The sequence below is a fragment of the Paenarthrobacter sp. PAE-2 genome (assembly GCF_026013155.1).
Classification (GTDB): Bacteria; Actinomycetota; Actinomycetes; order Actinomycetales; family Micrococcaceae; genus Arthrobacter; species Arthrobacter ureafaciens.
Map to the genome: position 1 here is coordinate 1 of NZ_JAPDNV010000007.1, position 181,781 is coordinate 181,781.

Genomic DNA, 181,781 nt, shown 5'->3' on the forward strand with positions numbered 1-181,781 from the left:
CGATCACCCCGGTCACCGCAGCCTAACCCACCCCTACTTTCGTATTAGTTGGGTGGCGGTGCGGGGCGGGGCCTTGTGGGGTTGGTTAGTTGGGGACCAGGGTGCGGTCGCGGAGGGCGAGGTAGATCTTGTCCCGCGCGATGGGGAGTTCGCCGAAGCGCACCCCGGTCGCGTTCCGGATCGCGTTGGCCAAGGCCGGTGCCACGGGGTTGAACGGACTCTCGCTCATGGACTTGGCGCCGAGCGGCCCCGTGGAGTCGTTCGTCTTGGCGAAGTAGACCTCGCTCCGGGGCACGTCCGCGAAGGAGGGGATGTGGTACTGCCGCAGGATGTCCGTGGTCACGTGCCCGGAGTCGTCAACTTTGACCTCCTCATACAGCGTGGCACCCAAGGCCTGCGCAATGCCGCCCTCGATCTGCCCCCTGCACTGGCGTGGGTTGACCACGACGCCGGCGTCGGCAGCCTGGACACTCTGCAGGATCCGCAGTTCTCCCGTTCCGGTGTTCACGGCAACCCTGAATCCGTGGACGTTGAAGGCAACCGAACGCGGCGTGCCTCCCCAGTTCCCGTCGGTGGCGAGGCGGACGCCTTGGAGGCGGGCGGCGTCGTAAATTTCCTTCAACGGCACCGAACGGTCGCCGCACTCCACGGCTCCGTCCACCAAGCGGCAATCCGCCAACGGCACGCCTGTGAGGGATGCGGCGACGGTCTGGATCCGGGTGGCGAGCTCGAGCGCGGCCGCGAGGGTAGCCTTCCCGGCCACCACTGTCCCTGCCGAACCGAAGGCGCCGGTGTCGTGCTCCACCAGGTCCGTGTCCGACTGCCGCACCTGAATGGCGTAGGCGGAGGTCCCCAACGCGGTGGCAGCCAGCTGCGCATGCACGGTTGTGGTGCCGTTCCCGAATTCCGCAGTTCCGACGTCGACGGCGAACCTGCCGTCCGCTTCGAGGCTCACCCGGGTGTGGGCGAAGTGGCCGCGCGGCGGGACGGTGTCGATCATGGACAGTGCCGCGCCTTCGCCGGTGAGCCATTCCGGGCCGAGGTCATCCAGGCCCGCGGCGCGGTAACGTTCCTTGCCACGGTCAAGGGCGTCCCGGACAAGTGACACGCATTGGTCCAGGCCGTAGCTGCCGTAATGCACATCTTCTTCGGGTTCGGGGGTGGTGGAGAGCATGTGGTCGCCCGGCCGGACCATGTTCTTGAGCCGGAACTCCAGCGGGTCCATGCCAATTCCGACGGCAAGCTCATCAATGGCGGACTCGATCGCGAAGATCATCTGGCTGAGGCCATAGCCGCGGAAGGCACCTGCAGGAACCGTGTTGGTATACACCGCCTGCGCATCGACCTTCTTGTTGACGCACTTGTACACGGCCAGGGATTCGCCGCAGCCATGGAACATGACCCCCGGAGCGTGGTTTCCGTAGGCGCCGGTGTTGGTGATGACATCCAGTTGCAAGGCCGTGAGGTAACCGTCGCGGTTGGCTCCCGCCTTGAGCTTGATGGTGAAGGGGTGCCGGGTAGTGGTGGCCGTAAACTGCTCGGTCCGGGTGAATTCCAACTGCACCGGGCGTTTGAGGGCCAGCGCCGCTAGTGCCACGAGGTCCTCCGTCAGCACTTCCTGCTTGCCCCCGAAGCCGCCGCCGACGCGTCCTGCCACCACGCGGACCGACTCTTCCGGAAGGTTGAACAGCCGGATCAGGGTGCGCTTGACCAGGAATGGAACCTGGCTGGAGGAGCGGACGATCAGCCGGCCGTCCTCGTCAACCCACGCGATGGCCGAATGCGTTTCCATGGCAACGTGCTGCACACGCTGCGTCCGGTAGGTGTGTTCATGGACGAAGTCAGCGGCGGCAAAGCCCTCCTCCACACTGCCGAGCTCCGCATGGACTTCAGCCACTACGTTGTCCAAGGGCCGTGCGATCCGCGTAGCCACCGCGTCTTTGTCGCCATGGATGACGGGAGCGCCGGGAAGGATGGCTTCCTGGGGCGTGAAGACCGCGTCCAGGAGCTCGTATTCCACTTCCAGTGCACGGGCACCTGCCTCGGCTGCGCCCACCGATTCCGCTACGACGGCGGCAACCCGCTGCCCGATGAAGCGCACCACGTTATCCAGGACGCGGGTGTCGTCGGGATCGTCCGTGTAGTGCTCGTGCTGGGCGGTGGAGAAGAGTTGCTGCGGGGCGTCTTCATGAGTGAACACGGCCACGACCCCCGGCACGGCAAGTGCAGGCGCCTTGTTGATGGACACGATCCGTGCATGCGGGTGCGGCGAACGGACCAGCTTGAGATGGAGCAGGCCGGGCAGCTGGTCCGCTGGAACATCAAGGGCATACCTCGCGGTTCCGGTGACCACGGCCGGGCCGGCGGGTGCGGGCACGTTGTCGCCCAGCTGACCGCGCTGGGGTTCGACGGCGGCGGGTGACTGTGCGCCGGAAACGTCAGCTCCGGCGTCGTGCGTTTCCGGACCGTGCGCGTCCGGACCGTGCCCGCAGACCGCTTCCGCAATGGAGCGGTACCCGGTGCACCGGCAGAGGTTGCCCTTGAGGTTCCGCGGCAGGTTGGCGCGCTGTTCGTCGTCGAACGTTGCGGCGGTCATCATCATCCCGGCGGTGCAGAAGCCGCACTGGAAGCCTTGCGCCTCAAGGAACTGTTCCTGCACGGGGTGAAGTCCGTCGGCCGTGGCGAGGCCTTCGATGGTGGTGACGGCTTTTCCTTCGGCGCGGACGGCCGGGTAGATGCAACTGTGGACGGGCGTACCGTCGACGTGGACGGTGCAGGCCCCGCAGTCACCGCCGTCGCAACCCTTTTTGACGCCGAAGTTGCCTTGCTCGCGGAGGAAGGTGCGGAGGCACTGGCCGGGGCGGGGTGTGGCCTGCGAGGCAGCGCCGTTGATCTCAATTGCCATGGGAGGCCTCCTTCTGGGTGCCTGACGTTTCGGGTTGCGTGGACGGCTGCGGCGAGGTGGCGTGCGGGGGCCAGAAGTCGCCGGACACCGTCATGGATTCGTCCAGCAACTCGGACCGGATTTCCTCGGCGAGCCGGAAGGTCATGTCACGCCGCCATTCGGGGAGCCCGTGGATGTCGTCGTGGTACAGGTCGAGCGGGATGGAATGCTCGACGGCGGCAGCCAGGGCCGCGGCGTCTGGAACCTGATCGGCGGGGAACCGCAGCTGCACCGGCCGCTTGGTGGACGCTGTGACGGTGATGACGAGGCCAAAGACGGGATCCAAACGGCCGATCAGCAGCACGCCGGAACGGCCGAGGTTGCTCAAGGAAAGACGACGGAACGCCACCCGCGCGGAGAGCGCCTCGGCAGGTAGGTGGATGCTTCGCAGCAGCTCACCCGGGGCCAGGACGTTCTCCATCTCCCCCGTGACGAAGTCTGCAACAGGAACGGTCCGGCTGGTGCCGTCGGGGCTGAGGATGGTGGCCATTCCGTCCAGGCCGGCGCACAGCGAGATCATGGGACCGGCGGGCAGGGAGGTGCAAAGGTTGCCGCCCACGGTGGACATGTTCCAGATCTTGAAGGACGCCACGAACGAGTCGCAGCTGGGACGCACCAGGGCCAGGCCGGGCCATTCGCGGTGGGCCGCTTGCTCCGACTCCGGCAAGGCGTACAGTTCAGCCACCGTGCAGGTGGCGGCGAGTTCAATGCCTTCATCGGTGACGGTGATGGCCGGCCAGCCGGCATTGCCGAGGTCGAGGAGCCGCTGCAGGACGGTGCTTCCGTAGGAGAAGAGGACCGTCCCGCCGGCCAGCCAGGCATCCCCTTCCCGCCACTGGGCCGGATCCGTGGTGGGTACCACGGCCTCTATGGTGTTCATGTCCATGAGTCCTCCTCGGTCAGAGAGTCTTGGGTGCCGGTCCCGGCATGAATTGGACCGGAAGTGTCTTTGAGGGAGCGGAACGCTCCAACCCCGTGCAGGCTTCCCCGTGATGCGACGATTTCCGCGGTGATGGATACGGCCACCTCGGCAGGCGTGACGGCGCCCAACTCCAGCCCGATGGGCGAATGCAGCCGTTCCAAGGTCCCGGCGGGCGTGCCCATCTCCAGCAGCGCATCAATGCGTTGCCGGTGGCTCCGCCGCGAACCCATGGCCCCCACGTAGGCGAGGTTCAGGCTGAGCGCTGTTTCCAGCAGGGGAAGATCAAATTTGGGGTCGTGGGTCAGGATGCAGACCACGGTGCGGGCGTCGATGCGTCCGGCTTCTGCTTCGTTCTCCAGGTAGCGGTGGGGCCATTCCGTGATCACCTGGTCCGCCCCGGCGAAGCGGCTTTGCTGCGCGAAGGCGGGGCGTGCGTCGCACAAGGTGACCTCGTAGCCCAGGAGTTGCCCTGCCGGCAGCAGCGCGGCACCAAAGTCGTTGGCTCCGAACACCAGCATGCGGGCCGCCGGCAGACGGCTTTCAACAAACAGCGTGATGGGTTGGGGTTCCGGTTCCTCGCGGGGAGTCTCCCAGCGGTCCAGCGTGACCCAACCGTCGATGCAACCCTCGGGCGGGGCCAGCCGCACCAAACCGGCGCGGCCGCCTTGAAGCAGTGGCTCCACCTGGGCAGCCGCTGCGAAGAGCGTTGCGGGGTGGTCCCCCACCAGCTTGGCCAGTTCAGTGGACTCCATCGCGCGGAAGCGCACAGGATCATGCACGACGACGACTCCCCCTGCGCCGTCCAGCCTGCGGATGAGTGCCAAGGGGCTTGGGGCCTGGCCGTTGCGGGCTGCGGTGGATTCGTCCGCCAGCGATGAGAGCCCGTCCGCAAGGGGTTGGATATGGACTTCCAGTTCCCCTCCACAGGTAAGCCCCACTGCGAAGGCGTCCTCCGCACTGTAGCCGAACGACTCAAGGCGCGGGCCGCCGTCGCGCATTGCTTCCAACGCCGCTTCAACCACGGCCCCTTCCACGCATCCGCCGGACAGGCTGCCCAGGATCTCGCCGGTTTCCGAGACCATCATGGACGTCCCCAAGGGCCGCGGAACCGAGCCGCCGGTTCCAACAATCGTTGCCACAGCGCACCGTTGGCCGGAGACCGCCGGCCGCCAGCTGCCCAGTGAAGGCATCAGATCCAGCATGGCTACACGTCCTTTTCCAGGTGTCCCGGCAGGGTGGCCCGGCCGGGGCAGTGCGCGATCTTGCCTCAATTCTCATTCGGGATGATGGCTGAGGATAGTCGCGCTGACTAAGTTCAATGATTTTGGTGGAGTGGGGCAGGGCTTCATCTCCCTGCCCCACTCGATGGAGCTGCGCGCTCCATGGCGGAGCATCGGCTCCCGGCCGCCGCCCGCCGTCGTCCCTTAATCAGGTGCCCTGCTGTGGAAGGGACCTTCCCTCATAAGGGAGGACGGCTGACGCCTATTCGTGCGGTGGGAGCGGATTCAACGCCGTTTCGGGTGCCGGTTTGCCCGCCGGCACGGGGTTTGCCGCCCCGGTCAGATGCCCATCAGCGCATTGATCGGGCCGCGGGCGAAGTAGATGACGAAGCCGGCCGTGACCACCCACATGAGCGGATGCACTTTCTTGGCTTTGCCGGACGCCGCGTTGACCACTGCGAAGGAGATGAATCCGACGCCGATGCCGTTGGCGATCGAGTAGGTCAGGGGCATAGTGACGATTGTCAGGAACGCCGGGAGTGCAATGGCGAACTTGGTGAACTTGATTTCACGGATCTGGGCCATCATCATCGCGCCCACAACCACCAGGGCAGCAGCTGCAACTTCCAGCGGAACCACCGAGGTGAGCGGGGTGAAGAACATCGATCCCAGGAACAACGCGCCGGTCACCACGGAGGCCAGGCCGGTGCGGGCGCCTTCGCCGATGCCCGCTGCGGAGTCGATGTAGACCGTGTTGGACGAACCGGACGTTGCGCCGCCCACCACTGCGCCCATGCCTTCAACAATGAAGGCGGACTTCAGCTTGGGGAACGTTCCGTCCTTGTGTGCCACGCCGGCGCTCTTGGCCAGGCCGGTCATGGTGCCCATGGCGTCGAAGAAGTTGGTGAACACCAGGGTGAAGACCAGCATGGTGGCAGCCAGGCCGCCGATCCGTGCGAACGAACCGAAGAGATCGAACTGGCCCACGAGGCTCAGGTCCGGGACGGACACCAGCTGGCCGGAGAGCACCGGGGTGTTGAGGTGCCAGCCGCCGGGGTTGTCAGCGCTGCCGGGACCGATCCGGAACACGGCCTCGGCAACAGCGGCGAGGACGGTTGTTGCGACGATGCCGATCAGCAGGCCGCCCTGGATCTTGCGTGCCACGAGGATACCCATGACCAGCAATCCGACGATGAAAACGAGGGTGGGGATGGACGTGATGGATCCATCATTGCCGAGCTGGACCGGCGGGCCGCCCTTGGTGGGACGGACAAAGCCGGAGTCGACGAAGCCGATGAAGGCGATGAACAGGCCGATGCCAACGGTGATGGCGGCCTTGAGTTCCTTGGGTACTGCCTTGAAGATCGCCGTCCGTGCGCCCGTGGCGCCGAAGAGGACAATCAGGACGCCGTTGATGACCACCAGGCCCATGGCTTCGGGCCACGTCACCTCCTGGATGACCGCGACGGCCAGGAAGGAGTTGATGCCAAGGCCCGCTGCGAGACCGAAGGGCAGGTTGGCCACGAGGCCGAAGACGATGGTCATGACGCCGGCCGTGAGGCCGGTGACAGCACCTACTTGCGCTGCCGACAGCCAGCCGCCGGCAACATCCGTGGGAGCGTTGTCGGCAGTGAAGCCGCCCAGGATGAGGGGGTTCAGGATGACGATGTACGCCATGGTGAAGAAGGTGACCAGGCCGCCGCGGAATTCCCGGGCGAGCGTGGATCCGCGCTTGGAGATCTCAAAGAACTTGTCCAGGAAGTTCGGCGGCTTCTTGCCGTTGCCGGCCCCGGGTGCGGTGGTTGCGTGTGCCGCTGCGTGCCCTGCGCCCTTGTCCCCGTTGGGGAGGAGCGCAGCCTGCTTCTCAGCGGCGGTCTGCTTTTCAGCGGTATTTTGCATGTCTGCGGTATCCAGGATTTCCATGTCAGCCACCGGGCCCTAGTAGTCAATCCTGGAATCGAGGGTGTTCCATGTGGTGAACGGCTGGAGGACCGCCGGAGCCTGGGGGTCGCCCAGTTCCAGCTTGGATACCGGCATCAGCTCGTCCCGGTTGTCATTCTCGAAGTACTCGTAGAAGACCGCGTCATCGAAGCCGACGGATGCGGCGTCATGGCGGTCGGCCGCGAAGAAAACGCGGTCAATGCGGGCCCAGAGTGCGGATGCCAGGCACATGGGGCACGGCTCGCAGCTGGTGTAGAGGGTTGCTCCGCTCAGGTCGAAGGTTCCCAATTCGCTGCAGGCGTTGCGGATGGCCGTTACTTCTGCGTGGGCGGTGGGATCGTTCGAGGCGGTCACGCGGTTGACGCCATGGAAGGCTTGTCCGTCCGCGGTAACAATGACGGCACCGAAAGGGCCTCCACTGTTGAGGACATTGGCCGTTGCCAGCTCAATGGATGTGGCCAGGAATTGTTCGGCCGTGACGGTTGTACTCATGTTGCGACTTCCTTAGTGCTGGGAAGCCGGGTGACCTGTCGGGGGGCGCGCCGGAAAGGAGAGCTCCAGTGCTTGGTTACCAGGCTTCAGCATGTGCGATGAAGGTTAAGTTGCGCCTGGTAGATAGCTTCCCGGGATGCGGGTGCCCGCCTTTGGCAGATAGAGCGTAACACCCACGCTGTGAGCCGCGCCATACGTTTTTTGAAAAAAGTTTTTCGTTCTGTGAAATTGTCTGTCTCTGCGCGGTTGACGCCGGATATGACCGGCGACGCTCCCACGGACGTTGACTGCCGCCGTCGGAAATCTTACTCTGGCGGGACCGGAGCTGACGTAACGCCCGGAACCTGGATCAGCAGACAGGGCCTAACTGAGCTGGAACGCAGAGACGCCGACCAGACAAGGAACCCTTCATGCTGTGGATCAAAAACCCACTCGGAATCTTCACCGCCAACGACCTCGACGCCGGCAACGGATTGGTGGTTTCCGATTCCGGCACCATCGTGGAACTAGTGCCCGCCGGAGGCCGCCCCTCGGTTCCCTGCACCGAGTTCGATGCCTCCGCGCACGTGGTCCTGCCGGGCCTGATCAACACGCACCACCACTTCTACCAAACGCTCACCCGCGCCTGGGGACCAGTGGCCAACGCACCCCTCTTCCCCTGGCTGCAAAACCTCTACCCCGTCTGGGCTCGCCTCACCCCGCGAAGCCTGGAACTCGCCGTGCAGGTAGCACTTGCCGAACTGCTGTTGTCTGGCTGCACCACCGCCGCCGACCACCACTACCTCTTCCCGGACGGCATGGAAGACGCGATTGACATTGAAGTCTCCGCGGTGCGGTCCATGGGCATGCGGGCCACCTTGACCCGCGGGTCCATGACGTTGGGAGAGGACGACGGCGGCCTTCCGCCCCAAACCACCGTCCAGTCACCGGAGGCGATCCTTGCGGACAGCGAACGACTCATCCGTGAGTACCACCAGACCGACGCAGGGGCATCCGTGCAGATCGCCCTTGCCCCTTGCTCGCCCTTCTCCGTGACCAAGGAAATCATGGCCGAATCCGCGGTCATGGCCGAAAAGTACGACGTCCGGCTGCACACGCACCTCGCCGAAACCATCGACGAGGAGGACTTCTGCCGCTCCATGTTCGGCCTCCGGACTGTTGACTACCTGGAATCCGTCGGTTGGCTCGGATCACGGACCTGGCTGGGACACGGCATCCATTTCAACGACGAGGAGATCGCCCGGCTGGGAGCCGCCGGAACCGCCGTCGCGCATTGCCCGACGTCGAACATGCGGCTGGCGTCCGGCACCGCACGGGTGCTGGAACTTGAGGCGGCCGGGGTTCCAGTGGGCCTGGGGGTTGACGGTTCTGCCTCCAACGATGCGTCGAACATGATCCTCGAGGCACGCCAGGCCCTGTACCTGCAGCGGCTCCGATACGGCGCCTCGGTCCCCGTGTCCCGCGCGCTCGGCTGGGCGACCCGAGGATCCGCCGCCGTTCTTGGCCGCTCGGACATCGGGCAGTTGGCTCCGGGAATGCAGGCCGACCTCGCCATGTTCAAGCTCGATTCCCTGCGCTTCTCCGGGAGCCACGATCCTGTGGCAGCACTGCTCCTTTGCGGCGCGGACCGGGCCGACCGGGTGATGGTGGGCGGGTCCTGGCGGGTTGTTGACGGCGCGATTCCCGATCTGGATGTGGCCGGGCTCATCGCGGAGCACTCGGCCGCGGCCCGGAAGCTGATCGCGGGGTAGGTCCGGCTGCCTGCGCCCGTTTCGTGTGGGCCCGACGCCCGTTTCGACGATTCGCTGCGTGTTAGACGGTTCCTACCGTCTAACACGCAGCGAGTCGTCTAACTGGTGATACCAAGGGCCTTGAGTACCCGCATTTTCAGGGCCTGCTCGTTGAACAAGTCCCTCCACTGGATGCGGATGAACAGCCAGCCTTGCTCCATCAGGGCCTTCTCCCGTTGCCTCTCCCTATATATGACCTCGTCGGTTGGCGCATAGTCGAAGTACTTAACCTTGCCGTCGAATTCCAGGGCAACCATCTTCTTTCTCCACGCGAGGTCTATCCGATACAACCCTTCGGAGGTAGCCACCGCAACCTGCAGCTCAGGCGTTTCGATGCCGAGCCTTTGCAGGATGTCCCGGGTCAAGGTTTCGCCGGGCGACTCAGATTTAGCGTCAGCATTCTCAAGCGCCCGCCGCAGAGTCAGCACGCCCTTTCGTCCTGCCAATGAGCGGCACATCTCCCACAGTTTGCCCGTGCTTGCGCCTAAGCGAAGAGCATGGTCCATGATGATCAGGGCTTGCCCGTAGCTCAACATCAGGCAGCAATCCACTACCGTGCGCTCCAGAGATGTACAGGGAAGTCCATCAACGGTGACCAGCTCGTCCGCCTTAAGGCTCCCAGTGTGCGGCACAACGTCCCTGCCGTGTGATACCCGGGACGGCGTCTTGGCTTGGGTGATGTGCACTCGATCGTCAACATTCCAGAGAAAGAGCCGATGCAGGCGTGCAGCGGAGGTGTGGCTGTAAACCATCCTGCCCTCCGACGTCGCGAGTGTCCCATGGGCATGCGCAGCAATCAGTTGACGGCTTCTGACAACCGGCTTTTGCACCACCCAAGTGCTTCCCCGGATATAGCAACCGCGCCTGAGCCTGACCAGCTCACCGGACCGGACCAGGGCAGCAATAGTTCGGGCGCTGAACCCTGCACTTTCCAGCTCATTGGTCCGCCATAGGTTCATGCCCGCAGGGAGCTCCCGCTGCTTCTTTCCAGTCATTCCACAAGCGTCTTGGAGTCCGTTCCAGCAGCGAAGGCTCAACGTGCCCTATGTGGAAATCCCGGCTTCGACGACTACCTGCGTATTAGACGGCAGGAGTCGTCTAATACGCAGCGAGTCGTCGAAACGGGCGAAGGGAGGGTGGGGGCGAAGGGAGGGTGGAGGGGCGGGGCGGGGGGCGAAGGGAGGGCGGGGCGGGCATGACAAAGCGGGCGGCACCTCCCCAGGTACCGCCCGCTCCGTTGGCCCTGTTGCGCAGAGTCCATCCCTGACACATCCCGCAGCGGCGGCTCCCCTGTCCGAGCTGGCGAGGAGAGGGGAACCGCTAAGGACGGAATAGTCAGGGGCGTTGCCGGCCGAAGACAGGGAGCGCCCGGAGCCAACGGGAGAACCCGCCGCTCTTGCGGTCACAGTCGGCCGGAATGTAGAAATCCGGATCCGTGGCGCCGAAGGGCAGGTACAGCTCCTGACCCGGTGCCGGAAATTCTACGACCTTGCCCGTATCCTTCGAGTCCATCTGATCCTCCTCTTTCAGCATCCAAGGTTTCCGTAGTTTGGAAACTTTTTATTGATATGTGGAAAGTCTAGGTAATACGAAGAACACCCGTCAAGACCCCTCCAGTGATCACGGAAAGTTGCTCCGGTCACATTCGGAAGATTCACAACGATCCCCCGGAACCCATGTACAGCGGGCAAACCATGGGCTACTCTCGAATGAGTTCGTGGCGTAGGTCACGTAACCTGAGAGCAGCAGGCAGGGTCGTAATGAGCTGGCATCCATGGATGCCGGCTCTTTTTTGTTGGGGTCGGCTCCACCGGAAACGGAGTGGAAACACTCACTTAATTTCATTGATGGAACGTACGTTCCACCTCACAGAAGTTGGGATATGACCATGAGCAACAACATCGTCCTCGGCGAAAACCAGTACGGCAAAGCAGAAGTCCGCGTCGTCAAGGTCACCCGGGATACCGACCGCCACCAGATCGAAGACCTGAACGTCACCTCGCAGCTCCGCGGTGATTTCCAGGCAGCCCACCTCGAAGGCGACAACGGCCACGTGGTGGCAACCGACACCCAGAAGAACACCGTCTACGCCTTCGCCCGTGACGGCGTCGGCTCTCCCGAAGCCTTCCTGCTGCGTCTTGCCGACCACTTCACCGGCGAGTTCTCCTGGGTTACGGGTGGCCGCTGGGAAGCTGAGTCCTACGCATGGGAGCGCATCCAGGCCCACGGCCAGGGACACGACCACAGCTTCGTCCGCAACGGACAAGAGGTGCGTACCGCCGTCGTCGTCCGTGATGGCGCCACCACGCACATCATTTCCGGCCTCAAGGACCTGACCGTCCTGAAGACCACGCAGTCCGGCTTCGTCGGCTACCCGCGCGACAAGTACACCACCCTCCCCGAAACCACGGACCGCATCCTCGCAACGGATGTCTCGGCCCGCTGGCGCTACAACACCAACCTCGACGCCGGAGCAACCGACTTCAACAAGAGCTACGAGGACATCAAGGCCCTCCTCCTGGAAGGCTTCACCGAGAACTACTCGCACGCGCTGCAGCAGACCCTCTTCGACATGGGCAAGAAGGTACTCGAAGCACACAGCGAGGTTGACGAGATCAAGTTCTCCATGCCGAACAAGCACCACTTCCTGGTTGACCTGAGCCCGTTCGGACAGGACAACCCCAACGAGGTCTTCTTCGCCGCAGACCGCCCGTACGGCCTCATCGAAGCAACCGTCCAGCGCGACAACACCATCGCCGCACCGCTCGCTTGGATGGGCATCGCCGGCTTCTGCTAGACCCACCGGCCCAAACCGGGCACGGCACGAAGCCGACCACGGCTCCCGGCCGATCGCGGCAACAAAGCCGATCGCGGCAACCAAGCCGAACCAATCCGGAGTTTGTGTACAGGTCCTGCCCTTGAGGCACCCCTCCATACCGGCAGCACCTGTACACAAACCCGACCCCAGAAAACCCCAGATTTTGTTAGCCAGACACAGTTAGCCAGACGAAGACGTCTGCCATGAACCCAGAGAGTCTGCCATGAACATCAAGAAGAAATCCCGCTCCGCGAATCCCACCGCGCACAAGTCGCAGCGTCCCGAGGACCAGCGGCTGCCCATCGGAAGCACGTTCGCGTACGGCTTCCAGCACGTGCTCACCATGTACGGCGGCATCATCGCCCCGCCGTTGATCATTGGTGCCGCAGCCGGCATGTCCTCCCAGGACATCGGCCTCCTGATCGCCGCCTGCCTCTTTGTGGGCGGCCTTGCCACCATCCTCCAGACCGTCGGCATTCCGTGGTTCGGTTCGCAGCTTCCCCTGGTCCAGGGCGTCTCTTTCGCCGGCGTCTCCACCATGGTGGCGATTGTCCAAGGCGGCGGCGGGATCCAGGCAGTCTTCGGGTCGGTCATCGTGGCCTCGCTGATAGGCCTTGCCATCACTCCCCTGTTTTCAAAGATCATCAAGTTCTTCCCGCCGGTAGTTACCGGCACGGTGATCACCACCATCGGTTTGACCCTCATGCCGGTGGCCGCGAACTGGGCCATGGGCGGCAACGCCAAGGCAGACAACTACGGCAGCATGGCAAACATCGGCCTCGCGGCTGCAACCATGGGCGTCGTGTTGCTCCTCAGCAAGGTTGGCAACGCCGCTATCTCCCGCCTGTCCATCCTGCTGGCCATGGTCATCGGCACCATCATCGCCACCGTTTCCGGCATGGCGGACTTCTCCAAGGTTGGCCAGGGCGACATCGTTGCCTTCCCCACGCCGTTCGCGTTCGGTGCTCCCACGTTCGAAATCGCCGCGATCATCTCAATGCTCATCGTCATCCTGGTGACCCTGACCGAAACATCCGCGGACATCATCGCTGTGGGCGAGATCGTTGACACCAAGGTCGATTCCCGCCGGATCGGCAACGGCCTGCGCGCCGACATGCTCTCCAGCGCCATCTCCCCGCTGTTCAACTCCTTCACCCAGAGCGCCTTCGCCCAGAACGTCGGACTGGTGGCCATCACGGGCATCAAGAGCCGCTTCGTCGTCAGCGCCGGCGGCCTCATCCTGGTGATCCTGGGCCTCCTGCCGGTCCTTGGCCGGGTTGTCGCAGCGGTTCCGACGCCCGTCCTGGGCGGCGCCGGCGTCGTACTCTTTGGAACGGTTGCCGCCAGCGGTATCCGCACCCTCGCCAAGGTCGAGTACAAGAACAACATGAACCTGATCATCGTTGCGGCTTCGATCGGCTTCGGCATGATCCCCATCGCTGCGCCGAAGTTCTACGACCAGTTCCCCACCTGGTTCTCCACGATCTTCCACTCGGGCATCAGCTCGGCGGCAGTCATGGCCATCATCCTGAACATCCTGTTCAACCACTTCAAGGCCGGCAACACGGACAACCAGTCGGTGTTCGTGGCCGGGACGGAGCGGATCATCACCAATGAGGACATCAAGTGCCTGAACGAAGGCGACCGTTTCGAGAACGGCAAGCTGATCGACGCCGACGGCAATGAAGTCCCCATCAAGACCAACAGCGCCTCGGAGCACTAGCTCCCGGCACCGGCAGAAGACGGCAGCGTCCCGCGTGGAGGCTGTCGTCTTTTGTCGCGTCGCGTGGAATGTACGACGGCGGCACACACCCGGGCGGGATGGCGGCACACGCGCGGATCGCGGCATCCAGATGACAAAAAATGGCAATGTTTCCAGGAGACATTGCCATTTAGTGCCAAGTCGGCGGGCGCTAGTTTTGGTTGAGCTCCGCGGAGATCGCCAGGGCTGCTTCACGGAGCATGGGTACCGCGCGGTCGGCGAAGCTCTGGTCAACACGGGTGATGGGACCGGAGACGGAGATCGCCGTGGGTGTGGGAGCGTTCGGGACGGCCATGGCAAAGCAGCGGACGCCGAGTTCCTGCTCCTCCTCGTCAATGGAGTAGCCGCGTTCACGGATGAGCTTGAGGTCCGCCAGCAGGGAGTCGATGTCTCCGATGCTCTTGGCCGTAGGGGTAGGCATGCCGGTGCGGGCCACGATGCCGCGGACCTGCTCGTCGTCCAGCTGCGCCAGGATGGCCTTGCCCACGCCGGTGTCGTGCGTGTGGGCGCGGCGACCGACCTCGGTGAACATGCGCATGGAGTGCATGGACGGAACCTGGGCCACGTAGATCACCATGTCCGAGTCGAGGACCGCCATGTTGGAGGTCTCGCCGAGACGTTCAACGAGGTTCTTGAGCTGGGGACGCGCCACGGCGCCGAGCTGCTTGCTGGCACCCTCGCCGAGCCGGATGAGCCGCGGCCCAAGGGCGTAGCGCCGGTTGGGCAGTTGGCGGATGTAGCCAAGGGCCACGAGGGTGCGCAGGAGGCGATGGATGGTGGGCAGGGGCAGGTCCGTGGACGACGACAGCTCGCTGAGCGTGACGTCCCCGCCTGCGTCGGTGATCAGTTCCAACAGTTCAAAGACGCGCTCGACGGACTGCACGCCTCCGGAGGCTTTTTCAGCCATTCCCTTGTCTCCAATGACTCAGATTCCGACAACTCTTATCCGCATCGTGAAAAGAATTGCTTAGAACACCCAAGATACAGCACAGCGGAGACCTTGGCGACGACACCAAAGATGACCCACCAAGGGGTTGTATTTCCACTTTGCAGATAATAATATCCATAATACGAAAACATTCGGTTTTAACGGCGGCCCTCGAACGGGCCCAACAGGAGGAATTTCAATGGCGAACCCGAGCCCCGGTAACTCGATCACCCTGCGCGTCTCCGCGCCGTCGAGCTTCACCGCGACGAGCGAACTGGCTGCCGCAGTAGGCGCAGCCGGTGCCGCAATCACCGCCCTGGACGTCACGGAATCCCACCACGAGACGATCGTCGTCGACGTCACCTGCAACACCACCGACGATGCCCACGCAGCCCGCGTCAAGGATGCCCTGAACGCCCTCGACGGCGTTTCCGTCCAGCACGTTTCCGACCGCACCTTCCTGATGCACCTCGGCGGCAAGCTCGAAGTCGTCCCCAAAGTAGCCCTGCGCAACCGCGACGACCTCTCGCGCGCCTACACCCCCGGCGTCGCACGTGTCTGCCTCGCTATCGCCGAGGACCCTGCCGCTGCCCGCAACCTGACGGTCAAGCGCAACACCATTGCCGTCCTCACCGACGGTTCGGCCGTTCTGGGCCTGGGCAACATCGGCCCCGCCGCCGCCCTTCCGGTCATGGAAGGCAAGGCCGCCCTGTTCAAGCAGTTCGCCAACGTGGACGCCTGGCCGGTCTGCCTGGACACCCAGGACACTGAAGAGATCATCAAGATCGCCAAGGCCATGGCACCGGTTTACGGCGGCATCAACCTCGAGGACATCGCCGCACCGCGCTGCTTCGAGATCGAAAAGCGCCTCCGCGACGAACTGGACATCCCGGTCTTCCACGATGACCAGCACGGCACGGCAATCGTTACCCTCGCCGCCCTGGTCAACGCCCTGCGCGTCGTGGACAAGAAGCTGTCCGAGGTCAAGATCGTGGTCTCCGGCGTCGGCGCTGCCGGCTCCGCCATCATCCAGCTCCTCAAGGCACAGGGCGCACAGCACATCGTCGCCGCCGGCCGCTCCGGCGCCATCCACTCGGGCGAAAAGTACGACGACGAGCACCGCAGCTGGATCGCCGCGAACACCAACGAAGAGGGCTTCTCCGGCACCCTCCACGAAGCCCTCAAGGGTGCCGACGTGTTCATCGGCGTCAGTGCACCGCACGTGATCGGCGAGGAGCAGGTGGCTTCCATGGCAGAGAACGCAATCGTGTTCGCCATGGCCAACCCCACCCCGGAAATCGATCCGGGCATCGCGTCCAAGCACGCAGCAGTCGTGGCGACGGGCCGCAGCGACTTCCCCAACCAGATCAACAACGTCCTGGCGTTCCCCGGCTTCTTCCGCGGCCTGCTCGACGCCGGAGCATCGGACATCACGCCGAACATGCTGGTAGCTGCAGCCGAAGCCATCGCCAACCGCGTGGCTGACGACGAGCTCAACGCGAGCTACATTATCCCCAGCGTCTTCGATCCCCATGTTGCCGCCGAGGTTGCTGCTGCGGTCGCCGCAGCCGCCCAGGAAAACGCCGCCAGCTAGCACCAGCGCACTAGACAAAGGAATCCGCTCACATGGCTATCACAGTCACCGATCCCCGGCCGATCGATCGCGCCGAGGAAATCCTCACTCCCGAGGCACTGGGCTTCATCGAGGAACTGCACAAGCGCTTCGCAGGTACCCGCAACGAACTCCTCCAGGCCCGCAAGGTTAAGCGTCAACAAGTTGCCGAGACCAGCCGCCTGGACTTCCTCCCGGAGACCCGGGAGATTCGCGACGGCGACTGGAAGGTCGCCGAGGCTCCTGCGGCTTTGCAGGACCGCCGTGTTGAAATGACCGGCCCGGCCACCCCGGCCAAAATGGCCATCAACGCCCTGAACTCCGGCGCCAAGGTCTGGCTCGCCGACCTCGAGGACGCCAGCACTCCCACGTGGCCCAACGTCATCGACGCCATCCTCAACCTCCGTGACGCAGCCCGGGGCACCCTGAGCTTCACCTCCCCGGAGGGCAAGGAATACCGTCTGCGCACGGACGCTCCCCTTGCGGTGGTCGTGGCCCGCCCCCGCGGCTGGCACATGGAAGAGAGCCACCTGCTGATCGACGGCGAACCCACCGTGGGTGGCTTGGTGGACTTCGGCCTGCACTTCTTCCACATCGCCAAGCAGCTGCTCCGGAACGGCCACGGCCCGTACTACTACCTGCCCAAGATGGAGAGCCACCTGGAGGCACGCCTCTGGAACGACGTCTTCGTCTTTGCCCAGGACTACCTCGACATCCCGCAGGGCAGCATCCGTGCCACCGTGCTGATCGAAACCATCCCTGCCGCCTTCGAGATGGACGAGATCCTCTACGAACTGCGCCACCACGCCTCCGGTTTGAACGCCGGCCGCTGGGACTACCTCTTCAGCATCATCAAGTACTTCCGCGATGCCGGCGAAGAGTTCGTCCTCCCGGACCGCGCCACCGTCGCCATGACCGCCCCCTTCATGCGCGCCTACACCGAGCTCCTGGTCAAGACCTGCCACAAGCGCGGCGCCTTCGCCATGGGCGGCATGGCCGCAGTGATCCCCAACCGCAAGCAGCCCGACGTCACCGCCGCAGCCTTCGAGAAGGTACGCGCCGACAAGACCCGCGAAGCAAACGACGGCTTCGACGGCTCCTGGGTTGCCCACCCGGACCTGGTCTCCACGTGCCGCGAGGTGTTCGATTCCGTGCTCGGCGATCCGGAAAACGGCGGCAAGAAGAACCAGATCGACAAGCAGCGCCCCGAGGTGAACGTCACCGCCGAACAGCTGATCGACGTCGCTTCCGCCGGCGGTACCGTGACAGAGGCCGGGCTGCGCCTGAACCTGTACGTCGCCGTCGCCTACACCGGCGTCTGGATTTCCGGCAGCGGCGCAGTGGCCATCCACAACCTCATGGAAGACGCAGCAACGGCGGAAATCTCCCGTTCGCAGGTGTGGCAGCAGCTGCGCAACAAGTCCATCCTCGCGGACACCGGCAACACCGTGACCCGCGAACTGGTCACCCGCATCCTCGGCGAAGAGACCGAACGCCTGCGCATCGAGTTCGGTGACGAGAACTTCACCAAGTACTACGAGCCGGCCTCCAAGCTGATCGAGGAAATTTGCCTCTCCGACGAGTACACGGACTTCCTCACCACGCCCGCGTATGAGCTGGTGGGCTGAGATGGGTTCATTCTCCGCATCGGACCTGGAGCATATCGAGTCCCGGCTCGCCGCCACGGACCAGCTGCTTGACCGCAACTACCCCGGCGACGACGGCTCGCGCCAGCCCATCCACACGGTCTATGTCCCCGCCGACCGCTTCACGTCCACCTTCGCTGCCGATTGGGGTACCCAGGCACTCGCGACGGCGGAAGCACACGGCGGTCTCGAGAAGCTCGGCCGGTTGCTGGGCCAGGAGCCCGAACTCGCTGCCTCTGTTGCTGCCCGGGTCGCTGCCAAGCTCGCTTCTGAGCCCATTGAGGACCTGCGCCTGGACTTCGAAGACGGCTACGGTGACCGCGGCGACGAGGCAGAAGACGCCGACGTCGTTGCTGCCGCCAAGGCTGTTTCCGCAGCAGTCGCGGCCGGCACGGCACCGCCGTTCATCGGCATCCGTTTCAAGTGCTTCGAAGCTGCAACGCGTGCCCGTGGTTTGAAGACGTTGGATCTGTTCGTGTCCACGCTTGCCTCGGCAGGCGAGCTTCCCGAGGGCCTGATCCTCACGTTGCCGAAGGTCACCACGGTGGCCCAGGTCCAGGCCATGGATTACGCAGTGTCCCGCCTGGAGGAAGTCCACGGGCTTCCCGCAGGCAGGCTCCGCTTCGAGGTGCAGGTGGAAACGCCGCAGCTCATCCTCGGCGCCGATGGAACCTCGCCCGTAGCACAGCTCCCGCACGTGGTACCCGGCCGCATCAGCGCCCTCCACTACGGCACATACGACTACAGCGCCTCCTTGGGGATCTCCGCCGAGTACCAGTCCATGGAGCACCCGGTGGCCGACTTCGCCAAGGAAGTCATGCAGCTCGCCGTGGCCGGTACGGGCATCCGCCTCTCCGACGGTTCCACCAACATCATCCCCGTGGGCGATGCCGTGGAATACGCCTGGAAACTCCACGGCCGGCTGGTACGCCGCTCCCTGGAAAACGGCTACTACCAAGGGTGGGATCTCCACGCCGCCCAGCTCCCAAGCCGTTTCTCGGCGTCGTACGCCTTCTACCGCGAAGGCCTCCCCGCAGCGGCGCTGCGGTTGCGCAACTATGTCGAGCGGACCGAAGGCGGCGTCATGGACGAGCCCGCCACCGCCCGTGCCCTGGCAGGATTCGTCCTCCGCGGCGTCCAGTGCGGCGCAGTGGAGACCGACGAGGTCAAGGCGCTTGCCGGCGTCGAACTTTCACAGCTGACCGCACTGGCGCACCCGCGGCTCGCACAACCAACTTCGCACTGATTAGGAGCACCCTGATGGGCAACTACTACTACCCGACCGGTGGCTTGCCGCCGCAGACCCACCTGACCACGGAACGGGCCATCGTCACCGAGGCGTACACCGTGATCCCCAAAGGCGTCCTCACGGACATCGTCACCAGCAACCTGCCCGGCTTCACCAACACGCGGTCCTGGATCATCGCCCGGCCGATTTCCGGGTTCGCCACCACGTTCTCGCAGCTGATCGTGGAGATCGCCCCCGGCGGCGGTGCTCCCAAGGCCGAGTTCGAGGCAGGCGTTGAGGGCGTCATTTTCGTGACCAAGGGCCAGCTCAACCTGACGCTCGACGGCGAACTGCACCACCTCGAAGAGGGCGGCTACGCCTACCTCGCGGCAGGTGCGGAATGGGGCGTGGAGAACGTTTCCAACGACATCGTGTCCTACCACTGGATCCGCAAGGCGTACGAACGGCTCGAGGGCTACGAGGCCAAGTCCTTCGTGACCAACGAGAAGGACGTTGAGCCGACGTCCATGCCGGACACCAACGACGTCTGGAAGACCACCCGCTTCACGGACTCCAGCGACCTCGCGCACGACATGCAGGTCAACATCGTCACTTTCCAGCCCGGCGGCGTGATCCCCTTCCCGGAGACCCACGTCATGGAGCACGGCCTGTACGTCCTTGAGGGCAAGGCCATGTACCTGCTCAACAACGACTGGGTTGAGGTGGAGGCCGGCGACTTCATGTGGCTGCGCGCGTTCTGCCCGCAGGCTTGCTACGCCGGCGGACCGGGCGAGTTCCGGTACCTGCTGTACAAGGACATGAACCGCCAGGTGAAGCTCACGTAGGTTTCTTTGGTTCGCTCGAGATCGCCGGAACGCTGCCCTTTCGCAGGGAACGTTCCGGCGATTTCGTCGTTTTGGTGCCGTTTCAACGCCGACGGCCGATGGCCAGCCCCGCCCAGAAGGAAAGAGCCAGGAGGCCGACTACTGAGACCGCCACACCCAGTTGTGTTTCGTTGCTCAGGAATGACCCGTTGTTTCCCACGAACACCTCATTGCTAAGGGGCGCGTAGGCGAACCAACCCACCTCCGCGTTCAGGCTGGTCCACGCCACCGCGACCCCCACAGCCACAGTGATCAGTCCCAGCAAAGGCACGACGGCGGCCCGGACTTTGCGTGCAGGGTGCGGCGAGTGGTGTTCCCCAGGTGTGTTGTTGTCCCCCATGCCCGCTAGCCTAGCCCGTGCCCTGACCAGGCCGCGTGGGGGTACCGGCGATTCGGTAGGACTCCTGGAGGAGCTCGGTCAGTTCATCGACGTCGATCTTGGCCAGGCGGATGAGGACCAGGTTCGGGGAACGGTGGTGATGTGGCGTCCAAAAGAACTTGTCCGGTTCCATGGCCGCGAGCGCTTCGCGTTCCCCTGTCTTGACCGTTAGGACCCCCTCCTCCCAGATCCGGGCCATGAGTGTCTTCGCGAACCATGCAGGCTGACCCCAGCTGGGGCGCTCAGTGACCCCGGGCATGCCCAGGCATATTCCTCTTACGTCCTCCTCCGTGGCCATGGGTTCACTGTGGCACGCCGCGGTTGGGGCCGTCGAGGCCCCGGGTCGCGGGAAGCCTGCGAAACCGCGGGAACGTTGCGGGCGAAAGCGCAGGCTTGCGGCGAACACGGCACACGGCACACGGCACACGGCACATCCACGCTCGGGGTTCGGGGGCGGAACCGCGGACCTTTGGAATCGGTAGAGTGCTCGCATGGATGACAAAGCAACGTTGCTTCATTACCTGCGCACCCGTCGGGCCGACCTGCTCGGAAAGGTAGAGGGCTTGAGCGAATACGATGCCCGCAGGCCCATGACTCCCACCGGCACCAATCTCCTGGGGCTGGTGAAACACGTGGCCAGCGTAGAACTGGGGTACTTCGGGGAGACCTTCGGACGCCCCAACGGGAGGGATCTCCCGTGGTATGCGGACTCCGCCGAACCCGATGCCGACATGTGGGTCCCGGCTGATGAAAGCATGCAGGACATCATCGACCTGCATCACTTCTCCGCCAAGCGCAGCGACGAAACCATCGAGTCACTACCCCTCGACGCGCCGGGCGTGGTGCCTTGGTGGTCCGAGGACAAAAAGAACGTGACTCTGCACCAAATCCTGGTCCACATGTGCGTGGAAACTGCCCGGCATGCGGGCCACGCTGACATCATCCGGGAACTCATCGATGGTTCTGCGGGTCAAGGGCCCAATGATCCCAACATCTCCGGGCGTAACTCCGAGGAATGGGCCGCGCACAGGTTCAGCATCGAGCAAGCTGCACTCGAAGCGGACGGCCTCAGCTGATTCCACCGGCCCACTGAAACTTGATGGGAAATTGAGCTAAACGAACCCGATCCTTGATGATCCGGCGTGACTCTGGTTGCAGGCGAAACATCAACGGAGGTTTCGGCTACGAATCTCCAGCAAGGACACAAGGACGTGGGGGAATGATGGATCAGGCAGAAGCTCAAGCAGAGGTGATGACCGTCAAAGGCATCATCCAGGACCAGCACCCGGTGGACTTCCACGCGCTGGGCGTTGCGGGGTGCATCGACCGGCTTGCCGAGCCATTGCGCCGCTCCGGTGTACAGGTCAGTTGGGAAATCCCCCACCACGGCATTGAGATTTCCTCGGCATCTGCGGGACTGCTGTATCACGTGGCCCAGGAGACCTTCAGCAACACCCTCAATTACGCCGGTGCCAGCGAACTGACCGTCAAGCTCAACGCGGTCTACCACGGCATCCAACTCACCGTCCGCGACAACGGCAAGGGCTTTGAAATCCACGCTGCGCCGAGTGGACGCCGGCACGGCTTCGGGCTGTTGCTCATGTCCTTGGCGGTACACGATGCAGGCGGCATCCTGGACATCTCCTCCGAAGTTGGACGCGGAACATCCGTCAGTGTGACGCTGCCCCTGGATTGAGTCCTGATTGGGACCTGAATTGACTGCCCCGGCCATGGAACCATTGCAGGAGCCGACGTATTCTGTAGCTACTTTTCAGCCTGGACTCCGGACGGAACGGCAGGAAAATGACGCGGAACAAGGGTCAAAGCATCGGTTTGGGCAGGTTCCTGTTCAGGCTTTTCGGCTTCTTCTTTGTTAGTTTCCTCTGCGGCGTGCTCATCTCAGGGCTCATAGTGCCCGTGGTGGCATTCACCAGCAGCACCGTGGGTGGATCCATTGGGTTCTATCAAAGCCTTCCCAGCCAACTGGACGTTGAATCGCCGTCGTTGTCCAGCAAGGTAGTAGCCTCCGACGGAACGCCGATCGCCACTTTCTACGCAGAGAACCGCGTCAAGGTCCCCTTGGACCAGATGTCGCCGTTCATCCGGCAGGCGATTGTGGCCATTGAAGACAGCCGCTATTACCAGCACGCCGGCGTCGATGCCCAGGGCATCATGCGGGCATTGACTTCCAACCTGACCAAGGGCACACGGCAAGGGGCGTCAACGCTGACCCAGCAATACGTCACCAACGTCCTCAACGAGTCACGGCTTTCTGACGGGCGGCCCGAGGACGTGGTCCTCAGCGGACAGAAATCAATGGGCGACAAGCTCCGGGAAGTGAAGCTTGCCTTGGAGCTGGAGAAGAGGTTCACCAAGGACCAGATCCTTGAGGGCTACCTGAACATCGTGTTCTTCAACCGGAACGCATACGGCATTGAGGCAGCATCACGGTACTTCTTCAGCACCTCAGCCAAGGACTTGAACCTACCCCAGGCTGCGATGTTGGCCGGGTTGGTGAACGGCCCCAGCATCTATGACCCCACTGTGGACCCGAACGCTGCCATTGCCCGGCGAAACCTGGTCCTGGACCGGATGCTGGAGCAAAGCATGATCAGCCAGGCGGACCATGACGCCGCAGTGGCCACGCCTGTGGAACTGAAGATCACGCCATCCCTTCAGGGCTGCGCCGGAGCCGCGATCGCCACGTACTTCTGCGATTACGTATCCCACCTCATCCTCAACAATGAAACCTATGGGGCCACGTTTGCCGACCGCGAGCGCCTCCTGTACCGGGGCGGGCTCACCATCACCACCACTCTCGACACCCGCCTGCAGACAGCAGCGCAGGCACAGGTGGACGCTTCGGCTGGAGAAAATCCGGACAAGTGGGGTGCCGCCTTGACCACGGTCGAACCGGGAACGGGCAGGATTTTGGCGATGGCCCAGAATACGGTGTTCGTTCCGGAGCCCGGCAAGTTCGACACGCAACTGAACTTCAACGTCGACGCCAAGGATGAGAACGGCTACGACCTCAACGGCGCAGGCGGTTTCCAGCCCGGATCCACCATGAAGCCGTTCATCTACGCCGAGTGGTTGAACGAGGGGAAGAATCCCACGGCCGTGGTGGATGCCTCACGCAGGGTCTACCCGGTGGGTTTCCCTTGGCGTTCCAGCTGCGGCAAAGTCCTTGGCGGCTACAGCAGCGCACAAAAGGCCCAGAACCTCGGCGCCGATGACGACCTCCAAAACAACGATGCCGGCTACTACCGTCCGATGCCCATCAACTACGGCCTCTACAACTCCATCAACACCGCAACGTTCGCCACGGCAGCCCAGCTCGACTTCTGCGGCATCCAGCGCATGGTGGATACGGTGGGACTGCACAGCGGCTTGGACAACGCGCCCGTCAACATGCACCAGATCGGAAACCTGCTGGGCTCCATCGGTGTTGCTCCCTTGGTCCTGGCGAATGCCTACGCCACCTTCGCCAATGACGGCCGTTACTGCAAGCCGATCGCCATCACCGAGATCACCGATGTCCAGGGCAGGAACTACGATGCCCAAAAGACTGAATGCCGGGATGCCGTGAAACCCTCGGTCGCGCGGGGCGTGACGGCAGTGTTGCAGGATGTCCTCAAGATCGGTTCCGGCGTCTACATCAATCCCAAGGTCCAGAACCAGGTCCCTGTTGCGGCCAAGACCGGCACGTCCAACAACAACGGGGCCACTTGGATCGCCGGGTACACCACGCGACTGGCCACGGCTTCCTTCTTCGGGGACACCACGGCAGGGCAGCAGCGGGCAGGGCAGAACGTCACCATCAACGGCAAGTTCTACAAGTCCTTGGACGGCTACATGATCGCCGGACCCCAATGGGCCAATTACATGATGGAAGCCACCGCGCTCTACCCGAGCGGCGCCTTCAACCCGCCGGCTCCCCCACCCCCGCCGGTCGCCACCGCACCGGCCGTACCGCGACCCACCGGGCGCTAGGGTCAAGCAAGCCAGCGTACGACGGCGGCCTCCCGCCGTCGTGCGTGTCAGCGGGCGTAGCGTTCCGTGAAGTTCCGGAGGATCCGCATGGGCTCGGTGACGGGGTGCTGGCGTGCTGTCCGGATGAGGTCGTCGGCCTGGTGCGGCGGGAAGTATCCGGCATCCTTGTAGATCGTGATGCGCGTGGTGAGGCCGTCCACGTCAAGCTCCGGGTGGAATTGCGTGGCGTAAAGGTTCTCCTTGATGCGGAACATGTGCACCGGGCAAGCCGGGGAGCTGGCCAGCAATACGGCGTGAACGGGGAGTTGGCTGCAGGCTTCCTTGTGGCCAACGAACGCCTCGAAGGTTCGCGGGAGGCCCTTCAACAAGGGGTCCTGTTCACCGTCCTCCGTCAACGTGATCCGGGTTGGCCCAACAGGTTCCCCGAATTGGCGGTCGATGGTGGCGCCCTGGTGGACACCCAGTGTTCCCACGCCGTAGCACGCGCCAAAAAACGGGAAGTCGTCGGCAACGATGCGGTCCAGCAACCGTGAGAGCTCACCCTCCACACGGATCTGAGCCGCACTCTTTTCCTCCACCGGGTCACTGGAGGTGTACGGGCTGCCTCCAACAATCACCCCGGAGTAGTCATCGAGGTCGATGGGCGGCAGGGGCCCCGCTTCCAGCCTGACGCGGACCAGCTCCCGCTCATCGAGGCCGCAGTAGCGCATGTAGGCCTGGTACTCGTCGTCGGCTGCGTGGTCTTCGGCGCGGGTTGCTAGCAAGAGGAATGGCTTCACAGGCCCAGTCTGCGGGAGGGCGCTGATTGTTTCCAAGCGTGTTGCGCAGGAGTGCGGGCCGTTAAGGGGGTGTCTGACAGACACTCCCTCAGCGCGTCAGTATTGCGTAGCTTTGACATTGTTCGCGCTAACGCCCCGGGTGCGATCCATTGTTGAGGAGCCATATTGAAGCAAGACCCGTCCGCAGTTGAAAGCCAAGCGACCGAGGACATCAAGGACACCCAAGAGCCACTGTCACAGGAAACGACGGCGGCTCGCGGCACGCCGCAGTGCGCTGTGTCCGGAAGGCGCCCTGCGTCCGGCACGCGGCAGCGCCCCGCGTCCGGAGCGCGCCCCGGCAAAATACCTTGGTCCGCCCTTCTGGTCCTCGCAGCCGCCGGGTTCACGGCCGTCACAACCGAGCTGCTGCCATCGGGTTTGCTGCCCCAGATCAGCCGGGACCTTGGTGTGGACGAGTCGGCCGTTGGATCGCTCACGGCAGCATACGCCGCGATCATCGTCTTCACGGCTCTTCCCTTGTCGCGTCTCTTGGCCGGCCGCGTCCCGCGCAAAACCCTGTTGCTTGGGACCATGCTCGCGTTCGCACTCAGCAACGTGCTGTTGGCACTAAGCCCGACCCTCGCCGTCGCGGTGGGTGCACGACTCTTGGGCGGCATCGCTCATGGCATGCTGTGGTCCACCATGGCCCCGTACATTGCGCGGATTGTTCCTGCCCACTCCATGGGGAAAGCCATGGCCGTGGTGTTCAGCGGCAACAGCATCGCCTTGGCCGTCGGAGCGCCGATCGGAACACTGATGGGCACCGTCCTGACGTGGCGGGCTTCGTTCGTAGTCCTTGCCGGAGTTGGAGTCCTTTTGGCCTTCCTGGCGTTCTGGGTACTGCCTGCAGTGAAGGATCCGGGTAGCCACAAAGCACCCTCCCTGCGGGCTGCCCTCAAGTTGCCGGGGGTCATTGCCGTGGCCATCGCCTGGCCTTTGTTGTTGCTGGCCCATTTCGCGATCTTCACCTACATTGCCCCGTTCCTCCTTTCCGCGGGACTGCCCGAAGCGTTCACCGGCATATCCCTCTCCGTAGTGGGTGTCTCGGGGCTGGTGGGCATTTGGATTGCCGGCCTGACCGCGGACTCCTACCCACGGCGCTCGGTGATGACCGCCGTCGGGCTTCTCCTGCTGGTGTTCGCGCTCATGCCGTTCCTGGGCACCACGGCCGTGGGCGTTTTCGTTTTGATGGCGGTGTGGGGCGCAGCGTTCGGCGCGCAGGGCATCTACAACCAAGCGGCGATCCTGCGGGCCGGCGGGGAGCACAAAGACGCAGCCAATGGGATCACTGTGGTGACCATCCAACTGGGCATCGCCGTGGGTGCGGGATACGGGGCCGTTGCCCTCACCACCGCGGGGGCGCAGTGGATTCCGCTGGCAGCGGCCCTGCCCACGGCCATCGCGCTAACCATCATGATCGCCGGCAGGCGTGGCGGTTACCCGGCCGGGGGCATGGAGGTCCGCCGTTAACATCTCCGAAACATGCCGGTCACGCGATCTTCACGAAGGCGGGATTTCTGTAACTTAGCCGCAACTTAGCTCTTCTGAACCGGAAACATAGCTCACCGACTATTGATCGGGGGTTAGCAAGGGGTCGGATTTCCAAGGCCCGGTTTTCGGACAGGTTTGATCAGAAGGGAACGCAGATGGAGATCTCTGCGCAACACGTCTGGCTGATGCTGGCGTCGGCAATGGTGCTTTTCATGACCCCGGGCCTCGGGCTGTTCTACGGCGGCATGACGCGCGCCAAGGCTGCCCTCAACATGATCATGATGAGCTTCATCTCCGCTGGCATCGTGGGCGTGGTGTGGGTCCTTTGGGGTTACTCCATGACCACCGGCGACGGTTTCCTGGGCCTGTTCGGGAACCCGTTCGCGCACTTCGGCCTCCAGGATCTCATCGGATCCGCCGACCTCATCAAGGCCGGCTTCGCTGCAACGTTCGCGATCATCACGGTCGCCCTCATCAGCGGAGCCATCGCCGACCGTGCCAAGTTCGGCGCCTGGGCCGCCTTCGTGCCGATCTGGGTAACAGTTGTCTACTGCCCCTTGGCGTACATGGTGTGGGGTGGTGGCCTCATGAGCGCAGGCGGCGCCCTGACCAGCATCTTCGGACAAGTGATCGACTTCGCCGGTGGTGCGGTAGTTGAGGTCAGTTCCGGAACCGCAGCTTTTGTCCTCGCTTTGATCGTGGGAAAGCGTCACGGCTTCGCAGAGGACCCCAACCACCGGCCGCACAACGTTCCGTTCATCATGATCGGGGCCGCCATTCTGTGGTTCGGTTGGTTCGGCTTCAACGGCGGTGCCGCGACCACCGCCGAACAGGCGGGCCTCATCTGGGTCAACACTCTGGTGACGCCGGCTGCCGCGATGCTCAGCTGGCTGGTGGTCGAAAAAGTCCGGCACGGGCACCCCACTTCCCTGGGTGCCGCCTCAGGCGTGGTTGCAGGCCTGGTGGCCATCACGCCGTCGTGCGCCAACATCAGCCCGCTCGCCGCCGTCGGTTTGGGCTTGGTGGCCGGCGCGGCCTGTGCGGTGTTCGTGGATCTCAAGTACAAGTTCGGCTTTGACGATTCTCTGGATGTGGTGGGCGTGCACTTCGGTGCCGGCGTTATTGGAACGCTGTCCCTCGGATTCATCGCGCTTCCCCTCGATGGGTCTGCCGGAGGCCTCTTCTACGGTGGCGGCTTCCAGCAACTCGTCGCCCAGGGCGTCGCGGTACTGGTGACCATCATCCTCTCGGGCCTGGGCACACTGGTCATCGGGCGGGCGATCCACAAGACCATCGGCTTCCGCGTCACCCACGAACACGAGGTCACCGGCGTGGACCTCACCCAGCACGCTGAGACTGCCTACGAGTTTGGCCTCACCGCCCACGGCCACTTCCGGCAGCAGCAGGCTCACCTCGCCTCATTGCTCAAGCGCAAGCCCGAGCCGGCACCCGGTGTGGAGTCCCGGGAAGACAGCTACGTTTAGTCCCCGCCGTTCCAGAGCCGCTGCCACCAGGAACGTTTCGACGGCGGTTCGGGTTCAGGTTGCGGCGGGGCGGAAGCAGCACGCCGTTCCCGCCACCGTTCCACTTCCAGCTCAACGTCCCGCAGCTTGGTAATCACGGGCGGCCCGCCCTGCAGTTGGCGGCGGGCTTCGATGACTCGCTTGTTGAAGTCCTCCAGCGTCTCCCGGACTTGTTTCTCCATGAGGAACTGGTCCAGCTTGGCCTCCAGCTCCGCGTCTTCGGTGCGCAGCAGAATCGCGGGAGGGCCCAGGCCGCTGATCTGTTCGCGTTGGATGAGCCCCTTGACCCACCAGTCGGGGTCGTAGCCCTTGCCGAGGCCGGGAATCGGTTTGCCGGCGTACTTGAGGTTGTCGAACTTCCCCTGGGACATCGCTTCGCGGACCAAGTAGTCGGCGCGTGCAGCCTCGTTGACCTTGCGGCGTTTCTCCCTCAGCGCATCATCCGCGTCCAGTTCAGCCCGTTCCCGGGCATCGCTCACGGAATCTCGGCCCGCCCGGAGTTCGGCAGCACGTTCCAGTTTTCGCCTGTTGTTGTGGTCGCCCATTGCCCCACCGCCTCTCACGATCGTCCGTAGCAGCTGGAATCGTGGTCTACCTCCCAGTATTCCCCAATGCTTCGGTGGTGAAACATGGGATCCGTGTTCCGCCACGACCCACTTTGGCCAGCAGGAGGCCCCGAACGCGCCGGAAATGCGGCGTGTTGGAGGCACACCGGGCTCAAAGTGGGTCGTGGCGGCACAGGTGTTGGTGGGGACGGACTAGTTGACGGCCATCCTCGGATCCAGCTGCTCAATCCCTTCGGCCGTCACCAGGATGACGCGGGCGGTGCTGATGTCATAGAACAGCCCCGTGGCCTGCACCTGCCCGGAGGCCAACGCGGGTCCGGTCACGGGATGGTCGTGAAGTTTGCGCAACTGCACAGCCACGTTCACCATGCTCAGCTGATCCACGCGGCTGAACCCCTCAGCAGCTGCCGCCAAGGCAACAGGATGACCATCAACCAGTGAACGGTAGGCCGGCCGGGCATGGTCCAGCCACGCATCAAAGCCAGAACCCAACGCAGGCGCGGGGCCCTCGGCATCCGCCAGGACAGCCTTCATCGCGCCGCAATTCGAGTGCCCGCACACCACGATCGAGTCCACGGCCAATCCTTTGACGGCGAAGGCCATGACGGAATCAATCGAAGCCTCGTCATCATCGCGGCAGACCACGTTGCCGATGTTCCGGAGGGTCAGGAGGTCACCGGGTCCACTGCTGGTGATGAGGTTGGGATTAACCCGTGAATCGACGCAGGCAATGAACAGGGTGTCCGGGTTCTGTTCCTCGGTGAGGTCTTTGACCAGGGGCCGGACTTTGTCGGCGTAGCGGCGATGGTATTTGTCGATGCCCAGGAGGATTGACCGCAGCGGGGGGTGATCGTGTCCGTCGTCGTCCGCTGTTTGATCGGCCGGCGCAGCAGGCTGCCAGGACGATCGCGGCGGGAGCGGAAACTCACGCAGGTCCTGCCGCTGCGGTGCGCTGTGGGCGGCATCGGTGAAAGCCGTGGTTCCGTGTTCCTCGATGGTGACGGTGGCCCCGGTGCTACGCTGCTGTGCCTGCCACGCGGTGAGCGCTTCGCGGAAGGCATGGTCCAGGTAGTCGGCGTTGAGTTCCACCAGTGCGTCCTGGCCGGCGGGCACTGAGTGGAGCACACGGTTGAGCCGGGGAAGGGCAAAGAAGCTGCAGGATCCGGCAATGGTGAGCCGCCACGGCTGGCCGTCGAGCACGGGTTGGTGGACGTGGATCTGTGCGCGGAGAACCCTCCACAGGACGCACACGGCGGCCAGTGCGAGGCCGATGATGACGCCCTCCAGGAGGTTCAGCGCCACAACACATACCAACGTCACGGAGTACACCAGGAGGTCGCCCGTGCGGAGGCTGGTTTTGATGTCGGCGATCTTCACGAGCTTGGCACCGATCACCAGCAGCAAGCCCGCGAGCACGGACAGGGGAATGAGCTGGATGATGCCCGCGAACAGGGCTGAGAAGAGGAGCACCCACACCCCATGCAGAATCGCGGAGGCGCGGCTTTTGCCGCCGGCTTCCACATTGGTGGCACTGCGGACGATCACGCCGGTGACCGGCAGGCCGCCCAGCATGCCGGAGACCATGTTGGCTGAGCCTTGCCCCACCAGTTCACGGTTGAGATTGGCGCGGGGTCCGGTGTGCATCTTGTCAACGGCCACCGCGGACAGCAGCGACTCGATGCTCGCGATCAACGCCACGGTCATGACCGCCATGCCGACGGACAACCAATTGCCGTCCGGCAGTACCGGCAACGCCACGGCGTCGAACAGGGAGCCGCTGAAGCTGACCCGCTCCACACCGGGCGCTACCGCCACGGACACCGCGGTCACAGCAACGACGGCAGCCAGGGGTCCGGGCACTTTCCGCACCGCTGCGGGGAGGTACTTCCACGCGATCAGCACCGCTACGACCGCCAGCCCGAGCAGCGCGGAGTGCAGCTCGACCCGCGTGATGGCGGCCGGCAGGCCTGCCAGGTTGTCGACGGCGGAGTCCCCCGCCTGCCCGCCCAGGAGCACGTGGAGTTGCTGCAGGATGATGGTGATTCCGATGCCCGCGAGCATGGCTTTGACCACCACCGGGGAGACGGCCAGCGCAGCGCGCCCCACGCGGCTCAGCCCCAGGAGCAACTGCACGACGCCGGCAGCAGCGGTGATTGCGCACGTCACCTGCCAGCCGAACTCGGCGATGAGCCCGGCGACCACCACCGTCAGGCCTGCTGCCGGCCCGCTTACCTGGAGGACGGAGCCGCCGAGGCTGCCGGCGACGATTCCGCCGACAGTCGCGGCGATGAGGCCGGCCATGATCGGCGCACCGGAAGCTGCGGCGATGCCGAGGGACAGCGGGAGTGCCACCAGGAAGACGACCAGCGAGGCCGGCAGGTCTGCGCCCAGGCTGGCTGGAAATCGGAGCCTTTTCTGTCCTGGCGGGCTGTGGGCGTCGTTGAGGGACGTTTTGGACTTGAGGGATGGATGCATGGGATGTTCCTTGGCTCGGGGAGTTGACGTCCCCAGCGTAGGAAAATTGTCATGACTTGTGACAATGTTTTGTGACAGAGTTGACAAAATTGGTGAATCGGCGGCTTCATGCGGCGACAAGCGGGAACTTTTGCCTCCCCGGAAGTCGTTGAGCACCCGCCGTCGTACGATTGCGTTCGCAACCCACCAGGTTCAGGACACGACGGATTCGGGGGCCAAAGGCTCGGGACCCAAAGGTAAGGCTCCTTAGGGTAGGTTGGTGGGAACCGGAAAACGGCCAATCGGCAGCTTGGAGGCATCTATGGGCGAAACCACCGAATTCCAACCAGTGCTGATCAGCTCGGAACCGGTGCAGCTCCAAGCCCTGCGGCCCACGCTCGACGCCGTGCACACCCACATAGGCGATGTCCCTGCCCTGCTGGACATCGCGAAGGACATCGGACGGACTGCCCCGCACCCGGGTCAGGGCAGCACCGGCAAACTGTGGGAGCTCCTGGCCTCGGTCACGGCGGTGGATGTCGCGGCGGGGCGGATCCTGGAACCCCACCTCGATGCCCTGCATATCCTCGCCCAGGCCGGCCATGACCAACCAGACGGCGCGTGGGGTGTTTTCGCTGCCGAAGGCCCGGGGCAAAAGCTGGAGGCCAAGAAGGATGACGACGGCGGCTACGTCCTGGAAGGCGATAAACCGTGGTGCTCCCTCGCCTCGCAACTGGACGGGGCAGTCATCACAGCGCACCTGCCCGGAGAAGAGGGTCGCGCGGCCTTCGCCGTCGATCTTAAGGACCCCGGCGTCACTTGCGGGGAGCCGGCGTGGACCAGCCGTGGACTACGGGAAATCCCCAGCGGCCCAGTACATTTCAACAGGGTTCCGGCCACCATCATCGAGGGTCCGGGCTGGTACCATCAGCGGCCGGGATTCGCGTGGGGCGGCATGGGCGTAGCGGCGTGCTGGCTCGGCGGTGCCATTGCTTTGGCACGCGACTTTGCCGAATCCTTGGCCAGGTCCGCGGACAAGGGGCGGGCGGCTGACCAAATCGCGCTGGCCCACCTCGGCGACATCGACCGCACCATCAACTCCGCCACCGCATCACTCGCACGCGCAGCCGAACGCATCGACGCCTTGGAACCCGATGCCTTTTCCAGCACGTGGAGCGGGGCGCTCCGTGTCCGCGGAACCGTTGCCGCCGCCGTCGAACGCATCCAAACCCTGGTGAGCCAAAACCTGGGTCCGGGCCCGCTGGCCTTCAACGAGGCGTACGGAAAACGCATGGCGGACCTATCCCTCTATGTCCGCCAGCACCACGCCATGCGGGACGACGCGCAGCTCGGCTCCCGCGTCCTGCAAGGGGACCGCGAATGGTGACCTTCACCCACAACGATGCCGGCACCCCCGAGGCCGACTGGGATGCCAGCGGCGTTCGTGAGCTCCCGGAACTGCCCTTGGATGCCGAGGAGCTCGCCGGCATGACGTTCGTCGTCCTGGCAGCCCATCCCGACGACGAATCGCTGGGCGCCGGCGGCCTCCTGGCAAGGCTCCACGCGCTGGGGGCCACCGTCCGCCTGCTGCTGTGCACGGCAGGTGAGGCGTCACATCCGGAATCCACAACCACGACGCCGGAACAGCTTGCCGCCGTCAGGCTCACTGAGTTCGGAGAGGCCGTGTCCGGGCTGGCGCCCAGCGCCAAGTGGCGGTTCGTAGAGGTTCCGGATGGTCGCGTGGCCGCACACGTTGATAGCGTTGCCGCCGCCATCCGCCGGGAAGTGGCCGAGTCCGGCGCCCCGGCCGACAAGGTGGTCCTGGTCGCCCCCTACCGCTCGGACGGACATACCGACCACGATGCCCTCGGAAGCACCGCGGCCCGGATCGCGGCATCAGAAGGCTACGGGCTGCTCGAGTACCCCATTTGGTACTGGCTCTGGGCCGGTCCGGAAGATGGGACATGGGAATTGTGGGTGCGACTGCCGCTGGGCCATGAGGAACGCCGGGCCAAGGCACAGGCCATGCACTCCCACGCATCCCAAACGCAGCCACTCTCCGAGGAACCCGGCGACGAAACACTGCTGTCCCCTACGTTCCTGCAACACTTCTCGCGGAGCTGGGAGACATTCGCGTGGACCCCTCCAGCCGGCGGGTCAAACACCGCCTGCGACGCCGAGTCCATCTTCGACGCCGTTCATGCCCGCGAAGAGGACCCGTGGGACTACGCCTCGGGCTGGTATGAACGCCGCAAGCGGGCCCTGACTCTCGCGGCCCTGCCGGAAGAGACGTACGAGTCAGGGCTGGAGATCGGCTGCTCGATCGGGGTCCTCAGCGCCGAACTTGCCCCGCGATGCGAGCGGTTCCTGGCCGTGGATGCGAGCAGTACGGCCCTTGCCCAAGCCACCCGTCGCCTGTCCGGCATGGGCCATGCGGGGACCGGACACCTGACCGTGCCGTCGGAATGGCCCTCCGGAACGTTTGACCTGGTAGTGGTGTCAGAGATGGGCTATTACCTCAGCCCGGATGAACTCGATGGAATGCTGCACCGCGTCAAGGACTACATGCGGCCTGGCGGCACGCTGCTCCTGTGCCACTGGCGCCACCCGATCTCCGGCTGGACATTGGACGGAGAAACCGTCCACAGGACCGCCCGCCGCGTGCTGGACTGGCCAAGCCGGGGGCTGTACCGGGAGAAGGACTTCCTTCTGGAAGTCCTCGTCGCCCCGGAGGGTGCGGCGTGACAGGGCGGGCGATCCGGCACGTTGCGGTAGTCGTGCCTGCGCATAACGAAGAAGAGGAACTCGGCCCCGCCCTGAGCGCCATCCGCCATGCGGCCGACGCCCTGAGCGCCGGGAATCTACGTCCCGAGGCCCTGGGTGCCGAGGCCCGGAGTGCCGAGGCCTCGGCCGCCGAGGCAGAAACCGCGCAAGGAACACAGGTGTCCGTCAGCATCACGGTGGTTTTGGACAGTTGCACCGACGGTTCCCGCGATATCGTCAATGCCCATGCCTCCGCCGACGCCCGGGTCCGCATGCTTGAAACCCGTGCCCGAAGCACGGGAGCCAGCCGCGGAGCCGGCGTGATGGCCGCGCTGGCCGGCCTCGACACGGGCCGCCGCACCGATCCGGACACGGTCTGGCTGGCCAACACGGATGCGGACTCCAGCGTGCCAACAAACTGGCTGATCCGGCAGGTGGAGTTGGCCAACGCCGGGGTGGACGTCGTCTTAGGCTCAGTCGAACCGGATGCCCGCACCGCAGACCCAGGGATCCTTCGCCGCTGGCTTGAGCTGCATCCTTTCCGGGAGGACCACCCGCACATTTACGGAGCCAACTTCGGCGTCCGCGCGTCCGCGTACCTGGCCGTGGGCGGGTTTCCGAAGTTGCAGGCACATGAGGACCGGATTCTGGCCTCGCGGTTGTCACGGCAGGGATTCCTGATCAGATCGACGGACACCAACAGGGTGGTCACGTCGTCCCGGACAACAGCCCGGGCACCCCAGGGATTCGCCACCTACCTGCGGGCCCTCGGCGAACTGGCGCCTGTCACCGCGGATATCGCCTAGAGCCTCCCTACTGCCGGATCACCGACTCCACTGCGGCGATGGCTGCTGCCGTGATCATCTCCCTCTGCCCTGAACCCTCAACGGTCAAGAGAATCCCGCGCTGTTCATAGGCACTGATGACGGGCCGGGTCTGCTCCCGGTACAGCTCCAGCCGCCGCTTGATGACGGGACCGGTATCGTCGCTGCGGCCCTGGTCCTTGGCCCGCAGGAGCATCCGTTCCATCAATTCGTCGTCGGATACTGTGAGTGCCAGGACGGCTTCCAGCGCCTGGTGCCGCGTGCCGAGCAGCGCGTCAAGCGATTCCACCTGGGCCACGGTCCTTGGGTACCCGTCCAGCAGGAAGCCCGCACCGGCGTCGTCATCTTCCAGGCGCTGACTCAGCATCGCCGTGGTGACGTGGTCCGGCACGAACTCGCCACGGTCCATGTAGCGTCCGGCCTCCGCACCGAGGCTGGTCCCGTCGCGGACATGGGCCCTGAAGAGATCACCCGTTGAAATCGCGGGCACGGAGAAGTGCTTGGCGATGTGTTCAGCCTGTGTTCCCTTGCCCGAACCGGGAGGTCCCATGATGATCAGTCGCGCCATGACGCTGGTCCATTCGAAAGAGGCTGCGGAGACTTCAACCATACGCCCCTGCGCGTTATCGCGGCACCCCGCCCTTGCGACCCCCATCACATCGGAGTTACGGTTTTTGAAACGTCACAAAGAAAGCGCTTTCCCAGACTCTTGAGGTGAAATTCCATGACACAGCACGCCCCGGCCACGTGGATCGACGGCGCACCCCCCGCCACGCTCAGCGGTGGCTCCACATGGGGAATGCCCTTCCGGCGCGGAACAGTCCACGACGCCGATGCCCTGTCCGTCGTCGACGCGGACGGCACCGCCACCCCCTCCCAGGCCTGGCCCTTGGCTACCTGGCCCGACGGCTCCCTCAAGTGGGCCGGACTCGCCATCGGGGCCACGGACAACCCCTCAACAAGCTACTCAGTGCAGCTTCCTTCCGGCGAGGCGGACGCAACACAAGCGCACGACGCCGGTCCGGCAGCCGCCGTCGTACGTGAACCACAGGTGGTGGTCACCGAAACGGCGGAAACCATCACAGTCTCCACAGGAACAATGGACATGCTTCTGCCGCGCACCGGCGACCGGCTGTTCCGGAGCCTGACGCGGGACGGCTCGGTGGTGGCCCGGGACGCGCACCTTGTCAGCCTGCTGCAGGACGGGATTGCCGAAGGTGCGGGCAGCACGAGCCGGGAAGGATTCACGGGCCACATCGAGTCGGCGACGGTGGAACAAAACGGGCCCGTGCGGGCTGTGGTGCGGCTGGATGGCCGGCATCGTTCGGATAGTCAACAGTTGCCACGACGGGAATGGCTCCCCTTCACTGTCCGTTTCTACTTCCTTGCCGGAGCCCGGAGCGTGCGCATGGTGCACTCGTTCATATGGGACGGAAATGTTGAAAAAGACTTCCTGGCCGGCCTGGGCGTGCGGTTCACGGTCCCCTTGGCCAGCGAACCGCACGATCGGCACGTACGGATTGCCGGGGCGGACGGCGGGTTCCTGGTGGAGGCCGTCCGCGGACTGACGGGCCTTCGCCGCGATCCGGGCACCGAAGTGCGGAAAGCCCAGCTCGGCGGGGAACCCACGCCGCCGCTGGAGCAGTGGAATCCGGAGGTCTCCGAGCGCCTGCATCTAATTCCCGCGTGGAACGACTTCACCCTCACGCAGTTGTCCGCCGATGGCTTTGAGCTCCGCAAACGGACCGCCGCCGGGCATGGCTGGGTGGGGATCTCGGGCGGCACCCGATCCGCCGGTTTCTGCTCGCTGAGCGACGTCGGTGGCGGCTTAGGGATAGGGGTACGGGACTTCTGGCAATCGCACCCCGGGCAGTTGGACATCCGCGGCGCCGCTACGGCCGAACCCAGCGTCACGGCGTGGCTCTACTCCCCCGAAGCCCAACCCATGAACCTGCGTTTCTACCACGACGGCCTGGGCCAGGACACCTTCGAAGAGCAACTCGAAGGCCTGGAAATCACGTACGAGGACTACGAGCCCGGTTTCGGCAATGCACAAGGGATAGCAAGGACGCACGAGCTCACGCTCTTTGCCTACGACTCCACTCCCCCGGTCGAATCACTGGCAGCCGACGCAGCGTACGCCTCCCGGCCGCCGGTCCTGCAACCCTCGCCCCGGTACCTGCACAGCGCGGGCGTCTTTGGCGACTGGACACCGGTGGATCGAAGCACGCCTTCCCGCGCGGAACTCGAAGACAAGCTGGACTTCCTCTTCGACTTTTACCGCGGCCAGCAGGAGCAGCGCCGTTGGTACGGTTTCTGGAATTACGGCGACGTCATGCACACCTACGATCCGGACCGGCACGTCTGGCGCTACGACGTCGGCGGCTATGCGTGGGACAACTCAGAACTCTCCCCCGACTTGTGGCTTTGGTACATGTACCTTCGCTCCGGCCGCGCCGATGTGTTCCGTTTCGCCGAGGCCATGACCCGGCACACCGGCGAGGTGGATGTCTACCATCTGGGCCCCTGGCGCGGACTCGGCTCGCGGCACAACGTCCAGCATTGGGGCTGCAGCGCCAAGCAATTGCGGATCAGCAACCCTGCCTATCGCCGCTTCTACTACTATCTGACGGCCGACGAACGGACCGGGGATCTCCTCACCGAGCTCGTGGACAGCGACCAGAACTTTCTCGGCCTGGACCCGGTCCGCAAGGTTCGTCCCGATGCCGATACCTACCGCCCGGACCGCGGGGCACTGGGCGTTGGGCTGGGTACCGACTGGGGCTCGCTCGCGGCCACCTGGCTCACCGATTGGGAACGCACCGGCAACCCCCGCTCGCGCGACCGCCTGTTGGGCACCATGGCTGACATCGGTGCCCTCAAGTACGGCTTCCTCACGGGCGAGGCACTGTATGACCTGGATGCAGGAAGGTTCGACGCCGGACGCGAGGTCATCAGGGTCTCCCACCTGAGTGCGGTGTTCGGTTTGGTGGAAATCTGCAGCGAGCTCATCAGCCTGGTGCTGGACCCCGGGTTCGAGGAGGCCTGGTTGCAGTATTGCCGGCTGTTCCTGGCCTCACCCGAAGAGCAGGCCGACGAGGTGGGCCAAGCGTTGGACGGTATCTACCTGACGCAAGCCCACAGCCGCCTCACGGCCTACGCAGCAGCCCGGCTTGGTTCGCCTGAGCTGGCCGCATCGGCCTGGTCCAGCTTCAGCGTCGGCGGCGAAAACCTGAACCATGCCGAGGCATTCACCCTGAAGAAGATCATGCCCCCGTACGTCCTCCACCCCGTTGATGAGGCACCCACCGTGTCCACCAATGACACCGCCCAGTTTGGCCTGGCCGCCATCCAGAACCTGGCCCTCATCGGCGGGCACCTGCCGGCGGCAGCCTCGCAGCAGTAGCCCGACGCGGCGGTTCTCCGCCCGCCGCTGGAGGCTCCGGCGTCGTACGTCCGGTGCCGCCGCGAAACCACCGGTCGTCGCACACAACAAAGCCGCCCGCCTCCTTTCGGGGGCGGGCGGCTTTGTTGTTGGCGCCTACTTCTTGCCGGTATAGACGACGGCGGGTGCTGCCGGAGGCTGCATGCCCTCACCCACAAAGAAGCTCGGGTGCGGCGGCTGGTTGTACGCCACGTTCTCGCGGGCGACGGCCGTTCGGTACACGGTGTCGTGCATCAGGGTCCGCAGGCGAACCTCGGTGGGAGCTGTGGTGGTGTAGATCCGCAGCTCCGTGCTGTCCGTGGACGGCCAGGCGATTTCCTCGCGCCAATCACCCAGGATGTCCGCTTGGATGGACGGGTTGCCCTTGGTGGTGTTGTTGCTGCGGGCGCCATCGGCGGTCAGCAAGCGATCGCTGGTCTCGGTTTCCCAGTTCCACTTGGAGATAGTGGGGACGCCGCGGGACACCGTGGCGTCGTAGTCGTGGTCCACGATTTCACGCAGCAGGTCGCCATCCCACCAGGCAAGGAAGTTCGCGGCGGGGATATTCTCCGCGATCAGCTCGCCCTTGGCGGACATCAACTGGCCCCGCGGAGAATCCCACGCCGCCGTCCCGCCTACGGCCCATCCTTCGGCCCCTTCATAGCGGGGATCGATGTCGCCCGCAGCTCCACGCCCGGTGTCCTTGGTGGCCGGGATGTTCCACAGCACCTCGCCGGTGGCAGCGTCCCGGAACGTGGCGCCGCGGTTGCCGCTTTGGCTCATGCTCTCGTGGACGGCGAAGGTTTCCAGGCCGGGCCGCGAGGGATCCAGATCGCCCGTGTGGATGGCGTCGCCGTGGCCGAGCTTGGTGTTGTAGAGGGGCTGGCCATTGTCGTCGATGGTCATGGAACCGAAGACGAACTCGTCCTTGCCGTCCTGGTCAACGTCAGCCACGGATAGGTTGTGATTGCCCTGGCCCTTGTACTGGTCGCCCGCCACGTTGGAATCGAAGGTCCAGCGCTTCACGAGCTTGCCGTTAACCAGGTCATAAGTCACCAGCACCGTACGGGTGTAGTAGCCGCGGCTGAACATCATGGACGGGTGCTCGCCGTCCAGGTACGCGACGGCTGCGAGGAAACGATCCACGCGGTTGCCGTAGTTATCGCCCCAGCTGGCCACCAAGCCGCGCTCAGGCTCATAAGCGACAGTGTCCAGGATGGTCCCCGTCTCGCCCTTGAACACCGTGAGGAACTCCGGGCCGGCCAGCACGTAGCCGGCGCTGTTGCGGTAGTCGGCGTTGGCGTCGCCGATCACTGTGCCTGAAGCATCCGTGGTGCCATCCGCCGTCTTGAACGAAACCTCGGCCTTGCCGTCGCCGTCGAAGTCGTACGCCAGGACCTGCGTGTAGTGCGCCCCGGCGCGAATGTTGCGGCCGAGGTCGATGCGCCACAGCTTGGTGCCGTCCAACTTGTAGGCGTCCACATAGACGTTGCCCGTGTAGCCGGACTGCGAATTGTCCTTCGCGTTGGAGGGCGACCATGTCTGGATGACCTCATACTTGCCGTCACCGTCGAGGTCCGCCACGGTGGCGTCGTTGGCCGAGTAGGTGTAAGCCTTGCCGTCGGGGGTGACGCCGTCCGCTGGCTTGTCCAGCTTGATGGCGAGGTAGTTTTGGGCCAGCGGCGTGACAGCCTCGGTCAGTTTGTCCTGGCCTTGGCCATTGCCCACCGTCTTAATGACGTAGCTTGAGGTGGCCGTTCCCGCAGGATCCACGAAAAAGGTTGAATTGCGGATGGGTTCGGGCGTGATGTTGACGCCGTCGCGCAGCACTTGGAACCCGATGCTGTCCTTGTCCAGGCCCAGCATGCGCCAACTGACATTCACGCCTTGGTCAGTCAGGACCGCCACCGGCGCACGGCCCAGGTTTTCCACCTGCCGCTTGGGCGTTTGGTCCTTCTTCGCGTTGACGACGGCGGGTGCGTTGGCTGGCGCTGTTTGGGTGGTTGCCGCTTGCGCGAGGGGCACACCCGTGAAGGCCAGGGCTGCCGCGGCGAGGGTGGCCATTGCCGTGAGGGGAACGAGTGGTCTGCGGGAGGAACATTTCGAGGGGTAAGCCAAAGAACATCTCCTTTGATGCTGGACAGCGGAGGGTCCGCTGCCCGTTTTTGGAACGTTTCACTGAGGTGCCCAACTATCCCTTTCCACGAGTGGCGTGATCAGAGGATGCGCACGCAATTGGGTCGCGCATGATGCCGTTCTCAGCGCTCATAGCGACATCAACTGCTACATAGATGTGAAGTGAAAACGCTTTCCGCGGTCTATGTTTACAGCGCTCCACACCTTGGTCAAGGGTTTGACTGGAAATTACTGGGAGTTTTCGATTCTTGATGTTCACTTTTGTTCCCATTCACCCTGAAAACGATCCGGCATTGCCTCTGGTCCGCATCCGGGAAGCCGGATATAGTAAGTATGCTGACAAATTCTGAGCGAGCCAGGAGGACACTGTGACCGAGAAGGATACGGAACGCACCACCGCAAGCGAAGACACATTGAACCCAATCACCCACCCGTTCGACCAAACCAACGGTTTGGCGGACGACCTCGACGGCGATTCCGACGGCACGGCTGAGAGCGACACCCGCAGCGAAGCCGAACGCACGGACGACGACGAATCAGGAGCAGGCGTACTGGACGGCGACACCAGCGACGACGCCACCGGCCCCGAAGGCAGGAAAGGCCCGGGCGCCATACCGCCCCTCGGCGGAGCACTCGGACAGCACTAGCAGCACGTGGAATGCCGCCCCGGCCATCGCCCGGGGCGGCATCTCTTCGTCACGACGTCAAAGGAACCTCATGACTACCTGGCTTATTACCGGTTGCTCAACAGGCCTCGGCCGGGCCTTGGCGAAAGCCGTGCTCGAGAAGGGCCACAACGCGGTGGTCACCGCACGTGACACCGCAACCCTGCAGGACCTCACCACTGAATTCCCGACGACGGCCCTCGCCGTGGGGCTCGATGTCACCGACGCCACCCAGGTCTGCAGAAGGAGCTGGCGCCGCTGGGCATCTCGGTCACAGCGGTGGAGCCGGGCGGATTCCGCACGGACTTTGCCGGGCGTTCCCTGACTCAGTCCGCGGAGGCCATCGATGACTATGCTGACACCGCCGGAAAGCGCCGCAAGGAAAACGACACCGTTCACGGTACCCAGCCCGGCGACCCGGACAAGGCTGCGCAGGTGATCATCGACGCCGTTGAAGCCGAAGAGACGCCCGCCTTCCTGTTGTTGGGAGCGGACGCCCTGCATGCCTACGACGCCGTTGAAGAAGCCATGCGGGCCGAGGTGGAGCGCTGGCGGGAACGGGGCGGGAGCACCGGTTACACAGAGTAAAGAGCAACGTGTAATCGGTCACACTTGGGCGGATTTGCTTGTCATCCAGGGCAGCCACCATGAACCATGAATGAGGGAACGCGTTCCCAACAAGCTGAATCAGCAATCCTCACCGACGAGGATGCGGCCCCGGGCGACGAGGCTTGGGGCTGTTAAAAGCCTGAGTGAAAGTACTGACAATGACGACACATACTGACTCCATCTCGCTTAAAATCTGGGATAACTCGGCAATCGACCACACCATCGAAGCCGCCATCCGGGATCTCACTCCCCGCGCCACTGCGGAAAACTGCGGTATCTCCGTGACCCTCAGCGGACCCAAGACCTTCACGGTCAGCCTTAACCGCTAAGCAGTCCAGACACACCAGAAAGCGGACGACTCCGGTACCCACCGGCGTCGTCCGTTTTTGTTTGCTCCGCGAGTTCGCTGGAAACCTGCCAAACACCCTGCAAGTTTCCCTACGACGTCGCCGGTTTTGCGCCCGGCCGGTGACCAAGCCGTGGAGTAGCCTTGGACTTCGAGGCACAGCTTGTCCAGGGAGGACGCATCAGTATCCGAAGCGCAGGGATCCTGCTTTACAGGCGGTCCGCGGAGAATGGCTTGGAACTCTGGATTGCCCACATGGGCGGCCCTTTCTGGGCCCGCAAGGACCAGCACGCCTGGTCCATCCCGAAGGGTGAATTCGCAGACGACGAAGACCCCTTGGTTGCTGCCCGGCGCGAGTTCACGGAGGAGATCGGGTCACCCCCGCCGGACGCGGAGTACCACCTGCTGGGTGTCTTCCGGCAACCCTCCGGCAAACTCATCACCGCCTTCGCAGCGGAAGCCCCGTCTTTCCAGCCGGAGGAAGTGGTGAGCAACACCTTCCCCATGGAATGGCCCAAAGGCTCCGGTTCCATCAAGGAGTTCCCCGAGATCGACGACGCCCAATGGATCGACGAGGCAACGGCACGCACCAAGCTGGTCAAGGGCCAGCTGCCCATTGTGGATGCGCTGGTGGCGCACCTCAATGACGACCGCGCTTAGGTCCTTTCCTTGTTGTGAACTCCCGGATCCAGTCAACGGTTTCGGGGTGGTCCAGGTGGAGGCCGTGCCCCGCACCCGGGACGCGGACCAGCACTGAAGCCCGGATGTGTCGCCGGAGCGCAACGGCATTCGGCAACGGCGTCAACGGGTCCTCCGTCCCGTGGAGAATCAACGTCGGAGCAAGGATGGAACCCAGTTCCGACCATGAGTCATGCTCACGGCTGGCCCTGAAGTGACGCGACTTTGCCCAGGCCGAGGCCCTGGACGTGAAAAACGTTTGTACAGCTTCGGGGTGGTCGGCAGCCCACTCCGCATCGAAGAACAAAGGGCCCAGCCGTGCCACGTCTCCGCTCACCAAGGCCGCCATGGCCGCCGGGTCCGCCCGCATCCCCGGATCCGTTGATCGTCCTCCACTGCTCGCAGCCAGGATCAACGTCCTCACCCGCTGAGGGAAGTCGATGGCGAGCCACTGCCCTATCCGGCCACCCATGGAGTGCCCATAAACGTCCGCAGTCTCCACTCCGGCTGCGTCCAGTACAGCAACCGCATCGGCAGCCAGCAAACGAGTGGAATAGCGATCAGCCTGCCCTTGCCCGCTGCAGCCAATCCCACGGTGATCGAAGCGGATCACGCGGTAAGAGCGGGACAGTAGTTCCGCCGTCGGGCCCCAACCGTCCATGGCCGTTGCCTGACCGGCGATCAACAGCAATGGCTCCCCACCGCCGGACTCCGTCCACGCCAGTTCGGTGCCGTCAGGGGCCGCAGCAAAGTTCACCGTGACACTTTATCGGTGCAGCGGCCGGGAGGGTCTGCGCGGCGGCTAGCGTTAAGGGATGACCGCTGAATACAGGTACGACGTCGACGTGCTTCACCTTTTGGTGTCGCCCGCGCATGCCTACTTTGGCAGGGCACGGGAGGGCGCCGCAGATGTTCCGACCACCGATGCACCGACGGCAGAGCTCGTTGCGGACAAAGGCATTGTTGGAGACCGTTTCTTTGGCAAAGCGGCGCACATGGATGCGGCCGTGACTGTGTTCGCGGTTGAGGCGCTGGAGGCTATAGCTGCCGAACTCGGTTCCGGGCCGTTTGATCCCCTGCTGACCCGGCGGAATGTGGTGATCCGCGGCGCGGAACTGGCACCCCTGCTGGGCCATGAATTCGTCCTCGAGTCGGGCAAGGATTCCGTCCGTTTGAAAGCCGGCCGCCCCGCCCACCCCTGCGCGTGGATGGACCAGATGTTGGCTCCCGGCGCCCACAACGCCATGCGGGGAAGGGGCGGAGTAAGGTGCCAGGTGATCTCCGGCGGGTTCCTCCACCGTGGGCCTGCCATCCTGGTCAGCCCAGTCCCGCTGAACCCGGCCCGCGCCGGGGAAGCTTCCGTGCTGAGGCCCACCCGGCTGCCCTAGCCCGGAACCGGCGCCTCACACCTCCGCCGCCGGCGCCGCGAACTGGGCTTCGTAGAGCCGGGAGTACGCGCCACCGGCGGAGAGAAGCTCCGAGTGGGTCCCCTGCTCCACGATCTGCCCGGACTCCATGACCAGGATGAGGTCGGCGTCCCGGATGGTGGAGAGCCTGTGCGCGATGACAAAGCTGGTGCGGTCCGAGCGCAGTGCATTCATGGCCTTCTGGACCAGCACTTCCGTGCGGGTGTCCACCGAGCTGGTGGCCTCGTCCAGGATCAGCACTGAAGGGCGGGACAGGAAGGCCCTGGCAATGGTGAGCAACTGCTTTTCCCCTGCCGAGACGTTGCTGCCCTCATCGTCCAACAAGGTGTTGTACCCCTCGGGCAGCGAGCGCACAAAGCGGTCCACATAGGTGGCTTGCGCAGCCTCCATGATCGAAGATTCCGAGGCATCCGGCCGGCCATAGGCAATGTTGTCCCGGATTGTCCCGCCGAACAGCCACGTATCCTGCAAGACCATGCCCATCCGCGAACGCAGTTCCTGCCGGGACATGGTGGAGATGTCCACGCCGTCCAAGGTGATCCTGCCGCCGTCGAGCTCGTAGAAGCGCATCATGAGGTTCACCAAGGTGGTCTTGCCCGCACCTGTTGGCCCAACAATGGCGATGCTTTGCCCCGGTTCGGCCACCAGGTTGAGTCCGGTGATGAGCGGCTTGTCCGGCGAGTAGCTGAAAGAAACGTCCTCGAAGACCAACCGGCCTGGCCCTCCGGCCGCCGAAGTATCCGAAGGCTCGGGCGATTCTTCCTCTTCGTCGATCAACTCGAAGACCCGTTCGGCGGAGGCCACACCGGATTGCAGCATGTTTGCCATGGATCCCAGCTGTGCGAGCGGCATGGTGAATTGCCGCGAGTACTGGATGAATGCCTGCACGTCGCCGAGCTGCATTCCGCCGGAAGCCACCTGCAGGCCACCCACCACGGCAATGGCCACGTAGACGAGGTTTCCGATGAACGTCATGGCGGGCATGATCAGTCCGCTGACGAACTGGGCACCGAAGCTTGCCTGGAAGAGCTCGGAATTCTTGTCCCGGAACTTCTGCTGTACCTCGTCCTGCCGGCCGAACACCTTCACCAAAGCGTGTCCGGTGTAGGTCTCCTCAATGTGGCCGTTGAGTTCGCCCGTGTTCTTCCACTGGGCCACGAAGAGCTTTTGGGAACGCTTGGCGATCAGCACGGTGATCCCGAGGGTCAGGGGGATAGTGATGAGGGCAATCAGTGCCAGCAGCGGGGAGAGGATGAACATCATCACCAGCACCCCCAGCACGGTCAGCAGGGAGGAGACCACTTGGCTGATGGATTGTTGGAGGCTTTGGGAGATGTTGTCGACGTCGTTGGTCACCCGGCTGAGCAGCTCGCCGCGCTGGATTTTGTCGAAGTACTTGAGCGGCAGCCTGTGGATTTTCGCTTCGATCCGTTCGCGCAACCGGTAGACGGTCCTTTGCACGACGCCGTTGAGGATGTACGCCTGGATCCAACCGAACGCCGCGGCGAGGACATACAGCACGAGCGTCCAGAGCAGTACCGAGGACAGCGCGCCGAAGTCGATGCCGACGCCGGGTGTCAGGGGCATGGCGCTGAGCATGTCGGCTTTGGTGTTCTCCCCGGCGGCGCGGAGCCCTGCGATCACGGCTTCTTTGGAAACGCCGGCGGGCAGTTCCTTGGAAACGACGCCGGCAAAGATCAGGTTGGTGCCTTCGCCAAGCAGCCGTGGACCAATGACGTTCAGGGCCACGCTGACAACGGCGAACATCAGGACCAGGCCAAGCCAGACCCGTTCAGGATGCAGGGTGCCCAGCAGACGCTTGGCGGAGGCTCCGAAGTTGGACGCCTTCTCGGCCGGGACGTTCATCCCGGCGAACGGCCCGCCCCTGCCCGGCCCCATCGGGGGACGCTGCGGACCACGGACAGCTGTACTCATGCCGCCTCCTCCGCTGCGAGTTGGGAGGCCACGATTTCCCGGTACGTTTCGGAAGTCTCCAACAGCTCATCGTGCGTTCCCTGCCCAACGATCCTGCCGTCGTCGAGCACTAATATCCGGTCAGCATCCGCGATGCTGGACACGCGCTGGGCGATGATCACCAGCGTGGCGCCCTGGGTGTGCTGTTTGAGGGCGCGGCGCAGCCGGGCGTCCGTTGCCGTATCCAGGGACGAGAACGAATCGTCAAAAATGTAGAGTTCGGGCTGTTTGACCAGTGCCCGGGCGATGGCGAGCCGTTGCCGCTGACCGCCGGATACGTTGGTCCCGCCCTGGGAGATCGGTGCGTCCAGCCCGCCGTCCATTTCCTCAACAAAGTCGCGGGCTTGGGCGACGGCGAGGGCCTGCCACAGTTCGTCGTCGGTGGCGTCCGGTTTGCCGTAAAGCAGGTTGCTGCGGACGGTTCCGGAGAACAGGTAGGGCTTTTGCGGCACCAACCCGATGTGCCCCCACAGGTGGTCGGGTTGCAGTTCCCGGACGTCCACGCCGTCCATCCTGACGGATCCTGAGGTGGCGTCGAAGAGTCGCGGCATCAGGTTCACGAGGGTGGTCTTGCCCGCCCCGGTGCTGCCGATAATGGCCGTGGTCTGGCCGGCCCGGGCGGTGAAGGACACCCCGCTGAGGACGGGCTGTTCGGCACCCGGGTAGGCGAATCCGACGTCGCGCATTTCCAGCTCGCCCCTGCGGTGGCCGGTGAGGGACACAGGGTTCGACGGCGGCTGGACGCTTGAGTCGGTCCCCAGCACCTCGCCGATGCGGTCTGCTGAGACGGAAGCACGCGGGATCATCACGGCCATGAACGTGGCCATCATGACGGACATGAGGATTTGCATGAGGTAGCTCAGGAACGCGATGAGCGTCCCCACCTGCATGGAGCCGTCCTCGATCCGGAACGACCCGAACCAGATCACCGCCACACTGGAAACGTTCATGACCAGCATGACCACAGGGAACATGAGCGCCATCAGCCGGCCGGCCCTCAGCGCAACGTCCGTGACGTCGTCGTTCGCTTTGCCGAACCGCAGGGATTCCATGTCCTCCCGCACGAAGGCCCGCACCACGCGGATACCGGTCAGTTGCTCGCGAAGCACCCTGTTCACGGCGTCGATCCGGACCTGCATTTTGCGGAACAGCGGAACCATCCGGGTCACGATCAGCCCGACGCAAACCAGCAACACCGGCACCGCCACGGCGATCAACCACGACAGTTGCGCATCTTGCCGAACCGCCATGATCACACCGCCGATACTCAGCATCGGCGCCGTGACCATCAGGGTGCAGGACATGAGGACCAGTTGCTGGACCTGCTGGATGTCGTTGGTGGAGCGGGTGATGAGGGACGCCGCGCCAAAGCGGCTGACCTCTTGCTCCGAGAACTCCCCCACCCTGCCGAAGATCGCGTCCCGGAGGTCGCGGCCCAAGCTCATGGCCGCCTTCGCGCCGAAGTACACCGCAATGACGGCGCAGGCGATCTGCAGCAGGGTAATAAGCAGCATGACCGCGCCCATGCGGAGGATGTATCCGGTGTCGCCTGTGGCGACGCCCTGGTCGATGATGTCGGCATTGAGCGTGGGCAGGTACAGCGAGGCGATGGACTGCGCCAGCTGGAAAACGACGACGGCGACCAGCAGCCGCTGGTGCGGCCGGAGGAAACGAACAAGGACCTTCCACAGCATGGGATCTCCAGCGTCCGGGGGTAAACCGAAGGCCAGTTTACGTCTGGTTGCTGGGGGCAACTAGGGGGTATTCAGTAGGCTGGAAGCGTTCCACCCCAGAACCGCTATGAAGGGACCGAAGTTTTGGCTTACATCACCGTCGGAAACGAAAACAGCACTGAGATTGAGCTCTACTACGAGGACCATGGGGCGGGGCAGCCTGTTGTCCTGATCCACGGCTACCCCCTGGACGGATCCTCATGGGAAAAGCAGACAGCGGCACTGCTTGACGCCGGCTACAGGGTCATCACCTACGACCGCCGCGGCTTCGGGAAGTCCAGCAAGCCCACGGTCGGCTACGACTACGACACCTTCGCAGCCGACCTCAAAGCGGTCCTGGAAACCCTCGACCTCAACGACGCCGTACTGGTGGGATTCTCCATGGGAACCGGCGAGGTTGCCCGCTACATCAGCACCTACGGTTCAGGCCGCGTGGCCAAGGCCGTGTTCCTCGGCTCCCTGGAACCGTTCCTCTTGAAGACCGACGACAATCCGGATGGCGTCCCCCAGGATGTCTTCGATGGCCTCGCCCAGGCAGTCAAGGCTGATCGCTACGCCTTCTTCACGGATTTCTTCAAGAACTTCTACAACAGCGACACCTTCCTGGGCACCGAACGCCTCAGCCAGGAATTGGTCGATGCGAGCTGGAACCTGGCAGCAAATTCCGGTGCATTCGCATCAGTTGCTGCACAGCCCACGTGGCTCACTGATTTCCGCGCGGATATCCCCACAATCGATGTCCCCGCTTTGATCGTGCACGGCACTGCGGACAATATCCTGCCCATCGATGTCACCGGCCGCCGATTCAAAGACGCACTTCCCAGCGCTGAATACGTGGAAATCGAGGGGGCGCCGCACGGTTTCCTGTGGACGCACGGAGCAGAAATCAACGAAGCCCTTCTGGCATTCCTCAAAAAGTAGTGAAATAGCCCTCAAGAAGGCTTTCTTGAGGGCTATTTCTTAGGTGATCCTGAGTTTGCGGACTTTCTTTCCCAGCCGGAGATACTCCTGCTGGACCGCGTCCGCTGCCGTCCGTTCCCTGGCGTGGAGAACTCCGTAGGTAAATGCGGCGTTGCCCATGCCGGGGGCGGATCCGAGCTTCAGCAGTTCAGTCCGGGCTACGGCACTGTCCTGGTGTTCACCCAAAATGGTCTGTATCCGATGGGCCATATGAGCGATCTTCGCTGCCTGCTTGCCGTGGATGCTTTCCGCCGCCGCAGCCGCAAAGCGCAACTTCTTGGCTGCCTTCCGGACTTCGTGGAAGGCCTTGTCACGGGAAGGCCCGACGGCGGCGGCAACCGCTGCGTCGTGGCGTTCAGCGAGGCGTTTGGCAGCCTTGTTGACGCGCTTGGCCGTTGCCTTGCCTGCACCGGGCATGACCTCGGGCGCGACCGGAGGCTCCTCGACGAAGGCCTCCAATTGGTCCAGCAGCCGGAAGTATCCAGGACTGTCCATCCGGGATCGGATGGCCGTCAGGGCAGTGTCCTTGCGAACCTTCATGCGTTCGTCCAGCTCTGCCGCCAAAGGGCCCAGCACGAGCCTTCCCGGCAGTTCATCCAGCGATTCCCGCAGCCGCCGATGGAGCACCTCGGCGTCCCTGTACCGGCCCAGGGTTTGGGCGAGCGATTTCAAGCCCGCTTCCAACTCGTCCACCGGGCCGGCTTTGAAGAACTTGCGGTAGCTGTGGAGCACCGACCGGATCCGCCGGGTTACGGACCGCAGCTGGTGGACGGAATCATCGGCGTTCATCCTGACCTGGGCATCCCGCCGGAGCATCCTGGCCACTTGCTGGTCAAGGTAGTCGAGGACGGGCACAACGGCCCGTCCCTTGCGCTCGGGGACCTCGCGGCCGCTTCCCTTGGTTCGGGGCAAGTGTCCGGCCAGCGCGGTTGCGAGTTTGGACGTCCGTTCACTGGGGCGCGCGCCGGTTTTCGCGATTATCCCGGCGGCGGCATCGAACAGTGCTGCCGCGGCGTCGTCACCCGGATTGTGGTTCAGCTCCAGTTCCCATTCACGCCACGTGCGGGAGGTGGCATCGGTGAAAGACACCTCGGCCTCGACGTGGTCATCGACGAACTCGGCAATCGCCCTGCCGTCTTCCGCGTACAGGCCGATGCTGGTGCGGCTGGTGTTCACAGTGGCCACGGGTGCCACGGAATGGCCACGTGTGTAGGCAAGGACCCTGGCCAGGATGTCATCCGGGACGATCTCCGGCCGGCCCAACGCAGCATGTATTTCCGTGCGCCGCCCAAGGCCTTTGGGCAGCTTAAGGTGCCATCCGGCGTCGGGTCCTCCGGTACGACGGCGGAGCGTCATCCCGTAGGAGGCGAGGGCGAGGTCTTTGGTGTCGAAATAGACGGCCTCAAGCCGGTGCGTCGCCGGTTCGCCTACCCTGGAGACGCCGTCGATGGCTGTCAGGTCGGGCAGCGGCGTTGACGGTTCGACGTCGAACTTCCGCTCCACTTCCACAGTGGACTTGGTCATGGTCCAATCACCTCCTGCTGCCGTAAATGTTGCCCGCAACGGTGAAGGCCGGCCGGATCGCCGGCCGGCCTTCACCGCGCTGCATCAGACCAGCGGTCCTCCGGCCTCATCTACATCCCCGCCGGAGATGGTGCCACGCCAACCTCCGGTTTCGTGCCCTTGGGCTTCGATGAACTTCTTGAATTTGTCCAGGTCCGCGCCAACGCGCAGACTGTCGGCTCCAATAGCCGAGCCTGCCTTTTCGGCGAGGGTGTCCGGTTCCCACACGATTTCGACGTTGACGCGGGTCCTGCCGGCGTCGAGCGGTTCGAAGGTCACCGAGCCGCCGTTGCGGGGGCCGTCCACGCTGGCCCAGCTCACCAGGGAGTCCGGAACCTGGTCAATGATCTGGGCGTTGTAGTCGCGCTTTACGCCTCCCACATTGGTGGAGAAGTGGAGGGCCGTGTCATCGATCTGCCGCACGGCTTCCACACCGTTCATGAACTCCGGGAAGCTCTCAAACTGGGTCCACTGGTTGTAGGCCACGGAAACAGGGACATCTACTTCAATTGATTTGTTGACGGTAGCCATGGATTTTGCTCCTTCTTTGCCGTCGAGTGCGGGGTGCCTTGCGGTCGCGTGCCTTGTGCGTCCGGGGGCTTAGCCTGCGTTGAAGTCTTCCTGGTCGTCGTCGTTCGGCGCCTGCTCCTGGGGAAGGTCGGTGCCGCTGCCGTCCGGCAGGTCCTCTGCGTCGGGTTGCAGGTTCTGTTCCTGGAGGGACTGCTCATCTGTCCCGCCGAAACGGCCTGCGCCCGGTTCGCCGGAGCTGTCCGAATCTTCCGGATCCAAGTGGCTGAGGTTCGGGGCGCCGGTTGCGTAGGTCTCGCCGTCGGGGCTGTCCTGGCTCAAACCGGCTTCGCTCAGGTCTTCTTCTACACGGGGCTGGGCCTGTCCTCCGCCAGCTTCCTGCTCTGCCGTCGGGGTGCCGTAGCCGCCTACTTCTTCTTCAGGTGTGGCGTTCTGACTGTCCATGAGACCTGTCCTTTCCAACGGTTAATGGAACACTTCGAATTTATAAGCATACTTAGCTGTTTGTCCATGCCGGAAGGTCTTAGTCAGTAAACTTAGTACTTCTTCGCTTCATCGGCTACCGTGTCAGGCCGGAGGTCTGGTCATCCGGGCTACTGGCAGACGCGCGCTGGGCGTCCTTGGTTGCTGAGTCGACTTGCTACAGCATGTCGTCAACCTCAGTTGAGTCGGCCGCCGCCGTCGTGTGGCCCTTGAGTCGCAGCTCCACGGCCATGGAAGTGGTCCTGGCAGCAGCTGAAAGCATGCTTCCACAAGCAGCTCACGACGGCTGCGGCACCTCGCATCCACCTTGCGGATCAAGCCCCGTGTAATTCAGCGGTCCGGCAACAATGTTGAGGGCGATCGTGGCGAACTGTGAGCACTGCGCCGGTGGCGCGTTGTAATATCCACGCTGCCCCGCAGCTATTGCACCGATGACCAACCACACCACTACGATCAGCCCGAGAATTGATCCGATACGCATTTTCCACCTCAATCAAAAGAATGGATAAACCCGGAACCGGGCGGATTATGGGCGAAGCCGTGGGCGATTATCCGCCCACGGCTTCGAAGCCCCGATCAATCCGTCGGATTAGGTTCAGTAGTCAAGCTGCGGTCGTCCGCAGTCTTTGCATCTTTTTCCTCAGCCGGTCCCGGCGGAGTCGCAGACTTGTTCGCTCCGGCGTCGGCAGCGTCGTCCGGATCTCCCCCGGCCCCACCGTCCGCCGGCACTTGCGCGCTGGCGATGGGTGTTCCGAGATCCCGCGGGATCGGATGGCCAGGGGTTGTTACTCCGTCATGGATGTGGCTAAGGCCCCCAGATTCCACTGGGTCCGGGGTCATACGCGCGACCGCCCCCGCCCCAAAACCCATCCAATGAGGGCAAGAACAAGAAGGATAATTCCTACCCACAGCAGGAAACTTAGGGCCTGGTTGAATCCACCTACCAGCAGCAGGATGATCGCAATGACTCCGGCGATGATCAATAGTGTGTTCATGTAGCTACGCATCCCTTCAAACAAATTTCTGTCCAGTTAGGAAGGCATCCGCCGGGACCCCAAATGAAGTCCCACCCCATATCAACGGGCACCAACGGAGAATCTTCTCCTTATTCCGTACCTACCCATAATGGCTATGGTTCAAACAGAGCAACCACTAGGGGAAGCACGTGCACAGCTTCATAATAAGCACGCTTTGTGTTTTGGCGAAGTGATTTGATGCCGAACATTTTTCGAGGCGGATCACCCTGTCAACGCGTTTTCCCGCCTACACCCTCGGGCGCATCAACGGCGGGTTCAGCACCGCACGGGTGGGGTGCCCCGCCGTCGAACGCGCTTCCTCGGCGAGCCTGAACAGTGCGGCCGGCCTGCCGGCATCGCCGGCAGTCATGCGCCCTGTGTCCTCGAGGAAGCCGGGCGTGCCGGTGGCCTTGCGATGGAAGTTTCGCGGGTCCAGGCGGGTCCCCCAAACGGCCTCGTAGACGGCGCGTAACTGGGCGATGGTGAACTCTTCGCCGCAGAACGCGGCACCCAAAGGCGAGTACTCCAACTTGGCCCTGGCCCGCTCTACGGCATCTTCCAGGATCTGCGCGTGGTCGAAGGCCAAGTCCACCTCGCCGTTGGCCACGCGTTCCACCGGATACCACGCCGCTTGCTCGGCGTCGCTGCCGGCGGACAGGACGGGAAAGTCGGGCGCCAGCAGAAGGTGCGCCACGGTGAGGACGTCGCCACGGGGGTCGCGACCCTTGGGGCCGTAGCTCGCCAACTGCTCCAAATAGCCCGGCAAACGTTCGACGCCGGTTTCCTCGCCCAGTTCGCGGATCGCTGCTTCCACGAGGTCCTCGCCGGGCAGGACGAAACCACCGGGGAGGGCGAGCCGCCCGCGGAACGGCTCGATGAGGCGGGTGATAAGCAGGACGCAGAGCTCGCCGCCGCGGACGGTAAGGGCAACGATGTCCACCGTGACGGGAAAGCTCGCAGGCGCTGAAACAGCTTGTGTCATGCGGCAATCCTACGGCATTTATCGTCATATTGACATTAATAGTTCCGGTGCCCTAGGGTGTTGTTATCGTCAGATAGACGATAACTCTTCGAATCAAGGAGCATCATGGCAACCATCAAGCGCTACCCCTGGATCAGCCACTTCCTCGGCAGCCCCACCGGCTACGTCGTGCACCTGCAAAAGGGCGCGGTGAAGCACCAGGGAGTGGGCCAGGCGTTCTGGTTCCGGCCCGTGAATTCCGTGCTCAGCGAAGTGCCGGTGGACGATCAGGAACTCCCCACCCTCTTCCACGCCATCACCCGGGACCACCAGGACGTCACAGTGCAGGCCAACGTCACCTACCGGTTCGTGGATCCTGTAGCGGTGTCGACTCGGCTCGACTTTGGCCTGCAAACACCGGGGGCAGCGCCGGCAACGGGACGCGAGCAGGTGTCCACCATCATCGGGCAGCTCTGCCAGAGCCACGCGATCGACCAGATTGCCGCCACCACCTTGGCCGAAGCCTTGGAACGCGGCGTCAGCCAGCTGCGGATAGTGCTCACCGAAGCCCTCCGCGCAGACGCCCGGCTGCAATCCACCGGCATCGAAATCCTCGGGGTGCAGGTCCTGGCAGTCCGGCCCGAGTCCGACGTCGAACGTGCCCTGCAGACACCCGTCCGCGAACAACTGCAAGCCGAAGCGGACCGGGCTGTCTACGAAAGGCGGGCGGTCGCCGTCGAACGTGAACGCACCATCTCCGAGAACGAGATGGCCAGCCAAATCGAACTGGCCGTTCGGCGCGAGAACCTCGTGGCGCAGGAGGGCATTAACGCCCGTCGGGCAGCGGAAGAAAAAGCCGCAGCCGGCCTCATCGAAGCCCAGGGTTCGGCCGAGCGCAAGGGCATCGGCGCTGCGGCCGAAGCCAACCAGATCCGGCTGGTGGGTGAAGCAGCTGCGGCCCGCGAGGCTGCCACCATGGAGGTCTACCGGGGCATGGAACAGTCCACGCTGCTTGCCCTCGCCCTGCGGGACGCAGCCGGTTCGCTGCCGAACATCGGCAACCTGACTATCACGCCGGACCTCCTGAGCGGAGCCCTGGCCGGGCTCTTCAAGGAGCAGAACGGACAAGCACCGGCACCGGCAGCCAAGTAAGGATCAGACCATGGCAACTCCACGCATCGTCATCGTTCACAGGCGTACCGAACTCCAGGAACTCCTGGACCGCCACTCGACCCGCGGACAGGCTGAGTTCTTCCTCCGGACCCGTGGCCGGAGCCTCGAAGAAGTTCAGCAGCGCCACGACCACCTCACCGCCGCCCTCGCCACAGTGCGGGGAGCGGTCCCGGCCGAATGGCGGCAAGCCGAAGTGGAGCGCGCCGACCTCAGCCGCTTCCTCCTGACAGCAGAGGACATCATCGTGGCCGTGGGCCAGGACGGGCTGGTGGCCAATGCTGCCAAGTACCTTTCCGGGCAACCGGTCATCGGCGTGGATCCGGAGCCCGGAGCCAATCCCGGCGTCCTGGTGCGGCACACGCCCGCGGCGGCCACGGCCCTGATCCGCGCCGGCGACCCGAACCGCCTGCGCTGCCTGGACCTCACCACCGTGACGGCAACGCTCGACGACGGGCAGCAGCTTTCGGCGCTCAACGAGATCTTCGTGGGGCACGCCTCCCACCAATCCGCCAGGTACCAGTTGACGGCGCCGAGTTTTACAAGTTCCGGTGGCCAAACCGAGCGGCAGTCCTCATCGGGATTGATCGTCTCCACCGGCACCGGAGCCACTGGCTGGTGCGCTTCAATCGCACTGGAACGTGGAGGCCGGGCCCTGCCCGCACCGACTGACCCGACGCTTGCGTGGTTTGTCCGCGAAGCCTGGCCGTCGCCCGTTACGGGAGCTTCCCTCACTGAGGGCCTTCTGCAGGCCGGCGAAGTCCTCCGCATCACCGTCGCTTCGGACCAACTGGTGGTGTTCGGCGACGGCATGGAAGATGACCGCCTGATCGCCTCATGGGGACAGGAAATCAGAGTGCAGGCGGGGCAGCGGCCGCTGCGGCTGGTGGTTTAGGGGGGGTGAGGTTAGCAGCGGTTAGTTTGGTTGGTTTGGTTACCTTTCAATGTTGTCCTTAAGCAGCCCAGTTGAGGTACCTTCACGAGTCCTTGGGACGGCAGTTTAGGATGTTTTGGTGGAGTGCTTCTGCTCAACGCGCATCCGTTCTTGAGGAATGACTGCCTGCTGCCGGTCTGGTCGCGGGTTCTTAGATAATGTCACGTTCCTCAAATCAAAAGGCCCCACCATCATGTTGATTCGCCCCTTCGCAGCCCAAGATGAGCAGCCAATCCTGGACCTGACACTAGAAACATTCGAGCCCTTTTATGAAGGATCATTCCGCCCGCTGATGGGCGAAGCCATCTTTGCCGTTCAACACGCCGACTGGCGCGAGGAGTACACCCGGACAGTCCCTGGGCTGCATGAGCCTGCTGCCGGTAAGTACGTCGACGTGGCAGAGATCGAGGGTGCCCTTGCTGGATATATCAGCTGGGAAGTGAACGCCTCTCGGGGACACGGGACCATTAGCATTCTTGGGGTATCCCTTGGTCATCGACGCAGCCAAGTCGGCCGCCATCTTTGTGAGCATGCCATGGGCAGGATGAAGGACCTCGGGGCGAAAATCGTCGAGATAGGGACAGGCGGCGACCCTTTCCACGCTCCCGCAAGGGCACTCTATGAGAGTCTCGGCTGCAAGGAGATACCCGTGTCGGTTTACTTTAAAGAGCTCTAGTTCACTTCCCTGTGGCCAAGGCGGTCAGCCACGGTTTGCGTAGTCTTCCAGGAGTTTCCGCAGGACTCTCTTACCGGCTGACTGCTCCCGTGTTGCCATTGACTCAGCCAAATCCAGGGCAATGGCAGCTACAGGAACTCCGTTGCGAAGTCCCTCCTCGAAGTCGATCTCCCGTAGCGTGACATTGCCGTCCTCTGCTTCCTCCAGGTGGAACGCCGCTGCCATTTCGTCTGCCGTACCCACCGGAACGTAACCATCCATAAAACCGTCACCGCCGGCGAGACCGAACACAGCCCCCATATCGGCTGCCCGCATTGCCGCTCCGCCTGTGGGCAAGACGTGCTCCTGCAACTTCCCGACAGCTTCCGCCGTCGCCCGAAACGTTCTGACCGTTGCCCGTTTCCGGGCCGCAACCATGACATCATCGACGCTGCGGCCCTGCAATGATGTTCGCAAGCGGTAGCGCTCGTGGGGATTCAACCATGGCGCCGCCTCACCGCTCAGGAACGCGATTGCTGCCCAAGCCGTCTTTGAACTCCATGCCCGACCGGCTCCTCGCGGCCTGTGGAGAGCCCTGTTCAACGAATCACTGCTGATGAGCAGCAAGCCACCACCTCTTAGCGTCTTCAGTTGACCTTGGCTCACCATGTTGCGAACCTGCCGCTGGCTCACGTGAAGCCGCTCAGCGACTTCTGCGGTTGTGAGATAAGTCGACACCATATACAAAAGACTACCGCGCAGGGAAGTCTTTTGTGTATACGAAATACTTCCCCTCGCGGAATATATTTGTGCACTATCGGCTCGATGTGATGTTCGCGCCCCAGGCCCACTCCCGCTCCCAGCCCGGCAGTGCTAGCATTCCCATGATCGTGACAACCAAGCAGGAGGTGAGACCCATGTACGCAGTATCCGCAATGGGCGCCCCCCCGCAGCCCACGATTCCGCGACGTAAGTAGTCGCTACCGGGAGCGCCAATCCTCTTTCGTGAAGGGCTCTCCCATGAACACAACGCTTTCCCAAGACATCACTCATGCCCGAGCCTTGGTGCTCGGTGGCGGAGGTTCCACCGGCAATGCTTGGCTGATCGGCGTCATAGCCGGCCTGGCGGACGGAGGCCTCGATGTGACTAACGCCGACCTCACCATCGGCACATCGGCCGGCTCGACTGCTGCCGCCCAAATCAGTGGCGCTCCAATCGCTGAGTTGTATGCCGCAACCCTTCAAGTTCCACCCAGCCAACGCCCAGCGCCCGCCAATCCCCGTCCCGCGCCAGCCAAAGGCAGGGACGTATCCGACCATATGGAACGGACTGCCCGGATCATCGCCTCTTCCGCGGATCCTGCAGACATGCGACGCCGGATGGGCGCTGCGGCGCTCGAACTGCAAGCCGCACTGGACCCTTCCACACAGGAACGTTGGCGCGCAACGGTTGCGGCCAGACTTCCCCGGCAGGAGTGGCCCGAACAACCAATCCTCATCACAGCCGTTGATGCAGGCACCGGCGAACCTGTCGGGTTCGGTAACGGCAGCGGGGTGGACCTGGCGGATGCCGTTGCAGCCAGTTGCGCCAGCGGCTTCGCGTACAGGATAGGCAGCGCTGACTATATCGACGGCGGCCACCGCTCCAACGCTGAAAACGCGGACCTTGCGGCTGGGTTCAGGAGGGTGCTGGTCCTGTCGCCTTTCGGTGGCCGAACCCGGACTCCTGAGACATGGAAGCAAGACCTCGCCGCCCACATCGAGGTACTGCAAGCCGGCGGCAGCCAAGTGGAGACGATTTTCCCGGCCGTTGAGTCGGAACATCTCTTCGGTGCCAACGCCATGGATTTCTCCCTCCGTCGGGCCGCAGCGATGGCCGGTTTTGAGCAAGGAAAAAGCTTAGCCGTCGGGCTTTCCTCGTTCTGGAACGGGCCCCTCGCTTAGCCCCTGACCAGCCGGGAGTCAACCGTTGTCCCTCCCGAAGCCCCGGAGTAGGGTGGCCGGACCGCCAACCCTCAACAAACTCTGGGTAATTTCTGGGAGACACCATGAGACTAAAGAGACGTCAGTTTGCCGCGGCCACTGCCGCGTTGGCACTTAGTGTAAGCAGCGCAGCAGTGGCCGGTCCGGCTTTCGCGGACCCCCGGCAGACTGAAAAGAACCCCACGGCCACGGGCTACGGCGGCGCCGTCAGCACGGTGGATCCGGAGGCATCTGCAGCAGCCATCGAAGTATTGAAGCGGGGCGGCAACGCGGCCGACGCAGCGGTCGCGGCTGCCGCCACCCTCGGTGTAACGGAGCCCTACAGCGCCGGCATCGGCGGTGGCGGCTACTTCGTCTACTACGACGCCAAGACCGGAGAAGTCGGAACCATCGACGGCCGCGAAACGGCCCCCGCGGCAATGCCACATGATGCCTTCATCAATCCTGATACCGGCGAGCCCTACAAATTCACGCCGGATCTCGTCACCAGTGGCGTCTCTGTTGGCGTCCCCGGTACCGCGGCTACGTGGGAACGCGCTTTGGAACGGTGGGGAACCTTGGGCCTGGACGAGGCCCTGAAACCGGCCATCAAGGTGGCCAACCGCGGCTTCGTGGTGGATGAGACTTTCCGTCAGCAGACCGAGGACAACAAGGCGCGGTTCAGCAACTTCACCTCCACACAGCAACTCTTCCTCCCCGGCGGTGAGTCTCCCGCCGTCGGAAGTATCTTCAAGAACCCCGAACTGGCGGCGACATACCGCCTGCTTGCCAAGGAGGGGACAAGCGCGTTCTATAACGGCCCGCTGGCTGAGGAAATCGCTGCAACGGTCCAAGCGCCGCCCAAGGTAGCGGAACCCACCCTGCCTGTGCCTGTGGGTTTCATGACGGCCCAGGACCTGGCCGACTACAAGGTCCTGAACCAGGATCCCACCCACATGAAGTACCGCGGCTACGACGTCTACGGCATGGCACCCTCAAGCAGCGGTGGCACCACTGTTGGTGAGGCGCTGAACATTCTTGAGCCGTACAACCTCAGCGAAATGCAGCCAGCAGACGCCCTGCACCACTACTTCGAGGCGAGCGCCCTGGCGTTCGCCGACCGTGGCGCCTACGTGGGTGACCCCGCGTCCGTTGATGTTCCTACGGACACCTTGCTGGACCCAATCTTCGCCAAGGAGCGCGCCTGCCAGATCAACCCGACGGCGGCGGCCGCCAAACCCGTAGCGCCCGGCGATGTAGAGAATTACGACGGCGCGTGCCCGGCTTCCGCTGCACCGCTCGCCGATGAGACGGACACCGAGAACATCTCCACCACCAACCTGACGGTCGCTGACAAGTGGGGCAACGTGGTGGAGTACACGCTGACAATCGAACAAACAGGAGGATCGGGCATTGTTGTTCCGGGCCGGGGATTCCTGCTGAACAACGAGCTGACGGACTTCAGCACGGTCTACGATCCCGAGGATCCGAACCGTATTGAACCGGGCAAGCGGCCACGGTCATCGATGTCGCCCACCATCATTCTGGATGAGGGCAAGCCGTTCCTGGCCCTCGGTTCGCCGGGCGGTTCCACCATCATCACCACGGTGCTTCAGACGATTTTGAACCGGGTTGATTTGGGCATGAACATCTCGGAAGCCCTGGCTGCTCCCCGGGCAGCCCAACGAAACACGAAAACGGTGACAGCCGAACCGGCTTTCATACAGAGTTACGGAGCCCAGCTCACCGCTCTTGGCCACGAACTGGTCCCTGCCGGTGATGCCTTCACATCCACAGCCGAGATTGGTGCTGCCACAGCCATCGAGTTCGGTGAAGACGGCAAGCTCGTTGCCGTGGCGGAGCCGGAACGGCGGGGTGGTGGATCCGCCATGGTGGTCTCCTCCGGTGATCACCCTGGGAATGGCCACGGGAAGGGCCCGAAGTCCAAGTAGTCCTACAGATTGAAACCCGGGAAGCCAGGGCAGGCCTTATTCACGGTCCGCCCTGGCTTCCTCCCGTAAACGCCAGAGTGCTCCAAGAGCACCCAGAGCGCAGATGACCCCCGTCAGCAGCGGCCACACCGAGCCGCTTTGATTGGAGAAAAGGGCGTACACGGCATAAGCGCCCAAGAGTAGGGCAAGCATGAGCCAAACGAGTGATTTGTGATTCATGGTTCGTTCCTTTCGCGGCTTAGGTCCAGCGGCAGAGGGGGGGCTAGCGAAGGTCGCGTTGGGAGAAAACGGCCCCGGCGGAGCCGAGCAACAGCACCAGCCAGCACAGCGACCCCAGGAGCGGCATGGAGTTGATACGTCCTTCTGCAACGCTGGTGGACCACTCCGATGTCAGCACCGGGAAGAAGAATCCGGTGGTTATTCCCGCACCAGCCAGGAACTCGGGGAGGGCAAGAGTCAACGGGACCACGAAGAATGCCACCAGATGGTTACGGACAAGGGATCCGACGGCAAAGCCCCACATGGAACCCACAGCAGCGACCCCCGCAAACGCCCCGGCTGCGAAGAAACTGGTTGGGTGCCCGCCGAGCAGGAGCATGAGGAGCACCAGCACCGATCCCACAGTGCCGCCCGCGACCATCGAGGCAAGGAATGTGGAAGCTGCCCGGGATGCAAAGATCGGTGCTCGGCTGAACAGGAGGACCCTCCTGTGCAAGGAACCACGACGGAAGTCGACCGTAAAGGCGAAGGATCCCAGCACCGCCCCGACCGTGAGCATCACCGACAGCGCCGGTCCCAGAAGGGCAGCGCCCAGCTGACCGACACGTACCTCATGTGCCAGGCTGGAGACGATGGGTATGGCAATCAGGCCAACTGCAATGAGTGCAGCGATACCCGCACCCCGCCACAGCCAGGGTCTGCTGAGTTCAGCGAACAGGACGGATCCCAGAGGAAACACTCAGAGCTCCTTCCGGCCGAGTACCAACACCGCGCCGATGCCCGAAAGGGCAATCCAAGCCAGGAAGACCAGGGACGCTTGGATTGGCGGCAATAAGCCCTCGAACGGCACCGAGCTGATCCCGGCCAAGGCACCGGAAGGAAGCCAGCGGGCCACCTCGGTGGAATTTGCCAGCAGGGGTAATTCCACGGCCAGCGGGACCAACATGGCAGCTACCGTGGTGGCGTAGTAGTGACGGATCATCCAGCCAAGCGAACAACCCCACACCCCACCGAGTACCGAGGCAAGCAGGACGCCTGGAAGAAACCGCCAGGCATCGGGAACCAGCACTCCTGCCCGGGCTTCAGGTGTGGACCACAGCATCAGGCTCGCTGCCCACAGGCCAGTCCCCGCCAAAGCAACGATCAGTGCCACAGCAACGGCAGCCGCGTACTTGATCAGCACCAGCCGGGTCAGGCCGCACATCACCACGCTGCGCTTCAGTGTTCCGTAATAGGCCTCCCGTGACACTACGTAGCTACCCGCGAAGACGCTCACAATTGCCATGGTTGCCGCCAAAGCCCAGAAGATCCTGGCGTTCTCGACGGCGGTCAGGCCACCAGCGGTGCTCGGCCAGCCGAGGAAGTTGCTGACAAACCACGGAATGAGGATGCTGAAACCCAGTACGCCCAGAAAAGAATAGCCACTGAAGAACCTCAGCAACTCCGAACGCAGCATGCCCATCACGGCGCACCCTCCAAGATCCTGAAGTAGGCAGTCTCAAGGCTTCCGTTCCCCACACACTTTGCCTCGTCGAGGGATCCCTGAAACAACATCCGCCGTTTCAGGACCACCACCTCGTCCGCAACTTGCTCCAGTTCCAGCAGCTGATGGCTTGAGACAAGGACGCTCCCACCAATGGAAGCAAAGTCCCGGAGAAACCCTCGCAGCCAGTGGATACCTTCGGGGTCCAATCCGTTTGCCGGTTCGTCCAATACCAAGAGCTCCGGGTTGCCAATCAATGCCGAAGCGATCCCCAGCCGCTGCTTCATGCCCAGTGAGTAGTCCTTGACCTTCCTGTTGGCCTGCGCCGTCAGGTCCACCTGGGCAAGGACGCGTTCCACGTCCTCCTTGCCAACCCCGGCGGCCATCTGGCAGATACGGAGGTGGCGCCGGCCGGTCAGTCCGTCTTCCACATCCATTCCATCCAAATTGACGCCGATTCTGCGGGCCGGCCTGTCCAGCGAGCGATAGTCGGTACCGAACACCTTGGCATGGCCGGATGTCGGATCCAGAAGGCCCGTGAGTCCTGCGAGCGCAGTGCTCTTTCCGGCACCATTGGGGCCGATCAGCCCCACGACACAACCGGCGGGAACATCAAAGGTGAGGTCCTCGACAGCAAGCTGCGTTCCACGCCATTTGGTGAATCCGTGAAAACTCGCATGAATTGTCATCTGTTTTCCTTCCCCGCGTTCCCCGGCCACAGGGGAGATGACGTCACTGCAGTCCAGAGGCACTCCCCCAAGGTGGTTCTGACGTTGCTGGTCACCTCGGCGCGACCATGGGCGGGCAGGTCAACATGCGCGGCCCGGATCTCGGCGTCGTAGGCAATGACTGGAACGGTTATGCCCGGCCGGGTCACCGGCGCGATGCTCTCCAGTGGGGCGTTGGCTTCCGACGGCGGCACGGAACCTATAGTGGCCAGCCCCAGTTCTGTGTGGACTACAGTTCCTTGCGTCTGCAGGCTGACCCTGTCCCCTGCATCGATCGACGGCAACTTCGAGTCCTTGGGAAAAACGATGCTCAACTGCCCTGCTTCCAACGAATACCCCGCTGCTTGAACAGATGAAACGGGGACGGTGGCGAGCACGGCCGACGTCAAACCAGCGCCAAGGAGCAAGGCCAAGGTCCGACGCCAAAGGGTGCTGCCATTCGCGGCGGCAGTTCGGAAGAACCGGACGATGCCCTTGACCGCCAGTACCGCCAGGAGCCCGATCAGCAAGGCCACCGCCGCATGACCCGCCATTCCGAACTGCAGGAAGACCGGAACAAGGCGTTGGAAACCGACCACCACAAAGAAGAGTCCAGCGGCGAAACTGGCTAATCCGAAGAGCGCGAGGAAGCCGGGACGCGGCACCTGCACGGTGGTGCCAAGAGCGTAGCGACCCACGATTTCCTCGGCAGCAGCCAGAGACTTACGACGCAGGTGGGGTATGTCCAGTGCCGACATCAGGGCCACGTATCCGTCCAGTTTGATGAACGGGAAGAGGTTCAGAAGGGCGACCGTGTAACAAAGCACTCCGTAGAGGAGCAGGCCATCCTTGAGCGGAGAAGTTGCCATGAAGGCCTGGCCACACAGCGCCAAGCTACCCAGTCCAACGTGAACCAAGGGACCGGCCAAGGCCACCATCACGCGTTGTTTCCTGGAGGCGAGCCGCCAGCCATCGGTGACATCGCAGAAGAACGCCGGAGACAGGTAGAAGAGCATGATGCCGATGCGTCGGGGTTTGCCCCCAAAGTAGGACAGCGCCAAGCCGTGGCCGAGTTCATGGAGCAGGGTCGAGGCAAACATTGCTGCCGCCACGCCAAGGTACGTTTCAAAGGGAAGCGGCGACGAAAAAAGCCTCACAATGTCCGTCCCGGTCGAGCTCACCACGAGGAGTCCGCCCAGAAGGGAGATGGCCAGCAGCGCTAACGACCCCCTGCGGAGCAGGAACGTCACAACGGGATGCAGGGCAGGGAGCACGCTGCTTGGATCGAACAGTGTCAGTTGAACTGTCAGAGGGGCACGGAACTGGACTCTTCGCGGTGCGTTTCTCCGTGATCCGGCGTCGAAAATTCCGGTCGGCGCAACTCGCTCCACCACGCTTCCCACATCAGACGCAGTCCAGGGAGCACCCAACGTCAGTGCTATCTGACCGGCGTCCTTTTCACCGTCCAGTTCCTTGAGCACGGACGCAACGTCCTGCGAGATCCGTGCCCTCGGCACTCCGTCGAGGGCCACGATCCATGGGCCGACGTCGTCTACTGGTGGCTCAATGGAAGCATGGGACGCCAGCCGAACCGGCCACTGCGGCTCGGCGCGATTCCTTGTGCCCTTCATATCAGCGGATGGGGCATGGTTTGCGAGCGGACACTACCTGGCCGCTGTGGGGCCAAACTTTTGGTTTCGTCCATGGACAGTTGCACGGCGCCGGGACACACCACTTTTCCCGTATGCCAACCGTGGTTCCTGATGGCGGCGGGCAGCCTATGGGTCAGGTCCACCCATTGAGGGCTGATGTTCCGGCCGGCAAAGTACGTCGCCAGGTGGTTAACCCCCGGCACGTCGAACCCCTCAGGAATCGCAGTCAGCGGAAAGGAACGGACCCATTCCTCCAGCCGGGCAACGGCTGAAGCGGTATTCCAAAAGTCCGCACGCGAGGCGTCATCGGTGACCGAACCGCCGGCGTCAGACGAAGGGCGTCGCGACAGGAACAGCTCCCGTATCTGTAGTCCCTCCTGCAGGGCTCCCAGCAGTGCTGAACCTGGACCGGCGGCCGCTTTGAGTCCGACTGCCCCGAAGGGAGCTGATTCGTTGACGCCGATGACGAAGCAGGCAGCAACCACCAGGGGTGCCGCGGACGGGACGACGGCCAGCGTGAACTTCACTTCGTTAGCCAGAGCGGACTCCGTCAACATAGCGAGATTCCTGGCCATGGGTGATGCCAGCAGGCTGCGAATGTCAATTTTTTGGAGGGGCGCCCCGGAGTACCAGGAAGTCAGGAACGCATCCCGCTCGATGACCTCCGCCAGGCCGGATGCCTGGGCGAAGGACCGGGAAGGCCCCGAAGCAGCACCGTTGGGCGAAGGGTCAAACAACCGGTCCCATTCGGAGACCGGGGAAGCGCCGGGCCAATAATCAACAACCGGACCCGGAACCCGGGACTCTCCCCCGGTGAGCAGATTCGAGGCTCGGTACCAAGGAAGATCACAGGCAAGTGCCGACGCGCGTCCCAGCCCTCCGGTAACAAAGTCGATTCGCCGCCCAACGTCGTCCTGGACGTGCAGATGATCGGCATCGGCTGACGCAGGCACCAACGCGTAACGCTCCACGGCCTCGCCGGCGCCCCTCATCAGCGACCGCCGTCGGCTGACATCGAAAGCCCCGACGGCGGAAGCGAACCCTTGTTCGGTGATCTCGCCGTTGGCGAGCATCGCCACGGTCCGCCAGAGTCCGACGTCGTTGGGCGGGTACACCGTCGACTCGGAGACCAGGCCCAGCGCGGGGTCGAGGGTCAGTACGGGGTCCAGGTTCGGTACGGGGTCCGGATTCATAGTCCACACACCCAAAGCTCAATGTCTTTCAACGCGGGATTCGGGTTGGCGATGCGGACGGGCCTGCGTTCAAGGACCTTCAGGCCCTCACCCAGAATTTCTTCCTCGATCAACGCGTTGCTGACAAACGCGACGTCGCTGGCGTACGCGGATGACCGGTATGTCCCGCCTTCGTTGAAGCGAACGTGAATCATGGTCACGCGGCGGGAGCCGTTGACGGCGTCCCTGCTTTCTGCGGTGATCAGGAAGGCGTCCTCCCCCAGAGCCGAAACTGTTGGTTCGCCGTCGTAGTGCGCCGTGCCTTGGTGGCTGTCCGCGTTGAGGACTGTGAGCAGGAAGCGGCCGCCCGGACTCATCGCGTTGCGGACCGCCCGGAATAGTTGGCGACGTTCTTCCCTGCCCAGGAGAGTCACGGAACTGGCGCCGAGCACGACGCAACCGAACCGGCCGTCGAACTCCAACCGGGACATGTCACCGTTCAGCAGTTCCACCTCCACCAGCCGCGGGTTGAAGGCCACGGTACGGACTTTCGCGCGGAGCATCTCCAGCATCTCCGGTGAAGAGTCGACGGCGGTGACCGGACGTCCCAGCGGCAACAGGGCACGCGTGATGCGCCCTGATCCGGCGGCCAATTCCAAAATGGGGCCTGCGGTCTTGCGGGCGGCCGCTTGGATTTCGGGCAGTTCAGTGAGGTCACCCTCGGTGATCTGGTCGTAGAGGCGCGAGCCGGAGACGCTGTAAAGGTCCTCCGGCGGGTCCAGATGTCCAAGGACGCGAAGGATGGCGTCTGCGGTTTTGTCAGGAGCGGGGTTCATCAAAGTGTCCTTGGGCAGGTGGTGGGGAGCGCACGCGGGCAGTCGAGGAAGGAAACCACCCGCGTGCGCGGCTTGGGGGTGGCTAGGTTGCCGCGATTGCGACGACGACGCCGGCGATGATGATCACGTCACCAACGCGCATGTACCAGGGGGTTTCATCCGGGGTGTCGAGGTTCTCGAGTTCTTCGACCTGGAGTTGAAGTGTCATGCCTGCCTCCTTTCTGTTGCTTGCGGCTAATGACGTCGCCATTGGCTAGGTGATGCCGACGGCGATGAGTCCCAAGGCCACTCCCTGGGATACGCCGATAAACCAGTTGTTAAAGTCAGGGGTGTCCAGGGCCTCAAGCTCTTGGATGGAAAGATTGAGTTGCTTCTGCATGTTCACCTCCTTCTGTGCTTGTTGGACGGGATGCCGCCTGCGTTGACGGGATCTCAGGTGATGCCGACGGTGATGGTGATGATGGCCAGGCCGACGGTGATGCCGTGGATCCTTTCGCTCCAGTCATCCGGTACAGCGATGGTTTCCAGCTCCTGAATCCCAAGATCCAAGGGCCTGTGTGCAGTGCTGATCATGTAGTCACCTCCTTTCCCTTGCCTGTGGGTGATGCCTTACCGCGGGTGCCGGCGGTAAGCAGTGGGACGCGGCTCAGGCGAGAGCTGCGCGCAGGACGTGTTGGATTTGGACCGCGCCAATGCCGCGAAGCATGGGGAGCACTCCGCCCCAGTTACGGACGGCGGCCGTGGAGGCATCCTTGATGGTCCCTTCGCTGCAGCCGCTCAACCTCGGGATGTCCCACTGGTGAATGAGTTCGGCAATACCTTTGGAGGGGCGCACGTCGAAGGCTTCGTCGCTGTTTGCCGTCGACCAAAGCCTGCGAAGCCGCCCGGCGTCACCCCACGGGAAATTGCCCCGCTCGATCTCCTCCCAGATGGGCGCAATCAGTGGTGCAGTTGCAGCCATCTTCCGGGCGCCGGTCAGGTAGGCGAGTTCGTTGGCCACGTACCAATGCTTGGCGCCGTACGGGTTGCGTCCCGTCAACGACCAGCCGGTGTGGGTTTCCATACTCAGCCGGGCAGCAAGCAGGCGATCCTCGGGCGAGTCCTCTTTCCTCAGTTGCTCCCCCAAGCGAACGATCCGCGCCAGAAGGTGGTGACCGTCGTCGTCGAACATGCTGGCCGTGCTCCCCGCCATGGTTCCGGCCACACGCAGGAAGGCTTCCAGCAGTCCTTCCAGTACCAGGCTCCGCGGCAGGGTGGTGAGGTGGCCGGCGTCGAGCACTGCTACGTCTCCGGCCAGTTGGGGTGACGCCAACAGGCGCCGCCCGACGACGGTGTCCAGGCACGCAACCGCGCTGGCTTCCGCGCCGGTTCCCACTGTGGACGGGAGGAGAACGGTTTTAGGCCGTTTGCCTGTGTAGGGAACGGGCGGCAGCACCAAGAGTCCGGAGCGCTTGACGTGGCGTTCCACGAAAATGGCCAGGCTTGGGTCGGCGGAGAACATGGCTGCGAGCTTGACCGCGTCCATAATTGATCCGCCGCCCAACGCCACCACTGTGTCCAGCCGGTGTTCCTGGATGAACCCCACCACCTCACGCAGCGTCACTACATTGACGGGAACTGCATCCAGTGCCAGTACTGCTACTCCCCGGAGGTCACCTTCCAACAACGTGCTTTGATGCCCTACGAGGGCAGCGTCGACCACCAATCCGACGCGTCCGCGGGTCAATGAACCCACGTATTTAGGGCTCATTCCGGACCCCAGGATGACGCAACGTGTCTTCCACGTTCTATCCGCGATCATGCGAAGACCCCGTCCCGGCGAGCTTCAAGGATTCCTTGCGCGATAGCAGCGTGGAGCTCCTGGAAGTCCTCCTCCATAAAGGTCAGGGCCGGAAGGAGCTGGATGCGTCCGGGGCCAGGCTGCACAATGGCGCCAGCGCCATGGATGCGATTTACGACGGCGAGGGTCGCACGTGCGTGGAGCGGCACCCCGTTGTCCGAGTACAGCTTGAGGCCCCGCATGCATCCACGGCCGGTTGATTCGCCGACTCCGTCGATGCCCTGGAGGTCTCGAATCAGTTCGTAGAGCCCCACGCTGACGTTGCGGGTGAGCCTTTCATGGCCCACCCATGCCATTTCCCCAATCGTGGCAAGAATCGCTGCGCAGGCGGCAGGTGTACCGGCTTGGGTTTCACCGTGGACAAAGACCGCTCCGGCGTGGTCAAACGTCTCCGTGACTTTGGTGCCCACCAGGAGTGCAGCACAGGCACTGGTCCCGTTGGTGAGGCCTTTTGATGTGACGATGACATCCGGCGCTTCCGGCCATTCGTCCGTAACAAACCAGGAGTGTATCCGGCCGAAACCCGTCGCTACCTCGTCGGCCACCAGCAGGAAGCCCTGTTCCTCCTTGTGTGCAAGGAGTGCCGTGATGAAGTCTGCGGGTACGGCCTCGGCTCCGGAGCCAAGCACAGGTTCTACTACAAGGGCTGCCACGCGGTGGCCCTCCCGACGCATCAGGTTCTCCAACTCGGCGCCGCCGTCATCAAACCTGACGTGCCGGATGTTGCGAGTGTCCACGCCGTAGAGGGGCTGCCCAAGATCGTCCCCGCTGAGACCCTGGCTGCCATATGTAAGACCGTGGTAGCTGCCCTTCAAACCAACTATCAGTTTCCGCTCGGGTTCACCGATCAATATGCAGTACTGCCTGGCCAGCTTCATGACGGCATCGTTGGCGGCACTTCCGGAGGTTGAGAAAATGACTTTCCCGAAGGGGTGTGCCGGGAGCTCCAGCAGTGCTTCGGCTGCCTCAATGGCGTGGGTATGTGCGCTGCGGAACAGCGGCAGATAGGATGCACTCTCCAGTGCTGCGGCCACTGCTTTGGCGATCGCCCGGTTGCCGAATCCCAGGTTGGCATTCCAGAGCCCGCTTTTCGCGCAAAGCCGGCGCTGGCCGTCCCTAAAGGTGACGTGAACGCCGTCGGCGGCTACTGCCGTGTGGGTGTCAGGATTGAAGTCCCGCTGCTCCACCAAGGGCACCCAGAGGGGAAGGCTTGTTCGGGTCATCAGTGGCCGCCCAGGAGATCGATGCCAAGGTGGCCCAGCTGCTCCACGACGGCTTTCGCCGATGATTCCGCGAGCTCCGGGGGTATGCCCATGGAGAAGGCAGCGACGTTTGCGGCAGCTTCCACGCTCCTCAAGTTGGAGATGGCTTCAATGAGGACGGCAGCGTCCCGGCCGATGGTGAAGAGCTTCCCGGTGTTGGTATCGAGAAGCCTGTGTTCCCCCTGCCGTTCCAGGATGAAAGGAGCATTGGGCAACGGGAGGCCGTGGCTGTCGGTGGCTCCGTACAGACTCAACCCAAAGCCGACCAGGCGGGTGCCAAGGCGTTGCTGGGGACCGATGATCTTCCACGCATCCAGTGCGGCCAAGTAGCGGGGAATCCAAGGTCGCTCGCTGAGGGCTGCCACGACCTCGGGGGCGTGGGTCAGGGAGGCTATCGAGGACTCGGGCTTGAGCGGCATCGCTCTGGCCCGGATGTCCTGCAACTCATCGCCAACCCAGCCGATCACGGTTCCACTGGGTCCATTGAGGATGGTTCCGTTGGCGGTGATGTGGATCCTGGCCAGCGTCGAGTCCGGGTTTCCGTACCCGGCAAGCAGCGCACGCTCGGCCAGTACCGCGTTTACTTCGGTGAGTTGGCGGACAAAGTGGCCGGATTGGCGGGCTTCGTCGGCGTCGTCGAAGAACGACTGCCAGTCATCCTGGCCTGCGAAGCGAATGACTGTAGGACCCACAAGGCTGATGAATGGGACAGCCAGGTAGTCCTGAATTTCGATGCTCAGGGAGCCGTCCACCAAGAGTTCTTCGCCTGACTCGTCAAAACGGCCCTTGACGGTGACCAGATCCGGATCGTCGGCGTCGCCATCAATCACCAAGACCACCGAGCCGCCCCCTGCGATCTCCTTCGCATAGGAAGAATGCCCCGCGTTTTCCACGAATACCGTGTGGCCCGGGATCCGTCCCGGAATGCCCGTAACCCATTGATCTACAGCCGCCGCGATGGCTTGTTGCTGACTCAGCGCCAATTCCAACCCCCAATAGTTGTCCATGTTCCGCTGGAGCGTCCCGGACGGGCTCGTTCCTGAGAAGGACACTATGGGCGTGGACGGGCTCCACGATCGGGCGGAACCAAATTAGGTGGTGATCCGGAGCAAATTAGGTGGTGGACGGGCCGATCTAGGTGGTGGAAGTGGGTGGTCTAGGTGGTGGGTTTTGGCCCGGGCTAGTGGCCGATCATCTCCAGGCAACCACCGTCCATGATGGGGCCACCGGTCGCCAACTCCGGCTCTCCGTCGTTCGGCACGAAACCGTAGATGCAGCCTCCGTTGCGGACCGCCCCACCAAACCTGACGCCCTTTCCGCCGTCGTCGGTCCGTATGTCCATCATGTCGATACTGGTCAGCGCCGCTTCGACGTCGTCGCCGGTGACCGGCCGGGGTACTGCTGCGAGCGCCTTTCTTGCGGGCTCGACGTGCTGGTTCAGCTGCGTCAGCATCTCAGGGGTGAGCTTCCGCCGCTGCCGATACATCTCGTTCTGGGCCATGGCCGCGTCGCCGTCGTAGGCGCTGCAATTGGCCTGCTGGGGCTCCGTCCCGGTGGTCGGGCAGGCAGCCGTTGGCGTAGGACTGCCGCTGCTTGGCGTGGTTGTGGCCGGCGCTTCGGCGCAACCCGCCAGAGCAGCAAGTACGACGGCGGCAATCGCCACGGCGGTGCGGTTCGGTTTCGTCTTCCCCATCCAGAGGACGATACGCGGCCATGAGGGGTTTATCCATCGAATGGCTTTATTGTGACTCATGGGCACTACTTTAGTGACAGCCATTGAGTGGCCCTGGCCTGGCCCGTGGTCCTCTTTGCACAAACGCCTATATGGTCGTCCAACGTGAACAGCCAATTGTGCAGCAAGTAAGCGGCACTCCCGGGCAAGTAGTGGACCCGAGCAAAATTCGAGTACCTCCGGGGCATGGTTCCTCCGGGAAGTCTCATCTACACTCCACATACGGGCTGGGGTGCACACAATTTCAGAGCATTCGAACATGAGGAAGCCCTCAATGAAAACACCCCGCACCTCCTGGAAAGCACAGAAAAAACACACCGCCCCGCTGGCCCTCGCCGCCGCGCTATCGATTCCGCTGCTGGCAGCCGCACCGGCCACGGCCGAGGTCAACTCCGACACGATCGACAAATCCATTGTGTGGGTCGATACAGCGTGGTCGGCAACAGTGCAGGTTCCCTTCAAAGACGGAACCACGGAAACTTACAAGACCACGCTGGTCACTCTCTGCACCGGCTGGTTTGTCAGCACGACCGGGCACGTGGCCACGGCCGGGCATTGCGTCGACGCCGATGACGCCCTCTACACCAGCATTTACGCCAAAGTCATTGACGAGCAAGGCCTCACCGGGGTGAAACCCGAAAACGTCGACTGGCCCTTGTCACTGGCGGACCCTCTCATCAAGGTCGATCAGCCCTCGGGCATCGACGGTGGTCTGCTCAGCGGCAAAACGGCCATCACGGCCCAGCTCATCGCCAAGCAAGGCTTCGAGAAAGGCGACAATGCGCTGTTGCGGATTGCCGACATGAAAGATACCCCCGCGCTGGCGCTGGGTGCTGAGGCACCGAAAGTGCGCGAAAAAGTCACCTCCGTCGGATTCCCCGACCTCGTCGGTTCAACCTCGGACGTTGAACGGCAAAAGCCGTCCTACCGTTCCGGGGCTGTCAGCTCACGCAGCTACTCAACCCAGGGTGTTCCGCGCACGGAAATCGACACCGACATCACACCCGGCATGTCAGGCGGCCCCTCGGTGAACGAAGACGGGGAAGTCATCGGCATCAACTCCGCCTACGTTGCCCGCGGATCAGGGCAAGCGAACTACATCACCGACACCCAAACCCTCCGCGACTTCCTGACCTCCAACGGCGTCAAACTAGCCGAGGCCACAACCGCGTCCGCGACGCCGGCAGCCGCCGCCGATGCGCCCACCAGCACAACACAGGATGCGCCCGGGATCCCCCTGTGGCTGACCGCCATCGTCGCAGTGCTCGTTCTGGCCGTAGTCGGCATGGCCGTCCTGCTGATCATGAACATGCGCAAGCAACGCCAACCCGCAGCCTACGCCCAGGCACCGGCCGGCCCACCAGCAGCCATTCCACCCACGCCGTGGATGCAGAACCCAAACCACCCGGACAACGGACCCGGCCGGGCGCCCTGACCAGCACGGCATTCCAGAGGGACACTGAATGACCCTTTCGGCTCAGTCAGGTCGAGAGTGATAGTGATGCGCAGCCAGACTGAACTTCCGTCACCACACTCTTATACGCGGCCGATTCCTCCACCGCGGCCAGCACCCGCTGAACCTGCAGCCCGTCGTCGAACGACGGCGACGGCGCCTCACCATCTCGGATCGCGCAAAGGAAGTCCCGGATCTGGTGGGTGAAGGTGTGCTCCCAGCCAATGATGTGCCCTTGTGGCCACCACGCTTCGAGGTACGGATGTTCAGGTTCGTTCACCAGAATCCGGCGGAAACCTTGCTCCCGCACCGGAAGCGTGGCGTCCAGGAAACCGAGCTCGTTCAGGTTCTCCAGATCGAAGGTCAAAGAACCCAGAGACCCATAGATTTCAATCTTGAGCGAGTTCTTCTGCCCGGTAGCTACTCGTGACGCTTCCACCGACGCGCTGAGGCCGCCGGCAAGGCCCAAAGTGGCCCACGCGGCGTCGTCCACCGTCACTTTCTCCAAGCCGCCGGCGCCGGGGCGCTCGGGAACGAACGTCCTCAACCGCCCGGTCACCTCGGTCACGGCCTGACCGGTCAGGTACTGGACCTGGTCGATCGCGTGGGAGGCGATATCCCCTAGAGCGCCGGAGCCGGCCGTCTCTTTCCGGAGCCGCCAGCTCATGGGAGTCTCGACGTCGGAAGGCCAATCCTGCAGGTAAGCGGCACGGATGTGCCGCACGGTTCCGAGACGTCCTTCGGCGATCAACTCGCGGGCCAAGGCGAGCGCAGGAACTCGGCGGTAGTTGAAACCGACCATCGACTGGACACCCCGGGCCTGAGCGGATGCTGCTGCCGTGGCCATCAGCTCGGCCTCATCCACAGTGTTGGCCAGCGGCTTCTCCACGAGCACGTGCTTACCCGCTTCCAACGCGGCGACAGCGATCTCGGCATGCATCCAACCAGGCGCGCAGATGTCCACGATGTCGATGTCGTCCCGGTCGATGACCGAGCGCCAATCAGTCGCCGACTCCGACCATCCGTACTTACCCGCCGCGTACGCAACCTGCACCGCGTCCCGGCCAACGAGCACTTTCTGTTCGAAGGCCGGGACCTCAAAGAAGCTGGCCACGTTCCGCCACGCATTGGAGTGGGCCTTGCCCATGAAGGCGTAACCGATGGCGGCCACGCCCAAGGGACGGCCAGTCACCAAGGGACGCCCGGCGGGAAGGAAAGTGGTCATGTTGCTGCTCCTTTGAAGTGATTATGGAGAGGCCTAGGCCTCGAACCAGCCCCGGGCCGGGTTGGAAACGTCGGGTGCCTCGCGGAAGACACCAGGCTGGGCCACCCAGGAAACGCCGTTGGCGATCACCTTCTGGATCTGCGGCTGGTGGTACACCGGGTATTCCTGATCGCCCGGGCTGAAGTAGAAGATGCGTCCCTTGCCCCGCGAGAACGTCACGCCGGAGCGGAACACCTCTCCCCCTTCGAAGGAGCTGATGAAAATCAGGTCGTCAGGTTCCGGAATGTCGAAGAGCTCCCCGTACATCTCCTGCTGCGGAATCAGGAGAGGGCTTTCAATGCCGGCCGCGATCGGGTGGGACGGCTTGACTGTCCAAACGAGCTCCCGTTCACCTTCGTTGCGCCACTTCAAAGAGCACGTGGTTCCCAACAAACGCGTGAAGATCTTCGAGAAGTGCCCGGAGTGGAGCACAATCAGGCCCATGCCACCGAGCACGTGGCGCTGCACTCGTTCAACTACCTCGTCAGCAACCTGGTCGTGGGCAATGTGTCCCCACCACAGCAGTACGTCAGTTTGCTCCAGGATTTCCTCGGAGAGTCCGTGTTCGGGGTCAGCGAGGGTGGCTGTTGAGATTTCCGAGTCGGGATAGAAGCCGCGGAGTCCCGCCGCGATGGCGCCGTGGATGCCTTCCGGATACATTTCGCCGATGGTTGCGGGCTCGTTGCGCGCCTCGTGGACGCCTTCGTTCCAGACAACAACTTTCAGTTTCTTGTCGTACATATCAGAGGCTCACTTCGCGTTGTTCCAGGGCGGACTTGTAGCAGGCATCGAGCACCAGCGCGCGGCTGAGGGCGAGGGAGCCGTCGTGGCTTCCCCACACCGTCTCGCCGCCGCGCACGGCAGCCACGAAATCTTCGACGACGGCTTGGTGAGCTCGCCCGGGTTCGGCCACTACCTCGAAGTCGGCGTTCTCGCCATCCTTCTCGGTGAAGATGTGCACATCTGCGACGGGATTTTCGGAGGCGCCGACCGAGCGCAAGTCCGCTCCGCCGTCGGTCCCGTAAACGGTGAAGTCCATCAGGTCCCGCTCGTCACGGTATGCGGCCCAACCCGCTTCAAGAATCAACGTGCCGCCGCCTTCCAGACGGATGAACGCGGAGGCGAAGTCCTCCACCTCGAACTTGTGGCTGGAGTTCGACGCCGTATACCGCGCGTTGCCGCCGAGGCCACGCGGACCGAGCTCCGAATGCGTCGAAGCAGAAACCGCCAGGACCTTCGGCTCGCCCAGCAGGTGCAGTGCGTAGTCAAGGACGTGAACTCCGATGTCAGCCAACGGTCCGCCGCCGGCGAGCGCCGGGTTGGTGAACCAACTGCCGAGCATTGGAATGCCTTGGCGGCGCAGCCACGACGCTTTGGCGTAGTACGGGCGGCCCAGCGTCCCGTCGTCGATCACTTTCTTGAGCGCCTGGATGTCGCCGCGGCGGCGGTGGTTGAACGCAACGTCCAGGACACGTCCCGCCTTGCGGGCGGCGTCCACCATCGCTTGACCTTCGACGGCGTTGCGTGCGATTGGCTTCTCGCTCAGCACGTGCAGTCCCCGCTCGAGCGAAGCGATGGCGATCGGTGCGTGCAGGAAGGTGGGCACGGCGATGCTGACGGCGTCGAGGTCTTCGAGCTCGATCATGTCCTCCCACCGGGTGAGGGCGTGGGGGATGTTGTATTCGTCCTTCAGCTGGGCGAGGAGGTCCGCTTCCATCCCGGCGACGGCCACGATTTCGACGCCCTCAATGTTGTGGTACGCCTTGAGGTGCTGCTGGCCGGCCCAACCGATGCCCACAACTCCCACTTTGAGGGTTGCGGATGGGGCCTGCTGCTGAATACTCACTGTTTTCCTGTTCTTTCTGGGGTTCTGAGGAGTCTGTAGGTGGTTGTTGGATTCTGTGACGCCGAGAAGTGGCCTAGCCTTTGACGGCGCCGGCGGTCATGCCGGAGACGATGCGCTTCTGGCACAGCAGCACGAGGATCACCAGCGGGACGGTGATGATCACTGACGCGGCGCTGATGGTGCCGAGCGGCTGGTCGAACTCGCTGGTGCCGCTGAAGAACGCGATCGCGACCGGGACCGGACGGGATTCCGGCGACGTTGTCAGCGTGACGGCGAGAAGGAATTCGTTCCAGACCGAGATGAACACGAGGATCGCCGTGGTCGCCAGACCGGGAACGGCCAGGGGCAGGATGACTTTGCGGAAGGCGACAAACGGCGTGGCACCGTCCATGTACGCGGATTCTTCGAGTTCGCGCGGGATCTCCTTGAAGAAGGACGTCAGCGTGTAGATCGCCAGCGGCAGAGCGAACGTCAGCTTCGGGATGATGAGACCCAGGAGAGTGTCGTACAAGCCGATTTCGCGCCAGATGGAGAACATCGGGGCCGCGATCGCGATGGCCGGGAACGTGGTCACCGACAGGATAAGCGTCAGGATCATTCCCTTACGGCGCATCTTGAGCCGCGCCAGCGCATACGCGGCAAAGGATGCGAACACCAGCGCCACTGTTGTAGTGACGACGGCGATGATCACCGAGTTGCGCAGGGCCAGGAGGAACTCGGGGTTCTGGAAGACCACGAGGTAGTTCTCCAAGGTTGGCTGGCTCGGGAAGAGCTCGCCTTGGGACAGGCTTGCTCCCTTCTTAAGGGAGGTGTTCACCAGCCAATAGAACGGTATGAGCGAGAAGCCCATGACGGCCACCACGAACACCCACACCAAGGGGTGGAGTTTCGCTTCGCCCCTGAGCCGGCGCTTCGGCGACTTGGTCCCGGTGGCGGGTGCCGCCGTCGTGCGTTCTGCTGTCAGCGTGCTCATTGTTCCTCCTTCGCGACGTCGCGGATGTTCCCGCCGCCGAAGCGGATGTAGATGACCGAGACCACCATGACGGTGAGGAAGGTCAGGATTGAGAGGGCCGAACCTTCGCCCACAAGCCGGTTTTCGCGGAGTTCGCCGTAGGCCAGCATGGACATCGATTCGGTGCCGTTGGCGCCGCGGGTCAGGACGAACGGCAGGTCGAAGACGCGGAGGGCGTCCATGGTGCGGAAGATCGCGGCGAGGACGATCGCCGGACGCAACAGCGGCAGCGTGATGTGGACGAAGGTCTGCCATTTGCTGGCGCCGTCGAGTTCCGCGGCCTCGTACGTTTCGGAGGAGATGACCTGCAGGCCGGCCAGGATGATGAGGGCCGCGAACGGTGTGGTTTTCCAAACGTCGGCGAGCACGATGACGGCCATCGCGTAGCCGCGCTCCCCCAGCCACACGACGTCGCCGCCGGGCAGCCCAAGCGCGGAGAGGACGTTGGTGACCAAGCCGAGATCCGGCTGGAACATCGTCTGCCAGGTGATGGCGCTGACGACGGTGACGATCGCGTACGGCAGGAGGACCACCGTGCGCAGAAGCGCGCGGCCCCTGAACGCGAGGTTGAGCAGGAGCGCCATGGCCGTTCCAAGGATCAGCTCCAAGGTGACCGAGAAGGCGGCGAAGGTGAAGGTCTGCCCGAAGGCCGCCCACCACTCTTGGCTGGTCAGTGCGGCGACGTAGTTATCCAGGCCGACGAACCGTGAGAGCCCTGCGGTGCGGACGCTGTACTGGTTCAGGGAGAGCCAGATTGCGTAGCCGATCGGGACCGCCGCCACGAGGGCCATGAGGATCAGCGACGGCGCGGTCATCCGGAAGGCGAGGCAGCGTTCGGCACGGTCGCGGGCGTTTGTTCTTGGTGCGTTGGGTGGCGCGCTTGGGGGCGCTCCCGGCGTGATGGTTTTGGTGGCCATGTCTTAGAAGCTCGCCTTAGCGGCGGTGATTTCGTCGGCCATCTTCTTCACGGCGTCCTCAGTGGACGCGGTGCCGGACAGCACGGCGTAGACGTTCTTGTAGATGGCCTGCGAGATCTGCGGGTACACCGGCGAGATCGGGCGCGGCTTGGCGCCCTTCACCGAGGCCAGGAGTTCGGTAGCGAACGGCATCTTCTGGAGGACGGCCGGGTCCGAGTACGCAGCCTCGTTGACGGGGGCCTGCGAGTAGTCCATGGCCACGTGCTTCTGCCAGTCCGGTGTGGTGGCGAAGTCGATGAAGGCAACAGCGCCGGCCTGGTTGGTGGAGTGTGCCGAGATCGCGAGGTTCCAGCCGCCCAGCACACCCGAGGCCTTGCCGCCTTCCCACGCCGGGAGCGGCGCGACGCCGAAGCTGTCCGCCAGCGGGGTCGCGTTCAGCAGGCGGTAGACGTGCGGCCAGTTGCGCTGGTATCCGAAGTTGCCGGATTCGTAGGCCAGGCGGGCCGGGTCCTCGTTGTAGGTGAGGACCGCGCGGTCAGCCGAGCCGTTCTTGAGGCCGTCGGTCATGAAGTTGAGGACGTCGCGGGTCTCCTGGGAGTCGATCTTGACGTTGCCCTGGTCATCCAGGACTTCGCCGCCCGCGCTGTAGAGCATCTCGAGGAAGTTCACCGTGAGGCCCTCGTACTGCTTGCCCTGGTAGACGAAGCCGTTGCCCGGAGCCTTGGCTGCTTCGGTGTAGAGCTGCTGCCAGGTCTCGGGCTTGGCCACCTTGTCCTTCTGGTAGTAGATCAGGCCGGCGTTGGTGAAGAACGGCGAGGCCCAGTACTTGTCCTCGTACTTGGTGGTTTCCACAGTGGAGGGGATGAGCCGGTCCTTGTTGGCCTCCACCAGCTCCGTCTGGTCCAGCAGCCAGCCTTGGGAGGCGAACTCGGAAGTCCAGATCACGTCGGAGAGGAAGATGTCACACTCGGTGGACTTGCCCTCCAGCCGCTGCACAATCTGCGTGCGGGCTTCGTCCGTGGTGGCCCCGATCTCCGTGTACTTGGCCGTGACCTTGCCGTTCGCCTTGGTGAACGCTTCCGCCGTGCCCTTGTAGATCCCGCTCGCGTCCTTGACGCCGCAGATGTTGACGGCACCGCTGGCATTAGCGCCCGACGACGGATCGGCAGCTGCCGCTTTTTCCGCACCCTGGGGTGCTGCTCCCCCGCCGCAGGCGCTGAGGAGGAGGGCTGCGGCTACTGCTGTGGCGGCGAGGGCTGTTTTTGTGCGCGGTTTGGTGCTGTTCTGGAGCGGAGAGGCAGGTCGGTTCAAGTCCACGAGTGGCTCCTTTGGTGTCTGTGGGGATGGTGGCCTAGTTCCGCGCTTTGGGTGTCCCGCGTCTTGGGCCTGGCTTCGTTGCCGGTGGTGCTTTTGTTGGCTTCTTTGGAATCGATTCCAAAAGTGCTCTTGAAAAACGGCCTTGCGGCCGTGGAATCGATTCCAAAGAAGTGTGACAGTCGCCACGCGGAGCTGTCAACCCCCGCTATTTCGTGGAGTCTCGGATGACGAGTTGGTGCGGGAGGAAGGTCCTGCCCCTGCGGTGCGCGCCTTCGACAGTCATTCGATCCAGGAGTTCGGCGAAAGCTACGCGGCCCATCTCATACGCCGGCTGCCTCACCGTGGTCAGTTCCGGGACGCACATTTCGGCTTGGGCGGAGTCGTCGAAACCGGCAACGGCGATGCCTTGTGGAACTCTCAGCCCTGCGTCGGTGAGCTCGCGGACGCAGCCGGCGGCGACGACGTCGGTCCCGCAGAAAATCGCATCCGGGAGGTCCTTGCTTTCCAGGAGCTTCTTGGTGAGTTCGCGGCCTGCGTGGAAGCCGAAGTTGCCTTCGCCAAGGAGGATTTGGCCCGGTTCCAGGCCTTCCTCCGTGAGTGCCTGGCGGAAGCCTTCTTCACGAAGCCGGCCGGAGCGGGCACCTCTATGGGCGAGCATGGCCAACTTCTTTGCGCCTGTGTCGATGAGGTGCTTGGTGATGTCGTAGGCTGCTTGGCGGTCATCGATGGATACGCCGAAGGCCGCATCAGCGTCGACGATTTCACAGACTTGGATGACGCTCAACTGCTCGGCGACCGTGTTGACGTCTCCGTCGGGCATCGTGGGCGAGAAGATGACCAGGCCATCCACTGAGCCGTTGCGGAGCATGTCCACGAGTTGCTGTTCGCGGTCGCGGTCCCCGTCGGTGGCCGCGATGAGACTGACATAGCCGTTGGCCGCAGCTGCGTCTCCTACTCCGCGGAAGACTTCGCTGATCACGAGGGAGTCGAGGTTCTTGGCCAGGGCGAGGACGCGCATGGTGCGGTCTCTTCTGAGATCCCTGGCCGAAGCGAGAGGGCGGTAGCTGAGCTCCTTGATGGCGGCGTTGACCTTTTCCTTGGCCGACGCGCTGACTGCCGAGCTTCCGTTCAAGACGCGCGACACCGTCCCAACGGACACACCCGCCGTCCTGGCGACGTCCTGAACTGTCGCTCGAGCCATTCGATTGTCCCTCCCCGAGCGGTTCTGCGGCTTCTGCGCAATGCCATGGCATGCCCAGCGGCACTCTTCAGCTTAGCCGGAGGACCGGACTCGAGCTGGACTGACGGCCAGTCGCAGATCAACCGCGGGCACAATCACTGAAACACGGCCGCAGGGGAATCAACTCTCGTTGATAATCACCTCTTTGAGTTGCTTTGCAAATACATCCTTCCTTCTCCTTCAAACTGGTCGCATCCAAGGCCCTCCGGTCATTCAAGATCCCTGGATGCGAATCTTTACGCAAACTTGGATACAAGTTGATCAAACGGAGCCGGTGGACGGGGAAGGCCCTAATCAGCATTGGCCGGCCCATCAGTTATTAGGTGCGATGTCGGCTAGGCATGATTGAGTGACTGGCTAGCATTGAAGCAAGATGCGCTCGAGGGCTCTTAAGTGCGTCAGTGAACCCTCCTGAGGCAATTCGTTGAGAGTCCCAACGACAGAGTCGGGCTCTCTATAGGGAGTTCTGCTGCGCTGAGACTTCTAAACCGACGTGAGCCGTGGTTCACCCATACAGGATGCAATCGCTGCGCAGCGGCGGCGGCGGCGGCGTAGAGAGGATATCGCCGCAATCACCGACGTCGATAACAAAATGAGCTGATTCGGTCCCCGAGTCATGTCGTTATTTAAGGAGAGGGCGGCGCTTCACGGTGCCCTCTAAAGGGCCAGGACGCCTTCGGTAACAAGATCCGTGAACTGCTGGGTCCGGACAGTGTCACGATCCAGAATCCCATCCGTCTCTACGGCACTTACGGCCTCGTCAATAACAGGAAGAAGTTTCTGAAAGTGTTCAAGGCAACTCTGCTGGTCCCATAGGATGGCCGAGAGCTTGTTGCAATATTTGTCTAGGGCTCTCCGCGTTGAGGGTAGCGGGGTATCGCTGTGGACTAGTAAACGCACGGCCATCAGCATCTGGTATCGAGCTGGCTTGTACTTCACGTCGATGCTGCCGTTCCTGAAGAAAAAGTCCAAACGGTAGGCGGCGACGGCGCTCAGGTAATAGGGGTACGGCGAATCGCCCGACTTGAAAATGTCCTGACCCCGCAACTTCTGAAGCTCTTTGTAGTAGCGGCCAGCACGCCATGGCTCATTCAAGAACATCGAGGCATACGCCCGTATGAGCTGAGGAGGAGTGACGATGCGAGTCTTCTGAGGCACGGAGATAGCGCTGTACTGCTTTGAGCGACGTTCGTAGTACAACCGCTGTTCTAGCGGATGCGCCGGGAAAAACGCTTCCAAATCCTTCTGAAACGAATCAAGGGCACGGAGATCGTCGTCAGTAACTGTGGTTTGACGGTTTGTTGCCGTCGTGATGCTGCTAACAACATCTTCATCTTGGGTCACAATCACTTTCACGGGGACATACATGTTGTCCCCAAGGACGTCCTTTTCGTCGAAAAGGACGTGGCTGGTTTGGCATCCATTGACAATCTGGTAGTCCCGAATAGTGAATCGCTTGCCGGAAACGCCGATCTCTCGCGCGACGATCGTTACGCCGTTGTTCAACACGACGAAGCGCTCCTGCTTATTGTGGTCCTGTAGGGTTCCCCGGATTTCCTGATTCACCGGGTTGTAATCCTGAAAGTCTCGGACATTGTCGAAGAACAACGACTTACGAATATTCCCCGCAGCATCGGTGATCACCTTGAGGTACTCGCTGGCTTTGGCGATTCCGATGTACGCTTCCTTTACGCCCTGCAGATCGGGCAGGGGGACGCGGTCAGAAAACTCAAAAGAGGATTCGACACTGTTCTTGGCTTGCCGATAGAGGTCCTGAACTTCCCTGGCCCCCAGACACTGGACATCGACGTCAAATAAGTTGAGGTCTGATAGACGCCTCTCGGCCGCATCTCGCTTCCCGGCTAGATGCGGATCCTCGGTCCACGTTCCAGTCGTCACGTAACGAAGTTGCAGCTGCGGCCTGCTCCTGCGGAACGCCTGACTGTTCGCATAGAGAGTATCCAGTAACTGCTTGAATGCCACGATCTCGTCGTTCATTGGCAGGGTCGGAGATTCACTGAGGAGGTCGGATAGGTTGTCAGTCAGGTCCGTCAGCACCGTCCCGTCGAATCCGCTGGTGGTCTTCGCTTGAACAATAACGATGGTGGCCTGCAGATAGTTGTTGCGTGTCCGAAGGTCAACGATCTCCTCCGGGCTCGTAACGAGGTAACCGTTGACGATGAGCGCTGCGCCATCGATACCCAGGTCGTTGCCCCCACCAGTCATGACTTCTTGAGGGTCGAACTCTTCGTCATACTGCCGGGAAATAACACAGTAGGCGGCGAAAGCCTCGAATTGGTCAGATTCTGATAGCGAAGACAACTCGCGTTCTTCGCAAAACTCTTCCACGAAACTAGCTGTGATCTTGTCCATAAGTCGTCAGTCCTATCCCCACCAGATGATTGATCTTCGCTGAGGATATCCCGCCCGCCCCGGCCATCCTAACGGGCAACCTCCTCCATAGAGGTCGCTGAATAGGATCTATCGGCAAGTTGTCACGTTCGACATAGATTGCACATGCCTCCGCATCTGGACGGCAGCGCGGCATTGGCAACCCGTCTGGCGTCTAAAGCGCGTTGGCTGCCAGATTGACAACTTACTCGCCACCGAAGACCCTGCCGCAGTTTGGCTAAGTCCATGGCGTACGCGTGCTTGGTATCCCAAACCCCAACCTCCTCACCCACCCCCTTGACTCACACCACCACCTTCCCTAAACTTTTCATAAAGCAGAATCTAAATTCCACAAAGCGGAAACGGAAGCCAAGCACCAAGGCCAAGCCGAAGCACGGCGGAAGATAGATCAAAGCCCCTCCTCGGAAGGACCTACGATGACGTACACAGTGAACTGCTCCATCCTCCTGACGGAGCTGCCCTTGCTCGAGCGCCCCGCCGCCGCGAAGGCAGCCGGTTTTGACGCCGTCGAGTTCTGGTGGCCCTTCGAAACCTCTGTCCCCACCGACGCGCAAGTAACCGAGTTCGAGAACGCCATCAAAGACGCAGGCGTTCAGCTCACGGGCCTGAACTTCAACGCCGGCAACATGCCTGGCGGCGACCGCGGCCTGGTTTCCTGGAAGGGACGTTGCTCCGAGTTCAAGGACAACATCGACGTCGTGGCCGGCATCGGTGAGCGCCTCGGTTGCAAGGCATTCAACGCGCTTTACGGCAACCGCCAGGACGAGTTCACCCCTGAAGAGCAGGACGAACTCGCCGTCAAGAACCTCGCCGCGGCAGCTGCCGGCGTCGCACGTATTGGCGGAACTGTACTCCTCGAGCCGGTGAGCGGCGCACCCAAGTACCCGCTCCTCACCGCCGAAGACGCACTCAAGGTCATCGCCCGCGTCAAGGCAGAATCCGGCGCACAGAACATCAAGCTCCTCGCCGACTTCTACCACCTGGCAGTCAACGGCGACGACGTCGAATCCGTCATCGAGAACCACGCCAAGGACTTCGGCCACATCCAGATCGCCGACAACCCCGGCCGAGGTGCACCCGGCACCGGCACCCTCCCCCTCGGCGAATGGATCGCCCGCAGCCGCGAACTCGGCTACGACGGCTACATCGGCCTCGAGTACAAGGAACCGCAGGAAACGGCCTTCAGCTGGGCCATCCGCCAGCGCGCCGCAGCCAACTAATCCCCGCACGCCCAACTAAGTAGCAGCAGAGCACGTTAAGAACCCACAAAACGCGCACTATTGCGACCTAGTTGGGTGAGCACACCTGAGTTAAAACACCAAGAGTTCAGACACACACAGACTTCCCCGGAAAGAGAAACACAATGAGCAACGTTGCAGTCATCGGCCTTGGAATCATGGGCCTGCCCATGGCCATCAACCTCGTCAAGGCCGGCCACACGGTCACCGGTTTCAACCGCAGCCAGGACAAGATCGACAAGCTCGTCTCCGAAGGCGGCCAGGGTGCCACCAGCATCGCGGACGCCGTCAAGGACGCCGACGTCGTCATCACCATGGTCCCGGACTCTCCCGATGTTGAGGGTGTTGTCAGCGGCAAGGACGGCGTCTTCGCCAACGCGAAGAAGGGCACCCTCTGGATCGACGCTTCCAGCATCCGCCCGGACGTCGCCAAGCGCCTCTCCGACGAAGCCCGTGAAGCCGGCATCCGCCCCCTCGACGCCCCGGTCTCCGGCGGCGAACAGGGCGCTATCGACGCCGTCCTGTCCATCATGGTCGGCGGCGACGCAGCAGACTTCGAGGCAGCACAGGATGTCCTGAACGCAGTGGGCAAAACCATCGTCCACGTCGGCCCCTCCGGCTCCGGCCAGACCGTCAAGGCAGCCAACCAGCTCATCGTAGCCGTCAACATCCAGGTCCTCGGTGAAGCCATCGCCTTCCTTGAGGCCTACGGCGTCGACACGGACGCAGCACTGAAGGTCCTCGGCGGCGGCCTGGCCGGCTCCAAGGTCCTGGACCAGAAGGGTCAGAAGATGCTCGACCGCAACTTCGACCCCGGCTTCCGCCTCGCCCTCCACCACAAGGACCTGGGCATCGTCACCTCCGCAGCCCGCGAAGCCAACGTCAGCATCCCGCTCGGCGCCGTCGTAGCGCAGCTCGTCGCCGCAACCGTCAATCAGGGCGACGGCGGCCTCGACCACTCAGGCCTCTTCAAGCAGGTCCTCCAGCTCAGCGGCCGCAAGTAAGCCCAAAGGCACCAAGCAACACCAAGCAGGGAACCCGCCGTCGTAAATAACGACGGCGGCTCCCTCACCACACCCAAAAACACCCCAGACTTCGCCCGCAAGGGCAAAAACAAGGAGCACACCATGGCTAAGATGCGCACCGTTGACGCGGCGATCGCCATCCTGGAAAAGGAAGGCGCCACCGAGGCGTTCGGCCTGCCAGGCGCAGCAATCAACCCCTTCTACTCCGCAATGCGTGCCCACGGCGGTATCCGCCACACGCTGGCCCGCCACGTTGAAGGCGCCAGCCACATGGCCGACGGTTACAGCCGCGCAGCTGATGGCAACATCGGCATCTGCATCGGCACGTCGGGCCCTGCGGGCACGGACATGATCACCGGCCTCTACGCCAGCTGGGCTGACTCGATCCCCATGCTCTGCATCACCGGCCAGGCTCCCGTGTCCAAGCTGCACAAGGAAGACTTCCAGGCCGTGGACATCGAGTCCATCGCCAAGCCGGTCACCAAGTTCGCCATGACCATCCTGGAACCGGGCCAGGTTCCCGGTGCTTTCCAGAAGGCTTTCCAGGTAATGCGCTCCGGCCGCCCAGGCCCGGTTCTGCTGGACCTGCCCATCGACGTTCAGATGGCTGAGATCGAATTCGACATCGACGCCTACGAGCCCCTGCCGGTGGAGAAGCCCAAGGCTTCCCGCAAGCAGCTGGAAAAGGCCTTGGACATGCTGACCGCTGCCAAGCACCCGCTGATCGTTGCCGGTGGCGGCATCATCAACGCCGGCGCTTCGGCGCAGCTGGTTGAGCTGGCCGAGCTGCTGAACGTTCCGGTAATCCCCACCCTGATGGGCTGGGGCGCCATCCCGGATGACCACGACCTGATGGCAGGCATGGTTGGCCTGCAGACCTCGCACCGCTACGGCAACGAGACCTTCCTGCAGAGCGACTTCGTGGTCGGCATCGGCAACCGCTGGGCGAATCGCCACACCGGTGGCCTGGACACCTACACGGCTGGCCGCAAGTTCGTTCACATCGACATCGAGCCCACGCAGATCGGCCGCGTGTTCTCTCCGGACCTGGGCATCGCTTCCGACGCCGGTGCAGCCTTGGACGGGCTGCTGGAGCTGGCCCGTGAGCGCAAGGCTGCAAGCACCCTGCCGGACTACTCCGCCTGGGTTGCCGAGTGCCTGGAGCGCAAGGGTTCCCTGCACCGCAAGACCCACTTCGACAACGTGCCGATCAAGCCGCAGCGCGTGTACGAAGAGATGAACAAGGCATTCGGCAAGGACACCACGTACGTGTCCACCATCGGCTTGTCGCAGATCGCCGGCGCGCAGATGCTGCACGTGTTTGGTGCCCGCAAGTGGATCAACGCCGGCCAGGCAGGTCCGCTGGGCTGGACCGCTCCCGCCGCTTTGGGCGTGGTTCGTGGCAAGCCTGACGAGAACGTTGTGGCACTGTCCGGTGACTACGACTTCCAGTTCATGATCGAAGAGCTGGCCGTGGGCGCACAGTTCAACCTGCCGTACATCCACGTTGTGGTGAACAACTCCTACCTGGGCCTGATCCGCCAGTCCCAGCGCGGCTTCAACATGGATTACCACGTGTCCCTGGGCTTCGATAACATCAACTCCCCCGAAACCATGGGCTACGGCGTTGACCACATCAAGGTGGTTGAAGGCCTGGGCTGCAAGGCCATCCGCGTGGAGAACCCGGAAGACATGCCTGCCGCCTTCGACAAGGCCAAGGCCCTGCGCGACGAGTTCAAGGTTCCGGTTGTGGTGGAAGTGATCCTGGAAAAGGTCACCAACATCTCCATGGGCCTGGAAATCAACGCAGTGAACGAGTTCGAAGAGCTGGCCGAAACCGCTGCGGACGCCCCCACGGCGATCCTGGCCAAGGCCTAACAGCCGTCACGGCTGAAGAGAAACAGTAAAGGAGGCACCGGAATGCGTGTGGTCATCGCCCCGGACAAATTCAAGGGCTCACTGTCCGCGCCCGAAGTCGTCGAGCACCTGGCAACAGGCCTGCAGGCGGGCTTCGGCACCAGCGGCCTGGAGACAACACGCATTCCGGTGGCCGACGGCGGCGAAGGCACCATCGATGCCGCCATCGGCTCCGGCTTCACCCGCCGGACCGCCACGGTCACCGGCCCGCTTGGCGAACCGGTCAAGGCCGACTTCGCCATCCGAGGGACCGAAGCCGTGATTGAGATGGCAGCAGCTTCCGGTTTGGCACTCCTTCCGGAGGGTCCCACGAGCGAAACCGCGAAGACTGCCACCAGCATCGGCACGGGTGAACTCATCCGCGCCGCGCTGGACCTCGGTTGCCGCAAGATCATCCTTGGCGTTGGAGGCAGCGCCAACACCGACGGCGGCGCAGGCGTCCTGCAGGGTCTCGGAGCCGTCTTCCTGGACAAGAACGGCAACGAACTCCCCGGCGGCGGCGCCGCCCTCGCCGCGATAGACAGCATAGACTTCGCCAACTTCGACGTCCGGTTGGAGGCAACGGACTTCGTGTTGGCGTCCGACGTCGACAATCCCCTCTTGGGGCCCAGCGGAGCCCCGGCCATCTTCGGCCCGCAAAAGGGCGCGACGCCGGACGACGTCGCTGCACTCGACGCGGCGATCAGCAACTTCGTGGAGGTGCTGAGCCAAACCACGGGCATTGAAGCCAAGCACGCAGCGAAGGCACCGGGCGCAGGCGCGGCGGGAGGCGTCGGCTACATTGCCATCGCGGCACTGAAGGCTGAGCGCCGGCCCGGCATCGACGTCGTGCTTGAGTTCACTGAGCTCGAAAGCAAACTGAAGGGCGCCGACCTGGTGATCACCGGCGAAGGCAGCCTGGACGAACAAAGCCTCCTGGGCAAGACCCCCATGGGCGTCTCCCGCGCAGCCGCAAAAGCCGGAATACCGGTGATCGCCGTCTGCGGCCGGACTACCCTGAGTGCGGAGCAACTCACCTATGCCGGATTCCACACGGTCCATGCCCTGACCGACCTGGAAAACGACGTCCAAAAATGTATCGCTGAAGCAGGTCCGTTGCTTGAAGAATTAGGAAAGCACATAGGCGTGTACCTGGCGGAACGGACCGAAAACAAGGAGTACCTCAATGTCTGAAGCAATCGGCGCTTACGACCTCGTCATCCGGGGCCAGCGCATCCTCACCACCGCCGGCATTGCACCCCGCGAAGTGGGTATCCGTGACGGCGTGATCGTCGCCATCGAACCGCTGGGCAACGGCCTGACGGGCACCGAGGTCATCCACCTCGCAGACGACGAGACCCTGATCCCCGGCCTGGTGGACACCCACGTCCACGTCAACGAGCCCGGCCGCACCGAGTGGGAAGGCTTCGCCTCCGCCACCCGAGCAGCCGCAGCCGGCGGCGTCACCACCATCATCGACATGCCGCTCAACAGCATCCCGCCCACCACCAGCGTGGACGGCCTGGAGCAGAAGCGCGTGGTGGCCAAGGACCAGGCATTCGTTGACGTCGGGTTCTGGGGCGGCGCCATCCCCGGCAACAAGGCCGACCTCCGCCCGCTCCACGACGAAGGCGTCTTCGGCTTCAAGTGCTTCCTCCTCCACTCCGGCGTGGACGAGTTCCCGCACTTGGACGCGGATGAGATGGAAGAGGACATGAAGGAACTGAAGTCCTTCGACTCCCTCATGATCGTCCACGCCGAGGACTCCCACGCGATCGACCGCGCTCCACACCCCGGCGGCGACCACTACGAAACCTTCCTCGCCTCCCGCCCCCGCGGCGCCGAGAACAAGGCCATCGCCGAGGTCATCGAACGCGCACGCTGGACCGGCGCACGCGCCCACATCCTGCACCTCTCCTCGTCCGACGCGCTGCCCATGATCGCTTCGGCAAAGCGCGACGGCGTCAACCTCACCGTTGAGACGTGCCCGCACTACCTGACGCTCATGGCCGAAGAAATCCCGGACGGCGCAACCGCGTACAAGTGCTGCCCACCCATCCGTGAAGCCTCCAACCGAGAGCTCCTCTGGAAGGGCCTGCAGGACGGCACCATCGACTGCATCGTCTCGGACCACTCCCCCTCCACCCTTGACCTCAAAGACCTGGAGAACGGCGACTTCGCCGTTGCCTGGGGCGGCGTCTCCTCCCTCCAGCTGGGCTTGTCCCTGATCTGGACCGAGGCACGGCACCGCGGCATCTCCCTGGAACAGGTCGTTGCCTGGATGTCGGAGAAGCCCGCTGCCTTGGCCCGCCTCCACAACAAGGGCCAGCTCGCCCTGGGCTACGACGCAGACTTCAGCATCTTCGCCCACGATGACGCGTTCGTGGTGGACGTCAAGAAGCTCAAGCACAAGAACCCGATCACTCCGTACGACGGCCGCCCGCTCTCCGGCGTGGTCCGCAAGACCTTCCTGCGCGGCTCGGAGATCGACTTCCAGAACCCGGGCGGAAAGCTGATCCGCCGCGGCAACGTTTAGGACATATCGCCATGGCAGTACAGGCCTATGGCCCGCCGCCGGCACGGTACCCCGGACGCCAGGGAGCCGGACACCAGCAGGCAGGACGGCAGGGAGGTGGACGCCCGATCACGGGCCGTCCGGCCTCCGCCCGTCCGGGTTCCGCGCGGCAGCAGGGCCAGAACGCTACGGGTCTGAGTGCACGGGGCCTGGCCCTTTGGGTCAACTCGGCCGAGGGCGATCCCGTAGACCCTGAAATTTGGGACCGGGCAGCACGCCTTGTGCTGGCCCGGGCAATGAAACTTGCCCCGGAGGCGGAAGTCCGCATCTGGCCCGCCATCGGGGCAGAACACTCCGGCGTCGGCGACACTTCCTGGGGCGGCACTCCGCAGGAAGCCGCCGACGCCGGTAACCACCTTCCGCAGTCGGGTTCGATGGCGCTGGCCGAGGCTCTCGCCGCCGCCCGCGCCACGGCCGAATCCGACGGCGGTGACCCCTCCGAGGGCGGCAGCACCGCCGTCGAGCCCGTAACGTTGGCAGCCCGGCGCAGCCAGCTTGCAATCGACCTTGCTGCTGAAGTAGTGCTCCTGGACGGCAAGCCCGTTGCCTTTACTGGCATGGAATACAAGCTGCTGCGCTACCTCGTGGTGAACTGCTCGCGGGCAATCGGACGTGAAGAATTGCAACGCTTCCTGGAGTCATTTGACCTTCCGGGCGCGGCATTTCGCTCGATCGACGTTTATGTTGGAAGGGTGCGGCGGAAGCTCGGCTCCGCCCGTTATACGGTTGCCACCGTCCGTGGTGGCGGCTACCAGTTCGTGCCTGGCCCATATGCCACCGTGCGCGGACCTGCGGAATACAGCATCTAGCGACGCTGTTCTGTCAAGAGGCACACCTGTCCTGACAGTCCGCCCTGAATGACCATTGCTGGCTACGCGTCAGTGTGAAAATGCCGGCAACCGCCGGTTGAATGTAAAGGATCGCTATGGCCCAGAAACTCCTCGTCGGAACGCAGGCACCGGATTTTGCGCTTCTCGACGCCAACGGCAACAAGGTCTCGCTGTCCGACTACCGCGGACGCAACGTCATCGTTTACTTCTACCCGAAGGCCGCCACCCCCGGCTGCACCACCGAGGCCTGCGACTTCCGCGACAACCTGGCCAGCCTCCAGGGCAAGGGCTACGACGTCATCGGCATCTCCCCCGACGCCCAGGAAGCACTCAAGGGCTTCTCCGGCGACTTCGAGCTGACCTTCCCGCTGCTCTCCGACGAAGACCACTCCGTTGCCCTGGCCTACGGCGCCTGGGGCGAGAAGCTGGTCAACGGCGAGATCGTCGAAGGCATCGTCCGCTCCACCGTTGTCCTCGACGGCGACGCCAAGGTGAAGCTGGCCCAGTACCAGGTAAGCGCCCAGGGCCACGTCCAGGCCCTCCGCGAAGAGCTGGGCGTCTAACCCTCTCTCACATCCCGCCGGTTTCCGGCGGTTCCTCTCTCACATCCCGCCGGTTTCCGGCGGTTCCTCTCTCACATCCCGCCCGTTTTCGGCGGTTCCTCTCTCACATCCCGCCCGTTTCCGGCGGTTCCTCTTTCACCCAACTACACAATTCTTGTAACGCCCGCTCACCTGAAAGTGAGCGGGCGTTCATGTTGCTTGACCAAACGTGACAAAAAGTCAGCAGCATTAGTTAATGGAGCCATGGTCTCACCTGCGCCCCAGCGTCATGCCGTCGTCATTGAAGATGATGAGGATATCCGCGGCCTCCTCGTTGTTGTCCTCGAGCAGCTGGATTTCATCGTCACGGAAGCCGCGGACGGGTCCACCGGCGTCGAAGCAGTCAAGAACACCAACGCCGAACTGGTCACCCTGGACATCAACCTCCCCGACTTCGACGGCATGGAAGTGTGCCGCCGCCTGCGGGAATTCTCCGACGCCTACATCCTGATGCTCACGGCACGCGCCGACGAATTGGACCGGCTGACGGGCCTGGACACCGGCGCGGACGACTACCTCACCAAGCCTTTCAGTCCCAAGGAACTCCAGGCCCGCATCCGGGCCCTCTTCCGCCGGGCCCGCACCGCCGCCCAGCCCGCGGAGGACCCGCGCCAAACCGACGAACTGGCGCGCGCCGCCGTCGTACAGCAAAGCCTCCTTCCGCAAGAGAAAGTACGGCTGGAAGACTTCGACGTCGCCGGTGCCTTCCGGCCGTCGCGCAGCGTCGGCGGGGACTTCTACGACTGGTACCAAACCCCCGACGGCGTCCACCTCACGTTCGCGGACGCCATGGGCAAGGGAATGGGAGCCGCCCTCATCGCCGCGACGGTGCGTGCCGTGATGCGTTCCGTCGCGGACACGCCGGCCATCGACGCAGCATTCGGGTCGGCGAGCGCCACTATCGCGTCGGATCTGGACCAGTCGGGTTCGTTCGTGACCATGTTCCACGCACGCCTGGACAGCGCCTCGGGCAAGCTCAGTTATATCGACGCCGGCCATGGGCTTGGCCTGTACGTTCCGGCTGAGGGCTCTGCTCACCGGCTCGTGTCGGCAGGGCCGCCGGTTGGGATCCTTGAGGGTCAAACCTGGCCTGCGGCCGAGCTCACGCTTGAGCCGGGTGACTCGCTGGTGATCGTCAGCGACGGCGTCCTGGACGCCCATGATTCGCTCGAAGACTTCGTCCGCAACGTGGAGAAGGCGGTACGGCCCGAGTCGACGTCGGAGAACGTGTGCGCTGCGCTGCTGGACCTGGCCCCGGCCGCCACAGCGGAAGATGACGTGACCGCCGTCGTTGTTCGACGAAAACCTGCACCGCTGCCGGCCGGATTGTAAAGCCACACAGGGGGGATTTTGACTCGTTTCTGGACCCGTTTGATCGTTGTCCTCACCGTCATTCTTGGCGTGAACTACGTTGCCTGGCGGTGGCTGGCTTCTCTGAACTGGGAGGCGTGGTGGATTGCCGTTCCGCTGGTGGTTGCGGAGACGTACAGCCTCATTGACGTGATGCTGTTCGGCCTGACGGTGTGGAACCTGAAGATCCGCAAGGCGCCGCCCGCCCCGCCCGCGGATGCCACGGTGGACGTTTTCATCACCACGTACAACGAGCCTCTGGACCTGGTGATGACCACCGCCCTGGCGGCCAAGGAGATCCGCTGGCCGCACAGCACCTGGATCCTCGACGACGGCAACCGGCCTGAGATGCGTGAACTCGCCGAAGCCAACGGCATCGGTTACGTAACGCGGACCGCGGACTGGACGCCGGACATGCCGCGTCACGCCAAGGCGGGGAACCTGAACAACGCGCTGATGCTCACCTCGGGCGAGTACCTGTTGATCCTCGACGCCGACCAGATCCCGGAGCCGGACATCCTGGACAAGACGCTGGGCTACTTCAACGACGATCGCGTTGCTCTGGTCCAGACTCCGCAGTACTTCATCAATGTCCCCGCGGACGATCCGTTGGGCAGCCAGGCACCCCTCTTCTACGGCCCCATCCAACAGGGCAAGGATGGCTGGAACGCGGCGTTCTTCTGCGGTTCCAACGCGATCCTCCGCCGCGAAGCCCTCATGCAACTGGGCCTGGTGGGCTACGTGAAAGCAACGGAGCAGAGCATCAAGCGTGCCTTGGCCGCCTCCAAGCAGGCCATCAAGAAGGCCCGCCGCTCCCCCGAGGCCGCTAACCCGTTGGTGGAACAGATGCTCAACGAGGTAGAGGCAGCAACCAACGCCGCGCAGCAGGATCTCGAGGCCCGGGTGTCCCTCAGCGAGATCACGTACCGGGTCCGCCGCAAGGTTGATGACGCCGTGCGGACACTCGTCGCAGCCGATTTCTCTGCGTTGCAGGCCGACCTTGAGGAAATCGCGGCCATGGAACTGGCCCACGTCGGCGAAGGCGGCGTGACCACCGTGGCGAGTGACGCCGTCGACCGTATGTCCGGCCGCGACTGGTCGCCGCTCGGTGCCCTGGAGTCCGTCCATGCGGTCCTGGACGCCATTTCCGTGGAACGCAGCGACGAAGCCCAGCCGGTCATGCCGCTGGCCACGATCTCCGTCACCGAGGACATGGCCACGGCCATGCGCCTGCACGGGCTCGGGTGGAAGAGCGTCTACCACCATGAGATCCTCGCCAACGGCCTGGCTCCCGAGGACATCAAGACCATGCTCACCCAACGCCTCCGCTGGGCCCAGGGAACCATCCAGGTCCTCCTCCGCGAGAATCCTTTGGTGCAGCGGAAACTCACATGGGGCCAGCGGCTGATGTACTTCTCCACCATGTGGAGCTACCTCAGCGGATTCGCCGCCGTCGTGTACTTCGCAGCGCCCATCATTTACCTCACGCTCGGCATCCTCCCGGTCACCAGCCTCAGTTTCGACTTCTTCATCCGCTTCATCCCGTTCATGGTGGTCAACCAGCTGCTCTTCGTCGTGGCAGGGCACGGGATCCCCACGTGGCGCGGCCAGCAGTACAGCCTCGCGTTGTTCCCCACATGGATCAAGGCATGTACGACGGCGGCGCGGAACGTTTGGTTCGGCCGTCCCCTCGGGTTCGCGGTCACCCCCAAGGCACGCCAGAGCGGCGGGCCAAGTTGGAGCCTCATCCGTCCGCAGATCATTGTGGCGGTGCTGCTGGCCATTGCCTTGGTGGTGGGTGTTGCGCGGTTGTTGACCGGCCTGGCCGAGCCTCTGGGGACGTTGGTGAATGTCGCCTGGGTGGCGTTCGACCTGGTGGTCCTGAGCGTGCTGGTCAAAGCAGTTTTGTACAAGGGTTTTGTGCCTGAAAGTTCCGAAGAAAGGAAGGCAGATGCAGTTTAGCTACGAAGTCAAGGACACCTACGCGGAGGTCAAAAGCGTTGGCCGTCTGAACATGGTGGCCGCCCCGAAGCTCCGCGAGCTGGTGAACGAGGTTGTTGCCGGCGGTTCCAGCCGCGTGGTGGTCAACCTGGCCGGCACTGACTTCATGGACTCGTCCGGGCTTGGCGCACTGATCGGCTGCCTCAAGGCCACCCGGCAGGCCGGTGGGGACCTCCGGATCGCCGGGGTCCAGCCGCAAGTGAAGATGGTCCTGGAACTGACCAACATGGACCGTGTCCTCACTGCCTATCCAACGGCCGAGGCAGCGTTCGGCAATGACTGAGGTCATTGCCCGCCGCGGCTTTCACGGCCCGTCCAACGAGGAAGCCGTCGAGGCCATCCACGGCGAACTGGATTCCCTGTGGGAGGACGCCTCCTTTGTGCCTGATGTTGACCGGATGACTTTTGCCACCGCCGTGATCGAGGCCGCCGCCAACGTGGTCCAGCACGCGGTTCCGGTGGCAGAGAAGCCGGTGGAGATCGACGTCGAGATCAGCGTATGGCCGGTACGGTTGGTTGCCCGGGTCAGCGCCCGGAACGCCCGCGAGCCGTTTGCCGGGGACATGCAGGCTTCCATGCCCGGTTCCGATGCCGAGTCCGGGCGTGGCCTTGCCTTGATCGAAGCCCTGGTGACAACGGTGACGTTCGAACGCCAGGACGGAACCAACACCTGGATCCTCACCCGCAACACCTGACCCTCTATCACATCCCACCCCCTTTCCCCCGCCCCTCTATCACATCCCACCCCCTTTCCCACCGCCCCTCTATCACATCCCCCCCAGGGGGGCCTTCTCCCCATGGCCGGACGCACGGTAAGTGTGAAACCATGCGGTGACTGCCGCCGTCGTGCTTCCACGCGCGCGTGAGCAAAACCGAAAACTGGGGGAAGAATGCCAAAGACCACCGCCAGGCTGAGCACGTGGACCGTGGCCTGTGTCCTCGCGCTGTCCGCGTGCACCCAAACCCCGAACGGCCCAACAAGCGGCACGCCAACGGCAACACCAACAGCGACCCAAAAGCCCGCCTCCGTGGCAGAGAGCTACGCCAAATACGATTCCCTTCGCACCGATCTGGCCGCTGCCTTGGAACAGAACCTGCCCGGCATCACGTGGAGTACGGACAAAGCCGCCACCCTGGCTAAATCAAACGACGGGCGTTGCATCCTCCAACCGGCGAGCATGAAGAGCAGCGCGGACATTGTGGAGGCGTCGCGGAACTTCGAGGATGTCTTCGCAGCGGGCGACCCCGTCCTGGGGAAGTACGGGTTCCCGGCGTTCGGGGGCACGGACGACGTCCCTGGAGGCTGGCTGGTCGCGCGCAGCACGGACGCCGCAGGTGCCACGGTAAGCATCGAGGCCAAGGGTCCGGCCTACCTGCGCATCACGGTTCCGGTGGACTCAGCCAGCTGCAGCCCCACTGAAATCCTGATCGACTAGACCGGCGGGCCAAGGGAACTTCTACCCATCGACCCACCCCACGGGGCGGGATACCGTGACCGTGGCCAACCGCTGCTCGACGTCGGCCACACATCTTTGAAGACATTCACGACGGGGGACGCGATGCCGGGATTCTACGGTGCCGATATCCAGCAGTTAAGGGCACTGGCCAAGACCATGGCCCGGCACTCAGACACAATGAACGCGTTGTCCAAGGAACTCGGGCAACTCATCGCCTCAGCTCCGTGGGACGGCCGTGATGCGATCCAGTTCCGTCAGGCGTGGGATGCCGAACACCGGCCGATGCTTCACCGGACGGCCTCCACCCTCCAAGCACAGTCCAAGGAACTGGAACGGAACGCGGACCAGCAGGACAAGTCCAGCGCCGCTTCCACCGGATCCGGCGACTCCAGCAGGGGCGACTCCAACCCGCCCGGTGACCCCGGTCCCCTCGATCCGGACAGGCCCGACGTCGATGTCCCCGGCGACGTGCGCAAGGACCCGGACGCCGGGGATCCCGGCGACATCAACCAGGGACAAATCGGCGACTGCTGGCTGCTGGCCGGCATCGGGTCCGTTGCGCAGACTTTGGAACAGCAAGGCAAACTGGACGAGTTCCTCGAATCGCACATGCGGCCGGTCGGCGACCCGCCAACCCACTGGGTGGTCACGCTGTACGAGGACGGCGAACCGGTGGAAGTCACGGTGGAGGCCAAGTCCACCGAGGGCGGCGTCCGCGGCGCTGACGGCCAACCCAACTGGTTGTCCATCTACGAACGTGCGGCCGCCGAGCACCTGGGCGGTTCCTACGATGACATCGACGGCGGTTTCAGTAACGACGCCATGGAGCTCATGACCGGCCGTTCCGCGGACAAGGACGGAGAGCTCGACCTTGGCTCCATCGAGGAAAAGCTTGCCTCCGGCCAGGCGGTCTCGGTGGGGACCGAGGACGTCAAGGATGACGACTTCGACTGGTTCTGGGAGTCCGAGGAAGTCAACCGCACCGACGTCGTTCCCAACCACGCGTACGTTGTGGTGGACGTAAAAACGAACGACGACGGCGAGAAAGTGATCGTTTTGGCCAACCCTTGGGGACCTTCCGGAGGTTACATGAGCGGGGACGACGACAAGAAAGCCGGGACACTGGAACTGACCGAGGACGAGTACAAGGAAAACTTTGATTCCGTGTACTCCGTGGACACCAAGTAGGGATGGCCGTGGAACAGCTCGTAACAGTCAAGCAAGGGACGCAACCCACATTCGATGGCGTGAAGGTGGGCGTTGTGAAGATCGGCGTCGCGGACGGCAAACCCGCCATCCAGTTCTGGATCCGGACCGGCGAACAGGAGCGCAAGCAGGCGTTCCGGGAGGGCCAGTCGACCTCATTGCCGGGTGCCGGAACCTTGAGGATCGTGTCGATTCAGCCGGCCGACGGCGGAACACCCGCCTCCGCGGTTTTGGCGTACGACGCCGGTCAGCTCACCCCGTGAGGTGATAGAGGAACCGGGAAAACCCGTCGGGAAGTGATAGAGCAACGGTAGTTGGGGGATGCTCTATCAGATCCCCGCGGGTTTCCGGCGTTGCTCTATCACGTCCTTACACTCACGCCTTCGCCATCGCCTCTTTCAATGCGCCGAGCACCAACGTTACTGATGCGCTGTTGGCGTTCGGGCCCATCATGCCGATCCGCCAGACGGTGTCCGTGTATTCACCAACACCCGCGCCGATTTCCATGCTGAAGTGCTCCAAAAGGTAAGCGCGGACGGCAGCCGAGTTGACGCCGTCGGGCACTCTTACCGTGGTGAGGCTTGGCAACCGGGCTCCTTCGGCGGCGAAGAGCTCGAGGCCCATCTCCTGCAAACCTTCCTGGAGCGCGGCCCCGGCAGCGCGGTGGCGGGCCTGTACGACGTCGAGCCCCTCGGCGAGGATGCGGTCCAGCGCCGCTTCGAGACCGGCGATCATGGTCACCGGCGCCGTGTGATGGTACGTCCTCGATCCGGAAGCTGCTCCTACATAACCGCCGAGCAGCCCGATATCCAGGTACCAGGAGCGCGGGTCCTTGACGCGACGTTCGAAGGCGCGGTCCGAGACTGTGAACGGGGAGAGGCCCGGCGGCACGCCGAGGCATTTCTGGGTTCCGGCATATCCGACGTCGATGCCCCAGTCGTCTGCCAAAAGCTCAAGACCGCCGATGGACGTGACAGCGTCGGTGATCAGGAGCGCGTCTCCTTTGCTTGCCCCGAGGGCGGCGATGTCGGACTGAACCCCGACGGAAGTCTCCGCATGGACAGCCGCGATGACTTTCGGGTTGGGGTGGGCGGACAACACCCGGTCAGCGTCCACAGGCTGGCCCCACTCATGATCAACCCTGACCACGGTGGCACCGCAACGCCGGGCAACCTCGCACATTCGGGCACCGAAGAGTCCGTTCACCGCAATCACTGCCACGTCGCCGTCGGACACGGTATTCACGAACGCCGCTTCCATGCCGCCCGACCCCGTGGCGCTCAACGGAAGGGTCCGGGCGTTCGACGTTCCCCAGACCGTACGGAGACCCTCGCAGACCCGGTCGAGGCGCTCGATGAAGACGGGGTCCAGATGCCCAAGCACGGGCCAGGAAAGAGCAGCCATCGCTTCCGGGTAGCAGTTGCTCGGACCGGGGCCGAACAGGAATCTGGAGGTCAGGATCTGGGGCATGGAGCAACTCCTTCAACGCAGTTGATGGCCATTCTGCCGCAGCCGGTTGCGTGGAGCGAGCAGCAGGCGCCCTGAAGCGCGGCGGGCGGTCCCGCACCGGCCAGAAATGATAAGGTTACTCACTATTATCAAGTCCACCCCCGCCGAGCCGAAGAGGACGAAGATGACCACTGAGGGACGAGAGTCGCAGGACCACGGCGTCCGCGGAGAGGTCCGGCAAGACCGCTATGTGGCCGGGCAGGACCTGACGCGGTGGAAAAGCCCGGTTGGTCAACTCATGGCTGCCACGGCCCAGCGCATCACGACGTTCCTCGGCCCGTATGCCGCACTGGTCATCACCCTGGTCATCGGACTCCTCATCTCCGTTGCCCTGGTTGTCACTTTCGGCGAGGTCTACGAATCAGTGACCGAAGCGGACGGCGTGGCCGGCCTGGACCATCCTGTCCTCGACGCGGCGAAGTCCTTCCGGTCCCCCGCCTTGGATGCAGCCACTACGGCCTACACAAACGTCGGCGGAACGATGGGAATGCCGTTGATCGCCGTTGGCATCATGATCTTCCTGGCCACCAAGCGGAAGTCGTGGACGCCGGTCATCCTGATGCTGGCCGCCGGACTTGGCTCCTTGCTCCTGACAGTGGCCGGGAAGCCCCTCTTCGGCAGGACCCGCCCGGACCTCAGCGACGCCATTCCTCCGTTCGAGCACTCGCCGTCATTCCCCAGCGGGCACTCATTGAACTCGATCGTGATCGCCGGAATCGTGGCATACCTGGTCATCCTGCGCTTGAAGAGCAAGAGGGCACGCATACTGACCATCGTTATCGCGTCCGTTTTCTCGCTAACCATGGGGTTGAGCCGCGTCTACCTGGGCCATCATTGGCTTACCGACGTGCTGGCCGCGTGGGCGCTGGGCATCGCGTGGCTGTCGCTGGTCATCATGGCGCACCGCCTCTATCTCACGGTGAGGACGCGGCACCACCAAGAGGCAGCGTCTTGACACCGGCCCAAGAACTCGGCTTCACTTATTACGTATGCTGAAATAACAGTTCCATGATGCGGAAGCTTGAAGCAATACGGCTTCCTCCTGCCCAACAAGCAGGAGTTCCGCATAGCCCACACCATGGATGCCAGCATTAACACGAGGATGACACAAGCATGGAGCTTGCAGTATTCAACAGTGTTGGACGCGACGAGGCCATCAAGGCCCTGACCCCTTGCCTGGATATCAGCCGCTGGGTGGAAACAATCGTCGACGCCCGCCCCTTCGCGAGCGTCGACGAACTGCTCCGCACGGCGAACCAGGCCGCCGAGCCGTTCAGCCCCCAAGAGGTCGAGTCCGCCCTTGCCCACCACCCCAGGATCGGCGAGCGGCCCAAAGCGCAAACAACCGAAGCGGCCATGTCCCGTTCGGAGCAAGCCGGCGTGGACCCCAACGACGACGGCACAGCAGCCGCGCTGGCGGAAGGGAACCGCGCCTACGAGGAAAAGTTCGGCAGGGTCTTCCTGATCCGCGCGGCGGGACGCAGCGCCAAGGAAATCTTGTCCACGCTGCAGGAGCGCCTCACCCACACCACTGAACAAGAAGACACAATTGTGGCTGAGCAACTCCGCGAGATCGCACTGTTGCGCCTCTCCGGACTCGTCAGCGAAGGAGCCAACGCATGAGCGTTTCACAGGTAACAACGCACATCCTCGACACCGGTTCCGGCCGCCCGGCGGCGGGTGTCGCCGTCGTACTCTACGTCCGCGAAGGCGAGAACTGGACGCTGGTCGGCAAGGGCCAAACCGATGCCGATGGCCGCATCAAGGACCTCGGACCGGAGCGCATTCCGGGCGGGGCGTACCGCCTCAATTTCGCCACGGGCGCCTACTACGACGGCCTGGGCATTGAGACGTTCTTCCCGGAAGTGGACCTGAACTTCACGGTCTCCGACGCCGGCGAGCACTACCACGTGCCGCTGCTCCTGAGCCCGTTCGCCTTCTCCACGTATCGCGGCAGCTGACCCGCTGCCCCGGATGCCAGTTAATCCCCCTGTTCCCCGTGAACAGGGGGATTAACTGTCACTCCGGCGATGACCGGTAGGCTGGAAGGCATGGCTTCCGAGGACACCAACCCCACCCCCAGCAACGAATCACCCGCCCGCCGCGACGTCACGGTCCGCCGGGCACCAAAGTTCGTCCCCTTCATGATCCTCGGAGCAATCGTCGGTGCTATCGTCGCCGCCATCATCGCTTTCAGCCGCCCCGCCGATCCCGAATTCGACGCCCCCACGGTTTTCGGATTCTTCCTCGTGGCCTGCGCCGGCGGCGGCGTGATCCTCTTCTCCATCCTCGCGCTCATCCTCGACCGCCTCAGCGTCAAGCGCGCAGAGCGGGCTGTGGTGGAAGCCGTTCCGGACTCGGTTCCGGACGAAGGACCAGAGCACGACGGCGACCGCTAAGGGACGCAGCCAGGGCACCTTTTCATGGGGAGCCACTGTGACACGCGCCGCATTTGGCGGACAAATCGCCTGATCGCGCAAGGAAACAGGCCCGGCCGCGTGGTCACAAAACCGGAGCGGGAACTTACCACGGCCGCAACATGAGACAATCGACCAGTGGCACGTGGCGACGGAAAACTTTCTCATGATCTTCTTCCCGGCGAAAAGGGCCCCCAGGACGCTTGTGGCGTCTTCGGGGTGTGGGCTCCTGGCGAAGAGGTAGCAAAACTTACCTATTACGGGCTGTATGCGCTGCAGCACCGCGGACAAGAGTCGGCTGGTATTGCTACCAGTGACGGCAAGCGCATCAATGTCTACAAGGACATGGGCCTTGTGTCCCAGGTCTTCGACGAGACAACCCTCAATACTCTCACCGGGCACCTTGCAGTAGGACACTGCCGGTACTCCACCACGGGTGCCAGTCACTGGGCCAACGCGCAGCCCACCCTGGGCGCAACCGCAACCGGCACGGTGGCCTTGGCTCACAACGGCAACCTGACCAACACCGCTGAGCTCCGGGAAATGATCCTGCAGCGCAACGACGGCCAGCTGACCGGTGAAATGAAGCAGGGCAACACCTCGGACACCGCCCTGGTGACGGCTTTGCTGGAGGGCGAAGAGGGCAAGACCCTGGAGCAGACCGCTTTGGAGTTGCTCCCCAAAATCAAGGGCGGCTTCTGCTTCGTCTTCATGGACGAAGGCACCCTCTACGCCGCGCGTGACACGTACGGAATCCGTCCCCTCTGCCTTGGCCGTTTGGACCGGGGCTGGGTTGTGGCCTCGGAACAGTCCGGCCTGGCCACCGTTGGTGCGAGCTTCATCCGTGAGATCGAGCCCGGCGAGTTCATCGCGATCGACGAGGACGGCGTCCGTTCCCAGCGCTTCGCGGAGGCCACCCCGGCCGGCTGTGTCTTCGAGTACGTCTATCTGGCCCGCCCCGACGCCGCCATCGCAGGCCGCTCGGTGTACGAGTCCCGTGTTGAGATGGGCCGCCAGCTGGCCCGCGAGAACACTCACGAGGCGGACATCGTTATTCCCGTCCCCGAGTCCGGCACCCCGGCAGCGGTTGGCTACGCCGAACAGTCCGGCATCCCGTTCGCGCACGGCTTCGTGAAGAACGCCTACGTGGGCCGCACGTTCATCCAGCCTTCGCAGACCCTGCGCCAGCTGGGCATCCGCCTCAAGCTCAACGCCCTGGAATCGGTGATCCGCGGCAAGCGCGTCGTGGTGGTCGACGACTCGATCGTCCGTGGCAACACGCAGCGGGCCATCGTCCGGATGCTGCGCGAGGCCGGAGCCAAGGAAGTCCACGTCAAGATTTCCTCCCCGCCCGTCCAGTGGCCTTGCTTCTACGGCATCGACTTCGCCTCCCGCGCAGAATTGATCGCCAACGGAGCCACCATCGATGAGATCTCGCAGGCAATCGGAGCGGACTCCTTGGCATACATTTCCGAGGACGGCATGATCGGGGCAACGCAACAGCCCCGCGAACGTCTCTGCACGGCCTGCTTCACCGGCAGGTACCCCATCGAGCTGCCGCACGCGGACAAGCTGGGCAAGAACCTGCTGGAACGCACCGATATTGGCGGACTTGCACCTGCCGAGCCCACTGCCGAAGCTGCCACCGATCCGGCCTCCACCGAGGATCCCGCCGAGAAATCGGGTGCCACCGGCTGCGACCCGGGACCGGATGCCGAATTCGAGAACCTCCTGACCGACGCTGATCGTTTGACCGACGCCGACAAGAAAGAGTCCGTATGACCTCCGCATCCCCTGCCGGAACCCCTGAGAACGCCTCCGGCATCACCTACGCTTCGGCGGGTGTCGACGTCGAAGCGGGAGACCGCGCAGTCGAGCTCATGAAGGACGCCGTCAAGGCGACCCACAACACCTCGGTGATTGGCGGCGTCGGCGGTTTTGCCGGCCTGTATGACGTCTCCAAGCTGCTGACCTACAAGAAGCCGCTGCTGGCCACCTCCACCGACGGTGTGGGCACCAAGGTCGCCATCGCGCAGGCCATGGACATCCACGACACCATCGGTTACGACCTCGTGGGCATGGTTGTGGACGACATCGTGGTGGTGGGTGCAGAACCCCTCTACATGACCGACTACATCGCATGCGGCAAGGTTGTTCCCGAGCGCATCGCTGACATCGTCCGCGGCATCGCTTCCGCCTGCTCCGTTGCCGGCACCGCCCTGGTGGGCGGCGAAACCGCCGAGCACCCAGGCCTTCTGGGCGAGCACGAATACGACGTCGCAGGCGCCGCAACCGGCGTCGTCGAAGCCGACGCCCTGCTCGGCCCGGACCGCGTCCGCGCCGGCGACGTAGTGATCGGCATGGCCTCCTCCGGCCTCCACTCCAACGGCTACTCGCTGGTCCGCCGCGTCATCAACCACGCAGGCTGGGCGTTGGACCGCCAGGTTTCCGAACTCGGCCGCACCTTGGGCGAGGAGCTCCTGGAGCCGACCCGCGTCTACGCAGCCGACTGCCTGGACCTGGCCCGCACCTTCCCGGTGACGGCAGGAGCAGCTGTCCACGGCTTCAGCCACGTCACCGGTGGCGGCCTCGCCGCCAACCTGGCCCGCGTTCTTCCGCAGGGCCTCGTGGCCACCGTTGACCGCGCTACGTGGGAACTTCCCGCCATCTTCAAGCTCGTTTCCGAGCTGGGCAACGTCCCGCTGGCCGACCTCGAGCGCACGCTGAACCTCGGCGTCGGAATGGTTGCGATCGTTTCGCCGGAAGCTGCCGACGCCGCAGTCGCCCGCCTCAACGAGCGCGGACTCCCCTCCTGGGTCATGGGCACGGTTGCAGAGAACTCGGATTCGATCGACAAGACCGGCCCGGACTACGTACAGGGCGCAAAGGGCGTCGACGGCGGCGCCGTCCGTTTGGTGAACGCCTACGCCTAAGCGGCTTATCGCCTCACACACAGGGCGGCCCGGCCGTTTTCGAACTGCCGGGCCGCTCTGCGTTCCCCCAACTAGGTCGCATTTGTGCGCGTTTTCAGCGGTCAAAATGCGCACTAATGCGACCTATTTGGGTCGGAGGACCTGCATCAGGCTCAGCACGCCGCCTTGGGGATCCATGATGGTGGCCAGCGAGCCTTCTTCCGGCTGGTCCTCGGGCTCCACCAGCACAGTCCCTCCGGCGGCGATCACGGAGGCCACGGCCTTTGTCACGTCCGAGACCCCGAAGTAGACCTGCCAGCCGGCCTCATCGCCATCTTCGGCAGGGACGATTCCGGCCACCTCGTTACCGTTGACTATCAGCGTCGAGTAGCTGCCGCCGTCGTCCTGCGGGTATTCCGTAACGTCATGACCGAAAAGCTCTTGGAGGAATGCGACGGCGGCTTGCGGCTGGGGAGTCAGGAGTTCCGCCCATGCGAAAGCGCCGTGTTCGTTGAAGCGGTGGCTCCCGCGGTGCGTGCCCGGCTGCCAGATGCCCGTGGTGCCGCCTCCGGGGGGGGCCACGAACGCCAGGACACCGGTGTCGGCAACCTGCTCCGGCCCGAATTCGAGCTTGCCACCGGCGTGGACGGCGTCCTCACAGATCTCCTCTGCGTCCGTGGCAGCGAAGTAGATATTCCACTGCCCGGGTGTTCCCGCAGCTTCCTGCCGTGGATTCTGTGGAGCTATGACCGCCACAAGGTCCCGGCCCAGGAACGCCTGCGCGTAGCGGCGGTCATCGGGCGTGGGCAGGTCCTGGAAGGTCCAGCCAAACAACGCACCGTAGAAGTCCTTGGCCGCCCCAACATCCCTCGTCTGAAGATCCGCCCAGCACGGCTCCCCGTGGGCGTAGTGGGTCCGGGACGTCATGCCGGGAGTCCTGCCATGATGCTGAACGCCGCTCCGGCGGGATCCATGAGCACAGCCATTCGCCCGATTCCGGGAACGTCGAACGCCGGAGCGATGACGTGCCCGCCAAGGTCGACGGCCTGTTGCAGCGCCTGGTCCACGTCCTCCACGTTGAAATAGGTCATCCAGAACGGGAGGAGTCCTTCGATGGGCACCTTGAGGGCACCGGCAACCGGCCGGCCCTCCACCACGAGGCTGGTGTATTCCCGTTGGTCTCCTGCCGGCCCTGTGCTGCTGGTGCAGCCTGTGACCGCTTCATAGAAGGCAACGGCTTTGGGGACGTCATTGGTTTGGAGTTCATTCCAGATCATGGTTCCGGGCTCGTTGATAAGGCCTGAACCCAGATGGGTTCCGGCCTCCCAGAAGCCAATTTGCGCGCCCGTGGGATCGGCGGCAAAGAACATCCTTCCGCTGCCGTTCGGCACAGAGTCCGGAGCGACGACGATGGTTCCTCCCGCGGCCACCGCACGCTCAGCTGCCGCATCTGCCGAGTCCACGGCAAGGTAGTTCGCCCAATAGGAGGGCATGCCCGGAGGCGCATCGGGCAGCTGCTGCATCATTCCGGCGACGTACCGGCCCTTCAGCCTGGCCATGTAGTAGGTCAGGCCCTGGCCCACGTCCATGGCTTCAAGTTCCCAACCAAAAAGTTCCCGGTAAAACTTCTTGGAGACTTCGATGTCCGTGGAAGACAGGTCCACCCAACACGGAGTCCCCTGCTTGTACCGATCAACTTCCGGCATGGCTGTCCTTTCCGAGAACGTGGCCCCCTCAACCTAGTATCTCCGGCTGTGCTGCCCACAACGCGGGAGCCGCGCCGCTTCCGTCGTCCGCATGTGAAGGTAACGTCTCCATCACGGATCCCTAATACTAAGGAACCTTATGATAGCGTCTGGAGTGCACGGAAAGAACTCAGGACTACGCACCCACACTCACTGAGGAGAAACCATGACAGCCACGAACCACCCCGCCCGGACCCGAACAACCATCCAGCGCGCAGCACAAATTGTTGGAGTAGTTTTCCTTCTGGTCGGCATTCTGGGCTTCATTCCCGGAATCACCTCCAATTACGACACCATGCAGTTCGCCGGACACACCTCCGAAGCGCTCCTTCTGGGCATCTTCCAGGTCTCAATCCTGCACAACATCGTCCACTTGCTCTTCGGCGCAGCCGGCTTGCTGATGGCCAAAACACCCGGCCAAGCCCGCAATTACCTCGTCGGTGGCGGCATCATCTACCTGGTGCTCTGGATCTACGGCCTGCTCATCGGCCAGGATTCGACGGCCAACTTCGTGCCGCTCAACAGCGCCGACAACTGGCTGCACCTGATCCTGGGCATTGGCATGCTGGGCCTCGGATTTGGACTCAGCCGCCGCACAACGGACAACCGCACCGGCAACGTCGTGGGCCGGTAGCCTCACAACGTTCAGGGCCCGCCCTGGTGCGCCTCCCGCGGGGGACGCAGGGCGGGCCTTGCTGCGTTCAAGGACGCTCGACGTTGTGGGTGAACGCAAGGTTGCGGGTGAACGCAAGGTTGCGGGTGAACGCAAGAAGGACCCGCAGGGTACGCCGATGTTCGGCATGCCCTGCGGGCCTTCTTGAGAGATCTTCGGCATCCGTGGATGCACGACAACCTTGATGTACGACGGCGGTACGCAACTCAGTGCCTGGAGGCACCTGTTGTGTTGCGAGAGCTAGCCGAGACGGCGGGTGTCTACCTCGTCGTCATCATCTTCCGCGTACTTGTCCTCGTAAGCCGAGTAATCCGGCTCCGGAGGATCCTCTTGGAAGTGGCTCTTGGCACGACTAGATGGGCGCGTGAGCTCACGCTCAAGTGCCGAGTAGTCAGTGTTCGGGGAGTAGTACTTGATGTCCCGAGCCTGCTTGGTAGCTTTTGCCTTTTGACGGCCGCGCCCCATGGCGTGACCCCCTTTTGTACTTGGACCGGAGGTGGTCACCTTTGGCTATCGGTGAGGCCCCGGAATGTTTGGTCAATTTGTCGTATGTCTAGATTACATGGTTTCAGGGGTGCCTGTGTGCCACCTAAGAGCCGTGCCTGACCCCCAGGCCGGCCGCAGCACCTCACAAGGGAACGAAAATTGGGTAGAGTCTGCCTCAATGCGGCGTCAGATCAGGAAGGCACACCACCCGAATGACTCAGGACAACACTCCACCCCGTGACGAGTCGGCAGCGGAACCAGGCAAGGAGCAGGTGCCGCCTGCCCCGAATGTGCCGCCGAAGCCTGACCTTCCACCCCCGCCGCCACAGCCGGCGCCAATGGGACAGTCGGCGCCAATGGGTGGGGTAAGCGATCCGCAGCAGCCCGGCTACCCGGCAGAGCCAATCGATGCGCAGCAGCCGGACAACCCGCAGCCCGGCTACCCCGCACAGCCGATCGATCCGCAGCAGCCCGGCTACGCGGAGCAGCCGCCACCACAAGGTGATCCGGTCAAGCGTCAGCGCCTGGTGATCGGGGGAATCGTGGTGGGGGCCTTGGTCCTCATCGGCGTCGTCATCTGGGTCCTGCTGAACCTGCTGGGAACCCGCCCCGAACCTACGGTCGCTTCGCCGACACCTTCGGTCACCCTGGGACCCCTCCCCCGCGACACGGACGCCAAGGATTTCCAGATCGGGGACTGCTTCGCGGACTTCGACCCCAACGCATCCAAGGCCCGCGCGGTGGCTTGCGACACTGAGCACACAGCCCAACTGGGTGCGGCTTTCACTTACCCCACGGATGATTCCTTCCCGGGAACCAATGCACTGCGCGACAAGGGCCGGGAGGTCTGCAAAGGCATCAAGCTCAATGACGCTGCCAACGAATACACCAATCTGTTGCAGCAGAATGTGTACCCGAGTCCCAGCAGCTGGGACCGCGGGGACCGGCGGGTGGACTGCTTCATTGTGGTGAGCCCGGGCAGCACCATCAAGGAGGACCTGTTGGAGAAGTAGCCTCACGGCTACCCCTCCAACAGCGTCACCCCTCCAGCCCTGTCAGCTCTCCTGCCCTGCCAGTTTCTGGCCGGCCTACTTTTCCGGCGACGGTTCCTTCCGGCGGACCGAAAGCCCCGTCCCTGCCGACCAGCCGCCGTCGGAGTTTCCCATCTCCTCAAGGCCCTCGATGGTGAGGGCGTCGACGTCGGCGGCGGTGTCCACCAGGACGGTGTCGCCGTCGCTGATCTCCCCGGCAAGGATTTCCTTGGCGAGGCGGTCACCGATCTCGCGCTGCACGAGGCGGCGGAGCGGCCGGGCACCGTAGGCGGGATCGTAGCCGGACATTGCGAGCCAGGCGCGGGCGCCGTCCGTGACCTCGAGCGTGAGCCGCCGTTCGTAGAGGCGCTTGGTGAGTTCGGCGACGTGCAGTTCCACAATCCGGGCGAGCTCTTCGACCGACAGCGGGTCGAAGAGGACGATCTCGTCCAGGCGGTTTAGGAACTCCGGCTTGAAGGAGCCCTGCACCACGGCCATGACGGCGTCCCGCTTCGCTTTCGCATCCATGGACGAGTCCACCAGGAACTGGCTGCCCGCGTTGGAGGTCAGCACCAGGATGGTGTTCCGGAAGTCCACTGTGCGGCCTTGGCCGTCGGTGAGGCGACCGTCGTCGAGCACCTGCAGGAGGATGTCGAAGACCTCAGGGTGGGCCTTCTCAACCTCGTCCAGCAGGACCACCGAGTACGGGCGGCGCCGCACGGCTTCAGTAAGCTGGCCGCCTTCCTCGTAGCCGACGTATCCCGGAGGGGCACCGACCAAACGGGCCACGGAGTGCTTCTCGCTGTACTCGGACATGTCGATCCGGATCATGGCGCGTTCGTCATCGAAGAGGAAATCCGCCAAGGCCTTGGCCAGTTCGGTCTTGCCGACGCCGGTGGGGCCGAGGAACATGAACGAACCCGTGGGGCGGTTGGGATCGCTGATCCCGGCTCGGGCACGGCGCACGGCGTCCGAGACCGCCTGCACGGCCTTCGACTGTCCGATCAGGCGCTTGCCGAGCTCCTCCTCCATGTGGAGCAGCTTTTGTGATTCGCCTTGGAGCATGCGTCCCGCGGGGATGCCCGTCCACGCTGAAATGACCTCGGCGATGTCGTCGGCACCGACTTCCTCCGCCACCATCAGCTCGGGCTTGGCGCCCCTCGCCGATTCTTCTTCGGCAGCGGCGTTGAGCTCGCGTTCCAAGGCAGGCAGCTCACCGTAGAGAATCCTCGACGCCGACTCGAGGTCGCCTTCGCGCTGGTGCTTCTCGGCAGCCGAACGCAGCTCGTCGATCTTGGCCTTCAGGTCGCCGACCCGGTTCAGGCCGGCCTTCTCGGCTTCCCACCGCGCATTCAGCGCACTGAGTGCCTCCTTCTTGTCCGCCATGTCAGCCCGAAGGGCAGCCAAACGCTCAACCGATGCGGGATCCGTTTCACCCTGCAGGGCAAGCTCTTCCATGGTCAGGCGGTCCACGGCACGACGCAGCTGGTCGATTTCTTCCGGAGCTGAGTCGATTTCCATGCGAAGGCGCGAGGCGGCTTCATCCACGAGGTCGATTGCCTTGTCCGGCAATTGCCGGCCCGAGATGTACCGGTTCGACAGCGTGGCAGCTGCCACCAGGGCGGAGTCCGCGATGGCTACCTTGTGGTGGGCCTCGTAGCGTTCCTTCAGTCCACGGAGGATGCCAATGGTGTCCTCCACGCTGGGCTCACCCACATACACCTGCTGGAAACGGCGCTCCAGCGCGGGGTCCTTTTCGATGTTCTCGCGGAACTCGTCCAGGGTGGTCGCACCAATCAGGCGCAGCTCACCACGTGCCAGCATCGGCTTGAGCATGTTGCCCGCGTCCATGGCGCTCTCGCCTGTGGCACCGGCGCCAACAACGGTGTGGATCTCATCGATGAACGTGACGATCTGCCCGTTGGAGTTCTTGATCTCCTCCAGCACGGCCTTCAACCGCTCTTCGAACTCACCGCGGTACTTGGCGCCGGCCACCATGGAGGCAAGGTCCAGTGCAATGAGCGTCTTCCCGCGGAGGCTTTCCGGCACGTCGCCTGCCACCATGCGCTGGGCAAGGCCTTCGACGACGGCGGTCTTGCCTACGCCGGGCTCACCGATCAGAACAGGGTTGTTCTTGGTACGGCGGCTCAGGACCTGAACCACGCGCCGGATCTCGCTGTCACGGCCGATCACGGGGTCAAGCTTGCCCGAGCGTGCCACGGCAGTGAGGTCGGTACCGAACTTCTCCAAGGCCTGGAAGGTGTTCTCAGGATCCGGCGAATCGACCTTGCGATCGCCCCGGACACCCGGCAGGGCGGCGAGCAGCGCTTCATGGGAGGCGCCGGCGTCGCGCATTAACTTCCCGACGGCGTCACTGCCGGCCGAGAGCCCCAGGAGCAGGTGCTCTGTGGAGACGAAGGAATCTCCCAGCTTGTCCGCCTCAGCCTGGGCAGCCTGGATCGCCTGCATGGCCTGACGCGACAGCTGGGCCTGCTGGACCGAACTACCCGACGTGGACGGCAATGCCTTGATGGCTGAACTTGCCTGAACACTCACGGCATCCGGGTCAGCGCCGGTGGCGCGCAGCAGTGCCACGGCAACGCCCTCCCGCTGATCCATGAGCGCTTTGAGGAGATGAGCCGGTTCCACCTGCGGATTGCCGGCAGTCGAGGCATTCATGGCGGCCGCAGAAAGGGCCTCCTGGCTCTTGGTGGTGAATTTGGCGTCCAAAGAGAGCTCCCTTTCTGGAGTAGTACCAATGCTTTCAAAGTTGAGTGTACTACGCTCAACTTTGGATTTGGTCCACTGTGTTCCATGTTTGCCCACGGCGAAACTGCTGTCCAGAGCCGTTCTACCCGGTTGGGCGTGGCCGAAGTCGGTACACTCCCGCGCCCGTACCCGCCCGGCGCACCCGTTCCGGCGGGGCCCCGCACCCGTTCGCGCACGGCGCACACGTACCAATGGGCGCGAATGGAGGAAAAGGGTGCGCCCCCCAATCGACCGCAGCAAGGTGCGCCAGCCACACGCGGGCACCGGGGAAACTAGGCTGGGGCCATGAAACCCATCGGCTGCGCAGACGAACTGGAACAACTGATCGGTCAACCCCTGGATCGGGTCCGACGAAAAGTCCGCAGCGAGCTTAGCGACTTCGACCGGCAGTGGCTTGCGGCCAGCCCCTTCTGCGTCATCTCGACGGCGGACGCCCGGGGTCGCGTCGATGCCTCACCGAAGGGCGATCCCGCGGGCTTCATCGAGGTCCTGGACAAGCGCACCATCGCCATCCCTGAGCGGCCGGGCAACAAGCTCGCCTTCGGATTCCGCAACATCCTGGAGAACCCGAACGTGGGAGTCCTTTCCATCGTCCCGGGACGGACGGACACCCTCCGCATCAACGGTCAGGCGCAGCTGGTCAGCGATGGCGACTTCTTCGACCGGATGGTGGTCAAGGGACACCGGCCCCGCGTCGCCATTGTGGTCTCCGTAGACGAGGTTTTCACCCATTGCGGCAAAGCGTTCATGCGGAGCGGGCTGTGGGAGCCGGATTCTTGGGATTGCGGGGGCCTGCCGAGTATGGCCATGCTCTCCAAGGCCTACGTCCAGCCCGATACGCCCCTCGAAGACTTGGAGTCCTACTACGGCCCGTCCTACGCGGAGCGCATGTACAAGGACTAGGTGTCAGGCCGGGTAGATGGACACCAGGGCCGACTTCACCACGAACCGGACCTCCATCCCCGGAGCCAACCCCAGATCGGCAGATGCCGCTGGGGTGACGTCTGCGGAGAGAGTGTCCGCTTCCCCGCCCCGTGCATGCACACGGATCTGGCCACCGTGCCTTTCCAAGTCGGTGATGGTCACCGGGAAAGAGTTGCGGGGACTTCCGTGCACATCGCCCAGGAAGACGGAAACGGCCGACGGCGGAAAGGCTGCCACGCCTGCCTGGCCGGGCCCGGGTGACCACTCGGGATCGTGTTGCCCGGCGAAAAGCCGACCATCCGGCGTCGTGATTCCTTCCGCAGTGATGGACCCGGTGACGATATTGAGCCCGGCGAGTCCTGCGGCGAAATGGCTGCGGGGGCGTTCAAGGACCTGGCGTGTGGGGCCTTCCTCGGCAATGCGGCCGCCCTCGACGACGATCACGCGGTCGGCGAGCATGTAGGCGTCAAGGACATCGTGGGTGACGATGATGGCTTTGCGGCCTTCCAGGACGCGTTTCAGTACCCGCCGCAGCATGGGAGCTGCGTGGATGTCCAGTGCGGCCATGGGTTCATCCAGGAGCAGCAGCTCTGGCTCGGCGGCAAGCGCCCTGGCAACCGCCACCCTTTGGGCCTGGCCTCCTGAGAGCTGCGCCGGCTTTCGGTCCTGGAGCTCGAGCGCGTCCACTTCGGAGAGCCAGTGCCGGGCCGCTTCGCGTGCCTTGCGTTGGGAACTCCCCGTGCTTCGCGGGCCGAAGGCTACGTTGTCCAGAACACTCAGGTGGGGAAAGAGCAACGCCTCCTGTGCCAGAAGGGCTATGCCGCGATGGTGGGGTGCGCTCCAATGGTGGGTGCCGCCGTCGAGCGTGAAGAGCGGCCTGCCGCCTATCCGTGCCGCGGCGGAGTCCGGGCGAACCAGGCCTGCCGTGACGTTCAGCAACGTGGATTTGCCTGCGCCGTTGGGGCCCAGGACGGCGACGGTCTGGCCCTCGGCAAGGGTGAGGGACATGTCGAAGTTGCGGGCGGCGAGGCGTGCGGACAGCTCAAAGGTCATTTCGTAGCCCCTGATTCGGTACGGTTTCCGGTGCGGATTCCGGCCCTGCGGCCTCCGTAGCTCAGCCCGACCACGGCGATGGCCACGGCAACCAATACCAAGGACAGGGCGACGGCGGCGTCGGCGTCGGTTTCGCGCTGGAGGTAGATCTCAAGGGGCAGGGTACGGGTGACCCCTTGCAGGCTTCCGGCGAACGTGAGGGTGGCGCCGAATTCACCGAGGCTGCGCGCGAAGGACAGGACCGCTCCCGAGGCCAGGCCCGGCAGCACCAGCGGCACGGTCACCCGCCGAAGGACGGTTCCCGGACCGGCTCCAAGGGTCGCCGCGACCGCCGCGTACTTACTCCCGGCCGTGCGAAGGGAGCCTTCCAGGCTCACCACCAGGAACGGAAGCGCAACGAACGTCTGGGCAAGCACGACGGCGGTGGTGGAGAAAGCGATCTGGACACCCGCCAGTTCCAACGACTTCCCCAGCAAACCCTGCCTGCCGAAGGTGTAAAGCAAGGCGATACCCCCGACGACGGGCGGCAGCACCAGCGGCAACAGGACGAAGGCGCGCAGGAGACGCTGACCGGGAAACGGACTCCGCGCCAGGACCAGGGCCAACGGCACCCCGAGCAGCACGCAAAGAACAGTGCTCGCCGCCGACGTCCGCAGGCTCAGGCCGAGCGCCGTCAGCGACGATTCCGACGTGATGAGCGGGAAGAACTGCGACCAATTCACCTTGGCCACAATCGCCAGGAGCGGCAGCAAAATGAAGGCCGCTCCAACCGCTGCGAGGGCATAGATCCAGGAAGGGACGCCGGTGTAGCCGTGTCCGCCGCGTCGTGTCATGGGTGTCTTCAGCGCCATGGTGCGTTCTTACGGTGTGCCGAAGCCGGCATCGTTCAGTACTTTCCGGCCTTCGCTGCCGGTCACCAGGTCTACGAATGCCTCAGCGAGGTCCTTGTTCCTGGCCGAACCTACTGTGGCAATGGGATACGTGGTTGCGGCCTGTGCCGACTCCGGGAACGGGATCCCCTTGACCTTGCTCCCGGCTGTTTTGACGTCCGTGACATAGACCAGTCCGGCATCCGCTTCCTGGCTGATGACTTTGCCCAGGACATCGGTGACCGAGGACTCCTCGCTGACCGGGGTCAGAGTGGTGCCTGCAGCTTTCTCCACCACCTGCGTGGCGGCGCCGCAAGGGACCTGTGGTGCACAGACCACAACTTTGACGCCCGGTTTACCCAAGTCCGGGAAGGAACTGATGTTTGCCGGGTTGGACGGCGGAACCACGATCTCCAGGACGTTGGTTGCGAAGTTCTTGGGTGCTTTGTCCAGAAGGTTGGCATCGGCAAGCCTGGTCATGTTCCGGGTGTCCGCCGATGCGAAAACGTCCGCGGGTGCCCCCTGGGATATTTGCGTGGCGAGGTCCGAGGAACCGGCGAAGTTCAGGGTGACCTTGGTTCCGGGGTTCCTGGCCTCGAAGTCGTGGGCCAGCTGGGTGAAAGTTGATTTGAGGGACGCCGCAGCAAAGACGGTGACCGTTCCGGAGGGCCCCTCCCCCGAGACGGCTGGATTTGCCGGCGCGCAACCTGACATCGCCGCGGCAAGGACCCCTGCACCGAGCAACGCGCTGACGAACCTGAGGGGGCTCATATGATGCTCTTTCCCTGAGGCGCCTCGATGATCACGGTGGTCGCTTTCACCACTGCGGTGGCGACGGAGCCGAGCTCGAGTCCCAGCTCACGCACGGCTTCACTGCTCATGAGGGACACCACGCGGAACGGGCCGCACTGCAGCTCCACTTGGGCCATGACCTTGTCCGTGGTGATTCCGGTGACCAGGCCCACAAAGCGGTTGCGGGCCGAGCTCCCCGCCCGTGAAGGATCGTCTTGAAGGTGTGATTGGTCCCTGGCCAGGTTGGCGAGCTCCAACCCGTCAACAGCGAGCCTGCCCGACGGGTCCTTCTGCGCCGTGAGGGTCCCGTTTTCCGTCCAACGCCGGACGGTGTCATCGCTGACTCCCAGGAAACGGGCTGCTTCGGAGATCCGTATTTGCGGCATGCGGGAAGTATATCGTCGCATTTGCGGTTTTCTGCGGCTTCGAGAGCCGCAATACGTCAAGTGACCCGGCGTGGGTGCTGGGCGCTCCGGGCGCACCCGTTTCCGCTGCACGCAACCCTTTTGGGCTCACGCCGCGCCCCTTCCCGCACGACGCACCCACAACACCAGGTGCGCCCGGCGGCAAGAGATGCGCACCGCCGTCGTACTTCCGTAAGCATTACCCATGGCCCGCCACGATGCGCCGCCGTACCCTGTTCTAGGGAGAGAGTCTTAGGCGCGAAGGAGCGTCCACATGGAATGGATTCGTCCGGAAGATCCGGACTATGACGAAACCCGAAAACTCTTCAACGCAATGATCGACCGACGGCCGGCTGTCATTGCCCGTTGCTCCTCTCCCGGCGAGGTGGCCGAAGCCCTCCACCACGCCAGGACACACAATCTGGATGTCGCCGTCAGATCGGGCGGGCATTCAGTGGCCGGCATGTCCACGAATGACGACGGCCTGGTAGTTGATGTCCGGCCCATGAAATCCATTCAGGTGGACCCGGAAGCGAAGACGGCCAAGGTCGGCGGCGGTGTCACATGGGGCGAATTCGATCGCGCCACCCAGCAACACGGGCTGGCGGTAACCGGTGGCAGGGCGTCCACCACGGGCGTCTCCGGCTTCACGTTGGGCGGAGGTTCGGGTTGGCTGGAACGGTCCTACGGGTTCTCCTGCGACAATCTGCTCTCCGTGGATTTGGTAACCGCCTCCGGGGACCTGGTGACCGCGAGCGCCACGGAAAACCCCGAGCTGTTCTGGGCGTTGCACGGCGGCGGCGGAAACTTCGGCGTGGCAACGTCCTTCACGTTCCAACTCCACGATCTTGGTCCAACGGTGACGGCCGGGCTGGCCCTCTTCCCCGGGGAAGCCGCACCGGAGATCTCGCGCGCCTACCGGGACCTGGCACTCAGCGCACCCGATGAGGTGGGCACAGCCCTGGTCTACCAGACAGCCCCGTCCGAGGATTTTGTACCCCCGGACATGGTGGGCAAGCTGGCCGTTGGCATGGCTTACCTGTACGCGGGGAACGCCGAGGAGGGCGAAGAGCACGCAAGGCCATTCAAGGAGCTGGGCCCGTCCGTGGACCTTATTGACGCCATGAACTACGCGGATTTCCAGTGCATGATCGATGATCCACCGGACCACTACAACTACTGGAGCGCCGACTATCACGATCACCTCAGCGACGAAGCCCTGGACATCCTGGTGGACTCGGCACAACGGCTCCCCGGGCCCAATTCGCAGCAGCTGGTGGGGCGTTGGGGTGGCGCGGTGGGCGGACCTGCTGCGGCCAACACGCCCTTGCAGCATCGCAGCGCAGCGTGGGTGAGCCACCCCTTTGGCTTGGCCGAGACGCGGGAAGGATGGCAGGAAGCGAAGGATTGGGTGAAGCAGTTCCGGCAGGACATTGCCCTGCATACCACCGGCGGCGTGTGGCTCAACTTCATCGGCGACGAAGGGCAGGACCGGATCATGGCGGCCTACGGGGAGCAGAACTACAGGCGACTCTCCAAGGTCAAAGCCCAATTCGATCCCGACAACGTCTTCAGGGGCAACCAGAACATCCTGCCGGCCGAGCGCTGACCCCAGGCTCCTTCCCGGTTGCCGTGAACACCACGGGCAGCGAAGCCCGCGATTCCGGGGCGGTGGTTCGGCGGTAGACACGCCCTGACGACCGGCAACTGGGAAGGATCGCGCCGCCTTTGCCAAGGCTGAACCGGGACTACACTTTGCCCATGGCCGTATACGTCGATCCGCCCCTGTGGCCCGCGCACGGGACCGTCTTCTCCCACTTGATCTCGGACAAGTCCTTGGATGAGCTGCATGCCTTCGCTTCGGCAGCGGGGGTTCCCGAACGGGCTTTCGACGGCGACCACTACGACGTACCCGAGCGCCTCTACGACGACCTCGTCAAAGCGGGAGCCATTCCGGTGGAGGCACGTGTCCTGGTCCGGAAACTCATTGCCAGCGGTCTCAGGATTCCCGCCCGGGACCGGAACAAGGCCCTCACAGTTCCCTTGATGAAGCACTGGAACACCATTTACCCCGGCCACGAGGAACTGGGCTTGGAGTTGCTGGAACGCTGGGGCGAGGACACCCGGAAATACCACAGCCGCACCCACCTGCTGGCTGTCCTTGAGGCCTTGGACGTCCTCACCGAGCCGGCGCTCCCTGCACGGACAGTGTCCTTGGCGGCGTGGTTCCACGATGCTGTTTACGAAGGAGTCGCCGGACAGGACGAGGAGGCCTCCGCGCAACTGGCAGAGGACCGCTTGACCAAGGCCGGGCTTTCCCCGGAGGACGTCGCGGAAGTAGCCCGTCTTGTGCGGCTCACGGACAAGCACAATCCGGAACCCGGCGATCATGCCGGAGCACTGTTGTGCGATGCGGACCTCTCCGTCCTCGGCGGCGACGAACAGTCCTATGCCAAGTACGTCGCGGCCGTCCGCGAAGACTACGCCCACATCAGTGACGACGACTTCGCGACGGGGCGGGCCGCCGTCGTGCGCCACCTGCTGTCCCTGGACCCGCTGTTCCACGGAGACCGCGCGAAGGCGTTGTGGCTGGAGGCAGCCCGGCGCAACCTCGCGGCCGAGTTGGCTGGTTTAACCTAAACTAGGAGGTGTGACCTCCTACCTCCCCCCGTCAATCCCGCAAGCACGGCCCACTGTGGAGCATGTGCTCGCTGTTCGAGGCGTGGGCGGTTACCGTCAGTACCGGATTCCTGCCCTCGCCGTCAGCACGCGCGGCACCATCCTCGCCGCCTACGACGGCAGGCCAAACCTCGACGACCTCCCCAACACCATCGACCTCCTTCTCCGCCGCAGCTTCGACAACGGCGCTTCGTGGACCGGGCAACATGTGGTCCGCACCGGTTCGGGCTTGGACGGTTACGGTGACCCGAGCCTGTTGGTGGACGCTGACACCGGCCGGATCTTCATGTTCCACGCGGCAGGAACGCACGCCGGCTTCTTCGAAGCGTCGTCCGGATTGGAACCCGAGGACGACATCCAGCACGCGGATGTCAGCTTCTCCGACGACGACGGCGGCACCTGGCAGCACAGGCGGCTCACCGCGATGCTCAAGCCCGTTCACCCTGGAACCACCGGGCTCTTCGCCTCAGCCGGCCAAGGAATTCAAGTCCACACAGGCCCCTATTCAGGACGTCTGGTCCAGCAATACGTACTGCTGATAAACGGCGAAATCAGAGCCGCCTCCGCCTACAGCGACGATCACGGCGGGACGTGGACGCTGGGCGGGCTGATCGGGCCCGGCCCGGCCGGAGTTGGACCCAATGAAAACAAGGTGGTGTGCCTGTCCGATGGCCGGCTGCTGCTGCACTCAAGGGCCACTCCGTCGCGGCTGGCTGCCATCTCCAACGACGGCGGCCAGACCTGGAGTTCACTGCTGCCCGTTCCCGAACTGCCGGACCCCAGTGACAACGGCTCCCTGGCACGTTTCGACGGGGCGCCGATTGTTGACGCACTCGCGGGTCCGGACACGGGCTTTGGCGCCGGCTCGGCGTCCGGTTCGGCTTCCGGTTCGGCTTCCGGCAACTGGCTGATTGCCACCAATAACCAGGACCCGCACCTGCGCCGCAACACAGTGTTGAGCCTCTCCCCGGACAACGGTGCCACGTGGCCTGCGAAGCTCATGCTGTGCGAGGGCAGTTCTGCCTACTCCACGGCGACGCGGTTGCCGGACGGGAATATCGGCGTGCTGTATGAACGGCAAGGGTACCGGGAGATCGTCTTTGCCTCGGTGCCGGCGGAACAACTCACCCTCCAGTTGGCCTCCCCCCGCCTTCCGGAGGCACCCGTGCACCGTGGGGAAGCCGGCCCATTGTCCTTCGACATGGAACTTCGCTCGATCACCCCGGGCCGGCCCGAAGTATGGCAGAACGCCGGGGAATTCCACGTGATCCCCTCCAACAGCGACGGCGAATGGGATGTCCAGACGTGGAAGGAAATCGGCCAAGGCTATGCGGACGGGGATCAAATCCTGGGCACCCGCGAAGCACAGGACCTGAACTACGGCCCCATCATTCCCGGCTACAAGGCAGGTGACATCCTGGCTTTCACCGGGCGCGTCCGGAACGCCGGCACCCAGCCGCTTTCCGGCGTCGTGCTTCATGGGCCGCACTGGCAGGAGTTTCCCGCCGTCGACCTGCTGCCCGGTGAGCATTCGCTGTACTTCACCCCGAGCTACACAGTGACGGAATCCGACCTGTGCTCGGGCACGGTGGAACTCACCTTCGTAGCGGAGGCCGACGGCGGGAAGTTCCGTGAGGAGCGGCAGTTCCGGTTCGATGTGCAGACCGGAGAGGTCTCCGGCTCGTAACCCATTGCGCTGGGTAACCCTCAGCGGTAGGTGCTGACGAACGGCCTGTCGGTCGGAACGATCTGCTTACCCAGAGGCATGAGCGATACCGGGATCAGCTTGAGGTTGGCAATGGCCAGCGGGATGCCGACGATGGTGATGGCCATGGCAACCGCAGTCACGACGTGACCGATCGCGATCCAGATGCCGGCCACCAGCAGCCAGATCACATTGCCAAGGAGGGCGAAGACGCCGCTTCCACCTGGCTTCTCCACCACCATCTGGCCGAAGGGCCACAGGCAGTAGAAGCCAATGCGGAACGACGCGATACCCCAAGGGATGGTCACAATGAGCACGCAGCAGATGAGTCCTGCCGCGAAGTAGCCCAAAGCCAACCAAAAGCCACCGAAGACCAGCCAAATGATGTTGAGCAGCGTTTTCATAGGGTCCATTCTCCATTGAACGGCCGACAAAATAACCCGGGGTATGCCCTGAATCGTCCCTGACTTCCGCCCTGTGCCCCTCTCTCACATCCCACCCTACTTCCGCCATCCCTCTGCCACATCCCACCCCCTCCGCCATCCCTCTGTCACATCCCACCCCACTTCCGCCATCCCTCTGCCACATCCCACCCCCTCCGCCATCCCTCTCGCACTCTTCCGGCGCAGTTCATCAGCACGCCGTCGGTTTTTGCCGGTCGTAAGCCTAGACTCGGTCAGACAACAGCATCTTTGGCCATCAGTCGATTTACTTACCACGGGAGCCACATGAGCACGGCACAGCACACTTTGACCCTGACCCGAGACTTTGACGCCCCTCGCGAGAAAGTATTCGAGGCTTGGATGGAGCCGGACCAACTCACTAAATGGTTCGGCCCAGTGGACGTGGGTGCTCCTCGCGAGAAAATCGTCGTTGAGCCCAAGGTGGGTGGAATATGGCAGGTCGTCATGGTCTGGACGGATGAGAACGGCCGGCAGGAAGCGCCCATCGAGGCCGTCATCACCGAGTTGGATGCTCCGGGCCTTCTGGTCGCGAAGGCTAAAGCCGCCCCGGACTCGGACCACGAGTACGAAGAAATGCATCTTAAGTTCGAAGACCTGGGCGGCAGCCGCACCCGGATGCACCTGACGCAGGGACCGTTCGCGTCGGAGGAGTGGGTGGAGATGACGAAGGACGGCTGGGGCACGTCATTCGACAAGCTGGATGCGGTGCTCGCCTAGCCCGCGGACGCGCATCGGAAAAGCATCCGCTGAAACTCGGCTGGAAGTGACAGAGGAACCCCAAGAACTCGGCGGGAAGTGACAGAGGAACCCCAAAAACCCGACGGGATGTGACAGAGCAACACCAAAAACCCGACGGGACGTGACAGAGGAACGCCGGGAGGGGAACCCTAGGCTTTGGCGGCTTCCACGAACGCGCGGATCTTCGCCAGATCCTTCACCCCACGGGACGCCTCGACGCCCGAGGAAACATCAACGCCCCAAGCACCGGCAGCCGTTGCGGCGAACGCCACGTTGCCCGGCTCGAGCCCTCCGGCGAGCAACCATTTACGGTCGCCGAGGCCTTTCTCCTGTACGGACACGTAGTCCCAGGCCTCGCCCGAACCCGGAACGGCGGCATCGATCAAGAACAGGTCCTCGCCCAGATCACCGAACTCTTCCACAGAGGCACCCATGGTGGCTGCCCTGATGAGCCGCATGCCGGCGTCGTGCACTGTTTTGACGTCGTCGGCAGTCCGGTGACCGTGCAGCTGAACCCAGGCGAGACCGGCCTTACGGGCGATGGCCACGGCGTCGGCTGCGGTTTCGTGGCGGAAGACGCCGACCGCATGCACGCCCCCCGGAACAAGCGGTAGCAAAACGTGGACTTGCTCGGGCGTGACCTCGCGGGGACTGGCGGTCAGCACGAAGCCAACGGCGTCCGCGCCGGAGTCGACGGCCTCTTGCACGGATTCGGGCGTGCTTAAACCACACACTTTGACGAACATCCCGTGCCTCCAGACTTTGCGTGCAAAAACCAAACCCTTATGACGTTAGCAAGCGCTGCAGTGCAACGCCGAACTACTAGGCTGGACTGATGGAAATCATCCGCTTTGCCGACACCCATCCCGAGCCGTGGCGCAACGGCGGCGGGATCACACGCGAACTCGCCAGCCACCCCAAAGCGGCCTCAGCCCAGGACGGCTCGTGGGACTGGCGGGTCAGCATCGCGGACGTTTCCAAAGCCGGGGACTTTTCCGCTTTCCCCGGCATGGAACGCGTCATCACCCTGATCGACGGCGAACTCCTCCTCCTCACAGTGGACGGCGCCGAACATCCGCTGGAGAAGTACCGCCCGTTCCGGTTCTCAGGGGACGCGGCGTCATCGGCAACCCTGCCCACCGGCGACATCCGCGACCTCAACGTCATAGCCCGGACGGGGGCTTTCAAGGGGTACACGTCAATCGTCGAGATTTCCAAGAAGCGCCCGCACCCGGTGTTCGAGGGCCAGCTCGCCATCCTTCTTGAAGGCAAGGCAACCGTGACGCAGGGCGTTGCGGAAACCCCCGACGCCGACACCCCGCCGACCAGCCCCGGCGAACCCGTTGAACTGGCCAAGTATGACGCCGTGGTGGGTTCCGACGTCGCGAGCCCCGAGATCTCGGGCCGCGGATTCGTGGCGGTCGTTTCCATCGACCGGGCCTGAGCCCCGCCCGGCTGCCAGCGCCGAACTGGTGAGCTTGGCCACCGGAAGTGGCCACCCTCCGCGGGACTTGCTAGCCTGAAACCAAGGTTCCGCTCTGGAACCTCCGGACGACGGTTCAGTACCCGGTGCGCGACAAGACTGGCCAAAGGAAATGTCATGTCGTGGCTGATTCTTATTTTGTCCGGAGCGCTCGAGGCCGTTTGGGCCGCCGCACTCCACCGTTCCAAGGGCTTCCGAAAGCCTGTCCCCAGCATCGTTTTCCTGGTCTCCGTGATCGCGAGTACCGGCGGCCTGGCCATTGCCATGCAGTCAATTCCCACGGGCACGGCCTACGCTGTGTGGGTTGGCGTGGGCGTTGTGCTGACCTCGGCTTACGCCATGGTCACCAAAGTCGAACGCCCGACGCCGGCGCGTCTCCTGCTGCTCGCCGGCATCGGTTTGTGCGTGGTCGGCTTGAAGGTGGTGGCGTAGCCATGGGTACCCCAACCACTGCCAAACGCGAGGCAAGGACCGGAGTGTCCTGGCTGGTCCTCCTCGCCTCCGCCGTTCTGGAAGCCGTGTGGGCAACAGCCTTGGGGCTCTCCAATGGCTTCACGGAACTCATTCCAACGCTGGTCTTCGCGGTCACCGCAACTTTGAGCATGCTCGGCCTGGGCATCGCCGTGAAGCGCATCCCCTTGGGCACGGCCTATGCCGTGTGGGTGGGGATCGGTGCAGCACTGACCGTTGGCTGGGCCATGGTCACGGGTGTCGAGCCGGCGAGTCCGTTGAAGCTGCTCTTCATCGCGGGAATCGTGGGCTGCGCTGCGGGCTTGAAGGCCCTCCCCGCAGACCAGCCGGCTGACAAGGCCTCCACCAGCGCCGAGTAGCCGGACCCGCAGCACTCTTCGCCGAATTCGACGACCCGCTGCACGTTAGACGTGTCCTACCGTCTAATACGCAGCGAGTCGTCGAAATCGGGCAAGTTGAAGCTCACGGGTAGCGCCCCGCAAGCCGAAACCCCGCAAGCACCGCCATGACCTCCGCGTTCCGATTGTGGAAACCGTGGAGGTCATGGCGGAGCTGTCCGGGAGGGCTAAACCAAGGGCAAAATCAGGGCAACCCAGGGGAACGGGCAGCCGTGTCACCAAGGCCGCAAACCCAACGACGTAGGCTGAGCAGATGGATTCGCTAATTCACTCAACCCGCGACGTCACTATTCGCAGCATCTCCGTGAGCGAGATGAACAACAACGTGTACCTGCTGACGTCCAAGGCAACAGGTGCGCAGTTGTTGATCGATGCTGCCGACGACTTCCCGGCCATCCAGCAACTCCTGGCCGACTCCGCCGCGGATACGCCTGAGCCCACCAAGCTGCTGAGGATCGCAACCACCCACCAACACTGGGACCACGTGCGTGCCTTGGCGGAGCTGGTGGCAGCCAACGGTGCTACCACTTCCGCAGGAACGGACGACGCCGACGCGTTGCCTGTTCCAGTGGATGTGCGGCTTAGCCACGGCGACGTTGAGCAGTTTGACGACTTCGAGGTCCGTGCTATCCACCTTCGCGGACACACCCCTGGCTCGATCGCTTTCGTGTACCAGGACCCGGACGGACCGGCCCACATTTTCAGTGGAGACTCGCTGTTTCCGGGCGGCGTGGGCAACACTCAGAACGATCCCGCACGCTTCACGTCACTGTTGAATGACGTCACGGAACGGCTCTTCGACGCGTACCCGGATGACACCGTAGTGCATCCCGGACATGGCTTGCCTACCACGCTCGGCGCCGAGCGCCCCCACTTGGAGGAGTGGCGCGCCCGGGGCTGGTAACCGCCCGGGGCTGGTGACCTCCCGGGTCTCCAGACTTGCGGGGCCTGCCTTGCGCCCTAAACCCAAGGAATAGAGCGCAGAGCGGGCCTCACAACGTGAGGGACCTTAGCGGCCGCGGCGCTCGTTCGACGCCGGGGCAGACGCACGGCGGGGACCGCTGCGCGGCGGGCGACCCGAGCCGGAACCCCCACGGCCGGAATTGCCCGCGCCGAAGGATCCACCCGAGGTGCCGCCGGTGTTCGAGGACCACACGGCCTTGTTTCCGCTGCTGCGCGTCGTGGTGGCAGAAGCAGTTCGCGGAGCCGACGCCGACCGCTGTCCGCCGGCTGCACGCTGGCCGGTTGCGGGGCGACCACTGCGGCCGCTTTGACCCTGCGAGCCGGGAACGTCGTTACGGTGCGAGGCACCTGCCTTGCCGCGGCCGCGTGAGCCGCGGGCGACGTCGTCGTTCATTGCTGCCCGACGCTCCGCACGGCTGATGTCCGTGCGAACCGGCTCGGCCGAAACCTTGCCGCGTCCGCCGCGTCCCCCGCGACCGCCTGCAGTGGGCGTAGCCTGGCCGGAACGCCGTGCACGCTTGCGCTGGGCATTGGCGCCGTTGGACGTTCCGCCGCCCTGCTGCGGGAGCTTGGCTGCCAAGAGTGCAGCGCGCGTGCGGGGGTCAACTTTGTCCGCTACATCCCCCACGAGCTCAGCCACGAGCGGAGAGTTGGCGGTGACGCGCTCGAACGAGACGTCGACGCCGGCAGCCCGCATGAGCTTCTTGACGTCCTGCTGCTGCTCGGGGAGCGTCAGCGTGACGACGGTTCCGTCCGAGCCAGCCCGGGCCGTACGGCCGGAACGGTGCAGGTAGGCCTTGTGTTCTGTGGGCGGATCCACGTGGATGACGAGTTCGACGTCGTCAACGTGCACGCCGCGGGCGGCAACGTCGGTGGCCACGAGGACGCGCACCTCACCGCTGGAGAACTCGGCGAGGTTCCGGTCACGGGCGTTCTGCGACAGGTTTCCGTGCAGGTCCACCGCGGGAATGCCGGCGTCCGTGAGGGTCTTGGCCAGCTTGCGGGCATGGTGCTTGGTCCGCATGAAGAGGACGCGGCGGCCTGCGCCGGACGCCAGTTCCACAATGAGCTGCTTCTTGACGGTCTGGTCGTTGACCACCAGGACGTGGTGTTCCATGGTGGTGACTGCGGCCTGGGGATCGTCCACGGAGTGCGTCAGCGGGTTGGACAGGTAACGGTTGACCAGCTTGTCAACACCGTTGTCCAGCGTCGCCGAGAAGAGAAGGCGCTGCCCCTGCTTGGGGGTCATGTCCATGAGCTTCTTGACCACGGGGAGGAAGCCGAGGTCGGCCATGTGGTCTGCCTCGTCCAAGACGGTGACCTCCACCGATTCAAGCGTGAGGATGCGCTGGCGGATCAGGTCCTCGAGGCGGCCCGGGCAGGCGATGACAATATCGACGCCGGCACGCAGCGCCTTCTCCTGGCGGGCCTGGGAGATGCCGCCGTAGATCACGGTGGTGTTCAGGCCCATGGCCTTGGCCATCGGCTCGACGGTGGCGTTGATCTGGGTTGCGAGCTCGCGGGTCGGCGCAAGGACAAGGCCCATGGGACGGCCCGGCTTGCGGAAGTAGCCTGCCTCGCGCTCGGCCAGTCGGGCAACGAGCGGGATGGCGAATGCGATGGTCTTGCCGGAGCCGGTGCGGCCGCGGCCCAGGACGTCACGGCCGGCCAGCGTGTCCGGCAGGGTCTTGACCTGGATGGGGAATGCCTCTTCGATGCCGGTTGCAGCGAGGGATTCGACAATTGCCTTGGGCGTGCCAAGGGCAGCAAAAGTAGTCATGTACTTCATGTCTTTCGGGCGGTGTCCTGTGGCGGACATCGGCCCCCGACGCCGGTTGGGCCAGGGGTTCGCCGAGGAAAAGTCAGGTGGTCTACCGGTTCGCTGCAGGAGCGCTGGCCGGGACCAAATGGAACGCGTTCATCGACGCAGGATGTGCCTCTCACATGAAAAATGCCCCGCCGCGCAGCCTGTCAGGCCACCTGCTTCAGGGCGTCACCGCACATCAAGTGATCCCATTTTAGCAGCGGTGGACGTTTCTCCTTGCATCAGGCCCCCAACCGGGTCGCAGCACCGCGCGTTCTGAGCCCTGAAAACGCGCACAAATGCGACCTACTTGGGCTGGGTGAGCGAGAAGTCGGCTTGGCCGTCGCGGGCTCCGCGGGCCTCGGGCGCGGCGGAACCACCCGAACGGGAGTTGGGTGCGGCGGAACCACCCGGGGCTGCGACGCGCGGTGCCACCACGACGCCAACGACGCCGATGACCGCCGTCAGTGCAAAGACCGCCGCAAAGGGCCCAACGTTCGTGAAGGCCGCAAAGACGAGGCCGGTCGCGGCCAGGGCCAGCGCACCGCCCAGGGAGTCGGAGATGGACATGGCGGCACTGTTGAAGCCTTGGTTATCCGGCGAGGACAGCGCCAGGGTCATGACGCTGAGCCGCGGGTACATCAGGCCCATGCCGAAGCCAGCGAATAGCCAGCCAACAATCGCTATGGCCGCCGGCAACGCCAGCGCGGCCGTAACAAGCGCCAAAACGACGGCCCCCAACACCAGGATGGCGCCAATCTGTACAGCCAAGGCATCAGCCAGGCGGGTCCCGAACCGTCCTTGCACAGCGGACGCCCCGGCCCACGCCAGCGCCGATCCGGTCAGGGTCAGGCCCGCAAAGGTCGGGCTGAAGTCATAGCGCTCCGTCAGCATGTACGGCAGGTACACCTCGGCACCGAAGAAGGCAGCCGACGCCAGCCCACGGGACAGGATGACGCTCGGCAACCCCCGGTGCGCTGTGAGGGTTCCGCGCGGGACCAGCGGACGGACAGCCACGAGCGCCGTGACAAGTGCGACGGCGGCAATCACCGCGCCGAAGCCCGGCACTCCGCCGGACAGGTTCAGTCCAAGAACGGCCACGGCCGCGAGCGCCGCCCACGCCATGCGCCCGAAGGCCCATGGGACGGTCGGTGCATCCACACCGGATGGGGCCTCGGGCCCCTTTCCCGGAGCCAGGCCGCGCATCGCCGGAACCACCATGGCCAAGGCCGGAATGACCAGCCCAACAACTCCCAGGAAGACCCAGTGCCAACTGGTCAGCTCCGCCACCACCCCCGCCGCGAAAGGACCGATCAGGGAGGGAATCACCCAGGAAGCTGCGAAGGCCGCGAAGATCTTCGGGTGCAGGACGGGCGGGTAGATCCGCGCAACCAGGACGTACAGCGCCACAGTCACTGCCCCGCCACCAAGGCCCTGGACCAGGCGGCCGAGCACCAGCATCTCCATGGTGCCGGCAGTTCCTGCGATGAGGAGTCCCACCACGAACATCGCCACCGATGCGTAGAGCGGAGCCTTCGGACCTCTCCGATCGGACCAGTTCCCGGCACCCACCATGCCCATCACGCCTGTAGCCAGCGGACCGGCGAAGGCCAGTGCATACAGGCCGGCTCCGTTCAGGTCCCGGCTGACCACCGGCATCACGGTGGTGACGGCGAGGGACTCAAAGGCGCTCAGGAACACCAACGCGCAGGTGCCCACGGTGGCCAGGAGGTATGGACGGCGCAGGATACCGGCCGTTGAGGTGTCAGGGGTCATGCACGCTACCCTAGAACCTCAACCATTGTTGAGGTCAACGCCCCGCCGGGCACGTGGAGGTTCAGTCATGTCGAAGGTATCCGGACACCGGCCCCTGACCATTGGCGAGCTTTCCGAACGGAGTGGAGTGTCGCCGTCGGCCCTTCATTTCTACGAACGCAACGGCCTCATCAGCGCCGAACGGACGCCAGGCAACCAGCGGCGTTACGCACGCGAGACGCTGCGCCGCGTGGCGTTCATCAAGACGTCCCAGCGGGTGGGGCTGCCGTTAAAGGACATCCGCGAGGCATTGGAGTCCCTGCCCAACGGCCGCACACCCACCAAGCGCGACTGGACCAGACTCTCGTTGCGCTGGCGGCAGGAACTCGACGAGCGCATCGCCGCCCTGCAGCACCTCAGGAACGATCTGGACGGATGCATCGGTTGTGGCTGCCTGAGCCTGAAATCGTGCACGTTGCAGAACCCGTCGGACGAACTCGGCGCATCCGGGGCGGGCGCCCAGCGGTGGAACGCACCCAACTGACTGGCAGTAGGGGTTGTTCTGAGCCCTCAAAACAACCGCTGCTGCCAGTTAGTTGGGCGGGGTTTGCCGGAACAGCAACAGGTGTTGCGTCGCGTCTGCGGCGGACGGCACGCTTGGATCATGACTGAACACACTCACGACGCCGGAACCCGCCAGCACCCGCATCATCACGACGGCGGGGCTCGCCAAGGCGGCGACCAACAGGGCCGCCTGGACCTCCACGAGGATGCGGACAACGCCGTGGACATGTGGGACGGGATGTACCGGGAACGCCCGAAGATTTGGAGCGGGAACCCGAATCCCCAACTGGTCGCAGAGATCACGGGCATGGAGCCGGGAACTGCGCTGGACCTCGGCTGCGGTGAGGGTGCGGATGCCATCTGGCTCGCGAAGCAGGGATGGAAGGTCACCGCGATGGATGTATCGTCTGTGGCGCTTGAACGTGCAGCCGACCATGCCAGGGAAGCCGGGCTCCAAGAGAGCGTCAACTGGCAGCAACAGGACCTCGCGGAGTGGACACCCGAGCCCGTGTTCGACCTTGTCTCAGCCCAGTTCCTGCACTCTCCCCTGCTGCCCTGGCGGGACTCGGCGTCGAAGGCTGCCGCCGCAGTGGCGCCGGGAGGAACGCTGCTGGTGGTCGGGCACCACCCGCACGGGCTGGCGCCATGGAGCAGGCACCACGAGACGGACATGTTCTACACACCCGAAGAACTCGCGGAGGAACTGGGCTTGGAACACGGGCCGTGGTCAGTTGAGGTTCTCACCAGCCGCGAGCGGACCATCGAAGACCCGGACGGCAACCCTGCCACCATCATGGACACTGTCCTGCGGGCTACGAGGAAGCCCTAAGCGCTCGCCGGGAGCAGCTCGCCGTATGGTGGCACCACGGTTCCGGTGCACGTGGAGTCCGGGTTGAGCATCCAGCCCACCCGCTTGGCGGTGTTCAACATGACGACGCTCTCCTCCAGGTCGATCCCCGGGATACGTTGCTGGATGGCAAGCTCCATCTCCATCACCTCGGCCAGGGTGCGCAGCCACATGATCATGGTGAAGTTGGTCCGCCCCGTGGTTGAGGCCAGGAACCGCACGTTCCGGATGGTCCGCAACTCCGTGGCCGCGGCTTCGTGCTGGCCGGGCGGGACGTTGGCGAACCACTGCACGGTCACGGGGTAGCCGGAGAATTTCTGTGCGATCTCGCAGCGGAAGGAGAGCATACGGCTACCGAGCACGCGGGTGAGTTGGCGCTGGACGGTGGCCGGGTGACGGCCCAGGGCCCGGGCAATTTCCGCGGCTGTGGCACGGCCGTCGCGGGCCAGGAAGGGGATGAGCGCCAGATGGCTTTCGGGCAGCGGCACAACAATGGCGTCCGGTGCGGGCGGGTTGGCCGACTCGGGACCGGCCATTGCGCGCAATGCCTGCTGTTCAGCCTTGGTGAGGACGTTCAGCCGCCAGGCGTAGCCACTTGTATGGATCCTGGTGCACAGGGACGTGTGGTACTTGGTGAGGCCCCGGACTTCCTTGAGCCGGGGCAGCAGACCGGTACTGAAGTGATCCAGGTCCTGCGTGATGACGGTCAGGGTGAGGTCCCGGTTGCTGGCCGCCTCCTCCACGGTGATCACCTCGGGCAACCGGGCGAGGTCCGCGGTGACGTCGGGCCGGAGATCCATATCGCAATCGACGTCCACCATCGCCAGGCACATGTTCTTGGGGTCACCCATCAAGTGGGCGGTCGTCCACGCAGCACCTTGGGCCCTGAGACGGTCCCAACGGGCGGCCAGGGTGGTGGCATGGACGCCCAGGACGTCGCCGGCGTCGGACCAGCTGATCCTGGGTGAAATCTGCAGGGCGTTGATGAGGCGCAGGTCTTCCTCACTGAGTTCCATGTGCTCTATTCTCTCCCGCTTGCATGAATCCTGCATCTTTCACGTAAGCCATGCATATTTCCTGATCTTTCGGGCCTTGTGGGGTGCATCACCACAGAATGATCTAAGAGAAGCGCAAGCCGAACAAACCACAGGAGACCCCGTATGACCATCGCCGCCGACGCCCAGGAACTCCGCGAAGACATCGTCCGGCTCCGGCACGAACTGCACCGCGAACCGGAGATCGGACTGCATCTCCCCCGCACCCAGGAAAAAGTACTCCAGGCGCTGGACGGTCTTCCGTACGAGATCACACTGGGCAAGGACACGACGTCGGTCACCGCGGTCCTGCGTGGCAGTGCGGCACACGCTTCGGCCCGGAAGCCGGTGGTGCTCCTGCGCGCGGACATGGACGGATTGCCGGTCCAGGAAACAACCGGCGTGGACTACACCTCCCGGCTGGACGGTGCCATGCACGCCTGCGGCCACGACCTCCACACCTCAATGCTCGCCGGAGCCGCGACCCTCCTGGCCGAACGCCGCCACCAGATTGCCGGAGACGTGGTCCTCATGTTCCAGCCGGGCGAAGAAGGATTCGACGGCGCCAGCTACATGATCAACGAAGGCGTCCTCGACGCTGCCGGACGCAGGGCGGACACCGCCTACGGAATGCACGTGTTCTCCTCGCTGGAGCCGCACGGACAGTTCGTCACGAAGGACGGCGTGATGCTCAGCTCCTCCGACGGGCTGGTGGTCACGGTCCTCGGCGCGGGCGGCCACGGATCGGCGCCGCATTCGGCCAAGGACCCCGTCACTGCAGCGGCAGAAATGGTCACGGCCCTGCAGGTCATGGTCACCCGCCAGTTCAACATGTTCGATCCCGTGGTCCTCACCGTCGGGGTGCTGCACGCAGGGACCAAACGGAACGTCATCCCGGAAACCGCACGCATCGAAGCAACCATCCGGACCTTCTCCGAAGCGTCCAGGCAGAAGATGATGGAAGCAGTTCCCCGGTTGCTCAAAGGCATCGCCGCAGCACACGGATTGGAGGTGGACGTGGACTACCAAGAGGAGTACCCGCTCACCATCAACGACGAGGACGAAACGAATACCGCCGAGAAAGTCATTGCCGGCATGTTCGGAGACTCCCGCCTCACCCGGATGGCCACCCCGCTCAGCGGCTCCGAGGACTTCTCCCGCGTGCTGGCCGAGGTCCCCGGAACCTTTGTGGGACTCAGTGCCGTTGCCCCTGGCGCCGACCCGTCGACGTCGCCCTTCAACCACTCCCCTTACGCAACGTTCGACGACGGCGTCCTCACCGACGGTGCCGCGCTTTACGCCGAACTGGCCATGTCCCGCATCGCCGCGCTCGCCGCCAACTGACTCCCGGAGAACCAGATGACAACCACCGTTGGAACCCCTGCCGACGTCAAGGTCCACAGGTCACGCGTCCGCACCCTCGTGGGTACCGGCATCGGCAACGCCGTTGAATGGTACGACTGGGCTATTTACGCCACCTTCTCGCCCTTCATCGCGAGTGCGTTGTTCAGCGCAGCCGACCCCACCTCTGCCGTGCTGTCCACGCTGGCGATCTTCGCCGTCGGATTCGTAGCCCGGCCGTTCGGCGGGTTCGTGTTCGGCTGGATAGGCGACCGGATTGGACGCAAAACCTCAATGACTGTTGCCGTGGCCCTCGGCGCCATCGGCAGCTTGTTGATCGGCGTGGCCCCCACGTTCGAGTCCGTCGGCGCCTTCGCATCCGTGATGCTCCTGGTGGCCCGCCTCATCCAGGGCCTGGCCCACGGTGGCGAGCTGCCGTCGTCGCAAACGTATCTCTCGGAGATGGCGCCCAAGGAAAAGCGCGGCTTCTGGGCCACCCTTATTTACACCTCCGGCACGGCCGGAATCCTTGCAGGCACATTGCTCGGCGCCGTCCTGACCGCTGTGCTCAGCAAGGAAGACATGAGCGCGTGGGGTTGGCGCATTCCGTTCCTGATCGGTGGCGCCCTGGGCGTTTATGCCTTGTTCATGCGGGCCAAGATGAAGGAAACCGAGGCTTTCGAGGCCGAGTCGCCCAAGGAAAAGCGCGCGCCGATGTGGCCTCAGATCGTGAAGTACCGCAAGCAGGCCCTGCAGGTCATCGGGCTCACCGTGGGCCTGACGGTGGTGTACTACATCTGGGGCGTCGTGGCACCGAGCTACGCAGCGACGGCCCTGAAGATGGACCGCGGTGCTGCGTTGTGGGCCGGCGTGATCGCCAATGTGGTGTTCATTGCAGCCCTGCCGTTCTGGGGTCGCCTGTCTGACCGGATCGGCCGGAAGCCCGTCCTGATCATGTCCTCTGCCGGTGCCGCCCTGTTCCACTTCCCCATGACCTGGCTGCTGAAGGATTCTCCGTGGCAGCTGACCGTGTCCATGTCCGTGATGCTGTTCTTCATCGCCGGCAGCGCCGCGATCGTCCCCGCCGTCTACGCGGAGCTCTTCCCGACCCATATCCGGACCGTCGGCGTGGGCGTTCCCTACTCGATCTGCGTGGCCGTGTTCGGCGGCACAGCCCCTTACCTGCAGACGTGGCTGGGCACGATCGGCCAGGCGTACCTGTTCAACGTTTACGCGGTGATCCTCCTGCTGGTGGGTATCCTGTTCGCCTACTTGATCCCCGAAACCAAGGGCAAGGACCTGACCGTCTGACCCCTCCCAACTGAGTCGCAGCAGAGCACGTTTTGAACGTTCAAAACGCGCACTGCTGCGACTCAGTTGGGTTAGACGAAGCGGTTCCGGCCCGCCCTGTATCCGAAGAACGCCGCCAGCAAGCCGACCACCAGGAACAGGACCCCCGCCGCGGCGAAGCCACCCGTTGCTTGGTGGAGTTGGCCAACCATCAGCGTCCCCGTGGAACCCACCCCGTAGCCCACCCCCTGCATCATTCCGGAAAGGTGCGCGGCCGTGTGGGCGTCCCGGGTGCGAAGCATGATCATGGTCAGCGCCACGGCAGTCAGTGACCCTTGGCCGAGCCCGAGCAACCCCGTCCACACCCAGATCAACTCAGTGGGCCCAAAGATGCTCAGGGCGAAGCCGCCGCCCGTCATGAGCGCCACCGCCATGTTGATGACCCGTTGGTCCTTGAGCCGGGCAGCGAGCGCCGGGGCGAACAACGACCCCAGCATCTGCAGCACAATCGACACCGAGACGATCAGGCCCGCCGTGCCACCGTCCACACCGCGGGAACGCAGGATCGGCGCCAGCCACGCGAACACACTGAACGACATCATCGCCTGCAGCACCATGAACGCCGTCACCTGCCACGCCACCGCGGATCGCCACACATTTACCCCGCCCCTGAGGTGCTGGTGCCGTACGGGGTGCTGCCTGATGGCCTGCGGCAGGAAGAGCAAAAGTACGACGGCGGCCGGCACCGCCCAGAACCACAGCGCCGATGTCCAGTGGCCGGTTGCCGTAAAGACCGGATACGTGAATCCCGCGCCGAGTGCTGCGGAGGCACAGATCGCCGTGGTGTACAGGCCCCCCATCAAGCCGAGACGGTGCGGGAAATCCCTCTTCACCACGCCGGGAAGCAGCACGTTGCACAGCGCGATCGCTGCACCGCACGCCGCTGTTCCCACCAGCAAGGCGGGCAGGTGGCCTGCGCCGGGGAGCTCGGCTGGCCTCAGCAGGAGCCCTGCGGTGAGGACCGCCATCGCACCCAGCAGCACCCTCTCTGCTCCGAATCTTCTCGCCAGGACGGGCGCCGTAGGTGCGAAGACGCCGAGCAACGTCACCGGCACAGTGGTCAGCACAACAACAGACCAACCCGGCAGACCGGCGCCGGACGTTACCTCCGGCAGCACCGCGGAGAAGCTGGAGAAGACGGTCCTCAAGTTGAGGCCGATGAGGATCAGGCAGACCGCAAGATAAGCCAGCGCCCGCTTGCCTTTGAGCTGGGTGGGAGCCGGGGCCGGGTCTTCGTCGATCTCAGCGTCGACGGCGATCTCGGGCAAGGGGCGTTTCTCTTCGGACTTCTCTGTGCGCTTCTTGGTTCGGCTCTCTGCGGAGGCAGGCTTCTGGGAGGAGGTCACACGTCCTATTCTGTCAGGGCTGTTTACTGCTGCCCCTGCGGGACCGACTGTGACCCGGTTTTGGACGGCCAAGTATTCTGGAAGGGACATGAGTGAGACCCCAGATACCCCGCGCCCCATCACCCCCGGCAGCCAAGCTTCCTTTGGCACATACGGCGGCCGTCCGGTCAGCTTCGTGCGTCGAGGTACCCGCCTCCAGGGCCGCCGCCAGGCCGCCTGGGAAGAACATGCCGAACGCTGGGCTGTGCAGGTCCCCCGTCACGTGGCCAACACGTCCGTGCACCCCGACTACGTTTTTGACGCCGAGGCCGTGTTTGGACGCAAGGCTCCCCTGATCGTGGAGATCGGCTCCGGCTTGGGCGATGCAGTGGTTCATGCTGCCGAGCAGAACCCGGACAAGGACTTCCTTGCCGTTGAGGTCTACACCCCCGGCCTGGCCAACACCATCATCAAGATCAACAGCCGCGGGCTGACCAACGTGCGCGTGGTGGAAGCCAACGCACCCGAGGTGCTGGAGTCCATGCTGCCCGCGGGCTCAGTCAGTGAACTCTGGGTATTCTTCCCGGATCCCTGGCACAAGGCCCGGCACCACAAGCGCCGGCTCATCCAGCCGGCTTTCGCTTCCGTTGCGGCCAAGGCCCTCAAGAAGGGTGGATACTGGCGGATTGCCACCGACTGGTCCAACTACGCCATCCACGTCCGCGAAGTCCTTGCAGGTTCCACGGAGTTCGAGAACATGCACGAAGGCGAGCGCAGCGGCGAGGAGAGCCCGTTGACGCAAGTCTGGCAATCCGGCGTCGAATCCGTTGTTGGCGGCGCCCCCGTCAAGGAGGGCCGCGCACCCGTCAGCACCGAGCACACCGGCCCCAACCAGGGCGTGGATGAGGTGGGCGGCTGGGCTCCCCGTTTCGACGGCCGGATCCGCACCAGCTTCGAGAACAAAGCCCACGAGGCCGGGCGCATTATCTTCGACCTCACCTACCGCAAGATCTAGTCCACGGATTCCGGGGGAACCATGAGCTACCAACCACGACTCGAATACCACCAGCAGCCACCCCGATCGGGGACGCGGGGGTTGGGGGCAGGCATCACCAGCATCGTGGCTGCCGTGCTCTCGCCGGTGGCGGCCGTGGTCAGTGTTCCGCTGGGCATCGCTGCGGTGGCTTCTGCCATGAGCCGCTTCAACGAGGGCAACGACGCATGGTGGATCGGAGCTTTGGCCTTCGCCGCGTTGGCTGTTGCCTTGGCGATTGCGGCCGTGGTCTGCGGACTGATTGCCGTGTTCCGGGCAGGCCGCATGAACGCCGGGAGAATTACGGGCATTGTTGGGCTCTCCATCATGGCGGTCAACGTCTTCGGGGTGGCCTTCATGGTGATCCTGGTACTGGGATCCGGACAAACGGGCTGATATGCCGCAGGTACGCGCAGAACGGTTCATCCGCCTGGATCCGGAGACCACCTTCGCCCTCTCCCAGACCACAGGCGCATTCAGGCTCACATGGGACCCGTTCATCTCGGCACAATCGTTCGTTGACGGCGCCACGAAACCAGGCAAAGGGGTCCGCACCCGCACCGTCTCCCGGATGAAGCTGACCATGGTGACCGAGTACGTTTCCTACAATCCCCCACGAAACGTAGGAATGACCATGGTGGCCGGCCCCTGGTTCTTCGGCACTTTCGGAGGCGGGTGGCGGTTCACTCCGGAGCCCGGGGGCACCCGCGCGGTGTGGAAGTACACGTTCTCCTGCCGGCCCGGCTGGCTGGCGCCTATCGCCGAAAAAATCGGGACATGGGTGTTGGGCCGCGAAATCGAACGTCGGATCGAGGCCTTCGCCAAGGCATGCGAGGAACCCGCCCTCGTGGCCGAATTGCAGGCAGCATCACGGCACGGAGATTGACGCCACCGTCTTGTCCGAATCGTCCCTGAGCTCCACTCCCGCGATGCCGGTCAGCTGAACAGGAGTAGCGCCGGTGATCTTGATGCGTCCGCTGGGCGTCGCCGTCCATCCGCATGTGCGTTCCTCAGCACCGTCGCGCCCCTTGACCCACAGGTAGAGCGTCCCTTCCAGCGGCATGCTCCGCCCCTCAACAGCCAACTCCGTGCCCCAGGTCTTCTTGACCATGCCAACCGTCAACTGCAGGCCATCGCCCGACTGAACGGAATACGTGGCGTCGGGTTTCGGTGGCTGGTTCAGCAAAGGACCGGCCAGGAATCCCAAGGCCAGGCACGCGGCGGCGACAGCCCCAACAACGGCTGCCCACCGCCGTCGTGATTTCCGCCTGCGGGTGGAGAGATCAACCAGGAGCGACGGCGGGACAGCCTCCAACGGCTGGCTTCCGCCCGCAACGGTGAGGGCGACTGCATCAGCGGCGGGGACGGCATCGAGCAACGCGGGAAGGCTTTCGAGCTCCTCCAGCCCGCCGCGACAGTCCGCGCAAGCGGCGAGGTGGTCCTCGAACGCGCGTGCCTCATCCGGCTCAAGGCCACCCAGCAGGTAGGCGCCCAGCAACTGGTGGACGGAATCGGCGTTCATTTTTCCACCCCCATTTCGTCAAGAATCGTTCGGAGGGCTTTCACGGCATAAAAAGCCCGGGACTTAACAGTGCCCACGGGGATGTTCAGGTGCAGCGCCGCCTCGGTGACCGTGTACCGCTGGTAGTGCAGGGCCACCAGAACTTCACGGTGTTCGTGGCTGAGCCGCAAAAGCGCTTCCTCCATGAGCACACGGTTCAAGAGCTCGTCCACACGCTCGGTGGCAACGTGGTCCGGAAGTTCGTGCTCCTCGGACTCCGCGGGCCTGCGCTGGGCCTTCCGGTAGTTGTCGATGATCACGTTCCGCGCGGTCCTGAAAAGATAACTCCGCAGGCTTCCCGTGATGTGCGGGGCGTGCTGCCACACTTTCAGGATGGTTTCCTGCACAACGTCATCAGCCAAGTGCGCATCCGGGGTGCAACTGAGCACAAAGCGCTTCAGGGCCGTGCCGTGCTCGCGGTAGATCGCTGCCACCACGTCCTCGTCCAACGGCATAGCCACCTCCTTCGCTCCCACCCCGTACGACGCCTTTTCCAGGCACACGGTTCACCATGAACCATTCTTCCCCCGGCGGCGTCTTAGGGTTAGCGCCGGCCCACTCCGGCCGGCCCGTCAAGGGAGCCAGTGATGAAGAATAGATTCAGCTTTGGACTTGGTGCTGTGGTCCTCGCGGTGGCTTTGGGAGGATGCGCCGGCAGTCCAGGCACGTCCACGTCCCCTGCACCGCCGGCGTCGTCATCCGTGTCCGCTCCCAGCACAGCAGAGGCAGGCGTGGAGATGAAGGTGGCGTCCTCCAGCGCCGGCCAGATCGTGGTGGATGGCAAAGGAATGAGCCTCTACTTCTTCACGAAGGACGTCAAGGACTCCGGCAAGAGCGCCTGCGTGGATGCATGCCTTGCCGCCTGGCCCGTATTTACGACGACGGCGGACGCACCCAAGGTTGATGGCGTCACCGGCATTGTGGGAACCATCGCCACGCCGGACGGGAAGAAGCAGGTCACGCTGAACGGCATGCCCCTGTACTACTACGCGCAGGACAAGGCCCCCGGTGATGTGGCAGGCCAGGGTGTGAACAACGTCTGGTACCTGGTGAGCCCCGGCGGAGAGATGATCAAGGGCGCTGCTGGTTCGGGCTACTGAGTGGCCCCCTCGTCCGCTGCCGATCGCCGATCGCCGATCGCCGAGTTCGCCGGAAGCGTGCCGAACCGCTGCAACGTTCCTGCGCCCATGCACGTTTCCCACGAACCCGAGCGCCCATGCACGTTTCCCACGAACCCGAGCGACCATCCCTGCTGTTCGCGGGAAGCGTGCCGAACCGCTGCAAGCTTCCCGGCGCCAATGCACGTTTCCCACGAACCCGAGCGACCATCCCCTTACTTGCGCAAGCTGAGCGCCCGAAGGATTCGTTCTTTGAAGGTCCGCTCTTGGAACAAGTCCTTCCACTCGATCCGGATAAACCTCCAGCCGTCCTCCATGAGCGCCTTTTCGCGTCGCCTTTCTTCAAAGATGACCTCGTCGGTTGGTTTGTAGTCGAAGTACTTGGTTTTCCCGTCGAATTCCAAGGCCAGTTTTTCTTCCTCCCACGCGAAGTCCAAGCGGTGGCTTCCTACCCGGGTCTTCACACGGAATTGGGGTTCCGGTGGTTTGATGCGTAACCGCTGCATCAACTCCCGGCTCAGCGTCTCGCCTGCGGATTCGGACCGAGGATCGGCATTCTCAAGGGCCTTGCGAAAAATGCGGATCCCGCGCTTTCCCGCGGACGCTGCGCCCATTGAGGCGAGCACACTCCGATCTGCCCCAAGCCGCAGACCATGGTCCATAATGACCAACGCCTTCGGATAGCTGAGCATCCTGGCACAGTCGAACATTGTGCGCTCAAGCGACGTCACCCGCAGGCCTCTGACCGTCACGATCTCAGTCTCGGCCAGCGCTTCAGTATGACCCCGGACATCCTTGCCCCATCGACCCGAGGACGGTCGAACCGGGTGCAGGACGTGGACTTTTTGGTCCACACCCCACAAGAACAGGCCATGGAGTCGTGCCGCCGATAGATGGCTGTAGACCAAACCGCCCGTCGAAGTCGTCAGGGTTCCGTGAGCATGGGCCATGATCCGCGCAAGGGCCTGACTTCGTGGTCCCATCGAGTCCCACTTGCCGGCGCTCATGTAGCATCCGTACCGCATTCGACGCAGCTCGCCTGAATCCAAGAGGTGCTTGATGCTTCGGCTGTTGTAGCCCAGGCGAAGCAGCTCGTCCGTGCGCCACATGTAGCCTCGTTGAGGTGCGGCGGGGAGGGTCGACCGAGTGGTCACACTTGATGTTGGTTGCATCGCTTCAGCATCGCCGGGCCTCCAAGTCGGCAGTAGGCCTGGTCGTCGCTATGTGGAAAGTAGACGCCAACGGTGCGGATACCCCCGCAAACTCACAGCGTCTGGGCATCGTTCCCGCGAACCCGGCGGGATGCACCAAAGCTGCGGGGCTACCATCGGCATGTGAGTGCGACGTCGACGATAAAGGCCGCCAAGACCTGGCAAACCATGGTGGACTGCAATCAAGCCTTGCTCGTGCGGAAGTCCGGACACGATGTGGGTTGGTGGGCCGAAAGGGCACGCGCCCAAGGACTGAAGAACGACGCCGAGTTCCGCGGCACGCTTTACCTATCGCCCACATGCGGCTCCCGAGATCGCCGGAAGCCTGCCGCCGCACCCCAAGCTTCCATGCGAACCCACAGCGTTCCCGCGAACCCGGCGGCTGCGAGGGGACGTTCCCGCGAACCCGGCGGCTACGAGGGGACGTTCCCGCGAACCCGGCGGCTCAAGTTTGGGAGCCGCAGCGGGCTGACTAAGATTGGGCAGATAACCTCCTTCCGAAAGTAGTCGCCTGCATGCCATCCCACCCCGATGACAATTGGGAACTGGCCATACAAACACCTGCCATTAACGACCGCTCCCTCGCGGCGGGGCTGGCCTATGCCATGGGAAGCCGGGTCAACGGGATTACCTTCGACTCAGCCACCGGTCTCCTCCTCGGCAAAGTCCGGGGCAACGGAATGCAGCCCTACTCCACGTCGGCAAAGCTGGTGCGAAAACCGAGCGGCTGGAGCTGTACCGTGGGCATCTGCAGCTGCCCGGTCCGCAAGGATTGCAAACACGTCGCAGCCCTGCTCTTCACGGCGGAGGACCACCCCACCATTCGGGCCCAACTCCTTGCCCAGTCCCCCGGAATGCAGACGGCGAGCCCAAGCCAGATCACCAGCCGCCCGGCTTGGGAACTGGCCCTCAACAGGCTGATTTCCAAACCCGGAGCACCCGCCAACCCCGCCGGTATACAGCTCGCTTTGCAGTTCGAGGTGGAAGAACCAGCCGCGCACTTCTCCTACACAGGCCGCCGCGACCCCGCAAGGAGCGTTCGGCAGCTCAAGGCCCGCCCCATGATGATGGGTGCGAAGGGCAAATGGATCCGCGGCGACGTATCGTGGAACAACCTCAGCTACATCAGCTTCCGCCGCGAATTCAACGAAGCCCAGGTGGAGTGGCTGCAAACCTTCATGGCAGCCCACGGTTCCCCCAGCGGGCGGCACCAGCCCTCCGGCGCAATGTGGCTCAGTTTGAACGACTTCGCGGGCAAGAACCTCTGGTCACTCCTTGAAGAAGCCAAGAAAGCCGGAATTCCGCTCATCCACACCGCTGGTACTGAACCCGTTCACGTGGAGTCCCAACCCGCCGTCGTGGGTTTGAGCCTGGCCAGGACAGGATCGGAAGGTACCCCTGACGGAAAGCCCGACGGCGGCCTGCGGCTGTCGCCGTCAGTCACCGTGGACGGGGAAGCCGTTGATCCGGCCACTGTTGGCTTTGTGGGAAAGCCGGCCAACGGGATCTTCTATACGCAATCCGGCGCCGACACCTTGCCCGGGGCGCCGCAGCAGAAAAACCTGATCACCCTTGCCCCGCTTGAGGGGAGCCTCAGCGATGAATTGCTGGAGTTCGTGACCGAGGGTTCCACGTTGGAGATTCCGGCCGAGGACGAGGGCCGCTTCCTCACGTCCTTCTACCCGAAGCTCCGGCAGTCCACGCCTGTCCAAGCAGCCGACGAATCAGTGGAGCTGCCCACGCTTGCCGTGCCGACGTTGTCCCTGCTGGCCAACTACGGCAACGACCACAAGGTCCGGCTCCACTGGGAGTGGCACTACACGTCGGGAACCTTGGTGACGGCCCAGCCCCTCTGGCGGCACCCGGACGATCGCGGCTACCGGGACGACGCGGCGGAGGCACGCATCCTCGAGTCGCTGGGGCATCCGTGGGAGATCGTTCCTGCCCTCGCGGAATCCTCAACAGGTGGTTGGGGTGCGCCCCGGCTCACTGCAACCGCTGAACTGAGTGGCCTGGACACCCTGGCGTTCACCGAAGAGGTGCTGCCGGCACTCAGGCAACTGCCCGACGTCGTGGTGGAAACCTCCGGTGACATTGCCGATTACCGGGAGGCCGAAGAAGCGCCCGTCGTGTCGATCTCCACCAAGGAGACCGCGAGCGGAGACTGGTTCGACCTCGGAATCGTCATCACGCTCGAGGGTGAACCGGTATCCTTCGCCGCCGTTTTCTCGGCGCTCGCTGCCGGACAGACCCGCATGCTGCTGCCCAGCGGCGCACATTTTTCCCTCGATCTGCCCGAGCTCCACCAGCTCCGCGAGCTCATCGACGAGGCCCGTTCGTTGCAGGACAACCCGGACAACAAAGACGGAACGCTGCAGATCAGCCGCTTCCAGGTAGGGCTGTGGGACGAACTCGCACAGCTTGGGATCGTGGACGAGCAAGCGGCGGCGTGGCGTGAGTCCGTTGGTGGGTTGCTCGACGACGGCGTCACCGGACTGCCGCTGCCGGCCGGCCTTAACGCTGAGCTGCGTCCGTATCAGCTGGAAGGGTTCAACTGGCTGAGCTTCCTTTACAAGCACAGCCTGGGCGGCGTCCTCGCCGATGACATGGGCCTCGGCAAAACCGTCCAGGCGCTGGCGCTGATCTGCGCGGCGCAGGAACTGGCTGCTTCCGAAGGCAGGGACAGGGCCCCGTTCCTGGTGGTCGCGCCAACGAGCGTCGTCAGCAACTGGGCTTTGGAAGCTCAGAGGTTCGCGCCCGGCCTGACGGTTCGGACGGTTTCGGAAACCTTTGCCAAGAGTGGCCTGTTGCCGTCGGAAGCTTTGGCGGGTGCCGACGTCGTTATTACCTCCTATGCGCTGTTCCGCATCGATTACGAGGCCTACGCATACTTCCAATGGGCCGGGCTCATGTTGGACGAGGCCCAATTCGTGAAGAACCACCAGTCCAAGGCCTATCAGTGCGCCCGCAAGCTGCCTGCGCGCTTTAAGCTGGCCATCACGGGCACCCCGTTGGAGAACAACCTGATGGAGTTTTGGGCTCTGACGTCGATCGTTGCGCCGGGGTTGTTCCCCAGCCCCAAGAGGTTCGCTGAGAACTACCAGAAGCCGGTGGAGAAGAACGGCGACTCGGCGCAACTGGGTAAGCTCCGGCGTCGGGTCCGTCCGCTCATGATGCGGCGCACCAAAGAGCAGGTTATCCAGGACCTTCCGCCAAAGCAGGAGCAGGTGCTGGAGGTGGTGCTCAACCCGCGCCACCAAAAGGTCTACCAAACCCATTTGCAGCGTGAGCGGCAGAAGATCCTCGGGTTGATCGACGATGTAAACAAGAACCGCTTCACGATCTTCCAGTCGCTGACGTTGCTTCGGCAGCTCAGCTTGGACGCTTCACTGGTGGACTCCTCCATGTCCGCTGTGCGTTCGTCCAAGCTTGATGTCCTGTTCGAACAGCTTGAGGACATCATCTCCGAGGGCCACAGGACACTGATCTTCAGCCAGTTCACCGGGTTCCTGGGCAAGGTTCGGGAACGCATGGACGCCGAAGGCATTGAGTACTGCTACCTCGACGGCAGCACCCGCAACCGCGGGGACGTTGTGAGCGAGTTCAAGAACGGTACCGCTCCGGTCTTCCTGATTTCGCTGAAGGCCGGCGGATTCGGCCTCAACCTGACCGAGGCGGACTACGTTTTCCTTCTCGATCCGTGGTGGAATCCGGCATCCGAAGCCCAGGCCGTGGACCGCACGCACCGGATCGGCCAAGCCAGGAACGTCATGGTCTACCGACTGGTGGCCAAGGACACCATCGAGGAAAAGGTCATGGCGTTGAAGGCGAAGAAGTCGCAACTTTTCGCGGACGTGATGGAAGGTGACGCCTTGGCCGGCAGCTCGTTGACGGCGGAGGACCTGGCGGCGCTGTTCGCGGAATAACTCCCAACTGACTGGCATTAGCGGTTGTTCCCAGCCCTTTTGGCAACCACTACTGCCAGTCAGATCTCGGGACGCGCTACCTTGCGAACCGCGATGATCTCAACGTTTTGCTCGGCATTGAAGAACCGTTTTCCGACGCCATCGAGGTAGACCCACACACCACTGCCATCCGACATGCCATCCAAAATGAGCCCGCCCAAAGTGTCTCCTTCCGGCAGCGTCACTTCAACCTCATCGCAGGGCAGGAGGTACTCCCACCCTTTTGTAGAGCGAGCCGGTAGAGCGTTCGGATCCATCGTGATGAAGACAGTGTTTCTTTTCTTGGTCAACAGGTCCCCCTTTTTCGCCTACTTTGCAGTGGCGGGCAGGGGGGAAACGTGACGGTCAGTCGTCCAGGCGCACTCCGCGCAGCAGGAGCATCGTCCCTCCAACCGCGACGGCCGATGCCAGGAACACTCCGGAGGCGCCCAAGCCCACAGCCACCACTCCGATGGCACTTGGCACGACAACTTGGCCCACCCTGTTCCCCGCCAGCCGCAGGGCCAGTGCCCTACCGCGTTGCCCTTCCGGAGCCTGCGCGGACAGCCAGGACATGGTGAGCGGCTGGCCGATTCCCAGTCCCAAGCCTAGGAACGCCATGACCACAAAGAGCAACCACTCCTGCATGGGGATCGCCGCCACGGCCAAAGCGACCGTCGAATCGGCGAGACTCAGAACAAGGAGTTTCAGTCGCCCGAGCCTGCGGGACACCCGTCCCAGGCCGAGCCTCGAAACCATGGAAAAGACCGCCCGGACGGTGAGCATCAGGCCCACTGTGGCCGCGGTGAGTCCGCGCTCAGCACCCAGTGCGGGGAGGTAGACCACGGTCAGGTCGACGACGGCCAGCACCGTTGCGCTGGTGGCCAGCGCCCGCGCCACGCCTGGCACGCGCAACAGGGAGAAGGCGCTTCCGCGGGGAGCTCCGCCGCTGCTTGTGGCCCGCTTTCCACCACTGACCCGTGATGAGACCAGGAACGTCGTCCCGAACAGCACGAGCCCCATGCCGGCGGCCAAGAGGAAGATCGAGTGGGTGTCGGGCCGCACTGATTGACCTCCGACCAACGAGATCGCCAATGGCCCCAAGGCCTGGCCCAACGACGCTGCGAAGGTCAGGTAACCGAAAGCAGAGTCAAGGCGGGACGAGGCAGCGTTGTTCGCCACCACGGCTTGCTGCCCCACCACGCACGCAAGCTGGCCGGCACCCAGGAGCGCTGTTCCCGCGATCAGCGCGGCCACGGACGACCCCCACAGCAGCAGGAACACCGAGCAGGAAAGCACGACGGCGGAGCCCGCGGCCATCAGCCGACGCTCGCCAAGGCGGTCCACCAGGTTTCCGATGGGGAGGGCCAGCAACAACGGAAAGACCGCGTAACTGGCGGCCAGCACACCGAGCGCGAAGGCGGGAACGTCGAGTTCCAGGGCCCGGTATGTTGCAGCCGGCCTCACCAGGAAAGTGATGGCCTGAATCAGCGCCGAGTGAAGGAGGAGAGCAGTTGACGAGCGCCGCCCCAGTTCGCCGATCATTCGGCGTCGAGTCCCTTGTCTGCGATGACGCGCAGAGTCTCGTCGCGGGCTCCAATGACGTGATCGAAGGCTATCTTCGCCGCACGCTCCGGGTCCTTGGCCGCCAAGGCTTCCACCAGTGCCCGGTGGTCCGCTAAGGCTTCCTCCCGACGTTCCGGTGAGTTGTTGGTGAAGTACCGGTACCGCTCAACGTGGCTGGCAATCTGCTCGTGGAATCGAAGTGCCCAGGAGTTGCCGGCGATGTCTGCGATGGTGGCATGGAGGGTCACTCCATGCCTCATGGCCTCGTCCGCGAATCCGACCATGGCTGCGTTTCGGTCCAGGATTCCCCGTAGTTTTTCGATGTGTTCGGTGGTGGCCTTGGCGCAGGCTTCGCGGGCCATCAATGACTCAAGGGCGGCCCTGACGTCATACAGCTCGGAGACTGCCTTCGCATCAAGCAGCGGAACCAGGACGCCGCCAGTTGGCTGTTGCTCAAGAAGGCTCTCCGAAATGAGTCTCCTGATCGCTTCTCTCAGTGGGGTCCGGCTGACCTGCAGTGCTGCAGCCATCGCTGGCTCGAAGATACGGGTCCCGGGCTTCAACTCCAGATCGAGGATCTGCCTCTTGAGCTCGGTGTAGACGAGGTTCGCCCCGGTGTTCCGAAGCCGTGATTCTGCCATGCTGCCGCCAAAGTAGGGGTGAAGTGTACTTGTATACATATATACAGCCTGCGGGCATGTGAGGCCAAAAACGAAGCGACGCCTAATTCACATGCTAAAAATACGAATGAACAAGCACCTCAGCCCCGCACCCAACGGTACGGAGTGGTGGTCGAGACTTTCAGTAAACCCGAACGCTCCAGGATCGGACGTGAGAACTCCGTCGAGTCGCTGTTGATGAGCGTCTTTCCACAGGCAAGGGCCGACTGTGCACGTCGCGCAGTGATAGCCCGGTAGATCCCTCGGCCTCGCCACTCCGGGAGGGTGGCTCCGCCCCAGATTCCGGCAAAGTCCGTGCCGGGAACGGGCTCCAGCCGGCCAGCGCTGATCATCCGGCCTTCGGCTTCAGCGACCCACAGCTCGATGCTGTCGTCCAAGGAAAGGCGGTGCAGCAGTTCGTCGGCTCGTTCCTTCGACACCGGTCCCTCGAAAACTCCATCCTGCATGGCGCTCATGGCCCGAACGTCAGGTTCCTCAACTACGCGACGCAGCGTCACGCCGTCGGGCACTGGCACCTCCGCACTGAGCGCCCGAGCCTCCCCGATCATGATCGATTCGGGCTCGTCAGCCGCAAAACCGTTGGCGAGCAGGGCGTCATGCAGTCCCGGGGCATGATCGTGGCCCCTGGATTTCCACTCAACGTTGGTGATGTGAGGCTGCCTCCTGAAGAAGTTGAGTGCCTCGGCGACTAAGGCTTGGATGCCTTCGTGATCCGCCCCGCCCAGATCACGGTACGTAATGAAGCCGCGGCCACCCACGAAAGTAGCGAGTACAAGGGGGCCGTGTCCATGGACAGTGAGCGCCCCCGGTATCTCCGCATCCGTGCGGAGCTGGGCGTCGTAGGCTTCGAGGAAACGTGCTGCTGCCTGGCTCATCGGGAAAGCCTACCCACAAAAAACGCTCTCTCACTTATGGCCCCGATTCGGCGTTTACTCTGTCATCGAGTGAGAGAGGAAACGCGAAAAGGGGCCGTTATGTGAGAGAGCGTTCGGAAGGGGTGCCGGCTACTGGGCGCCGCGGCAGAGTTCGCCGTACTTGGTGCCGGCTTCCTGGTAGGCGGTGGTCAGCTCGCCGAGCTTGGCTTCATCGGGATCGGACTTGGCCTGCTCATCGAGGAAATCCAGGATGGAGGTCACCACGGGCTTCATCTCGTCGGAAGCCACACCCTGGATGGGACGGATGGCGTTGGCCACGCGGTTGGTTGCCGTCTTGTTCGACTCCTGGGTGAGCCCGGAAGCGGCAGCGGCCATCCTGTCGCAGGTCTGCGCGGTGGTCAGCTGCGGTGCTGAGCAGGCGGAGGCCGAGGCAAGCAGCCCGGCAGCGATCAGGACAGTGGTGAGTTTCTTCATGATTCCCTCAATGGTCGACGTCCCTTCGATTGTAATCAGAGCCCCGCAATGCCTGCGCATCGGGACAACTTAGAGACCTGACCGGTGCTGCCCTAGGCTGGGTGGCATGGCGATCATTCACAAGGCAACCCTGTCCCCCAGCAAGCTCGAGCTCATCGCTGACTACCTGCCGAAGCAGCCGTGGTTCATCCAGGAGGGCGAACCGGAGCTGGTGGGCGCCTACCGCTTTGACGATCCCGCCGGTGAAGTCGGAATCGAAACCCACGTCGTCTCAGCCGGCGACCGTCTTTACCAGGTTCCCCTCAGCTACCGCGGCTACGAGCTGGCTGGTGCGAACGACTGGCTGATCGGCACCATGGACCACTCCGTCCTTGGGAAGCGCTGGGTTTACGACGCCTGCGCCGACCCCGTCTACATCAAGGCGCTGGCCACTGCCATCCTCACCGGGCAGAAAGAGGCCGAACAGTTCGTGGACGGCGAGTCCCAGCCCCGCCCGAGCACAGTTTCGGTGCAAGGAACGGGAATGCTCGACGGCGGCCTGCCCGCCTTGAGCGCTTCGGCGCCGGTATCGGGAAGCGGTGTGACCATCATTGACGCGGGAAGCCTCCGCCTGAAAGTAAACCGCGTCGTGGAAGTCGCCGTCGACGCCGCTGTCAATACTGCCGCGGCACCTGAACTGCACACCGAACTGGCCCTCACAGGAACCTGGGAAGGGCTTGAAAACCCGGTCGAGTTGGCTTCGGTAATCCGCGACTAAGCTGCGCGGGTGGAGTCACCTGTTCGTGGAGGAGTTGGCGGCGTAGGCTGGCCGTCGAAGCACATCCCTCTCCCAGGAGTCCTCATGCACAAGCCGCAGACCGTCATTTCCGCAGCCCAGGAACTCGCAGGCGAGTGGGTCAGGCACGCCGCTGACGGGAGGGCCTCACAGTCAGATGCAGTGGTGGGCTGGGCCCTCTCCCGCATCAACCACGCCGACGTGCCGTCCGTTGTGCAGGGAGTGATGATGACGCTCACCGGCAACCGCAGGACAGCGCGGAAAGCCCGCCGTGCAGCGGACAAGGCGGTCAAACGGGCCACTCAGGTCCTTGCTGACCGTCGCAGGGGGTCAGCGGGAAGGACTCCTTCGCGCCGAGGTTTGTGGTTGACGTTCATTGCCGCAGCAGGTCTTTCCGCGGGTGCCGTTTTCCTCTGGCGGACGCTGCTCCCTCAAGGAGAACCCACGCCCGTTTCCGCTTCGGAGACGGCGGCCAACCACGCGGCTTCGTCCCAAGAGGGCACGAGCTAGTCCGGCCAGAGCCGCTTGGGGCCGGTTTGACCGTTCCGGTCCCCACCGTCATCCCGGCGGAGGCGGCGACGAAATACCAGCCTGCTCAACAGCACATAGGCCCCCGCACCCGCAACGAGGAATCCCGCGACACCCACGATCAGGATCTGCGTGGCGATCCCGGTGATGATCAAGGCGAATCCGGCAAGGACACCCAGTACACCCATGACCGTCCTGGCCGCCGTCCCCCGCAGGCGGCCTGACTTCAGCTGCAGGTCCAAGTCGGGGTCCGACGCGGCCAGGCCCCGTTCGAGTTCTTCCAAACTCCTGCGTTCTTCATCCGACAACGACATCGGAATCTACCTCACCTACGGCTCCCGTCTCTAACGCTGGAGCCCTCTTGCCGGGCGCGGGCACTGCTTGCCGTACCTTGCCTTCATTATCTGCCGAATCCGGGGTACTAGCCACTGGGCAGGTCCAGGCTGAAGCTCCTGCAGTGCATGACCGGAGCTGACTGTGGCACCCTGAAGGGGTAGTTCCCAGCACGCGTACGGACAACCAACTGGAAGGCACTTCTTCCCATGGCACGACGAACTGCAAGAATCCGTAACAACACTGCACAAGCAACACGACCCAAACGTGGGCGGGCTGCATGGCTGATCCTCACGGCCCTCGTTGCCGGTGTGGCAGGGGGCATCTTTGCACGGCGGGTGGCTGTCCCTGCCGGCAACAGCCAACCGGGCAAACGGGCGGCGACGGAACCGGTGGACACCAACACGCCGGACGTGCTGCTCCCACAGACTGAACCGGTAGAGATCTCGACCCGGATGCGCCCTGGCGAGTGGACCGAGGAATCCTTGCAGGCCCACATCGAGGATTACCGCCGACAGATCCGGAACATGGGCGCCACGGACGCAGAAATCGTGACCAACGTCGAGCGGACGGAGGAAGGCGCGGCCCGGGTAGTTGTCAGCTGGAACCGAACGGGCCTCTGAGGCAACCGGCTGGCAGCACCTGGTCCGCCCAAGACAGCCCGTCACATCAGCGCCATGCAGGCGCATACTGTCGGTATGACCGATCGTGAAGATTTCCTGGCCTGGGTGACGTCCGATCTTCGGCACGCCGAACAGGCCCTGCATAACGGCGATCCAGAACCCCGTAGGGCCGTCTGGTCGCGCAAAGAACCAGTGAGCGTGATGGGTGCCTGGCGGAATGCCTTGGGACAGCTTGCCCTGCACGACCTCTTCACACATTTGGGCGAGAGCTTCTCAGACTGTGTGTCCTACGAGTTTGAGCTCCAGAGCTACGACGTCGTGGGCGATATGGCCTATACCGTCGGACTGGAACACACCTCGACCTCCATTAACGGCGAAGCCCGCAGCTATGTGCTGCGGGCTACACAGGTGTACCGGCGCGAGGACGGACAGTGGAAGGTGGCGCATCGGCACGCGGATACCGTGGGCGGCTAAGTGTGCTGACAGCCGAAGCTGGCTACTCAGCACTCACCGCTGCTTATCCCCCGGTCGCGGCCGCCACACCACCACTGCCTGCGAACGGGGACGGGGTCGCTGCCCGCGGGCCAAGGAGACGACGTCGCCCGCGGCTCCTGCGGCGAAGATCCGGGCCTCCAGGGGGCTGCGTCGGCGCGAGAGCTCTTCCGTCAGTTCGGCAACCTTGAACTGCAGCGCAGCCACCTGGTTCTCGAGCTCCATGATGCGCTTGATGCCTTCCAAGGAGACACCCGACTGCGAAAGTCGCTGGACTTCGCGGAGCTTGTCGACGTCCTTTTGCGAGTAACGCCGGGACTTGCCCGGGGCACGGCTGGGCGAGACGATGCCCAGGCGGTCGTACTGGCGCAACGTCTGCGGATGCATGTCGGCAAGCTCCGCGGCGACGGAGATGACAAAGATCGGCTTGTTGACGTCGATTGCCATGACCGCCTCCTTACAACCGGGCCTTCGAGGCCAGGTCCCGCCGCGGGTTCGCATCAGAGGTGGCGGCAGCAAACGCCTTCACAGCCTCCTCCGCTTCCTTGCTCAGGTTCTGCGGAACGGCGACGTCGATGGTCACCAGCAAATCGCCGGTCACCTTGGACGTCTTTACACCGCGGCCCTTCACCCGAAGGGTGCGGCCGGAGGGTGTGCCCGCCGGGACGCGCAACTTGACGGTGTCGCCGTCGAGCGTTGGAACCTCAATGGTGGCGCCCAGCGCCGCTTCCGCGAAGGTGACAGGCACATGGATGCGGATGTTGTCGCCGTCGCGCTGGAAAAAGTCGTGAGGCTTCACGTTGACCGTGATGATGAGGTCACCGTTGCCAGCCGGGCCTACGTTGCCCTTGCCGCGCTGGCGGACCTTCTGGCCGTCCTTGATGCCGGCGGGAATCTTGACGTCGATGACGTTGCCGTTGCTCTCACGCAGGCTGACCGTGGTGCCCTTGATGGAACCGGCAAAGGAGATGGACGTCGTTGCAGTGCGGTCAGATCCCTTTTGCGGTGCGCGCTGGAATCCGGCAGGACCCCCACCGAAACCGCCACCGAACAGGTCGGCGAACTCCGGCGGAATACCGCCCGCTCCGGGAGATTGCCGTGCGCCGCCGCCGAACAGGCCACCGAACAGGTCCTCGAACCCGCCGTTGGCACCGGCACCCCCGCGCCCGGCACCGGGAGCAAAGCGCGCCCCGCCACCCATGGCGCGGATGGCGTCATACTGCTGCCGGTCCTCAGGACTCGACAGCACCGAGTAAGCCTCGGAGATGTCCTTGAACCGCTTTTCCGCGGCAGCATCCCCGGCGTTGGTATCCGGGTGGTACTGCCGGGCAAGCTTGCGGTAAGCCTTCTTGATATCGGCGTCGGAGGCGTCCTTGGCGATACCAAGGATCGCGTAGAAATCCTTTTCAACCCAGTCCTGGCTGGCCAAGAGCGTTTCCTTTCGTTGGTAACGAGATGGCAGTTCATGCCAATGTTCATCTCAAACACTGTCACGAACTGCCATCTCGATGAGTTGTTACGCGGGTACGGCCACAATCACTTGGGCTGCACGCAGGACACGCTCGCCGGAGCGGTATCCGGTGCGCAGCACCTGGCTGACCGTGTCCACTTCGATGTCCTCGCCGGGCTGCTGGATGAGGGCTTCGTGGATGGTGGGGTCGAATTCGACGCCCGTTTCCGCGATGCGTTCCAGTCCGTACGTCTTCAGCGCATTCTCCAGCTTGGTGGCGATGGCGGCGAAGGGGCCGTCTTCGAGGTCACCGTGCTGGCGGGCGGCGTCGACGTCGTCCAGCACCGGCAGGAGCGAGTTGAGGACGCCGATGACGGCCATCTCTCCTGCTACGGCGCGGTCGCGTTCAACGCGCTTGCGGTAGTTGACGTACTCAGCCTGCAGGCGGAGGAGGTCGTTGCGGAGTTCCGCTGCCTGGGCCTCGGCTGCAGCACCGGGGGCTACCGACTCTTCGGCCGGAACCTCAACCCCGTTGAGGATTTCCTCGGCCTGGGAGAGGGCGTCGCCGTCAGTGGGCGCTGCCTTCGCTTCGCCTTCAGGGTGGCGGGCCGCCCCTGTCTCCGGGTCAACCTTGCGGTTGTCCCGGATGACAGGTTTACGCTGCTCGTTGCCTTCAGAGTGCTCTGCTTCGTTGCCGTGATGGGGCATGGCTACTTCTTCGCTTCGTCTTCGTCGATGATTTCGGCATCAACGATGTCTTCATCGGCCGAACCGGAACCTGCCGGGGCACCCTCTGCGCCTGCACCCGGAGCATCAGCTGCAGCTGCCTGCGAGTAGATGGCTTCGCCGAGCTTGGTCTGGGATGCCTGGAGCTTCTCGAACGCGGTCTTGACGGCGGCGTCGTCGGTGCCTTCCAGCGCGGACTTGAGGGAGTCGACGTCGGCCTTCACCTCGGTCTTGACCTCCTCAGGCAGCTTGTCCTCGTTCTCGGAGAGCAGCTTCTCCACCGAGTAGGCGAGCTGTTCAGCGGAGTTGCGGGTATCCGTGGCTTCGCGGCGTGCCTTGTCCTCGGCTGCGTGCTCCTCGGCTTCACGGACCATACGGTCGATGTCTTCCTTGGAAAGAGCCGTGCCACCGGTGATGGTCATGGACTGTTCCTTGCCGGTGCCCTTGTCCTTGGCGGAGACGTGAACGATGCCGTTGGCGTCGATGTCGAAGGTGACCTCAACCTGGGGAACGCCACGGGGTGCCGGAGCGATGCCCGTCAGCTCGAACGTGCCCAGCGGCTTGTTGTCCCGGGTGAATTCACGCTCGCCCTGGAAGACCTGAATGGCTACGGACGGCTGGTTGTCGTCCGCGGTGGTGAAGGTCTCCGAACGCTTGGTGGGGATTGCGGTGTTGCGCTCGATCAGGTGGGTCATCACGCCACCCTTGGTTTCGATGCCGAGGGACAGCGGGGTGACGTCGATGAGGAGGACGTCCTTGCGCTCGCCCTTCAAGACACCGGCCTGGAGTGCGGCACCAACGGCCACGACCTCATCCGGGTTGACGCCCTTGTTGGGTTCCTTGCCACCGGCGAGTTCCTTGACGAGCTCGGAGACGGCAGGCATACGGGTGGAACCACCGACGAGGACGATGTGGTCGATGTCGGAAACCTTGATGCCGGCTTCAGCGATGACGTCGTGGAACGGCTTCTTGGTGCGGTCCAGCAGGTCCTTGGTGAGGTCCTGGAACTTGGCACGGGTCAGCTGCTCGTCCAGGTGGACCGGGCCGTCGGGGGTGACGGACAGGTACTGGAGGGAGATGTTGGTGCTGGTGGAGGAGGACAGTTCCTTCTTGGCCTGCTCTGCAGCTTCGCGGAGACGCTGGAGGGCAATCTTGTCCTTGGAGAGGTCGATGCCCTTGACCTTGAGCTGGCCCAGGAGCCACTCGACGACGCGGTTGTCCCAGTCGTCGCCACCGAGGCGGTTGTCACCTGCGGTTGCGCGGACCTGGATGGTGGAGAAGTTGTCTTCGTCCTTACCAACCTCGAGGAGGGAAACGTCGAACGTACCGCCACCGAGGTCGAAGACGAGGATGAGTTCGTCTTCCTTGCCCTTGTCCAGGCCGTAAGCCAAAGCAGCCGCAGTGGGCTCGTTGACGATGCGGAGGACGTTGAGGCCCGCGATTTCGCCGGCTTCCTTGGTGGACTGGCGCTCGGCGTCGTTGAAGTATGCCGGAACGGTGATCACAGCATCGGTGACCTTTTCGCCCAGGTAGCTTTCGGCGTCGTTCTTGAGCTTCATGAGGATACGCGCGGAGATTTCCTGCGGCGTGTACTTCTTGTCATCGATCGCCTTGGTCCAGTCGGTGCCCATGTGGCGCTTGACCGAAGCAATGGTGCGGTCAATGTTGTTGACGGCTTGGCGCTTGGCGATCTCGCCAACCAGGACCTCGCCGGACTTGGAGAACGCGACGACGGACGGCGTGGTGCGGCCGCCTTCAGCGTTGGCGATGACCGTGGGCTCGCCGCCTTCAAGGACAGAAACCACGGAGTTGGTGGTTCCGAGGTCGATACCTACTGCACGTGACATATCTTGTTTCCTTTCAATGGCCGATGTTGATGATCGCGCCCGGCAGCATCCTCCGCGGCAGCGGTTGTGTTGTTCGGGGAACCACTCAACAATCGGCTAGTTGAGCGTTCTGCACTCAACTGTACTCAGCCTCGGAACGATGTCAATCCAAAGTTGAGCCAACCACGCTCAACTTTGACCCGCGACCCGCGAAAAACCGCGAAATAACGTGGGCTTCAGGCCTCATTTCGCCCAGCGTGAACTGCCGATGGGCTGCCGCGGGAACCCTCCGGAGGCTCCGGCTTGTACACCCACGCCACCAGCACCACGGAGATGATCATGAGCAGGAACCACGCGAGCAGCTTGTCGATGGACACCGCCTGCCACCCGTCCAGCTGATTCGGGTACAGCCAGGCCCGGGACCAGGTGCCGATGTTCTCGGCGACCCAAATAAACAGGGCCACCAGCAGGAACGCGAGCAGGATGGGCATCCGGAACCGCTTCCGGAACACCCGGAAGTGCATCACGCACCGGCCGTAGACAAGTACGACGGCGGCCAGCAGCACCCAGCGGAAGTCCACGATGTAGTGGTGCGAAAAGAAATTGACGTAGATGCCCGCAGCCACGAGCGCCGTGATCCAACGGCGCGGGTAGCGGTCGAAGCGCAGATCGAACAACCGGAACACGCGCACCATGTAGGACCCGACTGCTGCGTACATGAAGCCGCTGAACAACGGCACGGCGCCGATCCTGAGCACCCCGTCAGCTTCATAAGCCCAGGAGCCCACGTCCGTCTTGAACAGTTCCATGACTGTACCCACCACGTGGAAAAGCACGATCACCCGAAGCTCGCGCAGCGTTTCCAAACGGAAAACGACCATCAGCACTTGAATGGCAGTTGCCGAAAGGGTCAGGAAGTCATTGCTCGCCAGGCCTGCACCGGAGGGATACCAGAGGCGGACCGCAATGATGACGGCCAGCAGCAGGGCGCCAAAGACGCACGCCCACGCCTGCTTGAGGCCGAACACCACAAACTCCGTCAGCCGCGCTTTCCAGGCGCCCCCTGCCCCGCCGCGGGAAGCCACCCGGTCCAGGTAGCGGTGGGCGAGGCGATCGATGGACTCTTCCACCGACGTCGAATTACGCATTCCGGGCCCTGCCCCGCAACCGGGCGGGCGCGGGTTGCAGCTTGCCCAAGCAGTAGTTTTTTGGCCAGTGCCGGATCCGGCGGGGCAGCCTGGGGTACACCTGCCCCACCAATCGCATGGTCCGCTGGAACCGCCGGGCGTTGGCCGGACCCCATTCAAGGCCGAACCCTTCGCGCACGTGCTCCGGCAACATCCCCACGGTCAACAGCCGGGCCAACGGCATCAGGGGACGCATGAGCACGGGCCCGCGGGAGGGGTACAGCAAGTCGCGGGCAATCTTGCGGGCCTCGTCATCGGGCTGCAGGGCAGCAACCTGCCGGTTCCAGTATTCGGCAAAGGCGTCACGATCCGCCGGCCACATCTCCGGCGGCAACTGCAAAGCCGTCCCGAGCCGGGCATAGTCCCTGTACATGCGGTCAGCCGTGTGCTCATCGAGCGAACCCAGAACATGTTGGTAGACAGTGACTGCGGTGTTGTAGAGCGTGGCCACCACCCACAATTGGGACGAGGCGTCGAAGGCGTTGTAACCGGCGGAAGTACCGTCAGGCTGCTTCCGCACCGGTGCGTGTGCGCGGTTGACGGCGCGGCGCACGGCCTCAACCTGGCTGTCGGTGCCGTAGACGATCGCGTAAACGTAGGTCAGCGTTGCCACGAGCCGGTCCTGCGGCCGGTCAACAAAATTGCTGTGCGCTGCCACGCCATGGCCGATGCGCGGGTCCGCTATCTGAAGCAGGATGGCACGGCCGGCCCCCGCGAGGAGTACACCCTCGGCTCCAATGTCAGCCAAACCATGAGCCATCCGAATACTCTACTTCCGCTCCCTACAGCCCGGCGACTGCCTGCAGCACTGCGAGCTGATGATCGAACAGTTCGTCCCGCGCGCTAAAGGTATCTGCCCCGTACTGACCGAACACCTCAAAGCTCACTGCCCCGAACAGCGAGGTCCACACCAGCACGCCCTTGGCCAGCGACGCGTCGGGCGCAGCCAGCCCCATGTCCGTACGGATACCGGCCAGGTCTGCGGCCAGCTTGGGAGGCATGACGACGGCGGGAGCCACCTCCGCGTTCAGCGCACCCGCGCGGTAGGCGGCGTCGAAAATTCCCACCAGGGTGACGATGACACGGGTGCCGGGGCCGGTGGTGCGCTCCCCCGGAGCCTGGTAGCCGGGCACGGGACTGCCGAAGAGCAGCGCGTAGCTGGCGGGTTCCCGGAGCGCCCATGCCCGGACGGCATTGCCCAACGCCCGGAATTGCGCGGCGAAGTCATCACCCGGGACGGCTCGGACAGCCGTATCCACCTCGTCACCGAGCTCGTTATAGGCATCGATCAGCAGCAGGGTCAAAAGCTCGTCCCGGCTTTCGACATATCTGTACACCGCCGAAGAAACCACGCCGAGATCGCGGGCAACCGCCCTGAGGGACAGTGCTGCGGCCCCGTGGATCGCGAGGTGCCGCCGACCCAGTTGAACAATGTCCGCAATGGTCCGGGCGCGGGCACGCTCCCGCGGGGTGGGCTGCTTGGATTTGTCGGACATGGGAATAGCTTGCCACAAACAAGAGCGGAGATAGCAAAAGAGAGCACTGCTCTTGACAATTGCGGACCACTGCCCGAACCTTGATTGAGAGAGCAGTGCTCTCGAAATAGTCACTACAAGAAAAGAGGCACCGTGTACGTCGTTACAGGAGCAGGACCCGTCGGCTCGGCCATCGCAGAGCAACTGGCAGACCAAGGCCATGAAGTCCGCGTCCTGACGCGTTCCGGCAGCGGACCTGATCATGCGTTGATCCAGCGGATGAGAGTCGACGTGTCAGACCCCGCGCGGCTTACCGAAGCGGTCCGGGGCGCAGAGGCGATCTTCCACTGCATCCACGGGTCCAAGTACTCCGCAGCCGCCTGGGAGACCGAGCTCCCCCATGCCGAGCAGGTGGTGATGGATGCAGCGGCAGCCGCGGGCGTCGTCGTCGTCTTTCCCGAAAGCCTGTACTCCTACAGCGAGCCGGACGGCGTCATCACGGAGGCCGGGGCCCGCGAGGCGAGCGGAGGCAAACGCGGCATCCGTACCCAACTACTCAAGGCACGGGAGGCTCACGCCGCAAAAACCGTGAGCGTGGTGGCGGGGGACTTTTTTGGGCCCCGGGTAAGGATGGCTCACGCGGGTGAGCGCATGGTTCCTTTGGTCCTCAAGGGAAGGACCGTCCAGGTGGTGGGCAGCGCCGACCAGCCGCACTCCTTCACCTACGTGCCGGACCTGGCGGCGGCCATGATCGTGGCAGCCCGGCGTCCTGAACTGTGGAACAGCGTGCTGCACGCCCCCACCAATCCGGCACTGACCCAGCGCGGACTCGCGACCGCCTACGCCACGGCTGCGGGACTGCCGGCGCCGAAAGTCACCGCCATTCCAGGTTGGGTTGTTCGGGGCGCGGGCATGGTGTCCAAAGACATGCGGGAGGTGGCGGAGATGCTCTATCAGTTCGAGCGGCCGTTCGTGATGGACTCGGCGGAGAGCCAACGCCTTCTTGGCCTGGAACCGACGCCGCTCCCTGAGGCGGCGGCAGCGACCGTGCAGTGGTGGCGGGCCGCCGAATAGTCAGGATAGGACGGGATTGTCAGGTGAGGGCGGGATTGTCAGGTGAGGGCGGGATTGTCAGGTGAGGGCGGGAGCCCTGGCGAACAGGCGGCGGCAAAGCCCCACACCCTCCACGAAGAGGGCGACCACCGCCACTACGTAGAGACCGTAGGATCCAAGCACAATTGCAAGCGGCCAGCCCTCTGCCGGCGTCTCTCCCGAGGCCAGGCCCGTAGTTATCGCCAGGATCATACTGACGACGAACAGAACTCCCGCCCCCAACAGCAGCCACCCGGTGAGGCTGCGTCGGTGTCGCGACACCAGGCTGGACGCGAACAGGACCACACCTCCGCCGAGGACCACCACGAAGAGTTCCCCGGGCATGAGGAAGTCAAGATGAAAGCGGCCCGACCTCACGAAGAAGATCGCCGCAAGAACGATAGGCGCTGCCAAGGGGATTCCCACCAGGACGGTCCCGACCACCGCCAGCACCCGCGCGGTAGTGGTGCGGCGTCCTGATCTGACATTGTCAACCTGCATACACCCAGCTTCCCGACCATGCCCATCTGCCGCATAGGGGCTTACGTCCTGATGCCGTGTTGCAGTTCGCTTCTTGTCACACAGTTAACCGGCAGTTCATACCAGTCTCGGCACCTGTCAACTAGGGTTTCCTAGCGTCGAGGGCATGGACAACATCACCCGCAGATCCCTCATTTCCGCCGGCCTCGGGGCCGGTTTGATTGCCGCCTTGCCGCACGCCGCCGTCGCCGTTTCAACAGCAGACGACGCCGGACTCCGCACCGATCCCTTCACGCTCGGCGTAGCTTCCGGGGAACCGTGGCCGGATGGCTTCGTCATCTGGACCCGGCTGGCCGCCAACCCGGTGGCCGAAGACGGCCTGGGCGGCATGCCGTCCCGCAACGTTGCGGTGGCCTGGGAAGTGGCAGAGGACCCGCAAATGCGCCGGGTAGTAGCCCGCGGCGTCGAACAGGCCCGGATCGAGTCCGCCCACTCAGTGCACGTGGAACTCAAAGGCCTCAAACCCGGCCGCGAATACTTCTACCGTTTCCGCACCGGCCGCCACCTGAGCGACACCGGCCGCACGATGACCAGCCCCGCGCCCGGGGAGATCCCCGCAGCCCTTGCCATGGCCTTCGCAAGCTGCGCCCAGTACGAGCACGGCTACTTCACGGCCTACAAGCGCCTGGCTGAGGACCACCCGGACCTGGTACTCCACTTGGGCGACTACCTGTACGAGTACAAGAAGGACAGCTACGTGATCGGCGGCGGCAACCCGCGCGACCATGAAGGGCCGGAAACTGTCAGCCTGGCAGGCTACCGCCAGCGCCACGCGCAATACAAAGCCGACGCCGACCTCCAGGCAGCCCATGCCATCGCACCGTGGCTGGTGGTCTGGGACGACCATGAAGTGGACAACAACTGGGCGGACGAGATCCCGGAAAACACCGACCCTGCCCAGCTCAACGACACCACTGAACACTTCCGGCAACGCCGTGCAGCTGCCTTCCAGGCGTACTACGAGAACATGCCGCTGCGCCCTTCCTCACTCCCGGCCGGCTTCGACATGAAGATTTACCGCACCATCCAATGGGGCCAACTGGCCAACTTCCACATGATGGACACACGGCAGTACCGCGACGACCAGCTCGCCGGCGATGGCTGGCGCAAGAATGTGGCCGAACGCCTTGACGAGAACCGGACCATCACGGGCGCCGAACAGGAAAAATGGCTGCTGGACGGTTTCAGGAACTCCACCCAGCGGTGGGACGTCCTTGGCCAGCAGGTCTTCTTCGCCGAGCGGGACCGGAACAAGGCACCCGACATCGACGACGTTTCCATGGACGGCTGGGACGGCTACGCCGCCTCCCGCAGGCGTATCACCCAAGGCTGGGTTGATGCGAAGGTGCGTAACGCCGTCGTACTTACCGGCGACGTCCACCGGCACTGGGCCACGGACCTGAAGGTGGACTACAAGGATCCGGAGTCGCCGGTTGTCGGTTCCGAACTCGTGTGCAGCTCCATTACGTCCACGGGAGACGGTTCGGGATCCACCACGGATGCAACCATGGCATGGAACCCGCACCTGAAGTTCTACAACGACAACCGCGGGTACGTGAACACCCGGATTACCAAGGACTCCATGACGGCAGACTTCCGCGTGCTGGATTACGTCACCAAGCCCGGAGCCCCGGTGAGTACCAGGAAATCCTTCACCATCAACGACCGCGTGCCCGGCCTGGCCTGATTCCCGGCGCGGTGCCGGCACCTGTTTCCCGTTGACAGGTGGCGGCACCGGCCCGGGCCCCTCCCACGCGACTCTTCAAACGAATGGAGTTACCCCTGTTTCCCCAGTGACTACGGGCAACTGCGGGAGTACCCTATTCCCAGTTACGTTTGTGGATCACCTTCCAGCTGGGGTTCTGCCGTGGGCTATGTGCGTTCGTCGCTGTCCGACCTTCTCGGAGTCCTTTCCGACGCCGTCGCTCCCCAACGCGTAAGGTTCGACGACGACTCCCCCCACGGCGCCGATTCCCCTCCCGATGCTCCCGTGACTGTCCACGCCGTCGCACTCGACAGGGTTGGCCGTTCGCGCCGCGACGGTCCCGTGTTGGACCTGGAGCTGCGGGTCGCGGTGGAATGCCACGGCCCGGAACAACTGGACAACATGGAGCAACTGCTTTTGTCCGTGGAACGCCACAGCCAGTACTCGATCGTTTCCAGCAACGAATACCGGCCCGGCGAGTACCAGGAAAGCATCCGCGACGGGCTCGGCTTCCTGGTACGCATACCCGTACCCCTTCGCTTCGAAGAACCGTCCGGCCCGCCGGTCCTGGAACCGCTCGTGGCCAAGACCGGAGTCGCCCGCAGGATCCAAGGACGCCTGGTGGACGTCCACAACAAAGGCATCCCCGACGCCTACATCCACGCCCATTCCTCCGCCACGGCGGTCGTCAGTGATGCGACCGGCCACTTTGAGGTCCTGGCCTCGGCGGACGAACTCCAGCACTTCGCCGTTGCGGTCCACGGCACCGAACGGGAAGTCTCGGCCAGCACCAGCAGCCTGCCGGTCATCATCCGGTGGACCTGAACCCGCCCACGTGCGGGTAGGGAAGGGAGCGCACCATGGCGAATTACCAGGCGCCAGGCGTTTACGTACAGGAAGTCCCCAGCGGGGCACGCGCAATAGGACAGGTGAACACCAGCATCGCCGGATTCGTCGGCCTGGCTCCGGACAACGACGCCTTGGTCGATGAGCTCCGCGTCCTGGATAACTGGACGCAATTCGTAGACCAATACGTCGGGACCGCGACGGCGGGTACCCCGCTCTCCAACGCTGTGTACGGCTTCTTCTCCAACGGAGGAAGCCGTTGCTACGTAGTGAACATCGGCCCGGGCGGCAGCCTGACCGGAACTGCCTCGGCGCCCACCGGGCTGACCCTCTTCGAGGCCGTGGACGACCTCTCCATCGTCGCCGCCCCGGGCTACGCCACCGCCGAGGCGTACGCAGCGCTGCAGGCCCATGTGGAACATCCGCTCCGCCAGGACCGGATGGCGATCCTGGACACCGTGGAGAAAGTGGACGACGTCGGTGCGCTCACCCGGGCGGCAACCTCCGGGGTTCCCGGGACCCCGGAGGCCCGGGCCGAAGATTCGGCGGACACCGGGCCCGATGAACCGGAGGATGGCGACGAGCCTGACGGGTCCGATAAGCCGGATGGTTCTGACGAGCCGGATGGTTCTGACAAGCCGGACGGCCGGGACGGACCGGATGGGGCCAGCACCGAAGCCGGAGAACAACAGGACCTCGGCGCACCCCAGTCCCCCGGCGGCTACACGGCGTTGTACTACCCATGGATCGTGATGATCGATCCGGTCTCCGGCAAGAAGGTAACCCAACCGCCGTCGGGCCATATCGCGGGGGTCTGGGCGCGCGTGGACGCGACCCGCGGCGTCCATAAGGCGCCCGCCAACGAGCCGATCCAAGGCGCAATCGATCTGGTGCGGCGCGTCAGCCGCGGTGAGCAGGAGGTCCTGAACCCTGCCGGAGTGAACTGCATCCGATACTTCCCCGGCGAAGGAATCCGGGTCTGGGGCGCGCGGACCAAGGCTCCCGAGGCCAGCGAGTACCGGTACATCAACGTCCGGCGCCTGACCAACATGGTCAAGGAGTCCGTGGCCGACGGGACCCGCTGGGTGGTGTTCGAACCCAACGACCACACCCTGTGGAAGTCCATCCGACGCGATATCGGGGCGTTCCTCACGAACGTTTGGCGGGACGGAGCGCTGCTGGGCACTACTCCTCAACAGGCGTTCTTTGTGAAATGCGACGAGGAAACCAACCCTCCCGAGGTCCGCGACGCCGGGCAAGTGGTCACTCTGATCGGCATCGCACCCGTGAAGCCGGCGGAATTCGTGATCTTCAAGCTCATGCAATCCGCGGACAACACCAGCGAAACAGAGAGCGGAGGAGCCTGACATGAGCACCCCAACACCTGCAGCGCAACCGGGCCACGTGGTGGACCCGTACCGGGCCTACAATTTCAAGCTGGTCATCCAAGGAGTGGTGCAGGGCCACTTCACCAAAGTGGAGGGCCTGGGCCTCAAGATCGGCCGCATCCTGTACCGTTCCGGCGGCGAAAACAGCACAGTGCGCGTCATCCCGGGCCAGGTGGAATACACCCCGGTGACATTGAAGTACGGACTCACCGATTCCACCGAGATGCTCCAGTGGCTGTTCAAAGCCGTGAACGGGACCGTTGAGCGGCGGAACGTCTCCATCGCCATGCTGAACGACGCCGGTTCCACGGAAGTGCGGCGCTGGAACCTGCTGGGAGCCTGGCCCTGCGACTGGTTTGGCGCACCTTTGGATGCCCTCGGCAAGGACCTCGCCATCGAGACCCTGAGCATCGCCTACGACCGCCTGGAGCTCGACGATGCCCGCGCGCCCGTCGCCTGACTACCCATCGGGCGCATGGCCTTCCTGGCGACGGGCCTTGGCCGGGCGCCTGCGCCGGGCAGCGGCGTGGGTGGAACCCGGCCGCGGCTCCGGCGTCGCGGGTTTTGAAGGCACGGCTCTTGAGACGACGACGGCGGAACGCGCCTTTGACCTGGCGGACGCACCCGAGCATTGGGTTGCGTTGCTGCGGAACGCCGGATTGGTTCCTTCCGCCGCGCCCAAGCGGGTGGGTCCCAACCCTGTAACTCCCAACTCCGCAGCTCCCAACCCCGCAGCTCCCAACCCCGTTGTAAGGCCCGTTCTGCGTTTTATCCCGCGGCTTTGGCGCGCACAGCGGGCACCATACGTTGAGCCCACCGCCGAACAACCCGTTGCCGGGCCTGCTCTGCGTGCTATCCCGCGACTGTGGCGCGCACAGCAGGCCCCACAACGAACCTCAACCCTAAAGCTTCGCGTGCCCTCCCAACCCGAAACACCCGAAGCACCAACAAGCACTCCCGTTGCCAGGCCCGCTCTGCACCCCAACCAACCAACAAAGACCGCACAGCAGGCACCACAGGTTGAGCCGGCCGCCGGTGCGAGGCCCGCTCTGCGTACTTCCGAGCACCCGGAAAGCGCACAGCAGGCCCCACAACGAACCCCCGTCCTGCGGCTTCGTACACCCGCCCAATCTGAAAGACCCCAAGCACCCACAAGCACACGCCTTGCGGAGCGCGCTTTACGCCCCGACGAACCAACAAAGAGCGCACAGCAGGCCCCACAACGAACCCCAACCCTTAAGCTTCGCGCGCCCTCCCACCCTGAAACACTCCAAGCACCCACAAGCACACCCGGTGCGGGGCCCGCTCTGCGTCCCAACGAACCAACAAAGAGCGCACAGCAGGCCCCGCAACGCAGCCAACCCCGGCAGAACCGCGCCCATGCCAACGCACACACGCCGGCTCCGGCACTTCCCGGGGTGTGGCCCGAGCTCGTTCCCCGGCCTCCCCGGTCAGCACCTGTGGACGGGGCAACCCTGAGCAGCGCCATGGCCCGGCAGACCCGGATTAACCAGGAACACGGAGCGCTCTGACATGGAACGGGTCGCTTTCCTGATAGAGGACACCGGGGAACACCTGGGCTGCCTCCTCAACCCGGAAACGGTGGTGATGCAACGCTCCGCCGGCGTTGAGCCCCGAAGAAGCGCAGGCGGCAAGCTGAGCGGCACCGGACTGGCCGACGATCCCCTCCTCTTCACGGGCGGCGGCCACACCGAATTGCGGCTGGATCTCCTCTTCGACGTCGACCTCGCGCCGGCGTCGCTCCACGTCCAGGACGTCCGCCAGATGACCCGCCCCATCTGGGCGCTCGCGGAAAACAGCGCCGAGGTGGAACGCCAGCGCCGGCCGCCGTCGGTCCGGTTCGTGTGGGGCCGCGCGTGGAACGTGCCGGGCATCGTGACGGAAGTGGCGGAGCGCTTTGACCGGTTCGCCCCGGACGGTTCGCCCCTCCGTTCCTGGATGCGGATGGTGTTCGTCCGCGTCGGACAAGCCGCGGACGAGGAAGGCGGGGAGAACTACGAACTCGCCCGGAGGCTTCCTCCCGTGGACCTGACCGCACCGCCGGTGGATACCCTGCCGGTGACCGGCGACGGCAGCACAGACCGGGACGCACTGACTCCCGACGGCGGGCTCCTTCCCGAGGTGCCGCCGGCCGAGTTGGGACGCTTGTCCATTGAAGCGTTCGGGACACCCCTGCTCTGGAAACTGCTCCTTGAATACAACAACGTGGACGACCCCGCGCACTTCAACGGCCCCCTGGCCGTCCCACCCATGGGCGAGGCGCCATGAGGCAACTCCAAGGACTTCCCGAGCTGATCGTCACCTTGGGCCGGCGACGCCTCACCACGGCGGAAACGGCAGCGATCGTCTCCGTTAATGTCCTCAGTTCCCTGGCGCGACCGGCCCAATGCCTCATCTCCTGGCGCCCCGGCCCGGGCCGCACTGCTGCGGCGCGCGGCGGGGTGGACCCCGCACCCGGGGACGCGCTCCGGGTGGAGCTGGGTGGCCAACGGACGGCGCTGTTCGCCGGCGAAGTGACCGTGGTGGAGTACGGCTACGGGGCCGACCTCGGCCAGGAAATCCGCATCCGCGCCTACGATGCCTTGCACCGGCTGAGGAAACGCCAATACACGCGGCTCCACGAGGACACCGACCTCGCAACACTGGCCAAAACCCTTTGCGAAGGCACCGGCCTGAGCGTGGTGGGCGGCAATGAGCGGCTGGGCCACGTCTACCAGTGCGCCCGCACGGACCTGAGCCTGCTGGTTGAACAAAGCGCCAGGGTCGGGGCCTACCCCATCGTCCATGACGGCACCCTGAAGCTCGTGGGGCTCGACGGCGAAGGCGAACCCTTGGAACTGATGCTCGGCTCCACGCTCCACTCGGCCGAGATTGAGGTCAGCCAGGAGCCCGCCTATGCCGGCGCAACAACTCACGGCTGGCGTGCGGAGGATGCTTCCCTCCACCAAGCAGAAACCAGCACCAGCGACTCCAAAGCCCACGTCACCGCAGACCCGGGCCTGACCAGCGTAGGCGCGGGTGGCGACGTCATCCGGGACAACGAGCTCTTCGACTCGCCGGCGCTCGCGGCCGGACTTGCGCAGGCTGAGCTGGATGCCAGGATCGCAGGCCAGGTGTCGGGTGTTTTCATCGCGGAGGGCAACCCGAAGCTCAGGGCGGGTGGCCGGGTCCGGATCACCGGGGTATCGGCGTCCGTTGAGGGAACGTACTTGATCGCGAGCGCAGCACACAGGCTGGACGGCACCGGCTACGAAACCACGCTGACCACCAGGCCGTCCTCTCCCGTCCCCGAACGCAGGCCGGACGTTTTCACCCTTGGGGCCATCGCGGACACCAACGATCCCGAGGCCCGCGCCAGGGTCCGGGTCCGGCTGCCTGCCTATCCGGATCTGGAAACCCCGTGGGCACCTGTCCTCATGGCGGCCGCGGGCCCCGGCAAGGGAATGGTGGTGCCCCCCGCCCCCGGCGACCACGTCCTGGTTCTGCTCCCGGCGAGCGACCCCGCCCAGGCAATCGTCCTGGGCGGGCTCTACGGCGCCGAACAGCCGCCGGACCATCACGTGAATACGCCCCGCGAGAGCCGCTATACGTTCCGCAGCGCGGACGGCCAACAGATGATGCTCGACGGCGGTGCGCGCACGGTCAGCTTCACCGACGGGCACGGCTCTTCCGTGCAGTTGGGGCCGGACGAGCTCCGGATTTCCGCCGCGACGGACCTTGTTCTGGAGGCTCCGGGCAGGGCCATGAAGATCAGGGCCAAGTCTGTGGATTTCGAGGAAGCCTGAGCATGGAGGCGGCATGAAGGTCCTGGTCAAAGAAGCCATCCTCCGGTGCGGACACGACGGCAAGGTGGAGAACGTGCCGTCGCAGGAGTGGGTGCGCGTCACGGGTTCTCCCGTCCTGGTGGCAACGGATCCGCAGGGCCGGGACATCTCCATGTGCCCGCACATCAGCATCAACATCAAGCCCTGCCGGAAGACCTTGCCGGTGATCAGGGGCTATTCGGCGTTCATCAGGATCGGCGGCAAGGCCGTGTGCCTGGACACTGTGGAGGGTTTCACGGACGGGACCCCTCCGGGCGCGGTCAAGTACACGGTCCGCCGGCCGGGCCAGACGCTGGTGGGGGCCGGATCATGAGCCGAATCATGGGAAGCCGCGGACGATGAGCACCCCGCGCTACAAATCAGCGGCTTTCATCCACCCCGACTTTGACGCCGCGGCGGGGCCTCCAGGCTTGAGGATCACTCCGGCGGGACGGCTCGCCACGGTGACCGACGCCGCCTCCATCCGCCAGGCCCTCCTGCTCCTTTTGAGCACCCGGCCCGGCGAACGCGTGAACCGTCCCACCTACGGCTGCCATCTGTTCCGCTTGGCTTTCGCGCCGGCTGACGACACCACGGCCGGGCTGGCGATCCACTATGTGGCCAGGGCGGTTGAGCAATGGGAGCGCAGGATCACGGTCCTTTCCCTGGATGCCTCGCGGTCTCCGGAGGCTCCCGAGGTCCTTGAGGTGCGGCTCAAGTACCGGGTCCGCACCTCGCACATGGAGGACCAGATTGTCATAGCCCTTCCCGTCGAATCCGGAGGTGTGGCGTGAGCATCCCCGTCCCCAACCTCGACGACCGCGATTTTTCCGACCTTGTGGCAGGGGCCCGCGAGCGCATCAGGCAGGTAGCGCCCGAGTGGACTGACCTTTCCGTGCACGACCCCGGGATCACCATCGTGGAGGCCTTCGCGTACCTCACCGATACCCTCATGTACCGGGTGAACCGGGTCCCGGACAAGCTCTACGCCGTCTACCTGAACCTCCTCGGCACGGCCCTTTATCCGCCATCCTGCGCTGAGACGGTGTTGGAGTTCAGCCGCGCGTCCGCGGCGAATGCCGACGAGGAGATCCGGATCCCGCGCGGCACCCAGGTCAGCTGCCCGCCAGGCGTGCCGGGGACATCACAGCCTTTATTTACGACGACGGCGGCAGCCACTCTGGCGTCCGGCCAGGCGAGCGTGCTGGTCGCTGCAGCCGACGTCACCATGTACGACGCCATCCCGATCGGTACGGGAACAGGCAGGCCGGGCCAGAGCATGGTGATCCCCAATGCACCGATCGTTTCCGGCGCCGGCCTGGCAATCGCCGTCGAGGTTCCACCGGGGACGCGGCTTGCCAGCGGCGAGGCGGTGCTGGTGGACGGCAAACCCTTCCGTTATTGCCAGGAGGTGGAGGCGTTCGCCGACGCGGGCCCCGGGGAGGTGCCGGTGCGGATCGACCGCAGTGCCGGCGTCGTGATGTTCGCGTGGTGGGACGAGGAGTCGGCCGGGAGGTCGGACCCGGCGCTGGTCCCCGGTCCGGGAGCAGAGGTCCGGGCCTGGTACCGCAGCGGCGGCGGCGCGTCGGGCAACGTCGGGGCCGGGCAGTTGACGGTGCTTCGGACGCCGGTGCCGGGGGCCAAGGTGACCAATCCGGAGCCTGCCACGGGAGGCCGCGACGGGGAGTCGTTGGAGAACGCCCTTCGCCGCGCGCCGCAGGATTTCCAAGCGCGTGACCGTGCGGTGACCGTTCGCGACTATGAGGTTTTGGCACGCCGCCACGGCGGGGTGGCGCGGGCGCGGGCCTTCACGCGGAGGGACTTGTGGGCGTTCGCGCGGCCGGGGGAAGTGGAGATTGTGCTGGTGCCGTTCGTTCCCGCCGGTCGCGGCCCCGGCCACAGTCCGGTGCGCGCCGCGGACCTCGAAGCCCAGTCGCGGGAAGAGGTGCGCTCCGAAGTGGAAGCGTATCTTCGCAGGCGATCCACCGTTGGCGCCGAACCGGTGGTGCGGTGGGGGCTCTATAAGCAGGTGCTGGTTGATGCACGGATCGTGGTCCGTCCCGACGAGGACGCCCAGGCTGTGAAGAACCGGATCGTGGGCCGCTTGTCCGAAAGCATCAGTCCTTTGGGCTCCGATGCGTCATCCTACGGTTCGGGCTTCGGCAAGCCGTTGCGCGTCTCCAACCTCTACCGGGCCATGGAGGAAGCCGAGCCCGGGGTCCAGTACGTTGACCGCGTCCGGCTGGAGGTGGACAAGGTGCCGGACACCGATGCGGTGGGACTGGTGCAGGCCGAGGGCCAGGACAATACGTGGTTCGTAGGCCAGGACGGGACGTTGTTCCGGACCACGAATGCCGCTGACGGCTGGGAGGCGTGCGCTGACTTCGCCGACGGGGACGACGAGACCGTTCGTTCCATTGCACCTTTCCGCTCCCCCGCACCCGGCCGCGCCGGACCCGAACGCCACCCCGGCATGGTGGCGGTCAGCACCGTCACTGGCACGGGCTCCCGGATCTACATCAGCGAGGACCTTGGCGAGTCATGGCGCAAGGCCGCGGAGCTCGGCTTTGTGGTGGCGGACCTGTGCTGGGTGGACCGTCAGGGCGAGCCCCTGCTGCTCCTGGCCGGCGAGCGCGGACTGTACGAACTCCCCGTCACGGAAGGAGCCATACCGGTCCAGAACGTGGTGGACACCAGCCAGCCGGACCGCGGCTTCTACGCCGTAGACGCCCTGGTGGATATCCGCGGCAGGACGGGCGTGGTGGTGGCGGCCGAGGCGTCGGCGGGCGTGTGGCTCTCCCCGGACGCCGGAACCGCCGGAAGCTTCAAACAGGTCAAGGCAGCCGGCGAGGACATCCGCTGCCTGACGGTCCAGTACGACGGCGGCGCAAGTTACGTGTGGGTGGGGCGCGCGGTTCCTGAGGGCACAGGGACGGGCTGCCTCCGGCTGAAGATTGATGAACTGGGCAGGACTGACTTCGACCAACAGTTCATGGAGTCCTGGGAGCAGTTCAGTGCAGGGTGGACCGGCGGCAGCTGCTGGGGCGTGCATGTCATGGGCAACGCCGCCTACGCTGCCACCCAAAGCGGCGGGGTTCTCCGGTTGCAGCTGGGACAGGCCTCGGCGCAGTGGAGCGTCCCCGATGTGAACTGCAACCTGCCCCTGCGTGACCGTACCCGCTTTGAGCCCGTGCGGTCTGTTTCCGGCGCTGTTGGCCCCGGCGGAGCGGCCCTGGTGCTGGCAGCCGGGCCCAAGGGCGTGTACCGCAGCACGGACAACGCCGTGTCTTGGGCGAGCTGCACACGCCGTGTGGTGGCGGATGTGGTGACGTTGCCGGACACGTGGCTGTTCTGTTCCGGAGACCATCGGATTGAGGTGGTCCACGGCCATGGATGATCCCGTGAAACCGTCAGGGTCCAGGCTCCTCAAGGTCCTCCCGGAGGTGTTCCAGGTAGCCGCGGACACGAGCCCTGCCATGCGGGCGCTCTTGGCCGTGGCCGAGGACATGCAGGGGCCCGTCCGGGAAGTCCTGGACCGCATCCACAGCGTTCCGGACCCAAGGCGCGCACCGGCGTCGTTGATTCCATTCCTCTCACACTGGGTGGACCTGGACTGGTTGACGCTGCCCGATCCCGGCACTGCCACAGCGGACAGTACACGTCCCGGCACCCTTCCCGTCGCGAGGCAGCGGGACCTCATCGCAGCCGCGGCGGACCTCTCGTCCCGGCGGGGCACAGTGGATGGGCTCACCCGGTTCCTGCACCTTGCGACGGGCGTCCCCGGGTTCGCCGTCGAATCCGTTCCTGGTGAGTTCCACATCAAGGTGCTGGTGCCTGCGGACGCTGCCGAGCACCTTGAGCTGGTGGGCCGGATCGTCAAAGGCATGAAGCCGGCGCACGTTACGGACCAGCTGGTACTACTGCCGGAACCGGGTGACGTTGGATGAACGGTTGCCCGCAATGAATGGTCGCCCGCGATGAACAAGGAGAACCGGACGCCGATCCTGGTGGTGATCGCCTGCGGGGTGGTCGCGGTCCTGGTGCTGGTGTTCGGTGTCAGCTGCGGCGGCGGTAACAACAATGCCGCCCCGGACTGGCAGGCAGGCATCTCGGGAGCGGGCGGCGGCGCACGGCTTACCGCAGCGGACTTCACCGTCACGGATGGTTCCTGCACGGTGTCGGACGCCCAGCTGGTGGTCAACGGAGGATGCGCGCTCACGGTGAAGGATTTCGGCGGCGGGCTGTTCTACTTCGGGCCACCCACCAAGCGGGCCAGGCTCGCTCCCCAACAGCCCGTCACGGTGACCCTCTTCCTGCAAGGGACCCGCGCCCAGCAGGAGTCCGGGCCCGGGAAGACCGTGGACCTGACCTTTGGGACCGCGGGCGGAGAGCTGGGCATCACCTGCCGGCTGATCGGCGCCTGTGCGCTCCAGTTGCTGGAACCCGGAGGCTGAAATGACCCTGACTACCCTCGCAACCGTCCACAGAGGAGTTATGCCATGACCACTATCACCATGACGCTGAGCTCCCCCGATGTTGTTCTCAAGGACGGCAAAGGATCACTCACGGCGTCAGTCACCAACGGTTCGCCCGAAGCCGAGCGCGTGGTCCTGGGCGCCTTCCCCGGACAGGTGACCAATCCGCCGTCGAAGACGTACACCGACATTCCCAACCCGCTCCGGACCGTAGCCGCCGGCGCCACCGAACAGTACGTGGTCAACTTCGACACCAAGGGCGCAACGGCAGGGAACTACCCCGTGAAGTTGATCGCCTATTCCGCGGATGACGCCCCCGAGGACTACGCCGACCAGGCGCATGTGGTCACCCTGAAGGTGCCGGCGGCCGAGGCACCCAAGCCGCCGCAACCGTTCCCGTGGTTGTGGGTGATCATCGGCGGGGTGGTGCTCCTGGCGATCGTCGGCGCAATCCTGTTCTTCATCTTCAAGGACGCCAACGTCCCGGACGTGAAGGCCAAACCGGAGGCCGAAGCGGTGAAGATCCTCACGGATGCCGGGTTCAAGGTCGGCAGCAACCAGGTGGAAAGCGCCGAGACCGAAGGCACCGTGGTCAAGCAGACCCCGAATGGCGGCGAAACCGCAGGCCGCGGGAGCACCGTCAACATCGAGGTCGCCATTCCTGCGCGCCCCACAGTGCCGGACGTCCTGGGCAAGCGCATCGAGGACGCCAAGACTGCGTTCCAAGCTGCGAAAATTCAGCTGGACTTCACCCAGGGCTCGCAATGCTTCGGTTCCGCTTTTGAGCCGCTCTTCCGGCCGTGCGTGGTGGTGGGCGTGAATCCCGACGTCGGTACCAAGGTCAACGTCAACGCCCTGGTCCTGGTGCGGACCGAGCCACGCTCGATCATCGTCCTGGACCCCCTGCCCAACATCTGCAAGACCAATCCGCAGTTCTGCGTCCAGAGGCTGCAACCTTGAGGCGTTTTTACTCGCTTGGCCTTGCGACATGAAAAGATCAACCATGCGCCCGATGCAGCACTCCAGCAAACTCCGGAACGTCCGGTACGAACTCCGTGGTCCCATCCTCCAGGCCGCCAAGGTCATGGAAGCCGAAGGGCACCGCATCCTCAAGATGAACCTCGGAGACACCGCCCCGTTCGGACTCGAAGCGCCGGAGTCCGTGGTGGTGGACATGATCCACCACATCCGCGGAGCCCAGGGCTACAGCGACTCCAAGGGAATCTTCTCCGCCCGCACAGCCATCTCGCAGTACTACCAAACGCGCGGATTGATGAACATCGGCGTGGAGGACATCTTCATCGGCAACGGGGTCAGCGAACTCATCTCCATGACGCTGCAGGCCTTCATGGAGAACGGCGACGAGATCCTGGTACCTGCGCCGGACTACCCGCTCTGGACTGCGGCCGTCACGCTCACTGGCGGCAAAGCCGTCCACTACCTCTGCGACGAGGACGAACAGTGGTGGCCGAACATGGCCGACGTCGAAGCCAAAATCACCCCTCGCACCCGCGGAATCGTGATCATCAACCCGAACAACCCCACCGGCGCCGTCTACCCCCGGCACATCCTGGACCAGTTCGCGGCGCTCGCCCGGAAGCACGATCTTGTGTTGTTCTCCGACGAGATCTACGAGAAGATCCGGTACGTCGACGCCCCGCACATCCACACGGCTTCCATTGCGGACGACATTTGCGTGCTGACGTTCAGCGGACTGTCCAAGGCCTACCGGATGCCCGGCTACCGTGCCGGCTGGGTAGCGGTGACCGGGCCCCTCGCCGCGACCGCCGCCTACCGGGAGTCCTTGGAACTGCTGGCTTCCCTGCGCTTGTGTTCCAACGTTCCCGCACAGCATGCCATCCAGACCTGCCTCGGCGGTTACCAAAGCATCGAGGCCCTGATCCGTCCCGGTGGCCGCTTGCGGGAACAACGCGATCTGGCGTGGAAGCTGTTGACGGCCATTCCCGGGGTCTCCTGTGTTCCCGCCGCCGGCGCCATGTATCTCTTTCCCCGGCTGGACCCGGAGATCTACCCGATCGACTCCGACGAGAAGTTCGTCCTCCAGCTCCTGCAGGAACAGAAGATCCTGGTCTCCCACGGCACGGCCTTCAACTGGCCCACCCCGGACCACTTCCGGTTCGTGATCCTTCCCGCCGTCGAGGACATCGAGGAAGCCGTCCGCCGGATCTCGCACTTCCTCGCCGGGTACCGCAACCGCCCCGCAGACTAGCCCAAGCAGGTCGCATTTGTGCGCGTTTTGACGGCTCAAAACGCGCGGTGCTGCGACCCAGTTGGGCCAGGTGGGACAATTAGCGCGCCGGGTCGATCATGGTCATCCCGGCCACGGTCGCTGTGTCGAAGGTCGGCAAAAGGGCCGCCGCTTCCTCCAGCCCGATGGTCCGTTCAATGAGCATCTGCGGCTGCAACGCGCCCTGCTCGATGAGCGCCATCATGCCCGGATAGTCCACCGCTGCCATGCCGTGGCTGCCCAGCAGGTCAAGCTCCCAGCCGATCACCCGATCCATCGGGACGCGCGGGTGCCCGTTAATGGAAGGCAACAAGCCGATCTGCACGTGGCGACCCCTCCGGCGAAGGCTAAGGATCGCGTCGGCGCACGTCTGTTCACTTCCGACGGCGTCAATCGCCACGTGGCTGCCACCACCGGTCAGCCGGTTGACGGCTTCGGGAATGTCCGCGCCGTCAGCCAGCACGGTATGGTCGGCACCCAGGCGGGCCGCCACGGCGAGCGCCTCCGGGTTCCGGTCCACCGCCACCACCCGTGCCCCCAGCGCCTTGGCGATCATCACAGCGCTCAGGCCAACACCCCCGGCGCCAACGACCGATACCCATTCTCCGCTCTTCACCTTTGCCCGGGCAGCGAGGGCCCGGTATGCGGTGGCGAAGCGGCAGCCGAGGCTTGCCGCCGTCGTAAATTCAACGCCGTCAGGAATGGCAACCAGGTTGCTGTCCGCAGCGTGCAGGGCCACGTACTCGGCGAATGATCCCCAATGAGTGAACCCGGGTTGCTGCTGGTCCGGGCAAACCTGTGCGTCCCCGGCGAGGCACCATTCGCAGGTGCCGCAACCGCAGACGAACGGGACGGTGACGCGGTCGCCGGCCTTCCAGCGCGTCACGCCACGCCCGACGGCGGCGATCACCCCTGCGAGTTCGTGGCCCGGAACGTGCGGAAGGGCGATGTCGTCGTGTCCCGCCCAGGCGTGCCAGTCGCTGCGGCACATTCCCGTGGCCACAACCTTGACCACTACACCGCCGTCAGGCGCTTCGGGGACGGCAACTTCCCTTACGTGGGGTTGGCTTCGGACGTCGTCAAAAATCACTGCTCGCACGGGTCGACTCTACAAGCTGTCACACTTCCGGGCTCCCTTGTGGCGGCTTCGCGGGACCTCCCACGCGGCGGCTTCGCGGGAAACGTGCGGGTGGTGGGCAAGCCTCCCTGCGAAAGCGCAGGCTTCCCGCGAACCCGGCTAGCTCGACTTCCGGGCTAGTCCCCCACCGAGCCACTCACCCGGAGAGCATTGATGATCGCCGGGATGGAGGCAATCAGCATCACCACGGCCCACACCAGCGCCACAACCACGGTGATGAGTGCCCAAAACTGGTCCCCTATGGAGACCAGCGGCCCCGGCAGGAAGCCGTGGATCACCCCAAGGATCACCTGCAGCAGCACGGAGATTGCCAGCAGCAACACCAGCCCCGTGACCTTGAAGAACTTTGGCTGGCTCAGGATCAGCAGGACCGCGAACACGATCTTCAGGAGCAACAATAGGCCCAGGATGGCTGCGGCCTGCCCCTTGGGGAAGCTTCCCCAGAGTGCAAGGTAGGCCAGCGTCCCGAACGGTGTGGCCACAAACAGCCCGATCATCAGGAACAGCTTGGCCAGGGCCAGCATCGCGGTGAGAAAAGCTGCGATCACCCACAGGAACGTCACCACCAGGGTCACGATGCCTTGGATCCGCCCGTAGGCGCGCAGGTCCATGATCAGGCTCAGTCCGAGCATCACCACCGTGAACAGCAGCAAGCCGTCCAAAAACGCGAGGAAACCTATGCCGGTACCGGGCGGATCGGCGTCGGCCCTTTGCGTTTTCAGGAAGACATCCAGCGGGACGCCCAGCTTCCCTGCCTCATCGGCAGAAACAGGTTCGACGGCGGTTTGGCCCAGTACCAGCGACATGCCCACTTCGGTGAGGACCACCAACGCAAATACGACGACGGCGGCGATGAAGAACGGCCGGCGCAGCGCACCGGGATCCGGCCCACTGCGGAATCCTCCACGAATCGACCACGCTGCGGTCATGGGTCAATTGTGGCACCGCGCGTTCCAGTTACAAGGGGACGCAGGGCTAGGTGGTAGCCCCCGACGCCACCACGCCCACGCCCAATCCCGCGATGATTCCGCTGCTGGTCCGTTCAACCACAGTGTTCACCTTGGGGCGTTTGAGCCACCGCATGGCCTTGAACGCCACCACGGCCACCATGGACAGGTAGGCGAAGGCAATGACGGCCACCGTGACACCCAGGATGAGGGACGTTCCCATGGTGTCTCCGCCGTGGGGGATGAACTGCGGGACCACGGCCAGGTAGAACAGGCCCACTTTGGGGTTGAGCAACGTCGACAACGCCCCGGCACCCACAGCGGAGAGCCTGCTGTACGGAAGGGGTGCGTCCTGGCCGTCCCCAGATGTGCCGGCCTTGGCGGCTTTACGGGACTTGATGAAGGAGGATATGCCGAGGTAGAGCAGGTAGAGGCCCCCGGCGATCTTGATCCACCGGAACAGCTCGGCAGACTGCTCAAGGATCGCGGCGAGACCGACGCCTACCAGCGCTGCCCAGACGATCGCCGCGCCCGCCGAGCCGGCAGCGGCAGCAATTCCGGCGCTCGGCCTGTTCAAAGCGATGCGCAGCACCAGGAAGGTGTCAGGGCCCGGCGTTACGGACAGCACCAGGCAAAGCCCGGCGAAAGCAGCGAAGGATGCGAGAGTCACAAGACCGATTGTGGGGCATACCTGCAGGTAGCGGAAGCTGGCTCGTCTGGCTGAAGCTCCGCCTGGAGGCTCCGGCCCGTCTGGAGGCTCCGGCCCGTCTGGAGGCTCCGGTCCGGCGTTTCCGAACGGTAGGAGAAGCCGTGCTCCTTCCCAAGACCGAAGTAATGCCTGAAGTTGTAGATCAACGGTTCCCATCGCCCGGGGTCGATGTGCTGCGTGCCTGGTATGACCAGGGATTGGCGAACGTGCACCTTTTCGACCCCGCATTCGACGATCGCAAACCCTCCGCTTGCGGACGGCGAGATCCCGGATACCTTCGCTTCAAGTTGGACACCGCATTCCTTGACCCTGGGCGGCCGGACACCAACCGAGCTTTGCTGGCTCAGCTCAGCGGCAGCGAACTTGTCCGCACGGTAGGTGGTTTGGGCAGGCTTCGTCTTCGGAACGGGATTGGCTCCGGTCAGTGAAGCGAGCCGCTCAACCGCTTCCCACAGGTGTGGTTCCGGGTAATTGATGGTCAACCCGGGACGCGAGCGAAGGTTGCTGAGGGTGTGCCCGTCTTCCCCAAGGCCCAAGACTATGGAATGCCCCAGCGCCCAGGCGGATGAAACAGGTGCGAGGTTGAAGGAACCATCGGCATTCTCTGTGCTGATCAGGACCACGGGTGTCCCGAAGTAGAGGATCTTGGGCTTCACTTCACTATGTACTGATTCCGGATGTGCCATGGTTCAGAATCCTAGGTCTGCGACCGTTCGGCCTGGACCGAACTGCGGCTCGCAGATAATGGACCCATGGCTACCGACGTTCTTCCGCGCGGCAAAGGAATGGCTTCTTTCGCCGCTCTTTTTGCCGACAGGACCCGTGCAACTTTCTGCCTGGCACTGCTGGATCGACGGGCATGGACCGCTACAGAGCTGGCCAGCTATGCCGGGGTTCCCAAATCGTCAACCACCGAACACCTCAACAAGCTCATCCACGCAGGCGTCCTCGTTGAGGTCCGGCAAGGCAGGCATCGGTACGTACGCATCGAGGACGCGCGGATGGCAGAACTGATCGAAGCCATGGCCAGCCACGTAGAGCCACTGCCGGGCAACGTTCGTTCCTACAAAGCAGTCACCCAGGACCAGGCACTGAGCAGGGCCCGCACCTGCTACGACCACCTCGCAGGAGATTTGGGTATCGGTCTCATGAAGGCGCTGGTCACCAAGGACATCATCAACGTCGGCTCAGGAGTGCAACTGACACCCGAGGGTGCCCGGCATCTGGAGGACATGGGGATTTCCATCAGTACCAAGAGCACCAGGCCCCTCGTACGGACCTGCCTGGACTGGACAGGACGCCAGTACCACCTGGCCGGCAACGTGGGCGCAGCCATCTGCGATCATTCCCTTGCCAGCGGATGGGTGCTCCGCATTCCGCACACCCGGGCGCTTAAGGTGACTGATTTCGGCCTGGAAGAGCTGCAGAAGCACTTCGGCCTCGACGTGGCATGGTGAGCACCGGCCTTCGCTACGGACCGGCCACAAGGTGGACGCTTTTGCGCAGCCCTATGCCTCGCGTGAAACCATGAGCACCATGGCCCAGAAGATTGCGTACCAAGGCGAGCCGGGAGCCAATTCCGACCTCGCTTGCAAGGAAATGTACCCCGGATACGAGAGCGTGCCCTGCGCCAGCTTCGAGGATGTTTTTGAGTTGGTATCCAACGGCGACGTGGACCTGGCCATGATCCCGATCGAGAACTCCATTGCCGGGCGCGTGGCGGACATCCATATCCTCCTTCCACAATCCAGCCTGCAGATTGTGGGCGAGTACTTCCTGCCTATCCGTTTTGACCTGTTGGGAATCCCGGGCGCCACCATCGAAGGGGCAACGGAAGTCCACAGCCACATCCACGCGTTGGGCCAGTGCCGGAAGATCATCAGGGAAGCCGGGCTGAAGCCTGTCATCGCCGGTGACACCGCCGGTTCGGCCCGCGAGGTGCGGGACTGGAACGATCCCCGCAAGTTATCCCTGGCCCCGCCGCTTGCTGCCGGGCTGTACGGACTGGAGGTGCTGGCCTCGGGAGTCGAAGACGATCCCACCAACACCACCCGCTTCGTTGTGCTGGCGCGGGAGACTGCCCTTCCCACCAAGGCGGAGCTTCCCGGCCCGGCTATCACCACATTCGTGTTCCGCGTCCGCAACGTTCCGTCCGCACTGTATAAAGCACTGGGTGGATTTGCGACCAACGGCCTCAACATGACGCGGCTTGAGAGCTACATGGTGGGTAACGAGTTCACGGCCACCATGTTCATCTCCGACGTCGAAGGCCATCCGGAAGACGCCAGGTTGCGGCGGGCCTTGGAGGAACTCGAGTTCTTCACCACCGAGGTCCGGGTCCTTGGCGTCTACCCGGCAGACGCGTACCGCGCCAAGAGCACGCCCGGCGCCTAGGCCTATAAACGCCACGGCGCAGCTACGGCCGGTCCGCCAGCAAGCACCTCGTGCTCCGCATTCTCTGTGGAAGAGTAATTGAGTTCAGATCACGTTCTGAATATAATCTTGATATGAGTACCCCCACTACTTCCAGGACAACGTTTCAGTCGTCTGAACTTAGTCGTTCCTCCGCGGAGGTCTTTGCGGCAGCTTCCGACCATCCCGTTCGAGTCACTCGTCGAGACGGTGAGGCCTTGGTACTCATGTCCGAGAGTGCAGATCTCGCACGGGCGTCCCTTTTGGAATTGGCCGCTCAACTGGTTGCTGTATCAACAAGTACAGATGGAACACTCGCGAGCAAAATGAGCGATCGCTTTCCCTGGATGCTTGCACTAAGTCCGGCTGATCAGGAAGCGTGCGCAAGCCAGATCCTGGCTGCGGCCAGGGCATCTTTCGCGACAAATCAGCCACATCTGGCGATTTCCGAACTCACGTCTTGGCGGGAATCTGCAACGGCCATCGCCGCCGGGTTGGGCAAGGAGCCGGTTGAGTGGCTTGATGCCGTCGAAAACGTAGAGCGACCCTAGGGATGGCAAAAGAGACAAAGGTTGAGCGTCCAACGAAGAAGAGCGAGTACGATCTTCGTTTTGCATCCGTTCAGGCGAAACGCGGCTGGGTTGATCTTCGCGCCACCATCCGCAACGCCCTGGCCGATACGTGGGACTTTCTCACGCGGACCCCGCAGCTCAAGACGCCCACTAACTATCCTCTGCGTGGTGAGCTCGGCCATGTAACTCATCAGGGTTCCGTCCATGAACGCTGGCAGCACAAGCCTACGCTCAAAGGCGATGCGCGCATCTGGTTCTTCGTCGTAGATCAAACTGTCTATTTGGAGCAGGTCCACACGAGCCACCCGAACGAAACCAAGTAGCCCTGCTCAATTGCACCTAGAAATGCGTCGGTTCCTCCACCAATGCCGTGGCAATGCTGTCCACGTCATCCAGCGCTGCGAGGTAGCGTTCCGCATCCAACGCGGCCGCGCAGCCGGTGCCCGCGGCGGTGATCGCTTGGCGGTACCGGTGGTCCACGGCATCGCCGCACGCAAAGACCCCGGACAGGTTGGTGCACGTGGTGGGCGAATCCACCTTGATGTAGCCCTCGGCGTCGAGCTCAACCTGGCCGGCCACGAGCTCCGTGCGGGGCAGGTGCCCGATCGCAACGAAGATCCCCGTTGCCGCCTGCTCGCGGGTTTCACCGGTCCGCGTATCCGTGAGGGTTACGCCCGTGACCTTGGAATCGCCATGGATGGCCGTCACCGCCGAATTCCACGCGAAGCGGATCTTTGGATTGTCTTTCGCCCGCTGGGCCATGATGCGGGAGGCACGCAGCTCGCCTTTGCGCACCACCACGGTCACGGACTTCCCGAACCGCGTCAGGAAGGTTGCTTCCTCCATGGCGGAGTCGCCGCCGCCCACCACGATGATGTCTTGCTCGCGGAAGAAGAACCCGTCGCACGTGGCACACCAGGACACTCCATGTCCGCTCAGTTTCTTCTCTTCCGGGAGACCGAGTTCCTTGTAGGCGGATCCGGTGGCAAGGATGGCGGCCGGAGCTTCGTGGGTCTCCCCTGCCCCGGTGACCACGGACTTAAGGTGACCCTGCAGTGACACCGACGTGACGTCGTCGAACACTATTTCTGCGCCGAATTTTTCCGCCTGTGTCTGGAGGCCGTCCATCAGTTCCGGGCCTTGGATACCCTCGGGGAACCCCGGGAAATTCTCCACTTCGGTGGTGTTCATGAGGGCCCCGCCTGCCGTTACGGAACCGGCCAGGACCAAGGGTTTGAGGCCCGCGCGGGCGGCGTAGATTGCCGCGGTGTAGCCGGCGGGGCCGGACCCTATGATGATCAGCTGTTGCGTGCTCACAAAATCTCCTTGACTCGGCGGGTACCCATCAAGTGCAACAAGTACCCGCCAAGCAATCAAGGGTTATCCGCTCACAGGCGCTTTGTCCTGGTCGCTTGCCTGGACGCGCGGCCGGGAGCTGCCACGGCTTAGCTTGCTCGGCCACCAGACCTTGTCTCCGATGTCGTAGGCGAGGGCAGGGACCAGCAGCGAGCGCACCAGGACGGTATCCAGCAGCACGCCGAAGGCAACAATGAACGCCAACTGCACCAGGAACATGATGGGGATGACACCGAGGGCCGCGAACGTGGCCGCCAGGACAACGCCTGCCGACGTGATGACGCCACCGGTGACGCCGAGGCCGCGGAGGATCCCTGGCCGGGTGCCGTGCTTGAGCGATTCCTCGCGCACGCGGCTCATCAGGAAGATGTTGTAGTCCACGCCGAGCGCCACCAGGAATACGAAGCCGAACAGCGGAACCGTGGCGTCGGCACCCGAGAATCCGAAGATCCCGTTGAAGACCCATGCGGAGACGCCCATCGCCGCGCCGTAGGACAACACCACGGACAACACCAGCAGCACGGGGGCCACCACGGACCTGAGCAGGAGCATCAGGATGAAGAGGATGACCACCAGCACGATCGGAATAATCACCACCAGGTCCCGCTGGGCGGTGGTGTTGGTGTCCAGGGCGGTAGCCGTGATGCCGCCCACCAGCGCTTCGGAATCCACTTCCTTCAGTGACGTCCGCAGTTCCTTGACGGTCTCTTCCGCCTCGAGCGAGTCCGCCGCGGAGCTGAGGGTCGCGTTGATGAGTACCCGCCCGTCGCGGACGGCCGGGTCAGCCGGCGCTCCCGGAGCCCCGGTGACGGGAATGTTGCCTTCGGCCAGGAGGTAGGCGTCGCTGACGCCGTTGGTTGCCTTGACCTCGTCCAGCACCTGCCGGGCACTGCCTTCGGAAGCCACCACGACGGCGGGGCTGCCGCTGCCGGCGTCGAAGTGCCGCGCCAGCGCTGCCTGGCCGTCGACGGCGTCGGACTTGGCCAGGATGACGTCGGTCTGCGGAACACCGTTGGCTTTCAACTGCGTGATGCCGATCGAAGCGACCGCAAGGAGCAGGACGGAGGCGACCCATACGATGCGCGGCCGCTTGGAAACCAGCGAACCCACACGGCGCCACAGACCCTTTTGCCCCTCAAGTCCGGTGACCAGCTCAGGTTCGCGTTCGTCGTCGGGCAGTAGCTTGGGCCGGAAGGGCCAGAAGGCGGCGCGGCCCAGCAAGGCCATGAAAGCAGGGAGGAGGGTCAGTGCCGCCAGGAGGGCGCATACGATCCCGGCCGCGGCCACAGGCCCGAGGCCCTTGTTCGAGTTCAGGTCGGAGAAGAGGAGGCAGAGCAGCGCGATGATGACGGTTGCGCCGGAGGCCAGGATCGGTTCGAACGACGCCTTCCACGCGGTGAGGACTGCCTGCGTTCGGTTGGTGGTGTGGGTCAGCGCCTCGCGGAACCGGGCAACGTAGAGGAGCGCGTAGTCGGTTGCCGCGCCGATCACCAGGATGGAGAGGATGCCCTGGCTCTGGCCGTTGAGCTGGATCCAGCCTGCCTTTGCCATGCCGAAGACCAGCAGGATGGCTGCTGACAGCGCAAAGACCGAGGTCAGCAGCACGGCGATCGGCAGGACCACTGAGCGGTACACCAGGAGCAGGATGATGAACACCGCGCCGAGGGCCACCAGGAGAAGGATGCCGTCGATGCCGCCGAAGGCGTTCACGAGGTCCGCTGTGAGGCCGGCGGGTCCGGTCACGAAAGCCTGCATGCCATCGGGCGCGCCGGGCTGGACCACGTCGCGGAGCTCCTTGACCTTCTCGCGCAGCTCATCCGAGGACGCAATGGGGACGATGAACTGGACAGCTTTGCCGTCTTCCGACGGAATAGGGCCCACGACGGCGCTGCCCAGCTTGAGTGCCTCAATGTCGGCCTTCAGCTTGGCTGCTTCGCCGAGCTGCGCGGGTGTGAAGGCTGAGTCGTTCTCGATGATGACGACGCCGGGAATTTCCTCGGAGTCGCGGAACTTGGCTTGCCACTCCGCTGCGGCGGTCGCTTCAGCGCTTGCAGGCAGGAACGATGCTTGGTCGTTCGAGGAGACTTCGTCGATCCGGCCGAACGTCGGTCCACCAATGCCCGCGATGCCGAGCCACGTGATGACGAGCACCACCGGCACTAACCATCTGAGCCAGAAAGGCACCTTCGATGTCATGAGTCCTTCTTCCAGGGAGGGGTGGGCGGGGTTACTATTTATTAGACAATAGAGTATCTCCATGGTGGAACTATTCCAATCCTCTGATTCGGAAATACCTCGCAGGTCCGGAGCGGGAGTAGTATCCGGAAGGCGGCAAACATGAAAGCAGGAGGGTGAGCATGGCTGAGACTTGGGCCGAACACCCCCATGGTGCTGACGAGGCCACGGAGCCTCCGCAACCCGGGGCCATGCCCGGCGGGCCGCCCGGGCCCGGGGCGCAACCGGACGGGTCCCCGCCCGGCGGGCCGCCTCAAGGTGGGCTGACGCAGGACCTCGTGCGCGTTCTGCAGGATTTCACCCTCGAGGCCAACCACTACGTGGACGCGGCCGGAGGGCGAAAGGAGATGCACCGCACCGACCTCAACGCCCTGGCCGTGATCATGCGCCACTCGGCGGCAGGCCGCGTAGTAACCCCCGGGGTTCTCCGCAGCGAGTTGCGGCTGAGCTCGCCCGCCACCACGGCGCTGGTGGACCGGCTCCATGCATCCGGTCACCTGACCCGCGAGCGCCTGGGCTCCGACCGCCGGCAGGTCCAGCTGCACATGACTCCCAAGGCCTACCAGGATGGCAGCGCCATGTTCCTTCCCCTCGCCCTGCGGATGGGCAAAGCGATGGGAGCCTACACTCCGGAAGAGTTGGAGTTGGTGCAGCGCTTCATGAAGGACATGGTGGAAGCCACCATCGCAGCGCGCCACGAAGCAACCCACCCACCCCACCCCGAACCCACCCAACCACCCCACCCCGCACCCAAGTAGCGCTCAGGCGGCGCTGCCGCACCGTGGTGTTAGAAAGTGTTCTCACGGTGGGAGTGGTCTGTTGTTGACGGGGGTGGCGGGGGATCATGGGATTGTCTGCTGTGGTTGAGGCCGTGCGACCTTGGTGCCTTAGAGCCCGTCAAGTAGCGTGACCCGGAGGACTCCACGGGCGCCGTGGATTGTTGCTTTGAGCACGAGTGTTAGATTCCTGATTTTTTCAATCCTCCCCGCGGCAGGCACTCAACCAAAGGAGTTGCAGGGTAGGAGGATGCGATGGATATCGTGCATGAACGGGCCGCTGGGCTTGATATTTCCAAACGCGATGCGAAGGTCTGCGTTCGGATGCCAGGAACACGTGCGGGGACTTATATCTCGCGGGTAACGACCTGGGGCGCAACCACGCAAGCGATCCTGGAACTGCGGGAGTTCCTGGAGC

General features: G+C 64.0%; 176 protein-coding genes, 2 pseudogenes and 1 riboswitch. Of the genes and pseudogenes, 92 read left to right on the top strand and 86 right to left on the bottom strand.

Features of this window, described 5'->3' with window-relative positions:
• Positions 1-85 precede the first annotated feature (85 nt).
• The 5 genes from OCL88_RS05810 to OCL88_RS05830 all read right to left on the bottom strand — a co-directional run bounded on the left by OCL88_RS05810 (position 86) and on the right by OCL88_RS05830 (position 7,519).
• Entirely contained in the window at positions 86-2,905 is a 2,820-nt protein-coding gene (locus tag OCL88_RS05810) for a molybdopterin-dependent oxidoreductase (protein ID WP_264961890.1), read from the bottom strand.
• A complete protein-coding gene (locus OCL88_RS05815; RefSeq protein WP_264961891.1) occupies positions 2,895-3,830 on the bottom strand; it encodes an FAD binding domain-containing protein in 936 nt (311 codons plus the stop codon). The genes OCL88_RS05810 and OCL88_RS05815 overlap by 11 nt, the downstream gene beginning before the upstream one ends.
• Positions 3,821-5,068: an XdhC family protein gene (locus OCL88_RS05820; RefSeq protein ID WP_264961892.1), complete on the bottom strand. Its 1,248-nt coding sequence runs from the start codon at positions 5,066-5,068 to the stop codon at positions 3,821-3,823. The genes OCL88_RS05815 and OCL88_RS05820 overlap by 10 nt, the downstream gene beginning before the upstream one ends.
• Positions 5,069-5,425: 357 nt before the next feature.
• The gene (locus OCL88_RS05825) at positions 5,426-7,018 is read right to left on the bottom strand and encodes an NCS2 family permease (protein WP_069696110.1); all 1,593 of its coding nucleotides are present in this window, start codon (positions 7,016-7,018) and stop codon (positions 5,426-5,428) included.
• A gap of 6 nt (positions 7,019-7,024) precedes the next feature.
• Positions 7,025-7,519 carry a nucleoside deaminase gene (locus OCL88_RS05830; protein WP_021473431.1) on the bottom strand — a complete coding sequence of 165 codons (495 nt, stop codon included), beginning with the start codon at positions 7,517-7,519 and terminating at the stop codon, positions 7,025-7,027.
• Between the two features lie 410 nt (positions 7,520-7,929).
• Between OCL88_RS05830 and OCL88_RS05835 the strand changes: the two genes are divergently transcribed.
• On the top strand, positions 7,930-9,270 hold the full coding sequence (locus tag OCL88_RS05835; RefSeq protein WP_264961893.1) for an 8-oxoguanine deaminase: 1,341 nt from the start codon (positions 7,930-7,932) through the stop codon (positions 9,268-9,270).
• A 98-nt stretch (positions 9,271-9,368) separates the two neighbouring features.
• Here the strand turns inward: OCL88_RS05835 and OCL88_RS05840 are convergent, their stop codons facing one another.
• Both OCL88_RS05840 and OCL88_RS05845 read right to left on the bottom strand, forming a co-directional pair.
• Positions 9,369-10,304 (bottom strand): type IV toxin-antitoxin system AbiEi family antitoxin domain-containing protein, encoded by a 936-nt coding sequence (locus tag OCL88_RS05840; RefSeq protein WP_264961894.1) that lies wholly within the window; start codon positions 10,302-10,304, stop codon positions 9,369-9,371.
• 340 nt (positions 10,305-10,644) lie between these two features.
• A complete protein-coding gene (locus OCL88_RS05845; protein ID WP_164888665.1) occupies positions 10,645-10,821 on the bottom strand; it encodes a hypothetical protein in 177 nt (58 codons plus the stop codon).
• A gap of 370 nt (positions 10,822-11,191) precedes the next feature.
• Here OCL88_RS05845 and pucL point away from each other — a divergent pair, with 370 nt between their 5' ends.
• Both pucL and OCL88_RS05855 read left to right on the top strand, forming a co-directional pair.
• On the top strand, positions 11,192-12,106 hold the full coding sequence (pucL, locus tag OCL88_RS05850) for a factor-independent urate hydroxylase (protein ID WP_264961895.1): 915 nt from the start codon (positions 11,192-11,194) through the stop codon (positions 12,104-12,106).
• A gap of 244 nt (positions 12,107-12,350) precedes the next feature.
• Positions 12,351-13,850 (top strand): nucleobase:cation symporter-2 family protein, encoded by a 1,500-nt coding sequence (locus OCL88_RS05855; RefSeq protein ID WP_264961896.1) that lies wholly within the window; start codon positions 12,351-12,353, stop codon positions 13,848-13,850.
• 190 nt (positions 13,851-14,040) lie between these two features.
• Here OCL88_RS05855 and OCL88_RS05860 read toward each other — a convergent pair whose 3' ends face one another.
• Positions 14,041-14,796, bottom strand: a complete 756-nt coding sequence (locus OCL88_RS05860) for an IclR family transcriptional regulator (RefSeq protein WP_021473437.1) — start codon at positions 14,794-14,796, stop codon at positions 14,041-14,043.
• Between the two features lie 220 nt (positions 14,797-15,016).
• Here OCL88_RS05860 and OCL88_RS05865 point away from each other — a divergent pair, with 220 nt between their 5' ends.
• The 4 genes from OCL88_RS05865 to OCL88_RS05880 are packed head-to-tail and all read left to right on the top strand — an operon-like array spanning position 15,017 to position 20,148.
• The gene (locus OCL88_RS05865; protein WP_069696113.1) at positions 15,017-16,411 is read left to right on the top strand and encodes an NAD-dependent malic enzyme; all 1,395 of its coding nucleotides are present in this window, start codon (positions 15,017-15,019) and stop codon (positions 16,409-16,411) included.
• Positions 16,412-16,443: 32 nt separating this feature from the next.
• A complete protein-coding gene (aceB, locus tag OCL88_RS05870) occupies positions 16,444-18,057 on the top strand; it encodes a malate synthase A (RefSeq protein WP_264961897.1) in 1,614 nt (537 codons plus the stop codon).
• A 1-nt stretch (position 18,058) separates the two neighbouring features.
• Positions 18,059-19,321, top strand: coding sequence for a DUF6986 family protein (locus OCL88_RS05875; RefSeq protein ID WP_264961898.1), 1,263 nt, complete (start codon positions 18,059-18,061; stop codon positions 19,319-19,321).
• Positions 19,322-19,335: 14 nt separating this feature from the next.
• A complete protein-coding gene (locus OCL88_RS05880) occupies positions 19,336-20,148 on the top strand; it encodes a bifunctional allantoicase/(S)-ureidoglycine aminohydrolase (protein WP_021473441.1) in 813 nt (270 codons plus the stop codon).
• Positions 20,149-20,230: 82 nt separating this feature from the next.
• On the opposite strand, the gene OCL88_RS05885 is transcribed toward OCL88_RS05880, so the two are convergent.
• Both OCL88_RS05885 and OCL88_RS05890 read right to left on the bottom strand, forming a co-directional pair.
• Positions 20,231-20,527, bottom strand: coding sequence for a hypothetical protein (locus OCL88_RS05885; protein ID WP_264961899.1), 297 nt, complete (start codon positions 20,525-20,527; stop codon positions 20,231-20,233).
• 10 nt (positions 20,528-20,537) lie between these two features.
• Positions 20,538-20,864, bottom strand: coding sequence for an MmcQ/YjbR family DNA-binding protein (locus OCL88_RS05890; RefSeq protein WP_264961900.1), 327 nt, complete (start codon positions 20,862-20,864; stop codon positions 20,538-20,540).
• 193 nt (positions 20,865-21,057) lie between these two features.
• On the opposite strand from OCL88_RS05890, the gene OCL88_RS05895 reads away from it, so the two are divergent.
• From OCL88_RS05895 to OCL88_RS05905, 3 genes are all read left to right on the top strand, one after another.
• A complete protein-coding gene (locus tag OCL88_RS05895) occupies positions 21,058-21,642 on the top strand; it encodes a DinB family protein (RefSeq protein WP_166186590.1) in 585 nt (194 codons plus the stop codon).
• 146 nt (positions 21,643-21,788) lie between these two features.
• On the top strand, positions 21,789-22,262 hold the full coding sequence (locus OCL88_RS05900; protein WP_043427142.1) for a sensor histidine kinase: 474 nt from the start codon (positions 21,789-21,791) through the stop codon (positions 22,260-22,262).
• 107 nt (positions 22,263-22,369) lie between these two features.
• A complete protein-coding gene (locus OCL88_RS05905) occupies positions 22,370-24,559 on the top strand; it encodes a transglycosylase domain-containing protein (protein WP_264961901.1) in 2,190 nt (729 codons plus the stop codon).
• A gap of 47 nt (positions 24,560-24,606) precedes the next feature.
• Here OCL88_RS05905 and OCL88_RS05910 read toward each other — a convergent pair whose 3' ends face one another.
• On the bottom strand, positions 24,607-25,338 hold the full coding sequence (locus OCL88_RS05910; protein ID WP_264961902.1) for a glutamine amidotransferase: 732 nt from the start codon (positions 25,336-25,338) through the stop codon (positions 24,607-24,609).
• 276 nt (positions 25,339-25,614) lie between these two features.
• Between OCL88_RS05910 and OCL88_RS05915 the strand changes: the two genes are divergently transcribed.
• Complete coding sequence (locus tag OCL88_RS05915) at positions 25,615-26,847, top strand: MFS transporter (protein WP_264961997.1); 1,233 nt, start codon at positions 25,615-25,617, stop codon at positions 26,845-26,847.
• A gap of 176 nt (positions 26,848-27,023) precedes the next feature.
• The gene (locus tag OCL88_RS05920) at positions 27,024-28,352 is read left to right on the top strand and encodes an ammonium transporter (RefSeq protein WP_264961903.1); all 1,329 of its coding nucleotides are present in this window, start codon (positions 27,024-27,026) and stop codon (positions 28,350-28,352) included.
• On the opposite strand, the gene OCL88_RS05925 is transcribed toward OCL88_RS05920, so the two are convergent.
• Entirely contained in the window at positions 28,349-28,936 is a 588-nt protein-coding gene (locus OCL88_RS05925; protein WP_264961904.1) for a DUF1992 domain-containing protein, read from the bottom strand. The genes OCL88_RS05920 and OCL88_RS05925 overlap by 4 nt on opposite strands.
• A gap of 213 nt (positions 28,937-29,149) precedes the next feature.
• A complete protein-coding gene (locus OCL88_RS05930; RefSeq protein WP_264961905.1) occupies positions 29,150-31,432 on the bottom strand; it encodes a bifunctional SulP family inorganic anion transporter/carbonic anhydrase in 2,283 nt (760 codons plus the stop codon).
• Between the two features lie 301 nt (positions 31,433-31,733).
• Between OCL88_RS05930 and OCL88_RS05935 the strand changes: the two genes are divergently transcribed.
• From OCL88_RS05935 to OCL88_RS05945, 3 genes are read left to right on the top strand one after another with little or no spacing between them, the layout of a single operon-like run.
• On the top strand, positions 31,734-32,798 hold the full coding sequence (locus OCL88_RS05935) for an acyl-CoA dehydrogenase family protein (RefSeq protein ID WP_264961906.1): 1,065 nt from the start codon (positions 31,734-31,736) through the stop codon (positions 32,796-32,798).
• Positions 32,792-34,156, top strand: a complete 1,365-nt coding sequence (locus OCL88_RS05940) for a bifunctional PIG-L family deacetylase/class I SAM-dependent methyltransferase (protein ID WP_264961907.1) — start codon at positions 32,792-32,794, stop codon at positions 34,154-34,156. The genes OCL88_RS05935 and OCL88_RS05940 overlap by 7 nt, the downstream gene beginning before the upstream one ends.
• Positions 34,153-34,980, top strand: a complete 828-nt coding sequence (locus OCL88_RS05945) for a glycosyltransferase (RefSeq protein WP_264961908.1) — start codon at positions 34,153-34,155, stop codon at positions 34,978-34,980. The genes OCL88_RS05940 and OCL88_RS05945 overlap by 4 nt, the downstream gene beginning before the upstream one ends.
• A gap of 7 nt (positions 34,981-34,987) precedes the next feature.
• Here the strand turns inward: OCL88_RS05945 and OCL88_RS05950 are convergent, their stop codons facing one another.
• Positions 34,988-35,566 (bottom strand): adenylate kinase, encoded by a 579-nt coding sequence (locus OCL88_RS05950; protein ID WP_264961998.1) that lies wholly within the window; start codon positions 35,564-35,566, stop codon positions 34,988-34,990.
• Between the two features lie 156 nt (positions 35,567-35,722).
• On the opposite strand from OCL88_RS05950, the gene OCL88_RS05955 reads away from it, so the two are divergent.
• Positions 35,723-38,404 (top strand): Tat pathway signal sequence domain protein, encoded by a 2,682-nt coding sequence (locus OCL88_RS05955; RefSeq protein ID WP_264961909.1) that lies wholly within the window; start codon positions 35,723-35,725, stop codon positions 38,402-38,404.
• 135 nt (positions 38,405-38,539) lie between these two features.
• Here OCL88_RS05955 and OCL88_RS05960 read toward each other — a convergent pair whose 3' ends face one another.
• Positions 38,540-40,540 (bottom strand): rhamnogalacturonan lyase, encoded by a 2,001-nt coding sequence (locus tag OCL88_RS05960; protein WP_413775447.1) that lies wholly within the window; start codon positions 40,538-40,540, stop codon positions 38,540-38,542.
• A 386-nt stretch (positions 40,541-40,926) separates the two neighbouring features.
• On the opposite strand from OCL88_RS05960, the gene OCL88_RS05965 reads away from it, so the two are divergent.
• The 5 genes from OCL88_RS05965 to OCL88_RS05980 all read left to right on the top strand — a co-directional run bounded on the left by OCL88_RS05965 (position 40,927) and on the right by OCL88_RS05980 (position 42,838).
• On the top strand, positions 40,927-41,205 hold the full coding sequence (locus tag OCL88_RS05965) for a hypothetical protein (RefSeq protein WP_264961910.1): 279 nt from the start codon (positions 40,927-40,929) through the stop codon (positions 41,203-41,205).
• A gap of 70 nt (positions 41,206-41,275) precedes the next feature.
• Positions 41,276-41,548 (top strand): SDR family NAD(P)-dependent oxidoreductase, encoded by a 273-nt coding sequence (locus OCL88_RS21155; RefSeq protein ID WP_319951641.1) that lies wholly within the window; start codon positions 41,276-41,278, stop codon positions 41,546-41,548.
• Positions 41,503-41,811: a hypothetical protein gene (locus OCL88_RS21160; RefSeq protein WP_319951642.1), complete on the top strand. Its 309-nt coding sequence runs from the start codon at positions 41,503-41,505 to the stop codon at positions 41,809-41,811. The genes OCL88_RS21155 and OCL88_RS21160 overlap by 46 nt, the downstream gene beginning before the upstream one ends.
• A 179-nt stretch (positions 41,812-41,990) precedes the next feature.
• Positions 41,991-42,161, top strand: a complete 171-nt coding sequence (locus OCL88_RS05975; RefSeq protein ID WP_166186599.1) for a hypothetical protein — start codon at positions 41,991-41,993, stop codon at positions 42,159-42,161.
• A 197-nt stretch (positions 42,162-42,358) separates the two neighbouring features.
• Positions 42,359-42,838, top strand: a complete 480-nt coding sequence (locus OCL88_RS05980; protein WP_166186624.1) for an NUDIX domain-containing protein — start codon at positions 42,359-42,361, stop codon at positions 42,836-42,838.
• Here OCL88_RS05980 and OCL88_RS05985 read toward each other — a convergent pair.
• The gene (locus tag OCL88_RS05985) at positions 42,819-43,613 is read right to left on the bottom strand and encodes an alpha/beta fold hydrolase (RefSeq protein WP_264961911.1); all 795 of its coding nucleotides are present in this window, start codon (positions 43,611-43,613) and stop codon (positions 42,819-42,821) included. The genes OCL88_RS05980 and OCL88_RS05985 overlap by 20 nt on opposite strands.
• 58 nt (positions 43,614-43,671) lie before the next feature.
• Here OCL88_RS05985 and OCL88_RS05990 point away from each other — a divergent pair, with 58 nt between their 5' ends.
• The gene (locus OCL88_RS05990) at positions 43,672-44,244 is read left to right on the top strand and encodes an MOSC domain-containing protein (RefSeq protein WP_166186600.1); all 573 of its coding nucleotides are present in this window, start codon (positions 43,672-43,674) and stop codon (positions 44,242-44,244) included.
• Positions 44,245-44,259: 15 nt separating this feature from the next.
• On the opposite strand, the gene OCL88_RS05995 is transcribed toward OCL88_RS05990, so the two are convergent.
• Both OCL88_RS05995 and OCL88_RS06000 read right to left on the bottom strand, forming a co-directional pair.
• Entirely contained in the window at positions 44,260-46,218 is a 1,959-nt protein-coding gene (locus tag OCL88_RS05995) for an ABC transporter ATP-binding protein (protein WP_319951643.1), read from the bottom strand.
• Positions 46,215-47,951: an ABC transporter ATP-binding protein gene (locus tag OCL88_RS06000; protein ID WP_264961912.1), complete on the bottom strand. Its 1,737-nt coding sequence runs from the start codon at positions 47,949-47,951 to the stop codon at positions 46,215-46,217. The genes OCL88_RS05995 and OCL88_RS06000 overlap by 4 nt, the downstream gene beginning before the upstream one ends.
• Positions 47,952-48,074: 123 nt before the next feature.
• Here OCL88_RS06000 and OCL88_RS06005 point away from each other — a divergent pair, with 123 nt between their 5' ends.
• On the top strand, positions 48,075-48,911 hold the full coding sequence (locus tag OCL88_RS06005; RefSeq protein WP_264961913.1) for an alpha/beta fold hydrolase: 837 nt from the start codon (positions 48,075-48,077) through the stop codon (positions 48,909-48,911).
• A 39-nt stretch (positions 48,912-48,950) separates the two neighbouring features.
• On the opposite strand, the gene OCL88_RS06010 is transcribed toward OCL88_RS06005, so the two are convergent.
• The 6 genes from OCL88_RS06010 to OCL88_RS06035 form a co-directional block, all read right to left on the bottom strand.
• Complete coding sequence (locus OCL88_RS06010) at positions 48,951-50,474, bottom strand: CYTH and CHAD domain-containing protein (RefSeq protein ID WP_264961914.1); 1,524 nt, start codon at positions 50,472-50,474, stop codon at positions 48,951-48,953.
• Between the two features lie 84 nt (positions 50,475-50,558).
• Positions 50,559-51,044: an SRPBCC family protein gene (locus OCL88_RS06015; protein ID WP_166186605.1), complete on the bottom strand. Its 486-nt coding sequence runs from the start codon at positions 51,042-51,044 to the stop codon at positions 50,559-50,561.
• Between the two features lie 69 nt (positions 51,045-51,113).
• A complete protein-coding gene (locus tag OCL88_RS06020) occupies positions 51,114-51,485 on the bottom strand; it encodes a hypothetical protein (RefSeq protein ID WP_166186606.1) in 372 nt (123 codons plus the stop codon).
• A gap of 316 nt (positions 51,486-51,801) precedes the next feature.
• Entirely contained in the window at positions 51,802-52,005 is a 204-nt protein-coding gene (locus OCL88_RS06025; RefSeq protein WP_021473476.1) for a hypothetical protein, read from the bottom strand.
• 355 nt (positions 52,006-52,360) lie between these two features.
• Complete coding sequence (locus tag OCL88_RS06030) at positions 52,361-52,519, bottom strand: hypothetical protein (RefSeq protein ID WP_017200690.1); 159 nt, start codon at positions 52,517-52,519, stop codon at positions 52,361-52,363.
• Between the two features lie 268 nt (positions 52,520-52,787).
• The gene (locus OCL88_RS06035) at positions 52,788-53,522 is read right to left on the bottom strand and encodes an NUDIX hydrolase (protein WP_264961915.1); all 735 of its coding nucleotides are present in this window, start codon (positions 53,520-53,522) and stop codon (positions 52,788-52,790) included.
• A gap of 105 nt (positions 53,523-53,627) precedes the next feature.
• On the opposite strand from OCL88_RS06035, the gene OCL88_RS06040 reads away from it, so the two are divergent.
• The 3 genes from OCL88_RS06040 to OCL88_RS06050 all read left to right on the top strand — a co-directional run bounded on the left by OCL88_RS06040 (position 53,628) and on the right by OCL88_RS06050 (position 56,281).
• Positions 53,628-54,653, top strand: coding sequence for an SPFH domain-containing protein (locus tag OCL88_RS06040; RefSeq protein ID WP_166186608.1), 1,026 nt, complete (start codon positions 53,628-53,630; stop codon positions 54,651-54,653).
• A gap of 10 nt (positions 54,654-54,663) precedes the next feature.
• A complete protein-coding gene (locus OCL88_RS06045) occupies positions 54,664-55,566 on the top strand; it encodes a hypothetical protein (RefSeq protein ID WP_264961916.1) in 903 nt (300 codons plus the stop codon).
• 331 nt (positions 55,567-55,897) lie between these two features.
• Positions 55,898-56,281, top strand: a complete 384-nt coding sequence (locus tag OCL88_RS06050; RefSeq protein WP_205679947.1) for a GNAT family N-acetyltransferase — start codon at positions 55,898-55,900, stop codon at positions 56,279-56,281.
• A gap of 24 nt (positions 56,282-56,305) precedes the next feature.
• Here OCL88_RS06050 and OCL88_RS06055 read toward each other — a convergent pair whose 3' ends face one another.
• Together OCL88_RS06055 and OCL88_RS21260 are read right to left on the bottom strand one after the other, a co-directional pair.
• Entirely contained in the window at positions 56,306-56,617 is a 312-nt protein-coding gene (locus OCL88_RS06055; protein WP_264961917.1) for a hypothetical protein, read from the bottom strand.
• A 240-nt stretch (positions 56,618-56,857) separates the two neighbouring features.
• A pseudogene (locus tag OCL88_RS21260) lies at positions 56,858-57,001 on the bottom strand (helix-turn-helix domain-containing protein); the annotation flags it as partial.
• Between the two features lie 279 nt (positions 57,002-57,280).
• Here OCL88_RS21260 and OCL88_RS06060 point away from each other — a divergent pair.
• Positions 57,281-58,204 (top strand): patatin-like phospholipase family protein, encoded by a 924-nt coding sequence (locus OCL88_RS06060; RefSeq protein WP_264961918.1) that lies wholly within the window; start codon positions 57,281-57,283, stop codon positions 58,202-58,204.
• A 104-nt stretch (positions 58,205-58,308) separates the two neighbouring features.
• Complete coding sequence (gene ggt / locus OCL88_RS06065; RefSeq protein WP_264961919.1) at positions 58,309-60,174, top strand: gamma-glutamyltransferase; 1,866 nt, start codon at positions 58,309-58,311, stop codon at positions 60,172-60,174.
• A 36-nt stretch (positions 60,175-60,210) separates the two neighbouring features.
• Here ggt and OCL88_RS06070 read toward each other — a convergent pair whose 3' ends face one another.
• The 14 genes from OCL88_RS06070 to OCL88_RS06135 all read right to left on the bottom strand — a co-directional run bounded on the left by OCL88_RS06070 (position 60,211) and on the right by OCL88_RS06135 (position 71,038).
• Positions 60,211-60,393: a hypothetical protein gene (locus tag OCL88_RS06070; RefSeq protein ID WP_166186614.1), complete on the bottom strand. Its 183-nt coding sequence runs from the start codon at positions 60,391-60,393 to the stop codon at positions 60,211-60,213.
• Positions 60,394-60,436: 43 nt separating this feature from the next.
• Positions 60,437-61,132, bottom strand: coding sequence for a hypothetical protein (locus OCL88_RS06075; RefSeq protein ID WP_264961920.1), 696 nt, complete (start codon positions 61,130-61,132; stop codon positions 60,437-60,439).
• Positions 61,133-61,855 carry a hypothetical protein gene (locus tag OCL88_RS06080; RefSeq protein WP_264962001.1) on the bottom strand — a complete coding sequence of 241 codons (723 nt, stop codon included), beginning with the start codon at positions 61,853-61,855 and terminating at the stop codon, positions 61,133-61,135.
• The gene (locus OCL88_RS06085) at positions 61,855-62,565 is read right to left on the bottom strand and encodes an ABC transporter ATP-binding protein (RefSeq protein WP_264961921.1); all 711 of its coding nucleotides are present in this window, start codon (positions 62,563-62,565) and stop codon (positions 61,855-61,857) included. Before OCL88_RS06085 ends, OCL88_RS06080 begins: the two co-directional genes overlap by 1 nt.
• On the bottom strand, positions 62,562-64,214 hold the full coding sequence (mpaP, locus tag OCL88_RS06090) for a daptide biosynthesis intramembrane metalloprotease (protein ID WP_264961922.1): 1,653 nt from the start codon (positions 64,212-64,214) through the stop codon (positions 62,562-62,564). Before mpaP ends, OCL88_RS06085 begins: the two co-directional genes overlap by 4 nt.
• Positions 64,211-65,428 (bottom strand): YcaO-like family protein, encoded by a 1,218-nt coding sequence (locus OCL88_RS06095; protein ID WP_264961923.1) that lies wholly within the window; start codon positions 65,426-65,428, stop codon positions 64,211-64,213. The genes mpaP and OCL88_RS06095 overlap by 4 nt, the downstream gene beginning before the upstream one ends.
• Positions 65,425-66,243 carry a daptide-type RiPP biosynthesis methyltransferase gene (mpaM, locus tag OCL88_RS06100; protein WP_264961924.1) on the bottom strand — a complete coding sequence of 273 codons (819 nt, stop codon included), beginning with the start codon at positions 66,241-66,243 and terminating at the stop codon, positions 65,425-65,427. Before mpaM ends, OCL88_RS06095 begins: the two co-directional genes overlap by 4 nt.
• Positions 66,244-66,325: 82 nt before the next feature.
• The gene (locus OCL88_RS06105; RefSeq protein WP_264961925.1) at positions 66,326-66,451 is read right to left on the bottom strand and encodes a daptide-type RiPP; all 126 of its coding nucleotides are present in this window, start codon (positions 66,449-66,451) and stop codon (positions 66,326-66,328) included.
• A 45-nt stretch (positions 66,452-66,496) separates the two neighbouring features.
• Positions 66,497-66,622 carry a daptide-type RiPP gene (locus OCL88_RS06110; RefSeq protein ID WP_021473491.1) on the bottom strand — a complete coding sequence of 42 codons (126 nt, stop codon included), beginning with the start codon at positions 66,620-66,622 and terminating at the stop codon, positions 66,497-66,499.
• Positions 66,623-66,675: 53 nt separating this feature from the next.
• Positions 66,676-66,816 carry a hypothetical protein gene (locus OCL88_RS06115; RefSeq protein ID WP_021473492.1) on the bottom strand — a complete coding sequence of 47 codons (141 nt, stop codon included), beginning with the start codon at positions 66,814-66,816 and terminating at the stop codon, positions 66,676-66,678.
• A gap of 73 nt (positions 66,817-66,889) precedes the next feature.
• On the bottom strand, positions 66,890-67,993 hold the full coding sequence (gene mpaC / locus OCL88_RS06120) for a daptide-type RiPP biosynthesis dehydogenase (RefSeq protein WP_264961926.1): 1,104 nt from the start codon (positions 67,991-67,993) through the stop codon (positions 66,890-66,892).
• A gap of 47 nt (positions 67,994-68,040) precedes the next feature.
• On the bottom strand, positions 68,041-69,306 hold the full coding sequence (gene mpaD / locus OCL88_RS06125; RefSeq protein WP_264961927.1) for a daptide-type RiPP biosynthesis aminotransferase: 1,266 nt from the start codon (positions 69,304-69,306) through the stop codon (positions 68,041-68,043).
• Complete coding sequence (mpaB, locus tag OCL88_RS06130) at positions 69,306-70,352, bottom strand: daptide biosynthesis RiPP recognition protein (RefSeq protein ID WP_264961928.1); 1,047 nt, start codon at positions 70,350-70,352, stop codon at positions 69,306-69,308. Before mpaB ends, mpaD begins: the two co-directional genes overlap by 1 nt.
• 173 nt (positions 70,353-70,525) lie before the next feature.
• A complete protein-coding gene (locus OCL88_RS06135) occupies positions 70,526-71,038 on the bottom strand; it encodes a hypothetical protein (RefSeq protein WP_264961929.1) in 513 nt (170 codons plus the stop codon).
• Between the two features lie 313 nt (positions 71,039-71,351).
• Here OCL88_RS06135 and OCL88_RS06140 point away from each other — a divergent pair, with 313 nt between their 5' ends.
• Positions 71,352-72,512 (top strand): trypsin-like peptidase domain-containing protein, encoded by a 1,161-nt coding sequence (locus tag OCL88_RS06140; protein WP_264961930.1) that lies wholly within the window; start codon positions 71,352-71,354, stop codon positions 72,510-72,512.
• A gap of 46 nt (positions 72,513-72,558) precedes the next feature.
• Here OCL88_RS06140 and OCL88_RS06145 read toward each other — a convergent pair whose 3' ends face one another.
• The 8 genes from OCL88_RS06145 to OCL88_RS06180 all read right to left on the bottom strand — a co-directional run bounded on the left by OCL88_RS06145 (position 72,559) and on the right by OCL88_RS06180 (position 82,499).
• Positions 72,559-73,755, bottom strand: a complete 1,197-nt coding sequence (locus OCL88_RS06145; protein WP_264961931.1) for a Gfo/Idh/MocA family protein — start codon at positions 73,753-73,755, stop codon at positions 72,559-72,561.
• 33 nt (positions 73,756-73,788) lie between these two features.
• The gene (locus OCL88_RS06150; protein WP_193592822.1) at positions 73,789-74,535 is read right to left on the bottom strand and encodes a ThuA domain-containing protein; all 747 of its coding nucleotides are present in this window, start codon (positions 74,533-74,535) and stop codon (positions 73,789-73,791) included.
• A gap of 1 nt (position 74,536) precedes the next feature.
• Positions 74,537-75,640: a Gfo/Idh/MocA family protein gene (locus OCL88_RS06155; RefSeq protein ID WP_264961932.1), complete on the bottom strand. Its 1,104-nt coding sequence runs from the start codon at positions 75,638-75,640 to the stop codon at positions 74,537-74,539.
• 73 nt (positions 75,641-75,713) lie between these two features.
• On the bottom strand, positions 75,714-76,613 hold the full coding sequence (locus tag OCL88_RS06160) for a carbohydrate ABC transporter permease (protein WP_021473502.1): 900 nt from the start codon (positions 76,611-76,613) through the stop codon (positions 75,714-75,716).
• Positions 76,610-77,569, bottom strand: a complete 960-nt coding sequence (locus OCL88_RS06165; RefSeq protein ID WP_264961933.1) for a carbohydrate ABC transporter permease — start codon at positions 77,567-77,569, stop codon at positions 76,610-76,612. Before OCL88_RS06165 ends, OCL88_RS06160 begins: the two co-directional genes overlap by 4 nt.
• A 3-nt stretch (positions 77,570-77,572) precedes the next feature.
• A complete protein-coding gene (locus OCL88_RS06170) occupies positions 77,573-78,886 on the bottom strand; it encodes an ABC transporter substrate-binding protein (RefSeq protein ID WP_264961934.1) in 1,314 nt (437 codons plus the stop codon).
• 205 nt (positions 78,887-79,091) lie between these two features.
• Positions 79,092-80,087 (bottom strand): LacI family DNA-binding transcriptional regulator, encoded by a 996-nt coding sequence (locus OCL88_RS06175; protein ID WP_264961935.1) that lies wholly within the window; start codon positions 80,085-80,087, stop codon positions 79,092-79,094.
• A gap of 696 nt (positions 80,088-80,783) precedes the next feature.
• Positions 80,784-82,499, bottom strand: coding sequence for an AIPR family protein (locus tag OCL88_RS06180; RefSeq protein WP_264961936.1), 1,716 nt, complete (start codon positions 82,497-82,499; stop codon positions 80,784-80,786).
• A 455-nt stretch (positions 82,500-82,954) separates the two neighbouring features.
• On the opposite strand from OCL88_RS06180, the gene OCL88_RS06185 reads away from it, so the two are divergent.
• The 14 genes and pseudogenes from OCL88_RS06185 (at position 82,955) to OCL88_RS06250 (ending at position 96,981) form a co-directional block, all read left to right on the top strand.
• The gene (locus tag OCL88_RS06185; RefSeq protein WP_264961937.1) at positions 82,955-83,758 is read left to right on the top strand and encodes a hydroxypyruvate isomerase family protein; all 804 of its coding nucleotides are present in this window, start codon (positions 82,955-82,957) and stop codon (positions 83,756-83,758) included.
• 119 nt (positions 83,759-83,877) lie between these two features.
• A pseudogene (locus OCL88_RS06190) lies at positions 83,878-84,780 on the top strand (2-hydroxy-3-oxopropionate reductase); the annotation flags it as partial.
• A 123-nt stretch (positions 84,781-84,903) separates the two neighbouring features.
• The gene (gcl, locus tag OCL88_RS06195; RefSeq protein ID WP_264961938.1) at positions 84,904-86,679 is read left to right on the top strand and encodes a glyoxylate carboligase; all 1,776 of its coding nucleotides are present in this window, start codon (positions 84,904-84,906) and stop codon (positions 86,677-86,679) included.
• Positions 86,680-86,721: 42 nt separating this feature from the next.
• On the top strand, positions 86,722-87,891 hold the full coding sequence (locus OCL88_RS06200) for a glycerate kinase (RefSeq protein ID WP_264961939.1): 1,170 nt from the start codon (positions 86,722-86,724) through the stop codon (positions 87,889-87,891).
• Entirely contained in the window at positions 87,884-89,233 is a 1,350-nt protein-coding gene (gene allB / locus OCL88_RS06205) for an allantoinase AllB (RefSeq protein WP_021472781.1), read from the top strand. The genes OCL88_RS06200 and allB overlap by 8 nt, the downstream gene beginning before the upstream one ends.
• An 11-nt stretch (positions 89,234-89,244) precedes the next feature.
• Positions 89,245-90,081, top strand: a complete 837-nt coding sequence (locus OCL88_RS06210; protein ID WP_264961940.1) for a winged helix-turn-helix domain-containing protein — start codon at positions 89,245-89,247, stop codon at positions 90,079-90,081.
• 116 nt (positions 90,082-90,197) lie between these two features.
• Positions 90,198-90,665, top strand: coding sequence for a thioredoxin-dependent thiol peroxidase (bcp, locus tag OCL88_RS06215; protein ID WP_264961941.1), 468 nt, complete (start codon positions 90,198-90,200; stop codon positions 90,663-90,665).
• A 243-nt stretch (positions 90,666-90,908) separates the two neighbouring features.
• Positions 90,909-92,036, top strand: coding sequence for a PP2C family protein-serine/threonine phosphatase (locus OCL88_RS06220; protein ID WP_264961942.1), 1,128 nt, complete (start codon positions 90,909-90,911; stop codon positions 92,034-92,036).
• An 18-nt stretch (positions 92,037-92,054) separates the two neighbouring features.
• Positions 92,055-94,016, top strand: a complete 1,962-nt coding sequence (locus OCL88_RS06225; RefSeq protein ID WP_031216657.1) for a glycosyltransferase family 2 protein — start codon at positions 92,055-92,057, stop codon at positions 94,014-94,016.
• On the top strand, positions 94,006-94,338 hold the full coding sequence (locus OCL88_RS06230) for an STAS domain-containing protein (protein ID WP_166187302.1): 333 nt from the start codon (positions 94,006-94,008) through the stop codon (positions 94,336-94,338). Before OCL88_RS06225 ends, OCL88_RS06230 begins: the two co-directional genes overlap by 11 nt.
• A complete protein-coding gene (locus OCL88_RS06235) occupies positions 94,331-94,750 on the top strand; it encodes an ATP-binding protein (RefSeq protein WP_264961943.1) in 420 nt (139 codons plus the stop codon). The genes OCL88_RS06230 and OCL88_RS06235 overlap by 8 nt, the downstream gene beginning before the upstream one ends.
• 195 nt (positions 94,751-94,945) lie before the next feature.
• Complete coding sequence (locus OCL88_RS06240; protein ID WP_264961944.1) at positions 94,946-95,491, top strand: hypothetical protein; 546 nt, start codon at positions 94,946-94,948, stop codon at positions 95,489-95,491.
• Between the two features lie 123 nt (positions 95,492-95,614).
• Complete coding sequence (locus OCL88_RS06245; protein ID WP_179012956.1) at positions 95,615-96,700, top strand: C2 family cysteine protease; 1,086 nt, start codon at positions 95,615-95,617, stop codon at positions 96,698-96,700.
• An 8-nt stretch (positions 96,701-96,708) separates the two neighbouring features.
• Positions 96,709-96,981: a hypothetical protein gene (locus OCL88_RS06250; RefSeq protein WP_152343112.1), complete on the top strand. Its 273-nt coding sequence runs from the start codon at positions 96,709-96,711 to the stop codon at positions 96,979-96,981.
• A 112-nt stretch (positions 96,982-97,093) separates the two neighbouring features.
• Here OCL88_RS06250 and OCL88_RS06255 read toward each other — a convergent pair whose 3' ends face one another.
• Positions 97,094-98,188 (bottom strand): pyridoxal-phosphate-dependent aminotransferase family protein, encoded by a 1,095-nt coding sequence (locus OCL88_RS06255; protein WP_264961945.1) that lies wholly within the window; start codon positions 98,186-98,188, stop codon positions 97,094-97,096.
• 163 nt (positions 98,189-98,351) lie between these two features.
• Between OCL88_RS06255 and OCL88_RS06260 the strand changes: the two genes are divergently transcribed.
• From OCL88_RS06260 to purM, 6 genes are all read left to right on the top strand, one after another.
• The gene (locus tag OCL88_RS06260) at positions 98,352-99,182 is read left to right on the top strand and encodes a phosphatase PAP2 family protein (RefSeq protein ID WP_201433711.1); all 831 of its coding nucleotides are present in this window, start codon (positions 98,352-98,354) and stop codon (positions 99,180-99,182) included.
• A gap of 158 nt (positions 99,183-99,340) precedes the next feature.
• The gene (gene uraD, locus OCL88_RS06265; protein ID WP_264961946.1) at positions 99,341-99,850 is read left to right on the top strand and encodes a 2-oxo-4-hydroxy-4-carboxy-5-ureidoimidazoline decarboxylase; all 510 of its coding nucleotides are present in this window, start codon (positions 99,341-99,343) and stop codon (positions 99,848-99,850) included.
• A complete protein-coding gene (uraH, locus tag OCL88_RS06270; RefSeq protein ID WP_062098071.1) occupies positions 99,847-100,188 on the top strand; it encodes a hydroxyisourate hydrolase in 342 nt (113 codons plus the stop codon). The genes uraD and uraH overlap by 4 nt, the downstream gene beginning before the upstream one ends.
• 90 nt (positions 100,189-100,278) lie before the next feature.
• On the top strand, positions 100,279-100,626 hold the full coding sequence (locus OCL88_RS06275) for a hypothetical protein (protein WP_062098074.1): 348 nt from the start codon (positions 100,279-100,281) through the stop codon (positions 100,624-100,626).
• A gap of 156 nt (positions 100,627-100,782) precedes the next feature.
• Positions 100,783-102,426, top strand: coding sequence for an amidophosphoribosyltransferase (gene purF / locus OCL88_RS06280; protein ID WP_193592801.1), 1,644 nt, complete (start codon positions 100,783-100,785; stop codon positions 102,424-102,426).
• Entirely contained in the window at positions 102,423-103,577 is a 1,155-nt protein-coding gene (gene purM / locus OCL88_RS06285; protein ID WP_021472797.1) for a phosphoribosylformylglycinamidine cyclo-ligase, read from the top strand. Before purF ends, purM begins: the two co-directional genes overlap by 4 nt.
• 123 nt (positions 103,578-103,700) lie before the next feature.
• Here purM and OCL88_RS06290 read toward each other — a convergent pair whose 3' ends face one another.
• Positions 103,701-104,483, bottom strand: a complete 783-nt coding sequence (locus tag OCL88_RS06290) for a VOC family protein (RefSeq protein ID WP_264961947.1) — start codon at positions 104,481-104,483, stop codon at positions 103,701-103,703.
• Complete coding sequence (locus tag OCL88_RS06295; protein WP_264961948.1) at positions 104,480-105,262, bottom strand: VOC family protein; 783 nt, start codon at positions 105,260-105,262, stop codon at positions 104,480-104,482. The genes OCL88_RS06290 and OCL88_RS06295 overlap by 4 nt, the downstream gene beginning before the upstream one ends.
• A 205-nt stretch (positions 105,263-105,467) precedes the next feature.
• On the opposite strand from OCL88_RS06295, the gene OCL88_RS06300 reads away from it, so the two are divergent.
• Entirely contained in the window at positions 105,468-105,935 is a 468-nt protein-coding gene (locus OCL88_RS06300) for a DUF4383 domain-containing protein (RefSeq protein ID WP_062098082.1), read from the top strand.
• A 279-nt stretch (positions 105,936-106,214) separates the two neighbouring features.
• On the opposite strand, the gene OCL88_RS06305 is transcribed toward OCL88_RS06300, so the two are convergent.
• Positions 106,215-106,439 carry a DUF3073 domain-containing protein gene (locus tag OCL88_RS06305; protein WP_021472802.1) on the bottom strand — a complete coding sequence of 75 codons (225 nt, stop codon included), beginning with the start codon at positions 106,437-106,439 and terminating at the stop codon, positions 106,215-106,217.
• A gap of 377 nt (positions 106,440-106,816) precedes the next feature.
• Between OCL88_RS06305 and OCL88_RS06310 the strand changes: the two genes are divergently transcribed.
• Positions 106,817-107,473 (top strand): septum formation family protein, encoded by a 657-nt coding sequence (locus tag OCL88_RS06310; protein WP_264961949.1) that lies wholly within the window; start codon positions 106,817-106,819, stop codon positions 107,471-107,473.
• A 75-nt stretch (positions 107,474-107,548) separates the two neighbouring features.
• On the opposite strand, the gene clpB is transcribed toward OCL88_RS06310, so the two are convergent.
• A complete protein-coding gene (gene clpB / locus OCL88_RS06315; protein ID WP_264961950.1) occupies positions 107,549-110,221 on the bottom strand; it encodes an ATP-dependent chaperone ClpB in 2,673 nt (890 codons plus the stop codon).
• A 324-nt stretch (positions 110,222-110,545) separates the two neighbouring features.
• On the opposite strand from clpB, the gene OCL88_RS06320 reads away from it, so the two are divergent.
• Positions 110,546-111,163 carry a pyridoxamine 5'-phosphate oxidase family protein gene (locus OCL88_RS06320; RefSeq protein WP_264961951.1) on the top strand — a complete coding sequence of 206 codons (618 nt, stop codon included), beginning with the start codon at positions 110,546-110,548 and terminating at the stop codon, positions 111,161-111,163.
• A 3-nt stretch (positions 111,164-111,166) separates the two neighbouring features.
• Here the strand turns inward: OCL88_RS06320 and OCL88_RS06325 are convergent, their stop codons facing one another.
• From OCL88_RS06325 to OCL88_RS06340, 4 genes are read right to left on the bottom strand one after another with little or no spacing between them, the layout of a single operon-like run.
• Positions 111,167-112,237, bottom strand: a complete 1,071-nt coding sequence (locus OCL88_RS06325) for a sulfate/molybdate ABC transporter ATP-binding protein (protein WP_264961952.1) — start codon at positions 112,235-112,237, stop codon at positions 111,167-111,169.
• Positions 112,234-113,070, bottom strand: coding sequence for an ABC transporter permease (locus OCL88_RS06330; RefSeq protein ID WP_201434920.1), 837 nt, complete (start codon positions 113,068-113,070; stop codon positions 112,234-112,236). Before OCL88_RS06330 ends, OCL88_RS06325 begins: the two co-directional genes overlap by 4 nt.
• A 27-nt stretch (positions 113,071-113,097) precedes the next feature.
• Positions 113,098-113,877 carry a molybdate ABC transporter substrate-binding protein gene (gene modA / locus OCL88_RS06335; RefSeq protein WP_264961953.1) on the bottom strand — a complete coding sequence of 260 codons (780 nt, stop codon included), beginning with the start codon at positions 113,875-113,877 and terminating at the stop codon, positions 113,098-113,100.
• Positions 113,874-114,284, bottom strand: coding sequence for a TOBE domain-containing protein (locus OCL88_RS06340; RefSeq protein WP_264961954.1), 411 nt, complete (start codon positions 114,282-114,284; stop codon positions 113,874-113,876). The genes modA and OCL88_RS06340 overlap by 4 nt, the downstream gene beginning before the upstream one ends.
• Before the next feature lie 292 nt (positions 114,285-114,576).
• Here OCL88_RS06340 and OCL88_RS06345 point away from each other — a divergent pair, with 292 nt between their 5' ends.
• The 3 genes from OCL88_RS06345 (at position 114,577) to OCL88_RS06355 (ending at position 118,668) form a co-directional block, all read left to right on the top strand.
• Complete coding sequence (locus OCL88_RS06345; protein ID WP_264961955.1) at positions 114,577-115,911, top strand: FAD-binding oxidoreductase; 1,335 nt, start codon at positions 114,577-114,579, stop codon at positions 115,909-115,911.
• A 152-nt stretch (positions 115,912-116,063) separates the two neighbouring features.
• Positions 116,064-116,942: a DUF4031 domain-containing protein gene (locus OCL88_RS06350; RefSeq protein ID WP_201433720.1), complete on the top strand. Its 879-nt coding sequence runs from the start codon at positions 116,064-116,066 to the stop codon at positions 116,940-116,942.
• Between the two features lie 10 nt (positions 116,943-116,952).
• Positions 116,953-118,668: a sialidase family protein gene (locus OCL88_RS06355; protein ID WP_201433721.1), complete on the top strand. Its 1,716-nt coding sequence runs from the start codon at positions 116,953-116,955 to the stop codon at positions 118,666-118,668.
• 20 nt (positions 118,669-118,688) lie between these two features.
• Here the strand turns inward: OCL88_RS06355 and OCL88_RS06360 are convergent, their stop codons facing one another.
• The gene (locus tag OCL88_RS06360; RefSeq protein ID WP_021472813.1) at positions 118,689-119,090 is read right to left on the bottom strand and encodes a YccF domain-containing protein; all 402 of its coding nucleotides are present in this window, start codon (positions 119,088-119,090) and stop codon (positions 118,689-118,691) included.
• A 324-nt stretch (positions 119,091-119,414) separates the two neighbouring features.
• On the opposite strand from OCL88_RS06360, the gene OCL88_RS06365 reads away from it, so the two are divergent.
• Positions 119,415-119,867, top strand: a complete 453-nt coding sequence (locus OCL88_RS06365) for an SRPBCC family protein (protein WP_166188132.1) — start codon at positions 119,415-119,417, stop codon at positions 119,865-119,867.
• Between the two features lie 170 nt (positions 119,868-120,037).
• Here the strand turns inward: OCL88_RS06365 and OCL88_RS06370 are convergent, their stop codons facing one another.
• Positions 120,038-120,634 carry a phosphoribosylanthranilate isomerase gene (locus tag OCL88_RS06370; RefSeq protein WP_193592789.1) on the bottom strand — a complete coding sequence of 199 codons (597 nt, stop codon included), beginning with the start codon at positions 120,632-120,634 and terminating at the stop codon, positions 120,038-120,040.
• Positions 120,635-120,723: 89 nt separating this feature from the next.
• Here OCL88_RS06370 and OCL88_RS06375 point away from each other — a divergent pair, with 89 nt between their 5' ends.
• The 4 genes from OCL88_RS06375 (at position 120,724) to OCL88_RS06390 (ending at position 123,144) form a co-directional block, all read left to right on the top strand.
• Positions 120,724-121,332: a HutD family protein gene (locus tag OCL88_RS06375; RefSeq protein ID WP_193592788.1), complete on the top strand. Its 609-nt coding sequence runs from the start codon at positions 120,724-120,726 to the stop codon at positions 121,330-121,332.
• An 81-nt stretch (positions 121,333-121,413) separates the two neighbouring features.
• Positions 121,414-121,479: riboswitch (guanidine-III (ykkC-III) riboswitch) on the top strand.
• 9 nt (positions 121,480-121,488) lie between these two features.
• Positions 121,489-121,803, top strand: coding sequence for a DMT family transporter (locus OCL88_RS06380; RefSeq protein ID WP_021472817.1), 315 nt, complete (start codon positions 121,489-121,491; stop codon positions 121,801-121,803).
• A gap of 2 nt (positions 121,804-121,805) precedes the next feature.
• A complete protein-coding gene (locus OCL88_RS06385; RefSeq protein WP_264961956.1) occupies positions 121,806-122,201 on the top strand; it encodes a DMT family transporter in 396 nt (131 codons plus the stop codon).
• A gap of 292 nt (positions 122,202-122,493) precedes the next feature.
• On the top strand, positions 122,494-123,144 hold the full coding sequence (locus tag OCL88_RS06390) for an MBL fold metallo-hydrolase (protein ID WP_201434533.1): 651 nt from the start codon (positions 122,494-122,496) through the stop codon (positions 123,142-123,144).
• A 105-nt stretch (positions 123,145-123,249) separates the two neighbouring features.
• On the opposite strand, the gene OCL88_RS06395 is transcribed toward OCL88_RS06390, so the two are convergent.
• Positions 123,250-124,983 carry a DEAD/DEAH box helicase gene (locus OCL88_RS06395; protein ID WP_264961957.1) on the bottom strand — a complete coding sequence of 578 codons (1,734 nt, stop codon included), beginning with the start codon at positions 124,981-124,983 and terminating at the stop codon, positions 123,250-123,252.
• 330 nt (positions 124,984-125,313) lie between these two features.
• Positions 125,314-126,783, bottom strand: a complete 1,470-nt coding sequence (locus OCL88_RS06400; protein WP_264961958.1) for an MFS transporter — start codon at positions 126,781-126,783, stop codon at positions 125,314-125,316.
• Here OCL88_RS06400 and soxR point away from each other — a divergent pair.
• Together soxR and OCL88_RS06410 are read left to right on the top strand one after the other, a co-directional pair.
• Complete coding sequence (gene soxR, locus OCL88_RS06405) at positions 126,782-127,306, top strand: redox-sensitive transcriptional activator SoxR (RefSeq protein ID WP_319951644.1); 525 nt, start codon at positions 126,782-126,784, stop codon at positions 127,304-127,306. The genes OCL88_RS06400 and soxR overlap by 2 nt on opposite strands.
• A gap of 120 nt (positions 127,307-127,426) precedes the next feature.
• The gene (locus OCL88_RS06410) at positions 127,427-128,155 is read left to right on the top strand and encodes an SAM-dependent methyltransferase (RefSeq protein ID WP_264961960.1); all 729 of its coding nucleotides are present in this window, start codon (positions 127,427-127,429) and stop codon (positions 128,153-128,155) included.
• On the opposite strand, the gene OCL88_RS06415 is transcribed toward OCL88_RS06410, so the two are convergent.
• Entirely contained in the window at positions 128,152-129,189 is a 1,038-nt protein-coding gene (locus tag OCL88_RS06415) for an Lrp/AsnC family transcriptional regulator (protein ID WP_166188106.1), read from the bottom strand. The two genes, OCL88_RS06410 and OCL88_RS06415, sit on opposite strands and share 4 nt — an antisense overlap.
• A gap of 144 nt (positions 129,190-129,333) precedes the next feature.
• Between OCL88_RS06415 and OCL88_RS06420 the strand changes: the two genes are divergently transcribed.
• Positions 129,334-130,551, top strand: coding sequence for a M20 metallopeptidase family protein (locus tag OCL88_RS06420; RefSeq protein ID WP_166188109.1), 1,218 nt, complete (start codon positions 129,334-129,336; stop codon positions 130,549-130,551).
• Between the two features lie 15 nt (positions 130,552-130,566).
• Positions 130,567-131,859: an MFS transporter gene (locus OCL88_RS06425; protein ID WP_264961961.1), complete on the top strand. Its 1,293-nt coding sequence runs from the start codon at positions 130,567-130,569 to the stop codon at positions 131,857-131,859.
• A 71-nt stretch (positions 131,860-131,930) separates the two neighbouring features.
• Here the strand turns inward: OCL88_RS06425 and OCL88_RS06430 are convergent, their stop codons facing one another.
• Positions 131,931-133,166, bottom strand: coding sequence for an MFS transporter (locus tag OCL88_RS06430; protein ID WP_264962002.1), 1,236 nt, complete (start codon positions 133,164-133,166; stop codon positions 131,931-131,933).
• Positions 133,167-133,332: 166 nt separating this feature from the next.
• Between OCL88_RS06430 and trmB the strand changes: the two genes are divergently transcribed.
• From trmB to OCL88_RS06445, 3 genes are read left to right on the top strand one after another with little or no spacing between them, the layout of a single operon-like run.
• Positions 133,333-134,238 carry a tRNA (guanosine(46)-N7)-methyltransferase TrmB gene (gene trmB / locus OCL88_RS06435; protein WP_264961962.1) on the top strand — a complete coding sequence of 302 codons (906 nt, stop codon included), beginning with the start codon at positions 133,333-133,335 and terminating at the stop codon, positions 134,236-134,238.
• A gap of 21 nt (positions 134,239-134,259) precedes the next feature.
• A complete protein-coding gene (locus tag OCL88_RS06440; RefSeq protein ID WP_264961963.1) occupies positions 134,260-134,652 on the top strand; it encodes a hypothetical protein in 393 nt (130 codons plus the stop codon).
• Position 134,653: 1 nt separating this feature from the next.
• Entirely contained in the window at positions 134,654-135,142 is a 489-nt protein-coding gene (locus tag OCL88_RS06445) for a type II toxin-antitoxin system RatA family toxin (protein ID WP_264961964.1), read from the top strand.
• Here OCL88_RS06445 and OCL88_RS06450 read toward each other — a convergent pair.
• Entirely contained in the window at positions 135,125-135,778 is a 654-nt protein-coding gene (locus OCL88_RS06450) for an anti-sigma factor family protein (RefSeq protein WP_264961965.1), read from the bottom strand. The two genes, OCL88_RS06445 and OCL88_RS06450, sit on opposite strands and share 18 nt — an antisense overlap.
• Positions 135,775-136,272 carry a sigma-70 family RNA polymerase sigma factor gene (locus tag OCL88_RS06455; RefSeq protein ID WP_166186522.1) on the bottom strand — a complete coding sequence of 166 codons (498 nt, stop codon included), beginning with the start codon at positions 136,270-136,272 and terminating at the stop codon, positions 135,775-135,777. Before OCL88_RS06455 ends, OCL88_RS06450 begins: the two co-directional genes overlap by 4 nt.
• Positions 136,273-136,404: 132 nt before the next feature.
• Between OCL88_RS06455 and OCL88_RS06460 the strand changes: the two genes are divergently transcribed.
• Positions 136,405-136,917: a hypothetical protein gene (locus OCL88_RS06460; protein ID WP_264961966.1), complete on the top strand. Its 513-nt coding sequence runs from the start codon at positions 136,405-136,407 to the stop codon at positions 136,915-136,917.
• A 233-nt stretch (positions 136,918-137,150) separates the two neighbouring features.
• Here OCL88_RS06460 and OCL88_RS06465 read toward each other — a convergent pair whose 3' ends face one another.
• Positions 137,151-138,044, bottom strand: a complete 894-nt coding sequence (locus OCL88_RS06465; protein ID WP_372512822.1) for a hypothetical protein — start codon at positions 138,042-138,044, stop codon at positions 137,151-137,153.
• A gap of 617 nt (positions 138,045-138,661) precedes the next feature.
• On the opposite strand from OCL88_RS06465, the gene OCL88_RS06470 reads away from it, so the two are divergent.
• Positions 138,662-142,072 carry a DEAD/DEAH box helicase gene (locus OCL88_RS06470; RefSeq protein ID WP_264961968.1) on the top strand — a complete coding sequence of 1,137 codons (3,411 nt, stop codon included), beginning with the start codon at positions 138,662-138,664 and terminating at the stop codon, positions 142,070-142,072.
• Between the two features lie 59 nt (positions 142,073-142,131).
• Here the strand turns inward: OCL88_RS06470 and OCL88_RS06475 are convergent, their stop codons facing one another.
• The 5 genes from OCL88_RS06475 to OCL88_RS06495 all read right to left on the bottom strand — a co-directional run bounded on the left by OCL88_RS06475 (position 142,132) and on the right by OCL88_RS06495 (position 145,685).
• Entirely contained in the window at positions 142,132-142,401 is a 270-nt protein-coding gene (locus OCL88_RS06475; RefSeq protein ID WP_264961969.1) for a hypothetical protein, read from the bottom strand.
• A 55-nt stretch (positions 142,402-142,456) separates the two neighbouring features.
• Positions 142,457-143,635 (bottom strand): MFS transporter, encoded by a 1,179-nt coding sequence (locus OCL88_RS06480; RefSeq protein WP_264961970.1) that lies wholly within the window; start codon positions 143,633-143,635, stop codon positions 142,457-142,459.
• On the bottom strand, positions 143,632-144,297 hold the full coding sequence (locus tag OCL88_RS06485; RefSeq protein ID WP_264962003.1) for a GntR family transcriptional regulator: 666 nt from the start codon (positions 144,295-144,297) through the stop codon (positions 143,632-143,634). Before OCL88_RS06485 ends, OCL88_RS06480 begins: the two co-directional genes overlap by 4 nt.
• A 119-nt stretch (positions 144,298-144,416) precedes the next feature.
• Complete coding sequence (locus OCL88_RS06490; RefSeq protein ID WP_264961971.1) at positions 144,417-145,211, bottom strand: GNAT family N-acetyltransferase; 795 nt, start codon at positions 145,209-145,211, stop codon at positions 144,417-144,419.
• A 129-nt stretch (positions 145,212-145,340) separates the two neighbouring features.
• Positions 145,341-145,685, bottom strand: a complete 345-nt coding sequence (locus tag OCL88_RS06495) for a hypothetical protein (protein WP_166186529.1) — start codon at positions 145,683-145,685, stop codon at positions 145,341-145,343.
• Between the two features lie 106 nt (positions 145,686-145,791).
• Between OCL88_RS06495 and OCL88_RS06500 the strand changes: the two genes are divergently transcribed.
• On the top strand, positions 145,792-146,442 hold the full coding sequence (locus OCL88_RS06500; RefSeq protein ID WP_166186530.1) for a CG0192-related protein: 651 nt from the start codon (positions 145,792-145,794) through the stop codon (positions 146,440-146,442).
• 84 nt (positions 146,443-146,526) lie between these two features.
• Positions 146,527-146,970: a hypothetical protein gene (locus tag OCL88_RS06505; protein ID WP_264961972.1), complete on the top strand. Its 444-nt coding sequence runs from the start codon at positions 146,527-146,529 to the stop codon at positions 146,968-146,970.
• Here OCL88_RS06505 and OCL88_RS06510 read toward each other — a convergent pair.
• Positions 146,967-147,302 (bottom strand): DUF3040 domain-containing protein, encoded by a 336-nt coding sequence (locus tag OCL88_RS06510; RefSeq protein WP_166186532.1) that lies wholly within the window; start codon positions 147,300-147,302, stop codon positions 146,967-146,969. The two genes, OCL88_RS06505 and OCL88_RS06510, sit on opposite strands and share 4 nt — an antisense overlap.
• Positions 147,303-147,530: 228 nt before the next feature.
• On the opposite strand from OCL88_RS06510, the gene OCL88_RS06515 reads away from it, so the two are divergent.
• Together OCL88_RS06515 and OCL88_RS06520 are read left to right on the top strand one after the other, a co-directional pair.
• Complete coding sequence (locus OCL88_RS06515) at positions 147,531-147,944, top strand: hypothetical protein (RefSeq protein WP_264961973.1); 414 nt, start codon at positions 147,531-147,533, stop codon at positions 147,942-147,944.
• 75 nt (positions 147,945-148,019) lie between these two features.
• Positions 148,020-148,418 (top strand): nuclear transport factor 2 family protein, encoded by a 399-nt coding sequence (locus OCL88_RS06520; protein WP_264961974.1) that lies wholly within the window; start codon positions 148,020-148,022, stop codon positions 148,416-148,418.
• 33 nt (positions 148,419-148,451) lie between these two features.
• Here the strand turns inward: OCL88_RS06520 and OCL88_RS06525 are convergent, their stop codons facing one another.
• From OCL88_RS06525 to OCL88_RS06555, 7 genes are all read right to left on the bottom strand, one after another.
• Positions 148,452-148,883, bottom strand: a complete 432-nt coding sequence (locus OCL88_RS06525) for a heat shock protein transcriptional repressor HspR (RefSeq protein ID WP_264961975.1) — start codon at positions 148,881-148,883, stop codon at positions 148,452-148,454.
• A 10-nt stretch (positions 148,884-148,893) separates the two neighbouring features.
• Positions 148,894-149,865: a DnaJ C-terminal domain-containing protein gene (locus OCL88_RS06530; protein ID WP_166186558.1), complete on the bottom strand. Its 972-nt coding sequence runs from the start codon at positions 149,863-149,865 to the stop codon at positions 148,894-148,896.
• 87 nt (positions 149,866-149,952) lie between these two features.
• Positions 149,953-150,594 carry a nucleotide exchange factor GrpE gene (locus OCL88_RS06535; RefSeq protein ID WP_021472878.1) on the bottom strand — a complete coding sequence of 214 codons (642 nt, stop codon included), beginning with the start codon at positions 150,592-150,594 and terminating at the stop codon, positions 149,953-149,955.
• 2 nt (positions 150,595-150,596) lie between these two features.
• A complete protein-coding gene (dnaK, locus tag OCL88_RS06540) occupies positions 150,597-152,459 on the bottom strand; it encodes a molecular chaperone DnaK (RefSeq protein ID WP_021472879.1) in 1,863 nt (620 codons plus the stop codon).
• A gap of 215 nt (positions 152,460-152,674) precedes the next feature.
• Positions 152,675-153,586, bottom strand: coding sequence for a DUF817 domain-containing protein (locus tag OCL88_RS06545; protein ID WP_264961976.1), 912 nt, complete (start codon positions 153,584-153,586; stop codon positions 152,675-152,677).
• On the bottom strand, positions 153,579-154,385 hold the full coding sequence (locus OCL88_RS06550) for an oxygenase MpaB family protein (protein ID WP_264961977.1): 807 nt from the start codon (positions 154,383-154,385) through the stop codon (positions 153,579-153,581). The genes OCL88_RS06545 and OCL88_RS06550 overlap by 8 nt, the downstream gene beginning before the upstream one ends.
• Before the next feature lie 22 nt (positions 154,386-154,407).
• The gene (locus OCL88_RS06555; RefSeq protein ID WP_264961978.1) at positions 154,408-155,121 is read right to left on the bottom strand and encodes a TetR/AcrR family transcriptional regulator; all 714 of its coding nucleotides are present in this window, start codon (positions 155,119-155,121) and stop codon (positions 154,408-154,410) included.
• 132 nt (positions 155,122-155,253) lie between these two features.
• Here OCL88_RS06555 and OCL88_RS06560 point away from each other — a divergent pair, with 132 nt between their 5' ends.
• Complete coding sequence (locus OCL88_RS06560) at positions 155,254-156,174, top strand: NAD-dependent epimerase/dehydratase family protein (RefSeq protein ID WP_264961979.1); 921 nt, start codon at positions 155,254-155,256, stop codon at positions 156,172-156,174.
• A gap of 57 nt (positions 156,175-156,231) precedes the next feature.
• Here OCL88_RS06560 and OCL88_RS06565 read toward each other — a convergent pair whose 3' ends face one another.
• Positions 156,232-156,693 (bottom strand): hypothetical protein, encoded by a 462-nt coding sequence (locus OCL88_RS06565; protein ID WP_264961980.1) that lies wholly within the window; start codon positions 156,691-156,693, stop codon positions 156,232-156,234.
• A 145-nt stretch (positions 156,694-156,838) separates the two neighbouring features.
• Between OCL88_RS06565 and OCL88_RS06570 the strand changes: the two genes are divergently transcribed.
• The 13 genes from OCL88_RS06570 to OCL88_RS06630 all read left to right on the top strand — a co-directional run bounded on the left by OCL88_RS06570 (position 156,839) and on the right by OCL88_RS06630 (position 171,200).
• A complete protein-coding gene (locus OCL88_RS06570; protein WP_264961981.1) occupies positions 156,839-158,419 on the top strand; it encodes an alkaline phosphatase D family protein in 1,581 nt (526 codons plus the stop codon).
• A 180-nt stretch (positions 158,420-158,599) separates the two neighbouring features.
• Positions 158,600-159,262, top strand: coding sequence for a hypothetical protein (locus OCL88_RS06575; RefSeq protein ID WP_166186565.1), 663 nt, complete (start codon positions 158,600-158,602; stop codon positions 159,260-159,262).
• Between the two features lie 35 nt (positions 159,263-159,297).
• On the top strand, positions 159,298-160,650 hold the full coding sequence (locus tag OCL88_RS06580; RefSeq protein ID WP_264961982.1) for a phage tail sheath family protein: 1,353 nt from the start codon (positions 159,298-159,300) through the stop codon (positions 160,648-160,650).
• Between the two features lies 1 nt (position 160,651).
• Entirely contained in the window at positions 160,652-161,131 is a 480-nt protein-coding gene (locus OCL88_RS06585; RefSeq protein ID WP_264961983.1) for a phage tail protein, read from the top strand.
• A gap of 1,073 nt (positions 161,132-162,204) precedes the next feature.
• The gene (locus OCL88_RS06590; RefSeq protein ID WP_021472892.1) at positions 162,205-162,960 is read left to right on the top strand and encodes a hypothetical protein; all 756 of its coding nucleotides are present in this window, start codon (positions 162,205-162,207) and stop codon (positions 162,958-162,960) included.
• A complete protein-coding gene (locus OCL88_RS06595; RefSeq protein WP_264961984.1) occupies positions 162,957-164,477 on the top strand; it encodes a phage baseplate assembly protein V in 1,521 nt (506 codons plus the stop codon). Before OCL88_RS06590 ends, OCL88_RS06595 begins: the two co-directional genes overlap by 4 nt.
• 13 nt (positions 164,478-164,490) lie before the next feature.
• Positions 164,491-164,829 (top strand): hypothetical protein, encoded by a 339-nt coding sequence (locus tag OCL88_RS06600; RefSeq protein WP_021472894.1) that lies wholly within the window; start codon positions 164,491-164,493, stop codon positions 164,827-164,829.
• A 25-nt stretch (positions 164,830-164,854) separates the two neighbouring features.
• Positions 164,855-165,289: a GPW/gp25 family protein gene (locus tag OCL88_RS06605; RefSeq protein WP_021472895.1), complete on the top strand. Its 435-nt coding sequence runs from the start codon at positions 164,855-164,857 to the stop codon at positions 165,287-165,289.
• Positions 165,286-167,892 (top strand): baseplate J/gp47 family protein, encoded by a 2,607-nt coding sequence (locus tag OCL88_RS06610; RefSeq protein ID WP_264961985.1) that lies wholly within the window; start codon positions 165,286-165,288, stop codon positions 167,890-167,892. The genes OCL88_RS06605 and OCL88_RS06610 overlap by 4 nt, the downstream gene beginning before the upstream one ends.
• Positions 167,885-168,442, top strand: a complete 558-nt coding sequence (locus OCL88_RS06615; protein ID WP_264961986.1) for a phage tail protein — start codon at positions 167,885-167,887, stop codon at positions 168,440-168,442. The genes OCL88_RS06610 and OCL88_RS06615 overlap by 8 nt, the downstream gene beginning before the upstream one ends.
• 30 nt (positions 168,443-168,472) lie before the next feature.
• Complete coding sequence (locus OCL88_RS06620; RefSeq protein WP_166186571.1) at positions 168,473-168,949, top strand: hypothetical protein; 477 nt, start codon at positions 168,473-168,475, stop codon at positions 168,947-168,949.
• A gap of 45 nt (positions 168,950-168,994) precedes the next feature.
• Positions 168,995-169,930: a PASTA domain-containing protein gene (locus OCL88_RS06625; RefSeq protein WP_264961987.1), complete on the top strand. Its 936-nt coding sequence runs from the start codon at positions 168,995-168,997 to the stop codon at positions 169,928-169,930.
• A gap of 43 nt (positions 169,931-169,973) precedes the next feature.
• On the top strand, positions 169,974-171,200 hold the full coding sequence (locus OCL88_RS06630) for a pyridoxal phosphate-dependent aminotransferase (RefSeq protein WP_166186585.1): 1,227 nt from the start codon (positions 169,974-169,976) through the stop codon (positions 171,198-171,200).
• A 79-nt stretch (positions 171,201-171,279) separates the two neighbouring features.
• Here OCL88_RS06630 and OCL88_RS06635 read toward each other — a convergent pair whose 3' ends face one another.
• The 4 genes from OCL88_RS06635 to OCL88_RS06650 form a co-directional block, all read right to left on the bottom strand.
• Positions 171,280-172,317 (bottom strand): zinc-dependent alcohol dehydrogenase family protein, encoded by a 1,038-nt coding sequence (locus tag OCL88_RS06635; RefSeq protein ID WP_264961988.1) that lies wholly within the window; start codon positions 172,315-172,317, stop codon positions 171,280-171,282.
• A 155-nt stretch (positions 172,318-172,472) separates the two neighbouring features.
• A complete protein-coding gene (locus OCL88_RS06640) occupies positions 172,473-173,285 on the bottom strand; it encodes a DUF2244 domain-containing protein (RefSeq protein WP_264961989.1) in 813 nt (270 codons plus the stop codon).
• A 46-nt stretch (positions 173,286-173,331) separates the two neighbouring features.
• Positions 173,332-173,973 (bottom strand): LysE family translocator, encoded by a 642-nt coding sequence (locus tag OCL88_RS06645; RefSeq protein WP_264961990.1) that lies wholly within the window; start codon positions 173,971-173,973, stop codon positions 173,332-173,334.
• Positions 173,970-174,698 (bottom strand): flavin reductase family protein, encoded by a 729-nt coding sequence (locus tag OCL88_RS06650; RefSeq protein WP_264961991.1) that lies wholly within the window; start codon positions 174,696-174,698, stop codon positions 173,970-173,972. The genes OCL88_RS06645 and OCL88_RS06650 overlap by 4 nt, the downstream gene beginning before the upstream one ends.
• A gap of 66 nt (positions 174,699-174,764) precedes the next feature.
• Between OCL88_RS06650 and OCL88_RS06655 the strand changes: the two genes are divergently transcribed.
• The 4 genes from OCL88_RS06655 (at position 174,765) to OCL88_RS06670 (ending at position 177,319) form a co-directional block, all read left to right on the top strand.
• Entirely contained in the window at positions 174,765-175,469 is a 705-nt protein-coding gene (locus OCL88_RS06655) for an ArsR/SmtB family transcription factor (protein WP_264961992.1), read from the top strand.
• 79 nt (positions 175,470-175,548) lie between these two features.
• Complete coding sequence (locus OCL88_RS06660) at positions 175,549-176,406, top strand: prephenate dehydratase (protein WP_264962004.1); 858 nt, start codon at positions 175,549-175,551, stop codon at positions 176,404-176,406.
• A gap of 113 nt (positions 176,407-176,519) precedes the next feature.
• Entirely contained in the window at positions 176,520-176,975 is a 456-nt protein-coding gene (locus OCL88_RS06665) for a prevent-host-death protein (protein WP_264961993.1), read from the top strand.
• Positions 176,976-176,977: 2 nt separating this feature from the next.
• Entirely contained in the window at positions 176,978-177,319 is a 342-nt protein-coding gene (locus OCL88_RS06670) for a hypothetical protein (RefSeq protein ID WP_166186580.1), read from the top strand.
• A gap of 16 nt (positions 177,320-177,335) precedes the next feature.
• Here OCL88_RS06670 and trxB read toward each other — a convergent pair whose 3' ends face one another.
• Complete coding sequence (gene trxB / locus OCL88_RS06675; RefSeq protein ID WP_264961994.1) at positions 177,336-178,313, bottom strand: thioredoxin-disulfide reductase; 978 nt, start codon at positions 178,311-178,313, stop codon at positions 177,336-177,338.
• 63 nt (positions 178,314-178,376) lie between these two features.
• Entirely contained in the window at positions 178,377-180,548 is a 2,172-nt protein-coding gene (locus tag OCL88_RS06680; RefSeq protein WP_264961995.1) for an MMPL family transporter, read from the bottom strand.
• 230 nt (positions 180,549-180,778) lie between these two features.
• On the opposite strand from OCL88_RS06680, the gene OCL88_RS06685 reads away from it, so the two are divergent.
• Positions 180,779-181,345 carry a MarR family winged helix-turn-helix transcriptional regulator gene (locus tag OCL88_RS06685; RefSeq protein WP_410869033.1) on the top strand — a complete coding sequence of 189 codons (567 nt, stop codon included), beginning with the start codon at positions 180,779-180,781 and terminating at the stop codon, positions 181,343-181,345.
• Positions 181,346-181,781 lie beyond the last annotated feature (436 nt).

Bases quoted from the DNA above. Each gene is read 5' to 3' on its own strand.
- OCL88_RS06325 (WP_264961952.1), bottom strand. From the start codon at position 112,237: ATGACCTTTGAGCTGTCCGCACGCCTCGCCGCCCGCAACTTCGACATG.
- OCL88_RS05875 (WP_264961898.1), top strand. From the start codon at position 18,059: ATGGGTTCATTCTCCGCATCGGACCTGGAGCATATCGAGTCCCGGCTC.
- OCL88_RS06570 (WP_264961981.1), top strand. From the start codon at position 156,839: ATGGACAACATCACCCGCAGATCCCTCATTTCCGCCGGCCTCGGGGCC.
- OCL88_RS06310 (WP_264961949.1), top strand. From the start codon at position 106,817: ATGGGTGGGGTAAGCGATCCGCAGCAGCCCGGCTACCCGGCAGAGCCA.
- uraH (WP_062098071.1), top strand. From the start codon at position 99,847: ATGAGCGTTTCACAGGTAACAACGCACATCCTCGACACCGGTTCCGGC.
- OCL88_RS06045 (WP_264961916.1), top strand. From the start codon at position 54,664: ATGGCAACTCCACGCATCGTCATCGTTCACAGGCGTACCGAACTCCAG.
- OCL88_RS05925 (WP_264961904.1), bottom strand. From the start codon at position 28,936: ATGGGCGACCACAACAACAGGCGAAAACTGGAACGTGCTGCCGAACTC.
- OCL88_RS06340 (WP_264961954.1), bottom strand. From the start codon at position 114,284: ATGCCGCAAATACGGATCTCCGAAGCAGCCCGTTTCCTGGGAGTCAGC.
- OCL88_RS06175 (WP_264961935.1), bottom strand. From the start codon at position 80,087: ATGGCTCGAGCGACAGTTCAGGACGTCGCCAGGACGGCGGGTGTGTCC.
- OCL88_RS06060 (WP_264961918.1), top strand. From the start codon at position 57,281: ATGAACACAACGCTTTCCCAAGACATCACTCATGCCCGAGCCTTGGTG.
- uraD (WP_264961946.1), top strand. From the start codon at position 99,341: ATGGAGCTTGCAGTATTCAACAGTGTTGGACGCGACGAGGCCATCAAG.
- OCL88_RS05815 (WP_264961891.1), bottom strand. From the start codon at position 3,830: ATGGACATGAACACCATAGAGGCCGTGGTACCCACCACGGATCCGGCC.
- OCL88_RS06510 (WP_166186532.1), bottom strand. From the start codon at position 147,302: ATGTCGTTGTCGGATGAAGAACGCAGGAGTTTGGAAGAACTCGAACGG.
- OCL88_RS06140 (WP_264961930.1), top strand. From the start codon at position 71,352: ATGAAAACACCCCGCACCTCCTGGAAAGCACAGAAAAAACACACCGCC.
- OCL88_RS06295 (WP_264961948.1), bottom strand. From the start codon at position 105,262: ATGCCGGAAGTTGATCGGTACAAGCAGGGGACTCCGTGTTGGGTGGAC.
- OCL88_RS05880 (WP_021473441.1), top strand. From the start codon at position 19,336: ATGGGCAACTACTACTACCCGACCGGTGGCTTGCCGCCGCAGACCCAC.
- OCL88_RS06110 (WP_021473491.1), bottom strand. From the start codon at position 66,622: ATGCAGAAGCAACTCAATCTTTCCATCCAAGAGCTTGAGGCCCTGGAC.
- OCL88_RS06490 (WP_264961971.1), bottom strand. From the start codon at position 145,211: ATGAGCCAGGCAGCAGCACGTTTCCTCGAAGCCTACGACGCCCAGCTC.
- OCL88_RS06135 (WP_264961929.1), bottom strand. From the start codon at position 71,038: ATGGGGAAGACGAAACCGAACCGCACCGCCGTGGCGATTGCCGCCGTC.
- OCL88_RS06320 (WP_264961951.1), top strand. From the start codon at position 110,546: ATGAAACCCATCGGCTGCGCAGACGAACTGGAACAACTGATCGGTCAA.
- OCL88_RS06275 (WP_062098074.1), top strand. From the start codon at position 100,279: ATGGCTTCCGAGGACACCAACCCCACCCCCAGCAACGAATCACCCGCC.
- OCL88_RS06015 (WP_166186605.1), bottom strand. From the start codon at position 51,044: ATGGCTACCGTCAACAAATCAATTGAAGTAGATGTCCCTGTTTCCGTG.
- OCL88_RS06095 (WP_264961923.1), bottom strand. From the start codon at position 65,428: ATGAATCCGGACCCCGTACCGAACCTGGACCCCGTACTGACCCTCGAC.
- OCL88_RS05835 (WP_264961893.1), top strand. From the start codon at position 7,930: ATGCTGTGGATCAAAAACCCACTCGGAATCTTCACCGCCAACGACCTC.
- OCL88_RS06500 (WP_166186530.1), top strand. From the start codon at position 145,792: ATGGCGATCATTCACAAGGCAACCCTGTCCCCCAGCAAGCTCGAGCTC.
- OCL88_RS06025 (WP_021473476.1), bottom strand. From the start codon at position 52,005: ATGCGTATCGGATCAATTCTCGGGCTGATCGTAGTGGTGTGGTTGGTC.
- OCL88_RS05990 (WP_166186600.1), top strand. From the start codon at position 43,672: ATGACCGCTGAATACAGGTACGACGTCGACGTGCTTCACCTTTTGGTG.
- OCL88_RS05820 (WP_264961892.1), bottom strand. From the start codon at position 5,068: ATGCTGGATCTGATGCCTTCACTGGGCAGCTGGCGGCCGGCGGTCTCC.
- OCL88_RS05920 (WP_264961903.1), top strand. From the start codon at position 27,024: ATGGAGATCTCTGCGCAACACGTCTGGCTGATGCTGGCGTCGGCAATG.
- OCL88_RS05885 (WP_264961899.1), bottom strand. From the start codon at position 20,527: ATGGGGGACAACAACACACCTGGGGAACACCACTCGCCGCACCCTGCA.
- OCL88_RS06370 (WP_193592789.1), bottom strand. From the start codon at position 120,634: ATGTTCGTCAAAGTGTGTGGTTTAAGCACGCCCGAATCCGTGCAAGAG.
- OCL88_RS06670 (WP_166186580.1), top strand. From the start codon at position 176,978: ATGGCAAAAGAGACAAAGGTTGAGCGTCCAACGAAGAAGAGCGAGTAC.
- OCL88_RS06665 (WP_264961993.1), top strand. From the start codon at position 176,520: ATGAGTACCCCCACTACTTCCAGGACAACGTTTCAGTCGTCTGAACTT.
- OCL88_RS06000 (WP_264961912.1), bottom strand. From the start codon at position 47,951: ATGCTGTGGAAGGTCCTTGTTCGTTTCCTCCGGCCGCACCAGCGGCTG.
- OCL88_RS06505 (WP_264961972.1), top strand. From the start codon at position 146,527: ATGCACAAGCCGCAGACCGTCATTTCCGCAGCCCAGGAACTCGCAGGC.
- OCL88_RS06410 (WP_264961960.1), top strand. From the start codon at position 127,427: ATGACTGAACACACTCACGACGCCGGAACCCGCCAGCACCCGCATCAT.
- OCL88_RS06290 (WP_264961947.1), bottom strand. From the start codon at position 104,483: ATGACGTCCCGGACCCACTACGCCCACGGGGAGCCGTGCTGGGCGGAT.
- OCL88_RS05900 (WP_043427142.1), top strand. From the start codon at position 21,789: ATGGATCAGGCAGAAGCTCAAGCAGAGGTGATGACCGTCAAAGGCATC.
- OCL88_RS06685 (WP_410869033.1), top strand. From the start codon at position 180,779: ATGCCCGGCGGGCCGCCCGGGCCCGGGGCGCAACCGGACGGGTCCCCG.
- dnaK (WP_021472879.1), bottom strand. From the start codon at position 152,459: ATGTCACGTGCAGTAGGTATCGACCTCGGAACCACCAACTCCGTGGTT.
- OCL88_RS06180 (WP_264961936.1), bottom strand. From the start codon at position 82,499: ATGGACAAGATCACAGCTAGTTTCGTGGAAGAGTTTTGCGAAGAACGC.
- OCL88_RS06460 (WP_264961966.1), top strand. From the start codon at position 136,405: ATGAAGAATAGATTCAGCTTTGGACTTGGTGCTGTGGTCCTCGCGGTG.
- OCL88_RS06035 (WP_264961915.1), bottom strand. From the start codon at position 53,522: ATGACACAAGCTGTTTCAGCGCCTGCGAGCTTTCCCGTCACGGTGGAC.
- OCL88_RS06305 (WP_021472802.1), bottom strand. From the start codon at position 106,439: ATGGGGCGCGGCCGTCAAAAGGCAAAAGCTACCAAGCAGGCTCGGGAC.
- OCL88_RS06030 (WP_017200690.1), bottom strand. From the start codon at position 52,519: ATGAACACACTATTGATCATCGCCGGAGTCATTGCGATCATCCTGCTG.
- OCL88_RS06210 (WP_264961940.1), top strand. From the start codon at position 89,245: ATGGCAGTACAGGCCTATGGCCCGCCGCCGGCACGGTACCCCGGACGC.
- OCL88_RS05840 (WP_264961894.1), bottom strand. From the start codon at position 10,304: ATGACTGGAAAGAAGCAGCGGGAGCTCCCTGCGGGCATGAACCTATGG.
- OCL88_RS06220 (WP_264961942.1), top strand. From the start codon at position 90,909: ATGGTCTCACCTGCGCCCCAGCGTCATGCCGTCGTCATTGAAGATGAT.
- OCL88_RS05995 (WP_319951643.1), bottom strand. From the start codon at position 46,218: ATGAGTACAGCTGTCCGTGGTCCGCAGCGTCCCCCGATGGGGCCGGGC.
- OCL88_RS06420 (WP_166188109.1), top strand. From the start codon at position 129,334: ATGACCATCGCCGCCGACGCCCAGGAACTCCGCGAAGACATCGTCCGG.
- mpaC (WP_264961926.1), bottom strand. From the start codon at position 67,993: ATGAGCCCTAAATACGTGGGTTCATTGACCCGCGGACGCGTCGGATTG.
- OCL88_RS06520 (WP_264961974.1), top strand. From the start codon at position 148,020: ATGACCGATCGTGAAGATTTCCTGGCCTGGGTGACGTCCGATCTTCGG.
- OCL88_RS06580 (WP_264961982.1), top strand. From the start codon at position 159,298: ATGGCGAATTACCAGGCGCCAGGCGTTTACGTACAGGAAGTCCCCAGC.
- OCL88_RS06565 (WP_264961980.1), bottom strand. From the start codon at position 156,693: ATGCAGGTTGACAATGTCAGATCAGGACGCCGCACCACTACCGCGCGG.
- OCL88_RS06660 (WP_264962004.1), top strand. From the start codon at position 175,549: ATGGCCCAGAAGATTGCGTACCAAGGCGAGCCGGGAGCCAATTCCGAC.
- OCL88_RS06200 (WP_264961939.1), top strand. From the start codon at position 86,722: ATGCGTGTGGTCATCGCCCCGGACAAATTCAAGGGCTCACTGTCCGCG.
- OCL88_RS06655 (WP_264961992.1), top strand. From the start codon at position 174,765: ATGGCTACCGACGTTCTTCCGCGCGGCAAAGGAATGGCTTCTTTCGCC.
- OCL88_RS06630 (WP_166186585.1), top strand. From the start codon at position 169,974: ATGCGCCCGATGCAGCACTCCAGCAAACTCCGGAACGTCCGGTACGAA.
- OCL88_RS06255 (WP_264961945.1), bottom strand. From the start codon at position 98,188: ATGCCCCAGATCCTGACCTCCAGATTCCTGTTCGGCCCCGGTCCGAGC.
- purM (WP_021472797.1), top strand. From the start codon at position 102,423: ATGACCTCCGCATCCCCTGCCGGAACCCCTGAGAACGCCTCCGGCATC.
- OCL88_RS06330 (WP_201434920.1), bottom strand. From the start codon at position 113,070: ATGACACGACGCGGCGGACACGGCTACACCGGCGTCCCTTCCTGGATC.
- mpaM (WP_264961924.1), bottom strand. From the start codon at position 66,243: ATGAACCCCGCTCCTGACAAAACCGCAGACGCCATCCTTCGCGTCCTT.
- OCL88_RS06390 (WP_201434533.1), top strand. From the start codon at position 122,494: ATGGATTCGCTAATTCACTCAACCCGCGACGTCACTATTCGCAGCATC.
- OCL88_RS06600 (WP_021472894.1), top strand. From the start codon at position 164,491: ATGAAGGTCCTGGTCAAAGAAGCCATCCTCCGGTGCGGACACGACGGC.
- OCL88_RS06620 (WP_166186571.1), top strand. From the start codon at position 168,473: ATGAACAAGGAGAACCGGACGCCGATCCTGGTGGTGATCGCCTGCGGG.
- OCL88_RS06080 (WP_264962001.1), bottom strand. From the start codon at position 61,855: ATGGGCATGCTGCGTTCGGAGTTGCTGAGGTTCTTCAGTGGCTATTCT.
- OCL88_RS06230 (WP_166187302.1), top strand. From the start codon at position 94,006: ATGCAGTTTAGCTACGAAGTCAAGGACACCTACGCGGAGGTCAAAAGC.
- OCL88_RS06625 (WP_264961987.1), top strand. From the start codon at position 168,995: ATGACCACTATCACCATGACGCTGAGCTCCCCCGATGTTGTTCTCAAG.
- OCL88_RS05935 (WP_264961906.1), top strand. From the start codon at position 31,734: ATGGGCGAAACCACCGAATTCCAACCAGTGCTGATCAGCTCGGAACCG.
- OCL88_RS06380 (WP_021472817.1), top strand. From the start codon at position 121,489: ATGTCGTGGCTGATTCTTATTTTGTCCGGAGCGCTCGAGGCCGTTTGG.
- OCL88_RS06240 (WP_264961944.1), top strand. From the start codon at position 94,946: ATGCCAAAGACCACCGCCAGGCTGAGCACGTGGACCGTGGCCTGTGTC.
- OCL88_RS06545 (WP_264961976.1), bottom strand. From the start codon at position 153,586: ATGCGTAATTCGACGTCGGTGGAAGAGTCCATCGATCGCCTCGCCCAC.
- OCL88_RS06020 (WP_166186606.1), bottom strand. From the start codon at position 51,485: ATGGACAGTCAGAACGCCACACCTGAAGAAGAAGTAGGCGGCTACGGC.
- OCL88_RS06585 (WP_264961983.1), top strand. From the start codon at position 160,652: ATGAGCACCCCAACACCTGCAGCGCAACCGGGCCACGTGGTGGACCCG.
- aceB (WP_264961897.1), top strand. From the start codon at position 16,444: ATGGCTATCACAGTCACCGATCCCCGGCCGATCGATCGCGCCGAGGAA.
- OCL88_RS06590 (WP_021472892.1), top strand. From the start codon at position 162,205: ATGGAACGGGTCGCTTTCCTGATAGAGGACACCGGGGAACACCTGGGC.
- OCL88_RS06615 (WP_264961986.1), top strand. From the start codon at position 167,885: ATGGATGATCCCGTGAAACCGTCAGGGTCCAGGCTCCTCAAGGTCCTC.
- OCL88_RS06465 (WP_372512822.1), bottom strand. From the start codon at position 138,044: ATGTGGCGCACGGACGAGCTGCTTCGCCTGGGCTACAACAGCCGAAGC.
- OCL88_RS06040 (WP_166186608.1), top strand. From the start codon at position 53,628: ATGGCAACCATCAAGCGCTACCCCTGGATCAGCCACTTCCTCGGCAGC.
- OCL88_RS21155 (WP_319951641.1), top strand. From the start codon at position 41,276: ATGACTACCTGGCTTATTACCGGTTGCTCAACAGGCCTCGGCCGGGCC.
- OCL88_RS06260 (WP_201433711.1), top strand. From the start codon at position 98,352: ATGACCACTGAGGGACGAGAGTCGCAGGACCACGGCGTCCGCGGAGAG.
- OCL88_RS06640 (WP_264961989.1), bottom strand. From the start codon at position 173,285: ATGACCGCAGCGTGGTCGATTCGTGGAGGATTCCGCAGTGGGCCGGAT.
- mpaB (WP_264961928.1), bottom strand. From the start codon at position 70,352: ATGGACAACTATTGGGGGTTGGAATTGGCGCTGAGTCAGCAACAAGCC.
- OCL88_RS06535 (WP_021472878.1), bottom strand. From the start codon at position 150,594: ATGCCCCATCACGGCAACGAAGCAGAGCACTCTGAAGGCAACGAGCAG.
- OCL88_RS06650 (WP_264961991.1), bottom strand. From the start codon at position 174,698: ATGGCACATCCGGAATCAGTACATAGTGAAGTGAAGCCCAAGATCCTC.
- OCL88_RS06395 (WP_264961957.1), bottom strand. From the start codon at position 124,983: ATGACTACTTTTGCTGCCCTTGGCACGCCCAAGGCAATTGTCGAATCC.
- OCL88_RS06160 (WP_021473502.1), bottom strand. From the start codon at position 76,613: ATGAGCACGCTGACAGCAGAACGCACGACGGCGGCACCCGCCACCGGG.
- soxR (WP_319951644.1), top strand. From the start codon at position 126,782: ATGCACGCTACCCTAGAACCTCAACCATTGTTGAGGTCAACGCCCCGC.
- bcp (WP_264961941.1), top strand. From the start codon at position 90,198: ATGGCCCAGAAACTCCTCGTCGGAACGCAGGCACCGGATTTTGCGCTT.
- OCL88_RS06595 (WP_264961984.1), top strand. From the start codon at position 162,957: ATGAGGCAACTCCAAGGACTTCCCGAGCTGATCGTCACCTTGGGCCGG.
- OCL88_RS06440 (WP_264961963.1), top strand. From the start codon at position 134,260: ATGAGCTACCAACCACGACTCGAATACCACCAGCAGCCACCCCGATCG.
- OCL88_RS06515 (WP_264961973.1), top strand. From the start codon at position 147,531: ATGGCACGACGAACTGCAAGAATCCGTAACAACACTGCACAAGCAACA.
- OCL88_RS06375 (WP_193592788.1), top strand. From the start codon at position 120,724: ATGGAAATCATCCGCTTTGCCGACACCCATCCCGAGCCGTGGCGCAAC.
- OCL88_RS06010 (WP_264961914.1), bottom strand. From the start codon at position 50,474: ATGACCAAGTCCACTGTGGAAGTGGAGCGGAAGTTCGACGTCGAACCG.
- OCL88_RS06145 (WP_264961931.1), bottom strand. From the start codon at position 73,755: ATGACCACTTTCCTTCCCGCCGGGCGTCCCTTGGTGACTGGCCGTCCC.
- OCL88_RS06470 (WP_264961968.1), top strand. From the start codon at position 138,662: ATGCCATCCCACCCCGATGACAATTGGGAACTGGCCATACAAACACCT.
- OCL88_RS06185 (WP_264961937.1), top strand. From the start codon at position 82,955: ATGACGTACACAGTGAACTGCTCCATCCTCCTGACGGAGCTGCCCTTG.
- OCL88_RS05865 (WP_069696113.1), top strand. From the start codon at position 15,017: ATGGCGAACCCGAGCCCCGGTAACTCGATCACCCTGCGCGTCTCCGCG.
- OCL88_RS06070 (WP_166186614.1), bottom strand. From the start codon at position 60,393: ATGAATCACAAATCACTCGTTTGGCTCATGCTTGCCCTACTCTTGGGC.
- OCL88_RS06115 (WP_021473492.1), bottom strand. From the start codon at position 66,816: ATGATCAGCACTGCACACAGGCCCTTGGATCTTGGGATTCAGGAGCTG.
- OCL88_RS06165 (WP_264961933.1), bottom strand. From the start codon at position 77,569: ATGGCCACCAAAACCATCACGCCGGGAGCGCCCCCAAGCGCGCCACCC.
- OCL88_RS06680 (WP_264961995.1), bottom strand. From the start codon at position 180,548: ATGACATCGAAGGTGCCTTTCTGGCTCAGATGGTTAGTGCCGGTGGTG.
- OCL88_RS05855 (WP_264961896.1), top strand. From the start codon at position 12,351: ATGAACATCAAGAAGAAATCCCGCTCCGCGAATCCCACCGCGCACAAG.
- OCL88_RS06385 (WP_264961956.1), top strand. From the start codon at position 121,806: ATGGGTACCCCAACCACTGCCAAACGCGAGGCAAGGACCGGAGTGTCC.
- OCL88_RS06455 (WP_166186522.1), bottom strand. From the start codon at position 136,272: ATGCCGTTGGACGAGGACGTGGTGGCAGCGATCTACCGCGAGCACGGC.
- mpaP (WP_264961922.1), bottom strand. From the start codon at position 64,214: ATGAAGGGCACAAGGAATCGCGCCGAGCCGCAGTGGCCGGTTCGGCTG.
- OCL88_RS06450 (WP_264961965.1), bottom strand. From the start codon at position 135,778: ATGAACGCCGATTCCGTCCACCAGTTGCTGGGCGCCTACCTGCTGGGT.
- OCL88_RS06105 (WP_264961925.1), bottom strand. From the start codon at position 66,451: ATGACACTTCAACTCCAGGTCGAAGAACTCGAGAACCTCGACACCCCG.
- OCL88_RS05940 (WP_264961907.1), top strand. From the start codon at position 32,792: ATGGTGACCTTCACCCACAACGATGCCGGCACCCCCGAGGCCGACTGG.
- OCL88_RS05930 (WP_264961905.1), bottom strand. From the start codon at position 31,432: ATGCATCCATCCCTCAAGTCCAAAACGTCCCTCAACGACGCCCACAGC.
- OCL88_RS06485 (WP_264962003.1), bottom strand. From the start codon at position 144,297: ATGGCAGAATCACGGCTTCGGAACACCGGGGCGAACCTCGTCTACACC.
- OCL88_RS06525 (WP_264961975.1), bottom strand. From the start codon at position 148,883: ATGGCAATCGACGTCAACAAGCCGATCTTTGTCATCTCCGTCGCCGCG.
- OCL88_RS05810 (WP_264961890.1), bottom strand. From the start codon at position 2,905: ATGGCAATTGAGATCAACGGCGCTGCCTCGCAGGCCACACCCCGCCCC.
- OCL88_RS05905 (WP_264961901.1), top strand. From the start codon at position 22,370: ATGACGCGGAACAAGGGTCAAAGCATCGGTTTGGGCAGGTTCCTGTTC.
- ggt (WP_264961919.1), top strand. From the start codon at position 58,309: ATGAGACTAAAGAGACGTCAGTTTGCCGCGGCCACTGCCGCGTTGGCA.
- OCL88_RS05830 (WP_021473431.1), bottom strand. From the start codon at position 7,519: ATGAGTACAACCGTCACGGCCGAACAATTCCTGGCCACATCCATTGAG.
- OCL88_RS06425 (WP_264961961.1), top strand. From the start codon at position 130,567: ATGACAACCACCGTTGGAACCCCTGCCGACGTCAAGGTCCACAGGTCA.
- OCL88_RS05950 (WP_264961998.1), bottom strand. From the start codon at position 35,566: ATGGCGCGACTGATCATCATGGGACCTCCCGGTTCGGGCAAGGGAACA.
- trmB (WP_264961962.1), top strand. From the start codon at position 133,333: ATGAGTGAGACCCCAGATACCCCGCGCCCCATCACCCCCGGCAGCCAA.
- OCL88_RS06365 (WP_166188132.1), top strand. From the start codon at position 119,415: ATGAGCACGGCACAGCACACTTTGACCCTGACCCGAGACTTTGACGCC.
- modA (WP_264961953.1), bottom strand. From the start codon at position 113,877: ATGAGCCCCCTCAGGTTCGTCAGCGCGTTGCTCGGTGCAGGGGTCCTT.
- OCL88_RS06415 (WP_166188106.1), bottom strand. From the start codon at position 129,189: ATGGAACTCAGTGAGGAAGACCTGCGCCTCATCAACGCCCTGCAGATT.
- OCL88_RS06555 (WP_264961978.1), bottom strand. From the start codon at position 155,121: ATGTCCGACAAATCCAAGCAGCCCACCCCGCGGGAGCGTGCCCGCGCC.
- OCL88_RS06550 (WP_264961977.1), bottom strand. From the start codon at position 154,385: ATGGCTCATGGTTTGGCTGACATTGGAGCCGAGGGTGTACTCCTCGCG.
- OCL88_RS06445 (WP_264961964.1), top strand. From the start codon at position 134,654: ATGCCGCAGGTACGCGCAGAACGGTTCATCCGCCTGGATCCGGAGACC.
- OCL88_RS06350 (WP_201433720.1), top strand. From the start codon at position 116,064: ATGGCCGTATACGTCGATCCGCCCCTGTGGCCCGCGCACGGGACCGTC.
- OCL88_RS05890 (WP_264961900.1), bottom strand. From the start codon at position 20,864: ATGGCCACGGAGGAGGACGTAAGAGGAATATGCCTGGGCATGCCCGGG.
- OCL88_RS05955 (WP_264961909.1), top strand. From the start codon at position 35,723: ATGACACAGCACGCCCCGGCCACGTGGATCGACGGCGCACCCCCCGCC.
- OCL88_RS05845 (WP_164888665.1), bottom strand. From the start codon at position 10,821: ATGGACTCGAAGGATACGGGCAAGGTCGTAGAATTTCCGGCACCGGGT.
- pucL (WP_264961895.1), top strand. From the start codon at position 11,192: ATGACCATGAGCAACAACATCGTCCTCGGCGAAAACCAGTACGGCAAA.
- OCL88_RS05860 (WP_021473437.1), bottom strand. From the start codon at position 14,796: ATGGCTGAAAAAGCCTCCGGAGGCGTGCAGTCCGTCGAGCGCGTCTTT.
- allB (WP_021472781.1), top strand. From the start codon at position 87,884: ATGTCTGAAGCAATCGGCGCTTACGACCTCGTCATCCGGGGCCAGCGC.
- OCL88_RS06400 (WP_264961958.1), bottom strand. From the start codon at position 126,783: ATGACCCCTGACACCTCAACGGCCGGTATCCTGCGCCGTCCATACCTC.
- OCL88_RS05975 (WP_166186599.1), top strand. From the start codon at position 41,991: ATGACGACACATACTGACTCCATCTCGCTTAAAATCTGGGATAACTCG.
- OCL88_RS05895 (WP_166186590.1), top strand. From the start codon at position 21,058: ATGGATGACAAAGCAACGTTGCTTCATTACCTGCGCACCCGTCGGGCC.
- mpaD (WP_264961927.1), bottom strand. From the start codon at position 69,306: ATGACCCGAACAAGCCTTCCCCTCTGGGTGCCCTTGGTGGAGCAGCGG.
- OCL88_RS06345 (WP_264961955.1), top strand. From the start codon at position 114,577: ATGGAATGGATTCGTCCGGAAGATCCGGACTATGACGAAACCCGAAAA.
- OCL88_RS06050 (WP_205679947.1), top strand. From the start codon at position 55,898: ATGGGCGAAGCCATCTTTGCCGTTCAACACGCCGACTGGCGCGAGGAG.
- OCL88_RS06235 (WP_264961943.1), top strand. From the start codon at position 94,331: ATGACTGAGGTCATTGCCCGCCGCGGCTTTCACGGCCCGTCCAACGAG.
- gcl (WP_264961938.1), top strand. From the start codon at position 84,904: ATGGCTAAGATGCGCACCGTTGACGCGGCGATCGCCATCCTGGAAAAG.
- OCL88_RS06480 (WP_264961970.1), bottom strand. From the start codon at position 143,635: ATGATCGGCGAACTGGGGCGGCGCTCGTCAACTGCTCTCCTCCTTCAC.
- OCL88_RS06605 (WP_021472895.1), top strand. From the start codon at position 164,855: ATGAGCACCCCGCGCTACAAATCAGCGGCTTTCATCCACCCCGACTTT.
- OCL88_RS06150 (WP_193592822.1), bottom strand. From the start codon at position 74,535: ATGTACGACAAGAAACTGAAAGTTGTTGTCTGGAACGAAGGCGTCCAC.
- OCL88_RS06495 (WP_166186529.1), bottom strand. From the start codon at position 145,685: ATGAAGAAACTCACCACTGTCCTGATCGCTGCCGGGCTGCTTGCCTCG.
- OCL88_RS06360 (WP_021472813.1), bottom strand. From the start codon at position 119,090: ATGAAAACGCTGCTCAACATCATTTGGCTGGTCTTCGGTGGCTTTTGG.
- OCL88_RS06300 (WP_062098082.1), top strand. From the start codon at position 105,468: ATGACAGCCACGAACCACCCCGCCCGGACCCGAACAACCATCCAGCGC.
- OCL88_RS06245 (WP_179012956.1), top strand. From the start codon at position 95,615: ATGCCGGGATTCTACGGTGCCGATATCCAGCAGTTAAGGGCACTGGCC.
- OCL88_RS06085 (WP_264961921.1), bottom strand. From the start codon at position 62,565: ATGACAATTCATGCGAGTTTTCACGGATTCACCAAATGGCGTGGAACG.